General features: G+C 65.0%; 227 protein-coding genes, 1 tRNA gene and 1 pseudogene. 120 read left to right on the forward strand and 109 right to left on the reverse strand.

Features of this window, described 5'->3' with window-relative positions; translation table 11 throughout:
- Window positions 1-144 precede the first annotated feature (144 nt).
- The 16 genes from AC13C7_RS04735 to AC13C7_RS04810 all read right to left on the reverse strand — a co-directional run bounded on the left by AC13C7_RS04735 (window position 145) and on the right by AC13C7_RS04810 (window position 16,108).
- Window positions 145-462: an SH3 domain-containing protein gene (locus AC13C7_RS04735; RefSeq protein ID WP_482866754.1), complete on the reverse strand. Its 318-nt coding sequence runs from the start codon at window positions 460-462 to the stop codon at window positions 145-147.
- 10 nt (window positions 463-472) lie between these two features.
- Window positions 473-1,861, reverse strand: coding sequence for a dihydrolipoyl dehydrogenase (gene lpdA / locus AC13C7_RS04740; protein ID WP_172319536.1), 1,389 nt, complete (start codon window positions 1,859-1,861; stop codon window positions 473-475).
- Window positions 1,862-2,020: 159 nt separating this feature from the next.
- Window positions 2,021-2,410, reverse strand: a complete 390-nt coding sequence (locus tag AC13C7_RS04745; protein ID WP_482866755.1) for an MAPEG family protein — start codon at window positions 2,408-2,410, stop codon at window positions 2,021-2,023.
- The gene (locus AC13C7_RS04750) at window positions 2,407-3,408 is read right to left on the reverse strand and encodes a glycosyltransferase family 2 protein (RefSeq protein WP_482866756.1); all 1,002 of its coding nucleotides are present in this window, start codon (window positions 3,406-3,408) and stop codon (window positions 2,407-2,409) included. The genes AC13C7_RS04745 and AC13C7_RS04750 overlap by 4 nt, the downstream gene beginning before the upstream one ends.
- Window positions 3,408-4,415 carry a glycosyltransferase family 2 protein gene (locus AC13C7_RS04755; protein WP_482866757.1) on the reverse strand — a complete coding sequence of 336 codons (1,008 nt, stop codon included), beginning with the start codon at window positions 4,413-4,415 and terminating at the stop codon, window positions 3,408-3,410. Before AC13C7_RS04755 ends, AC13C7_RS04750 begins: the two co-directional genes overlap by 1 nt.
- Window positions 4,416-4,608: 193 nt before the next feature.
- The gene (gene odhB / locus AC13C7_RS04760) at window positions 4,609-6,138 is read right to left on the reverse strand and encodes a 2-oxoglutarate dehydrogenase complex dihydrolipoyllysine-residue succinyltransferase (protein WP_482866758.1); all 1,530 of its coding nucleotides are present in this window, start codon (window positions 6,136-6,138) and stop codon (window positions 4,609-4,611) included.
- 3 nt (window positions 6,139-6,141) lie between these two features.
- On the reverse strand, window positions 6,142-9,108 hold the full coding sequence (locus tag AC13C7_RS04765; protein WP_172319541.1) for a 2-oxoglutarate dehydrogenase E1 component: 2,967 nt from the start codon (window positions 9,106-9,108) through the stop codon (window positions 6,142-6,144).
- 41 nt (window positions 9,109-9,149) lie between these two features.
- A complete protein-coding gene (locus tag AC13C7_RS04770; RefSeq protein WP_482866759.1) occupies window positions 9,150-9,779 on the reverse strand; it encodes a hypothetical protein in 630 nt (209 codons plus the stop codon).
- A gap of 41 nt (window positions 9,780-9,820) precedes the next feature.
- The gene (locus AC13C7_RS04775; protein ID WP_482866760.1) at window positions 9,821-10,129 is read right to left on the reverse strand and encodes a hypothetical protein; all 309 of its coding nucleotides are present in this window, start codon (window positions 10,127-10,129) and stop codon (window positions 9,821-9,823) included.
- Between the two features lie 106 nt (window positions 10,130-10,235).
- A complete protein-coding gene (locus AC13C7_RS04780) occupies window positions 10,236-10,802 on the reverse strand; it encodes a hypothetical protein (RefSeq protein WP_482866761.1) in 567 nt (188 codons plus the stop codon).
- Window positions 10,803-10,890: 88 nt separating this feature from the next.
- The gene (sucD, locus tag AC13C7_RS04785) at window positions 10,891-11,772 is read right to left on the reverse strand and encodes a succinate--CoA ligase subunit alpha (protein ID WP_482866762.1); all 882 of its coding nucleotides are present in this window, start codon (window positions 11,770-11,772) and stop codon (window positions 10,891-10,893) included.
- A 25-nt stretch (window positions 11,773-11,797) separates the two neighbouring features.
- A complete protein-coding gene (locus AC13C7_RS04790; RefSeq protein ID WP_172319544.1) occupies window positions 11,798-12,346 on the reverse strand; it encodes a hypothetical protein in 549 nt (182 codons plus the stop codon).
- 34 nt (window positions 12,347-12,380) lie between these two features.
- Window positions 12,381-12,581 (reverse strand): hypothetical protein, encoded by a 201-nt coding sequence (locus AC13C7_RS04795; protein WP_172319545.1) that lies wholly within the window; start codon window positions 12,579-12,581, stop codon window positions 12,381-12,383.
- A 548-nt stretch (window positions 12,582-13,129) separates the two neighbouring features.
- Entirely contained in the window at window positions 13,130-14,323 is a 1,194-nt protein-coding gene (gene sucC, locus AC13C7_RS04800) for an ADP-forming succinate--CoA ligase subunit beta (RefSeq protein WP_482866763.1), read from the reverse strand.
- A gap of 298 nt (window positions 14,324-14,621) precedes the next feature.
- Entirely contained in the window at window positions 14,622-15,584 is a 963-nt protein-coding gene (gene mdh, locus AC13C7_RS04805; RefSeq protein WP_446122168.1) for a malate dehydrogenase, read from the reverse strand.
- A gap of 212 nt (window positions 15,585-15,796) precedes the next feature.
- Window positions 15,797-16,108, reverse strand: a complete 312-nt coding sequence (locus tag AC13C7_RS04810; RefSeq protein WP_446122169.1) for a hypothetical protein — start codon at window positions 16,106-16,108, stop codon at window positions 15,797-15,799.
- A gap of 321 nt (window positions 16,109-16,429) precedes the next feature.
- Here AC13C7_RS04810 and AC13C7_RS04815 point away from each other — a divergent pair, with 321 nt between their 5' ends.
- The 15 genes from AC13C7_RS04815 (at window position 16,430) to AC13C7_RS04885 (ending at window position 29,821) form a co-directional block, all read left to right on the forward strand.
- On the forward strand, window positions 16,430-17,287 hold the full coding sequence (locus tag AC13C7_RS04815; RefSeq protein WP_482866764.1) for an HpcH/HpaI aldolase/citrate lyase family protein: 858 nt from the start codon (window positions 16,430-16,432) through the stop codon (window positions 17,285-17,287).
- Complete coding sequence (locus AC13C7_RS04820; RefSeq protein WP_446122171.1) at window positions 17,287-17,841, forward strand: NnrU family protein; 555 nt, start codon at window positions 17,287-17,289, stop codon at window positions 17,839-17,841. Before AC13C7_RS04815 ends, AC13C7_RS04820 begins: the two co-directional genes overlap by 1 nt.
- 14 nt (window positions 17,842-17,855) lie before the next feature.
- Window positions 17,856-18,887: a MaoC family dehydratase gene (locus tag AC13C7_RS04825; protein WP_482866765.1), complete on the forward strand. Its 1,032-nt coding sequence runs from the start codon at window positions 17,856-17,858 to the stop codon at window positions 18,885-18,887.
- A gap of 54 nt (window positions 18,888-18,941) precedes the next feature.
- A complete protein-coding gene (locus AC13C7_RS04830; protein WP_446122173.1) occupies window positions 18,942-19,352 on the forward strand; it encodes a hypothetical protein in 411 nt (136 codons plus the stop codon).
- Window positions 19,353-19,512: 160 nt separating this feature from the next.
- Complete coding sequence (gene sdhC, locus AC13C7_RS04835) at window positions 19,513-19,905, forward strand: succinate dehydrogenase, cytochrome b556 subunit (RefSeq protein ID WP_482866766.1); 393 nt, start codon at window positions 19,513-19,515, stop codon at window positions 19,903-19,905.
- A gap of 3 nt (window positions 19,906-19,908) precedes the next feature.
- On the forward strand, window positions 19,909-20,280 hold the full coding sequence (gene sdhD / locus AC13C7_RS04840) for a succinate dehydrogenase, hydrophobic membrane anchor protein (RefSeq protein WP_172319554.1): 372 nt from the start codon (window positions 19,909-19,911) through the stop codon (window positions 20,278-20,280).
- A 25-nt stretch (window positions 20,281-20,305) separates the two neighbouring features.
- Window positions 20,306-22,114 (forward strand): succinate dehydrogenase flavoprotein subunit, encoded by a 1,809-nt coding sequence (sdhA, locus tag AC13C7_RS04845; protein ID WP_482866767.1) that lies wholly within the window; start codon window positions 20,306-20,308, stop codon window positions 22,112-22,114.
- A 9-nt stretch (window positions 22,115-22,123) separates the two neighbouring features.
- Window positions 22,124-22,408 carry a hypothetical protein gene (locus AC13C7_RS04850; RefSeq protein WP_328700493.1) on the forward strand — a complete coding sequence of 95 codons (285 nt, stop codon included), beginning with the start codon at window positions 22,124-22,126 and terminating at the stop codon, window positions 22,406-22,408.
- Window positions 22,409-22,416: 8 nt separating this feature from the next.
- Window positions 22,417-22,737, forward strand: coding sequence for a succinate dehydrogenase (locus AC13C7_RS04855; RefSeq protein WP_482866768.1), 321 nt, complete (start codon window positions 22,417-22,419; stop codon window positions 22,735-22,737).
- Window positions 22,738-22,768: 31 nt separating this feature from the next.
- Window positions 22,769-23,566 carry a sulfotransferase domain-containing protein gene (locus AC13C7_RS04860; protein ID WP_446122178.1) on the forward strand — a complete coding sequence of 266 codons (798 nt, stop codon included), beginning with the start codon at window positions 22,769-22,771 and terminating at the stop codon, window positions 23,564-23,566.
- Between the two features lie 33 nt (window positions 23,567-23,599).
- The gene (locus tag AC13C7_RS04865) at window positions 23,600-24,379 is read left to right on the forward strand and encodes a succinate dehydrogenase iron-sulfur subunit (RefSeq protein WP_172319558.1); all 780 of its coding nucleotides are present in this window, start codon (window positions 23,600-23,602) and stop codon (window positions 24,377-24,379) included.
- Between the two features lie 110 nt (window positions 24,380-24,489).
- A complete protein-coding gene (locus tag AC13C7_RS04870; protein ID WP_482866769.1) occupies window positions 24,490-25,611 on the forward strand; it encodes a WD40/YVTN/BNR-like repeat-containing protein in 1,122 nt (373 codons plus the stop codon).
- A 270-nt stretch (window positions 25,612-25,881) separates the two neighbouring features.
- Window positions 25,882-27,522, forward strand: a complete 1,641-nt coding sequence (locus tag AC13C7_RS04875) for an FAD-binding dehydrogenase (RefSeq protein ID WP_482866770.1) — start codon at window positions 25,882-25,884, stop codon at window positions 27,520-27,522.
- A gap of 95 nt (window positions 27,523-27,617) precedes the next feature.
- Complete coding sequence (locus tag AC13C7_RS04880) at window positions 27,618-28,460, forward strand: urea carboxylase-associated family protein (protein ID WP_482866771.1); 843 nt, start codon at window positions 27,618-27,620, stop codon at window positions 28,458-28,460.
- 191 nt (window positions 28,461-28,651) lie between these two features.
- Entirely contained in the window at window positions 28,652-29,821 is a 1,170-nt protein-coding gene (locus AC13C7_RS04885; RefSeq protein WP_482866772.1) for a type III PLP-dependent enzyme, read from the forward strand.
- An 83-nt stretch (window positions 29,822-29,904) separates the two neighbouring features.
- Here AC13C7_RS04885 and deoD read toward each other — a convergent pair whose 3' ends face one another.
- From deoD to AC13C7_RS04905, 4 genes are all read right to left on the reverse strand, one after another.
- A complete protein-coding gene (gene deoD, locus AC13C7_RS04890; RefSeq protein WP_474887073.1) occupies window positions 29,905-30,609 on the reverse strand; it encodes a purine-nucleoside phosphorylase in 705 nt (234 codons plus the stop codon).
- A 92-nt stretch (window positions 30,610-30,701) separates the two neighbouring features.
- Window positions 30,702-31,010 carry an H-NS histone family protein gene (locus AC13C7_RS04895; RefSeq protein WP_172319564.1) on the reverse strand — a complete coding sequence of 103 codons (309 nt, stop codon included), beginning with the start codon at window positions 31,008-31,010 and terminating at the stop codon, window positions 30,702-30,704.
- 122 nt (window positions 31,011-31,132) lie between these two features.
- A complete protein-coding gene (locus AC13C7_RS04900; protein ID WP_482866773.1) occupies window positions 31,133-33,100 on the reverse strand; it encodes a methylmalonyl-CoA mutase family protein in 1,968 nt (655 codons plus the stop codon).
- 102 nt (window positions 33,101-33,202) lie between these two features.
- Window positions 33,203-33,826 (reverse strand): class I SAM-dependent DNA methyltransferase, encoded by a 624-nt coding sequence (locus tag AC13C7_RS04905; RefSeq protein WP_482866774.1) that lies wholly within the window; start codon window positions 33,824-33,826, stop codon window positions 33,203-33,205.
- 86 nt (window positions 33,827-33,912) lie between these two features.
- Between AC13C7_RS04905 and AC13C7_RS04910 the strand changes: the two genes are divergently transcribed.
- The 4 genes from AC13C7_RS04910 to AC13C7_RS04925 all read left to right on the forward strand — a co-directional run bounded on the left by AC13C7_RS04910 (window position 33,913) and on the right by AC13C7_RS04925 (window position 39,244).
- Window positions 33,913-35,295, forward strand: coding sequence for a 1-acyl-sn-glycerol-3-phosphate acyltransferase (locus AC13C7_RS04910; protein ID WP_482866775.1), 1,383 nt, complete (start codon window positions 33,913-33,915; stop codon window positions 35,293-35,295).
- Window positions 35,296-35,421: 126 nt separating this feature from the next.
- Window positions 35,422-36,714: a crotonyl-CoA carboxylase/reductase gene (ccrA, locus tag AC13C7_RS04915; RefSeq protein ID WP_446119610.1), complete on the forward strand. Its 1,293-nt coding sequence runs from the start codon at window positions 35,422-35,424 to the stop codon at window positions 36,712-36,714.
- Window positions 36,715-36,975: 261 nt separating this feature from the next.
- A complete protein-coding gene (locus AC13C7_RS04920; RefSeq protein ID WP_482866776.1) occupies window positions 36,976-38,514 on the forward strand; it encodes an ATP-dependent DNA helicase in 1,539 nt (512 codons plus the stop codon).
- Between the two features lies 1 nt (window position 38,515).
- Entirely contained in the window at window positions 38,516-39,244 is a 729-nt protein-coding gene (locus tag AC13C7_RS04925; protein ID WP_482866777.1) for an SDR family oxidoreductase, read from the forward strand.
- A 59-nt stretch (window positions 39,245-39,303) separates the two neighbouring features.
- Here AC13C7_RS04925 and AC13C7_RS04930 read toward each other — a convergent pair whose 3' ends face one another.
- From AC13C7_RS04930 to AC13C7_RS04985, 12 genes are all read right to left on the reverse strand, one after another.
- On the reverse strand, window positions 39,304-40,056 hold the full coding sequence (locus AC13C7_RS04930) for a TIGR02186 family protein (RefSeq protein WP_446119595.1): 753 nt from the start codon (window positions 40,054-40,056) through the stop codon (window positions 39,304-39,306).
- A gap of 26 nt (window positions 40,057-40,082) precedes the next feature.
- Window positions 40,083-41,003, reverse strand: a complete 921-nt coding sequence (locus AC13C7_RS04935) for a sulfite exporter TauE/SafE family protein (RefSeq protein ID WP_482866778.1) — start codon at window positions 41,001-41,003, stop codon at window positions 40,083-40,085.
- 153 nt (window positions 41,004-41,156) lie between these two features.
- Window positions 41,157-41,957: a purine-nucleoside phosphorylase gene (locus AC13C7_RS04940; protein WP_482866779.1), complete on the reverse strand. Its 801-nt coding sequence runs from the start codon at window positions 41,955-41,957 to the stop codon at window positions 41,157-41,159.
- Between the two features lies 1 nt (window position 41,958).
- Window positions 41,959-42,924, reverse strand: coding sequence for an ABC transporter permease (locus tag AC13C7_RS04945; RefSeq protein ID WP_172319573.1), 966 nt, complete (start codon window positions 42,922-42,924; stop codon window positions 41,959-41,961).
- Window positions 42,925-42,927: 3 nt separating this feature from the next.
- Window positions 42,928-43,185 carry a hypothetical protein gene (locus AC13C7_RS04950; RefSeq protein WP_482866780.1) on the reverse strand — a complete coding sequence of 86 codons (258 nt, stop codon included), beginning with the start codon at window positions 43,183-43,185 and terminating at the stop codon, window positions 42,928-42,930.
- Entirely contained in the window at window positions 43,182-44,273 is a 1,092-nt protein-coding gene (locus tag AC13C7_RS04955) for an ABC transporter permease (protein ID WP_172319575.1), read from the reverse strand. The genes AC13C7_RS04950 and AC13C7_RS04955 overlap by 4 nt, the downstream gene beginning before the upstream one ends.
- Window positions 44,273-45,829, reverse strand: a complete 1,557-nt coding sequence (locus tag AC13C7_RS04960) for an ABC transporter ATP-binding protein (RefSeq protein ID WP_482866781.1) — start codon at window positions 45,827-45,829, stop codon at window positions 44,273-44,275. Before AC13C7_RS04960 ends, AC13C7_RS04955 begins: the two co-directional genes overlap by 1 nt.
- Window positions 45,830-45,993: 164 nt before the next feature.
- Window positions 45,994-46,989 carry a BMP family lipoprotein gene (locus AC13C7_RS04965; protein ID WP_172319577.1) on the reverse strand — a complete coding sequence of 332 codons (996 nt, stop codon included), beginning with the start codon at window positions 46,987-46,989 and terminating at the stop codon, window positions 45,994-45,996.
- 111 nt (window positions 46,990-47,100) lie between these two features.
- Window positions 47,101-47,544 carry a GNAT family N-acetyltransferase gene (locus AC13C7_RS04970; protein ID WP_482866782.1) on the reverse strand — a complete coding sequence of 148 codons (444 nt, stop codon included), beginning with the start codon at window positions 47,542-47,544 and terminating at the stop codon, window positions 47,101-47,103.
- Entirely contained in the window at window positions 47,541-48,197 is a 657-nt protein-coding gene (gene tsaB, locus AC13C7_RS04975; RefSeq protein WP_482866783.1) for a tRNA (adenosine(37)-N6)-threonylcarbamoyltransferase complex dimerization subunit type 1 TsaB, read from the reverse strand. The genes AC13C7_RS04970 and tsaB overlap by 4 nt, the downstream gene beginning before the upstream one ends.
- Window positions 48,187-48,747, reverse strand: coding sequence for a NifU family protein (locus tag AC13C7_RS04980; protein WP_482866784.1), 561 nt, complete (start codon window positions 48,745-48,747; stop codon window positions 48,187-48,189). The genes tsaB and AC13C7_RS04980 overlap by 11 nt, the downstream gene beginning before the upstream one ends.
- Before the next feature lie 78 nt (window positions 48,748-48,825).
- Complete coding sequence (locus AC13C7_RS04985; RefSeq protein ID WP_474887084.1) at window positions 48,826-49,281, reverse strand: universal stress protein; 456 nt, start codon at window positions 49,279-49,281, stop codon at window positions 48,826-48,828.
- 122 nt (window positions 49,282-49,403) lie between these two features.
- On the opposite strand from AC13C7_RS04985, the gene AC13C7_RS04990 reads away from it, so the two are divergent.
- Window positions 49,404-50,402, forward strand: a complete 999-nt coding sequence (locus tag AC13C7_RS04990; RefSeq protein WP_482866785.1) for an endonuclease/exonuclease/phosphatase family protein — start codon at window positions 49,404-49,406, stop codon at window positions 50,400-50,402.
- On the opposite strand, the gene AC13C7_RS04995 is transcribed toward AC13C7_RS04990, so the two are convergent.
- The 3 genes from AC13C7_RS04995 to trpS all read right to left on the reverse strand — a co-directional run bounded on the left by AC13C7_RS04995 (window position 50,399) and on the right by trpS (window position 52,721).
- Window positions 50,399-51,259 carry a branched-chain amino acid aminotransferase gene (locus AC13C7_RS04995; protein ID WP_172319583.1) on the reverse strand — a complete coding sequence of 287 codons (861 nt, stop codon included), beginning with the start codon at window positions 51,257-51,259 and terminating at the stop codon, window positions 50,399-50,401. The genes AC13C7_RS04990 and AC13C7_RS04995 overlap by 4 nt on opposite strands.
- A 49-nt stretch (window positions 51,260-51,308) precedes the next feature.
- Window positions 51,309-51,464, reverse strand: a complete 156-nt coding sequence (locus AC13C7_RS05000) for a hypothetical protein (protein WP_172319584.1) — start codon at window positions 51,462-51,464, stop codon at window positions 51,309-51,311.
- Window positions 51,465-51,701: 237 nt separating this feature from the next.
- Window positions 51,702-52,721, reverse strand: coding sequence for a tryptophan--tRNA ligase (trpS, locus tag AC13C7_RS05005; protein WP_482866786.1), 1,020 nt, complete (start codon window positions 52,719-52,721; stop codon window positions 51,702-51,704).
- Window positions 52,722-52,825: 104 nt separating this feature from the next.
- Here trpS and AC13C7_RS05010 point away from each other — a divergent pair, with 104 nt between their 5' ends.
- Window positions 52,826-53,509: a rhomboid family intramembrane serine protease gene (locus tag AC13C7_RS05010; RefSeq protein ID WP_172319586.1), complete on the forward strand. Its 684-nt coding sequence runs from the start codon at window positions 52,826-52,828 to the stop codon at window positions 53,507-53,509.
- Here AC13C7_RS05010 and murJ read toward each other — a convergent pair.
- The 3 genes from murJ to AC13C7_RS05025 are packed head-to-tail and all read right to left on the reverse strand — an operon-like array spanning window position 53,506 to window position 59,013.
- Window positions 53,506-55,053 carry a murein biosynthesis integral membrane protein MurJ gene (gene murJ / locus AC13C7_RS05015; RefSeq protein WP_482866787.1) on the reverse strand — a complete coding sequence of 516 codons (1,548 nt, stop codon included), beginning with the start codon at window positions 55,051-55,053 and terminating at the stop codon, window positions 53,506-53,508. The genes AC13C7_RS05010 and murJ overlap by 4 nt on opposite strands.
- On the reverse strand, window positions 55,050-57,881 hold the full coding sequence (locus AC13C7_RS05020; RefSeq protein ID WP_482866788.1) for a [protein-PII] uridylyltransferase: 2,832 nt from the start codon (window positions 57,879-57,881) through the stop codon (window positions 55,050-55,052). The genes murJ and AC13C7_RS05020 overlap by 4 nt, the downstream gene beginning before the upstream one ends.
- Window positions 57,841-59,013 (reverse strand): penicillin-binding protein activator, encoded by a 1,173-nt coding sequence (locus tag AC13C7_RS05025; protein ID WP_482866789.1) that lies wholly within the window; start codon window positions 59,011-59,013, stop codon window positions 57,841-57,843. The genes AC13C7_RS05020 and AC13C7_RS05025 overlap by 41 nt, the downstream gene beginning before the upstream one ends.
- 91 nt (window positions 59,014-59,104) lie before the next feature.
- Here AC13C7_RS05025 and rsmI point away from each other — a divergent pair, with 91 nt between their 5' ends.
- The 3 genes from rsmI to gshB all read left to right on the forward strand — a co-directional run bounded on the left by rsmI (window position 59,105) and on the right by gshB (window position 61,366).
- Window positions 59,105-59,998, forward strand: a complete 894-nt coding sequence (gene rsmI, locus AC13C7_RS05030) for a 16S rRNA (cytidine(1402)-2'-O)-methyltransferase (RefSeq protein ID WP_482866790.1) — start codon at window positions 59,105-59,107, stop codon at window positions 59,996-59,998.
- Window positions 59,995-60,348 carry a YraN family protein gene (locus AC13C7_RS05035; RefSeq protein ID WP_482866791.1) on the forward strand — a complete coding sequence of 118 codons (354 nt, stop codon included), beginning with the start codon at window positions 59,995-59,997 and terminating at the stop codon, window positions 60,346-60,348. The genes rsmI and AC13C7_RS05035 overlap by 4 nt, the downstream gene beginning before the upstream one ends.
- A 76-nt stretch (window positions 60,349-60,424) precedes the next feature.
- A complete protein-coding gene (gene gshB, locus AC13C7_RS05040; RefSeq protein WP_482866792.1) occupies window positions 60,425-61,366 on the forward strand; it encodes a glutathione synthase in 942 nt (313 codons plus the stop codon).
- Between the two features lie 37 nt (window positions 61,367-61,403).
- Here the strand turns inward: gshB and AC13C7_RS05045 are convergent, their stop codons facing one another.
- The 4 genes from AC13C7_RS05045 to cobU are packed head-to-tail and all read right to left on the reverse strand — an operon-like array spanning window position 61,404 to window position 64,826.
- Complete coding sequence (locus AC13C7_RS05045) at window positions 61,404-62,942, reverse strand: YifB family Mg chelatase-like AAA ATPase (RefSeq protein WP_482866793.1); 1,539 nt, start codon at window positions 62,940-62,942, stop codon at window positions 61,404-61,406.
- A 45-nt stretch (window positions 62,943-62,987) separates the two neighbouring features.
- Window positions 62,988-63,668, reverse strand: a complete 681-nt coding sequence (locus AC13C7_RS05050; protein WP_482866794.1) for a glutathione S-transferase — start codon at window positions 63,666-63,668, stop codon at window positions 62,988-62,990.
- A gap of 58 nt (window positions 63,669-63,726) precedes the next feature.
- Window positions 63,727-64,302: a histidine phosphatase family protein gene (locus tag AC13C7_RS05055; RefSeq protein ID WP_446250097.1), complete on the reverse strand. Its 576-nt coding sequence runs from the start codon at window positions 64,300-64,302 to the stop codon at window positions 63,727-63,729.
- A complete protein-coding gene (cobU, locus tag AC13C7_RS05060) occupies window positions 64,299-64,826 on the reverse strand; it encodes a bifunctional adenosylcobinamide kinase/adenosylcobinamide-phosphate guanylyltransferase (protein ID WP_482866795.1) in 528 nt (175 codons plus the stop codon). The genes AC13C7_RS05055 and cobU overlap by 4 nt, the downstream gene beginning before the upstream one ends.
- A gap of 91 nt (window positions 64,827-64,917) precedes the next feature.
- Between cobU and AC13C7_RS05065 the strand changes: the two genes are divergently transcribed.
- The 8 genes from AC13C7_RS05065 (at window position 64,918) to AC13C7_RS05100 (ending at window position 73,374) form a co-directional block, all read left to right on the forward strand.
- Window positions 64,918-65,796, forward strand: coding sequence for an RNA polymerase factor sigma-32 (locus AC13C7_RS05065; protein WP_482866796.1), 879 nt, complete (start codon window positions 64,918-64,920; stop codon window positions 65,794-65,796).
- Window positions 65,797-65,818: 22 nt separating this feature from the next.
- Window positions 65,819-66,634 carry a ChaN family lipoprotein gene (locus tag AC13C7_RS05070; RefSeq protein ID WP_482866797.1) on the forward strand — a complete coding sequence of 272 codons (816 nt, stop codon included), beginning with the start codon at window positions 65,819-65,821 and terminating at the stop codon, window positions 66,632-66,634.
- A 73-nt stretch (window positions 66,635-66,707) separates the two neighbouring features.
- Window positions 66,708-67,907 (forward strand): bifunctional phosphopantothenoylcysteine decarboxylase/phosphopantothenate--cysteine ligase CoaBC, encoded by a 1,200-nt coding sequence (gene coaBC, locus AC13C7_RS05075; RefSeq protein WP_482866798.1) that lies wholly within the window; start codon window positions 66,708-66,710, stop codon window positions 67,905-67,907.
- Window positions 67,908-67,949: 42 nt separating this feature from the next.
- Window positions 67,950-68,414: a dUTP diphosphatase gene (gene dut / locus AC13C7_RS05080; protein ID WP_482866799.1), complete on the forward strand. Its 465-nt coding sequence runs from the start codon at window positions 67,950-67,952 to the stop codon at window positions 68,412-68,414.
- Entirely contained in the window at window positions 68,414-69,463 is a 1,050-nt protein-coding gene (locus AC13C7_RS05085; protein WP_482866800.1) for a HesA/MoeB/ThiF family protein, read from the forward strand. Before dut ends, AC13C7_RS05085 begins: the two co-directional genes overlap by 1 nt.
- 63 nt (window positions 69,464-69,526) lie before the next feature.
- On the forward strand, window positions 69,527-70,318 hold the full coding sequence (locus tag AC13C7_RS05090) for a transporter substrate-binding domain-containing protein (protein WP_482866801.1): 792 nt from the start codon (window positions 69,527-69,529) through the stop codon (window positions 70,316-70,318).
- A gap of 73 nt (window positions 70,319-70,391) precedes the next feature.
- Complete coding sequence (locus AC13C7_RS05095) at window positions 70,392-71,186, forward strand: amino acid ABC transporter permease (protein ID WP_172319602.1); 795 nt, start codon at window positions 70,392-70,394, stop codon at window positions 71,184-71,186.
- 166 nt (window positions 71,187-71,352) lie between these two features.
- Window positions 71,353-73,374, forward strand: coding sequence for a M3 family metallopeptidase (locus AC13C7_RS05100; protein WP_482866802.1), 2,022 nt, complete (start codon window positions 71,353-71,355; stop codon window positions 73,372-73,374).
- A 27-nt stretch (window positions 73,375-73,401) separates the two neighbouring features.
- Here AC13C7_RS05100 and AC13C7_RS05105 read toward each other — a convergent pair whose 3' ends face one another.
- Window positions 73,402-73,908, reverse strand: a complete 507-nt coding sequence (locus AC13C7_RS05105) for an SH3 domain-containing protein (RefSeq protein ID WP_172319604.1) — start codon at window positions 73,906-73,908, stop codon at window positions 73,402-73,404.
- Window positions 73,909-74,052: 144 nt separating this feature from the next.
- Here AC13C7_RS05105 and AC13C7_RS05110 point away from each other — a divergent pair, with 144 nt between their 5' ends.
- Window positions 74,053-75,039 carry a 2-hydroxyacid dehydrogenase gene (locus AC13C7_RS05110; RefSeq protein ID WP_172319605.1) on the forward strand — a complete coding sequence of 329 codons (987 nt, stop codon included), beginning with the start codon at window positions 74,053-74,055 and terminating at the stop codon, window positions 75,037-75,039.
- Between the two features lie 283 nt (window positions 75,040-75,322).
- A complete protein-coding gene (locus AC13C7_RS05115) occupies window positions 75,323-77,827 on the forward strand; it encodes a GcvT family protein (RefSeq protein WP_482866803.1) in 2,505 nt (834 codons plus the stop codon).
- A gap of 86 nt (window positions 77,828-77,913) precedes the next feature.
- On the opposite strand, the gene AC13C7_RS05120 is transcribed toward AC13C7_RS05115, so the two are convergent.
- The 13 genes from AC13C7_RS05120 to xdhA form a co-directional block, all read right to left on the reverse strand.
- Window positions 77,914-78,498 carry a DUF937 domain-containing protein gene (locus AC13C7_RS05120; RefSeq protein ID WP_482866804.1) on the reverse strand — a complete coding sequence of 195 codons (585 nt, stop codon included), beginning with the start codon at window positions 78,496-78,498 and terminating at the stop codon, window positions 77,914-77,916.
- An 80-nt stretch (window positions 78,499-78,578) separates the two neighbouring features.
- Entirely contained in the window at window positions 78,579-79,229 is a 651-nt protein-coding gene (locus AC13C7_RS05125) for a DUF938 domain-containing protein (protein WP_482866805.1), read from the reverse strand.
- Window positions 79,226-80,308, reverse strand: a complete 1,083-nt coding sequence (locus tag AC13C7_RS05130) for an NAD(P)/FAD-dependent oxidoreductase (protein WP_482866806.1) — start codon at window positions 80,306-80,308, stop codon at window positions 79,226-79,228. The genes AC13C7_RS05125 and AC13C7_RS05130 overlap by 4 nt, the downstream gene beginning before the upstream one ends.
- 18 nt (window positions 80,309-80,326) lie before the next feature.
- Entirely contained in the window at window positions 80,327-80,458 is a 132-nt protein-coding gene (locus AC13C7_RS05135) for a hypothetical protein (RefSeq protein WP_482866807.1), read from the reverse strand.
- Between the two features lie 71 nt (window positions 80,459-80,529).
- Window positions 80,530-80,742 (reverse strand): hypothetical protein, encoded by a 213-nt coding sequence (locus AC13C7_RS05140; protein WP_482866808.1) that lies wholly within the window; start codon window positions 80,740-80,742, stop codon window positions 80,530-80,532.
- Between the two features lie 136 nt (window positions 80,743-80,878).
- A complete protein-coding gene (locus AC13C7_RS05145; protein ID WP_482866809.1) occupies window positions 80,879-81,958 on the reverse strand; it encodes a BMP family ABC transporter substrate-binding protein in 1,080 nt (359 codons plus the stop codon).
- Window positions 81,955-82,719 carry an ion transporter gene (locus AC13C7_RS05150; RefSeq protein WP_482866810.1) on the reverse strand — a complete coding sequence of 255 codons (765 nt, stop codon included), beginning with the start codon at window positions 82,717-82,719 and terminating at the stop codon, window positions 81,955-81,957. The genes AC13C7_RS05145 and AC13C7_RS05150 overlap by 4 nt, the downstream gene beginning before the upstream one ends.
- Before the next feature lie 8 nt (window positions 82,720-82,727).
- A complete protein-coding gene (locus tag AC13C7_RS05155) occupies window positions 82,728-83,651 on the reverse strand; it encodes an ABC transporter permease (protein ID WP_172319861.1) in 924 nt (307 codons plus the stop codon).
- Entirely contained in the window at window positions 83,651-84,736 is a 1,086-nt protein-coding gene (locus AC13C7_RS05160; RefSeq protein ID WP_446117763.1) for an ABC transporter permease, read from the reverse strand. The genes AC13C7_RS05155 and AC13C7_RS05160 overlap by 1 nt, the downstream gene beginning before the upstream one ends.
- Window positions 84,723-86,264 carry an ABC transporter ATP-binding protein gene (locus AC13C7_RS05165; protein ID WP_172319615.1) on the reverse strand — a complete coding sequence of 514 codons (1,542 nt, stop codon included), beginning with the start codon at window positions 86,262-86,264 and terminating at the stop codon, window positions 84,723-84,725. The genes AC13C7_RS05160 and AC13C7_RS05165 overlap by 14 nt, the downstream gene beginning before the upstream one ends.
- On the reverse strand, window positions 86,261-87,238 hold the full coding sequence (gene xdhC, locus AC13C7_RS05170) for a xanthine dehydrogenase accessory protein XdhC (RefSeq protein ID WP_482866811.1): 978 nt from the start codon (window positions 87,236-87,238) through the stop codon (window positions 86,261-86,263). Before xdhC ends, AC13C7_RS05165 begins: the two co-directional genes overlap by 4 nt.
- A complete protein-coding gene (gene xdhB / locus AC13C7_RS05175; RefSeq protein WP_482866812.1) occupies window positions 87,235-89,670 on the reverse strand; it encodes a xanthine dehydrogenase molybdopterin binding subunit in 2,436 nt (811 codons plus the stop codon). Before xdhB ends, xdhC begins: the two co-directional genes overlap by 4 nt.
- Window positions 89,667-91,055, reverse strand: a complete 1,389-nt coding sequence (xdhA, locus tag AC13C7_RS05180) for a xanthine dehydrogenase small subunit (protein WP_482866813.1) — start codon at window positions 91,053-91,055, stop codon at window positions 89,667-89,669. The genes xdhB and xdhA overlap by 4 nt, the downstream gene beginning before the upstream one ends.
- Window positions 91,056-91,364: 309 nt before the next feature.
- Here xdhA and dnaE point away from each other — a divergent pair, with 309 nt between their 5' ends.
- The 3 genes from dnaE (at window position 91,365) to AC13C7_RS05195 (ending at window position 97,667) form a co-directional block, all read left to right on the forward strand.
- Entirely contained in the window at window positions 91,365-94,808 is a 3,444-nt protein-coding gene (dnaE, locus tag AC13C7_RS05185; RefSeq protein ID WP_482866814.1) for a DNA polymerase III subunit alpha, read from the forward strand.
- A gap of 518 nt (window positions 94,809-95,326) precedes the next feature.
- Window positions 95,327-96,550 (forward strand): MFS transporter, encoded by a 1,224-nt coding sequence (locus AC13C7_RS05190; RefSeq protein ID WP_482866815.1) that lies wholly within the window; start codon window positions 95,327-95,329, stop codon window positions 96,548-96,550.
- 133 nt (window positions 96,551-96,683) lie between these two features.
- The gene (locus AC13C7_RS05195; protein WP_172319622.1) at window positions 96,684-97,667 is read left to right on the forward strand and encodes a fatty acid desaturase; all 984 of its coding nucleotides are present in this window, start codon (window positions 96,684-96,686) and stop codon (window positions 97,665-97,667) included.
- 207 nt (window positions 97,668-97,874) lie between these two features.
- On the opposite strand, the gene AC13C7_RS05200 is transcribed toward AC13C7_RS05195, so the two are convergent.
- Window positions 97,875-98,078 carry a SlyX family protein gene (locus AC13C7_RS05200; protein WP_172319623.1) on the reverse strand — a complete coding sequence of 68 codons (204 nt, stop codon included), beginning with the start codon at window positions 98,076-98,078 and terminating at the stop codon, window positions 97,875-97,877.
- A 110-nt stretch (window positions 98,079-98,188) separates the two neighbouring features.
- Between AC13C7_RS05200 and hisS the strand changes: the two genes are divergently transcribed.
- Genes hisS through hisG form a run of 3 tightly spaced genes read left to right on the forward strand, consistent with a single transcriptional unit; the run spans window position 98,189 to window position 101,450 of the window.
- Entirely contained in the window at window positions 98,189-99,664 is a 1,476-nt protein-coding gene (gene hisS / locus AC13C7_RS05205) for a histidine--tRNA ligase (RefSeq protein ID WP_172319624.1), read from the forward strand.
- Window positions 99,661-100,767: an ATP phosphoribosyltransferase regulatory subunit gene (locus tag AC13C7_RS05210; protein ID WP_172319625.1), complete on the forward strand. Its 1,107-nt coding sequence runs from the start codon at window positions 99,661-99,663 to the stop codon at window positions 100,765-100,767. The genes hisS and AC13C7_RS05210 overlap by 4 nt, the downstream gene beginning before the upstream one ends.
- Entirely contained in the window at window positions 100,764-101,450 is a 687-nt protein-coding gene (gene hisG, locus AC13C7_RS05215; RefSeq protein ID WP_172319626.1) for an ATP phosphoribosyltransferase, read from the forward strand. The genes AC13C7_RS05210 and hisG overlap by 4 nt, the downstream gene beginning before the upstream one ends.
- A gap of 82 nt (window positions 101,451-101,532) precedes the next feature.
- Here the strand turns inward: hisG and lepB are convergent.
- Window positions 101,533-102,093: pseudogene (gene lepB / locus AC13C7_RS05220) on the reverse strand (signal peptidase I).
- 74 nt (window positions 102,094-102,167) lie between these two features.
- Window positions 102,168-102,602, reverse strand: a complete 435-nt coding sequence (locus tag AC13C7_RS05225) for a DUF1489 family protein (protein ID WP_482866816.1) — start codon at window positions 102,600-102,602, stop codon at window positions 102,168-102,170.
- Between the two features lie 133 nt (window positions 102,603-102,735).
- Between AC13C7_RS05225 and AC13C7_RS05230 the strand changes: the two genes are divergently transcribed.
- The 6 genes from AC13C7_RS05230 (at window position 102,736) to AC13C7_RS05255 (ending at window position 110,700) form a co-directional block, all read left to right on the forward strand.
- Window positions 102,736-105,003, forward strand: a complete 2,268-nt coding sequence (locus AC13C7_RS05230) for an adenosylcobalamin-dependent ribonucleoside-diphosphate reductase (RefSeq protein ID WP_482866817.1) — start codon at window positions 102,736-102,738, stop codon at window positions 105,001-105,003.
- Between the two features lie 72 nt (window positions 105,004-105,075).
- The gene (locus AC13C7_RS05235) at window positions 105,076-106,461 is read left to right on the forward strand and encodes an NAD-dependent succinate-semialdehyde dehydrogenase (protein WP_482866818.1); all 1,386 of its coding nucleotides are present in this window, start codon (window positions 105,076-105,078) and stop codon (window positions 106,459-106,461) included.
- Between the two features lie 187 nt (window positions 106,462-106,648).
- Window positions 106,649-107,584 (forward strand): lipid A-modifier LpxR family protein, encoded by a 936-nt coding sequence (locus AC13C7_RS05240; RefSeq protein WP_172319631.1) that lies wholly within the window; start codon window positions 106,649-106,651, stop codon window positions 107,582-107,584.
- A gap of 125 nt (window positions 107,585-107,709) precedes the next feature.
- Window positions 107,710-108,783: a Hint domain-containing protein gene (locus AC13C7_RS05245; RefSeq protein WP_482866819.1), complete on the forward strand. Its 1,074-nt coding sequence runs from the start codon at window positions 107,710-107,712 to the stop codon at window positions 108,781-108,783.
- A gap of 249 nt (window positions 108,784-109,032) precedes the next feature.
- Window positions 109,033-109,653, forward strand: coding sequence for a 30S ribosomal protein S4 (gene rpsD, locus AC13C7_RS05250; RefSeq protein WP_446170503.1), 621 nt, complete (start codon window positions 109,033-109,035; stop codon window positions 109,651-109,653).
- 213 nt (window positions 109,654-109,866) lie between these two features.
- On the forward strand, window positions 109,867-110,700 hold the full coding sequence (locus AC13C7_RS05255; protein WP_482866820.1) for an NmrA family NAD(P)-binding protein: 834 nt from the start codon (window positions 109,867-109,869) through the stop codon (window positions 110,698-110,700).
- A gap of 51 nt (window positions 110,701-110,751) precedes the next feature.
- Here AC13C7_RS05255 and AC13C7_RS05260 read toward each other — a convergent pair whose 3' ends face one another.
- Window positions 110,752-111,228, reverse strand: coding sequence for a pyridoxamine 5'-phosphate oxidase family protein (locus tag AC13C7_RS05260; RefSeq protein WP_482866821.1), 477 nt, complete (start codon window positions 111,226-111,228; stop codon window positions 110,752-110,754).
- Between the two features lie 164 nt (window positions 111,229-111,392).
- Between AC13C7_RS05260 and AC13C7_RS05265 the strand changes: the two genes are divergently transcribed.
- The 4 genes from AC13C7_RS05265 (at window position 111,393) to AC13C7_RS05280 (ending at window position 115,661) form a co-directional block, all read left to right on the forward strand.
- Complete coding sequence (locus AC13C7_RS05265) at window positions 111,393-112,814, forward strand: homospermidine synthase (RefSeq protein ID WP_482866822.1); 1,422 nt, start codon at window positions 111,393-111,395, stop codon at window positions 112,812-112,814.
- Between the two features lie 105 nt (window positions 112,815-112,919).
- Window positions 112,920-114,164 carry an MFS transporter gene (locus AC13C7_RS05270; RefSeq protein WP_482866823.1) on the forward strand — a complete coding sequence of 415 codons (1,245 nt, stop codon included), beginning with the start codon at window positions 112,920-112,922 and terminating at the stop codon, window positions 114,162-114,164.
- A 142-nt stretch (window positions 114,165-114,306) separates the two neighbouring features.
- Complete coding sequence (locus AC13C7_RS05275; RefSeq protein ID WP_482866824.1) at window positions 114,307-115,173, forward strand: 50S ribosomal protein L11 methyltransferase; 867 nt, start codon at window positions 114,307-114,309, stop codon at window positions 115,171-115,173.
- Between the two features lie 74 nt (window positions 115,174-115,247).
- The gene (locus AC13C7_RS05280) at window positions 115,248-115,661 is read left to right on the forward strand and encodes a hypothetical protein (protein WP_172319639.1); all 414 of its coding nucleotides are present in this window, start codon (window positions 115,248-115,250) and stop codon (window positions 115,659-115,661) included.
- Between the two features lie 70 nt (window positions 115,662-115,731).
- Here the strand turns inward: AC13C7_RS05280 and AC13C7_RS05285 are convergent, their stop codons facing one another.
- Complete coding sequence (locus tag AC13C7_RS05285; RefSeq protein WP_407925854.1) at window positions 115,732-115,923, reverse strand: DUF1127 domain-containing protein; 192 nt, start codon at window positions 115,921-115,923, stop codon at window positions 115,732-115,734.
- Between the two features lie 347 nt (window positions 115,924-116,270).
- On the opposite strand from AC13C7_RS05285, the gene ruvC reads away from it, so the two are divergent.
- The 16 genes from ruvC (at window position 116,271) to ftsH (ending at window position 129,298) form a co-directional block, all read left to right on the forward strand.
- A complete protein-coding gene (gene ruvC, locus AC13C7_RS05290; protein WP_474887139.1) occupies window positions 116,271-116,768 on the forward strand; it encodes a crossover junction endodeoxyribonuclease RuvC in 498 nt (165 codons plus the stop codon).
- Window positions 116,765-117,406 (forward strand): Holliday junction branch migration protein RuvA, encoded by a 642-nt coding sequence (ruvA, locus tag AC13C7_RS05295; RefSeq protein WP_172319642.1) that lies wholly within the window; start codon window positions 116,765-116,767, stop codon window positions 117,404-117,406. The genes ruvC and ruvA overlap by 4 nt, the downstream gene beginning before the upstream one ends.
- A 1-nt stretch (window position 117,407) precedes the next feature.
- Entirely contained in the window at window positions 117,408-118,436 is a 1,029-nt protein-coding gene (ruvB, locus tag AC13C7_RS05300) for a Holliday junction branch migration DNA helicase RuvB (protein ID WP_474887141.1), read from the forward strand.
- Between the two features lie 25 nt (window positions 118,437-118,461).
- Window positions 118,462-119,298, forward strand: a complete 837-nt coding sequence (locus tag AC13C7_RS05305; protein ID WP_482866825.1) for a hypothetical protein — start codon at window positions 118,462-118,464, stop codon at window positions 119,296-119,298.
- A gap of 11 nt (window positions 119,299-119,309) precedes the next feature.
- Window positions 119,310-119,942, forward strand: a complete 633-nt coding sequence (locus AC13C7_RS05310) for a hypothetical protein (protein ID WP_482866826.1) — start codon at window positions 119,310-119,312, stop codon at window positions 119,940-119,942.
- A complete protein-coding gene (locus tag AC13C7_RS05315) occupies window positions 119,939-120,343 on the forward strand; it encodes a hypothetical protein (RefSeq protein WP_482866827.1) in 405 nt (134 codons plus the stop codon). Before AC13C7_RS05310 ends, AC13C7_RS05315 begins: the two co-directional genes overlap by 4 nt.
- Window positions 120,340-120,762: a tol-pal system-associated acyl-CoA thioesterase gene (gene ybgC / locus AC13C7_RS05320; RefSeq protein WP_482866828.1), complete on the forward strand. Its 423-nt coding sequence runs from the start codon at window positions 120,340-120,342 to the stop codon at window positions 120,760-120,762. Before AC13C7_RS05315 ends, ybgC begins: the two co-directional genes overlap by 4 nt.
- Before the next feature lie 100 nt (window positions 120,763-120,862).
- Window positions 120,863-121,555, forward strand: coding sequence for a protein TolQ (gene tolQ / locus AC13C7_RS05325; protein WP_172319648.1), 693 nt, complete (start codon window positions 120,863-120,865; stop codon window positions 121,553-121,555).
- 3 nt (window positions 121,556-121,558) lie between these two features.
- The gene (tolR, locus tag AC13C7_RS05330) at window positions 121,559-122,029 is read left to right on the forward strand and encodes a protein TolR (RefSeq protein ID WP_482866829.1); all 471 of its coding nucleotides are present in this window, start codon (window positions 121,559-121,561) and stop codon (window positions 122,027-122,029) included.
- Entirely contained in the window at window positions 121,992-123,161 is a 1,170-nt protein-coding gene (locus AC13C7_RS05335) for a hypothetical protein (protein WP_446169857.1), read from the forward strand. Before tolR ends, AC13C7_RS05335 begins: the two co-directional genes overlap by 38 nt.
- Window positions 123,158-123,349, forward strand: a complete 192-nt coding sequence (locus tag AC13C7_RS05340) for a hypothetical protein (protein ID WP_172319651.1) — start codon at window positions 123,158-123,160, stop codon at window positions 123,347-123,349. The genes AC13C7_RS05335 and AC13C7_RS05340 overlap by 4 nt, the downstream gene beginning before the upstream one ends.
- The gene (tolB, locus tag AC13C7_RS05345; RefSeq protein ID WP_482866830.1) at window positions 123,346-124,671 is read left to right on the forward strand and encodes a Tol-Pal system beta propeller repeat protein TolB; all 1,326 of its coding nucleotides are present in this window, start codon (window positions 123,346-123,348) and stop codon (window positions 124,669-124,671) included. Before AC13C7_RS05340 ends, tolB begins: the two co-directional genes overlap by 4 nt.
- An 81-nt stretch (window positions 124,672-124,752) precedes the next feature.
- Window positions 124,753-125,244 carry a peptidoglycan-associated lipoprotein Pal gene (gene pal / locus AC13C7_RS05350; RefSeq protein WP_172319653.1) on the forward strand — a complete coding sequence of 164 codons (492 nt, stop codon included), beginning with the start codon at window positions 124,753-124,755 and terminating at the stop codon, window positions 125,242-125,244.
- A 5-nt stretch (window positions 125,245-125,249) separates the two neighbouring features.
- Window positions 125,250-126,065 (forward strand): tol-pal system protein YbgF, encoded by an 816-nt coding sequence (ybgF, locus tag AC13C7_RS05355; protein ID WP_482866831.1) that lies wholly within the window; start codon window positions 125,250-125,252, stop codon window positions 126,063-126,065.
- The gene (gene tilS, locus AC13C7_RS05360) at window positions 126,062-127,294 is read left to right on the forward strand and encodes a tRNA lysidine(34) synthetase TilS (RefSeq protein WP_482866832.1); all 1,233 of its coding nucleotides are present in this window, start codon (window positions 126,062-126,064) and stop codon (window positions 127,292-127,294) included. The genes ybgF and tilS overlap by 4 nt, the downstream gene beginning before the upstream one ends.
- Before the next feature lie 84 nt (window positions 127,295-127,378).
- Window positions 127,379-129,298 (forward strand): ATP-dependent zinc metalloprotease FtsH, encoded by a 1,920-nt coding sequence (ftsH, locus tag AC13C7_RS05365; RefSeq protein WP_446117289.1) that lies wholly within the window; start codon window positions 127,379-127,381, stop codon window positions 129,296-129,298.
- 78 nt (window positions 129,299-129,376) lie between these two features.
- Here ftsH and AC13C7_RS05370 read toward each other — a convergent pair whose 3' ends face one another.
- Window positions 129,377-129,655: a sll1863 family stress response protein gene (locus AC13C7_RS05370; RefSeq protein ID WP_446117290.1), complete on the reverse strand. Its 279-nt coding sequence runs from the start codon at window positions 129,653-129,655 to the stop codon at window positions 129,377-129,379.
- 129 nt (window positions 129,656-129,784) lie between these two features.
- On the opposite strand from AC13C7_RS05370, the gene AC13C7_RS05375 reads away from it, so the two are divergent.
- From AC13C7_RS05375 to AC13C7_RS05390, 4 genes are all read left to right on the forward strand, one after another.
- Window positions 129,785-130,387 carry an MOSC domain-containing protein gene (locus AC13C7_RS05375; RefSeq protein WP_482866833.1) on the forward strand — a complete coding sequence of 201 codons (603 nt, stop codon included), beginning with the start codon at window positions 129,785-129,787 and terminating at the stop codon, window positions 130,385-130,387.
- A 287-nt stretch (window positions 130,388-130,674) separates the two neighbouring features.
- Window positions 130,675-132,351, forward strand: a complete 1,677-nt coding sequence (locus AC13C7_RS05380) for a formate--tetrahydrofolate ligase (RefSeq protein ID WP_482866834.1) — start codon at window positions 130,675-130,677, stop codon at window positions 132,349-132,351.
- Window positions 132,352-132,430: 79 nt separating this feature from the next.
- The gene (folD, locus tag AC13C7_RS05385) at window positions 132,431-133,330 is read left to right on the forward strand and encodes a bifunctional methylenetetrahydrofolate dehydrogenase/methenyltetrahydrofolate cyclohydrolase FolD (RefSeq protein WP_172319659.1); all 900 of its coding nucleotides are present in this window, start codon (window positions 132,431-132,433) and stop codon (window positions 133,328-133,330) included.
- A gap of 247 nt (window positions 133,331-133,577) precedes the next feature.
- Window positions 133,578-134,222: a CDGSH iron-sulfur domain-containing protein gene (locus tag AC13C7_RS05390; RefSeq protein WP_482866835.1), complete on the forward strand. Its 645-nt coding sequence runs from the start codon at window positions 133,578-133,580 to the stop codon at window positions 134,220-134,222.
- On the opposite strand, the gene AC13C7_RS05395 is transcribed toward AC13C7_RS05390, so the two are convergent.
- The 19 genes from AC13C7_RS05395 to AC13C7_RS05485 form a co-directional block, all read right to left on the reverse strand.
- Window positions 134,223-134,639, reverse strand: a complete 417-nt coding sequence (locus AC13C7_RS05395; protein ID WP_482866836.1) for a PaaI family thioesterase — start codon at window positions 134,637-134,639, stop codon at window positions 134,223-134,225.
- A 4-nt stretch (window positions 134,640-134,643) separates the two neighbouring features.
- Window positions 134,644-135,339 carry a ligase-associated DNA damage response endonuclease PdeM gene (gene pdeM, locus AC13C7_RS05400; RefSeq protein ID WP_482866837.1) on the reverse strand — a complete coding sequence of 232 codons (696 nt, stop codon included), beginning with the start codon at window positions 135,337-135,339 and terminating at the stop codon, window positions 134,644-134,646.
- Between the two features lie 28 nt (window positions 135,340-135,367).
- Complete coding sequence (locus AC13C7_RS05405; protein WP_482866838.1) at window positions 135,368-137,773, reverse strand: ligase-associated DNA damage response DEXH box helicase; 2,406 nt, start codon at window positions 137,771-137,773, stop codon at window positions 135,368-135,370.
- A gap of 105 nt (window positions 137,774-137,878) precedes the next feature.
- Window positions 137,879-139,195 carry an ATPase gene (locus tag AC13C7_RS05410; RefSeq protein ID WP_407925855.1) on the reverse strand — a complete coding sequence of 439 codons (1,317 nt, stop codon included), beginning with the start codon at window positions 139,193-139,195 and terminating at the stop codon, window positions 137,879-137,881.
- A gap of 55 nt (window positions 139,196-139,250) precedes the next feature.
- Window positions 139,251-139,754: a prepilin peptidase gene (locus tag AC13C7_RS05415; RefSeq protein ID WP_172319664.1), complete on the reverse strand. Its 504-nt coding sequence runs from the start codon at window positions 139,752-139,754 to the stop codon at window positions 139,251-139,253.
- A gap of 6 nt (window positions 139,755-139,760) precedes the next feature.
- On the reverse strand, window positions 139,761-140,612 hold the full coding sequence (locus AC13C7_RS05420; protein WP_482866839.1) for a tetratricopeptide repeat protein: 852 nt from the start codon (window positions 140,610-140,612) through the stop codon (window positions 139,761-139,763).
- Window positions 140,613-140,644: 32 nt separating this feature from the next.
- The gene (locus AC13C7_RS05425) at window positions 140,645-141,211 is read right to left on the reverse strand and encodes a tetratricopeptide repeat protein (RefSeq protein ID WP_172319666.1); all 567 of its coding nucleotides are present in this window, start codon (window positions 141,209-141,211) and stop codon (window positions 140,645-140,647) included.
- Between the two features lie 20 nt (window positions 141,212-141,231).
- Entirely contained in the window at window positions 141,232-142,185 is a 954-nt protein-coding gene (locus AC13C7_RS05430; RefSeq protein WP_172319667.1) for a type II secretion system F family protein, read from the reverse strand.
- Between the two features lie 12 nt (window positions 142,186-142,197).
- The gene (locus tag AC13C7_RS05435; protein WP_172319668.1) at window positions 142,198-143,166 is read right to left on the reverse strand and encodes a type II secretion system F family protein; all 969 of its coding nucleotides are present in this window, start codon (window positions 143,164-143,166) and stop codon (window positions 142,198-142,200) included.
- A gap of 5 nt (window positions 143,167-143,171) precedes the next feature.
- Window positions 143,172-144,629: a TadA family conjugal transfer-associated ATPase gene (locus AC13C7_RS05440; RefSeq protein WP_482866840.1), complete on the reverse strand. Its 1,458-nt coding sequence runs from the start codon at window positions 144,627-144,629 to the stop codon at window positions 143,172-143,174.
- Window positions 144,630-144,641: 12 nt separating this feature from the next.
- Window positions 144,642-145,901: a CpaE/TadZ family protein gene (locus AC13C7_RS05445; RefSeq protein ID WP_446117302.1), complete on the reverse strand. Its 1,260-nt coding sequence runs from the start codon at window positions 145,899-145,901 to the stop codon at window positions 144,642-144,644.
- Between the two features lie 219 nt (window positions 145,902-146,120).
- Window positions 146,121-146,735, reverse strand: a complete 615-nt coding sequence (locus AC13C7_RS05450) for an OmpA family protein (protein ID WP_172319671.1) — start codon at window positions 146,733-146,735, stop codon at window positions 146,121-146,123.
- Between the two features lie 4 nt (window positions 146,736-146,739).
- Window positions 146,740-148,116, reverse strand: coding sequence for a type II and III secretion system protein family protein (locus AC13C7_RS05455; RefSeq protein ID WP_482866841.1), 1,377 nt, complete (start codon window positions 148,114-148,116; stop codon window positions 146,740-146,742).
- Window positions 148,117-148,321: 205 nt separating this feature from the next.
- Window positions 148,322-149,140 (reverse strand): Flp pilus assembly protein CpaB, encoded by an 819-nt coding sequence (cpaB, locus tag AC13C7_RS05460; RefSeq protein ID WP_446117305.1) that lies wholly within the window; start codon window positions 149,138-149,140, stop codon window positions 148,322-148,324.
- 224 nt (window positions 149,141-149,364) lie between these two features.
- Window positions 149,365-149,562 carry a Flp family type IVb pilin gene (locus tag AC13C7_RS05465; protein WP_172319673.1) on the reverse strand — a complete coding sequence of 66 codons (198 nt, stop codon included), beginning with the start codon at window positions 149,560-149,562 and terminating at the stop codon, window positions 149,365-149,367.
- Window positions 149,563-149,789: 227 nt separating this feature from the next.
- Window positions 149,790-149,987 (reverse strand): pilus assembly protein, encoded by a 198-nt coding sequence (locus tag AC13C7_RS05470; RefSeq protein ID WP_172319674.1) that lies wholly within the window; start codon window positions 149,985-149,987, stop codon window positions 149,790-149,792.
- A 223-nt stretch (window positions 149,988-150,210) separates the two neighbouring features.
- Window positions 150,211-150,402 (reverse strand): pilus assembly protein, encoded by a 192-nt coding sequence (locus AC13C7_RS05475; RefSeq protein ID WP_446117306.1) that lies wholly within the window; start codon window positions 150,400-150,402, stop codon window positions 150,211-150,213.
- Between the two features lie 261 nt (window positions 150,403-150,663).
- On the reverse strand, window positions 150,664-150,855 hold the full coding sequence (locus tag AC13C7_RS05480; RefSeq protein ID WP_446117307.1) for a pilus assembly protein: 192 nt from the start codon (window positions 150,853-150,855) through the stop codon (window positions 150,664-150,666).
- 243 nt (window positions 150,856-151,098) lie between these two features.
- Window positions 151,099-151,290, reverse strand: coding sequence for a pilus assembly protein (locus AC13C7_RS05485; protein WP_482866842.1), 192 nt, complete (start codon window positions 151,288-151,290; stop codon window positions 151,099-151,101).
- Between the two features lie 323 nt (window positions 151,291-151,613).
- Between AC13C7_RS05485 and AC13C7_RS05490 the strand changes: the two genes are divergently transcribed.
- Entirely contained in the window at window positions 151,614-152,435 is an 822-nt protein-coding gene (locus tag AC13C7_RS05490; protein ID WP_482866843.1) for a lytic transglycosylase domain-containing protein, read from the forward strand.
- Window positions 152,436-152,461: 26 nt separating this feature from the next.
- Here the strand turns inward: AC13C7_RS05490 and AC13C7_RS05495 are convergent, their stop codons facing one another.
- The 5 genes from AC13C7_RS05495 to pobA are packed head-to-tail and all read right to left on the reverse strand — an operon-like array spanning window position 152,462 to window position 156,204.
- Complete coding sequence (locus AC13C7_RS05495; protein WP_482866844.1) at window positions 152,462-153,292, reverse strand: 3-oxoadipate:acetyl-CoA acetyltransferase; 831 nt, start codon at window positions 153,290-153,292, stop codon at window positions 152,462-152,464.
- Between the two features lie 11 nt (window positions 153,293-153,303).
- Window positions 153,304-153,912 carry a protocatechuate 3,4-dioxygenase subunit alpha gene (gene pcaG / locus AC13C7_RS05500; RefSeq protein WP_482866845.1) on the reverse strand — a complete coding sequence of 203 codons (609 nt, stop codon included), beginning with the start codon at window positions 153,910-153,912 and terminating at the stop codon, window positions 153,304-153,306.
- Window positions 153,913-153,917: 5 nt separating this feature from the next.
- A complete protein-coding gene (pcaH, locus tag AC13C7_RS05505; RefSeq protein ID WP_474887163.1) occupies window positions 153,918-154,643 on the reverse strand; it encodes a protocatechuate 3,4-dioxygenase subunit beta in 726 nt (241 codons plus the stop codon).
- Complete coding sequence (gene pcaC, locus AC13C7_RS05510; protein ID WP_446118202.1) at window positions 154,640-155,023, reverse strand: 4-carboxymuconolactone decarboxylase; 384 nt, start codon at window positions 155,021-155,023, stop codon at window positions 154,640-154,642. Before pcaC ends, pcaH begins: the two co-directional genes overlap by 4 nt.
- 11 nt (window positions 155,024-155,034) lie before the next feature.
- Complete coding sequence (pobA, locus tag AC13C7_RS05515; RefSeq protein ID WP_482866846.1) at window positions 155,035-156,204, reverse strand: 4-hydroxybenzoate 3-monooxygenase; 1,170 nt, start codon at window positions 156,202-156,204, stop codon at window positions 155,035-155,037.
- 88 nt (window positions 156,205-156,292) lie between these two features.
- On the opposite strand from pobA, the gene pcaQ reads away from it, so the two are divergent.
- Entirely contained in the window at window positions 156,293-157,213 is a 921-nt protein-coding gene (gene pcaQ / locus AC13C7_RS05520) for a pca operon transcription factor PcaQ (RefSeq protein ID WP_172319683.1), read from the forward strand.
- Between the two features lie 40 nt (window positions 157,214-157,253).
- Here pcaQ and AC13C7_RS05525 read toward each other — a convergent pair whose 3' ends face one another.
- The 3 genes from AC13C7_RS05525 to AC13C7_RS05535 form a co-directional block, all read right to left on the reverse strand.
- A complete protein-coding gene (locus AC13C7_RS05525) occupies window positions 157,254-157,880 on the reverse strand; it encodes a 3-oxoacid CoA-transferase subunit B (protein WP_172319684.1) in 627 nt (208 codons plus the stop codon).
- Window positions 157,880-158,584, reverse strand: a complete 705-nt coding sequence (locus AC13C7_RS05530) for a CoA transferase subunit A (protein ID WP_172319685.1) — start codon at window positions 158,582-158,584, stop codon at window positions 157,880-157,882. The genes AC13C7_RS05525 and AC13C7_RS05530 overlap by 1 nt, the downstream gene beginning before the upstream one ends.
- An 87-nt stretch (window positions 158,585-158,671) precedes the next feature.
- Window positions 158,672-159,769 carry a class II histone deacetylase gene (locus AC13C7_RS05535; RefSeq protein ID WP_482866847.1) on the reverse strand — a complete coding sequence of 366 codons (1,098 nt, stop codon included), beginning with the start codon at window positions 159,767-159,769 and terminating at the stop codon, window positions 158,672-158,674.
- Between the two features lie 97 nt (window positions 159,770-159,866).
- Here AC13C7_RS05535 and AC13C7_RS05540 point away from each other — a divergent pair, with 97 nt between their 5' ends.
- Window positions 159,867-160,214: a TraR/DksA family transcriptional regulator gene (locus AC13C7_RS05540; protein ID WP_482866848.1), complete on the forward strand. Its 348-nt coding sequence runs from the start codon at window positions 159,867-159,869 to the stop codon at window positions 160,212-160,214.
- 97 nt (window positions 160,215-160,311) lie between these two features.
- Here the strand turns inward: AC13C7_RS05540 and AC13C7_RS05545 are convergent, their stop codons facing one another.
- Both AC13C7_RS05545 and AC13C7_RS05550 read right to left on the reverse strand, forming a co-directional pair.
- A complete protein-coding gene (locus tag AC13C7_RS05545) occupies window positions 160,312-161,043 on the reverse strand; it encodes a sulfotransferase family protein (RefSeq protein WP_172319688.1) in 732 nt (243 codons plus the stop codon).
- 8 nt (window positions 161,044-161,051) lie between these two features.
- Window positions 161,052-161,291 (reverse strand): hypothetical protein, encoded by a 240-nt coding sequence (locus AC13C7_RS05550; RefSeq protein WP_172319689.1) that lies wholly within the window; start codon window positions 161,289-161,291, stop codon window positions 161,052-161,054.
- Between the two features lie 194 nt (window positions 161,292-161,485).
- On the opposite strand from AC13C7_RS05550, the gene AC13C7_RS05555 reads away from it, so the two are divergent.
- The 3 genes from AC13C7_RS05555 (at window position 161,486) to AC13C7_RS05565 (ending at window position 162,527) form a co-directional block, all read left to right on the forward strand.
- Window positions 161,486-161,737, forward strand: coding sequence for a DUF6455 family protein (locus AC13C7_RS05555; RefSeq protein WP_482866849.1), 252 nt, complete (start codon window positions 161,486-161,488; stop codon window positions 161,735-161,737).
- Window positions 161,738-161,850: 113 nt separating this feature from the next.
- Window positions 161,851-162,180: a diacylglycerol kinase gene (locus tag AC13C7_RS05560; RefSeq protein ID WP_482866850.1), complete on the forward strand. Its 330-nt coding sequence runs from the start codon at window positions 161,851-161,853 to the stop codon at window positions 162,178-162,180.
- Entirely contained in the window at window positions 162,180-162,527 is a 348-nt protein-coding gene (locus AC13C7_RS05565) for a YigZ family protein (protein ID WP_446118179.1), read from the forward strand. The genes AC13C7_RS05560 and AC13C7_RS05565 overlap by 1 nt, the downstream gene beginning before the upstream one ends.
- 67 nt (window positions 162,528-162,594) lie before the next feature.
- Here the strand turns inward: AC13C7_RS05565 and AC13C7_RS05570 are convergent, their stop codons facing one another.
- Window positions 162,595-163,374: an aspartate dehydrogenase gene (locus AC13C7_RS05570; RefSeq protein WP_482866851.1), complete on the reverse strand. Its 780-nt coding sequence runs from the start codon at window positions 163,372-163,374 to the stop codon at window positions 162,595-162,597.
- Between the two features lie 190 nt (window positions 163,375-163,564).
- Here AC13C7_RS05570 and AC13C7_RS05575 point away from each other — a divergent pair, with 190 nt between their 5' ends.
- Window positions 163,565-163,717 (forward strand): RSP_7527 family protein, encoded by a 153-nt coding sequence (locus AC13C7_RS05575; protein WP_474887174.1) that lies wholly within the window; start codon window positions 163,565-163,567, stop codon window positions 163,715-163,717.
- Window positions 163,718-164,180: 463 nt separating this feature from the next.
- A complete protein-coding gene (locus tag AC13C7_RS05580; protein WP_482866852.1) occupies window positions 164,181-164,972 on the forward strand; it encodes a DUF2971 domain-containing protein in 792 nt (263 codons plus the stop codon).
- Between the two features lie 80 nt (window positions 164,973-165,052).
- On the opposite strand, the gene rimO is transcribed toward AC13C7_RS05580, so the two are convergent.
- A complete protein-coding gene (gene rimO, locus AC13C7_RS05585; protein WP_482866853.1) occupies window positions 165,053-166,417 on the reverse strand; it encodes a 30S ribosomal protein S12 methylthiotransferase RimO in 1,365 nt (454 codons plus the stop codon).
- A gap of 105 nt (window positions 166,418-166,522) precedes the next feature.
- Between rimO and AC13C7_RS05590 the strand changes: the two genes are divergently transcribed.
- The 20 genes from AC13C7_RS05590 (at window position 166,523) to rplQ (ending at window position 178,219) form a co-directional block, all read left to right on the forward strand.
- Window positions 166,523-166,825: a DUF4389 domain-containing protein gene (locus AC13C7_RS05590; protein ID WP_482866854.1), complete on the forward strand. Its 303-nt coding sequence runs from the start codon at window positions 166,523-166,525 to the stop codon at window positions 166,823-166,825.
- 791 nt (window positions 166,826-167,616) lie between these two features.
- Window positions 167,617-167,826, forward strand: a complete 210-nt coding sequence (gene rpmC, locus AC13C7_RS05595) for a 50S ribosomal protein L29 (protein WP_172319697.1) — start codon at window positions 167,617-167,619, stop codon at window positions 167,824-167,826.
- 4 nt (window positions 167,827-167,830) lie between these two features.
- Entirely contained in the window at window positions 167,831-168,061 is a 231-nt protein-coding gene (gene rpsQ / locus AC13C7_RS05600; protein ID WP_172319698.1) for a 30S ribosomal protein S17, read from the forward strand.
- 81 nt (window positions 168,062-168,142) lie between these two features.
- On the forward strand, window positions 168,143-168,511 hold the full coding sequence (rplN, locus tag AC13C7_RS05605; RefSeq protein ID WP_005621870.1) for a 50S ribosomal protein L14: 369 nt from the start codon (window positions 168,143-168,145) through the stop codon (window positions 168,509-168,511).
- On the forward strand, window positions 168,511-168,822 hold the full coding sequence (gene rplX / locus AC13C7_RS05610) for a 50S ribosomal protein L24 (RefSeq protein WP_172319699.1): 312 nt from the start codon (window positions 168,511-168,513) through the stop codon (window positions 168,820-168,822). Before rplN ends, rplX begins: the two co-directional genes overlap by 1 nt.
- Window positions 168,815-169,378 carry a 50S ribosomal protein L5 gene (gene rplE / locus AC13C7_RS05615; RefSeq protein WP_446118171.1) on the forward strand — a complete coding sequence of 188 codons (564 nt, stop codon included), beginning with the start codon at window positions 168,815-168,817 and terminating at the stop codon, window positions 169,376-169,378. Before rplX ends, rplE begins: the two co-directional genes overlap by 8 nt.
- A gap of 21 nt (window positions 169,379-169,399) precedes the next feature.
- Entirely contained in the window at window positions 169,400-169,705 is a 306-nt protein-coding gene (gene rpsN / locus AC13C7_RS05620) for a 30S ribosomal protein S14 (RefSeq protein ID WP_172319701.1), read from the forward strand.
- 13 nt (window positions 169,706-169,718) lie between these two features.
- A complete protein-coding gene (rpsH, locus tag AC13C7_RS05625; RefSeq protein WP_172319702.1) occupies window positions 169,719-170,111 on the forward strand; it encodes a 30S ribosomal protein S8 in 393 nt (130 codons plus the stop codon).
- An 11-nt stretch (window positions 170,112-170,122) separates the two neighbouring features.
- A complete protein-coding gene (gene rplF / locus AC13C7_RS05630; protein WP_482866855.1) occupies window positions 170,123-170,656 on the forward strand; it encodes a 50S ribosomal protein L6 in 534 nt (177 codons plus the stop codon).
- 11 nt (window positions 170,657-170,667) lie between these two features.
- Window positions 170,668-171,027 (forward strand): 50S ribosomal protein L18, encoded by a 360-nt coding sequence (gene rplR / locus AC13C7_RS05635; protein ID WP_172319704.1) that lies wholly within the window; start codon window positions 170,668-170,670, stop codon window positions 171,025-171,027.
- Window positions 171,028-171,179: 152 nt separating this feature from the next.
- The gene (gene rpsE, locus AC13C7_RS05640; RefSeq protein WP_172319705.1) at window positions 171,180-171,758 is read left to right on the forward strand and encodes a 30S ribosomal protein S5; all 579 of its coding nucleotides are present in this window, start codon (window positions 171,180-171,182) and stop codon (window positions 171,756-171,758) included.
- Window positions 171,759-171,763: 5 nt separating this feature from the next.
- Window positions 171,764-171,952 (forward strand): 50S ribosomal protein L30, encoded by a 189-nt coding sequence (rpmD, locus tag AC13C7_RS05645; protein WP_085802457.1) that lies wholly within the window; start codon window positions 171,764-171,766, stop codon window positions 171,950-171,952.
- Window positions 171,953-172,111: 159 nt separating this feature from the next.
- Entirely contained in the window at window positions 172,112-172,765 is a 654-nt protein-coding gene (locus AC13C7_RS05650) for a hypothetical protein (protein WP_482866856.1), read from the forward strand.
- A gap of 165 nt (window positions 172,766-172,930) precedes the next feature.
- Window positions 172,931-173,404 (forward strand): 50S ribosomal protein L15, encoded by a 474-nt coding sequence (rplO, locus tag AC13C7_RS05655; protein WP_172319706.1) that lies wholly within the window; start codon window positions 172,931-172,933, stop codon window positions 173,402-173,404.
- A gap of 119 nt (window positions 173,405-173,523) precedes the next feature.
- Complete coding sequence (gene secY / locus AC13C7_RS05660) at window positions 173,524-174,897, forward strand: preprotein translocase subunit SecY (RefSeq protein ID WP_172319707.1); 1,374 nt, start codon at window positions 173,524-173,526, stop codon at window positions 174,895-174,897.
- Window positions 174,894-175,541 (forward strand): adenylate kinase, encoded by a 648-nt coding sequence (locus AC13C7_RS05665; RefSeq protein ID WP_482866857.1) that lies wholly within the window; start codon window positions 174,894-174,896, stop codon window positions 175,539-175,541. Before secY ends, AC13C7_RS05665 begins: the two co-directional genes overlap by 4 nt.
- A gap of 192 nt (window positions 175,542-175,733) precedes the next feature.
- Window positions 175,734-176,102 (forward strand): 30S ribosomal protein S13, encoded by a 369-nt coding sequence (gene rpsM, locus AC13C7_RS05670; RefSeq protein ID WP_172319709.1) that lies wholly within the window; start codon window positions 175,734-175,736, stop codon window positions 176,100-176,102.
- A 12-nt stretch (window positions 176,103-176,114) separates the two neighbouring features.
- Window positions 176,115-176,504, forward strand: a complete 390-nt coding sequence (rpsK, locus tag AC13C7_RS05675; RefSeq protein ID WP_172319710.1) for a 30S ribosomal protein S11 — start codon at window positions 176,115-176,117, stop codon at window positions 176,502-176,504.
- 114 nt (window positions 176,505-176,618) lie between these two features.
- On the forward strand, window positions 176,619-177,635 hold the full coding sequence (locus AC13C7_RS05680) for a DNA-directed RNA polymerase subunit alpha (RefSeq protein WP_172319711.1): 1,017 nt from the start codon (window positions 176,619-176,621) through the stop codon (window positions 177,633-177,635).
- Between the two features lie 167 nt (window positions 177,636-177,802).
- Window positions 177,803-178,219, forward strand: a complete 417-nt coding sequence (gene rplQ / locus AC13C7_RS05685) for a 50S ribosomal protein L17 (RefSeq protein ID WP_172319712.1) — start codon at window positions 177,803-177,805, stop codon at window positions 178,217-178,219.
- A 110-nt stretch (window positions 178,220-178,329) separates the two neighbouring features.
- Here rplQ and AC13C7_RS05690 read toward each other — a convergent pair whose 3' ends face one another.
- Complete coding sequence (locus tag AC13C7_RS05690; protein ID WP_172319713.1) at window positions 178,330-178,503, reverse strand: hypothetical protein; 174 nt, start codon at window positions 178,501-178,503, stop codon at window positions 178,330-178,332.
- 73 nt (window positions 178,504-178,576) lie between these two features.
- On the opposite strand from AC13C7_RS05690, the gene AC13C7_RS05695 reads away from it, so the two are divergent.
- The 11 genes from AC13C7_RS05695 (at window position 178,577) to AC13C7_RS05745 (ending at window position 189,125) form a co-directional block, all read left to right on the forward strand.
- A complete protein-coding gene (locus AC13C7_RS05695; protein WP_172319714.1) occupies window positions 178,577-179,188 on the forward strand; it encodes an autoinducer binding domain-containing protein in 612 nt (203 codons plus the stop codon).
- Between the two features lie 57 nt (window positions 179,189-179,245).
- Window positions 179,246-179,833 carry an acyl-homoserine-lactone synthase gene (locus tag AC13C7_RS05700; protein ID WP_172319715.1) on the forward strand — a complete coding sequence of 196 codons (588 nt, stop codon included), beginning with the start codon at window positions 179,246-179,248 and terminating at the stop codon, window positions 179,831-179,833.
- Between the two features lie 54 nt (window positions 179,834-179,887).
- Window positions 179,888-181,204, forward strand: a complete 1,317-nt coding sequence (locus AC13C7_RS05705) for a replication-associated recombination protein A (RefSeq protein ID WP_172319716.1) — start codon at window positions 179,888-179,890, stop codon at window positions 181,202-181,204.
- Between the two features lie 32 nt (window positions 181,205-181,236).
- Entirely contained in the window at window positions 181,237-181,617 is a 381-nt protein-coding gene (gene crcB / locus AC13C7_RS05710) for a fluoride efflux transporter CrcB (RefSeq protein WP_172319717.1), read from the forward strand.
- Window positions 181,614-182,663 carry an RluA family pseudouridine synthase gene (locus tag AC13C7_RS05715; protein WP_172319718.1) on the forward strand — a complete coding sequence of 350 codons (1,050 nt, stop codon included), beginning with the start codon at window positions 181,614-181,616 and terminating at the stop codon, window positions 182,661-182,663. The genes crcB and AC13C7_RS05715 overlap by 4 nt, the downstream gene beginning before the upstream one ends.
- A complete protein-coding gene (locus AC13C7_RS05720; protein ID WP_482866858.1) occupies window positions 182,660-183,343 on the forward strand; it encodes an HAD-IA family hydrolase in 684 nt (227 codons plus the stop codon). Before AC13C7_RS05715 ends, AC13C7_RS05720 begins: the two co-directional genes overlap by 4 nt.
- The gene (locus tag AC13C7_RS05725) at window positions 183,340-184,053 is read left to right on the forward strand and encodes an ATP12 family chaperone protein (RefSeq protein WP_482866859.1); all 714 of its coding nucleotides are present in this window, start codon (window positions 183,340-183,342) and stop codon (window positions 184,051-184,053) included. The genes AC13C7_RS05720 and AC13C7_RS05725 overlap by 4 nt, the downstream gene beginning before the upstream one ends.
- Window positions 184,054-184,280: 227 nt before the next feature.
- The gene (locus AC13C7_RS05730; protein ID WP_172319721.1) at window positions 184,281-185,312 is read left to right on the forward strand and encodes an amino acid ABC transporter substrate-binding protein; all 1,032 of its coding nucleotides are present in this window, start codon (window positions 184,281-184,283) and stop codon (window positions 185,310-185,312) included.
- Window positions 185,313-185,452: 140 nt separating this feature from the next.
- On the forward strand, window positions 185,453-186,991 hold the full coding sequence (locus AC13C7_RS05735) for an amino acid ABC transporter permease (RefSeq protein WP_446120623.1): 1,539 nt from the start codon (window positions 185,453-185,455) through the stop codon (window positions 186,989-186,991).
- 1 nt (window position 186,992) lies between these two features.
- Window positions 186,993-188,318: an amino acid ABC transporter permease gene (locus AC13C7_RS05740; protein ID WP_172319723.1), complete on the forward strand. Its 1,326-nt coding sequence runs from the start codon at window positions 186,993-186,995 to the stop codon at window positions 188,316-188,318.
- Between the two features lie 12 nt (window positions 188,319-188,330).
- Window positions 188,331-189,125 (forward strand): amino acid ABC transporter ATP-binding protein, encoded by a 795-nt coding sequence (locus AC13C7_RS05745; RefSeq protein WP_328700498.1) that lies wholly within the window; start codon window positions 188,331-188,333, stop codon window positions 189,123-189,125.
- Window positions 189,126-189,179: 54 nt separating this feature from the next.
- Here AC13C7_RS05745 and AC13C7_RS05750 read toward each other — a convergent pair whose 3' ends face one another.
- The 9 genes from AC13C7_RS05750 to ttcA all read right to left on the reverse strand — a co-directional run bounded on the left by AC13C7_RS05750 (window position 189,180) and on the right by ttcA (window position 197,133).
- A complete protein-coding gene (locus AC13C7_RS05750) occupies window positions 189,180-189,692 on the reverse strand; it encodes a SixA phosphatase family protein (RefSeq protein ID WP_172319724.1) in 513 nt (170 codons plus the stop codon).
- Window positions 189,689-190,336: a ferredoxin gene (locus tag AC13C7_RS05755; RefSeq protein WP_172319725.1), complete on the reverse strand. Its 648-nt coding sequence runs from the start codon at window positions 190,334-190,336 to the stop codon at window positions 189,689-189,691. Before AC13C7_RS05755 ends, AC13C7_RS05750 begins: the two co-directional genes overlap by 4 nt.
- Before the next feature lie 10 nt (window positions 190,337-190,346).
- Complete coding sequence (gene argB / locus AC13C7_RS05760) at window positions 190,347-191,210, reverse strand: acetylglutamate kinase (protein ID WP_172319726.1); 864 nt, start codon at window positions 191,208-191,210, stop codon at window positions 190,347-190,349.
- A gap of 58 nt (window positions 191,211-191,268) precedes the next feature.
- Window positions 191,269-191,919, reverse strand: a complete 651-nt coding sequence (gene yihA, locus AC13C7_RS05765; protein ID WP_446170563.1) for a ribosome biogenesis GTP-binding protein YihA/YsxC — start codon at window positions 191,917-191,919, stop codon at window positions 191,269-191,271.
- A gap of 1 nt (window position 191,920) precedes the next feature.
- Window positions 191,921-192,658, reverse strand: coding sequence for an MOSC domain-containing protein (locus AC13C7_RS05770; protein WP_482866860.1), 738 nt, complete (start codon window positions 192,656-192,658; stop codon window positions 191,921-191,923).
- The gene (gene yidC, locus AC13C7_RS05775) at window positions 192,655-194,469 is read right to left on the reverse strand and encodes a membrane protein insertase YidC (RefSeq protein ID WP_172319729.1); all 1,815 of its coding nucleotides are present in this window, start codon (window positions 194,467-194,469) and stop codon (window positions 192,655-192,657) included. Before yidC ends, AC13C7_RS05770 begins: the two co-directional genes overlap by 4 nt.
- 132 nt (window positions 194,470-194,601) lie before the next feature.
- Entirely contained in the window at window positions 194,602-195,321 is a 720-nt protein-coding gene (locus AC13C7_RS05780; RefSeq protein ID WP_482866861.1) for an EAL domain-containing protein, read from the reverse strand.
- Window positions 195,281-196,153 carry a GGDEF domain-containing protein gene (locus tag AC13C7_RS05785; protein WP_482866862.1) on the reverse strand — a complete coding sequence of 291 codons (873 nt, stop codon included), beginning with the start codon at window positions 196,151-196,153 and terminating at the stop codon, window positions 195,281-195,283. Before AC13C7_RS05785 ends, AC13C7_RS05780 begins: the two co-directional genes overlap by 41 nt.
- Window positions 196,154-196,269: 116 nt before the next feature.
- Window positions 196,270-197,133 (reverse strand): tRNA 2-thiocytidine(32) synthetase TtcA, encoded by an 864-nt coding sequence (gene ttcA, locus AC13C7_RS05790; RefSeq protein ID WP_172319730.1) that lies wholly within the window; start codon window positions 197,131-197,133, stop codon window positions 196,270-196,272.
- 110 nt (window positions 197,134-197,243) lie between these two features.
- Here ttcA and AC13C7_RS05795 point away from each other — a divergent pair, with 110 nt between their 5' ends.
- Window positions 197,244-198,164 (forward strand): alpha/beta hydrolase, encoded by a 921-nt coding sequence (locus AC13C7_RS05795; RefSeq protein ID WP_482866863.1) that lies wholly within the window; start codon window positions 197,244-197,246, stop codon window positions 198,162-198,164.
- Window positions 198,165-198,394: 230 nt separating this feature from the next.
- Here the strand turns inward: AC13C7_RS05795 and yidD are convergent, their stop codons facing one another.
- From yidD to rpmH, 3 genes are all read right to left on the reverse strand, one after another.
- Window positions 198,395-198,640, reverse strand: a complete 246-nt coding sequence (yidD, locus tag AC13C7_RS05800) for a membrane protein insertion efficiency factor YidD (RefSeq protein WP_446119404.1) — start codon at window positions 198,638-198,640, stop codon at window positions 198,395-198,397.
- Window positions 198,637-198,990, reverse strand: a complete 354-nt coding sequence (gene rnpA, locus AC13C7_RS05805; protein ID WP_446119402.1) for a ribonuclease P protein component — start codon at window positions 198,988-198,990, stop codon at window positions 198,637-198,639. The genes yidD and rnpA overlap by 4 nt, the downstream gene beginning before the upstream one ends.
- Window positions 198,991-199,097: 107 nt before the next feature.
- Window positions 199,098-199,232 (reverse strand): 50S ribosomal protein L34, encoded by a 135-nt coding sequence (gene rpmH, locus AC13C7_RS05810; RefSeq protein WP_005980833.1) that lies wholly within the window; start codon window positions 199,230-199,232, stop codon window positions 199,098-199,100.
- 322 nt (window positions 199,233-199,554) lie between these two features.
- Here rpmH and AC13C7_RS05815 point away from each other — a divergent pair, with 322 nt between their 5' ends.
- The 5 genes from AC13C7_RS05815 (at window position 199,555) to AC13C7_RS05835 (ending at window position 204,659) form a co-directional block, all read left to right on the forward strand.
- On the forward strand, window positions 199,555-200,253 hold the full coding sequence (locus AC13C7_RS05815) for a TVP38/TMEM64 family protein (RefSeq protein ID WP_474887940.1): 699 nt from the start codon (window positions 199,555-199,557) through the stop codon (window positions 200,251-200,253).
- Window positions 200,254-200,256: 3 nt separating this feature from the next.
- On the forward strand, window positions 200,257-201,669 hold the full coding sequence (locus AC13C7_RS05820; RefSeq protein ID WP_482866864.1) for a dihydrolipoyl dehydrogenase family protein: 1,413 nt from the start codon (window positions 200,257-200,259) through the stop codon (window positions 201,667-201,669).
- Between the two features lie 76 nt (window positions 201,670-201,745).
- The gene (locus AC13C7_RS05825) at window positions 201,746-203,092 is read left to right on the forward strand and encodes a sensor histidine kinase (RefSeq protein ID WP_446119408.1); all 1,347 of its coding nucleotides are present in this window, start codon (window positions 201,746-201,748) and stop codon (window positions 203,090-203,092) included.
- Between the two features lie 69 nt (window positions 203,093-203,161).
- Window positions 203,162-203,238 (forward strand) — tRNA-Arg (locus AC13C7_RS05830).
- A gap of 155 nt (window positions 203,239-203,393) precedes the next feature.
- Window positions 203,394-204,659 (forward strand): DUF6538 domain-containing protein, encoded by a 1,266-nt coding sequence (locus tag AC13C7_RS05835; protein WP_482866865.1) that lies wholly within the window; start codon window positions 203,394-203,396, stop codon window positions 204,657-204,659.
- Here AC13C7_RS05835 and AC13C7_RS05840 read toward each other — a convergent pair.
- Window positions 204,641-204,832, reverse strand: a complete 192-nt coding sequence (locus tag AC13C7_RS05840) for a hypothetical protein (RefSeq protein ID WP_482866866.1) — start codon at window positions 204,830-204,832, stop codon at window positions 204,641-204,643. The genes AC13C7_RS05835 and AC13C7_RS05840 overlap by 19 nt on opposite strands.
- A gap of 304 nt (window positions 204,833-205,136) precedes the next feature.
- Here AC13C7_RS05840 and AC13C7_RS05845 point away from each other — a divergent pair, with 304 nt between their 5' ends.
- From AC13C7_RS05845 to AC13C7_RS05865, 5 genes are all read left to right on the forward strand, one after another.
- Window positions 205,137-207,305, forward strand: a complete 2,169-nt coding sequence (locus AC13C7_RS05845) for an efflux RND transporter permease subunit (protein WP_482866867.1) — start codon at window positions 205,137-205,139, stop codon at window positions 207,303-207,305.
- Window positions 207,305-207,838, forward strand: coding sequence for a hypothetical protein (locus AC13C7_RS05850; RefSeq protein WP_482866868.1), 534 nt, complete (start codon window positions 207,305-207,307; stop codon window positions 207,836-207,838). Before AC13C7_RS05845 ends, AC13C7_RS05850 begins: the two co-directional genes overlap by 1 nt.
- Window positions 207,835-208,767, forward strand: a complete 933-nt coding sequence (locus AC13C7_RS05855; protein WP_482866869.1) for a carotenoid biosynthesis protein — start codon at window positions 207,835-207,837, stop codon at window positions 208,765-208,767. Before AC13C7_RS05850 ends, AC13C7_RS05855 begins: the two co-directional genes overlap by 4 nt.
- Window positions 208,764-209,498: a hypothetical protein gene (locus AC13C7_RS05860; RefSeq protein ID WP_482866870.1), complete on the forward strand. Its 735-nt coding sequence runs from the start codon at window positions 208,764-208,766 to the stop codon at window positions 209,496-209,498. Before AC13C7_RS05855 ends, AC13C7_RS05860 begins: the two co-directional genes overlap by 4 nt.
- Window positions 209,499-209,922: 424 nt before the next feature.
- On the forward strand, window positions 209,923-210,282 hold the full coding sequence (locus AC13C7_RS05865) for a hypothetical protein (protein WP_482866871.1): 360 nt from the start codon (window positions 209,923-209,925) through the stop codon (window positions 210,280-210,282).
- Window positions 210,283-210,354: 72 nt separating this feature from the next.
- On the opposite strand, the gene AC13C7_RS05870 is transcribed toward AC13C7_RS05865, so the two are convergent.
- Both AC13C7_RS05870 and AC13C7_RS05875 read right to left on the reverse strand, forming a co-directional pair.
- Window positions 210,355-211,827, reverse strand: a complete 1,473-nt coding sequence (locus AC13C7_RS05870) for a winged helix-turn-helix domain-containing protein (protein WP_482866872.1) — start codon at window positions 211,825-211,827, stop codon at window positions 210,355-210,357.
- Between the two features lie 157 nt (window positions 211,828-211,984).
- Window positions 211,985-212,668, reverse strand: coding sequence for a hypothetical protein (locus AC13C7_RS05875; RefSeq protein ID WP_482866873.1), 684 nt, complete (start codon window positions 212,666-212,668; stop codon window positions 211,985-211,987).
- Window positions 212,669-212,815 lie beyond the last annotated feature (147 nt).

Raw genomic sequence — 212,815 nt, forward strand, 5'->3', positions numbered from 1 at the left:
GTGCAGGACAAACCAATGCGGGCGGGGCTCAAGCCCGGAGACGATGTCTTTGAAAGCTCAAAGCATCTGGATATTTACGAGCTCCCGCCCGCAACCATCATCGCATAATCCAAACGGACTGGATATTTGCGGAACAAAGAAAGGTCAGGTCGGGGCAAGGTGCGAGGCGGGGAGCCAGCCTTCGTTGCCCGCGTGATCACGGCACCAGTGCCAGCCGGCGCGGGTCTTGAGGCTGGTGACGGTCATGCCGGGATGCACCGTCAGTTCCGCCGTGTCGAAATCTGACGCGACGCGGCCCCCCTCCAGCAGGCTGGCCGGGATCCAGCCGCCGAGGCCGCTGGCATTCGTGACCCATTGCCAGCCGGGATAGTCGTCGTCCATCCGTCCGGGCGTGACGCTGTCGCCCGCGCGGACGACAAGCGCCGACACGTAGGTCGCGCGCCAGGCGGAGATGACGCGCATGCTGCGCGGTTCAGGCGTGGATGGCGCCATCGCCGCACGCGAGCGCGGCTTCCCGCACGGCCTCCGAATAGGTGGGGTGGGCGTGGCAGGTCAGCGCCAGGTCCTGCGCGCTGGCCCCGAATTCCATCGCGACGCAGACCTCGTGGATCAGATCGCCCGCCGAGGGGCCGATGATATGCGCGCCGAGGATACGGTCGGTCTCCTTGTCGGCCAGGATCTTGACGAAGCCTTCGCCCTGGAACACGGCCTTGGCCCGGCCATTGCCCATGAAGGAGAACTTGCCCACCTTGTAGGCGCGGCCTTCGTCCTTCAGCGCCTCCTCGGTCTTGCCGACGGTCGCGACCTCGGGCGTGGTGTAGATGACGCCCGGAATGACGCCGTAATTCACATGGCCATGCTTGCCCGCAAGTACTTCGGCCACCGCCATGCCCTCATCCTCGGCCTTGTGGGCCAGCATCGGGCCGGGGATGGCGTCGCCGATGGCGTAGATGCCCTTGACGCTGGTGGCCCAGGTATCGTCGGTCTTGATCTGGCCACGGTCGGTCATCTCGACGCCGAGCTTGTCGAGGCCGAGGCCGTCGACGTAAGGTTTGCGCCCCGTCGCGACCAGCACGACATCGGCGTCGATCTGGTGCTCGCTCTCCTTCTTGCGCAGGGTGTAGTTCACCTTGGCCTTGGTCTTGAGCGCCTCGACGCTGGAGACCGCCGCGCCCATGACGAAATTCATCCCCTGTTTCTTGAGGATGCGCTGGAAGGTCTTGGCGACCTCGCCGTCCATGCCCGGTGTGATGGCGTCGAGATATTCGATCACCGTGACCTCGGCCCCGAGGCGGGCATAGACCGAGCCAAGCTCCAGCCCGATCACACCCGCGCCGATCACCACCATCTTCCTGGGCGTCTTGGACAGGCTCAGCGCGCCCTCGGAGGTGACCACGACCTTTTCATCGACCTCGACACCGGGGAGCGATGAGGGCTCCGACCCCGAGGCGATGATGATGTTCCTGGCCTCATGCGTGTCGTCGCCGACCTTGACCTTGCCCGCCTCGGGGATCGAGCCCCAGCCCTTCAGCCAGTCGATCTTGTTCTTCTTGAACAGGAATTCGATGCCCTTGGTGTTCTGGCCGATCACCTCGTCCTTGTATTCCAGCATCGCGGGCCAGTCGACCGACGGCGATTTGCCCTTGAGGCCCATCTTGGCGAAGTTGTGCTCGGCCTCGTGCAGCATGTGGCTGGCATGCAGGAGCGCCTTGGAGGGGATGCAGCCGATATTGAGGCAGGTGCCGCCGAGCGTTTCGCGCCCCTCGACCACCGCCGTTTTCAGACCCAGCTGCGCGCAGCGGATGGCGCAGACATAGCCGCCGGGGCCGGAACCGATGATGATCACGTCATAGCTTGCCATGTCAGGGTCTCCTTGTCAGAGGCACGGGGCCGATTTCCCCAAGGTTTGGGCCGTTCGCGACGCGAGGTCAACCGGAATTGGAAAGCGGTGCCAAAATCGGGGCGGTTTTTCGCGCGCGTTTCTCCGCGTGCCGAATTGTGTGATCACAAATGGGCGGGCTCAGACCAAGGCGGCGCAGAGCATCACGATAGTGGCCAGGAATCCCAGCCCCCAGATCGCCGAACGCCACATGCCGACGGCGATCACATAGGCCGGGACATAGAGGATGCGCGCGACCAGGTAGACCCAGGCGCTGGTGACGGTCACGGCGCTGGACTGGTTCGAGACGGTGATGACCATGACGGCGATGGAGAACAGGATCAGCCCCTCGAAATGGTTGTCCTGCGCGCGTTTCAGCCGCCCGGCCAGCCCGTGCAATTCCAGCGGCTGGTCGCGCGGGCCGGTCGTCTTGGCGGGGCCAAGCTGGATGTTCGCGGGCACGGCCATGATGACGAATTGCACCACTTGCAGCAGCGCGGCCAAGGTCAGGGCGGTCAGTTCCTGGGTCATTCGGCGGCCTGTGGCAGATCGGCGGGGTCGGTTGTCCACTCGGCGATCTTCTCGGGGGTCAGGATGCGATCGCGGCGCTCATGGAACCAGTGCAGCGCGGCCTGTTCGAGATGGTAGAGGATCATGTCGTCGCGCAGCTCCTCAAGCTCCTCCTTCAACGCGGGCAGGATGCGCAGGATCGACGCATCCTCGATATCGTTGCGGTTGCAGCGGGTGTAGAAGATCGAGTCCATGAAATACTTGCCCAGGCCTAGCGTATTCGCCGCGCCCCTGTCGTTCTTCATCAGGAAGGTATCGTCCGAGCGCACCGCGTAATGGTTGATCTGGGCGTTGTCCCAGGTCAGTTCCGCCCGGTCCATCTTGCGGTGGCGTTCATGGGCCGGTTTGAACATCGAATCCGTGGTGATGGCATTGCCACGCGTGTTGTGGTTGCGCACCTTCGGATGGGTCGGGTTCTTGGGCATGTGGATCGAGATCGTGTTGAACTTGCGCGCCTTGAACAGGGCCTTGTGCAGGCAGGAATTCCAGGCCGGTTCAGCGCGGGCGCGGGTGAAATTCTCGGTCACCAGCCCGCCGGGCCAGGTCTTGTGGCCATTGTTGCCGAAGAGGCGCCAGGCGATGGCCACCGCCTCGGTCGGCGGCATCAGGTCCAGCAGGTCATCGACATGGCCGTCGCCGCAGGTGACATTGAGAAATTCGTCGCTGTCGACATGCAGGCACCATTCGGCCAGCACGAGATCATCGACCTCCTCGCGCGCGATGCGCAAGGATTCCATCTGCGGCCGTCCCGCCCCGCGCCAGTCATTGCGCAGGTGGCGGACATAACCCATCTGCTCCAGCCGATCCAGCATCAGGTCGGTGCCGTCGGTGCAATTGTTGGTGACGACGACGGCCCTTTCGAACCCGATCACGCGGTAATAGGCGATCCATTCCAGCAGGAACATGCCCTCGTTGCGCATGCAGCTGAGCACGACCTTTGACCCGTGGCGGCTTTCCATCAGGCGGCCTTCGCGGGGGTGTCTGCGCCCTCGACCGGCAGGGTCCATGCGGCGATACGCTCGGGCGTCAGCACGCGGTCGCGGCGGTTGTCCCACCAGATCTGCGCGGCCTGTTCCAGCGTCGCCAGCAGGGGATCGGCGCGCATCTCACCCATCCTTTCGCTGACCTCGGGCATGTGCCGCAGGATCGAGCTGTCGGAGCGGCGATTGGTGTTGTAGCGGCGGTGGAAGGTGGAGTTGAGGTAGCGTTTCGTGCCGCCCTGGTTGGCCCCGTCGCCACGGTCGTTCTTGAGCAGGAACAGATCCTCGGACTTGATCGTGTAATGGTTCAGGCAGGCCCCCTCCCAGGTCAGCTTGGCCCGGTCCATGCCGCGATGGCGTTCATGCGCGGCGGTATAGAGCGCGGCGGCGTCGATCTCCTCGCCCATGGCGTTGCATTGGCGCGCGTCGGGGCGGAGCGGGTGTTTCGGCATATGGACATGGATGCCCTGGAACTTGCGCGGCTGGAGCAGGGCCTTGTGGAAGGCATTGTTCCAGAACGGTTTCTTGTCGCAGCGGATGAAGTTTTCCAGCACCGTGCCGCCGGGCCAGATCTTGTGACCGCTATCGCCGAAGGGCCGCCAGGCGATGGCACAGGCGTCGAAGTCTTGCGCGACCTCGATCAGGTCGTCGATGCCGTGCTGCCCGTGAAAGATGTTGAGAAACTCGTCGCTGTCGACATGCAGAAGCCAGTCGGCCTCACCCACGATGGGCAATTCCTCCTTCGCCTTGCGCAGCCCGAAAATCTGCGGGCTTTCCGCGCCATAGGCATTGTTGCGCAGATGGGTGACGAGGCCCATTTCCTGCATCCGGTCCAGCATCAGGTCGGTGCCATCGGTGCAGTCATTGGTGATGACGACGAGGTTGTCGAAGCCGAGCGCGCCGTAGAAGGCGACCCATTCCAGCAGAAAGAGCCCCTCGTTGCGCATGCAGGACAGGACGGTTCGGGTGCCAAAGCGACTGCTCATCGCGTGCCTCACTCGGTGACTGCTCGGATCCGCGCTCTCGAGGGCGCTTTGGCGACAGTATGAAGGAGAGGTCAAAATTTGGCAAATGAAAGCGCCCGGTCCTGTGACGGGCCGGGCGCGTGGGCGGGGAAAATCTTCCCGAAGATTTTTCAGGGCGGAGGAATTTTGGGCAAAATTCTTCCGCTTGGACCGCTTACAAATCCATCAGCAACCGACGCGGATCCTCCAGCGCCTCTTTCACGCGCACCAGGAACGTCACTGCCCCCTTGCCGTCGACGATCCTGTGATCGTAGCTGAGCGCCAGGTACATCATCGGGCGGATCACGATCTCGCCGTCCACGACCATCGCGCGGTCCTGGATCTTGTGCATCCCCAGGATCCCCGATTGCGGCGGGTTCAGGATGGGCGAGGACATCAGCGAGCCATAGACACCGCCATTCGAGATGGTGAAGGTGCCGCCCTGCATCTCGGCCATGGACAGCTTGCCATCCCGCGCGCGGCGGCCCTTTTCGCCGATCGCCTTCTCGATCTCGGCAAAGCTCATCCGGTCGGCGTTGCGGATGACCGGTACGACAAGGCCCTGCGGCGTGCCGGCGGCCACGCCCATATGCACGAAGTTCTTGTAGACGATTTCATTGCCGTCGATCTCGGCATTGACCTCGGGCACCTCTTTCAGCGCGTGACAGCAGGCCTTGGTGAAGAAGGACATGAAGCCCATGCGCACGCCGTGCTTCTTCTCGAATGCCTCCTTGTAGGTGTTGCGGAGCGCCATCACCTCGGTCATGTCCACCTCATTGTAGGTGGTCAGGATCGCGGCGGTGTTCTGGGCGTCCTTCAGGCGCTTGGCGATGGTCTGGCGCAGGCGGGTCATCTTGACGCGTTCGATGCGGTCGGCATCTTCGGCGGCATCGGGCGCACGCGGGGCTTGGGCGGGGCTTTCCGTCTTGGCGGGGGCGGAGCCTGCGGCGGCCTTCACCACATCCTCTTTCATCACCCGGCCATCGCGGCCCGAGCCCTTGACGCTGGCCGCGTCGATGCCCTTTTCGGCCATGATCTTCTTGGCGGCGGGGGCGTCTTCCACGTCCTTGCCGCTGCTGGCCTGGGCCTTTTCTTCCGACGCGTCGGGGCGGGGGCCGGGTTCGACCGTGCCATCCGCGCTGCCCGAGATCACCGCGAGCTTGGCCTTGGCATCGACCGTGGTGCCCTCGGGGGCGACGATTTCCGTCAACACGCCGCCGCAGGGCGCGGGCACCTCGACCGAGACCTTGTCGGTCTCCAACTCGCACAGCATCTCGTCCTGGCTGACGGCATCGCCGACCTGCTTGAACCAGGTGGCCACCGTCGCTTCGGTGACACTTTCGCCCAATGTCGGCACCATCACATCGGTGGAGCCGTTGCCTCCCTTCGCGGGGGTCTCATCGGCATCCGGTTTCGCCTTGGGCTTCTCCTCGGCATCGTCTTTGGACCCGCCGTCAGAGGCCCCGTCACCGGCATCCAGCGTCGCCAGCAGCGCGTCGACGCCGACGGTCTCGCCTTCCTCGGCCACGATCTCGGCCAGCGTTCCGGCGGCGGGCGAGGGCACTTCGACCGTCACCTTGTCGGTCTCCAGCTCGCAGAGCATTTCGTCTACGGCGACAGAGTCACCCGGTTTCTTGAACCAGGTTGCGATGGTCGCCTCGGTGACACTTTCGCCCAGGGTGGGCACGCGGACTTCTACGGACATGGATTACTTCCCTTCGATCGTGAGCGCATCGTTGACGAGTGCGGCTTGCTGTTCTTTGTGCATGGAGGCGAGGCCGGTCGCGGGCGACGCGGCGGCGTGACGCCCGGCATAGCGCGGGCGCGTGTGATCGGCGCCGATCCGGCTCAATACCCATTCGATATTGGGTTCGACAAAGCTCCACGGGCCCTGGTTCTTGGGCTCTTCCTGGCACCAGACCATCTCGGCGCCCTTGAAGCGCTCCAACTCCTTGACCAGGGCCAGCGCCGGGAACGGGTAGAATTGCTCCAGCCGCAGCAGGTAGACATCCGTGATCCCGCGCTTGTCGCGTTCTTCCAGCAGGTCGTAATAGACCTTGCCCGAGCACATGACGACGCGCTTGATCTGGTCATCCGCCACCAGTTCGGTGTCGGAATGGCCCTTCTGGGCGTCATCCCACAGCACCCGGTGAAAGCTGGACCCGGTGGTGAAATCGTCGGCATCGCTGATCGCCAGCTTGTGACGCAGCAGCGATTTCGGCGTCATCAGGACCAGCGGCTTGCGGAAATCGCGGTGGATCTGGCGGCGCAGGATGTGGAAGTAGTTGGCGGGCGTCGTGCAGTTGGCGACGATCCAGTTATCTTCGGCGCACATCTGCAACCAGCGCTCCAGCCGGGCCGAGGAGTGTTCCGGCCCCTGGCCCTCATAGCCATGCGGCAGCAGCATCACGAGGCCCGACATGCGCAGCCATTTGCGTTCGCCCGAGGAAATGAACTGGTCGAACATGATCTGCGCGCCATTGGCGAAATCGCCGAACTGCGCCTCCCAGGCGACCAGCGCGTTGGGTTCGGCTAGACTGTAGCCGTATTCGAACCCGAGCACGGCATATTCCGACAGCATCGAGTCGATGACCTCGTATTGCGCCTGCCCCTCGCGGATGTTGTTGAGCGGGTAGTAGCGGTCCTCGGTCTCCTGGCTGACCAGCGCGGAATGACGCTGGCTGAAGGTGCCGCGGCTGCTGTCCTGACCCGACAGGCGCACCGGGTAGCCCTCGGTCAGGAGGCTGCCGAAGGCAAGCGCCTCGGCGGTGGCCCAGTCAAAGCCCTTGCCGCTGTCGAACATCTCCTTCTTGGCGTCCAGAAGCCGCCCGACCGTCTTGTGCAGGGCGAAGCCGTCCGGGGCTGTGACCAGCGCCTTTCCGACCTCCTCGAAGGTCTCGGGCTTGATCGCGGTCTGGCCGCGCTCATATTCCTCGCCCTCGCGGTCCAGGTGGCTCCAGCGCCCGTCCAGCCAGTCGGCCTTGTTGGGCTTGTAGCTTTTTCCGGCCTCGAACTCATCGTTCAGATGGCTCTGGAAGGCGGCCTTCATATCCTCGATCTCGCCCTCGGGGATCAGCCCGTCATTCACCAGCCGGTCGGTGTAGATCTGAAGGGTGGTCTTCTGCTTCTTGATCTTCTTGTACATGATCGGGTTGGTGAACATGGGCTCATCGCCCTCGTTATGACCGAACCGGCGGTAGCAGAAGATGTCCAGCACCACGTCCTTGTGGAATTTCTGGCGGAACTCGGTGGCGACGCGGGCGGCGTGGACCACGGCCTCGGGGTCGTCGCCATTGACGTGGAAGATCGGCGCCTCGACCATCAGCGCGATATCGGTGGGGTAGGGGCTGGACCGGCTGAAATGCGGCGCGGTGGTAAAGCCGATCTGGTTGTTGACGACGATATGCATCGTGCCGCCGGTGCGGTGGCCGCGCAGACCGGACAGGCCGAAGCCCTCGGCCACCACGCCTTGCCCCGCAAAGGCCGCGTCGCCATGCAGCAAGATGCCCAGAACCGCGGTCCGGTCCGAGTCGTTCTGCTGATCCTGCTTGGCGCGCACCTTGCCCAGGACGACGGGGTTCACCGCCTCAAGGTGGCTGGGGTTCGCGGTCAGGCTGAGATGAACCGAATTGCCGTCGAAACTGCGGTCCGAGGACGCGCCGAGGTGATATTTCACATCGCCCGAGCCATCCACGTCCTCGGGCTTGAAGCTGCCGCCCTGAAACTCGTTGAAGATCGCGCGGTAGGGTTTGGCCATCACGTTGGCCAGCACCGAAAGACGCCCCCGATGCGGCATCCCGATGACGATGTCCTTGACGCCCAGGGCGCCGCCGCGCTTGATGATCTGCTCCATCGCCGGGATCAGTGCCTCGCCGCCATCGAGGCCGAAGCGCTTGGTGCCCATGTATTTCACATGCAGGAATTTCTCGAAGCCCTCGGCCTCGACCAGCTTGTTCAGGATCGCCTTGCGCCCCTCGCGGGTGAATTTGATCTCCTTGTCGAAACCTTCGATCCGCTCCTTCAGCCAGCCGGCCTCCTCGGGGTTTGAGATGTGCATGTATTGCAGCGCGAAGGTGCCGCAATAGGTCCGCTTCACGATCTCCAGGATCTGCCGCATCGAGGCGACATCGAGGCCAAGCACCTGGTCGATGAAGATGGGCCGGTCCATGTCGGAATCGACAAAGCCGTAGCTCGCCGGGTCAAGCTCGGGATGCGGTGTGTGGGCGCGCATGCCAAGCGGGTCCAGATCGGCCACCAGATGCCCCCGGATGCGGTAGGCCCGGATCAGCATCAGCGCGCGCAAGCTGTCCAGAACCGCGCGGCGCACCGCCTCGTCCGAGACCGAAACGCCCTTTTCGGACGCCTTGTCGGCGATCTTCTTGGCCGCCGCCTTTGCCTCGGCGGACGCCGTGTCGGGCCATTCCCCGGTCAGGGCATGGGTCAGGTCGTCTCCTGGCATCGGCGGCCAGTCGGCGCGCGCCCAGGACGGGCCCGCGGCCTCGGCCTTGACCTGCGCCTCGCCATCGCCGAGCGATTTGAAGAACTCCACCCAGGCCTGGTCCACGGCGGCGGGATCGCGCGCGTATTGGGCGTAGAGCTGCTCCAGATATTCGGCATTGTGGCCCTGCATGAAGCTGGAGGCCTGGAAGGCGTCGTTGGGGGATTGGTCGGTCATGGGCTCTTACCTCGTTCGAGGATGGGGAATGGAAATGTCGGTCATGTCGGCGGCGCAAACCGCCAGGTGAGCATCAGGGCCTCGCGCCCGGCAAGCATGGCGGTGAAAACGGGCGTGCCGTCCAGCCGCAGCGCATCCAGCCGGGCGGGCACGTCCTGCCCAGCAACCGCGATGTCCTCGGTCGCCATGCTCACGCCGATGCCGTCGCGGCTCATCGCGTCTTCGGCCAGCATCTCAGTGGCTTGCGGCAGGTCGGGGGCGGCGAAGACGCAGGACAGCCTCAGGCTGTCGCCCATGGGCGGGCCAAGCTGGATCGAGGCCGAAACCCCGTCGCGGAAGAAGACGCCTGTGCCGTATTGATAGGCCCGCGCGCCGCGTTCCGCCGCCGATTCCGCGAACCGGGTCGCGTCCTCGAGGCTTTCGAAGGGGGCGGGCAGGATCTGCATCGCCTGCACCGGCTGGTAGACGACCGCCACGGCGGCACGCCAGGCCTCGCTATCGGTCTCAAGCTGGGTCCAGCCCTCGGACTCCATCGCGGCGATGTAGCCGGACAGGTCGGCATGGGCGGTCAGGCAGGGCGTGTGCAGGGGGGCGTCCTGGGCGATCGCCGCGCCGGGGATCAGCGCCATGAGACCGCCAAGCACCCACCCCACGATCCGCCCCGCCCGCATGGGGCAAGCGGTCCGGTCGGCGTCGGTTGGGGAAATGGGCATCATTGGCATCGGACCATCCATGTCTCGCGATTGATCCCGAGGGCGGAGAGATCGGAGCTGACCGGCGAGACCTGGGCCGCGCCGCCGCACCACTCCCGGGCCGCGCCACGGACGTTCGGAATGATCCCCTGCACCGCATCGATCTCCACCAGGATCGCGCCGGGCACGGGTTGCCCGACGATACGGCTATCGGCGAGGGGGAAGGGCGCGGCGGTATTCACCGGCGCGGACGGCGCCTGAGGCTCACTTGCGGCGCATCCCGACAGGGTCGCGATGGCGATGACGCAGATGATGGGTCTGATGGGCATGTCCTTCCTCATCTTGTGCGGTGGCTGACAGACCGTCGCGACCGCCGCCTGTCAGGCGTCGCTGCGGGCTTCGTGACTGGGGATGCTGATGGACGTTCGAAGGCTGTCATTCGGAACCCTCCGAATATGCAATGTGAACGGTTGAAGGAGAAATAGTCGATAATATCTGAGAAACCCGGTCCTCGGGGAGGTCGGATGCCATGAGCAAGGGCTCAAGCGCCGCGAGATCGAAACGAGCGGCTGCGACTTGATGGCCACCTGGAAGCGATCCCATGGTCTGCCCCAAAACGCCCGAAATCTGTTGCGTCGTTTGTTCGAAGCCTATCCGCTCCAGCAACGCCAACAACTGGTCCGGGCCTGTGAGAACGCAATAGGGCGTGCCTTCCGAGATGCCCAGAACGGCTATCCGGTAGCCATCCAATTCCATCCCGACCTGATCCGGGCCAAGTGCGGAATTCCCCAACACCGATGCTGCCATGAAACCGGCATTGGTGAATGTATAGGCAAGGTCGGCTGCATTGAAGTTGAAGGCGACAACAGCATTGTAGAGCGCAATTGCGGTTGCGTCTTCCGACGGCTGCCAGCCGCTGTCATCCAGCACTTCACGCGCCGCGTCCGGACTGTCCGGCGGCGACAGGCAAAGGTTAAAAGCAGCCGTGAGACTGTCATCCATCGACTGCGCAGATGCAGCGGGCCCGATCAGGGCGACAAGTATCGCTCCAACCGACAACATCATGGATGTTCGCAGACCCGCCATCACCTCACCCAATCGCCTCCAGCACCGCCTCGCCGAGCGTCGCGGGGCTGTCGGCCACCACGATCCCGGCGGCGCGCATGGCTTCGATCTTGTCGTCGGCCCCGCCCTTGCCACCGGCGACGATGGCACCGGCATGGCCCATGCGGCGGCCCGGAGGGGCGGTGCGGCCCGCGATGAAACCGGCGGTCGGCTTCCAGCGGCCTCTTTTCTTCTCGTCGGCCAGGAACTGCGCCGCGTCTTCCTCGGCATTGCCGCCGATCTCGCCGATCATGATGATCGACTGGGTCTCGTCATCGGCCAGGAACATCTCCAGCACGTCGATATGCTCGGTCCCCTTGATCGGGTCGCCGCCGATACCCACGGCGGTGGACTGGCCGAGGCCGATATCGGAGGTCTGTTTCACCGCCTCATAGGTCAGCGTGCCCGAGCGGGAAACGACACCGACCGAGCCACGCTTGTGGATATGGCCCGGCATGATGCCGATCTTGCAGGCGTCGGGCGTGATGATGCCGGGGCAGTTGGGGCCGACCAGACGCGACTTGGAGCCCTCCAGCGCGCGCTTGACCCGCATCATGTCCAGCACCGGGATGCCTTCGGTGATGCAGCAAATGAGCTCCATCTCGGCGTCGATGGCCTCAAGGATGCTGTCGGCGGCAAAGGGTGGCGGCACATAGATGACACTGGCATTCGCCCCGGTTGTCGCGCGCGCCTCATGCACCGAGTTGAAAACCGGCAGGTCCAGATGCGTCTGCCCGCCCTTGCCGGGGGTCACGCCGCCGACCATCTTGGTGCCATAGGCGATCGCCTGCTCGGAATGGAAGGTGCCCTGGCTGCCGGTGAAGCCCTGGCAGATAACCTTGGTGTTTTCGTCGACGAGTACGGCCATGTTGCCTGTCCCTCTTTTTCTGGTTCTAGTCGGCGGGCGGCGGCAGCCGCTCCACGTTGATGAATGTTTCCTGGCCGTCCGACCCGTCCCGCGTGCCCACATGCACAACGGCCCGGATGCCGCGGGCGTTCAGCAGGCGGGCTTGGATGAAATGTGTGCCGTCATGGGCTTCGAAGCCGTCTGGCAACTCGGTGACGGTGCCGAAGACAGGCGGGCCTTGCATGGCGCTCCGCAAGGTCTCGGTCGCGTCCTCGACATGGTCGCCGGGAAAGGACACCTCGCAGCGCCGATTGGTGCCGGGCGTCGGATCATCCGGCGTGTCGCCAAGCGTGGTGTCGTAGAAGCTGGTCCCGAAGGGCAGGCCCGAGCCGCCCGCGTTGGCCACATGCGCCCGCATCCGCGCCTCCATCACCGCCGCCGTCTGGCCCGGATTGGTGCAGATCGCGGCGAAGGCCGATTGCGCCAGCGCGGCGGTATCAGGGGCCTCGTCGGCCACGGCCTGCCCTGCCGCAAACGCGACGGCCCCCGCGATGCAGAGGCCCTGCAAGAGCCGCCAATGGGGAAGGGAAGTCATGGGCTCAGATGCTCCTGGTCTCCAGCCGGGGTGGTCAGTAGTGGCGGGTGGCGGTGACGGCCTGCCCGTTCAGGATCACGCCGGGATGGCCCGGATCATCCAGCACCCGCTCCATCCCGTCGGTCGAGATCGGCGGAAAGAACGAATGGCCGTTGTTGCGCACCAGTTCCCGCGAGCAGCCCGCCAGGCCGAGCACGAGGACAGAGGCAATCGCGAGTTTCATGATGGCAGTCATGGTCGTCTCCTTTTGGTTTTCGTTCTGATTGTCTCTAAATTCCTGAATCTACAACGAGGGGTGCCAACTCAAAGCGAATCCAGTCGTAGGAGAATTTGGACGGTCTGACAGCCAGATTTCCCCCGGAGTATTCGGCAAGCTCCAACGGTGAAGGCCATCCTCAACGACAGCTGTAGTTAGACGATCGTCCAACCAGGTAGAGCGCGAAATGGATGACAACACTGAACTAAATTCACCATATTGTGAGGAAAGTGTGCAACCTTCGGTCCCAGGGCCTTGATCATACGCAAGCATTAAGACTCCGTTTCGGTAAACCCTCCGATCAGCTGCCGAAATTAAGTGCTCAAATCCGACTGCGAGGACGGTTTGGGACTCGCCGCCTGACCGCCAAGTCGATTGGAGACACAGTAGTTCGAATACTTGGCCAGCAACGTCACCGACGCTTATGGTGGGCTCGCTAGTCTGTGCGTAGGTCAGCGTCGGAAAAGAACCGCTGATGACCTGAAGAACTGCTGCGAAAGACAATATGGACAGGCTTCGCAAATCCCTTACCCCTTCACTGCTTTCACGATCTTCTGCGCGCCGTCTTTCAAATCGTCGGCGGCAATGACGTTGAGGCCCGAGGAATTGATGATCTCCTTGCCCTTTTCGACATTGGTCCCTTCCAGGCGCACCACCAGCGGCACCTGAAGGCCCACTTCCTTGACCGCCGAGACCACGCCCTCGGCGATGATGTCGCAGCGCATGATGCCGCCGAAGATATTGACCAGGATGCCCTTCACGTTCGGATCGGAGGTGATGATCTTGAACGCCTCGGTCACCTTCTCGGCGGTGGCGCCGCCGCCCACATCGAGGAAATTCGCAGGCTCGGCCCCGTAGAGCTTGATGATGTCCATCGTCGCCATGGCAAGCCCTGCACCATTCACCATGCAGCCGATCTCGCCATCCAGCGCGATATAGTTCAGGTCGTATTTCGAGGCCGCCAGTTCCTTGGGGTCTTCCTCGGTCTCGTCGCGCAGGGCCGCGATGTCGTCATGGCGGTAGATCGCGTTGCCGTCGAACCCGACCTTGGCGTCCAGCACCTTGAGGTCTCCATTATCCGTCACGATCAGCGGGTTGATCTCCAGCATCTCCATGTCCTTCTCGGTGAAGGCCTTGTAGAGGATGCCCATCAGTTGCACGCATTGCTTGACCTGCTGGCCCTGGAGGCCGAGGGCAAAGGCCACGCGGCGGCCATGGAACGGCTGGTAGCCGGATGCAGGGTCAACGCTGAAGGACAGGATCTTGTCGGGCGTCTCGGCGGCGACCTCCTCGATATCCATGCCGCCTTCCGTCGAACAGACGAAGGAGATCCGGCTGATCTGCCGGTCGACCAGCAGCGCCAGGTACATCTCGGTCTCGATGCCCGAGCCATCCTCGATATAGATGCGGTTGACCTGCTTGCCCGAAGGGCCGGTCTGATGCGTCACCAGGGTGCGGCCGAGCATCTTCTTGGTGTGCTCGGCGGCCTCTTCGACCGACTTGGCCAGGCGCACGCCGCCCTGCTCGCCGGCATCGGCCTCCCTGAAGCTGCCCTTGCCGCGCCCGCCGGCGTGAATCTGCGCCTTCACGACCCAGAGCGGGCCGTCCAGCTCGCTTGCGGCTGTCTTGGCGTTTTCGGCTTTCTGAACCACGCGGCCATCGCTGACCGGGGCACCGTATTGGCGAAGCAGAGCCTTCGCCTGGTATTCATGAATGTTCATGAAACTGTCCCGTGTTGCTTTCGGTTGGGGCAGTCTAAACATGACCGGATGTTGAAAAGAAACAGCAATCCAGTTGCTTTTCAGGGATTCGCGGGGAAATCCGACATTTGTGATCACACGAATTGGGCCTGTGATCACATAAGTTCAAACCCGTGCCAATTCCGGTCTTCGCACGGCGAATCGACCCCGAATCGCGGGGTCGACCGACAGCATGCTGTCCCAGGCGGGCCGGGGTGACAAACGGAAAAGGGCCGGAGGCGATGCCCCCGGCCCCTGCGATACCCGCGCGGGATGTGCCTTACTTCAGGCTCTCGTCGATGCCCTTGCAGGCCTCGATCAGGCCCTTGACGGCCTCGACCGATTTGGTGAACCCGGCCTGTTCTTCCTTCGACAGGTTGATCTCGACGATGCGCTCGATCCCGTCCTTGCCGATCACGGTGGGCACGCCGACATACATGCCGTCGAGGCCGAATTCACCGTCACACCAGGCCGCACAGGGCAGCACGCGCTTCTGGTCTTTCAGATAGGCTTCGGCCATTTCGATGGCGCTGGTGGCGGGCGCGTAGAAGGCCGATCCGGTCTTCAGCAGGCCGACGATCTCGGCGCCGCCGTCACGCGTGCGCTGCACGATGGCGTCCAGTTTCTCCTGCGTGGTCCAGCCCATCTTGACGAGGTCGGGCAGGGGGATGCCGCCGACGGTGGAATAGCGCACCGAGGGCACCATCGTGTCGCCATGCCCGCCAAGCACGAAGGCGCTGACATCGCGCATCGAGACGCCGAATTCCTCGGCCAGGAAATGCCGGAAACGCCCCGAGTCGAGCACGCCCGCCATGCCGACGACCTTCTTGTGCGGCAGGCCGGAAAACTCGCGCAGCGCCCAGACCATTGCGTCCAGCGGATTGGTGATGCAGATGACAAACGCGTCGGGCGCGTTGGCGGCAATGCCCTCGCCGACGGATTTCATGACTTTCAGGTTGATGCCAAGCAGGTCGTCGCGGCTCATGCCGGGCTTGCGCGGCACACCGGCGGTGACGATGACCACATCGGCGCCCGCTATGTCGGCGTAATCGGTGGTGCCTTTCATATCGGCATCGAACCCGGCGGCGGGGCCGGCCTCGGCGATGTCCAGGGCCTTGCCCTGGGGGATGCCATCCGCAATGTCGAACAGGACGACATCGCCCAGTTCCTTGAGTGCTACCAGATGGGCAAGCGTGCCGCCGATCTGTCCTGCGCCGATAAGGGCGATCTTGGGTCTGGCCATGAGAGACGTTCTCCGAAGCTCCGTTGATATTGGAGCGTGGCCTATCCCCACTGGGAGAGTCGTGCAAGGCCCCTGCAATACGGCCCCATAGGCCACTGGTCGGGCGTTACCGGGCGCGGGCGTTCTAACGGTCGGATATCACGTTGTTTTTCGCGCCGACTGGTGCAAATCGTCACTGTATACCGCAGTATGCCATCAGCGATTGCACCGCCCTATAGCGCTTCGCCCACCGGAACCGGGGCCAGGTTTTCCCAGTAGCGGCCCGAGGCGACAAGGCATGTGGTGCCGTTGGCGTCGGTCACGGTGATGGTCCAGGTGCCGGTTTCCTCGGACGCGAAGACCTCCACGATGCGGTTGCCCGGCCCCATGCCCCAGCTTTGCGCGACCTCGCCGAAGCGCCCGGTCAGCGTCTCGACGACCTGGTCGCGCGCGCCGCAGACGGCCCTTGGGGCCTGTGCGTGGAGCGTGCCGGTGGTGAGGATGACCGCCAGCGCCCCGGTGATCAGTCTGATTGCCTGTGTCATGGTCCTGCCTTTCAGGTCGAAGGGGGCAGGCTGACGGGGATCGGCATCCGAAAGGGGTGGGTAGGCAACGGATCCGTCCCGCAGCTCGTCCCCCGATTGGATCGGGTCCGCCATGAGCGGCGGATCGTCCCGACTATGCTCATAAAATAGCAAAGTAATGGTTAAGGCGCGAATAACCATTCTTCACCCTTCGGCGCGCGCCGCGTGATCGCGCAAGAATATTTCGCTACGCTGCGGCGAAACGGAACTTGCGTTCGCAGCATTCTTGCTATTCCTTGCGCCCGGAAGCCGACCGGACACAGACAGAAGGACCGCCCGCCGATGGATCAGACCGCCCGCCCGTTCCGCTCGGTTCTCTATATCCCCGCCTCCAAGGAACGCGCGCTGGAGAAGGCCAGGACCCTGCCCGTCGATGCCATCATCTTCGACCTCGAGGATGCCGTTGCGGTCGAGGAGAAGCCCGCCGCGCGCGCCACGCTGGCCGAGGCGCTGGCCCGGGGCGGCTACGGCCCGCGCATGAAGATCGTGCGCATCAACGGGCTGGATACCGATTGGGGCGCCGACGATGCCAGGGCCGCCGCCGGTATGGGCTGCGACGCGATCCTCCTGCCGAAAGTCGAAAGCGCGGATCAGGTGCAGGCGCTGGCCAACCGCATCGGCGACACCCCCATCTGGGCCATGATGGAGACGCCGCGCGGCATGCTGAACGCCGCCCAGATCGCCGCCCATCCTCAGTTGCAGGGTTTCGTCATGGGCACCAATGACCTGGCCAAGGATCTGAACACGCGGGCTCGCCCCGATCGCCTGCCGATGATGGCGGGGCTGGGCCTCTGCCTGCTGGCGGCCAAGGCCGAAGGCATCCCCATCGTCGACGGTGTCTACAATGCCTTCAAGGATGAGGACGGGCTGCGCGCCGAATGTGATCAGGGCCGTGACATGGGCTTTGACGGCAAGACCCTGATCCACCCCGCGCAAATCGCCACCGCCAACGCCGCCTTCGCCCCGTCCGAGGCCGAGATCGACCTCGCCCGCCGCCAGATCGCAGCCTTCGAGCAGGCCGAGGCCGAAGGGCAGGGCGTCGCCGTCGTCGATGGCAGGATCGTCGAGAACTTGCATGTCGCCACCGCCCGCGCCACGCTGGCCAAAGCCGACATGATTGCCAGATTGGAAACCGCCTGATGTCCCTTATCCTCCTCCTCGCCGGTCTCGCCCTCTGGGCCGGGGCGCATTTCTTCAAGCGTATCGCACCCGATGCCCGCGCCCGGATGGGGCAGGGCGGCAAGGGCGTCATCGCGCTGGCTCTGGTCGGCGCGATCGTCCTCATGGTGATCGGCTATCGCGGGATGGACTTCATCCCGGTCTGGTCGCCGCCGCCTTTCCTGACCCATGTGAACAACCTGCTGGTCCTCATCGCGCTCTACCTTTTCGCGGCAGGCGACACCAAGGCGTCGCTGACGGCCCGTATGCGCCACCCGATGCTGGCGGGGATGAAGACCTGGGCCATCGCGCATCTGCTGGTGAATGGCGACCTTGCCTCGATCATCCTCTTTGGCGGGCTCCTTGCCTGGGCCGTGGCCGAGGTCATCGTCATCAACCGGTCCGAGCCCGGCTGGAAGGGCCGCGAAAACACCTCGCTCAAGGGTGACGCGATGGCGGCGGTCGGCGCGCTCGTCCTCTTCGTCGTGATCGGCTATATCCACAGCTGGCTCGGTCCCTGGCCGTTCGGCGGCTGAAGGGGCGCTGATCCATGGCCAAGACCAATCCCGGCAATTTCTTCGAGGATTACCGCCTCGGGCAGCGCATCGACCACGCCGTGCCGCGCACCGTTTCCGGGGGGGAACGCGCGCTCTACCATGCGCTCTACCCGGCGCGTCATGCGCTGCATTCCTCGGACGAATTCGCGCGCGCCTGCGGGCTGCCTGCCTCACCGCTCGACGATCTGGCCGCGTTTCATGTGGTCTTCGGCAAGACCGTGCCAGATGTTTCGCTGAATGCCGTGGCCAATCTGGGCTATGCCGAGGGACGGTTCCGGAAGCCTGTGTTCCCCGGCGATACGCTGCGCAGCACCTCCGAAGTGATCGGGCTGAAACAGAACTCCAACGGCAAATCCGGCGTGGTTTATGTCCGCACTGAGGGGCTGAATCAACGTAACGAAGTTGTGCTGGATTACGTGCGCTGGGTCATGGTGCGCAAGCACGACCTGAACGCCGCAGCCCCCGAAACCGTGATCCCCGATCTGGCCAAGGTGGTTCCGCCCGACAGCCTCGTGATCCCCGAGGGCCTCGATTTCACCGGCTACGGTTTTGCCCCGGCCGGGGAACCGCACCGGATGGCCGATTACGAGATCGGAGAGGTCATCGACCATGTCGATGGCGTCACCGTCGAAGAGGCCGAGCACATGCTGGCCACCCGCCTGTGGCAGAACACCGCCAAGGTCCATTTCGACGCGACCAACCGCGAGGGTGGCAAGCGGCTGATCTATGGCGGGCACGTGATCAGCCTTGCGCGCGCGCTGTCTTTCAACGGCCTTGCCAACGCGCAGATGATCGCGGGCATCAACGCGGGCGCCCATGCCAACCCCTGCTTCGCGGGCGATACGGTCCGGGCCTGGACGGAGGTGCTGGACAAGGCCGAAACCCCTGCCCCAAATGTGGGCGCGATGCGCCTGCGGCTGGTGGCAACCAAGGGCGGAGAGGTCGGCGCGCTGAAGGGCGCGGATGGCAAATTCCTGGCCGACGTTCTGCTCGACCTGGATTACTGGGTGCTGATCCCGGTTTGACGCGGGGCACGCGCTGCGGCTACCGTGCCCCCATTCGTAACGGAGCGACGCCCCATGATGATCCTGTCCCTGTCGCTCTATGGCCTTGCCGCGCTTGGCACCATCGGCATCGCCGCGCTCTATGTCTTCGGCCCGGTGCCAATGCCCTATCATCGCGAGATCCTGGAACGCGAGGGCACGACACTCACGCCCGGGCTGGAGGCGGTGCTGACCGCCCTGTGCCGGATCCTGGGCGCGGGGCTGATGGCAAGCGGCATTTCCGCGCTTCTCTTCGCCCTTGCGATCCAGGCGAGCGACCCCTTGCTGATCAAGATGCGCCCCCTGCTGATCGGGCTGATCGTTGGCCTGCCCTGCGTGATCTATCCGCGCCGGGTCGAGACGTTGACAGGGGTGCGCACACCCTGGCGTCCCGCCGTCGCGCTGATCGCGGTGATGCTGGCGGGATTCGTTGCCTCGGTTCTGTGATCACACCGCCAATTCATGTGATCACAACCGCGAAAAATGCGGCGATACGACCCATGAAAGGGCGATGTTTTCCCATTGTCCCCCGTGACTCCGCCACAAAACTCGGTATTCATTGGGGCACACGGACCTGAGATACGCCTAACCTGAAAGGGTCACAGCCATGGCAGACGTTAACAGGGGCGACCGGCCCCTATCCCCGCACCTGCAAGTCTATCGCACCGAAATCAACATGGTCACGTCGATCCTGACCCGGATCACCGGCGTGGCGCTTCTGGGCGGCGCGGTTCTGTTCGTCTGGTGGCTGATGGCGGCGGCGGTGTCCGAGGAGTATTTCGCGACGGTCGACTGGCTGCTGACCTCGATCCTGGGCGATATCGTCATGACGCTCAGCGTCTGGGCGCTGTGGTATCACGCGCTGGCGGGCATCCGGCACCTGGTCTGGGACATGGGCTATGGCTTCGATCCCGACACCTCCGACAAATCCGCCTGGGGGGCTGTGATCGGCTCGGTGGCGCTGACCTTCCTGACCATCATCACGATCTGGGGGATCTGAGCCATGGCCATGATGACCGCCCGCAAACGAGTCGAGGGGTTGGGCTCGGCCCGCTCCGGCACCGATCACCACTGGAAGACGACGATCAGCTCGGTCGCGCTTCTGGTCATCGTGCCGATGTTCCTCTTTTCCGTCGCGCCGCTTCTGGGCAATCCCTATACGGACGTGCAGGCCGCCCTTGGCCGTCCCTTCCCGGCGCTCTCCACTGCCTTGATGCTGATCGTGGGCTTCTATCACTTCCGCCTCGGCATCCAGATGGTGATCGAGGATTACGTGCAGGGAACCGCGCGCAAGGTGTCCATCGTGGTGATGGCCTGCATCAGCTACGGTCTGATGGCGCTCGGCCTCATTTCCCTCGCTCAAATCGCGCTCTAATCCATTTCAGGGGGCTTTTCCGCTCATGACCGCTTCGCAAGAGATCATCCATCATACCTATGACGTCGTTGTTGTCGGGGCCGGCGGCGCGGGCCTGCGCGCGGCACTCGGCATGGCGGAACAGGGGTTGAAGACCGCCTGTGTCACCAAGGTCTTCCCGACCCGCAGCCACACGGTCGCGGCGCAGGGCGGGATCGCTGCCAGCCTCTCGAACATGGGGCCGGATCATTGGCAGTGGCACATGTATGACACCGTCAAGGGCTCCGACTGGCTCGGCGATACCGACGCGATGGAATACCTCGCGCGCGAGGCGCCCAAGGCGGTCTATGAGCTGGAGCATTACGGCGTCCCCTTCAGCCGCACCGAGGAAGGCAAGATCTACCAGCGCCCCTTTGGCGGCCACACCACCGAGTTCGGCGAAGGCCCGCCCGTGCAGCGCACCTGCGCCGCCGCCGACCGCACCGGCCACGCCATCCTGCACACGCTCTATGGCCAGTCCCTCAAGCACAACGCCGAATTCTACATCGAATATTTCGCCACCGACCTGCTGATGTCCGAGGATGGCGAATGCCAGGGCGTCGTTGCCTGGAAACTGGATGACGGCACGCTGCACCTCTTCAACGCCAAGATGGTCGTGCTGGCCACCGGCGGCTATGGCCGCGCCTATTTCTCGGCCACCTCCGCCCATACCTGCACCGGCGATGGCGGCGGCATGGTGGCGCGCGCGGGCCTGCCGCTTCAGGATATGGAGTTCGTGCAGTTCCACCCCACCGGCATCTACGGCGCAGGGTGTCTGATCACCGAAGGCGCGCGCGGCGAGGGCGGGTATCTGACCAATTCCGAGGGCGAACGCTTCATGGAACGCTACGCGCCCACCTACAAGGATCTGGCGTCGCGCGACGTGGTTTCCCGCTGCATGACGATGGAAATCCGCGAAGGTCGCGGCGTCGGCGAAAAGGGCGACCATATCCACCTGCACCTCAACCACCTGCCCAAGGAAACGCTGGACCTGCGCCTGCCGGGCATCTCGGAATCCGCCCGAATCTTCGCCGGTGTCGACCTGACGAAGGAGCCGATCCCGGTCCTGCCGACCGTGCATTACAACATGGGCGGCATCCCGACGAATTACTGGGGCGAGGTGCTGAACCCGACCAAGAAGGATCCCGACGCCATCGTGCCGGGCCTGATGGCCGTGGGCGAGGCGGGATGCGCCAGCGTTCACGGGGCCAACCGCCTCGGCTCCAACTCCCTCATCGACCTCGTCGTTTTCGGCCGCGCCGCCGCGATCCGGGCGGGCAAGGTGGTGGACCCGGAGGCGTCGAACGCGCCCACCAACCAGGCCTCGCTCGACAAGGCACTGGGCCGCTTCGACGACATCCGCTATGCCAACGGGTCGATCCCGACCGCCGATCTGCGCGACGAGATGCAGCAGACCATGCAGGAAGACGCCGCCGTCTTCCGCACCGACAAGACGCTGGCCGAGGGCGTCGAGAAGATGCAGGCCGTCGCCGGCAAGATGTCCGATCTCAAGGTCACCGACCGCTCGCTGATCTGGAACTCGGACCTGATGGAGAGCCTTGAGCTCACCAACCTCATGCCCAACGCGATGGCCACCATCGTGGCGGCAGAGGCGCGCAAGGAAAGCCGCGGCGCCCACGCGCATGAGGACTATCCGGACCGGGACGACAAGAATTGGCGTAAGCACTCCCTCGCCACGGTCGACGGGGCCAAGGTGACGCTGGCCTACCGCCCGGTTCATCTTGACCCGCTGACCGACGAGGATCAGGGCGGCATCGACATGAAAAAGATCGCGCCCAAGGCGCGGGTGTATTAAGGTGGCCAGGTGAACGCGGCGGGTCATATTGCCATCGGGGTCGCTCTGGTCGTGCTTACGGCCTGCGGCCCGATGAGCGCCAGCCGCGCCTATGATCTCTGTTCCGAGCGCGCCCGCCTGGCCGCCCAACCGCGCGGCATGATCGGGGTGGGCGTCGGCTCGGGCGGGGCGTCCGCGACGGGGTCCATCACCATCACCAGCGACTACATCCAGGGCCGCGATCCCTACCTCGTCTATGACACTTGCTTCCGCCAGAACACCGGTGCCGGTCCGACCCGGCCCCTGTCGCTATGAGGCCCCTGATGCGCGCACGACTGCTTCCCCTTATGGCGCTGACCGCCCTCATCGCCTCCTGCGGGGTCGTGTCCGAGGCGACCGACGACCTCGCCCGCGACCAGGCCAAATCCACCGTCAACCGTGTCGTCGCCGACCGCTTTCCGGGCGTCAACGCGGCCCCCGTCACCGACTGCATCATCGACGCGGCGGATGCGTCCGAGATCCTGTCGCTGGCGGGCGCCTCCGTCACCGGCGTCACCGACCGCACCGTGCAAAACGTCCTCGACATCGCCGCGCGCCCCGAGGCCGTCACCTGCCTCGCCCGCAACAGCCTGAGCCTGCTGTGATCCGCGCCGCCGCCATATCCAGGAGGGCGCCTTGGAGCTGACCCAACCCCGCGTCATGGGGCTCGGCACCCATCACAAGACCGGCACCGTCTGGATGCAGCGGGTGTTCCGCTCGATGGGCCGGACGCTGGGCATCCCCTGCGCGCAGGTCTTCCGCAAGACGGCTGACGAATTGGTGCCGGAAGAGGGCCGCATCTTCCTCTTCTCCTGGTCGACGCGGTTTCACGAAAGCATCCTGGCGCGCCCCGATACCCGCATCATGCACATCATCCGCGACCCCCGCGACGTGCTGCTATCCGGCATGCGCTATCACCAGGTCTGCGGTGAATTTGGCGAGAAAGCCATCCACATGAAGCGCGACGATCTCGGCGGCCGCAGCTACCAGGAACATATTTGCAGCCTGCCCAATGACGAGGAAAAGCTGCTCTTCGAGATGCGCGAACGTCACGCACGGACGATTGGCGAAATGGTCGCCTGGGACTACACCCGCCCCAACGTGATCGAGCTGCGCTACGAGGATCTGATGCAGGACAGGGACGCGGTCGCCTTCACCCTGCACCTGCGCGCCCTCGGCCTGACCGTGCCCGAGGCCGAGGAGGGCGGACGCATCTTCTGGCGCAAGAGCCTCTTCGGCGGCCTCGCGAAAGACACCAAGCGCGACGACCGCGTGAAGACACATGTGACCTCCGGCAAGATCGCGCAGTGGAAGACCGCCCTGCCGCGCCGCGTCGCCGAGATATACGCCGAACGTCATGGGCAAGACCTCGTGACACTCGGCTATGAAACCCACCCCACGTCCTGGTTGCGGGAGCTGCGCCATGCAGCCTGACCGCCCATCCACACCGCCTGAAGGAGCAGCCCCATGGTCCAACTGACGCTTCCGCGCAATTCCAAGATGATGACCGGCAAGACCTGGCCCAAGCCGAAGGGCGCGACGAACCTGCGCAAGTTCCAGATCTACCGCTGGAATCCCGATGCCGGGAAGAACCCGCAGATCGACACCTATTTCGTCGATATGGACAACTGCGGCCCCATGGTCCTGGACGCGCTGATCAAGATCAAGAACGAGATCGACCCGACCCTGACCTTCCGCCGCTCCTGCCGTGAAGGCATCTGCGGCTCCTGCGCGATGAATATCGACGGCATGAACCGGCTGGCCTGCATCTTCGGCATGGACGAGATCAAGGGCGACGTGAAGATCTACCCCCTTCCGCACATGCCCGTGGTCAAGGATCTGGTGCCGGACCTCACCCATTTCTACGCGCAGCACGCCAGCGTCATGCCCTGGCTGGAGACCAAGACGCAGCGCCCGGAACATGAATGGCGCCAAAGCATCGAGGACCGCAAGAAGCTCGACGGGCTCTATGAATGCGTCATGTGCGCGTCCTGCTCGACCGCCTGTCCCAGCTACTGGTGGAACGGCGACCGCTACCTGGGGCCGGCCGCGTTGCTGCACGCCTATCGCTGGATCATTGACAGCCGCGACGAGGCGACGGGCGAACGCCTGGACGACCTCGAGGATCCGTTCAAGCTCTACCGCTGCCACACGATCATGAATTGCACCAAGACCTGCCCCAAGGGCCTGAACCCCGCCGAGGCCATCGGCGCGATCAAGAAGATGATGGTGGAGCGGCAATTGTAGCCGCAGAGCCTTCCAAGGCTCTGCCGAGGCTCTTCGAAGAGCCTCGCCCCTGCCGATAGCTCCGGCCCCCGGAATCGTGCTACCTTCCCCACCCAGGGGGAGGCGCATCCATGACCCATCCAACCATCCTCATCGGCACCACCAAGGGGGCCTTCCTCCTCAGCCATGCCGACGGCTGGCAGGTCTCCGGCCCGCATTGCGGCGGCTGGGGCATCAACCATGTCGTCGGCGATGCGGAAACGGGCCATATCTGGGCGGGCGGCGGTGGCGACTGGTTCGGCGCGGGCATCTGGCGCTCGACCGATCGGGGCGCCACATGGACGCTCGCCAAGCTCTCCAACGGCCAGATGGATGAATGGGCCGCGGGCGATCCAGACATGGCGGCGATGTTCGACTGGACGCCGACCGAGACGCCCTTTGACGGGCAGGTCACATCCATCTGGTCGCTGCACCACGCCCATGGCCGCCTCTACGCGGGCGGCAAACCGGCCAACCTCTACGTCAGCGCAGATGGCGGTGAAACCTGGACCCAGTCCGTGAGCCTCGCCAGTTTCCCAGACCGCGAGCAATGGGCCCCCGGTGCTGCGGGCCTCGTCCTGCACTCCATCGTCAGCCATGACGACCCGGCAAAACTCTGGCTCGGCATCTCGGCGGCAGGTGTCTTCGCCACCGAGGATGGCGGCGAGTCATGGGCGCGCCGCAACCGCATCTCCAATGCCGATGCCTGCGACCATCACCACCACCCCGCCGCCCCAAGCGGGGGCGAGATCGGCCATTGCGTCCACAACATCGCCCGCGCCGAGGGCGACCTGCTCTACCAGCAGAACCATCACGGCACCTATCGCAGCCCCGATGGCGGGCGCGTCTGGCATGACATCAGCCACGGCCTGCCGTCCAGTTTCGGCTTCCCCATCGCGGTGCACCCGCGCGATTCCGAAACCCTCTGGACCATCCCGCTCAATGGCGACATCGACGGCCGCTTCCCGCCCGGGGCCAGGGCCGCCGTCTGGAAATCCACCGATGGCGGGCAAAGCTGGTCCGACAAGCGCGCTGGGCTGCCGCAACAGGGCTGCTTCTTCACGGTGCTCCGCCAGGCGATGGCGGTCCACGGCGACGCCACGCTGGGTTTCGGCACCAATACCGGCTCGATCTTCCTCAGCCATGATGAAGGCGAGACCTGGGACGAGGTCGCCCGCCACCTGCCCACAATCCTCTCGGTCGAGATGATGTGACCTCGCGCCCTTAACCCGTCCTTAAGGTTAGAGCGCTCCCGCCCCCCTTCTTTGTTCCACAAATATCCCTGCCCATTGCCCGATAGGCGGCGTCATGCCGCTGAAAGGGGAGGCTCCCGCGCCCCGGCCAAGCGCACAACCTCTCAAACCACGGCACGCCGCCATCCCCATTCCCGCAACACCCCCGCACCGAATCCACCCTTCCCCCGATTTCCAGCTTGCCCCGCCCGGTCCCTCGCCTAGGCTGAACCTCCGAAGGAGAGGGGGGGCATGGACGCAGACGTGATCATCATCGGCGCGGGTCTTGCGGGCATGAGTGCCGGGCATGAAGCCGTGAAACGCGGCCGCAAGGTCATCTTGCTCGACCAGGAGGGGCCGCAATCCCTGGGCGGGCAGGCGTTCTGGTCCCTGGGCGGCCTCTTCATGGTGGACACGCCCGAACAGCGCCGGATGCGGATCCGCGACAGCCACGCATTGGCGCGCTCCGACTGGATGGGGTCGGCGCGCTTCGACCGGGCCGAGGACGCGAACCCCCGCAAATGGGCCGAGGCTTATCTGGATTTCGCCGCAGGCCCGATGCGCGCCTATCTCTCTGCCCTCGGCATGTCGTGGTTTCCCGTCGTCGGTTGGGCCGAACGCGGCGGCGGGCTGGCGACGGGCCACGGCAATTCGGTGCCGCGCTTTCACATCACCTGGGGCGCGGGCGAGGGCGTCGTCGCGCCGTTTGCCGAAAAGATGCGAGAGGCCGAGGCGCAGGGCCAGCTACAAATGAACTTCCGCCACCGCGTCACCGCGCTGGACTACCACGATGACGGGGTCGAGGGCGTGCATGGTGACATCCTGGCCGAGGATGACGCCCGGCGCGGCGCTCCCACCAGCCGCGAAGTGACCGGCACGTTCGACCTCAAGGCCGAGGCCGTGGTCATCACCACCGGCGGCATCGGCGGCAACCAGGAGGTTGTGCGCGATTACTGGCCGCGCGACCGCCTCGGCATGCCGCCCGAGCATATGGTCACCGGCGTACCCGACTACGTCGATGGAAAGATGCAGCTGACCGCGGAACGCGCAGGCGCCCATGTCATCAACCGCGATCGGATGTGGCATTACTGCGAGGGGCTGAAAAACTGGGATCCGATCTGGCCCGGCCACGGCATCCGCGTGTTGCCCGGTCCCTCCTCGCTCTGGTTCGACGCCGATGGCGTGCGGATGGAAGCGCCCTGCCTGCCCGGCTTCGACACGGCTGCCACGCTCAAACGCATCCTGCAAACCGGCCACGCGCATAGCTGGTTCATCCTGACGCAAAGCATCATTGAAAAGGAATTCGCCCTCTCCGGCTCGGAACAGAACCCCGACCTGGTGGCGGCGAAATGGAAGGCGGTTCTGAAGGAACGGCTCGGCAAGGGGGCCACCAGGGCGGTCGAGGCGTTCAAGGAGAAGGGCGAGGATTTCGTCGTCGCGCGCGATCTCGACACGCTGATCGAGGGCATGAACCGGCTGACGCCCGAGGCGACGCTGGACCCCGCCGAGATCCGCGCCCAGATCGAGGCGCGCGATGCCCAGATCGCCAACCCGTTTTCCAAGGACGCGCAGATCATGGCCATCCGCGCGGCCCGCGCCTATCGTGGCGACCGGCTCATCCGCACCGCCAGACCGCATCGCATTCTCGATCCGAAACACGGGCCGCTCATCGCCGTGCGCCTCAACATCCTGACCCGCAAATCGCTCGGCGGGCTGCACACCGATATGCAGGGCCGGGTGCTGCAACCCGGCGGCCAGCCCTTCACCGGTCTCTTCGCAGCCGGTGAGGCGGCAGGCTTCGGCGGCGGCGGCTATCACGGCTACAACGCGCTGGAGGGGACGTTCCTGGGCGGCTGCATCTTCTCGGGCAAACGGGTGGGCGAGGCCGTGTGATATTTTCGCGCCCCGTATCCGCTGGGGGGGTGTACAGGGGGTGCATCGGGGGGTGTACGGGGGGTGACATGCCAATTTCAGGGGAGAAACCGACCATGACCGAGCCAAAAGACGCCGAGGCCCGCCGCGCCGTCACCCCCGTGATCTGCTACCCGAATGACACGCTGCCCAGGCTGGACCCGGCCCTGATGGAGCGCGCCAGATCGGATTGGCAGAAGGTGTCCGAACTGCTGGTTCCGCCCCGCGACGCGCGCTGTTTTCACGTCAAACCGGGCCAGGCGTTCCGCATCACCTCGGTCGAGGGGCCGCAGGTGGGCGACCTCAACCTGTGGAATTCAAAGGATTTATCCGAACGCTTCTATTCCGGCAAGACCCGAGCGCTGCACGGGGCGCATGTGACGACGGGCGACCGGCTCTGGTCAGGTTTCCCCGCCCTGCGCCCGATGGCGACCATCATCGCCGACACGCTCGACTGGTACGGAATCGACAGCTTCGGCGGCTCGGTTCATGACGTGATCGGCACAAGATGCGACCCCTACACACATCATCTGTTAACCGGCGGGCAGTATCATCACTGCTGCCATTCCAACCTGACCCGCGCCCTCGTCGCTGAAACCGGCCTCTCCCCCGACAAGGCCGAGCCGCTTGTGCATGACGTGCTCAACGTCTTCATGTGCACCGGCTTCACCCGCGACACGGGCCAGTATTTCATGAAACAAAGCCCGGTGCGCCCCGGCGATCATATTGATTTCATAGCGGAAATCGACCTTCTCGGCGCGCTCTCGACCTGTCCGGGCGGCGATTGCGGAGCGCAACATTCCTCCGACACCGCCGCCTGTCACCCGCTGCTGGTCGAGGTCTTCGACTGCGCCGCGACCCCCGATTGGCAAGCCCCGGAACGCAACGGATATTGCGGCGGGCACGGGCTGAAAAAATAATCTGGCCGACGCGAAAAAAGTCTTGATTTGTGATGCGAACGGGCGCAAATGCGCAATCAAGACGCCAACGCACGCGCCTCTGTCACGGTGGGCTACATCCCACGCAGTTACGTAGCGACGGTAACGTCTCCCTTTGAAGTGAGCGGTCTGCGCCGGGAAACCGGAATGGCCGGGTCTTATGGAGATGACCAATGCACGTAACGCAAGCCGATTTCTCGGCACGATTCCCTGTCGCCACCCCCTCCCGCGTGGAGCAGTTCATCCGTCAAACCAGTTTCGACCGGCCCACGTTGGTCCTGGATATCGACGCGGTCGAGACGCAGTATCACGCGCTGAAAGCGGGTCTTGACCGCGCCGACATCCATTTCGCCGTCAAGGCAAACCCGGCGCGTGAGATCATCGAACGTCTTGTGTCGCTCGGCTCGCATTTCGACGCCGCATCGCGCGGCGAGATCGAACTGTGCCTGTCGCTCGGCGCGCATCCCGAGCATATCTCCTTCGGCAACACCGTCAAACGCGCCTCGGACATCGCTTTCGCGCATCATGCCGGGCTGACCCTCTTCGCCGCCGATGCGGAGGAAGAGCTTGAGAAGATTGCGGAAAACGCCCCCGACGCGCAGGTCTACATCCGCCTGATCGTGGAAGCCTCGGGCGCGGATTGGCCGCTCACGCGCAAGTTCGGGACCACCCGCGGCAAGGCACTGCACCTGCTGGCGATGGCGCGTGACCTCGGCCTCGATCCGGTCGGCTTCTCGTTCCATGTGGGCTCCCAGACCCGCAAGCCCGAGATGTGGTCCTCGACCCTCGATCAGGTCGCGGCGATCTGGACCGACGCGCGTGACGCGGGCTTCGACCTGTCGCTGATCAATATCGGCGGCGGCTTCCCGGCCTTCTACGGCGAGGAGATCGCCCACCCGACCGTCTATGCCGCCGCCGTCATGGCGCAGGTCGAGGCGCGTTTCCCCGGCGCCCGCGTGATGGCCGAACCCGGTCGCGGGCTGGTCGCCGAGGCCGGCATGATCGCCGCCGAGGTGCTGCTGGTGTCGCGCAAATCGGACGACGATCTGTGCCGGTGGGTCTATCTGGATATCGGCAAATTCTCGGGGCTTGCCGAAACCATGGAAGAGGCGATCCGCTACCAGTTCACCACCGACCGCGATCACGAGGATACCGGCCCCTGCATCCTGGCCGGTCCCTCCTGCGACAGCGCCGATGTGCTTTACGAAATCCGCCCGGTGGCCTTGCCCCTGGGTCTGAAATCCGGCGACCGGATCCTCATCCGCAACTGCGGCGCCTACACGTCGAGCTACAGCTCGGTGGGCTTCAACGGCTTCCCGCCGCTGGATGTCGTGGCGATCTGAGGGTCGAGTCAAAGGGGGGAGGGGGTCCGGGGGGCATGCCGCATGGGAGAGACGGCAAGCCCCCCCCCGGAGTCCGAAGGCAATCAGGCGAAGGCCGCCTCCAGCGCGATCTCGACCATGTCGGCGAAGCTGGACTGCCGATCCTCCGACGGCAGCGCCTCGCCGGTTTGAAGGTGATCGGAAATCGTCAGAACCGCCAGCGCGCGCGCCCCGTGACGCGCGGCGACGGTGTAAAGCTCGGCGGCCTCCATCTCGACGCACAGCACCCCGTGTCGGGTCATCTGCTCGGTCAGGTCGGGCCGTTCGTCATAGAACACGTCCGAGGAATAGATGCCGCCGACATGGATGCCCGCGCCGGTCTTCTCGGCTGCCTTGTGCGCCGCCATGAGCAACCCGAAATCGGCGCAGGGCGCATAGTTGAGTTCCTTGAAAAAGCCCGAGGACGGCGTGGAAAGCGTCGTCGAGGTCATCGCCAGCACCACGTCGCGGATCTTGACATGGGGCTGCATCCCGCCCGCCGATCCGATGCGGATCAGCGTCTTGGCGCCATAGTCGCGGATCAGTTCATTGGCGTAGATCGACAGGCTCGGCATCCCCATGCCCGAGCCATGGATGGTCACCGGGTTGCCCTTCCAGGTGCCGGTAAAGCCCAACATGCCGCGCACGTCGTTGACGCATCTTGGATCGTCCAGAAATGTCTCCGCCGCCCATTTCGCGCGCAGCGGATCGCCCGGCATCAGGACGGTTTCGGCAATATCACCTGGCTTCGCGCCGATATGGACTGTCATGGGAACCCCGCATGTGACTGATTGCGGGCATCAGACCCAAAACACGGACCCGGCGCAACCCAGTGAAAGCGCGCCGGGGCCGGTGCGGGATTTCAGATCTCCATTTCGGAGGCGTCTTTTCCGGCTGCGATGGCCGATTTGTACCAGGCAGGCTGGCGTCCGCGTCCGGTCCAGGTCTGGCTCGGGTTCTCGGGGTTGCGGTATTTCGGCACCGCGGTCTTGCCCGAAGTTTTCTTGCCGAGAATTTCGTCCAGCGAAAACCCGTGCTCCTCGGCGGCGCGTTTCGCGGCGGCCAGGGCGGTTTCCTTCTGGCGCTTCTCGAAACTCGCCAGCGCCTTGTCGACGTTCTTCCTCAATGCCAGCAATTCGTCTTTCGACATCGAATCAAGGTCGATTGCCATTCTCATTTCTCCCTGTTTGCGTTCAGGGACTGACATAGCCGAAGTAGAACCGAATTCAATTCCCATCGGCGTGACCTGACGAAAAGGACAGGCGGATTGCCGAGGGAATGACGGATCGCGCCTTATTCCGCGGCAATTTCCGTGGGGTCGAGCAGTCCGACAATATCCATCATGATTCGGTTCAATTCGAAATCCTTGGGCGTATAGACCCGCGCCACGCCGAAACCGCGCAGTTTCTCGGCATCTTCATCGGGGATGATTCCGCCCACCATTACGGGAATGTGACCCAGGTTTCCGGCGCGCAGCCGGTCCATTACTTGGCCGATCAGGGGCACATGGCTGCCTGACAGGATCGACAGGCCGATGACATCCGGGCGCTGCTCAATCGCCGCCGCCACGATCTGTTCCGGCGACAGGCGAATGCCCTCGTAGGAAATATCCATGCCGCAATCGCGCGCGCGGAAGGCGATCTGCTCGGCCCCGTTGGAATGCCCGTCGAGCCCCGGCTTGCCGACCAGGAATTTCAGCCGATGGCCGAGCTTGTCCGAAACGAGGTCAACCGCCGCGCGAATATCCTCCAACCCTTCGGTCTTGTTCGACACGCCCCGCGCTACACCCGTGGGGCCGCGATATTCACCATGCACGACGCGCATCACATCGGCCCATTCGCCCGTGGTGACGCCGGCCTTCGCGGCCTTGATCGAGGCGGGCATGATGTTGCGCCCCTCGGCGGCGGCGGCGCGCAGATCGTCCAAAGCGCGGCCCACCTCATCCGCGTCGCGGGACGCGCGCCAGTCGTCAAGCCGCTCGATCTGCTCGGCCTCGGTGGCGGGATCGACGACCATGATGCCGCCGCCTTCGCTCATCAGTGGCGAGGGCTCGCCCTCGGTGTATTTGTTGACGCCAACCACGACCGTGTCACCGCGCTCGATCGCGTTCACACGGTCGGCATTCGATTCGACCAGCCGTGTCTTCATGTAATCAATCGCCGCAATCGCGCCGCCCATGGCATCGAGATTGGCCAATTCCGCCCGCGCGCCCTCTTTCAGCGCCTCGACCTTGCCATCGACCACGGGATTTCCGTCAAAGAGGTCGCCATATTCCAGCAGGTCGGTTTCATAGGCCATGATCTGCTGCATCCGCATCGACCATTGCTGATCCCAGGGGCGCGGCAATCCGAGCGCCTCGTTCCAGGCGGGCAATTGCACGGCGCGGGCGCGGGCGTTTTTCGACAGGGTGACGGCCAGCATTTCGATCAGGATGCGGTAGACGTTGTTTTCGGGCTGCTGTTCCGTCAGCCCAAGCGAATTGACCTGCACGCCGTAGCGAAAGCGCCGCATCTTGGGGTCGTCAACGCCATAGCGGTCGCGGCAAATCTCATCCCAGAGATCCACGAAAGCGCGCATCTTGCACATTTCGGTGACGAAGCGAATGCCCGCATTCACGAAGAAGGAAATGCGCCCGACCAGCATCGGGAAATCACCCTCGGGCACCCGCGGTTGAAGTGCGTCCAGCACCGCGATGCCCGTGGCCAGTGCAAAGGCCAGTTCCTGCTCGGGCGTGGCACCGGCCTCCTGCAAATGGTAGGAACACACGTTCATCGGGTTCCATTTCGGCACGTTCGTGTAGCAAAACTCGGCCACATCCGCGATCATTCGCAGGCTCGGTTCAGGCGGGCAGACATAGGTGCCCCGGCTGAGATATTCCTTGATCAGGTCATTCTGCACCGTGCCGGTCAGCTTGGAGATGTCCGCGCCCTGTTCCTCGGCCACCGCGATATAGAGCGACAGAAGCCAGGGCGCCGTCGCGTTGATCGTCATCGAGGTGTTCATCTGCTCCAGCGGGATCTGGTCGAACAGCGCCCGCATGTCGCCCAGGTGACAGACCGGCACGCCAACCTTGCCGACCTCGCCGCGCGCCAGCTCGTGGTCGCTGTCATAGCCCGTCTGCGTCGGCAGGTCGAAGGCCACGGAAAGCCCCGTCTGCCCCTTGGCCAGGTTCCCGCGGTAGAGCGCGTTCGACGCCTTGGCGGTGGAATGGCCCGCATAGGTGCGGATCAGCCAGGGGCGGTCTTTCTGGGCGGCGGTCATGGCAAGGCTCCTGACATGTCGGGTAATCTTGTTTCGTGAGTAACGATATATGGGAAACAAAAATACCTTGTCAACGTGCTGCATTGCGGCATCGCTGGCCCGTCAGCCGCGTTTGCGGAACTGCATGATCAGGGCCTTGTCGGTGCCGTGGTCGCCGCCGGGCTTGTCGTAGATGTCAAACTCATGAAACGCGACCGGCGTGATCTGTCCGCGCGCCACCATCTGCGCCAGCGCGGATCCGAACCCGGCACTGTCCAGAACATCCGCGATCACGGTGCAGACGAAGAGGGCATCCGGCCTGGCAATGCGCCACAGTTCGGCCAAGCAGACCGCGCCGACATGGCCATGCGTGAAAGTGCCGGTCGACACCAGGCCGCCATAGCTCTCGGACGGGATATCCAGCGGCCCGGTCAGGTCGCCGGTCATCAGATTGCGATAGACGCCCTTGCCGCGCGCGACCTCCAGCATCTCGGGCGACAGGTCCAGCGCGTCGATCACCGTGCCCTGCAAGGCTTCGCCAAGCAAGCCCGTGCCCGCGCCGATATCCAGAACCGGCGCGTTATCCCCCTCGGCGGCGCGAAACACCCGTGCCACCTCACGCGGCGAGGCATAGCCGCGCGCCTCGGCAAAGCTCTCGTCATAGGTCTCGGCCCAATCCGCGTAGAACTCCTTGGTCTCTTCCGCGTCGCCAAGGGCATAGGCGCTGTCGAGATCGGGCTTGGGCATCGGTCATCTCCTCTTGCTGTCCGGCCCCGATCATGCTGCATAAGCGCGATTGATGCCACGCGGTTTTCCTGCCACCGTCGCCTGCAATGTTCAGATCAATCGAAGTCCCGGCCTGGTTCCTGATCCTGATGCTGCTTTTCGCGGCGGTCACCGCGTTGGACCGGGTGCTGATGCCGTCCGTCCGCTGGTATCTGCGCCGCCGGTTGGAGCGCGCGGTCGAGCGGTTGAACCAGCGCCTTGCGATCCCGATCCGGCCCTTCAAGCTGGCGCGGCGCCACGACACGATCATGCGGTTGCGCTATGACCCCGCCGTTGCCCGCGCGGTGCTGGATTACGCACGCGAGCATAATATCCGCGAGGATGCCGTGGCCGAACGCGCCGAGCGCTACGCGCGCGAGATCGTGCCCTCCTTCTCGGCCTTCACCTATTTCGGCTTCGCCATCCGTGTCGCCCGGTTCCTGTCGCGCTCGCTCTACCAGGTGCGGGTCGGGACGGAAAACGCCGACGCGCTGGAGGGCGTGGCCGAGGATGCCACCGTCGTCTTCGTGATGAACCACCGCTCGAACATGGATTACGTGCTGGTCACATGGCTGGCCGCGAACCGGTCCGCGCTGGCCTATGCGGTGGGGGAATGGGCGCGGGTCTGGCCGCTGCAACCCCTCATCCGGATGCTCGGCGGCTACTTCATCCGCCGCCGCCACAACAACCCGCTCTACCGCAAGGTGCTGGCGCGCTACGTGCAGATGGCGACCGAGGCGGGCGTGACCCAGGCCGTGTTCCCCGAAGGCGGCCTCAGCCGTACCGGCGCATTGCGTGAGCCGAAACTGGGGCTGCTGTCCTATATCATCGACGGGTTCGAACCGGGCAAAAGCCGTGATGTCGTCTTCATGCCGGTGGCGATCAACTATGACCGCGTGATGGAGGATCGCGCGCTGATCCAGGCCAACACATCCGGCACGCGGAACTTCCGGTTCTCGCTCAAGCCGATCTACCGTTACCTGCGCAACCTTGTCTGGCAGAAACTGACGGGCCGGGTGCATCGCTACGGGATCGCCGCCGTCAGTTTCGGCGAGCCGCTGCGCCTGAGCAGTTTCATGGAAGAGCACCAGGGTCAGGCCGAGACACTGGGCGATGACCTGATGGCGCGCATCTCGGACGTGATGCCCGTCGTGCCCTTCCCGGTGATCGCCCATGCGATGACTGCGGGCGTGCGCAGCCGGGCGGCGCTGACCCCTGCCGTCAAGGCCCGTGTCGCGTATCTGGAGGCGCGGGGCGCGCGGATGCAGATGCCCGAGGCTGACCTCGACACCGTCATCGACGCAGGGCTCAACGGGCTGGCGCTGCGCAAGATGCTGCAGGTGCGCGATGATGCCCTGATCCTGACCCCGGATGGCGAAGAGATCATGCAATTCTACGCCCAATCCATCGCGCCGCTCCTGGTGGATTTTGACGGAGACAGCCCGGACTGATCTACGCCGCGACATAATATTACGCGATACCCCCATTTCCGGGTTGCATAGTTGCGCAGGGGCTTTTATCCCTTGCTGCAAGCGCGGAATCATTCCGCATTGCAGAAATTCCTGATGGAGGAGCTGATGGCCTTGGACAGCAACCCCGCAATCGCGACCTATGACGCGCCCGAAAAAGACCTCTACGAGATGGGTGAGATTCCCCCGATGGGGTTCGTTCCCAAGCAGATGTATGCCTGGGCGATCCGCCGCGAACGCCATGGGGAGCCGACCGAGGCGTTCCAGGTCGAGGTGGTCGACGTGCCGGTGCTGGACAGCAACGAGGTGCTGGTCCTGGTGATGGCGGCAGGCGTCAATTACAACGGGGTCTGGGCGGGCCTCGGCGTGCCGATCAGCCCCTTTGACGGCCACGGCGCGCCCTATCACATCGCGGGCTCGGACGCCTCCGGCATCGTCTGGGCCGTGGGCGACAAGGTCACGCGCTGGAAGGTCGGCGACGAGGTCGTGATCCACTGCAACCAGGACGATGGCGACGACGAGGAATGCAACGGCGGCGATCCGATGTTTTCCACCAGCCAGCGGATCTGGGGCTACGAGACGCCGGACGGCAGCTTCGCGCAGTTCACCAACGTGCAGGCGCAGCAGTTGATGGCGCGTCCCAAGCACCTGACCTGGGAAGAAAGCGCCTGCTACACGCTGACGCTGGCCACCGCCTACCGGATGCTCTTTGGCCACCACCCGCATGAGCTGAAGCCCGGCCAGAACGTGCTGGTCTGGGGCGCCTCGGGGGGCCTGGGCTCCTACGCGATCCAGCTGATCAACACGGCAGGGGCCAACGCGATCGGCGTGATCTCGGACGAGGACAAGCGCCAGTTCGTGATGGACCTGGGCGCAAAGGGCGTGATCAACCGCAAGGACTTCAAGTGTTGGGGGCAATTGCCCACCGTCAACACGCCGGAATATGCCGAGTGGTTCAAGGAAGCGCGCAAGTTCGGCAAGGCGATCTGGGACATCACCGGCAAGGGCAACAATGTCGACATCGTCTTCGAGCATCCCGGCGAGGCGACCTTCCCGGTCTCGACCCTGGTCTGCAAGAAGGGCGGCATGGTGGTGATCTGCGCCGGAACCTCCGGGTTCAACACGACCTTCGACGTGCGCTACATGTGGATGCACCAGAAGCGCCTGCAAGGCTCGCATTTCGCCCATCTCAAGCAGGCTTCGGCGGCCAACAAGCTGATGGTCGAGCGGCGGCTGGATCCCTGCATGTCCGAGGTCTTCCCCTGGGAGGAGCTGCCGCAGGCGCATATGAAGATGTACAAGAACGAGCACAAGCCGGGCAACATGTCGGTCCTCGTGCAGGCCCCGCGCACTGGTTTGCTGACGCTGGAGGATGTGCTGGAGGCCGGGCCGAAAGCCTGATCCGGATGCACTGGACTGAGAGGCCCGCGCCCATTGAACGGCGCGGGCCTTTGTCGTTGCGGGGGGCCGGGGCGGCGCGCGTCAGGCCGCCTTTGGCAGCCCTCCTAGCGCCGCATTTCCATGGACAGGATCAGGGGGCGATGAGTCCAACTGACCATGGTGGTTGTGACCGCTGTTGCGCCGGTGAGTATTTGCACCAAGAAGATGATCAGACGCGGTTTTCGCATGGTGGCCCGATTTCCTTGCCGGTAGGGTGGCCCCATGGCAGGCGCGGCAGTGACATTTTCGGACGATCAGGCGGCGGCCTTCGATGCGCTGGCCGAGGCCATGCGCAAGGTCGGTGTCGATCTGGAGGCCGAGACGCTTCTGCCCGCAGCCGAGGGCAAGGCGCAAGTCATGGCCGTGATCGGCAAGGCGGGCAGCGGCAAGACCTTGCTGTTGGCCGAGCTTGTCACCGCGCTGGAGGGCCTGGGGGTGGAGCTGGTCTCCGGCGATTGGGAGGGCAAGCGGCGGCGCGACCGGCGCACCCTGGCCATCCTGGCCCCCACGAACAAGGCGGCCTCCGTGCTGCGCACCCGCGGCGTGCCCGCGACCACCATTCACCGCATCCTCTATACGCCTGTCTATGACCCGGAATACGAGAAGGTCGCGGAATGGCTGGCGGGCCAGGGCGAGCGGCCCGAGATCGAGGCACTGACCGAGGCCATGCTGGACCGCGCCAAGCTGGTCTATGACGCGCATAAATCGGTGCCCGCGGCGCTGGCGGCTGCGGGGCTGCGCGGTTCGGATTTCATCACCGGCTGGAAACGGCGCGAGGACGGCTTGGATATCGGCTTTGTCGATGAAAGCTCGATGCTGGATGAGAAACAGCTGGACGATCTGCGCGAGATCTTTCCGATGCTGGTGCTTTTCGGCGACCCGGCGCAATTGGCCCCCGTCGGTCAATCGGGCGAGATGGTGTTCGACCGGCTCTCGGGCCCGCGCAAGCTGGAGCTTCGGCGCATTCACCGGCAGGAGGCGGATAACCCGATCCTGGACCTGGCCCATGCGCTTGGCGATCCGGACCTCGGCTTCGAGCAGTTCGAACGCATGGTCGAGGAGGCGGCAGCCCGCGATGAGCGGATCGTGTTGGGCGCACGGGCCGATAGCGACCTGATGGCGCGCAGCCCGGTCCTGGTCTGGCGCAATGCCACGCGTATCCGGCTGATCCGGGCCTTCCGGCTGGCGCATGGCGCGCCCGAGGATGCGCTTTTGCCCGGCGAGCCGCTCATTTGCGACGGCATCGAGTTGCCCGTGAAGCACCGCAAGAAGCGCATCGACCTGGAGGCGCGCGGCCTGATCAAGGGCGCGCAGGTGGTCTACCTGGGACCGGGGCGCAAGCCCGGCTTTTCGCGTCTGCACGTGGTCGGGGCGGAGAGCCCGCAACTGTCGGCGGCCTCCATCGTCAAGATCGAGAAACCGGATGAGGAGGAGCCCTTCATCCCCTATGCCGCGCGCATGGGGGCGGCGTTCCTGCATGGCGCGGCGGTGACCATCCACAAGGCGCAAGGGTCGCAGTGGAAGGATGTGCAGGTCTTCGCGCCCGACCTCTACGGCGCGGCGCGGATGGGGCGGATGGAGGCGGGGCAGGCCCTGTGGAAGCGGCTGGCCTATGTCGCGATCACGCGGGCGGAGGAGCGGTTGATCTGGATCCGGCGCTATGCCCTGTCGAAACCGACCACGCCGCTTGGCACCGACGATCTGGAGGTGCCGGTGACGCCGCTGACGCTGGAAGCGCAGGACGATCTGGAGGGGATATGAGATGGGCGTGATCCTGATCACCGGGGCAAGTTCGGGCATTGGCCGGGCGACGGCGCAGGCGTTCCTTGGCGCGGGCTGGCAAGTGGGTCTGCTGGCACGGCGGCGGCAGGCGCTGGAGGCGGTGGCGGAGGGCCACGAAGATGCGCTGATCCTGCCCGCCGATGTGACCGACCTGGCCGCCATGCAGGGCGCAGTGGCGGCGCTGGTGGCCCGCTTCGGCCGGCTCGATGCGCTGTTCAACAATGCGGGCATCTTCGCGCCGCAGGGCACCATAGACGAAATCGACCCGGAAGATTGGGCCGCCAGCCTGGCCGTGAACCTGACCGGCATGTTCAATGCGGCCCGCGTGGCATTCGGCCAGATGCGGGCGCAGGTGCCACAGGGCGGGCGGATCATCAATAACGGCTCGATCAGCGCCCATTCCCCGCGCCCCGGATCGGTCTGCTACACAACCACCAAGCATGGCGTGACCGGCCTGACCAGGACGCTGAGCCTTGATGGGCGGCCCTATGACATCGCCGCCGGTCAAATCGACATCGGCAATGCGCGTACGCCGCTCCTCGAAAGCGTGGCCGAGGGGGCACGGGCGCTCGGCCAGGAAGAACCGCCGATCATGGAAGTGGAGGATGTCGCCCGCGCCGTGCTGCATATGGCCGGTCTGCCGCCGGGCGCGAATGTGCAGTCGATGACCGTGATGGCGACGAAGATGCCATTTGTTGGCCGAGGCTGAGGGGACGCCGCGTCGACGGCCCTTCTTTCCACGGTCTATCGACGGGCCTTGCGCCCCGCTCAATTGCTGCGGATATACCGGAACACCGCCGAGGCCGACCAGCCCGCCGCGATGGCGATCACCAGCGACAGCAGCCCGTAGATCAGCGGGCGTTCATGCGCCAGCGTGTAGATCAGCCGTTCCAGACCGACCTTGCGCACCTCGATGGCGGCGGTGTAGCTCGACACCACTTCGCGCCCGCGGGTCAGGAAGATGCGCGCGCGGTAATCGCCCTCGACCAGGTTGGCGGGCAGCGCGATGGAGGTGTTGAACAGGGTTTCGCCGCGCAGCGTGACCGTGTTTTCCAGCACCTGGTAGAGCCCCGCATCGGAGCGGATGCGGATCACGGCCTGGGTGAAATCGGCGGGCCTGTCGCTGCCGGTGCCCACGGCCCGGATCGCGCGCGGGATCGAGATGCGATGGCGCAGGTCCTCGGTCGATGTGATCACCTCGTTGAAAGGCGCGGTCGTGGCGACCGCATAGAAAGTGGGGGCGGCGTCGATCTCGACCGACTCGACATTCATCCAGATGCCGTAATTGCGGTCCATCCGGCGCACGGTGGCGGGGCGCGGAGGGCCCTCGATGGTGATGATGACCTCCAGCGGGTCTTCGCCCTCCACCGGTCCGTCTCGCCGCACCGCCCCGAAGACGAGGATTTCCGAGCCGTTGAAATTCGCGGTGATGGCGACGGATTCCTGGCTGAGGCCGACCACGATGGATTCGGGCGGGGTTTCGTCGTCTTCCTGCGCCAGCCCTGCGAGGGGGGCCAGCATCAGCGCACATATGAGGGCAAGCCGTTTCAATGCGACCCTGCCATGCCGATCGAGAACAGCTCGGCCGGTTGCACCAACAGGTCGAAGGCCAGCTTGCCGCAGACCGCCAGCACCATGATCGCCAGCAGGATGCGCAATTGTTCGGCCTTGAGGTAGACACCGATCCGCGCGCCCACCTGTGCGCCGACGACGCCGCCGACCAGAAGCAGCACGGCCAGAACCATGTCGACGGTAAAGTTCGTGGTCGCGTGCAGAAGCGTCGAAAAGGCGGTAACGAAGATGATCTGGAACAGCGATGTGCCCACCACGACCTTGGTGGGCATGCCGAGGATATAGATCATCGCGGGCACCATGATGAAGCCACCGCCGACGCCCATGATCGCGGCCAGCACACCGACCGCGACCCCGACCACGAGCGGCGGAATGACGCTGAGGTAGAGGCCCGAGGTGCGGAACCGGGTCTTGAAGGGCAGGGCATGGATCCAGCCGCGATGGTGGCGGCGCGGTGGTGGGCCGCTGGCCTTGCGGGACTTGGCGATGGCGTTCAGGCTTTCGACGAACATCAGCGCGCCGATGATGCCGAGGAAAACCACGTAGGACAGCTTGACCAGCAGATCGACCTGCCCGATGGCGCGCAGCGCATTGAAAAGCTGCACACCGAGCGCGGCACCGATCAGCCCGCCAACCAGCAGCACGCCGCCCATCTTCAGATCGACGGTTTTGCGCTTGAAATGCGCCAGCACGCCGGAAAAGGAGGAGGCGACGATCTGGTTCGCCTCGGTCGCCACCGCGACGGCGGGCGGGATGCCGATGAAGAACAAGAGCGGCGTCATCAAGAACCCGCCGCCGACGCCGAACATGCCCGACAGGATGCCGACCAGCCCGCCAAGCCCAAGCAAAAGAAACGCGTTCACGCTGACTTCTGCGATGGGAAGGTAGATCAACATGTGCGGCGCATTTCCTTATACGTACATGTCCCTTAGCCTGACCGGCGCGCCATTGCCAGTGACGCACGCGGGCCCCTGCCTGCGACAGATCGGAGCAATCGGCCCTTGGGTTCGGGGCCGGTGCGAAAAACCGGCGCCGCCGGCGATCGCGCGTCAGGCCGCGCGCAGATACCGGCGCAAGATCTTTTCCAGCTTGGCCGCGCCAAGCGGGGCCATCTTCTTGGTATGTTCGTGGCTGATGGACTCGTCGCTGAGGCCCGCCGCCATGTTGGTCACGGTCGAGATCGCGGCCGCCTTCAGACCCAGGAACCGGGCCAGGATGACCTCCGGAACGGTCGACATGCCGACGGCATCGGCACCCAGAATACGGATCGCGTTGATCTCTGCGGGGGTCTCGAAGGAGGGGCCGGAATACCAGGCATAGACGCCTTCGGACAGCGCGATGTCCTCGGCGATGGCGGCGGCTTGCAGGGCGCGGCGGATCGCCGGATCATAGGCGTCCTTCATCGGCACGAAGCGCCGGTCCGAGGCTTCCCCGATCAGCGGATTGAGGCCCGAGAAATTGATGTGATCGCTCAGCAGCATCAGGTCGCCGGGCTGGATATCGGGCCGCATGGAGCCTGCCGCATTCGTGGCAATCAGCGCCTCGGCCCCAAGCGCGTGCAGCACCTCCAGCGGAAAGCGCATCGCATCGCCGCGCCCGCTTTCGTAGTAATGCGCGCGGCCCCCGAAGACGGCGACGCGGGTGCCCTCCAGATCGCCGATGACCAGCTTGGGATTGTGGCCCGACACGCCCGCATGGGGAAATCCCGGTAGGTCGGCATAGTCGATCGCCACGCCCTCGACCGCGTCGGCCAGGTGCCCCAGGCCCGAGCCGAGGATCAGGCCGATGGCGACCGGATCGGCCCCCGCACGGTCGCGGATGGTTGCAAGCACGCGGTCGAGCCCGGCCATCTCAGCGCTCCTTCACGTACGGCTCGCCACCGGCGCGCGGCGGGATCGCCTTGCCGACGAAGCCGGCCAGGATCACCACGGTCAGGATATAGGGCAGCGCCTGCATGAACTGCACCGGGATCACGAATTCGCCAATCGCGATGTTCTGATACCGCGCCCCCACCGCGTCCAGCAGACCGAAGAGCAGGCTGGCATAAAGCGCATACCAGGGCCGCCATTTGGCAAAGATGAGGGCGGCCAGCGCGATAAAGCCACGGCCCGCGCTCATGTCCTTGTTGAACCCGGCGGCCAGGCTGGTGGCAAGGTAGGCCCCCGCGATGCCGGTCAGCACGCCACAGATCAATACGGCCGAATAGCGCGCCCGCACGACCGAGATCCCGGCGGTATCGACCGCGGCGGGGTTTTCGCCCACGGCCCGCAGGCGCAGCCCGAACCGGGTGCGGTAGAGGACCCACCACGTCAGCGGCACGAAGAAGAAGGCCATGTAGACCAGGATCGAATGGCCCGAGATGAGGTCGGAATAGATCGGCCCGACCAGGGGCACGTCGGCGATTGCCTCGGCAAAGGGCAGGGTGATGTCGCGGAACCGGCCATCGCCCACCAGTTGCGGCGTGCGGCCGCCAAGCTGGAACCAGCTATCGCCAAGCACGACGGTCATCCCGGCGGCAAGGAAGTTGATCGCCACGCCCGAGATCAGCTGGTTGCCCCGGAAGGTGATCGAGGCCAGCCCGTGCAGCGCCGCAAAGACCATGGACGCGGCGATGCCCGCCAGAAGGCCGATCCAGACATTGCCTGTGAAGGCCGCGACCGAGGCCGAGAAGAAGGCCGAGATCAGCATCTTGCCCTCGAGCCCGATATCGAAAATGCCCGAGCGCTCCGAATAGAGCCCCGCCAGGCAGGCCAGGAGCAGCGGCGTCGCCGATCGGACGGTCGAGTCGAGCAGTTGGAGGATGGTTGCGAAATCCATGGCTCAGCTCCGGCTGGTGGCAAGTTTGAAGGCGGCAAAGGCGAAGAACACACCAAGCGCGCCTTCGACCCCGGCCCTGGCGCGGGCATAGGGCGCTCGGAACGGGGCCAAGGACAGCGCGACCGTCCATGCCCCGTGCCCGAGGAACGAGATCAGGAAGCCGCAGACCAGGATCAGCGCGACACCGGGGCCGGATGACAGAGCGCCGGTCAGGTGCGCAGCCCCGGCGATCAGCAGGTTGGGCAGCCGTTCGAGGATCATGCCCTCTCCCTCCTGAGGCTGAGGAACACCCGCGCGACGGGTGTGCGCACCATATTGTCCAATGCGCCGGTAAAGAGGATCACCAAGGCCTGGATCACCAGGAGCATCTCGCGGCTCACGGCGGGCATCTCGAACTCCAGCTCGGCCCCGCCCTGGTAGAGCATCCCGAAGAGGAGTGCCGCCAGGAACACGCCGACGGGGTGCGAGCGGCCCATCAGCGCCACCGCGATGCCGACGAACCCCGCGCCCTGCACCGGGTCGATGACCAGCCGTTCGGCCTCGCCCATCACCGAATTGATCGCCATCAGCCCGCTCAGCCCGCCCGAGACCAGCATCGAGATCATGATGATCCGCACCGGGTTGATGCCGGCATAGACCGCACCGGGTTCGGAAAACCCGTAGGCCCGGATCTCGTAGCCGAGCCGCGTGCGCCAGATCATCAGCCAGACCCCGATACAGGCGGCGACGGCGACGAAGAACGAGACGTTGAGGGGGGTCGAGCGGCTGAAGCCGAGCCAGGGCGCGACATCATAGGCATTGGGCAGGCGCGCGCCCTCGGCAAAGCGCGCCGTTTCCGGGGCCATGTTGCCGGGCACGCGGAAGACGTTGACCAGCAGATAGACCAGCAGCGCCGAGGCGATGAAGTTGAACATGATCGTGGTGATCACGATATGGCTGCCGCGCTTGGCCTGCAGGTAGGCCGGGATCGCGGCCCAGGCCGCCCCGAAGATCGCCGCCCCGATCGTCGCGCCGAGCAGCGCCAGCGACCAATGCGGCCAGGGGATGTAGAGACTGACCATGGCCACGCCAAGCCCGCCCAACGCGGCCTGCCCCTCGCCGCCGATATTGAACATGCGGGCGTGGAAGGCCACCGCCACGCCAAGCCCGGTGAAGATGAAGTTGGTGGCGTAATAGAGGGTAAAGCCCCATCCATAGGCGCTGCCGACGGAGCCCCGGATCATGACCTGCAATGCCTCGACCGGGCTTTCGCCGATATAGAGCACGACCAGCGCCGACACCGCCAATGCCAGCACCAGGTTGATGAAGGGGATCAGCGCCACGTCGGCCCATCTCGGCATCTTGTCCATTACGCGGCCCCCTTGGTCACACCGGCCATCAGCAGGCCGAGTTCCCCCTCATTGGTCTCGTCCGGCAGGCGCTCGCCCATGATGCGCCCGTCGAACATCACCGCGATGCGGTCCGATAGCGAGAAGATCTCGTCCAGCTCGACCGAGACCAGCAAGATCGCCTTGCCCTCGTCGCGCAGGGAGATGATCTGCTTGTGGATGAACTCGATCGCGCCGATATCCACGCCCCGCGTCGGCTGCCCGACCAGCAGCAGGTCTGGGTTGCGCTCGATCTCGCGGGCGACGACGATCTTCTGCTGGTTGCCGCCCGAGAAATTCTTGGCCTGCAACATCGGATCGGGCGGGCGCACGTCATAATGTTCCATCTTTTCGGCCGTGTCGCGCTTCATCGCGGCATTGTCCATGAAAAGGCGGTTCTTCTGGTATTTCGGATCGTGGTGATAGCCGAAGGCGACGTTTTCCCACGCCGCGAAATTCATGATCAGCCCCTCGCGCTGGCGGTCCTCGGGCACATGCGCGATGCCACGCTTTCGGCGGCTCTGGCCGTCGGATTTCGCCCCGGTCAGGTCGATGCTGTCGCCGTTCAGGACGATCTCGCCGCTGGTCGCGGCGATCATGCCGCCGAGCACTTCCAGCAACTCGGTCTGGCCATTGCCGGACACCCCCGCGATGCCCAGGACCTCGCCGGCCCTGATCTCGAAACTGACGCCTTTCAGCCGTTCGACCTTCTGTTCGTCATGCACCACCAGGTCGCGCACTTGCAGGACCGTCTGGCCCGGTTTCGTCGGGGACTTGTCCACCCGCAAGAGAACCTTGCGCCCCACCATCAGTTCGGCCAGTTCCTCGGGGCTGCTGTCGGCGGTCTTGACCGTCGCGGTCATCTCGCCGCGCCGCATGACGCTGACGGTATCGGTCACATCCATGATCTCGCGCAGCTTGTGGGTGATCATGATGATCGTCTTGCCCTCGTCCTTGAGACGTCCGAGGATGCGGAAAAGCTGATCGGCCTCGGCGGGCGTCAGAACCCCGGTGGGTTCGTCCAGGATCAGTATGTCCGCCTCGCGGTAGAGCTGTTTCAGGATCTCGACCCGCTGCTGGTGACCGACGCTGAGATCCTCGATGATCGCATCGGGATCGACATGCAGCTCATATTCCGCCGCCAGTTCGGTCAGCAGCTTGCGCGCCTTGGCGACCGAGGGCTTCAGCAGCGCGCCATCCTCGGCCCCCAGGATGACATTCTCGACAACGGTGAAGTTCTCGACCAGCTTGAAATGCTGGTGGACCATGCCGATGCCCGCGCGGATCGCGGCCTGGCTGTCGGGGATCGGGGTCAGGGTGCCATTGATGAAGATTTCGCCCTCATCGGCCTTGTAGAACCCGTAGAGGATCGACATCAGCGTCGATTTTCCGGCCCCGTTCTCGCCCACGATGCCGTGGATCGTGCCCTTGCGGACCTTGATCGAGATGTCCTTGTTGGCCTGGACCGGCCCGAAGGCCTTGGAAATGCCCTTGAGCTCGATGGCATAGGGCGCGCTGTCCGATTGGGCGTCTGTCATTGGCTGATCTCTGTCCCGCGTGGTCTTGTTGGTCTTTCCGGCCCGCCGCCCGGGCAGACTCAGACGTTACCACAGCACTTTCCCCTGTCCAGCGCCGAGGCAACAGAAAACGGGCCGCCCCTTGCACCGGGCGGCCCGTCCTTCTCATGTCAGGGCTGCGGCGATCACATCACCGGGCAGGCCCCGTCATCCGAGTAGTTATGCACCTCGATCTCGCCGGAGATGATCGCGTCGCGGGCCTCGGCCACACGCGCCTGCATCTCTTCGGTGATCAGGTCGGCGTTGTTCTCGTCCAGCGCATAGCCCACGCCGTCCTCTTCCAGGCCAAAGAAGTGCAGGCCGGTCTCGATTTCTTCGACGGGGGTCGAGAAAGCGTCATAGACGGCCACATCGACGCGCTTCAGCATCGAGGTCAGGACCGAACCGGGATGCAGGTGGTTCTGGTTGCTGTCCACGCCAATACCCAGAATGCCCTCATCCGCCGCGGTTTGCAGGACGCCCAGGCCGGTGCCGCCTGCGGCCGCGAAGACCACGTCGGCGCCCTGGCTGATCTGGCCACGGGTCAGTTCACCGCCGCGCACCGGGTCGTTCCAGGCCGCGGGCGTTGTGCCGGTCATGTTCTGGATGATCTCGATATCGGGATCGACCGCACGCGCGCCTTGCGCATAGCCGCAGCCAAAGCGGCTGATCAGCGGAATATCCATGCCGCCGACAAAGCCGACCGTGCCGGTCTCGGAGGCCATCGCGGCCAGCATCCCCACCAGGTACGAGCCCTGCTCCTCCCGGAACACGACCGAGCGCACGTTCGGCGCGTCGACCACGCCGTCGATGATCACGAAGGTGGTGTCGGGATAGTCGGGGGCCACGACTTCCAATGCCGAGGCCTGGCTGAAGCCTGCCATGACGATGGGGTTCGAGCCCGCTTCGGCCAGGCGGCGCATCGCCTGTTCGCGCTGCGCGTCCGACTGCAACTCGATCTCGCGGTAGGAATTGCCGGTTTCCTCCGACCACTGCTCGGCCCCGCGCCAGGCGGCCTCGTTGAACGAGCGGTCGAACTTGCCGCCGAGGTCGAAGATGATGGCCGGGTCCTGGGCCAGCGCGGCACCGGCCGAAAGGGCCATGGCCGCAGCGGCACCGAGGAAGGTTTTCATGAGTGTCATATAAGTCTCTCCCGAGTTGGATGGCGGCGGGGCATCGTTCGAAAGGCGTGTGCCCCGCCCGCAAAGATCATCTGATCCCTGCGGGATTAAGGCCAAAGAGGGGGCGGGCGGTCAACCGGATTCTGGCATTGCGACCGTGCCGGAGGTCAGGTTTCGCGCCATCAGAACCGCATCGGCCCGCGTTCCGTCGGGGCAGGCGTAGTAGGCGGGACGCAGGCCGTTGCGCCGGAATCCGGACGCCTGATATAGGGCAATCGCGCCTGCATTTCCGGCGGCAACCTCAAGAAACATGGCCTCGGCCCCCCGCGCGGCGGCCCTGTCCAGGGCGGCCCCCATCAGGCCCCGCGCGATTCCCTTGCGCCGATGCGCCGGATCAACGGCGATGGTCAGAAGCTCGGCCTCGCCCGCAAGGGTGCGGATCAGGGCGAAGCCGTGATCATGGGGAATCAGGTCGCAGTGGGGATCGGCCAGGAAGCCCGCGAACTCCTCCGCCCGCCACGGGCGCGGCACGGTGAAGGCGGCGCGGTGCAGGCTGGCCAGCGCCTCGGGCGTCACAGCAGGACCGGCCCGGTATCGCGCGCGGGTGCCGCATCGGGGCTGCGCAGGTAGAGAGGGGCGGGGCGGGGGGCACCGTCGCGGTAGCGCCGCGCCGCGATCCGGGCGATCGCAGGGGCGGGCGCATAGGGGGCGGGGCCGGTTTCGGCATTCAGCTTGGTCGCTATCTCGGCGGCACGGTTGCCGAGGCACATCAGCCCCGGCAGGGACCACCCGTCGTCAACCGCGTCGAAGGCCACCATTTCAGGGCCCCGATCCGCGCCTTTCGCAAAGCGTTGCAGGTAGAGATGGTCTCGCCGCGCGTCGATGCTGGCCAGAACCGGGCCGTCATGGCCTTCGCGCAGCGCCTCCAGCAGCGTCACACCGACCGCCGGGATGCCGAGCGCCAGCGCCAGCCCCCGTGCTGCCGAGACCGATATGCGCACGCCGGTGAAATTGCCGGGACCGATCCCGACGCCAATGGCGGTCAGGTCGCGCAGACCCGCGCCGCCCGCGTCCATCACCGCCTCGATCATCGGCATCAGCGCCTCGGCCTGGCCCTTGCCCATCTCCACCTGCTGAGCCGCCAGCACCCTGTCGCCCGACAACAAAGCGGCCGCACAATGCGCGGCCGATGTGTCGAAGCTGAGGATCAGGGGGGTGTCAGACGGCAACGGGCCGCACCTCGACCACTTCGGGGATGTAATGGCGCAGCAGGTTCTCGATCCCCATCTTCAGCGTCACGGTCGAAGACGGGCAGCCCGCGCAGGCGCCCTGCATATGCAGGTAGACAATGCCACGGTCAAAGCCGTGGAAGGTGATGTCGCCACCATCCTGCGCCACGGCAGGCCGTACGCGGGTGTCAAGCAGCTCCTTGATCTGGCCCACGATCTCGGCATCCTCACCGATGTGTTCGGCATGGCCGCCCGCGCCTTCGGAGCCCTCCATGGCGGGCGCGCCGGACTGGAAATGCTCCATGATCGCGCCCAGGATAGCGGGTTTCACATGGTCCCATTCGACGCCGTCCTGCTTGGTCACGGTCACGAAATCGGTGCCCAGGAACACGCCGGTCACGCCATTGACGCCGAAGATGCGGCTGGCCAGCGGCGAATTGCCCGCCGTGTCCGCCGCCGGGAAATCGGCGGTGCCTGCGTCCAGCACCTGCTGGCCCGGCAGGAATTTCAGCGTGGCGGGGTTCGGGGTGGATTCGGTTTGGATGAACATCGGGCGCACTCCTTCGCGGTTGCCTCGGATATGCGCGTCAGGGGCGCAAATGTCAAGATTTAGAACCGTTCTAAACGGTCAGGTGATCGCTTCGAGCTGCTCTTTCGACAGCTCCCCCGGCACGATGGTGATCGGCACCGGCAATGTCCCTGCGTTCTTGGTCAGCGAGGTGACCAGCGGCCCCGGCCCCTTGCGCCCGGTCCCCGCCCCCAGGACCATCACCCCGATCTCGCGGTCTTCATGGACCTGCGCCAGGATCTCGTCGAGCGGCACGCCCTCGCGGATCACCAGTTCCGGGTCGACATTCTGCTTGTCGCGCATCCACTTGGCGAAGACATTGAAATGCGCCTCGATCCGCTCGCGGGCCTCGGCGCGCATGACCTCGCCCACGCCGATCCAGTGGTTGAACTCATCGGGCGGAATCACCGACAGAACCTGCACGCCGCCGCCGGTATGCGCCGCCCGCATCGCGGCAAAGCGCATCGCGTTCAGACATTCGCGTGAGTCGTCCAGAACGACAAGAAACTTGCGCATGGGCTGATCCTTCTCTCCCCGGCGGGCATCATGGCCGAGCACGGCCCATCCCGCAACCGCCGGATTTTCCTTGGGCCGGACGCATGACCTGCGGCATGATGGCACCGGCAAGGGGGCACAAGATGGCATTCTACCATGATCTCAAGGGCTATGGGCCTGAAAAAGCGGCCTGGATCGCGCAGCGCCTGCTGGAGTTGCGCGCCGACCTGGAATTGCAGATCCGGGTGCGGCGGCGGTCGAACTCGCTGATCATCGGGTCGTGGAACATCCGCGCCTTCGACGATGGCCGCCCCCGCATGGACGAGAGCTTTCACTATATCGCCGAGATCATCGACAATTTCGACATCTGCGCCGTGCAGGAGGTGAAGTCCGACCTTGCCCCCCTGCGCCGGTTGGTGAAGCTGCTTGGGCCGTCCTGGGATTTCTTCGTCTCCGACGTGACCGAGGGCGGCCCCGGCAACCGCGAACGCATGGCGTTTCTCTACAATCGCAACCGGGTCCGGTTCCGCAACCTGATCGGCGAGCTGGTGCTGCCGCAGGAGGCCCTGATCGAGGGGCGGCAGATCGCGCGTTCGCCCTTCTTCGCCAGTTTCCAGGCCGGCTGGTTCCGCTTCACCCTGTGCAGCGCGCATATCCTCTATGGGGGCACGGGGCCGCGCGACCATGCCCTGCGCGCCGCCGAGATCGCGGCCATTTCCGACGCGCTGATCAAGCGTTCGAATGCCGAGGATGAGGTTTATGTCCTGCTTGGCGACATGAATATCGAGTCGGCTGATGACAGCATCATGCAGGCGATGACAGACCGCAGGCTGCATGTACCCCTGTTCGGTCCGACCAATCTGGGCGGGACCAAGCATTACGACCAGATCGCCTTCACCAAGGATCACGTCAAGACGCGGCTTCTGAACAAGGGCTGTTTCGACTGGCGCAGCGCGGTCTACCGGCCCGGCGACATGGACCATTACCGGCCTCACGCGAACGCGATGCGGGATGCGCCCTACAAGGATTTCTCACGCTCCTACAAGACCTGGGCCACCTATGAGATGTCCGATCACCTGCCGATCTGGATCGAGCTTGAGGTGGACTATTCCGACGACTACCTGCGCCGGTTCGTGCCTTAGCCGCCCTTCGCCCAGGCCCAGTAGAGATCGCGCGCGGCCCTGGCGACCGGGCCGACCTGGTAATGGGTGCCGTCGAACTCCACCACCGGCGTCACCTTGGACATGTTGCCGGACATGAAGACCTCGTCCGCGCTGCGGAAATCGTCGAAACTCAGCACCTCTTCTCGCACGTCATGGCCCGCCGCGCGCAGGTTGACGATATGGCGCGCGCGGGTAATGCCGGACAGGAAGGTGCCGTTTGGCACCGGCGTGCGCACGATGCCGTCCTTGACCATGAAGATATTGGCGGTGGCGGTCTCGGCGACATTGCCCATCGCATCGGCCACCAGCGCGTTGTCATAGCCCTTGGCGCGCGCCTCGGCCAGCATCCGGGCGTTGTTGGGGTAGAGGCAGCCCGCCTTGGCATTGGTCACGTTGTCGGCCAGCACCGGGCGGCGGAACTGCGTCGTGGTCAGACGCGCGGTGCGATCTGGCGGGGCCAGCGGAATCTGTTCCAGGCAGATGCAGAACCCGACCGTGTCCGATTTCGGCACCACCGCGGTCGCGTCCCCGTCGAGGCCCCAATACATCGGCCGGATATAGAGCGGTGTATCGGCATCATAGAGCGCGATGCCCTGCCAGGTGATGTCATGGATCTCCTGCGCCGAGTGCGTCGGCTCCAGCATCAGGGCACGGGCCGATCGGTTCACCCGTTCGCAATGTGCCATCAGGTCGGGGGCGACGCCATAGGCGTAGCGCGCACCGTCGAAGACAGTGCTGCCGACCCATGCGCCATGATCGGCGGCGCGCATGATGGGCACGTCGCCCTCATGCCATTGGCCTTCGAAATATGTGCGGATATTGGTGCCGGTCGCCATTGCAGATGCCCCCTTTCAGATCTCGGGGGCACCTTGCGTCGTATCGGGCCTAGCGTCCAGACGTAAAGCCCTGCTGGTAGTCCATGGTGACGGGAATCGCCGCAGGCTCGGGCTTGTCGGCTGCCGCCGCGGTTTCGGGCTTCGCTTGGGGGGCCTGCGTGACGGGTGTAGGCGTCGGGTGTGCAAGTGTCTTGGCGTCAGACATGCCGTCTCCTCCTTGTCGATTTTTATTGACTGTCGCGCCTCGTGAGAAGGCGCAAGCGCACTATCCCGCTTAGGTCTTAAGCGCGGGTTAACGCTAACAAGGAGGGTTTAGCCGATCAGGCTCAAAATGCCAAGGGTCAAGCGCGCGGAACCGGGGATTGGGCGGTGCCTTGCGCATGAATGTTGCGTCAAATCAGGGCTGATCTGTCAGATGTTGCGGCAGTTTGTCCCGCTCGGATCAGCGTCCGACCATGCCGACGATGCGGTAGGTTTCCTCCAGAACCGGCGCGCTCAGCGCGCGGGCCCGGTCCGCCCCGCGCGCCAGGATGCGGTCGATCTCACCCTCGTCCTGCATCAGCCGGGCCATCTCATCCGCGATCGGGGCCAGTTTTTCCACCGCGATCTCGGCCAGGTCCTGCTTGAAATAGCCAAAGAGCTTGCCCGCATTGGCCTCGACCACTGCCTCGGGCGTGGTTTCGGCCAGCGCGGCCCAGATATTGACCAGGTTGCGCGCCTCGGGCCGTGCGTCCAGCCCCCCCAGGTTCTCGGGCAGCGGGTCGGGGTCGGTCTTGGCCTTCTTGATCTTCCTGGCGATCGTGTCGGCATCGTCGGTCATGTTGATGCGCGTCATGTCGGACGGGTCGGATTTCGACATCTTCTTGGTCCCGTCGCGCAGGTTCATCACGCGGGTGGCGGCGCCCTCGATCACAGGTTCGGTGATGGGGAAGAAATCGACGCCGTAGTCATGGTTGAACTTGGCCGCGATATCGCGGGTCAGCTCAAGATGCTGCTTCTGGTCCTCGCCTACCGGCACATGGGTCGCATGATAGATCAGGATGTCAGCGGCCATCAGCGCCGGATAGGCGAAAAGCCCAAGCGACGCGGCCTCGGCGTTCTTGCCCGCCTTGTCCTTCCATTGCGTCATCCGGCCCATCCAGCCCATGCGCGCGACGCAGTTGAAGATCCAGGCAAGCTGCGCGTGTTCCGGCACCTGGCTCTGGTTGATCAGGATGGATTTCTCCGGGTCGATCCCGGCGGCGATGAAGCCCGCGCACAGCTCGCGCGTGCTGCGGGCCAACGTGGCGGGATCCTGCCAGACGGTGATCGCGTGCAGATCGACCATGCAATAGACAGTCTCGTGCGTCCCGGCGTTCTGCATGTCGACCCACCGCTTCATCGCGCCCAGGTAATTGCCCAGATGCAAATCCCCCGAGGGCTGCATCCCCGAGAACACACGGGGGGTAAACTTGGCTGTCATCGCTGTCGCCCTTCGCTGGTGCCCTTGCGGTCGGGGCATCTTTTCATCCACGCGCGTCTCGCTTACCCATGGGCGCAAGGCCCGTCAACCGAGAGGCACAGACGATGCGTAGCGACGATTCATCCCCCTTCAACGTGATCCCGCCCGCCGTGGTGGCCCTGTCGGTCCTGATCGCGGGGCTGGAGGTGATGTTCCAGCTTGCCGCCGCCGGAATACTCGGCGGGCAGGACGGGGTCGGCTGGCGCATCGCGGCGCTGACCGATTACGCGGTGCGCGACGATGTCTGGGAATGGATGCTGGCCAACCGGAATTTCCGGCCCGATGAACTGCTCCGCTTCATCGCCTATCCGCTGCTGCATGGCGGCTTCGTTCATGCGGCCTTTGTCGTTGTCTTCCTGCTGGCCCTTGGCAAGCTGGTGGCCGAGGCGTTCTCCTCCGCCGCCTTCCTCGCGATCTTCTGGATCTCGGCCCTTGTCGGCGCATTGGCCTTCGTCACGATCCTGGACAGCCGTCCGGCGCTGGTCGGGGGGTATCCCGGTGTTTATGGCCTGATCGGGGCGTTTTCCTTCATCCAGTGGGTCGGGCTGCGCGGCACCGGGGGCAGCCAGTTCCGCGCGTTCCAGCTGATCGCCATCCTGCTGGCGATCCAGCTTCTCTTTGCCACGCTTTACGGCCAATACGGGGATATCGTCGCCGATCTCGGTGGCTTCGTGACCGGGTTCCTCCTGTCCTTCCTGCTCAGTCCTGGCGGCTGGCATCGCTTCCTGGTCAAGATCCGGCGGCGTTAGCCCCGGCGCAGGGCCTGCCGGAAATCGGACAGGCGAAACGCGCCCATCACCTGCCCCGCGACCCCGTAGACCGCGATCCCGAGCACCACCAGAAGCGCCAGCGCCAGGTAGCGCCAGCCGCCCGTTTCCAGCATCGGGGCCAGCGCGCGGGCCAGGCCCCAGAGGAACGCCCCCATGAGAGCCGAGGCCAGCACGATCCGGCCAAGCCGCGCCATGTAGCGGGCGTCGAACCGCGCGACGTCTCCGAATTTGCGCGCGCCCCAGAACAGCAGCCCGCACATCGCCCAGGCCGAGACCGTGGCGGCGACGGCAGGGGCCAGCCAGCCGATCCAGGGCATGAGGCCGAAGGCGAGAGCGGCATTCACCACCATCGCAACCAGCGCATAGCGGAAGGGCCGCGCTGTATCCTCGCGCGCGAAGAAGAGCGGCTGTTGCAGCTTTTGCAGGACGAAGGCGGGCAGGCCGAGACCGTAGATCGCCAGGGCGGAGGCAATGGCGGCGCTGTCGCTGGCCTCGGTCGCGCCGCGTTCATAGAGGACCGAGACCAGCGGCAGGGGGATGACAAGGAAGGCCGCCGCGCAGGGCAGGGTCAGGGTCATGGCAAATTCGCCCGCACGGCTGAAAGAGGACCGAGCGCCCGCGTCATCGCCCGATTTCAGCCGCCGCGACAGCTCCGGCAGCAGCACGATGCCGATGGCGATGCCGACCACGCCAAGCGGCAATTGATAGAGCCGGTCGGCCGCGAAAAGCCAACTGACCGCGCCCTCGGTGCGCGAGGCGACCAGTTGCCCCACGACAAGATTGATCTGCACCACGCCATTGGCGAGCGCGGCAGGCAGGCCCACGGCCACCAGATGCTTCATCTCGGGCGACCAGCGCGGGCGGCTTGGCCGGATCACGACGCCCGCCTTCTCCGCCGCGCGCCAGACCAGCGCCAGTTGCGCGGCCCCCGCCAGCGGAATGGCCCAGAGAAGCCAGGTGATCACCGCGCCACCCGTCAGCGCGCCAAGCGTCATCGCACCGATGGCGAAGATGTTGAGCAGCACCGGCGCGGCGGCGGCGGCGGCGAAACGGCCATTGGCGTTCAATACGCCCGAGAACAGCGCCGCCAGCGACATGAACAGGATGTAGGGAAAGACGATGCGTCCAAAGCCCACGGCCAGGTCGAACCGTTCATCGCCCCGGAACCCCTCCGCCGTGGCCCAGACCAGCGCGGGCATGAAGACCATGCCAAGTGCGACCAGCACAAGCACCACCGCCGAGAGACCGCCGAACGCCTCGCGCGCGAAATCATCGGCATCCGCGCCCGCCTCGGCGCGCTTGGCATACATCGGCACGAAGGCCGCGTTGAACGCGCCTTCGGCTAGGAAACGGCGGAAGAGGTTGGGCAGGCGGAAGGCGGCGACGAAGGCATCCAGCAACGGGCCGGGGCCGATCAGCGCCAGGATCAGGATCTCGCGCAGGAACCCCATGACGCGGCTGACCAGCGTCCAGCCCCCCACGGTCAGGAACCCCGAGACCAGCCGGATGGGGCGCGCGCTCATGCGCCCGCCCGTTCCGCGACACGGGCGATGGCGGCGCGCAGCTTCTTGTCAAGCGCCTCCTGCTTGAGCTTGTTGTGCAGCTTCAACCCGAACATGTCCTTGACGTAGAAACTGTCGATCACCTGTTCGCCGAAGGTCGCGACGACGGCGCTGGCGATGTAGATATTGCTGTCGGCCAGCGTCTTGGTCAGGTCATAGAGCAGGCCGGGCCGGTCGCGGGTATCGACCTCGATGATCGTGTAGATCTCGGATCCGTCATTGTCGAAGGTGATCGTGGTCGGCACGTTGAAGCGGCGTTCACGCTTCTTGATCTTGTCGCGCTGGTCCATAGCGGTCGACGTCACGACCTCGCCCTTCAGCGTCTTCTCCATCATCGTGCGCAGGCGGGGCAGGCGGCGTTCCTCGTAGGGGTGGCCCTCGTGGTCCTGCACCCAGAAGACGGCGGTGGCATAACCGTCCTTGGTGGTGAAGGTGCGCGCATCGACGACATTGGCCCCCACCAGGCTGAGGGCGCCCGCCATGCGGCTGAAGATGCCGGGATGATCGGCCAGCGCGAATGAGACGCGGGTGGCGTCGCGATCCTCGTCTAGGCCGGTTTCGATGCGGATCTCGTGCTCGGTTATATCGCGCAGCATCTCGGCGAAGATGACATGCGCATCGGTGTGCAGGCCCTGCCAATAGGGCGCGTAATGGCGCCCCGTCTCGGCGGTCAGGGCCTTGCGGTCCCAGCCTTTCAGCCGCGCGCGCAGGGCCTTCTTGGCCTCGGTCTTGCGCTTGTCGCGGTTCAGATCCTCCAGCCCCGTCTCCAGCGCCTCGCGCGTGGTGTGGTAGAGCTGGCGCAGAAGCGTGGCCTTCCAGTTGTTCCACACTTTCGGCCCGACGCCGCGAATGTCGCAGACCGTCAGCACCGTCAGCAGGTCCAGCCGCGCGATGGTCTTCACCGCCTTGGCGAAATCGCGCACCGTTCGCGGGTCGGAAATGTCGCGCTTCTGCGCCATGTCCGACATCAGCAGGTGATGGCGCACCAGCCAGGCGACGGTTTCGGTATCCTCGGGTTTCAGACCCAGGCGCGGGCACATCAGCCGCGCGATCCGGGCCCCCAGGACAGAGTGATCCTCGGATCGGCCCTTGCCCAGGTCGTGGATCAGGCAGGCCAGGTAGATGACCTTGCGGTTGACGCCCGCCTTGAGGATGGCGGAGGCCACCGGCAACTCCTCCTCGACCTCGCCGCGTTCGATCTGTGCCAGGTGCGAGATCACCTGGATCGTGTGCTCGTCGACCGTGTAGCTGTGATACATGTTGAACTGCATCATCGCCACGACCGGCGCGAATTCCGGCAGGAAGGCGGCCAGCACGCCAAGCTCGTTCATCCGGCGCAGCGCGCGTTCGGGATTGCCGTGTTTCAGCAGCAGGTCCATGAAGATGCGGGTGGCGACCTTGTCGCGGCGCATCTCGTCGTCAATGAGGTGCAGGTTGGCCACCACCAGCCGCATCGCATCGGGATGGATCAGGTAGCGGGTGCGCAGCGCCTCCTCGAAGAGGCGCAGAAGGTTCAGCTTGTCGGACAGGAACTCTGCGTCATCGACGATGGCCAGCCGCCCCTGGATCACGGTGAAATTCGGTTTCAGCTTGCGCCGCCGCGCCCGCGCCCCGCGCAGAAGGCCGATCAGCATCGGCTCCTTCTTCAGATGCGCCGCCTCCATCGCGGTCAGGAAGATGCGGGTCAGCTCGCCCACGCGGGTGGCGTGGCGGAAATAGTCCTGCATGAAATGCTCGACCGCCCGCCGCCCCCCGTGATCGACATAGCCGATGCGCTCGGCCACTTCGACCTGCAGATCGAAAGTCAGCTGGTTCTGCGCCCGGCCCGTGATCAGGTGCAGATGACAGCGCACCGCCCAGAGAAACCGCTCGGCGGCATTGAAGGCGCGGTATTCATCCAGTGAAAAGACACCGAGATCGACCAGTTCGCGCGCGCGCTGCACGTCATGCTCGTATTTCGCGATCCAGTAGAGCGCCTGCAGGTCGCGCAGGCCGCCCTTGCCCTCCTTCACGTTCGGCTCGACCACGTAGCGCTGGCCGCCCTGTTTCTCATGCCGTTCGGCGCGTTCCTCCAGCTTGGCCTCGATGAACTCGCTGACGGTGCCGGCAAAGACCTTGTCATGCAGGGTGCGGGTCAGATCCTCGGCCAGCCCCGCATCGCCCGCGACATAACGCATCTCAAGCAGTGAGGTGCGGATGGTGAAATCCTGGCGGGCCAGCCGGACGCAATCGGGGATCGAGCGGCTGGCGTGACCCACCTTAAGGCGCAGATCCCACAAGATGTAGAGGCAGCTTTCGATCACGCTCTCGGCCCATCCGGTCATCTTCCAGGGCAGCACGAAGAGCAGGTCGAGGTCGGAATAGGGCGCCATCTCGGCGCGTCCCGAGCCGCCAACCGCCATCAGCGCCAGGCGTTCGGCCTCGGTCGGGTTGGGGCAGGGGTGCAGATAGGTGGTGGCCACGCGCAGCGTCTCGCGCACCATCCCGTCGGCCAGAAGGGCATAGGCCCGCAACACCCGGCGCGCGGCCAGCGGCTTTTGTGCGAAGGCCGCGGCGATGGCGGCGCGCGATCTGTCCTGAACCTCGTTCAGCACCGCGACCGTCGCGGCGCGGATGTCAGCGGCATCGCTCAGACCGGCCAGGTCGGCATCGAGCCGGGCAGCGACGGCGCTTGCGTCAAATATCTCGGACCCCGGAAGAATAAGCTCTCCGGGGTCCGATGAAATGGCGGGAAGGCGGGGGTTCCGGTCAGAAGCCGGGACCGCCAAGGCGTCCTGGAGCGGGGTCAATGATCGCCACCTGTTGATCTTGGATTTCAGCGATGGCCAGCGCGCGCTGCACGGTGCCGGTGCTGCGCAGACGGAACGCGCCCCCGGCCCCGTTGAAGCCGGTCGCGCCCGCCAGATTGGTCACACCGAGGGCACCGGTCGTTGCCGCCGTTTCGCCGACCGCGCGCATCGCGTCATAGCCGATCCCGGCCAGCACATGCGGCGCGTCGCCATAGGCGGCGGTGTAGCGCGCGTTGAAGGCGGCGGCGGCGTTCGGGTCGGGCAGCGCGAACCAGCCTCCCTGCAGCCCCGACAGCTCCAGCGTCTGCGAGGGCACATCCCACCGGGTCAGGCCCATCACCCGTACCGCCTCGGTGTCCAGCCCGTTCTCCGGCAGAAGCTGCGCGAAGAGGGGCAGGGCGGCAGAGGCGTCCGAGGTGATCACCAGCGCATTGGCATCCGCCGACCGGATCTGGCCCATCACGTCGGGAATGGCGTTGATCACGCCGGTTTGCGAGAACTCGTAGCTGGTCACGCCCGCGACCGTGCCGCCGGCGCGGGAAACGGCGCTTTGCACCGCGTCGCGCGCGACCTCGCCGGCCAGGTTCTGCGCGTGCAGGATCATCACCCGGTTGCGCCCCTGCGAGACCGCGTAGCCTGCGAGCCGCTCGGCGGTGTTCTCGTAGGTGTTGCCGAGGACAAAGACATTGCCGCCCGCGATTTCGGTGTTGTTGGAGAAGCTCAGCACCGCGATATTGCTGCTGGCGACGGCCACGCCAACGGCGGCGGCGGCATCCGAGCGCAGCGGCCCGATGATGACCTGCGCGCCGTCCTGCACCGCCTGGCGCGCCACCGACGCGGCCTGTGCGGCATTGCCCGCCGTGTTGTAGACGGTCAGCTCGACCTCGACGCCGTTCAATTCCGAGGCCGCCAGCCGCGCCGCGTTTTCCAGCGACCGCGCGACCAGCTCGTCACCTGCGTTGGCCGAGCCATAGGGCAGCAGCATGGCGACCGACACCGGCCTGCCGCTGCGCAGCTGCGGGCCCGCGCCGCCGATTGGCAAGGCCACGTCGCAGGCGGCCAGCACGAAGGCCAGGAAGGTCAGGATCAGATAGCGTGGCGTCCGGCGAAGCAGGCTGATAGCAAGGGTCATGAAAGGCCGTCTCCCGATGCGGCGAGGGGGATGTTTTGCCCGGACCCTACACGGGTTCATTGCCACAAGTAAACGACAGGAAACGCCCGCGATGAGTGATCAGCCAGCCACCGCCAAGAAGGCGCTCGCGCACGACCTTGCACCGGGCCTCTACCTTGTGGCGACCCCGATCGGGGCGGCGCGCGACATCACGCTGCGCGCGCTCGATATCCTGGCCGGGGCCGATGCGATCGCGGCCGAGGATACCCGCACCGCCCGCAAGCTGATGGATATCCACGGGGTCGCCGTCGCAGGGCGGCCTCTTCTGGCCTATCACGACCACAGCAAAGACAGCGCCCGCACCCGCGTCCTGCGCCTGATCGAGGAGGGCAAATCCGTCGCCTATGTCTCCGAGGCCGGCACGCCGCTGGTCGCCGATCCCGGCTACCAACTGGCCCGCGCCGCGATTGCGGAGGGCTTGCCCGTGACCACCGCGCCGGGGGCATCGGCGGCCATCGCCGCGCTGTGCCTCTCGGGCCTGCCAAGCGACCGGTTTCTCTTCGCGGGTTTCGCGCCGCAGTCCAGGGCCGCGCTGAAGACCTGGGTCGCGGAACTGGCCCCGATCCGCGCTACGCTGATCCTCTACGAATCGCCGCGCCGGATTCACAAATTGTTAGATGTTTTGGCGGATGGTCTGGGGGGCGACCGGCGGGTCGCGATCTGCCGGGAACTGACGAAACATTTCGAAGAGGTGCTGCGCGGCAGTATTGATGACCTGCGTGACCGAATCGCGGATCGAACGCTCAAGGGCGAAATCGTCGTCGTGATCGACAAGGGCGATGCGGTGGAAACAGACGCGGAAACACTTGACGATGCGTTGCGCCAGGCCCTCGTCGGCCAGTCGGTCAAGGATGCGGCGGCGATGGTGGCGGCGGCGACAGGCTTGCCGAAGCGGCAGGTATACCAGGCGGCATTGCAACTGTCGCGGCAGGAGGATGATAAATGAGCGGCAAGGTTTCCTATCTCGCGGGGCTGTCGGCGGAAGACCAGGTCGCGCGCGACTATGCCCGGTCGGGTCACGTGATTCTCTCCCGCCGCTGGCGGGGCGCGGGCGGTGAGATCGACCTTGTCGTCGAACGCGATGGCGTCGTCATTTTCATCGAGGTCAAGAAAAGCCGCGATCACGCGCGCGCCGCGGAACGCCTGTCGCAACGCCAGTTGCGCCGCATCTTCCTCAGCGCCGAGGATTACATCGGCTCGCTGCCGGACGGGGCCAACACCAATGCCCGCGTAGATGTGGCGTTGCTCGATGCGCAAGGCCGGATCAGCATCCTCGACAACGTGATGTGCGCCTGAGGCGGCAGGCCCGCCATTGCACCTTGCGCCAACTCGGGTCATCTATGCCGCAGCCTGACCAGCCCGGAGATGCGCCATGGCCCTCAAGATTGCCTTCCAGATGGACCCGATCGACGCGGTCGATATCGACGCCGACAGCAGTTTCCGCATCGCCGAGGAGGCGCAGGCGCGCGGTCATTCGCTGTTTTACTACACCCCCGACAAGCTCGCCTACCAGGAGGGGCGGATCACCGCGCGGGGCTGGCCGCTCACGGTCCGCCGACAGCGCGGCGATCACTTCACCCTGGGCGACAGGGCCGAGGTCGATCTTGCCGAATTCGACGTGGTCTGGCTGCGCCAGGATCCGCCCTTCGACATGAGCTATATCACCACGACGCATCTGCTCGACCGCATCCATCCCGAAACCCTCGTGGTGAATGATCCGTTCTGGGTCCGCAACTACCCCGAGAAGCTGCTGGTCCTAGACTTCCCCGACCTCACGCCGCCCACGACCGTGGCGCGCGATCTGGCCACGCTCAAGGCCTTCAAGGCGCGCCATGGCGACATCATCCTGAAGCCGCTTTACGGCAATGGCGGCGCGGGGGTCTTCCGCCTGACACCCGAGGATCGCAACCTCAATTCGCTGCATGAGCTCTTTGCCGTCCTCAACCGCGAGCCGCTGATTGCGCAGAAATTCCTGCCCGATGTGGCGGCGGGCGACAAGCGGATCATCCTGGTCGATGGGGAGCCCGTGGGCGCCATCAACCGGGTGCCCGCCGAGGGCGAGACGCGCTCCAACATGCATGTCGGCGGCCGCCCCGAAAAAGTCGAGATGACCGAGCGCGACCGAGAGATCTGCGCCCGCATCGGGCCGCTTTTGCGCGAAAAGGGCCAGATCTTCGTCGGCATCGACGTGATCGGCGGTTGGCTGACCGAGATCAACGTGACCTCGCCCACCGGCATCCAGGAGCTTGAGCGCTTTGACGGCCTGAACATTGCCGAAAAGATCTGGCAGGCCATCGAGGCGAAACGGGGCTGAAGCGAGGAGCGCGCGCAAGCGGGCGAGGAGCGGCCCCTCAGTTCCGCGCCGCGATCAGCCGGAAACTCAGCGCCTCGGCGATATGGGGCATCGCCACGCCGTCGGACCCTTCCAGATCTGCAATCGTGCGCGCCACCCGCAAGATCCGGTGATAGCCGCGCGCCGAGAGGCGGAACCTGTCGGCGGCCTTCAGCAGCATGTCGCGTCCTTCCTTGTCTGGGGTCGCGATCTCCTCCAAGAGCGCGCCGTCGGCATCGGCATTCACGCGCGCCGTCACCTCCAGCGCCTCGAATCGCGCGCTCTGCACCGCGCGCGCCGTCGCGATCCGGGCCGCGACCGTGGCGCTGTCATCGCCCGAAGGCGGCAGGTCCAGGTCGGTGAACCCTACCGGCGGCACCTCCAGCCGCAGGTCGAACCGGTCCATCAAGGGGCCGGATATGCGGCCCATGTAATCCTCACCGCACAGCGGCGCGCGCCCGCAGGCCTGGTCGGCATCGTAGAGATGGCCGCAGCGGCAGGGATTGGCGGCGGCAATCAGCAGGAACCGGCACGGGTAGGTCACATGCGCATTGGCCCGCGCGACCACGACATCGCCGGTCTCGATGGGTTGGCGCAGAGTCTCCAGCACGGGGCGGGCATATTCGGGAAACTCGTCCAGGAACAGCACGCCGTTATGGGCCAGGCTGATCTCGCCCGGCTTGGCATTGCGCCCGCCGCCGACAATCGCGGCCATCGACGCGGTGTGATGCGGCGCGCGGAAAGGCCTTGTGCGGGAAATTCCGCCCTCGTCCAGCAGGCCCGCCAGTGAATGGATCATCGAGGTTTCCAGCGCCTCGGCGGCAGTGAGCGGCGGCATCAGGCCGGGCAGGCGCGCGGCCAGCATCGACTTGCCGGACCCCGGCGCCCCCACCATCAGGAAGTGGTGCCGTCCGGCGGCGGCGATCTCCAGCGCCCGCTTGGCGCGTTCCTGCCCGCGCACTTCGCGCAGGTCCTTCACCGAGGTCTCGGCGATCACCTCGCCGGGTTCGGCGGGGGCCAGCGGCGCGCGATCGGTCAGGTGGCCGATGATCTCGGCGAGGGTGCGCCCCGCGAACACCGGCGTCGCCCCGACCCAGGCGGCTTCCGCCCCGCAGGCGGCGGGGCACAGCAGCGCGCGGCCATCCTCGCCTGCCGCCAGCGCCGTGGGCAGCGCGCCGATGACACCCACAAGCGATCCGTCCAGCGACATCTCGCCCAGGCTCATCGCCGCCTCGACCCGCTCCTGCGGGATCACGCCGAGCGCGCCCAACAGCGCCAGCGCGATGGGCAGGTCGAAATGCGAGCCTTCCTTGGGCAGGTCGGCGGGCGACAGGTTGATCGTCACGCGCTTGGATGGCAGCGCGATGGCCATGGTCGAGAGCGCCGTGCGCACCCGGTCGCGCGCCTCCGAGACCGCCTTGTCGGGCAGGCCGACGATGGAAAAGGCGGGCAGGCCGGGGGTGACGGCGCATTGCACCTCGACGCGGCGCGCCTCCAACCCCTCGAAGGCGACGGTGTAGGTGCGGGCAAGGCTGTCTGGGCGCGGGGCATCGAGCATGGTTAACGATTAGCCCGCGCGGGTTAGCGAAAGGTTAACCGCCGATCATGATTGCGGAAAATCGCGGCGCGGCAGGTCCATCTCATAGGCGGGCTGGTCCGGTCCCTCGTCCAGCCCGGCCTTGCGCCATTCGACAAGGCGCGGGTGGGTCAGGTGGCGACTGACATAGGCGCGCGCCCTCTCGGAGACCGGCAGACCGTATGTCACCAGCCGCGTCGCCAGCGGGGCAAAGAACACGTCGGCCAGAGAATAGGCGCCACAGAGCCACGGACCGCCATGCGCCGCCAGGGCATGCGCCCACAACGCCTCGACCCGTCCGATATCGGCCAGAACGGCGGCGCTCGGCTCGAAGCCCGTCCAGCCCGTGCGCAGATTCATCGGGCAGGCGGTGCGCAGGGCGGAAAACCCTGAATGCATCTCGGCCACGAGGCTCAGCGCGTCGCCGCGCGCGCCTGGGTCGGCGGGCAACAGCCCCTTGTCGGGGAAGGCTTCTGCCAGAGCCCATGCGATGGCCAGGCTGTCAGTCAGCAGCGCGCCGCCCGGTGCCTTCACCAGCGGAACCGTGCGGGCCGTGTCGGAAAACGCCGCCAGATCACGGGCGAAATCGTCGCAATACATCCGGGTCGAGGTCACGTTCACCGGAATACCGAACGCGGCGAAGCACAGCCAGCCGCGCAGCGACCAGCTGGAATAGGATTTGTCGGCGATGAGCAATTCATATGTCATGGCGGCACAAGACCCTGATCCGGCGCGCCTGTCCAATGCCAATTCGTGGCGCGCCCCATCACGGGCAGCGATTGATCGCCTCGACGCGCCAGCCGCCCTCATGCACCAGATGCGTCACCGAGAGATTGCCGATCTCATGCGCCAGCGCCTCATAGGCCGTGCAGCTTGATGCGCGCTGGATCTGCGTCAGGATTACGCCGATATGTGCCACAGCGATGATCTCGGCCTCGGGATGGGCCGCATTGATCCGATCGACGAACCCCGCCACCCGTTCCGCCGCCGCGTTCCAGCTTTCGCCGCCGGGGGGCGCGACATCGCCGGGCTCCTCCCAGTAGCGGCGGCTCAAGACCGGGTCGCGTGCAGCGACCACGTCGAACCGCAGCCCGTCCCAATCGCCCAGGTTGAACTCGCGCAGATCCGCTGCATGGGGCAGGCGTGTGCGTCCACCCGCCAGCGCATCCGCCGTTGCCACCGCGCGGGAAAGATCGGAGGAGACCAGCAGCGCCCCCGCTGGCAGCGCCGCATCCAGCCGCGCGATCCGTGCCCTATCGCTCAGGTCGGCGGGCACGTCGCGCCAGCCCACGAAGGCCGTCTCATGCGTCGGAGCATGCCGCACCCAGTGCCAGACGGTCATGGGCCGTCCCCTTTCAGGACCATCGGCAGACCCGCGACCACCATGGCCACAAATCCGGCCTCCGCCGCCAGCTTCTGGTTCAACCCGCCCTGCGCCGCGCGAAACCTTCGCGCCAGCGCGTTCTCCGGCACGATGCCCTGGCCGACCTCGTTGCTGACCACGACCACCGGGCAGGGGCAGGCGGCGAGGGATGCCATCAGCGCCCGCGCCTCCGCCTGCCAATCGCGGTCCGCCAGCATCAGGTTGCTCAGCCACAGCGTCGCGCAATCGACCAGCGCCACGTCCCCCGCCGCAAGCCCGCCAATCGCATCGGCCAGCGCAAGCGGAGCCTCGACCGTGTCCCAATCGTCTCCCGCCCGCGCCTGCCTGTGCGCCGCGATCTTGGCCTCCATCTCGGAATCGAATGCTTGCGCCGTCGCAATATAGACGCGCCGCCCGGATCTGCCGCGCACCAGCCCCTCGGCATAGGCCGATTTGCCCGATGCGGCCCCGCCCAGGATCAATGACAAAGACGGCAAAGACATGCGCGGCCCCCCGCATTTTTTCGCAGAAAATTTGAACCAGACCCCTTAACGGCGCGTAACCCTAGCAGAACCTGACCCAGGAGGGGGCGTTATGGCACTCGATATTCACGCTGACCAGACACTTTCCCGGCACGCCCGCGCGGCGGAATTGCTGGATGCGGAAACCGAGGCTGACCTCGCCCGCGCCTGGCGCGATGACCGCGACGAGGCCGCCCTGCACCGCCTGATCACCGCCTATATGCGGCTGGCCATCTCGGTCGCCTGGAAATTCCGCAATTACGGCGCGCCGATGAGCGACCTGATCCAGGAGGCGGGGCTTGGCCTGATGAAGGCCGCCGACCGGTTCGATCCCGATCGCGGCGTGCGCTTTTCCACCTATGCCGTGTGGTGGATCCGGGCGGGCATGCAGGACTTCGTGATGCGCAACTGGTCGATGGTGCGCACCGGCTCGACCTCCTCGCAAAAAAGCCTCTTCTTCAACCTGCGCCGCGTGCGCGCCCGGCTGGAGCGCGAAGCGGCGGCCAATGGCGAGCGGCTCGACGGGTTCCAGCTGCGCGAGATGATCGCGCATGAGATCGGCGTCAAGCTGAGCGAGGTCGAGATGATGGAAGGCCGCCTTGCCGGCTCGGATTTCTCGCTCAACGCCGTGCAGAGCGAGGGCGAGGAGGGCCGCGAGTGGATCGAGCTTCTGGAGGATGAGGCTGAACAGGCCGCCGATCAGGTCACGCGCGAACGCGACGCGGAGACGCTGAAGGGCTGGCTTTCGGTGGCCATCGGCAGCCTGACCGAGCGCGAACAGACCATCATCCGCGCCCGCAAACTGTCCGAGACTGCCCGCACGCTGGAATCGCTGGGTGAAGAGCTTGGCCTCTCCAAGGAACGCGTGCGCCAGATCGAGGCGGCGGCGCTGGTCAAGATGCGCCAGAACCTCGCCCCCCGCGAAGAGGAGTTGCGCGCCTATATCGGCTGAGCTTGCGGATAGGGGGCCGATCATGGTCAAGATACGCGCCATGATCCTGCGCCTTTTCCTTGCCCTGTTCATCTTCACCGCCCCCGCACTGGGCGAGGAGCTTTCTGGCGTCGACGCCCTGGCCGGGGCCGATGTGGTGCTGCTCGGCGAAGTGCATGACAATCCCGATCATCACCTCTTCCAAGCCCGTGCCCTGCGTGCCCTGACCCCTGCCGCCGTGGTCTTCGAGATGCTGAGCGAGGACCAGGCCGCCCGCATCACGCCCGACCTGCTGGACGATCCAGAGGCGCTTGCCGCCGTGCTGGACTGGGACAACAGCGGCTGGCCCGATTTCGGGATCTACGCGCCGGTCTTCGCGGCCCTCGGCTCGGCACGGGTCTCCGGCGCCGCGCTGCCGCCCGCGACGGTGCGCGCCTCCGTGACGGAGGGCGCGGTTGCGCATTTTTCGGGCAATGCGGTTCAATTCGGGCTGGCGGCGCTCCTGGAGCCGGACGAACAGGCGGCGCGCGAGGCGGGGCAGGGGGCGGCCCATTGCGGCGCCCTGCCGGTCGAGATGCTGCCCGGCATGGTCGCGGCACAGCGCCTGCGCGACGCGGAACTGGCCCGTCAGGTGATCCTTGCGCATGCGGCCACCGGCGGCCCGGTCGCGGTCATCACCGGCAATGGCCATGCGCGCAGCGATTGGGGCGTGCCGCGCGTTCTGGCACAGGCCGCGCCGGAGCTGACCACCCTGTCGCTCGGCCAGCTGGAGGCCCCGCCGGAGGGCACGGCCCCCTATGATCTCTGGCGCGTCACCCCGCCCATCGACCGCCCTGATCCCTGCGACGCCTTCCGCTGATCCGGGCCATTTCGATTGAGTTTGGTCCCTCAACCCCCTACCTCTGGGGCAAGCGGCACAAAGGGACACCACGATGCTGACCGACAAGCGCATTCTCCTGATCATCGGCGGCGGCATCGCGGCGTTCAAATCGCTCGACCTCATTCGACGGTTGCGCGACCAGGGCGCCACCGTCACGCCGGTCCTGACCCGCGCGGCGGAGGAATTCGTGACGCCGCTATCGGCCTCGGCGCTCTCGGCAGAGAAGGTCTATCGCGACCTCTTCGACCTGACCGATGAGGCCGAGATGGGCCATATCGAGCTATCCCGCGCCGCCGACCTGGTCGTCGTCGCGCCCGCCACCGCCGACCTGATGGCCAAGATGGCGGGCGGGCTGGCCAATGACCTTGCCTCCACCCTGCTGATGGCCACCGACAAGCGCGTGCTGATTGTTCCGGCCATGAATGTGCGCATGTGGGAGCATCCGGCGACGCGGCGCAACCTGGCGACGCTGAAAGGCGACGGCGTGCTGGTCGCGGGACCAGAAGAAGGCGCGATGGCCTGCGGCGAGTTCGGCCCCGGACGCATGGCCGAGGTGCCCGACATCATCGAGGCGATCCGCGCCGCGCTGACCGATGGGCCCTTGAGCGGCAAGCATGTCCTCGTGACTTCCGGCCCGACGCATGAACCCATCGACCCGGTGCGCTACATTGCCAACCGCTCCTCGGGCGCGCAAGGATCGGCGATTGCCGCCGCCTTGCGCGACCTGGGCGCGACAGTGAGCTTTGTCACCGGCCCCGCCGATATCCCGCCGCCTGCCGGGGTCCGCGTGATCCGGGTGCAGACCGCGCGCGAGATGCTGGAGGCGGTCGAGGCCGCCCTGCCCGCCGACGCCGCCGTTTTCGCCGCCGCCGTCGCGGATTGGCGCGTGGCCAATGCCGCCGACCGCAAGATGAAGAAGACCGACAGCACCGGGCTGCCGGCGCTGGAATTTGCCGAGAACCCCGATATCCTCAAGACCGTCGCGCAGATGGGCGAGGGCCGCCCCACCCTCGTCGTGGGTTTCGCCGCAGAGACGCATGAGGTCGCCGCCAACGCCACCGCCAAGCGGATGCGCAAGGGCTGCGACTGGATCGTGGCCAACGATGTCTCGGCGGCGACCGGCATCATGGGCGGGGCCGAGAACAAGGTCAGCATCATCACCGGGACGGGCGTCGAGGACTGGCCGCGCCTCAGCAAGGAGGAGACCGCCCGCAGGCTGGCGCGCCGCATCGCCGATGCGCTTGGCCGCTAGGGCGGGATTTTGAGTATTTTGGCCAAGAAGATGGGAGGGGCGATGCGCGTCGAAATCCGGGTCATGCGGGAAGATTGGGCCGATGCGCGCGTGGCGTTGCCCGCCTATGCGACGCCGGGCGCGGCGGGGGCCGACCTGCGGGCGAATTTCGCGGAAAGTGATCGGGACGGGATCGTGCTGGCCCCGATGGCGCGGGCGATTGTGCCGACCGGGCTGCGGGTCGAGATCCCCGAAGGCTACGAGATGCAGATCAGGCCGCGCTCGGGCCTGGCGCTGAAACAGGGTCTTTCGCTGCCCAACACGCCCGGCACCATCGACAGCGACTACCGGGGGCCGCTTGGGGTGCTGATGATCAACCTCGGGGCTGAGCCCGTGCATATCGCCCATGGCACCCGCATCGCGCAGGCCGTGATCGCGCCGGTGGTGCGGGCGGGGTTCGACCTGGTCGACGCCTTGACCGACAGCGACCGGGGCGGCGGCGGTTTCGGCTCCACCGGGGTGGGCTGATGGGGTGGGTTCTGCTGATCGCGGGCGGTCTCTGGGCGCTTGGCTGGTGGATGGGAACGCCGGTGCGGGCGCGGCTGATCCTGCTCGGGCTGCTGTTCCTGGGCGTTCTGGCGATCCATGTCGCCCTGCCGGACGGGCATCCCTTGCGCCTGGCCCTGGGCGACAGCGCCGGTCCCTGGCTGGTGCTGGCGGGGCTGGTCGGGCTGGTGCTGGCCTATCGCCAGGTTCTCGGACGGCTGCGCGCGCGTGCCGGTGAGGCCGAGGAGGCCCGCGCCGACGAGGCGCCGCAACCGGGCCCCTTCAGTGACGCCGAGCTTGAGCGCTACGCCCGCCACATCACCCTGCGCGAGATCGGCGGCACCGGGCAGCGGCGTCTGAAGCAGGCCAAGGTGCTGGTGGTGGGGGCAGGCGGCCTTGGCTCGCCCGCCTTGTTCTACCTTGCGGCGGCCGGGGTGGGCCGGATCGGGGTCATCGACCATGACGTGGTGGACCTCTCGAACCTGCAACGCCAGATCATCCACACCGACGCGGCGCAGGACATGCCGAAGGTGTTTTCCGCGGCCGAGCGTGTCGCGGCCCTCAACCCGCATGTCGACCTCAGGCCCTACAACCGGGAACTGACCGAAGACATCGCGCAGGAGCTTTTCGCCGAGTATGACCTCATCCTCGACGGCACCGACCATTACGCGATCCGCGAGTTGATCAACCGCGCCGCCGTGGCGACCGGAACGCCCGTCGTGTCCGGGGCCATCGCCGCCTGGGAGGGGCAGGTGACGATCTTCGACCCTGCGCACGGCGCGCCCTGCATGGCCTGCGTCTTTCCCAAGCCCCCCGCGCCAGGACAGGCGGCAACCTGTTCCGAGACCGGCGTGATCGGCGCTTTGCCAGGCATCATCGGCTCGCTCATGGCCGCCGAGGCGATCAAGCATATCGCGCAGGCGGGTGAACCGCTGAAGGGCCGGATGCTGATCTATGATGCGCTCTACGCCGAAACGCGCGTCATCACCGTCAAGCGCGACCCCGGCTGCCCGGTCTGCGGCGCGGGCTGACCCCCTTGCGCGGGCGGGGAACCGCGCCATACTGCGGGGATAACAGACAGGGAGATCACGAAAATGAACCGCCTAGTTGCTGCCGCGCTGGCCTTTGCCGCGCTGGCCCCGACCCTTGCCCTGGCCGATGGCCACCTGCCCGATCTCGACGGGCGCGAGATCGTCATCGCCACCGAGAACGCCTATCCGCCGCTGCAATTCGTGGATCCCGTCACTGGCGACCCCGTGGGATGGGAATATGACGCGATGGAGATCATCGCCGCGCGCCTCAATGCCGACATCACCTATGAGACGATCTCCTGGGATGCGATGATCGCCGCCGTTGCCGAGGGCCAGTTCGACATGGGCATGACCGGCATCACCATCCGCGAGGACCGCGCCGAGATGGTCGATTTCTCGGACAGTTACATGACCAGCCAGATGCGGATGCTGGTGCGCGCCGATGAGGACCGGTTTTCCGACGCGCAGGGCTTTGCCTCGGATGACGATTTCCTGATGGGCAGCCAGGCCGGCACCACGCCCTTCTATGTCGGCGTCTACGAGGTTCTGGACGGCGACGAGGCCAACCCGCGCATCGTCCTGTTCGAGACCTTCGGGGCCGCCGTGCAGGCACTTTTGACGGAAGATGTCGATATGGTGCTGACCGATTCGACCGGCGGCGAGGGCTATGTGCGGGCCAATCCCGACGACCTCCGGATTGTCGGAGACCCTCTGGGAACCGAGGAGTTCGGCTTCATCTTCCCGCCGGGATCGGACCTGGTCGGCCCGATCAATGCCGCGATCGCCTCGATGCGCGAGGATGGCACGCTGGATGCGCTGAACCAGCACTGGTTCGTCGAGTATGAGTTCGAATAACCTGCAACGATAACGTGTTTGCGGCCCGGCCACCCCTGCGAGTGGCCGGGCTTTCGCATGGAGGGCGACGATCATGGCGGCATCCGCGCCGGACAAGGATTTCCCCTGGTGGCTGCTGGCGGTGGTGGCCCTTGGCGGCTTTGCCTATTGGCAGATCCTGTCGGACGACCTCTATACCCAGGTTCTGTCCACGCTGAGGCGCGGGATCGTGACGACGGTTTTCGTGACGCTGGTGGGCTTTGCGCTGGCCGCCGCGCTTGGGCTCCTGCTGGCGCTGGCGGCGCTGTCGCGGTCTCTGATCCTGCGCCAGGTCTCGCGCTTCTATGTCGAGATCATCCGCGGCATCCCGATCCTCGTTCTGCTGCTCTATGTCGCCTTCGTGCTGGCCCCGGCGCTGGTCGCGCTGTGGAACTGGGGCGCGGAAAGCGTCGGGGCCGACCCCATCCGCACCCGCGATTTCAACCTGCTCTGGCGGGCGATCCTGGCGCTGTCCATCGGCTATTCCGCCTTCCTGGCCGAGGTGTTCCGCGCCGGGTTGCAATCGGTGGACGCGGGCCAGATCGAGGCCGCCGAGGCGCTTGGACTGAACCGCTGGAACCGGTTTCGCCATATCGTCTTTCCGCAGGCGATCCGCACCATCCTGCCGCCCCTGGGCAATGATTTCGTGGCGATGGTCAAGGATAGCAGCCTGGTCTCGGTTCTGGGTGTGCTGGACATCACGCAACTGGGCAAGGTCACGGCGGCGGGCAACTTCCGCTATTTCGAGACCTATAACGTGGTCGCCCTGATCTACCTGACGATGACCATCACCCTGTCGCTGGTCCTGCGCCGGTTCGAGAAACGGATGCGGCAGAGGCCGGACGGGTAGGGGCGTGCCAGGGCTTGTGGGTGCGGTGCCTGTGGCTTGGGTCGGATTTTGAGTATTTGGACCAAGAAGATGGGGGCAGGCGCGCGTTAACCTTAATCGGGGGTTAGCGGGGCATGGCGGTTGCGGATGTGAAGGTCTATCTAGGCGCCAACAGAGGAGATCGTATATGACCAACCCGCTCTTGCAGGACTGGACCACGCCGTTCGGTCTGCCGCCCTTCGATGGGATCGAGGACACCGATTTCGGACCCGCGCTGGAGGCGGCCCTGGCGGAAGGGCGGCGCAATATCGCCGCGATTGCGGAGGATCCCGAGGCGCCCACATTCGCCAATACGCTCGAGGCGCTGGAGTGTGCCGACCGGCTTCTGGATCGGGTCGCGGGCGTGTTCTATAACCTCGCCGGGGCCGATGCGACCCCGGCCCGCGAGGCGTTGCAGCGCGAGATGGCGCCGAAGCTGGCGGCCTATTCCTCCGAGATCACCAATAATCGCGCCCTGTGGCGCCGGATCGAGACGCTCTGGCAGAGCCGCGAGGCGCTCGGCCTGACCGAGGAGCAGGCCCGGGTGCTGATGCTGACCCGCCGGTCTTTCCTGCGCGCGGGCGCGGCGCTGGAAGGTGAGGATCGCGCGCGGCTGACCGAGGTGAAGGCGCGGCTGGCGGTGCTTGGCACGCAGTTCACCCAGAACCTGCTGGCCGAGGAACGCGGCTGGTTCATGGAGCTGGCCGAGGGCGATCTCGAGGGCCTGCCCGGTTTCGTCGTCGATGCGGCGCGGGCGGCAGGCAGGGAAAAGGGCGCGGCGGGGCCGGTGATCACGCTGTCGCGCTCGCTGATTGTGCCGTTCCTGCAATTCAGCCCCCGCCGGGACTTGCGCGAGAAGGCGCAGAAGGCATGGGCGGCCCGCGGGGCCAATGGCGGCGACACAGACAACCGCGCCATCGCGGCGGAGATACTGGCCTTGCGCCAGGAGCGGGCGCAGCTTCTGGGGTATGAGAGTTTCGCCACCTACAAGCTGGAAACCGAGATGGCAAAGACGCCGGGCAATGTCCGCGAGTTGCTGATGCAGGTCTGGGAACCGGCCCGCGCGCAGGTCGAACGGGATGCCGGGATCCTCACCGGAATGATGCGTGAAGACGGGATCAACGGCGACCTCGCGCCCTGGGACTGGCGCTACTACGCGCAAGCAAGGCGCAAGGTCGAGCACGATCTGGATGAGGCGGAGCTCAAGCCCTATTTCCAACTCGAGCGCATGATCGCGGCGGCCTTCGATTGCGCAAGCCGCCTCTTCGGGTTGGACTTCACGCCGCTCGATGTGCCCCTCTATCACCCGGATGTCCGCGCCTGGGAGGTGACGCGGGAGGGCCGCCACATGGCCGTCTTCCTCGGCGATTATTTCGCGCGCGGCTCGAAGCGCTCGGGCGCGTGGTGTTCGGCGATGCGGTCGCAGTCGAAGCTGGATGGCGAGACCCGGCCCATCGTGGTCAATGTCTGCAATTTCGCCAAGGGCGACCCGGCGCTCCTGTCGCATGACGATGCGCGCACGCTGTTCCATGAATTCGGCCACGCGCTGCACCAGATGCTGTCGGATGTGACCTATCAATCCATTTCCGGCACCTCGGTGGCGCGCGATTTCGTCGAATTGCCGAGCCAGCTCTATGAACACTGGCTGGACGTGCCGGAGGTGCTGGAGAAACACGCGCTGCATGTCGAGACCGGCCAGCCAATGCCGCGCGACCTGTTGCAGCGGCTGTTGGCCGCGCAGACCTATGACATGGGGTTTCAGACCGTGGAGTTCATCGCCTCGGCGCTGGTCGATCTCGATTTTCACGACGGCCCCGCACCCGCCGATCCGATGGCGGCCGAGGCCGAGACGCTTGCCCGGATCAAGATGCCCGATGCCATCGTCATGCGCCACGCGACGCCGCATTTCGCACATGTGTTTTCAGGCGACGGCTATTCCTCGGGCTATTACAGCTACATGTGGTCCGAGGTGATGGATGCCGACGCCTACCGGGCCTTCGAGGAGGCGGGCGATCCGTTCGATGCGGACACGGCGGCCAGGCTGGAACGCTTCATCCTGTCGGCGGGCGGCAGCGCCGAGGCCGATGCGCTCTACACCGCGTTCCGGGGGCGGATGCCGGGGGTCGGGGCGCTGCTGGACGGGCGCGGGCTCAGCGCGGACAGCCCGTAGGGGCTGGAGACGCGGCGCGGGGCGCGGTCAGTCGAATTCCTCGCCCGGATCGACGCCCCAGAGCGTCGTGATCGGCACCCATCCGCTATGCCCGCCCACGTCCAGTCGGCACCAGTCGTCGGCGCACTCCTCGACAAAGGCGATGACGCCAAGCTCGGCCTGCGCGCGCACCGGGGAGTCGGGGTCGGGACGCTGGCGCAATTCCAGCATGTCGACCTCGACAATCGCCGTGCGCACGCCCGAAAGCAGCGAGTAATGCATCCAGCCGCCAGCCCCGTCGCGGTCGATCACGCGCCGCCAATTGCCATATTCGGCGACGATCTGCATCGGGATGTTGCGGCGCTGGAATACCCAGTCGATGCGGTGACTGCGCGACGGTCCGCGCCGGGCATGGGCCTCGGGGGCCCGGATCGAGACGTAGCGCGGCAGGGGAAAGCCGGTGACGGGTCCGACGGCCTGATCCTGCGCCGGAACCGGGTCCGCGCCAAGTGACAGTGCCAAAGCCAGGACGAGGCCCGCCCAGATGCGTTTCATGTGGTTGTCTGCCCGTCTCATGGGCCGCGTTTGTTGCGGCCTCGTTGGTGTTTTTGTCGCGCCCGCGCGGCGATGCCTTGCGGCGCGGGCGCGGATAAGAGAGTGTCACGGAAAGGGCAGCAAAGCCAGCAAAGGATGCATGTGATGCCAGGTCAGAAGCTGAGTGTTGTCGTAACGCGACGGTTGCCCGAAGCCGTTGAAACCCGGATGTCGGAACTCTTCGATGTCGAGTTGCGCAGCGACGACACCCCGATGAGCCGCGATGAACTGGTCGCCGCGACGCGTCGGGCCGATATCCTTGTTCCTTGCGTGACCGATACGATCGACGCAGGGCTTCTGGGCCAGGCGGGCGAAAAGCTGAAACTGATCGCCAATTACGGCGCTGGCGTGGATCATATCGACGTGCACACCGCCCGCCAGCGCGGCATCCTGGTCTCGAACACGCCGGGCGTGGTGACGGAAGACACCGCCGACATGACCATGGCGCTGCTGCTGGCCGTCACCCGCCGCATCCCCGAGGGGCTGGCCACGATGCAGGCGGGCCGCTGGACCGGATGGGCCCCCACGGCCTTCATGGGCGGGCGCATCGGCGGCAAGCGTCTGGGCATCCTCGGCATGGGCCGGATCGGGCAGGCCGTCGCCCGCCGCGCCGCGGTTTTCGGGATGCAGGTGCATTACCACAACCGCCGCCGCTTGCATGAGGATATCGAGGCCGAGTTGGAGGCGACCTATTGGGAAAGCCTCGACCAGATGATCGCGCGCGTCGATGTGCTGTCGATCAACTGCCCGCATACGCCGTCGACCTTCCACCTGATGAACGCGCGGCGGCTGAAGCTGATGAAGCCCTCGGCGGTCATCGTGAACACCTCGCGCGGTGAGGTCATCGACGAGAACGCCCTCACGCGGATGCTGCGCGCGGGCGAGATCGCGGGGGCTGGCTTGGATGTGTTCGAACACGGCAAGGACGTGAACCCGCGCCTGCGTGAGTTGGAAAATGTGGTGCTGCTGCCGCATATGGGCTCGGCCACGGTCGAGGGCCGGGTCGAGATGGGCGAGAAGGTTCTGATCAACATCAAGACTTTCGCCGATGGGCACAGGCCGCCCGATCTGGTCGTGCCGAATATGCTGTGACGAAGAAAATTCACGAATTTTCTTCAGGTCCCGAAATTCGTGAAGGAAGAATTTCGGGACCGTGACGCGCCTCCTCCTCCTCCCCCTCCTCATTGCCTTCGCCTGCCTCCTCGCCGGTCTGGGGTCCGCCGCACGCGGGCGCATGCGAAAAGCTGACAAACCTGTCAGGAATTTCTGACACCCGCGTCGGAAATGTGCGCTATCAGGTCGGGTCAACCTGTCACCCCGGCGCGAATTTCGCCAGATTGGCCGCAACAAATCAGACGCGCGGAGTCCGTTCCCCATGAAAACCCAGGTCAAAGCCCTTGTCGTCGGCGGCGGTGCCGTCGGAACCTCCATCGCCTATCACCTGGCCAAGGCCGGTTGGGAGGATGTGATGCTGCTGGAACGCGATGAGCTGACCTCCGGCTCGACCTGGCACGCGGCGGGCCTCCTGCCGCTTTTCAACATGAGCTTCGCCACCACCCATATCCACAAATACTCGGTCGATTTCTACAAATCGCTGGAGGCGGAAACCGGCCTCAACGCGGGCTTCGCCGTGGTAGGCAACCTTCGCATGGCGCAGACCGATGCGCGGATGGATGAATACATGCTCTACGCCTCGACCGCCGAAACCTGCGAGGTGCCGTATCAGTGGCTGACCCCCGACGAGATCAAGCAGCGTTGGCCCCTGATCAATACGGAAGACCTGAAAGGCGCGCTCTATCACCACACGGACGGCTACATCAACCCCGCCGATGTGACCCAGGCCATGGCCAAGGGTGCCCGCCAGCGCGGCGTCGCGATCGAGCGCAAATGGCAGGCCGATGCCTTCCACTGGACCGGCGAGGCCTGGGAGGTGACTTGCACGAAAATGGTGGAGAAGGGCGGCAACCTGGTGCCCTCCGACGAGCAGATCGTGATCACCGCCGAACACGTCGTGACCGCCAGCGGCAACCACGCGCAGAGCACGGCGAAGAAGCTCGGCATCAAGATCCCCGCGATTCCGGTCGAGCACCAGTTCATCGTCATGGACAAGGATCCGGCGCTGGTCGAGTACCGCCAGCAAGGCGGCAAGGAACACCCCGTCATCCGCGACGCCGACGCGCAATCCTACGTGCGCGAGGAGCGCGGCGGCTGGATTCTCGGCGTCTATGAGAAAAATGCTCCGGCGGTCTTTGAACATGGCGTCCCCGACAGCTTCCGCGCCGACCTCTTCCCGCTCGACCTGGAGCGGATCGAAGACCAATACATGGCGATGATCCACCGCATCCCGTCCTGTGAGGAAAGCGGCCTCAAGGACGATTTCAACGGCCCGATCTGCTACACGCCCGACGGCAACCCGCTGGTCGGCCCCGCGCCCGGCCTGCGCAACATGTGGCTGGCGGAGGGGTTCTCCTTCGGCATCACGGCGGCGGGTGGAACGGGCTATTACCTGGCGCAGATGATGGTCGATGGCGAGGCCGAGATCGACATGGCCTCGCTCGACCCCAAGCGCTACAGCCAAAGCTGGATGACCACCGAGTTCGCCGCCCGCAAGAACGAGGAATGCTACGACCACGTCTACATCCTGCACCACCCCGATGAGGAACGCCCCGCCTGCCGCCCCCTGCGCACCGCCCCCGCCTATGACCGCCAGAAAGCGCGCGGCGCGCAGTTCGGCTTCGTCAACGGGTGGGAACGGCCCAACTATTACGGGCCCCTCGATGCGCCCGAGACGTTCGACCACGACGCGCGGTCCTTCCGGCGCGGCGATTGGTGGCAATACGCGGTCGACGAGGCGAAAGCGATCCGCGAAGGTGTGGGCCTGATCGACGCGACCGCCTTCACCAAGCATGTCGTCAAGGGGCCGGGGGCCACGCGGTTCCTCGACTGGTTCACCTGCAACAAGCTGCCCAAGGTGGGGCGGATCAACCTGACCTACGCCCTGACCGCGCATGGCACGACGCGCACCGAATACACCATCGTGCGCAATGGCGAGGACAGCTATTACCTCGTCTCCGCCGGGGCCTGGACGGAATATGACGCCGATTTCCTGCGCAAGGCAGCCGCCGACAAGATGGGCGAGTTCGGCTATATCGAGATCCAGGATGTCACCACGCAATGGGGCGTCTTCGCCATTGCCGGTCCCAAATCGCGCGATGTGCTGCGCGAGGTGGTCAAGGATGCCGACCCCGACACGGTGCTGTCAAACAAGCGCTTCCCGTGGCTCTCGGCCCGCAAGATCGAGCTTGGCATGTGCCCCGTCAACGCCATCCGCGTCGCCTATACCGGCGAGTTGGGGTGGGAGTTGCACCATCCGATCGAGATGCAGAACTACCTCTTTGACCTGCTGGAGACCGCGGGCGCGAAGCATGGCATGAAGCTGGTCGGCGCGCGGGCGCAGAACTGGCTCAGGCAGGAGAAGAGCTACCGCGCCTTCGGCAATGAGCTTGGCCGCGACGCGACCCCGCTCGAGGCCGACCTGCCGCGCTTCGTCGATATGGACAAGGACTATCACGGCAAGCAGGCGATGCTGGACACGGGCGTGCGCGCCAAATGCGTGACACTGCTGATCGACGGGCCGGAGGATGCCGACCCCTGGGGCCGCGAGGCGCTATATGACGGCGACACCAAGGTGGGTCGGCTGACCTCGGGCGGCTATTCCGTCGCTTTCGGCAAATCCATCGGCATGGGCTATGTCCGCCCCGATCTGGCAGAGCCCGGAACTCGGCTGAAGGTCAAGATGTTCGACCGGCTCTGGGAGGCCGAGATCGCGCAGGACAGCCCCTATGACCCGACCAACGCGGCGATCCGCAAGGACGGATAACCCCTTTCATTTTGCGAAAAATACCTCGGGGAGCGCGAGGGGCAGCGCCCCTCGCATCGGTCGGCGCGCGTAGCGCGTCGATACTTCTACCGGATAAACCGCCCCAAGATGTCATCCAGCGCCGATCCGTCGCCATCGGCGTCCAGCATCCGTGACAACGCGTTCGCGCCGCCCCCACCGCCGCCGCCGAGCAATCCGCCGACAAGCCCGATCAGCCCGCCACCCTGATCCTCGGTCTCCATCGCGTCGATCGAGCTGTCGGGCACCTGGCGCTGCAAGCCGCCCTGCACCATTGCGGCAAGGGCAGGCAGGAATTGCTGCACGGTGCCGCTATCGACGCCCGCGCGTGTCGCGGCTTCACTGGCCAATTCGTCGGCCTGATCGCGGCCGCCAAGCAGCGCGGACAGGAAATCGCGTCCCTGTTCGCGCCCCTCCTCGCTGGCCGCAAGTGCGGCGTCGTCGAAATTCCGTGCCTGCGCCTCGCCGCGCAGCGCGCCGAGCAGATCGGCCATGCCGCCCGATTGCACCCGCCTGTTGGCTGCCGAGCCGATGGCCGGGGCCAGCATGCCCGTCAACTGGTTGGCCTGATCGCGGTCGATCCCCAGTTGCTCGGCCAGCTGGTCGATGCCTTGCCCGCCCTGGGCCTGTTGCAACAAACGAAGAATGGACATGAATGACCCCCCGGTCGGTTTCCAAAATCCGCCTCAGATCAGCATGTTTGGGGGCCCCTTGGGAAGGAAAACCTTGGCGGTCAGCCGCCCCGATCCGCCTGGCGTGCGATCAGCATCAGGTTGTTGGCGGGCATCTCCTGGGCGGTGACGACCAGCGGAGACAGCCTGTCAACGACCCAGGCGAGGTCCTTGTAACCGATCTGCGCGTCCTGCGCCTGAAGGCTGGCGTGAAACTGCGCGTCGCCCGCGCTGGTGGTCGCGCCGTCGCGCAGGAACGGACCGTAGAGGAAACCCGCGCCGCCGTGGGCCAGCGCGCGGGCGATCTCGGACAGCAAGGTCTCGGCCTCGCGCTTGGAGATCAGGTGCAGCAGGTTGACAGCCAGGATCATCTCGACGGGACCGTGATCCTCGGCCCATCCGGGTCTTGTGGCATCCATGTAGATCGGGGCGCGAAGGGTTTCCGGCCCCTCGGCCCGCGCCCAAGCCGCGATCGAGGCAAGCCGGGTCTCGTCAATATCACTGGGCTGCCAGTCGAGGCCCGGAAAGGCACGGGCAAAGGCCACGGCATGTTCGCCGGTTCCCGCCGCGATCTCCAGCGCGCGTCCCTCGCGGGGGGCATGGCTCAGCAGGACATCGAGGATCGGCCCCATATTGCGCGCCGTTGCGGGCGCGCGCAGGCGGCCATCCTCCTCTGCATCGGGTCGGTCGGGGTGGATGGGCGCGCGGGTCATGCGAAGCGCGCGGGGCTGAGGGCGGCGACGATCCCGGCGGGGAGTTCGGGCCTGCGGTCCGCGATCAGGTCCGCGATCAACTGGCTGGCTGCGGGCGCGGTCTGGAACCCATAGCCGCCCTGCGCCGCAACCCAGATGAAATCACCGGCGTCCACGGCAGGACCAAGCACCAGCGTCCGGTCGGGCGCGAAACTGCGCAGGCCCGCCCAGGAGGTCTCGACCCGCGTTACCTCTTCGGTGACATAGGGCTGATAGCGGGCGATCCCCTCGGCCAGCACCATGTCATCGGCCCAGGCATCGTGGGGCGTTTCCACCGGGTCTTCCTCGGCAGGGGAAACCAGCCACTTGCCCGCGTCGGGCTTGGCATACCAGGTCTCGCCCGCGCCGATCAGCATCGGCCAGCCGCCGACATCATGGCCGCCAGGGGCAGGCAGGCGCGCCATCGAGCGGCGCAGCGGCGTAATGCCGATGGGGGCGACGCCCGCCATGCTGGCGATGTGATCGGCCCAAGCACCGCCCGCATTGACCAGGATGCGGGAGCTGTAGCTGTCCGATGCGGTATCGACCTGCCAGCCGGAGCCACCCCGCGCGATGCCGGTGACCCGCGCCTTCGTCGTGATCACCGCGCCATTGCCCCGTGCCTCGCGCGCGAAATTCTGCACCATCAGGTCGGTGTCGATGTCCCAGGCGCTGGCGTGATAGGCGGCCCCCGTGAGGTAGGCCGTATCCAGGATTGGCACCATCGCCCGCGCGTCCGCAAGGCTCATCGGCGTCAGGTCCATCGCCTTGATGTCGGCCTCAAGGCCCGCCTCTTCGCCCGGTCCCGCCAGGAACATCAGCCCGCGTGGGGACAGCACGCCGCCATTGGCCCCCTGCAGATACGCGGCCGAGGCGCGGTTGAGGGCCACGGTCGGAGCGTTGCCATAGGAGGGCTCGAACAGCGCCGCCGACCGGCCCGAAGCGTGATAGGCCAGCGCCTCCTCGCCCTCCAGCACCTGGACCGAGCCGAGATGAGACAGCCGCGCGGCGGTCGAGATGCCCGCGATGCCGCCGCCGATGATGAGGAAATCCGTGCTCATGCGCGAAGGCATGGCATGTCAGAAGCGGACGGGCAAGGCGAGGGGGCCGCGAAAGGTGAAGCCGTGCCATCTGACGGCGCCTGCGTCGATCAGCGCCATGTCGGGAAAGCGATCCAGTAGCGCGGGCAGCAGCACCTCGGCCACGCTCATCCGCGACATTCCCCGCCGACAGGCCGGGGGCCAGCGCGCCGTCCTTGCGCATCATCGTGGTGGCCTGGAAGCTACGGTCGGCGGGGGTGGTGGTGTCCTCGGCTCGCGAAGAGGTCGGGGCTTTCCTTGATGTGGCGCAGGTCGGCGGCTCGGGTGATGAAGACCCGGCCCGTCGCGGGGATATGCGCGACGGGCGCCTCATGCCTCAACCGCGTGCAGATCGCCTGCGGGTCGCGGTAGAGATCGGCAATGGTGACGTCGTCGAAACGGGGTATCCGGCTCATCGCCGGTTCCATTGTGTCTGACCGACCCCGGCATGAATCGAGGCGCGGCGAGGAGCTGAAGGCGAGGAGCAGCGTCGAAACGAAAAGAGGCCCGCCGGGTCAGGGCGGGCCTCTCGCTGTCTCTGTGCTGCCGGGCTTAGTTCGGCACGTCGCCGGTCATGCCCTCGACATAGAAATCCATGCCCAGGAGGGTGCCGTCATCGGCGGTTTCGCCCTCGGCCAGCCAGACCGAGCCGTCCTGCCGGTTGATCGGGCCGGTGAAGGGGTGGTAGCTGCCATCCTCGATGCTGTCGGCCAGTACCTGCGCCGAGGCGCGCACCTCTTCGGGGATCGCGTCGGATATTTCGCCGATTTCCACCATGCCGCTGTCGATGCCGCCCCAGACATCGCTGCTTTCCCAGGTGCCATCCATCACCGCCTGCACCCGCTCGATGTAATAGGGGGCCCAGTTGTCGATGATCGAGGAGACGCGCGGCGTCGGCGCGAACTGCCCCATGTCGGAGGCCTGCCCGAAGCCGATGGCGCCCGCCTCGGCCAACACGGTCATCGGTGCGGTCGAATCCGTGTGCTGCAAGATCACGTCGGCACCCTGGTCGATCAGCGCCTGCGCGGCCTCGGCCTCGACCGCCGGATCGAACCAGGTATAGGCCCAGATCACGCGGAACTCGACATCCGGGTTCACTTCGGCCGCGTGCAGATAGGCCGAGTTGATGCCCCGGATCACCTCGGGGATCGGGTAGGAGCCGATATAGCCGATGACGTTGCTTTCCGTCATGTTCCCCGCGATATGGCCCATCACGGCGCGGCCCTCATAGAAGCGCGCGGCATAGGTCGAGACGTTGGGCGAATTGCGCAGATAGCCGGTGGCGTGCTCGAACATCACGTCCGGGAACCGGGCCGCGACGTTGTTGGTGGGCTCCATGTAGCCGAACGAGGTGGTAAAGATCAGGTCGGCCCCCGACAGCGCCATCTGCGTCATCACGCGTTCGGCGTCGGCGCCTTCCGGCACGTTCTCGACATAGGTGGTCTCGACCGCGTCGCCGAAATACTCCTCGACCGCGAGGCGGCCCTGGTCATGCTCATAGGTCCAGCCCAGATCGCCGATCGAGCCGACATAGACAAAGCCGACCTGAAGCGGCTCGTCCTGCGCCATCGCGCCGCCCGCCAGGCCAAGCGCAAGCGCCGCCCCGGCGAGGAGTGTTGTGGTTGTCTTCATGTGACATCTCCCTTGTTGTCATCGTTGTCTTCATGCGTTTCCGAAAGCTCCAGCCCTGCATCCTCCAGATCGGATTCGAGCAGGGCCGCCGTGATGATCGCCGCGGGACCGGCCACGATGCCGAGGCCCACGAAAAGAACCAGTGTTGTGAAAATCCGCCCTCCCACTGTCAGCGGAACCATGTCCCCATAGCCGACAGTGGTCAAGGATGCGACGGCCCACCAGAGCGCCATGGGGATCGAGGAAAAGACCTCGGGTTGTGCCTGGTGTTCGAAAATGTAGATGCCCACGGCGGCGACATAGAGCACCATCGCCGCCATCACGCCCAGGACCGTCAATTCGCCGCGCACCGAGCGTACAGCCCGGCGCATCCGGTTCAGCGCCAGCGAGGTGCGGAACAGTTTCAGCAGACGCACCAGGCGGATCAGCCGGAACACCCGGACCGAGGCCCATTGCGGTTGCAGCAAGACCAGTGCGGGCAGCACGGCCAGCAGGTCGACCAGCCCCCAGAAACTGAAGATGTAGCGCCAGGGCCGGGGCGCACAGATCACGCGGACCATATATTCGACCGCGAAGATCGCCAGGATCGCGACCTCCAGCCAGAAGAGGGCGGATCGCAGCGGGGCGGGCAGGCCCGGCATGGTCTCGACCGCGATCGTGGCGGCCGACAAGAGGATCAACCCGTTCAGCGCCAGCGCCACGGATTTGCCAAAGCGCGGCCCGGTTCCATCCAGGATGTGCAGGACATCGCTGCGGGTCATGGTCTCTCCTAGCCGGTTGCATGGAACACCTTGCCGAGGGATGCGGGCGCATTCAATGCGGCACGATTGCGGTCGGAGGACATGATGACCAGCACCAGGATGGTGACGACATAGGGCGACATCGACAGGTATTCGACCGGAATGTCGAAGCCTGCCGCCTGTAGCCGCAGTTGCAGCGCCGTGATGCCGCCGAAGAGGTAGGCGCCAATCAGGGCGCGCCAGGGCTTCCAGCTGGCGAAGACCACGATGGCCAGCGCGATCCATCCCGCGCCCGCCGTCATGCCCTCGGTCCATTGCGGCACCCGCACCAGGCTGAGATAGGCCCCGCCGAGCCCCGCGCAGGCCCCGCCGAACATGATCGCCAGAACCCGGATCCGCACCACCTTGTAGCCAAGCGCATGGGCGGCATCGTGGCTTTCACCGACGGCGCGGATGATCAGGCCCACGCGGCTGTATTTCAGCGTCGCCCAGACAGCGGCGACCAGAGCCACCGACAGGTAGACGATGGCGTCATGCGAAAAGAGGATGGGCCCGAGCACTGGCATGTCGCTGAGGCCGGGGATGTCCAGCGAGGGCGTCACCGGCGGCGAGATGCCCGAGTAGCTGACCCCGATCAGGGCAGAAAGGCCGAGCCCGAAAAGGGTCAGCGCCAGCCCCGTCGCCACCTGGTTGGACAAGAGGTATTGCGTGAGGAAGGCGAAGACCAGCGACAGCGCCGCGCCACCCCCTGCCGCGGCGATAAAGCCGAGCGTGGGTGAGCCGCTATCGACCGCGATGGCAAACCCGCAGATCGCGCCGGTGATCATCATGCCCTCGACGCCCAGGTTGAGGACGCCCGCCTTTTCCACGACCAGTTCGCCGATGGCGGCCAGCAGGATGGGCGTGGAGGCCACGATCAGCGCGGCGATGAGTGTGACCGGATCAATGCCCATCATGCCAGGCCCTCCCGCTTCAGTCTTATTCGGTAATTCGACAGCACGTCGACGGCCAGCAGGAAGAACAGGAGCATCCCCTGGAACGCCTGGATCGCCGGGGCGGGGATGGTCAGCATAAGCTGCGCAAGCTCCCCCCCGATATAGGTCAGTGCCATCAGGAGACCGGCCAGCAGGATGCCCACCGGGTGCAACCGGCCAAGGAAGGCCACGATGATCGCGGTGAAGCCGTAGCCGACGTTGAAGTCGATGCTGATTTGTCCCGCCGGCCCCGTCACCTCGAACACGCCCGCAAGACCCGCCAGCGCGCCCGAGGCCCCGAGGCAAAGCACGATCAGCCGGTTGGGACGGACGCCCGCGAACCGCGCCGCGCGCGGGGCCTGACCGGCCAGCTTGATCTGATAGCCCAGAATGTGCCGGTTGAGCAGGATATAGGCCATGATCACCGCGATGAAGGCGGCGACGACGCCCCAATGCATGCCCGTATTCGCAATCAGCTCGGGGTTGTTCATCGCCTCGATCTGGCTCAGGTTCCGGCTGCCCGGAAAGCCGCGCCCGTCGGGGTTGCGCAGCCAGCCCGTCGCGGCGGAGGCCAGGAACTTCTCGGCCACATAGACCAGCAGCAGCGAGACCAGGATTTCATTGGTGCGGAACCGGGTCTTGAGGATGGCGGGGATCATCGCCCAGGCCCATCCGCCCGCGGCCCCCGCGATGATCATGCCGGGAAAGACCAGCGGGTTCTCGGTCGGGTAGAAATAGAGCCCGAAAGCCGCCCCCGCCAGCGCGCCCATGATATATTGCCCCTCGGCCCCGATATTCCAGATACCGGCCCGAAACCCGAGCGCCAGCCCGATGGCAATGAGGATCAGCGGTGCCGCCTTCACCAGCAATTGCGGCCGCGCATAGGAGGCGAATTGCGCGTTGAAGAGCGGATCCCAGAAGATGATCCGAATGGCCTCGACCGGGTTCTTGCCAAGGGCCGCGAACATCAGCCCGCCCGCGATCATGGTCAGCACCACGGCCAGAACCGGCGTCGCCGCGATCCAGCCTTTCGACGGCTGCGGGCGTTTTTCAAGCACCAGCATGGAGTGCCTCCTTGTCTGCTTCGTGCATGTCATGCGCGCCGCCGAGCATCAGGCCGATGGTCTCCATCGTCAGGCCGGACGTGGCGCGCACATTGGACAGGCGGCCCTCGTTCAGAGCGGCGAAATTGTCCGAGACTTCCAGCAACTCATCGAGGTCCTGGGAAATCACGATCACGCCTGCGCCTTCCTGCGCCAGGTTCAGCAAAGCCTGCCGGATATCGGCGGCGGCCGAGGCATCGACGCCCCAGGTGGGCTGGTTGACGACCAGCACGGTGGGGCCTTGCAGCACCTCGCGCCCGGTGACGAATTTCTGCAGGTTGCCGCCCGACAGCGACCGCGCCGCGTTTTCCGGGCCGGGGGTGCGCACGTCGAAATCCCTGATGATCTCTTCGGCGTAGCTTCGGGTCTTGCCCCAGTTGATGAAACCGCTCCGGGCCAGCCCCTTGCGCCCCCGTGCGGTCAGCAGCGCGTTTTCCGTCAGGCTCATATCGGGGGCGGCGGCGTGGCCGAGCCGTTCCTCGGGCGCGCAGAGAAGGCCCCGCGCACGGCGCTCATTGGGGCCGAGCGCGCCGATCTTCTCGCCCTCCAGCGTGACCGATCCGGGTGCCGTCGTGGCCTCGCCCGACAGGGCCGCCAGCAACTCGTCCTGCCCGTTGCCCGCGACGCCGCCGATGCCCAGAACCTCGCCCTTGCGCAGCTCGATCCCGATATGGCGCAGCGGCGTGCCGAAGGGGCTGGCGGGCTCCACCGAGAGACCGGAGACCTTCAGGACCACCTCGCCATGCGTGACATCGCTGCGCCCCGGCTTGGCCAGCGACTTGCCGACCATCAGTTCGGCCATCTCGGCGGCGGATGTTTCGCGCGGCGTGCAGGTGCCGACGACCTTGCCAAGCCGCAGGATCGTGGCCTCGTCGCAGATCGCCCGGATCTCCTCCAGCTTGTGGCTGATATAGAGAATCGCGGTGCCCTCCTCGGACAGCTTGCGCAGGGTGTGGAAAAGAATCTCGACCTCTTGCGGGGTCAAGACGCTGGTCGGCTCGTCCATGATCAGCAGCTTGGGATCTTGCAACAGGCAGCGGATGATCTCGACCCGCTGGCGTTCGCCCGCGCTGAGGTCACCGACCAGACGGTCAGGGTCGAGCGGCAGGCCGTAAGCCTCGCTCACCTCGCGGATGCGGGCGGCAAGGGCGGCCTGTTTCGGCGGGTTTTCCATGCCAAGTGCGATGTTCTCGGCCACGTTCAGCGCCTCGAACAGGCTGAAATGCTGGAACACCATGGCCACGCCCGAGGCCCGCGCGGCGCGCGGCTCTGATGGCGTGAAAGGCGCGCCCTTGAAGCTCATCGACCCGCTGTCGGGGCGCACCAACCCGTAGATCATCTTGACCAGCGTGGATTTCCCCGCGCCGTTTTCGCCAAGCAGGGAATGCACCTCACCGGGCATGATCTGGAACGAGACGTCATCATTGGCGACGACGCCGGGATAGGCCTTGGTCAGCCCCTCGATCTTCAGAAGCGGCGTATCGCTCATGCGCCCGTCCCCTGATCCGCGTCTTGTGTCATGGTCATGTCCCCTGTTGCGCCGTCTTTCGCGGCGTGTGACGCGGCTCTTGCGCGTGTGAGTAAGTCGGCGGCGACGCCGACGGCAATCGCTTGCGGATGTTTGCCGAGGCCCGGATCGCCGATCGGGCAGGTAATGCGCGAAATATGGGCAGGTCCATGCCCCAGCTGCACAAGCCGGGTGCGGAACCGCGCCCATTTGGTGTCGGACCCGATCAGCCCCGCATAGGCGAAATCGCGCGATAGCAGGCGGTGGCAGATCTCCAGGTCCATCTCATGGCTGTAGGTCACGATCAGGTGCTCGGCGTGATCCGGTGCGTGGCGCACGGCATCGGCAGGCTTGACGGCGGGAAAATACGAGACGCCGGGTTCGCGGGTTGCGGGGTAACGCGAAGGCGAGGTGTCGACCCAGGTGATCCGCCAATCCGGCAACGGGGCCATGACCCCGACGATGGCCCGCCCGACATGGCCCGCGCCGTAGATCCAGAGGCTGTGCGCGGGTCTCAGTTCGGGCTCGATGAACCAGCCCTCCAGCACGGTCGGCCCGTCCAGCGCCCCGTCCTGCACCAGCCGCGCGACCGATTGCGGCATGTCGGCCGGATCGTCGTGTGGGTCGAGAGGGCGCGCATAGGGCAGCGGCATGGCGGTGTCGGCGATGTCGAAGCGCTCCATCAGCAATGTGACGGCCCCGCCGCAGCACTGGCCCAGTTCGGGGCCGAGCGGCAAAGTGACAAGCGCGCGGGGCTGCGCCTGTCTGCGGGCGCGGGTGGCGGCCTGAAACTCAAGCTCTCCCCCGCCGATCGTCCCCGATTGCCCGCCCGGCCAGACCAGCATCGACGCGCCGACCTCGCGCGGGGTCGAGCCGCGCACCCGCACAATGACCACCCGCATCACAGGCCCATGCGCATGGGTCGCCCGGGCAAGGGCTGAGCGGTCGAAACTCACCCGCGCGCCCTCGCAACGGCGGCCAGCACGGCCTCTGCGGTGGCGGGGGCCTGCAGGTCCGGGTAGTTCGGCCCGCAGGCGGAGACCGCATCGGCCAGGGCCGACCAGACGCTTATCCCCAGCATGAGGGGCGGCTCGCCCACGGCCTTGGAACGGTAGATCGTCTCGGCGGGGTTGGGCGCATCCCAGAGCGCCACGTTGAAGATGCGGGGCCGATCGGAACAGGCGGGGATCTTGTAGGTCGAAGGCGCGTGGGTGCGCAGGCGGCCCGTCTCGTCCCAGACCAGTTCCTCGGTGGTCAGCCAGCCCGCGCCCTGCACGAAACCGCCCTCGATCTGGCCGATATCAATCGCTGGATTCAGGCTGGAGCCCGCGTCATGCAGAATATCGGTGCGCAGGATGCGGTTCTCGCCGGTCAGGGTGTCGATCACGACCTCGGAACAGGCGGCCCCTTGCGCGAAGTAGAAGAACGGGCGGCCCCGCCCCGCGATCCGGTCCCATTCGATATCGGGGGTCTTGTAATACCCGGTCGCGGACAGGCTGACGCGGCCCATATAGACGCGATTGGCGGCCTCGGCGAAGGGGATCTCCTCGGCGCCCACATGCACCATGCCATCGGCAAAGCGCACCTGATGCGGTTTCACCTGGTGTTCGGTGGCGAGATATTCGGCCATGCGGTCGCGGATCGTGTCGCAGGCGGCCTTGACCGCCATCCCGTTCAGATCGGAACCCGAGGAGGCGGCAGTGGCCGAGGTGTTGGGCACCTTGCCGGTATCGGTCGCGGTGATCTTGACCATGTCGGGCGAGATGCCGAAGCGGTCGGCGGCAACCTGCGCGACCTTCTGGTTCAGCCCCTGGCCCATCTCGGTGCCGCCATGGTTCATATGGACCGAACCATCGGCATAGACATGGACCAGCGCGCCCGCCTGGTTGAGATGCGTCAGCGTGAAGGAAATCCCGAACTTGACCGGCGTCAGCGCGATGCCCTTCTTCAGCACCGGCTGGCCCGCGTTCCACTCGGCAATCGCCGCCTTGCGCGCGGCGTAGTCGCAATCCGTGGCCAGTTTCTCGGTCAGCCCGTTCAGCAGGAAATCGGTGACCTCCATGTGATAGGGGGTGGTCTGCGCGCCGCCTGCCATCGGCTCAGGCGAATGCGCCCCGCCAAAGCGTTTCGAGGCCCCGGTCCCGCTCGACAGCTTGTGCGCTGTCCCTGCCTTCTTTGTTCCGGAAATATCCTCGGGGGGGCCGGGGGGGGCAGACAGCCCCCCCTGCGCCACGCCTGCCCCAAACGCATCGTCGTAATAGTTGCGCTGCCGCACCTGCAACGGGTCCAGCCCAAGCGCGTGCGCGATATGGTCCATCACCCGCTCGATCCCCACAACGCCCTGCGGCCCGCCGAACCCGCGAAAGGCGGTGGCGCTCTGGGTGTGGGTGCGCAGCCGGTGCGAGGTGATCCGCGCGGCGGGCAGGTGATAGGCGTTGTCGGCATGCAGCATGGCGCGGTCGGCCACCGGCAGCGACAGGTCCAGCGCCCATCCGCAGCGGGTCATCTGGGTGAACTCGGCACCGGCTATGCGGCCCTCATCATTCACGCCGACGCGGTAATCAATCCGGAAATCATGCCGCTTGCCGGTGATCATGAAATCATCGTCCCGGTCATAGCGCATCTTGGCGGGCAGCCCGGTGCGATGCGCAATGAGGGCGCAGGCGATGGCCAGGTGGTTGCCCTGGCTCTCTTTGCCGCCGAAACCGCCGCCCATGCGCCGCGTTTCGACCCGGACGCCGTTCATCGGCAGGTGCAGGGCATGCGCCACCTTGTGCTGGATCTCGGTCGGGTGCTGCGTCGAGGAATGCACGATCATGTCGCCATTATCCTGCGGCATCACCATCGCGGCCTGACCTTCGAGGTAGAAATGCTCCTGCCCGCCCATCTCGATGCGGCCTTCGATGACATGCGCGGCACTGGAAATGGCCTGATCCACATCGCCCTTTTCATAGATGCGCGGGCCGTCCTCGAAACGGCTATTCGCTTCCATCGCGGCGTCGATGGTCAGCAGCGGTGTCGCCTCCTCATATTCGATCTTCGCCAGCGTCACCGCCCGGCGCGCGGCCAGGTGGCTGGTGGCGGCGACCAGGAAGACGGGCTGTCCGAGGTAGTGGATGGTGCCGTCCGACAGAAGCGGCTCATCCTCGGCGGAGGGCGAGCAATCGGGGATCTCGTCCAGATCGGACCCGGCGATGACCTGAACGACGCCCTGCGCGGACCGCACCGCGTCCAGGTCCATCGAGGTGATGCGCCCATGCGCGATCTGCGCCATCCCGAATGCCAGGTGCAGGCAGGTCGCGGGTGTCGGGATGTCGTCGACATAGCGCGCGCGGCCCGTAACATGCAGCGGCGCGGAATCGTGGGGCAGAGGGGTGCGCACGCTCATGCCGACACCTCCAGCACATTCGTGGCCACGCCCTGATCCTCGTGGAAATAGCGCATCAGCATGTTGGCAGCGGTAGTAAGGCGATAGGATGCCGAGGCGCGCATGTCGCTCATCGGGGTGAAGTCGTCGCCGTAGCGGGCCATCGCTCCGCGCACGGTGGCCTCGGTCCAGGGTCGGCCGATCAGGGCCGCCTCGACGTTTGTGGCGCGTTTCGGAATACCCGCCATGCCGCCATAGGCGATGCGGGCGGCGGTGACAGTGCCGTTTTCCACCGTGATGTTCAGGCATCCGCAGACGGCGGAAATATCCTGGTCAAACCGTTTCGACAGCTTGTAGCAGCGCAGCCGGTCGGTTTGGCGGGGGATGGAGACGGCCTCGACGAACTCACCCGTCTCGCGGTCCTGCTTGCCGTAATCGAGGAAGAACTCCTCCAGTGGCAGGCTCCGGCGGGCCTCGCCCTTGCGCAGGTGCAGCGTGGCCTCCAGCGCGATCAGGGCGGGCGGGCTGTCCCCGATGGGCGAGCCATTGGCGATATTGCCCCCCACGGTCGCGGCGTTGCGCACCTGGACCGAGGAAAACCGGCGCAGCATCTCGTGCAGGGAGGGGTGCAGGGGCGCGATGACGGGCATCATGTCGGTGAACGAGACCATCGCGCCGAAGCGGATCTCATCCTCCGTGGTGGTGATCTGCTTGAGGTCATCGCAGCCCGACAGGAACGCCACCGGATCGAGATGGCGCAGCGCCTTGGTCACCCAGAGCCCCACGTCGGTGGCCCCCGCGATCAGCGTCGCGTCGGGATTGGCCAGATACCACTGGGCCAACTCATCGGCAGAGGTCGGCGCGTAGGGCGGGTGGTTCTGCGGCGCCGCAGCGGGGTCACCCACCAGCCTTGCATCCTCCAACATCCATTCCGGCACTTCATGGCTCGCCGCCGCCTCAGCCGCGCGGATGATCGGCGCATAGCCGGTGCAGCGGCAGAGGTTGCCCGCCAGCACATCATCGTAATCCGTCGCACCCTTCAGATGCGCCACCGCCAGCGACGCCACGATCCCCGGCGTGCAGAAGCCGCATTGCGACCCGTGCAGATCGACCATCGCCTGTTGAATGGGGTGCATCCGGCCATCCGGGCCGCTGATGCCTTCCACCGTGCGCACCGCCTTGCCGTCGATCTGCGGCAGGAACAGGATGCAGCCATTCATCGCACGCGGGCCGTTCTCATCGGTGACGATGATCGTGCAGGCGCCGCAATCGCCCTCGTTGCAGCCTTCCTTGGTGCCGGTCAGGCCCATATCCTCGCGCAGCCAATCCAGGAGTGTGCGCGTCGGCGGGGGGGCCGGCACCTCGACAGGCTGGCCGTTCAGATGAAAACGCACCGTGTCAGTCATGACGTAACTCTTGGTCGCGATCTTGTCGGAGGATCGTTGTCCTCTATTGCGCGGCCCGAGGCGACGATAAGGCGCAGCGCCGTATTTCCCTGTTGCATGGGGCAGGAAAGCGGCTTTTGGGGCGTGTGGCAAGGGTGGATGCCCGACGGTATCGGGAAAGTCTTTCAACGATGCGGCGAAAATCTCTGTGGTTCGGCCCGCATCTGCACCATTGGCTGACCGCTCCTCGCCCCCGTTCCGGGCGCTCCTCGCCACTTCCCGGGTGGTTTTGCGTGGCGGCGCGATGCGGCCTGCGCTAGCCTCGCCCCCATGACCGATAGCCCCCGATTCATCCACCTGCGCACCCATACCGAATACTCGTTGCTGGAAGGCGCGATGCGGGTCAAGAAACTGCCCGCACAGGCCGCGGGTCTGGGTATGCCCGCGATTGCAGTCACCGATACCAACAACATGTTCGCGGCGCTGGAGTTTTCCGAGACCGCCGCCAAATCCGGCGTGCAGCCCATCATCGGCTGCCAGATGGACCTGGACTATGATCCGCCCGCCCCGGGCGAGAAACCGCGCCTGCCAGCGCCCATCGTGCTGCTGGCGCAGAACCAGGCGGGCTATTCCAACCTGATGAAGCTCAACTCCTGCCTCTACCTGCGCGGCGATGGCAGCGTGGCGCACATCACCGAGGCCGAGCTTTCTCTGCACAGCGAGGGGCTGATCTGCCTGACAGGGGGGCCGGACGGGCCGGTCGGGCGGTTCCTGCAGGGTGGCCAGCATCCAAAGGCCGAGGCGCTGATGGCGCGGCTCAAGGATATCTTCGCCGACCGGCTCTATGTCGAGTTGCAGCGCCACCCGTCCGATGGCGGCCTGCCCGAGGCCGAACGCGCCAGCGAACGCGGCTTTGTCGAGATGGCCTATGCGATGGAACTGCCGCTCGTTGCCACCAACGATGTCTATTTCCCCGAGGCCAGGATGTACGAGGCGCATGACGCGCTGATCTGCATCGCCGAGGGGGCCTATGTCGACCAGCAACAACCCCGCCGCCGCCTGACGCCGCAGCACTATTTCAAGTCGCCCGAGGAGATGGTCACGCTCTTCGCCGACCTGCCCGAGGCGCTGGAGAACACCGTCGAGATCGCCCGCCGCTGCGCCTTCCGCGCCCGCACGCACCCGCCGATCCTGCCGAAATTCGCCGATGACGAGGTCGAGGAGTTGCGCAGACAGGCCCGCGAGGGTCTGGAGAAGCGGCTCGCCGTCATCCCCCATGCCGCCCCGGTCGAGGATTACGAAAAGCGGCTGGAATTCGAGCTTGGCATCATCGAGAACATGGGCTTTCCCGGCTATTTCCTGATCGTGGCCGATTTCATCAAATGGGCCAAGGATCATGACATTCCGGTCGGGCCGGGGCGCGGTTCCGGTGCCGGGTCATTGGTTGCCTATGCGCTGACCATCACCGACCTTGACCCGCTGCGCTATCAGCTTCTGTTCGAACGCTTCCTGAACCCCGAACGCGTTTCGATGCCCGATTTCGACATCGACTTCTGCATGGACCGCCGCGAGGAGGTGATCCGCTACGTGCAGGAGAAATACGGCCGCGAAAAGGTGGGCCAGATCATCACTTTCGGCGCGCTCCTGTCCAAGGCCGCCGTGCGCGATGTGGGCCGCGTCTTGCAGATGCCGTTCGGGCAGGTCGATCGCCTGTCCAAGATGATCCCGGTCGAAGGCGTCAAGCCCGTCAGCATCGAAAAGGCGCTGGCCGATGAGCCGCGCCTGCGCGAGGAGGCCAAGAACGAGGAGGTGGTGGACCGCCTTCTGACCTATGGCCAGCAGGTCGAGGGGCTGCTCAGGAACGCCTCCACCCATGCCGCCGGGGTGGTGATCGGCGACCGGCCCCTGGATGAGCTTGTGCCGCTCTACCAAGATCCCCGCTCCGACATGCCGGCGACGCAGTTCAACATGAAATGGGTGGAGCCTGCCGGACTGGTCAAGTTCGATTTCCTGGGCCTCAAGACCCTGACCGTGATCCAGAACGCGCTGGACCTTCTGAAACCGCGCGGGGTGGAATTCGATATCGGCCTGATCCCGCTCGATGATCAGAAGACCTATGACCTTTACGCCAGCGCCAAGACGGTCGCCGTGTTCCAGGTGGAAAGCTCGGGCATGATGGACGCGCTGCGCCGCATGAAACCCACCTGCATCGAGGATATCGTGGCGCTGGTCGCGCTCTACCGGCCCGGCCCGATGGAGAACATCCCGACCTATTGCGAGGTCAAGAACGGCCTCAAGGACCGCGCCTCGATCCATCCGCTGATCGACGACATCCTGGAGGAAACGCAGGGCATCATCGTCTACCAGGAACAGGTGATGCAGATCGCGCAGGTGATGGCGGGATACTCCTTGGGCGGTGCCGACCTGCTGCGCCGCGCCATGGGCAAGAAGATCGCCGAGGAGATGGCCAAGGAACGCCCCAAGTTTGAGGCGGGCGCGATGGCGAACGGGGTCGACAAGCGCAAGGCCACCGAGGTGTTCGACCTGTTGGAGAAATTCGCCAATTACGGCTTCAACAAATCGCATGCCGCGGCCTACGCGGTGGTCAGCTACCAGACCGCCTACCTCAAGGCGAATTACCCGGTCGAGTTCATGGCCGCGGTGATGAATTGCGACATCCACCTGACCGACAAGCTGAGCGTCTACAAGCAGGAGGTCGACCGGCTGGAGATCGAGGTGATCCCGCCTTGCGTCAACCGCTCCGCCGCGATGTTCACGGTCAAGGATGGCTGCGTGGTCTATGCGCTTGGCGGCCTCAAGAATGTCGGCACCGACGCGATGCGCCTGATCGAGGAGGCGCGCGGCGACCAGGTCTTTTCCACCCTTTTCGATTTCGCCCGCCGGGTCGATCTGAAACGGGTCGGCAAGCGGTCGCTCGAAATGCTGGCGCGGTCCGGTGCCTTCGATGAGCTTGACCGCAACCGCCGCCGCGTCTTCGACAGCCTCGATGCGCTGGTGGCCTATTCCGCCGCGATCAACGAGCAGCGCAATTCCAACCAGGTCTCGCTGTTTGGCGAGGCCGGGGATGACCTGCCCGAACCGCGCCTGACCTCGCCTGCCGACTGGCTGCCCAATGAACGGCTGGCCGAGGAACACAAGGCGGTCGGCTTCTACCTGTCCGGTCATCCGCTGGACGACTATATGCCCGCCCTGAAACGGCGCAAATGCCTGACGCTGGAGGAGGTGCAGGCGCGCGCCGAGGGCGGGGCTTTCGTGACCAAGATGGCCGGGTCGGTGTCGTCACGCCAGGAACGCAAGAGCCAGCGCGGCAACCGTTTCGCCTTCGTCTCGCTGTCTGACCCCACGGGGCTTTACGAGGTCACGATGTTCTCGGACGTGCTGGAGGCAAGCCGCGAGCACCTGGATTCCGGCTCCAACGTGGTGCTGACGGTCGAGGCGACGTTTGAAGGCGATCAGCTGAAACTTCTGGCGCGCGGCGTGCAACCCATCGACGGCGCGGTGGCGGATGCGGGCGGCAGCGGCTTGCGCGTCTTCATCGAGGAACCCACGGCGGTGCCCGGTATCGCGGGACTCTTGGAACGCGCGAAGGGCGAGGCCAAGCTGAAGGGCCGCGGGCCGGTGCAGCTTTGCCTGCTGGATGCGGATCTGCCGGGTGAGGTGGAGGTGCTGCTCGGCGAGGATTTCCCGGTCAACCCGCAGATCAAGGGCGCGCTGAAGAGCCTGGAGGGCGTGGTGATGGTGGAGGAGGTTTAATTGAGAACCTATGAAAGATACGTATTCCAGTCTGGCACGTTCACTCGGGATTCAACGGTCAGAGGGCTTTCCTGGTCTCATCGTGCAGAGTGATCGCGTGCATACACTAGAGGTTGTCAAATGCCCCCCAACGCATGTGGGTCTAGGGCGGGTTGTGATTCATAATTCACAACGGGATGGAGCAAAACGCCATCAGGTGGTTCGGATCCTGACGTCTTGCGGAAAGTTTGCAGATGCAGCCGTTATTGGTCGGCAAGTTCTCGACAATAAGATCGGCATGGATTTCGAGCTTCGTAACTCGCTCGGTTTGAACGTCGGAAAGAAATACTCTCTCGAAATTCGCAAACTCAGATTCTGGGGGGCGCTGCGCTGGTACTTGCGTCGACGCGATCCCGCGATAAGAATCCCGGCGCTCTTGGCTTCCCTCTCAATCGGTCTGGGAGTTGTAAGCCTGTTGATAGCATTGTTTTCTTGATCGCATCTTCCCATTCCCCACCCTCGCGCCTACCGTCCGGCGCATGACGCACCCCTCCGCCCTCGACTCGCGCGCCTCCTGGCTGCGCCTTGCGATCTCGCTGGCCATCGCCGTGGTGGGCAATGTGGGGATGTGGGCGATCATCGTGATCATGCCCGCGATGCAGACCGAATTCGGGGTCGAGCGGGCCGATGCCTCGATCCCCTACACCCTGACCATGATCGGCTTTGCGCTTGGCAACTACTACATTGGCCGCGTCGTGGACCGGTGGGGCATCACCGTGGCGCTGTCCGGCGCGGCGCTGATGTTGGGGGTGGGGTTCGGTCTCGGGGCGTTTGCGCCCAATATCTGGGTACTGTCGGCGTTGCAACTGATCACCGGCTTCGGCTCGGCGGCCTGTTTCGGGCCGCTTATCGCCGATATCTCGCATTGGTTCCTGAAACGGCGCGGCATCGCGGTGGCGATCGCGGCCAGCGGCAATTACCTTTCCGGCGGCATCTGGCCCCTGGTCCTGGCCGAAGTGCTGGCCGGTCCGGGGGGATGGCGCAGCGCCTACCTGATCATCGCGGCGACCTGCGTGGCGGTGATGATCCCCCTCTCGCTGCTCCTGCGCGCGCAGGTTTCCGAGGCGGGGCGGGCCGAGGCCGAGAGCGCCGCCGCATCGCGCGCGCTGACCTCGGGGTTCAGCCCGCGCGCGCTGACCTGGCTGCTGGCCGTGGCCGGGATCGGCTGCTGCGTGGCGATGTCGATGCCGCAGGTTCATATCGTGGCGCTGAGCGCGGACCTCGGCTATGGCCCTGCCGTGGGGGCCGAGATGCTGTCGCTGATGCTGTTCGGCGGGGTAGCCTCGCGGCTGGTCTCGGGCGCGCTGGCCGACAGGATCGGCGGGGTGGCGACGCTGCTGATCGGGTCGGGGCTGCAATGCGTGGCGTTGTTCCTCTACCTGCCGACCAGCGGCCTCAACGCGCTCTATCTCGTCAGCCTGATCTTCGGACTCAGCCAGGGCGGGATCGTGCCGAGCTATGCCGTCGTGGTGCGCGAGTATCTCCCTGCGCGCGAGGCGGGGCAGCGGGTGGGCTTCGTGATGATGTCGACGATCCTGGGAATGGCTTTGGGCGGCTGGATGTCGGGTTGGATCTTTGACCTGACCGGCAGCTATCAATGGGCCTTCCTGAACGGGATCGCCTTCAACCTGGTCAATATCGCCATCATCGGGCTGATCCTGATACGGTCCCGCCCGCGCCGACGCGGGACGGTTCCGGCCTGAACGGGCGGCTTTCGGCCCATTGCGCGCGGCCCCAGTCGGCCGCTGGACAATTCCGCCATTTCCTTGAAATCATTCGCGATGATCCTAGACTGCCGGGGTGAAACCAAACCCGCCTTTGAAGAGTTTCAGTGTCATGGCCACGATCCGAGAGATTACCCGCGCCTATTGCAACCGCAGCGATCCGCTGGCCGCGGCCAGCTATTTCGGCACGTTCGCGGTGTATTTCCTGACGCTGTGGCTGGCAGTGATCAGTTTCGACACGCTGTGGCTGATGGTGCCCTTGGCGGTGATCAATGCGCTGTCGGGGGTGCGGCTTTACGTGTTGCAGCATGATTGCGGGCATCATTCGCTCTTCGCCAGGGCCTGGGTGAACGATTGGGCGGGTTATGGCCTGTCCACCTTCACGCTGACGCCCTACCGGGTGATGCAGTTCAACCATAACCAGCATCACAAGTTCCTCGGCGACCTGGAGGAGCGGCGCTCGGGCGAGATCCACACGATGACGCTGGCCGAATGGGAGCGGGCGGGGGTCTGGGAGCGGCTTGGCTACCGGCTCTACCGCAACCCCGCGATCCTGATCCCGCTTGGCGGCATCTTCGTCTACGCGCTGCGCTATCGCTGGCCCAAGAACACGGGCCGGGTCGGCGTCACCGGCGTGCTGATCCACAATATCCTGTTGATTGCATGGATTTTTCTGCTGTGGATCCTGGGCGGGACAAATGCGCTGATCGTCTATGCCATCACCGTTTTCGTGGCGGCCTGCACCGGGGTTTTCCTGGTCTATCTGCAGCATAATTTCGAAGACACCTATTGGGACCGCCGCCCCGATCTGCGTCCTGACATGGCGGCGCTGCAGGGCTCCTCGGCGCTGGATCTGGGGTGGTGGTTCGACCTGGCGACGGGCAATATCGCCTATCACGACATCCACCATTTCAACGCCAATATCCCCTCCTACCGGTTGCGCAAATGCCACCGGGCGCTGCGCGATGAATACGGGCTGAGGGTGATCAAATGGCCCGAGGCTTTGCGCAGTTTCACGCTGAAACTGTGGGACGAGGAACACGAGCGGCTGGTGCCGTTTCCGCGTCGGGCGGCGGGGCATCTGGTGGCGAATTGAGGGGGGTGCATATGCGTACACCCCCCGATGCACCCCCCGTACACCCCCTGATGCATTAATTCGGGGTTATTGGAGACTTGGTTTCGCCGCGCCCTCGGCGCGCCGACCGGCCGGGGCTCTGCCGTCGTCATTGTCGCTCGGACCAATGGCGCAACAATGACGACCCCGAGGTATTCTCAGCAAAATGAAAGAGGCATGTCGGTGGGCTTACCAATGCGGCGGTTTCTGGTCGGCCAGCGGGATGGTGCCGGAACTGTCGGCCTCGCGTTCGGCCTCGCGGTTCATCAGCATCTGGACGCGGGCCGTAAGGCGGTCGATCTCTCGGTCCTGGCGGGCGATCACGTCCGACATCTCCTCGACCTGGCAGGTGAGGTGGGCGAGGGCTTCTTCGAGGTCTACGAGGCTGCTCATGGCGCGGTTCTAGGGCAGGGGAGGGGCTTTGGCCAGCCCGGCCCTCCTTGCCCCCCGCTGGCCACTGGGCTAGGAGGCGGTCGACCCAGAGTTGAGCCGGGATGGACCAGATGGCCAAAGTCAAGAAACAGCCGCGCCCCAAGGCGGAAACGCCGAAAGGGTTCGTCGATTATTTCGGCGCGGATGTGCGCGAACGAAATGCGATGCTGGAGACGATCGGCAAGGTCTATCACCGCTATGGCTTCGACCCGCTGGAGACCTCGGCGATCGAAACGGTCGAGGCGCTGGGCAAGTTTCTGCCCGATGTGGACCGCCCGAATGAAGGCGTCTTTGCCTGGCAAGACGAAGATGAGAAATGGCTGGCGCTGCGCTATGACATGACGGCGCCCCTGGCGCGTGTGGCGGCGCAGTTCCGCAATGACCTGGCCGCACCCTACCGGCGCTACACGATGGGGCCGGTCTGGCGCAACGAGAAGCCGGGGCCGGGGCGGTATCGGCAGTTCTACCAGTGCGATGCGGATACGGTGGGGTCTGCCTCGATGGCGGCGGATGCGGAGATCTGCGCGATGCTGGCCGATACGCTGGAGGCGGTGGGCATCCCGCACGGGGATTATGTGGTGCGGGTGAATAACCGGAAGGTCTTGAACGGGGTGCTGGAAAGCATGGGGTTGGGCGACGACCAATCCCGCCGCGACGCCGTGCTGCGCACTATCGACAAGTTCGACAAGGTGGGCGAGTCGGGCGTGCGAGAGTTGTTGGGAAAAGGGCGTCTGGATGCGTCGGGGGCCTATATCGACGGGGTGGGGTTGAGTGAGGATCAGGCGGGGCCGGTGCTGGCCTTCCTGACCTCGAAAGGGGCAACCGGGGCCGAGACCGTGCGGAACCTGCGCGCTGCCGTGGGGGACTCGGTCATGGGGTCCGAGGGTGTGGCGGAGCTTGAGGAGATCGCCGCCCTTCTGGATGCCCAAGGCTACGGCCCCGACCGCATCGTCATCGACCCTTCCGTCGTGCGCGGCCTCGGCTATTACACCGGGCCGGTCTATGAGGCGGAGCTGACCTTCGAGGTGCTGGACGACAAGGGCCGTCCGCGCCAGTTCGGCTCGGTCGCGGGCGGCGGGCGGTATGACGATCTGGTCAAGCGGTTCACCGGACAGGCGGTGCCCGCGACGGGCATCTCCATCGGCGTCGACCGGCTGCTGGCCGCCTTGCGCGCCAAGGGACGCGCGGGCGGCAAGATGCAAGGCCCCGTCGTCGTCACCGTGATGGACCGGGACCGGATGGCCGACTATCAGGCGATGGTGGCGGAGCTTCGCAATGCAGGCATTCGGGCCGAAGTCTATCTGGGCAACCCGAAGAATTTCGGCAATCAGCTTAAATATGCCGACAAGCGCGAAAGCCCGGTGGCGATCATTCAGGGCTCGGACGAAGCGGCGCGCGGCGTGGTGCAGATCAAGGACCTGGCGCTTGGGGCCGAGATTGCCGCCAGCGCCAGCCTTGAGGAATGGAAGAGCCAGCCGGCGCAGCGCGAGGTGGCGCGGGACGACCTGGTGGGCGAAGTGCGGGCGATCCTGGACCGGTTGGCATGAGCGACAAACTGGCGGTGCGGGCCGAGGCGGAGCGGCTCTTTGCCTTTTTCAAGGCGGGCGGCGCGGAGCCGGTGGATGCCGATCTGCTGCAACCGGCGGGCACGCTCCTGGACCTCTATGGCGAGGATATAAGGGCGCGGGCCTATGTCACGCAGGACCCCGACGCGGGCGAAATGATGCTGCGCCCCGATTTCACCGTGCCGGTGGTGCAGACCCATATGCGCGAGGGCGGCGAACCGGCGCGCTACACCTATATGGGCGAGGTGTTCCGCAAGCAGCAAAGCGGCTCGGACCGGGCGCGGGAATATCTGCAGGTGGGCTACGAGGTCTTTGACCGGGAGAACCCCGAGGCCGCCGATGCCGAGGTCTTCGCGCTTTTTGCCGAGGCGCTGTCGCCGCTTGGCCTGCGCGCGGCGACGGGCGATATCGGGGTGCTGAAGGCGGCGGTGGGCTGCCTGTCCACGACCGGGCGGCGCAAGGCGGCGCTGATGCGCCATATCTGGCGGCCGCGCCGGTTTCGCGGGTTGCTGGACCGCTTCACGGGCCGCGTGGCGACCGACCCCTTGCGGCTGGCGACGCTGGCCATGGTCGCGCAGGACGGGGCCGAGGCGGTGCTGGAGCGCGCCGGACCCCGGATCGGGCAGCGCAGCGCGGGCGATGTGCTCCGGCGGCTCAACGCGCTGGCCGAGGATTCGGCGGCGCCTGCCATCGGGCGGGCCGAGGCGGAGGTGCTGGACACCATCCTGTCCCTGCGCGAGACCCTGCCCAATGCCCGCAACCAGTTGCGCGACATCGCCGTCGACCTGCCCGGTCTGACGCCTGCCCTTGAGCGGATGGAACGGCGGATGGAGGCGCTGGCGCAGGCGGGTGTCGATGTGGCGGGGCTGCCCTTCGAGGCCAGTTTCGGGCGCACCACGATGGAATATTACGACGGGTTCGTCTTCGGCTTTTTGGCCGAGGCGCGGCCCGACCTGCCGCCTGTCGCCACCGGCGGGCGCTATGACGCGCTGACGCGGGTTCTGGGGCGCGGAGCCGAGATCCCGGCCGTGGGCGGCGTGATCCGTCCGGGCCTGGTGCAGATCCTGCGGGAGGGGCTGGCATGACGCTGAAACTGGGCGTGCCGTCCAAGGGGCGGCTGATGGAGAAGACCTTCGACTGGTTCGCGGCCCGTGGTGTCACCATGCGGCGGACCGGGTCGGACCGGGAATATGCCGCCGAGGTCGAGGGGGCGGACCTGGACCTGGTGCTGCTGAGCGCCGGGGAAATCCCGCGTGAATTGCAGGCGGGGCGCATCCATCTGGGTGTCACCGGCAGCGATCTGGTGCGGGAGCGCATCCCGGCCTGGGAGGCGGTTGTCAAGGCGATGCAGCCGATGGGGTTCGGCTATGCCGACCTGATCATCGCGGTACCGGCCTTCTGGGTCGATGTGAACACGCTGGAGGACCTCGATGCCGCCGCCGCCGATTTCCGCCGCAGCCACGGCCACCGGCTGCGCATCGCCACCAAGTACCACCGGCTGGTGCGCGAGTTCTTGCGCGATGCGGGCGTTGCCGATTACCAGTTGGTCGATAGCCAGGGCGCGACGGAGGGCACCGTCAAGAACCTGACCGCCGAGGCTGTGGCCGACATTACCTCGACCGGAGAGACCCTGCGGGCCAATCACCTGAAGCTCTTGTCCGACGGGTTGATCCATCGCAGCCAGGCGGTGCTGTTCAAGTCGCGCGTGGCGGAGTGGAGCGACGCGGACCGCGCGGCGCTGGAGCAGTTGAGCGAGCGGTTGCGGTAGACAACGGTTCGACCTGGGGATGCGCTCGGTCGATCGAGCGCATCGGCGGCCCGTCGACGGGCCGCGGACCCGTTCCGAACGCTCAGGAATCGCTGCTGACCACGCCCCAGATATTCCCGACCGGGATCATGCCGGGGCCGCCGCTATGAGCCGGAATCCGGCTGTCGGCGACGTTGTCGCGGTTGTCGCCGAGGACGAAGACATGGCCTTCGGGCACCGTCAGGACGTCGGGGTTGTCCAGCGGGCCGACCCTGAGGTTCAGCACCGGGTAGCTGGCTCCGCCGGGCAGGGTCTCCAGCGCCCGGTCGATCTCGCAGGTCTCTGTGCCGGGCGGGGCGGAGGGGCAAGGGAAGGTGGGGTCTTACGATGTGTCATAGGTCCGATCGGGCAAGGCGCTTTGCGCGACCTCCGCGCCGTTCAGCCAGAGCCGTCCGGCGCGCATCTGCACCTCGTCGCCGGGCAGTCCGGTCAGGCGGAAGATGGGGTCGGCATCGGTGAGCGGATGGCGAAACACGATGATCGCGCCGCGCGGCGGCAGGGGGGTGTCGGCCTCCCACCTTTCGGCCACGAAACAGGCACCGGGGGCGAAAGCGGGCAGCATGCTGGTGCTGGCGGCCCGGAAAGACCGGAAACCGGGCAACACGCATTGCGGGCAGAAACAGAGCGCGGCAGCCTAGCCCGCCATCAGGGAGGCGGCGAGGAAAGTTGCCAGCCCCGTCACCGCACGCCGATCTCGGCCAGGGCCGATTGCAGCTCGGGCGGCAGTTTCTCTTCCCGCGCTCGGGCGGCGGAGAGGTCGGCGGGCGCATCATCGGGGGGCAGGTAGCGCCAGCCCTGGAAGGCGCGTTTCGGCGTCGCCTCGACCCGGATCAGCGGGCGATCGAGTTTGATCCCGCAGCGGCGGATGCCGTCCTCGCGGATCACCTCCTCCAGCGCCAGGATACGCTGGCGGCACAGGATCACGCCCTTGATGACCCAGTAGATCGAGCCGCCATTCAGCACCTCGTCGGCGCGCTTGGGCCACATCCGCGTGACGTGGCGTGGCTGTTTGTCGGGCCAGCGCAGGCGCGCGGTCTCCTGCCACTCGGTGAGCGATTCGACGGACTCGGTGCCGACCGAGAGCTTGATGAGATGGGTAGAGGTGCCGGGCATCGCGATTCCTTCCGAATTGCAACATAGGGTGTCAAACCGGTGCCGTCCACGTTGACCCGGCAAAGTCTTGTGGGTATCTTGTCCCTCTTCCACCACCTATATGGACCTGCCCCAAGGGCGCAGGCAGTGACCCATGAGCCGTTTCTCCGCCCCCATCGCCGAGGCCATCTGGGATATGAAATACCGGATGAAGGAGGCCGATGGCACGCCCATCGACCAGACCGTCGAGGATAGCTGGCGGCGCGTGGCGCGGTCGCTGGCGGCGGTCGAATCGGAGCCGGACCTGTGGGAAGACCGTTTCTATGACGCGCTGGACGGGTTCAAATACCTGCCCGCGGGCCGGATCGCGGCGGGGGCGGGGACGGGGCGCAACGTCACCCTGTTCAACTGTTTCGTCATGGGCACCATCCCCGACAGCCTGGGCGGCATTTTCGAGGCATTGAAAGAGGCCGCGCTGACCATGCAGCAGGGCGGCGGGATCGGCTATGACTTCTCGACCATCCGGCCCAAGGGCGCGGATGTGAAGGGGGTGGCCGCCGATGCCTCGGGGCCGCTGTCCTTCATGGATGTCTGGGACGCGATGTGCCGCACCATCATGAGCGCGGGCAGCCGCCGGGGCGCGATGATGGCGACGATGCGCTGCGATCACCCCGATATCGAGGAGTTCATCACCGCTAAATCCGACGCCGCCCGGCTGCGCATGTTCAACATGTCCGTGCTGGTCACCGATCCGTTCATGGAGGCGGTGAAGGCCGATGGCACCTGGAACCTGGTTTTTGGCGGCAAGGTCTACCACACCGTGCAGGCGCGCGATCTGTGGAACCGGATCATGCAATCGACCTATGACCATGCCGAACCCGGCGTGATCTTCATCGACCGGATCAATGCCGCGAACAACCTGGGCTATGCCGAGACCATCGCCGCCACCAACCCTTGCGGCGAGCAACCCCTGCCGCCCTATGGCGCCTGCCTGCTGGGCTCGGTGAACCTGGCGCGTCTGGTGAGCGACCCGTTCGAGGAGGCGGCAGCCCTGGACATGGACGCGCTGGAGGACCTGGTGCGCGTCGCGGTGCGGATGATGGATAACGTGGTCGATGCCTCGCGGTTTCCGCTGCCGGAACAAGCGGCCGAGGCGAAGGCGAAACGCCGGATCGGGTTGGGCGTGACCGGGCTGGCCGATGCGCTGCTGATGCTGGGGCTGCGCTATGGCTCGGACGCGGCGGCGGCGCAGACCGAGGCCTGGATGAAGGCCATCGCGCATGCGGCCTATCGCGCAAGCGTCGATCTGGCCAAGGAACGCGGGGCGTTTCCGCTGTTCGAGGCGGAGGCGTATCTGGCCTCGGGCAACATGGTGAACATGGACCAGGAATTGCGCGATGACATCCGCAAGCATGGCATCCGCAACGCGCTGCTGACCTCGGTCGCGCCCACGGGCACGATCAGCCTCTATGCGGGCAACGTGTCCTCGGGCATCGAGCCGGTCTTTGCCTATGCCTACACGCGCAAGGTGCTGCAACGCGACGGCAGCCGGACCGAGGAAGAGGTGGTCGATTACGCCGTGCAGATGTGGCGCGAAAAGTTCGGAGACCGCGAGTTGCCGGAGTATTTCGTCAACGCCCAGACCCTGACCCCGCTGGAGCATGTCAAGATGCAGGCGGCGGCGCAGAAATGGGTGGATTCGTCGATTTCCAAGACCATCAACTGCCCCGAGGATATTTCCTTCGAGGCGTTCAAGGATGTCTACATGCAGGCCTGGGATACAGGCTGCAAGGGCTGTACGACCTATCGCCCGAACGAGGTGACGGGATCGGTATTGAGCGTGTCGGAAGCCTCCGAGGCCCCGGCGGCCACGCCCGACGACCAGGGCGACGTGGTCTATATCGCCGAGCCGCTGGACCGCCCCGCGCAACTGGAGGGCCACACCTACAAACTGAAATGGCCCGACAGCAATCACGCCATCTACATCACCATCAACGATATCGTCATCGCGGGCCACAGGCGGCCCTTCGAGATCTTCATCAACTCCAAGAACATGGAGCATTTCGCCTGGACCGTGGCGCTGACCCGGATGATCAGCGCGGTGTTCCGGCGCGGGGGGGATGTGTCTTTTGTCGTGGAAGAATTGAAAGCGGTGTTCGACCCGCGCGGGGGCGCGTGGATGCAGGGCAAATATGTGCCCTCGATCCTGGCGGCCATCGGCGGCGTGATCGAGAAGCACCTCATCGCCATCGGCTTCATCGGCGGCGAGGGGATGGGGCTGAAATCGGACCCGCAGGCGGAAGTGGTCGAGATCGGCGCGCGTCCGTCCTCGCCCGCCTGCCCGAATTGCGGCGAGCACGAGATGCGGATGATGGAAGGTTGCCTGACCTGCGCCAATTGCGCCTATTCGAAATGCGGGTGAGGCGGGGCTGAGACGGAACAGATCGCGCCCCTCATCCGTTGGCTCGCCAACGAAAGGATGAGGAGCCCTGACATGTCCCAGATCACCACGATCAACCCCGCCACCGAGGAACCCCTGGCCAGCTATGACCTGGTGTCCGAGACGAAAGCCACACAGATCGTCGAGGCGGCCCATGCCGCGTTTCTGGATTGGCGCGGGAAGACGCATGAAGAGCGCGCCGAGCATCTGACCGCCATCGCTGCCAAGCTGCGCGAGAACGCCGATGACCTGGCGAAGCTGATGACGCAGGAGGTGGGCAAGCTCTACAAGGACGGCAAGACCGAGGTGGAGCTCTGCGCCGGGATTTTCGAATATGCCGCCAAGCACGGTCCCGAGTTGCTGGCCGATGAGGAGCGCGTCCATGGCGACGGCCAGCGCGGTGTCGTGACCTACCAGCCCATTGGTGTCGTCTATTCGATCCAGCCGTGGAATTTCCCGCTCTACCAGCCGGTCCGCGTGCTGGCGGCGAACCTGATGGCGGGCAATGGCTGTGTCCTGAAACACGCCGCGATCTGCACCGGCAGCGCATTGCGCCTGGCCGAGATCTGCGTCGAGGCGGGGCTGCCCGAGGATCTGTTCCAGGTCCTGGTGATCGACCACGACATCAGCGACCGGATCATCGCCCATCACCATGTGCGCGCCGTGACCATGACCGGCAGCGACGATGCCGGGCGTCATATCGGCGCGAAGGCCGCCGAGGCGCTGAAGAAATCGGTGCTGGAGCTTGGCTCGAACGACGCCTACCTGGTGCTGGAGGATGCCGATATCGAAACGGCGGTGAAATTCTCCACCATCGGGCGGCTCTACAATAACGGTCAGACCTGCGTCAGCGCCAAGCGGTTCATCGTCACCGACAAGGTCTATGACGCCTTCGTCGACGCCTATGTCGAACAGATGAAGCAGATCGAGATGGGCGACCCGATGGAGGAAGGCACCAAGCTGGGCCCGCTCTCCAGCCAGGAGCAGCTGGATACGGTCGTCAGACAGGTCACGAAGAGTATTTCGAGAGGTGCCAGCCTGCTCTGCGGTGGCGAAGCGCCGGAGCGGGTGGGGGCCTATTACCCCGCCACGGTGCTGGGTGATGTGGAGCCGGGCATGCCCGCCTATGATGACGAGATCTTCGGCCCCGTCGCCTCGATCATCCGCGCCAGGGACGATGAGGACGCGATGCGGATCGCCAATGACAGCCGCTACGGGCTGGGCGGCGGCATCTTCTCGAAGGATGAGGCGCGCGCGCTGGACCTGGCGCGCAAGCATTTCGACACCGGCATGGTGCGGATCAATTCCTTCGGCGCGGCTGACCCGAACATGCCGTTCGGCGGCGTGAAAAACTCCGGTTATGGCCGCGAACATGGCGGGTTCGGAATGCGCGAGTTCGTCAATATCAAGTCGGTCTTCCTGCCGTCGAAGGCCGCCTGACCGGGGGTGCCGAAGATCCTTCTTGAAGGATTTTCCGGTGAGGAAGAATTTTGTGACAAAATTCTTCCTCACGGCCCCGAATTTCGAATCGATGCCACCTTGGGCTGGTCCGATCGGACTCCGCGTGATAATTTCGCCTCAATTCAACAATAAGCTCGCAAAAAAATCGCGACGGGCAGATGAGGCAATGACGATGATGCAGGTGCTGGGCCGGGCAGGTGTCCTCCTTTTTCTATTGGCGCTCTTGCCGCAATCCGCGCTGGCGCAGTCCTGGTGGGACAGTCGCGAGACGCTGGGGCGCGCGCGCCTTTTCACAAACGATCTGATCGGCGATGGTGAAGACCGCTGGCGATCCGGGGCCTATAGCGTCTCGGTCCTGCGCGGGTCCGGCTGGGATGGGGGCCTGCCCATGCGCATGGGCGAGATCATGGAATACCGTTTCCGGGGCGAGACGATCACGCCCGCCAATATCAACCGCCCCGCTGCGGGCGACCGGCTCTATGCCGGGGTGCTGTCGGTGGGCGCGCATACGTATTTCACCTGGCAGGGCCTGGAGGCCGCGCTTGGCGCCGACGTCATGGTGTTGGGCGAACAATCCGGCGTGCGCCACATGCAGGAGGCGGTGCATGACGTCTTCAGCCTGGTCAGCCCGAATGTACAGAATTTCCAGGTCGAGAATGGTGTCTACCTGCATGGCACGTTTGAACTGGGCCAGGAGATCGACCTTGGCGGCGCGCGCATCCGCCCGTTCGTCGAGGTGCAGGCAGGGGTCGAGACGCTGGCCCGGATCGGGTTCGACCTGACCATCGGCGATTACGGGCTGGACGGGCTGCGCGTGCGCGACAGCACGACAGGCCAGCGGATCACCGCCATCGACGGCGGCATCGACCAGGGCTTTTCGTTCCTGCTGGGCGGTGACATGGCCTATGTCGACAGCTCGCGCTACCTGCCGTCGGATCGCGGCTACGAGGTGGAGGAGGCGCGCTACCGGCTGCGCGCGGGCGTCAATTACGCCTTCGGTTCCTCCAACATCTTCTATGGCCTGACCCACCTGTCCGAGGAGTTCGTCGGCCAGCCCGAGGGGCAGACCATCGGCTCGGTCTCGTTCGGGTTTCAGTTCTGACAGCGCCGCCGCAGTGATTCGAAAAAATGCCGCAGGGGCGAATCATCTACTTCACAGGGTGATTCGCGCGTGTTAGCGTCGGTCCAAAGAGCGGTATAAGCACTATAATAAACAGGCGAATGAAGATGGGCACGGGCATTCGGGGCCTGACCATGATCGCATGGTCGCAAACCCTGATAGAGGGCGATCCGGCAGATAATAATAGTGAACTGGCCGAAGGGATGACCTGGCGCTGGCATGGCCGCGCACTTCCTCTGGAAGGCGATGGCGCCGCGCTGCTTCTGGGAGTCAGCCAGGATCACGCCGAGCTGCGTGCCAGGGCGGCGCGGGTGGTGCGCAAACTGATGCACCACCCCGCACCCACCCAGAGCGAGACCGCCGCCGATGAGGCCGATCCGCTATTCGCCGATGCGTTCGTGCTGTCCGATGGCACCCGGTTCTACACCGTGGTGCCGGTCGCGGCCCATGCCGGGCGTCTGCCGATCCTGATCTTTCCCGACACCATCCCGCCAGTGGGGCGCGACCTGACCATCGTGCGCGCCAACCAGCCGCGTCCGCGCGCCTATGCGCCCGAGGTCGCCTCGGTCATCTGCTTCACCCCCGGCACACGGCTGCGCACGCCCGAGGGTGCGGTCGCGATCGAGAATCTCGGCCCCGGCGACAAGGTGCTGACCCGCGATGACGGCCCGCAGGAGGTTCAGTGGACCGGCCAGCGCCGCATGTCGGGTGCGCGCCTTTTCGCGATGCCCTCGCAGCGGCCGATCCGTATTCGCGCCGGTGCGCTTGGCCTCTACAGGCCCGACGCCGATCTGGTGGTGTCGCCCGAGCATCGTGTGATCGTGAAGGGGGCCGCCGCGCGCGACCTCTTTGCGCAGCCCGAGGTTCTGGTCTGTGCCAGCGACCTGATCGGCGACGCGCGGGTGACAGTCGATCACTCGATGCGCGAGACCTGGTATGTGCACCTGATGCTGGAACGTCACCAGGTGGTCTGGGCCAACGGGCTGGAGGTCGAGACCTTCCACCCCGGCTATATGGGGCCGGAGCATCTTGACGGGAAGCAGCGCGAGACGCTGCTGGACCTGCGCCCCGAGCTTGGCACCGACCCCTTCACCTATGGCGCGCCCGCGCGGCGGATGCTGGACCGGGCCGAGGCGGCGATCTTGATGCATGGAATGAAGCCACGGCTTTCGCGGCATTGACACCGGCGCACACGGGTGTAAAAGGCCCCGATCCCGGCAGGCGACTGCCGGGGTTTTCATTGGTGTTGGTGGCCCCCGCAAGGGGATGCCTGTCAAAGCGCAAGCTTAGAGGACAACGCCCTTCAATGCCGCGTCTGGTTTGGACGTCGGTTCGCGCAACGGGGACTGTCGCAGCAGCGACCATTACCCGAAAAGTGGGAACCGGTTTTCGGATCAGATGATGGTGCCAAGATAGAAGGAGATCAGACGGTGACCAAACGCACCTCTGCCAAGTACAAGATCGACCGCCGGATGGGTGAAAACATCTGGGGTCGTCCGAAATCCCCGGTCAACCGCCGCGAATACGGCCCCGGCCAGCACGGCCAGCGCCGCAAGGGCAAGCTCAGCGACTTCGGCTTGCAGCTGCGCGCCAAGCAGAAGCTGAAAGGCTATTACGGCGATCTGACCGAAAAGCAGTTCCGCCGCATCTATGCAGAGGCCGAGCGTCAGCGCGGCGACACCGGTGAACAGCTGATCGGCCTGCTGGAGCGTCGCCTCGATGCCGTCGTCTACCGCGCCAAGTTCGTGCCGACCGTCTTTGCCGCGCGCCAGTTCGTGAACCACGGCCATGTCCGGGTGAACGGGCAGAAGGTCAACATCCCCTCCTACCGCGTGAAGGAAGGTGACGTGATCGAGGTCCGCGACCGCTCGAAGCAGAATGTCGCCGTGCTGGAAGCCGTCGGGCTGGCCGAGCGCGACGTGCCCGATTACATCGAGGCCGACCACTCCAAGATGACCGCCACCTTCGTGCGCATCCCGGCCCTGGGCGATGTGCCCTACCCGGTGATGATGGAGCCGAACCTGGTCGTGGAATACTACGCCAAGAACTGAGCCGCGCCTCGCGCAGCAAAGGGAAAGGGGCCGCGCCATATGGCTGCGGCCCCTTTTCGTATGTGGTGATGATCGCGGCGAGGAGGAGGTCATCGTTTCGCACGATGCTGCGGGAGGGTTGCATGGCCGCCTTGGCGGTCCGGGCGGGTCTGGGCATGTCCTGGCCTCCTGGTAAGCTGGTACGGACTGCCGAGCAATGATCCGGAGAAACACATGCTGTTCGTGATGGGGGCGACGGGACGCATGGGCGGCGCGGTGCTGCGCCATGCCGCCGGTCGCGTCCGGGCGGGCACACGGTCGGGCGGGCCCGTGGACGGCGCGGCTGAGGCCGTGCGCTTCGACCTGGATGACCCGGACGGCTTCACCGCCGCGCTGACGGGCTGCACGGAGATCTTCGTCATGCGTCCGCCGACCACGACCTCGCGCGCGCCGTTCGAGCGGTTGATGACCGCCGCGCGGGAGGCGGGCCTGCGCCACGTCGTCTGCGCCTCGGTCTACGGTGCCGACACCTCACGGGTGCTGCCGCATCGGCACATGGAGGCGGCTGTGCGGGCAAGCAGCCTGCCGCACACGTTCCTTCGGCCTGCCGACTTCATGCAGAACCTCGCCGACAGGCATGGGGTTTCGATCCGGAAGGACGGAGAGATCGCGGTACCGGCAGGGCGGGGCCGGTCGGCATTCCTCGACGCCGACGACATCGGGCGCGCCTGCGCCGCCGTGTTGGCCGCGCCGGGCGAGCATGACGGGCGCGGCTACGATCTGACGGGGCCCGAGGCGCTGACTTTCGGGGAAGTGGCCGAAGTGATGACGCGGCTGCTCGGTCGGCGGGTCTGCTACCGCCCCACCTCCGTCCCCGGCTTTGTCCTGCGCGAGGTCCGACACGGGCGGCCCGCCTCCTTGGCCTTGGTCATGGCCGCGCTCTACACCGTGCAGCGCCTTGGCCGCGCGGCCCCCGTGCGTCCGGACCTCGAACGCCTGACCGGCCATGCCCCGTCCAGCCTGGCAGATTACCTGGCGCGCGAGAGAGCGGCGTTTGCCCCGCCATAGGAGCGGCGGACAGCATGGCGTCAGCCCCTTTCTTCCTGTTCCCGAAGGGTGTCAGAAACTGACCGAACCTTGCGCGCCCGCATCGGGCTTGGCGTCGGTCAGCGTGCTTTTCGCGATTTCATAGAGGAATTTCGCCCCGCCATCGGTCACCGACACCTCGCCCGCGCGCGGCGTGAATTGCAGCAGACAGACATCGGGGTCACTCTCGCCGCCCTCGAACCAGGCTTCGGCGATGAAGCTCCAGACCTCGTCCAGCGCCTCGCGGTTGTTCGATTGGCGCAACTGGCCCGCGACATCGGCATAGAGCCCCGATTTCGCATCGGCCACCACGAAACGGGCGTCCTTGGGGCCGCCCGCCACGCCTTCCGCCAGATCGGTGCCCTTGGCGGTGATGAACCAGACATGGCCCGGCACGTCGTCATCGACCTGCGGCGACATAGGTATCAGCCGGTCGGCCCCGTCGAGGCCGAGCATCCCGGCCTGCACATCGTCCAGGCGTTTCCAGAACTCCTGTTTCAGATCGGTCATGATATGTGTCCTTTCAAAGCGGTGCGTTTCGGACCCAACCGAATGCCCCCGCCCCTTGTTCCCCGCCGCCTTGCGCGCGCGGCGACAAAAGACCCCCTTGCGATCCGGCCCCGACCGTCGCATCACGGGTTCCCACGGCAAGACACGCGCGGAGGATGCAGGCCATGACCACGGAATACCCGGTTTACGGCAGGATCGACGGACCCATCGTCATCATCGGCTTCGGCTCGATCGGCAAGGGAACCTGGCCGCTGATCGAACGCCATTTCGACTATGACGCCGACAAGCTGGTGGTGATCGAGCCCGATGCGGGACAGGCGAATTTCCTGCGCCAGCATAAGCTGAACCACGTTGCCACGGCGCTGACGCCGGAGAACTACCGCGATGTCCTGGGCGGGCTGTTCGAGCGCGGCAAGGGGTTTTGCGTCAATCTCAGCGTCGATACCTCCTCGCTGGACCTAATGAAATTCTGCCGCGAGATGGAGGTGCCTTACATCGACACGGTGGTGGAGCCCTGGGCCGGGTTCTATTTCGACACCACGGAAAACGCCGAGCGCACCAATTACGCGCTGCGCCAGGCGATGCGGGACGAGAAGGCGCGCAATCCCGGCGGGTCCACGGCGGTCAGTTGCTGCGGCGCCAACCCCGGCATGGTCAGCTGGTTCGTGAAAGAGGCGCTGTTGACCCTGGCCCGCGATACCGGGCGCAAGATCAAGCAGCCGGTGGCGCGCGAGGGATGGGCCGGGCTGATGCGCGATCTGGGCGTGCAGGGCATCCATATCGCCGAACGCGACACGCAGGCCCGCCGCAAACCGCGTCCGCGCGGCACCTTCGTCAACACATGGTCGGTCGAGGGCTTCATCGCCGAGGGCTTCCAGCCCGCCGAACTGGGGTGGGGCACGCATGAGCCGTGGTTCCCCGAGAACGGCCACCGTTTCGACACCGGCTGCCAATCCGCGATCTGGCTGGAGCGGCCCGGCGCCATCACCCGCGTGCATAGCTGGTGCCCCACGCCGGGGCCGCAATTCGGGTTCCTGGTGACGCATAACGAGGCGGTCTCGATCTCGGATTACTACACCGTCGGCGATGCGGGCGACCCGGAGTATCGCCCGACCTGCCATTATGCCTATCACCCGAGCGACGACGCGGTGTTGTCCTTGCACGAGATGTTCGGCTCGGGCCGGCAGCAGACGCGCCATGAGATCCTGGATGTCGACGAGATCGTCGAGGGCATCGACGAGTTGGGCGTGCTTCTCTTCGGGCACGAAAAGAACGCGCTCTGGTTCGGCTCGCGCCTGTCCAATGACGAGGCCCGCGATCTTGCGCCCTATCAGAACGCGACCGGGTTGCAGGTCACCTCGGCGGTGCTGGCGGGCATGGTCTGGGCGCTGGAGAACCCGCAGGCGGGCATCGTCGAGACCGATGAGATGGACCATGCGCGGTGCCTGGACGTGCAGCGCCCCTATCTGGGCCCGGTCGAGGCGCATTACACCGATTGGACCCCCTTGCAAGACCGGTGGGAGCATTTCCCCGAGGAGATCGACGAAAGCGTGCCCTGGGCGTTCCGCAACGTGCTGGCAACCTGATCGGCGGCCCCTGGCCGGGGCTGTGCATGGAGGCACAGTGCAGCCGCAGGGGCCGCGTGTCCCTGACCTCTCGTCAATCCCGCGCCGCGGGTGTAAAGGGCGGGGATGATTGGCGACAAGATCAGAACCGTGACATTGGAGGAGGCCCGCGCCCTGCCGCGCTGGCGTCAGCCGATCGGCTTGCTGGTCCTGATGGCGCTGGCCATGCCGATCGCCTATTCGACCTGGTCGGCGCTGCTCAACAATTTCGTCATCGAGGTGGCCAGTTTCGACGGGGCCGATATCGGGCTTCTGCACACGGTGCGCGAGATCCCCGGTTTCCTGGCCGTGGGGGTGATCGCGCTGATCATCTTCATCCGCGAACAGGTGTTGGGGCTGGTCTCGCTGGTGCTGCTGGGTGTGGCGACCGGGCTGACGGCACAGTTTCCGTCGCTTGGCGGCATCCTGGTGATCACGCTCTTCAGTTCCATCGGGTTTCACTATTACGAGACGGTGAACCAGTCGCTGCAACTGCAATGGCTGGACAAGAAGCGCGCGCCGCAGGTGCTTGGCTGGCTGATGGCGGCAGGGTCCGCCGGGACGCTTCTGGCCTATACGCTGATCATCCTGACCTGGCGCGCCTATGACCTGAGCTACTCCACCGTCTACTGGGCAGGCGGCGGATTCACCGCGCTGGTGGCGGTCGCGGCGCTGCTGCTCTACCCGCAATTCGAGGCCCCGAACCCGCAGCGCAAGCAGATGATCCTGCGGCGGCGCTACTGGCTCTACTATGCGCTGCAATTCATGGCAGGCGCCCGGCGGCAGATCTTCATCGTCTTCGCGGGCTTCATGATGGTGGAGCGGTTCCATTTCGATGTGCATGAGGTTGCGGGACTGTTCATGGCGACGCTGGTCCTCAACATGATGGTCGCGCCCATCCTGGGCCGGGTCGTGGCCGTCTTCGGCGAACGCGCGGCGCTGGTCTTCGAATATATCGGGCTGGCGGTGATCTTCCTGCTCTATGCCGGGATCTACCTGTTCGATTGGGGCGTGTGGCTGGCCATCGTGCTCTATATCGTCGATCACCTGTTCTTTTCGCTGGCCCTGGCGATCAAGACCTATTTCCAGAAGATCGCCGACCCCGGCGACATCGCCCCCACGGCGGCGGTGGCCTTCACCATCAACCATATCGCGGCGGTGTTCCTGCCGGTGGCTCTGGGGCTGTTGTGGCTGACCTCGCCGATGGCGGTGTTCCTGATGGCGGCCGGAATGGCGCTGACCTCGCTAGTGCTGGCGACGCTGATCCCGCGCCACCCGGAGCCGGGGCATGAGACGGTGTTGACGCTGCCGGCACCGCGCCCGGCGGAGTAGGGGTTTCGCCGCCTGACGGCGTCGACCGGGCGCGCGGGCTGACGCCCGCGCGGAGTTGAGTATTTGGACCAAGAAGATGGGGCTGGCGAAGTTGCGCGTCCCGGCCTATGCGGGGGGCCATGTTCCGAATGGGAGAGACCCGATGCCGACCTTTACCGCGCTGACCACCCTGACCGAGCGGTCCCAGGCCGAGGCCCTGGGCGAGAAGCTGGAGAGTCTCGATCCTGCTCCGACCGGCGTTGGCGTGTTCGAGATGGAGGACGGATCAAACCTGTGGGAGGTCGGGGCCTATTTCGTGGAGGCGCCCGACGACGTGGCGCTGGCGGTGCTGGCGGCGGCCTATGGGGCCAAGCCCTTCGTGGTCTCGGAACTGCCCGAGACCGATTGGGTGGCGCATGTGCGGCGCGAGTTGCATCCCGTCGAGGCCGGGCGGTTCTTCGTCTATGGCAGCCATGACGCGGATGCCGTGCCCGAGGGGCGGGTGGCGCTGCTGATCGAGGCGGCGATGGCCTTTGGCACCGGGCATCACGGCACCACGCAAGGCTGCCTGGAAGCGCTGGAGCGGCTGATCCAGGCGGGCCATGAGAAGCACAACGCGGTCGATATCGGCTGCGGCACCGCCGTTCTGGCGCTGGCGGCGGCCAAGACCTGGGGCCAGCCGGTTCTGGCCTCGGATATTGACGCGGTCGCGGTCGAGGTCGCCCTGGCCAATGTCGCGGCCAATGGCGAGGCGGGGCGGGTCGCTTGCGTCGAGGCGGCGGGGTTCGACCATCCGACGCTTCGCAATGCGGCGCCCTATGACCTGATTTTCGCCAATATCCTGAAGGGGCCGCTGATCGAATTGGCCCCGGATGTGGCGGCGCATCTGGGCACGGGCGGGCATGTGATCCTGTCGGGGTTGCTCAACGCGCAGGCCGGGGATGTGATCGCCGCCTATGAGGCCCAGGGCCTGCGCCTGGAGCATCGCGCCGAGATCGGCGACTGGACGACGCTGACGCTGATCCGCTGATGACCACAAATTTGCCACAATTCTGCATATAATTTGCCACGGGGTTGGGGGCGTCAGATGCAGGGCTGCCACCCATGGATCAGAACTTGTCGCGCTTCAACCAGCGCGTGAACCGAATCGAACGCTCCGCCTCGGCGCGGCTTCCCCGTAACATGCATATCCGCCGCGATGGGCTGGTCGAATACCGCAAGCCGATCTGGCGGCCCGGTATCCCCTGGCGTAGCCTGACACTGGCACTGGCCTGTTTCCTGGCCCTCAAGGGTTTCATGATCTGGCACCAGGGCGAGACCGGCTATGCCGCGCGGCTGGCCGAGTTGGAGACCGGGACGACCGGTGGCCAGATCGCGGCGCGGGTTCTGTCGATGGATCCGGCCTCGACTTGGATTGCGCAACAGATCTCTGCCGTTATCGGCGCGCCACCGGACCGCGAGGCCGCACCGGAGAGGACTGCCGGTCTGGAGGATGGCGCGCCCGCGCCGGTCCAGTAGGCGGAACACGAATGGGCCGCGTCCGCGCGCGGCGGAAACGGCCCTTCGATCTGTGACCTGTGCGGTCGGCTTAGCGGCGGATGCCGGTCGCGATGCCGTCGATGTCGCCGCGATGCAGGCCGAGGTCGTCCAACTCACGGTCAGTCAGGGCCGACAGCGCCTTGCGGGTCACGCGGGCGTCGTTCCAGGCGGCGATGCGGCCCACCAGGGCGGCGAAGATGTTCACAGTGCTGAGGCCAGCGCCGAGGGTGCGGTTCGTCATGATAGCCATCTGAGTCATCCTTTCCGATCTCTGAAATTGGGGCCTGTCAATACGTTCGATAAGCCGCAACTAGGCTTTGGCCCCTGCCGGGGCAATAGGTGAATTTTGCATGGGTGCCATGCGATTTCCGCATGACGGAAATCGCGCTTAACATGATGTAAACACGGCAAGAATCCGCTCTGTCACATGTCCGAAACTGACCATCCGCTTGTCTGGTTCGGACAGGATCAACGCCGCATGTCGCAATCAGGATATCGGCACACTGAAAGCGACCAAGGCTGGTCAGTGTTCGCGTTTCGTGCTAGTGGTGCAAAAAAGAAACAACAAAAACGACGGGTCGGGCGGAAATGCGGATAATCGGAATCGATCCGGGGCTGAGATACCTCGGATGGGGCGTGATCGAGGCGGATGGGTCGCGACTCAGCCATGTCGCCAACGGGGTCTGTTCCAGCAGCGGCACCGACCTGGCCGCGCGGCTTCTGTCGCTGCATGTCCAGTTGAGCGCGATCGTCGCCCGCTACGCCCCCGATCAGGCGGCGGTGGAGCAGACCTTCGTCAACCGCGACGGGGCCGGGACGCTGAAACTGGGGCAGGCGCGCGGAATCGCGATGCTGGTGCCTGCGCAGGCCGGGCTGGCCGTTGCCGAATACGCGCCCAATGCCGTAAAGAAGACCGTGGTGGGCGTCGGCCATGCCCAGAAACAGCAGGTGGCGCATATGGTGCGGTTGCAACTTCCCGGCGCGTTGCCCGAAAGCGCGGATGCCGCCGATGCGCTGGCCATCGCGATCTGTCACGCGTTTCATGCCCGGACCGCCGCGCGCATCGCCGCCGGGGCCGCAAGATGATCGGCAAGCTGACGGGGGTGGTCGATCACAAGGGGCCGGGGATGGTCCTGCTGGATGTGAACGGCGTGGGGTATGAGCTGCATTGCTCCGACCGGACGCTGGCGGAATTGCCGGGGGTGGGCAGCCGCGTGGCGCTCTTCACCGAGCTTCTGGTGCGCGAGGATCTCATGCAGCTTTTCGGCTTTCGCACCGCCTATGACCGGGAATGGCACCGGCTGCTGGTCTCGGTCCAGGGGGTGGGCGCGAAGGCGTCGATGGCCATTCTGGGCACTTTGGGGGCGGAAGGCGTGGCCCGCGCGATCGCTCTTGGCGATGCGGCGGCGGTCAAGGCCGCGCCGGGTGTCGGCCCGAAACTGGCCGCGCGCGTCGTGAACGAGTTGAAGGACAAGGCGCCGGGCGTGATGGCGATGGGCGGCGATGTGGTCGAGGCGTTGGGCGATGCGCCTGCCGCGCCCGCTGCCGCCGTCACACCCACCACATCTGCCGCGCAGACCGAGGCGCTGTCGGCCCTGCGCAACCTCGGATATGCCCCCGCCGATGCCGCGCAGGCCGTGGCACGGGCAGCGGGTGCGGAGGAGGGGGCCGGAACCTCCGCCCTGATCCGCGCCGCGTTGCGCCTGCTGGCGCCGAAGGACTGACATGACCGACCCCGATCCCACCCTGCGCCCGACGCCCCTGCCCGAGGATCAGAGCCCGGATCGCGCCTTGCGGCCGCAGCACCTGTCCGAGTTCATCGGGCAGGAGGAGGCGCGCGCCAATCTGGGCGTTTTCATCGAAAGCGCGCGCAGGCGGGGCGAGGCGATGGATCACGTCCTCTTTCACGGGCCGCCGGGATTGGGCAAGACCACGCTGGCGCAGATCATGGCGCGGGAATTGGGCGTGAACTTCCGCATGACCTCCGGGCCTGTCCTGGCAAAGGCGGGCGATCTGGCGGCGATCCTGACCAATCTGGATGCGCGTGACGTCCTGTTCATCGACGAGATCCACCGCATGAACCCGGCGGTGGAGGAGGTGCTCTATCCCGCGCTGGAGGATTTCGAGCTGGACCTCGTGATCGGCGAAGGCCCCGCCGCGCGCACTGTGCGGATCGAGTTGCAGCCCTTCACGCTGGTTGGCGCGACGACGCGGCTGGGGCTGCTGACGACGCCCTTGCGCGACCGGTTCGGCATTCCCACGCGGCTGCAATTCTACACCGTTCCCGAGCTGAACGAGATCGTGACCCGTGGCGCGCGCCTTCTGGGCATTTCCTGCGACCCCGATGGCGCGATGGAGATTGCGCGGCGGGCGCGCGGCACCCCGCGTATCGCGGGCAGGCTGCTGCGCCGGGTGGTGGATTTCGCCCTTGTCGAAGGCGACGGCACCCTGACCCGCGCGATTGCCGATTCAGCGCTGACCCGGCTTGGTGTCGATCACCTGGGTCTCGACGGGGCCGACCGGCGCTACATGAGCCTGATGGCCGAAAACTACGGCGGCGGACCGGTGGGGGTGGAAACGATGTCGGCGGCGCTGAGTGAAAGCCGCGACTCGATCGAAGAGGTGATCGAGCCGTTTCTGCTGCAACAGGGCTTGATCGCGCGCACCCCGCGGGGAAGGATGCTGGCCAGCAAAGGCTGGTCGCATCTGGGCCTGGACGCGCCGAAAAGCCCCGATCAGGCCAGCCTGTTCTGAGTTTTCGTCCCGAAGGAGGACCGTCATGCGCCGTTTCCTGTGTTCCCTGTCACTGGCGCTTGCGGCAACGACGGCCAGCGCCGATGTGGAATTGGGCGCCTACCAGCAATACCAGACCCGGTTCGGCCCGGCGCAGGTGACGGGTGAGATCTATCAGCAAAGCCTCTCGGTCCTGGGCGCGGCCCTGCCGGTCGAGACCGATTACCGCTGGACCATCCTGGGGGCCTATGCGCTGGCGGAGGCCGATCACGACTGGCTCCTGGCCACGCATCACCATGGCGGCAACATGTGCGGACCGGGCATTACCGTCATCCGTGTGTCGGAGGCGCGCGTGCAGCCGATGGGCGAGACCGGCGGCTGCGAGGGGGCCTTGCGCGATCTGAGGGTCTACCCCGAGGCGCTGGAGCTTGACATCTACCGCGACGGGATGCGGCAGCAATTCACCACCTACCGGTTCAGCGACGAGGGCCAGCTTGAGACGCCGAACGAATTGCCCTTCGCCTCCGGCCAGCCTGCCGGGGCGGGGCCGGAGGCGCAGCGCTGGATCGGCGAACACCCCTACGAGATCTTCCGCCACGCCGATGAGCGCGCCCGGTTCCTGACCATCATGACAGTTGAGGAGATCCGCGACCTCTCGACCCGCATCGGCCCCGCGAACAACGTGATCCAGCGCGGCGACTGGGTGCTTGGCGCGGGCTGCATGGCGCATAGCTGCAACATCTCGGGCGGGGTCTGGGGCATCCGCATCTCGGACGGCGCCCCGGCGGCGGCATTGCTGGATGCGGGCAGCCCCCCGGTCACCTATGGCGCTGAGGCGGGCGACCCTGTATTCCGCGGCTGGATCAATGAGCACAGCAACTAGGAAGGCCCGCCATGGACGCCGACACCGCCGCCGCGCTGTTTACCCGGTCGACGGGGGAGTATCTCTTTGCCCGTTGGGGCCGCCCCATCGTGCCGGTCGTCTTCGGGGTCGAGGAGGCGACGGTCTCCATCGTCAAGGGCGCGATCGAGGCTGTCGTGGCGCTGGCCAGTCACAAGATGGCCGAGACCGACCCGGAGCTTGGCGCGAACCTGATGATCTTTTTCATCCGCGACTGGGACGAGTTGACCGAGACCCCCAACCTGCACCGCCTGATCCCCGATCTAGGGCCGTTGGTCGAGCGGTTGAAGGCGGCGGATGCCAACCAGTATCGCAGCTTTCGCTTCGACGGGGACGGCGCGATCCAGGCCAGTTTCGTCTTCGTGCGGATGGACCCGGCCATGCGCGACCTGCCCGCCGAGACGATCGCGCTTGGCCAGATCGTGCAGGTGATCTTGCTGTGGTCCGACACGGCCTTCGCGGAAACCTCCCCCCTGGCCGCCGCCGAGGGTGGCCCCGCGCTGCTCAAGCCCGAGATCGCCGAGGTGATCCGCGCCGCCTATGACCCGGTGATGCCCGTCAGCGCCAGTGACCCGGCCCATGCGCTGCGACTGGCGGCGCGGATTTCAGCGCCGAGGTCGGGTTGAGCCGCATCGCCGCGGCGGCGGCAAGCTATGCGGGGCTGATCTTTGCGGCGGGGTTTGTTCTGGGCACGCTGCGGGTTCTGGTGCTGGTGCCGCGGATCGGCGCGGTATGGGCCGAGGCCATCGAGGTTCCGATCATGCTGGCGTTGTCCTTCCTGGTCGCGCGCTGGCAGGTGGCGCGTCATGGCGTGCCTGCGCGCCTCTCCCTGCGGCTTGCAATGGGCGGGCTCGCCTTCATTTTGCTGATGTCTGCCGAGATCGTCTTGGGGGTGATCGGGTTCGGTCAGCCGCTGGCGGAGGTTCTGACCGGCTATGGAGACCCGCAGCGATGGATCGGCCTGGGCGGCCAGATCGTCTTTGGCCTCATGCCCGTGCTGCTGTTGTTGAGGGGAACCCGGCCATGACCCACCTTTTCCACACCCGCGTCTATTACGAGGACACCGACCTTGCGGGGATCGTCTACCACGCCAATTACCTCAAGTTCATCGAGCGCGCGCGCTCGGAGTTGGTGCGCGAGGCGGGGGTCAGCCAGAGCGACCTCAAATCCGATCACGGGATCGTCTTCGCCGTGCGCAGAATGGCGGTGGAGTTTCTCGCCCCCGCGAAATTCGAGGATATGCTGGAGGTGCGCACTGGATTCGTCAGCCTGACCGGCGCACGATTCATGCTGGATCAATCGGTCTGGCGCGATGGGACGCGCCTCTTTCAGGCCGATGTGCAGGTGGTTTGCCTGGACGCGGCAGGCCGTGCGGCGCGGATTCCGGCGGATATTCGCCAAAAGTTAACGCGATTTCAGCAAGCCAGCGGCGCAGACCCGGAATAATTGGTTTTTTCCCTTCCGCTTTGCTAGTGTCCGCCCCAAATGAGGTGTCGCGAACAACCAGACACCCGATCAGAGGCCGGGCAATCAGGAATACGACTTCATGGAAACCGAAACGCTTGCAGCCGCGCAGGAGCTTGATTTTTCATTGCTCGCGCTGTTCTTCCGCGCATCCTTCGTGGTGCAGATCGTCATGGTGCTGCTGTTTGCGGCCTCTGTCTGGGTCTGGGCCATCGCCTTTTCGCGCTTTTCGACCTATCGTCGCTCGCGCCGCCGCGCGGCCGAGTTCGACGCCGCCTTCTGGTCGGGCGAGCCACTGGATGAGCTTTACGAGCAGATCGTCGAATCACCCAAATCGGCCTCGGAACGGGTCTTCGCGGCGGGCATGACCGAATGGCGGCGATCCTTGCGTGACGATGGCGCGCTGATCCCCGGTGTGCAGCAGCGCGTCGACCGGTCGATGGACGTGGCGATCACGCGTGAGGCCGAGCGGCTGACCTCCGGCCTCAACTTCCTTGCCACCACCGGGGCCACGGCGCCCTTCATCGGGCTGTTCGGCACGGTCTGGGGCATCATGCGGTCCTTCCAGGAGATCGCGACCTCGGGCAACACCTCGCTGGCCGTTGTCGCGCCGGGTATCGCCGAGGCGCTTCTGGCCACCGGGCTCGGCCTTCTGGCCGCGATTCCCGCCGTCATCCTCTACAACAAGCTTTCCGCCGATTCCGACCGGCTGGTCGCGATCTACGAGGGCTTCGCGGATGAGTTCTCGACCCTGCTGTCGCGGCAATTGGACTGAGCCATGGCCGCCGGAATCCGTCAGAAACAGACAGGCCGCAGGCGCAGCCGCCGTTCGGGCCATGCCGCCATGTCCGAGATCAACGTCACGCCCTTCGTCGACGTGATGCTGGTGCTGCTGATCGTGTTCATGGTCTCGGCGCCGCTGATGACCGTGGGCGTGCCGGTCGAACTGCCCGACACCTCGGCCGAAGCTTTGCCGAGCGACAGCGACGAGGAGCCGCTTTCCGTGACCCTGACCGAAGATGGCCGGGTGCTGATCCAGACCACCGAGGTGGCGATGGACGAGTTGATCACCCGGCTTCAGGCCATCGCCGCCGAACGGACGAGCAGCCAGATTTTCCTGCGCGCCGACGGGGCCATTCCCTATGACGCCGTGATGCAGGTGATGGGCGCGCTCAATGCCGGTGGGTTCCGCGAGATCGGCCTGGTGACGGATGCGGGCGGCCCGCGCCTTGACGCGGGGCTGGAATGACATGGAGATGCGGCGCGCGCTTTACGCATCCGGCGGGATTCACCTGGCCGTGCTGCTCTGGGCGGTCCTTGGCGGCAACCTGCTTTGGGACCGGGAAGAGCCCGAGTTCCAGGTCACCGGCGTGACGCTGCTCAGCACCTCCGAGTTCGACGCGATGTTCGAACAGGCTCCGGCCCCCACCGTGTCGGACGCGCCGACGCCGCCCTCGGTCGAGGCCCCGACCGAAACGCCTGTCGCCCCCACGCCCGAGGCCCCCGCGCCGGAAACCGCCGTGCCCGACGCCACGCCGCCGCCGCCCACCGAAACCGAACCGGATGTCACCGCGCTGGCGCCGCCGCCGCAGGCCGACGTGACCGATGAGGTCGGCGCCCTGCCGAGCCCGCCCGCGCAGGACGAAACCGCACCGCCGAGCGAGACCCCCGCACCGAGCGAGGCCCCGCGCGTGGCCCCCACCCCCGCGCCAGCACCGCCGCCCGAGGCCGACATCGCGCCCGAGATCGTGACGCAGCCCGAGCCGTCCGAGACGCCCGCGCCGCTGCCTGAAGTGGCGGAAACAGCGCCCGAGGAAGCCACGAGCGAGATCGTGACCGAGGCCGAAACGCCCGCCGCCAGCCTGGCCCCCGTGGCCTCGACCCGGCCCGCCGCAAGGCCCGACCGCGTTGTGGCTGCTGCCGAACCGGCGCCGGAGGTGCAGGTGCCGGACACGGCCGACGAGCCGGAGACCGAGGAGCCTTCCGACGCGATGGCCGACGCGATTGCGGCCGCCGTGGCCGAAGCCGCGACCTCTGCCCCCGCCACGCCCTCCGGCCCGCCGCTCAGCGCGGGCGCGCGCGAGGGCCTGCGCCTGGCGGTGCAGGAGTGCTGGAATATCGGATCCCTCTCGACCGAGGCGCAGCGCGTGACGGTGACGATCTCGGTGCAGATGTCGCAAAGCGGCGTGCCCGAGACCAATTCGGTGCGGATGATCGACAATACCGGCGGCTCCGAGACCGCGATCCGTCAGGCCTTCGAGGCCGCGCGACGGGCGGTCCTGCGCTGTGGCACATCGGGCTATGACCTGCCGGTCGAAAGCTATGACCATTGGCGCGAGATCGAGATCACCTTCAACCCCGAAGAGATGAGGTTGAGATGAGCGAGACCAAGCGGCCCATGACCAAGAAGAGTGGCGGTTCGGTCACGCCCCTCGGGCAAGCCTTTGATGCCGACCGATGTGCTGTGTCAGGCTTGGGCCAGTCCGGCTATGATTTCCCGATTGAACCTTTTTGGTTGTTGCGCCGTTTTGACATGACGCCATTTTCCCCGGAGAAGAGGTTGAGATGACCCGATTCCTGACCATTGCCTTCCTGGCCCTCGCCAGCCTCGCCGCGCCCGCTGTGGCGCAGGACACTCCCGGCCCGCTGAGGATCGAGATCACCGAGGGCGTCATCGAGCGGTTGCCGTTTGCCCTGCCGCAATTCATCGCCGGACCCGGCGCCGAGGACCAGGCCGCCGACATCACCCGTGTGATCGCCGCCGACCTCTCGGGCACCGGTCTCTTCCGCGAGATCCCGCGCGATGCGCATATCTCGCCGATCACCAGTTTCGACAGCCCGGTACAATATACCGATTGGCAGGCGATCAACGCGCAGGCGCTGATCACCGGCTCGGTCACCATCGAAGGCGGGCAGCTGGTGGTGCGGTTTCGCCTGTTCGACGTGTTCTCGAACGAGCCGCTCGGAGCCGGTCTGCAATTCGTGGGCTCGCCCGACAGCTGGCGTCGCATGGCCCATAACGTGGCCGACAATGTCTATGAGCGCATCACCGGCGAGAGCGGCTATTTCGACAGCCGCGTCGCCTTCGTGCACGAGGAAGGGCCGAAGAATGCCCGCCTCAAGCGGATCGCGATCATGGATTACGATGGCGCGAATGTGCAGTATCTGACCGACAGCCGGTCGCTGGTGCTGGCCCCGCGCTTCGCGCCCGATGGGCAGACGCTGCTCTTTACAAGCTACGAAAGCGGCTCGCCCCGGCTCTACACGCTGGACCTGGCGACCGTCAGCCGCCGACCGCTTTCCGACCATCTCAACGGCACGATGAGCTTTGCGCCGCGTTTTTCGCCCGACGGCGACCGCATCGTGTTCTCGCTGGAGCAGGGCGGCAATACCGACATCTACCTGATGGATGTGGCGACCGGCATGCAGACGCAGCTGACCGAGGCGCCGTCGATCGAGACCGCGCCGAGCTTTTCGCCCGATGGCACCCAGATCGTCTTTGAAAGCGACCGCTCGGGCAGCCAGCAGATCTACATCATGCCCGCCACGGGCGGCGAGGCGCGCCGGATCAGCCAGGGCGAGGGGCGCTATGGTACGCCGGTCTGGTCGCCGCGCGGCGATCTCATCGCGTTCACCAACCAGCAGAGCGGGCGATTCCATATCGGCGTGATGCGCACGGATGGCTCCGAGGAACGGCTGCTGACCTCCTCCTTCCTGGATGAAGGACCGACCTGGGCCCCGAATGGTCGCGTGATCATGTTCACCCGTGAAACCGCCGGGACCGATGGCGCGCCCGCGATCTATTCCGTCGACATCTCGGGGCGCAATTTGCAAAGGGTGGCGACGCCCGGCATGGCCTCCGATCCCGCGTGGTCGCCGCTCAATAACTGACTCTTTCACGCCGCCCATGTTCAGGGCGGCGAAGACATGGTAATTTGCCGCAAAAGGGCAAGAAACAAGGATACCGCAGGTATGAAACTCCTCCTCAAACTGACATTGCTCGTCGCAGTCCTGGGCCTTGGGGCCTGTGCCAACAACCGCTATCTGGGCGACACCACGATTAATCCGAACGCCGCAGGCGCGGCGGGCGACCCGAACTCTGTGGCCTATTTCAACCAGACCGTGGGCGACCGTGTGCTGTTCCTGGTCGATCAATCCAGCCTTACGCCGACCGCCGAGGCCACGCTGGACGACCAGGCCGATTGGTTGCTGCGCAACATGGAATACACCGCGCTGATCGAAGGCCATGCCGACGAACAGGGCACGCGTGAATACAACCTCGCGCTTGGCGCACGCCGCGCGGCCTCGGTCCAGGCCTACCTGATCAGCCGTGGCGTCTCGGCCTCGCGCCTGAACACGATCAGCTATGGCAAGGAACGTCCGATCGAGATCTGTTCGAATGAAAGCTGCTATGCCCAGAACCGCCGCGCCGTGACGGTGCTGTCGGCTGGCCTGGGGAGCTGACGGTCATGTGGCGCGCGGCTCTTGTCTCACTGGCCCTGCTGGTGCCCGGCGCGGCCCATGCGCAGCAGGAAACGCTGGCCGATATTCGGCAGGAACTGTCGGTGCTCTATGTCGAGTTGCAGCGCCTGCGCGGTGAGCTGAACACGACCGGCGCACCGTCGGGTTCGGGCGGCGGCGGGTCGGTCCTGTCGCGGGTCGATGCCATCGAGGCCGAGCTGCGCCGCCTGACCAGCGCCACCGAAGAGCTGGAGCTGCGCATCGACCGGGTGGTCTCGGACGGCACCACCCGTGTCGGCGACCTGGAGTTTCGCCTCTGCGAATTGGAGAGTGATTGCGACATCTCCACCCTGGACGAGACCTCGACCCTTGGCGGCGGCGATTCGGCGGGGCTGGCCCCTGCGCCCGCCCCGACGACCGCGTCCCCCGGCACCAGCATGGCAGCGGCCGAGCAGAGCGATTTCGACCGCGCCATGGCCGCCTATGAAGAAGGCGATTTCGCCAGCGCCGCGACACAGTTCGAAGCCTATACCGAGACCTATCCCGGCGGTGCATTGTCCGCCGAGGCGCATTTCTGGCGCGGCGAGGCCGAAGCCGCGCAAGGGGCGTGGAACCGGGCCGCGCGCGCCTATCTGGCCAGTTTCAGCGGCTCGCCCGAGGCCCCGCGTGCGCCGGAAAGCCTCTACCGGCTAGGCACCAGTTTGCAGGAGCTTGGCCAGTCGGACGAAGCCTGCCTGACCCTGGGCGAGGTCGAACGGCGCTATCCCGATTCTCCGAGTGTCCTGGACGCCCGCGCCGCGATGACGCGTTTCGGCTGCAATTGACCCTGACGGACAGGTTTGCCGAGGCGATGGCCCGCGTGCTGGATGGCGCGCGGCCGGATCGCCTCTGCGTCGCCGTCTCGGGGGGTAGCGATTCGCTGGCCCTCTTGGCGCTGACCTGTGATTGGGCCGGACGCGGCACCGCCGTGGAGGCTGTCACCGTCGATCACGGGCTGCGAGAAGGCAGCGCCGAGGAGGCCGCGCAGGTGGCCGAGGAGGCGCAGCGCCTGGGGACCGATCACACGCTCTTGCGCTGGCAGGGATGGGACGGGACCGGTAACCTGCAGGCCGAAGCGCGGCAGGCCCGCCGCCGCCTGATCGCGGAACATTGCAAGGCGGAAGGCATCGACGCGGTTCTTCTGGGTCATACGCAGGACGATCAGGCCGAGACGCTGCTGATGCGGCTGGCGCGCGGCTCGGGCGTCGACGGGCTGGCGGCGATGCGCGAAGGGCGCATGGGGCGCGACCTGTTCCTGCGCCCCCTGCTGGCCGAGACCCGTGCCGACCTGCAAGCCTACCTGACGGCGCGCGGCATGACCTGGGCCAGCGACCCCAGCAATGACGATCCGCGCTTTCACCGGGTGCGGGTGCGGCGCGCGATCGACGCGCTTGGCCTCGATCCGGCGCGCCTGGCCGAGACCGCGCGCGCCATGGACCGGGCACGCGAGGCGCTGGACCGCCGGGCCGAAGATGTGGCCAGCCGGGTTGCGACCGACCGTGCGGGCATCATCGCCTTTGACATTCAGGGACTGGCCGGGACCGAGGCCGAAACCCGGCTGCGGCTGGTCGCCCATGCGTTGAAATGCCTCTCCGGCGCGCCGTACCGCCCCCGCCTGAGGGCGCTCGAAAACGCGCTGGCCGCTGCAATGGCGGGGCAGGCGGGCACCCTGCAGGGCTGCCACCTGATGCCGTATCGCGAAACCCTGCTGATCTGCCGGGAATACAGCGCGGTCGCGGGCCTCGAGGTCGCCGCCGACGGCGCCGCCTGGTGGGACAACCGCTGGCGCATCCAGGCGCCCGATCACCCCGCCGCCACGATCCGCGCGCTCGGCGATTCCGGCACCGCGCAAATGCCGCGCCCCGAGGGCCTGCCGCAGGCCGCGCTGACCGCTCTGCCGGGCGTCTGGCAGGGCGATAACCTGCTGGCCGTCCCGCAATTCCATCACCCCGAACGGATCACGGCCACGCCTGCCCCATGGGCGAGTTTCCACCGGACCATTTTATCGCATTGAAACCCCGGCGCGCATCCCTATTTTAAGCCCGTGGGACCGTGGCACCGCTGCGCGCCCCCGACCGCCATGTAGAGGAGATCACTTTTGGGCAACGCTAGAAACATCGCTTTCTGGGTCATTCTGTTTTTGTTGATCCTCGCGCTCTTCAATCTCTTCAGTGGCAACCAGTCCGAAATGAACGCGCGCTCGGTCGCCTATTCCGATTTCATTTCCCAGGTCGAGGGTGGCGGCGTGACCTCTGTCGTGCTGGATGGCGAGACCATTCAATTCACGACCGGACAGGGCACGTTCGAAACCGTGCGCCCCTCCGAGGTTGATGTGACCCCGGTGCTTCTGGAAAACGACGTGCGCATCCAGGCCCGCCCGCAGGAGCAGTCGGGCTTCATGGCCGGCCTCGTGATGTGGCTGCCGGTGCTGGTGCTGATCGGCGTCTGGATCTTCTTCATGAACCGGATGCAGGGCGGCGGACGTGGCGGCGCGATGGGGTTCGGCAAGTCCAAGGCCAAGCTCCTGACCGAGAAATCGGGCCGCGTGACCTTTGACGACGTCGCCGGCATCGACGAGGCCAAGGAGGAGCTTGAGGAGATCGTCGAATTTCTGCGCAACCCGCAGAAATTCAGCCGCCTTGGCGGCAAGATCCCGAAAGGCGCGCTGCTGGTCGGCCCTCCGGGCACCGGTAAGACGCTGCTGGCGCGTGCCATCGCAGGCGAGGCCGGGGTGCCCTTCTTCACCATCTCGGGCTCCGATTTCGTCGAGATGTTCGTGGGCGTCGGCGCCAGCCGTGTGCGCGACATGTTCGAGCAGGCCAAGAAGAACGCCCCCTGCATCGTCTTCATCGACGAGATCGACGCCGTGGGCCGGTCCCGTGGCGTGGGCTATGGCGGCGGCAACGACGAACGCGAACAGACGTTGAACCAGTTGCTGGTCGAGATGGACGGGTTCGAGGCCAATGAGGGCATCATCATCGTCGCGGCCACCAACCGTCCCGACGTGCTGGACCCCGCGCTGCTGCGCCCCGGTCGTTTCGACCGCCAGGTGCAGGTGCCCAACCCCGACATCAAGGGGCGTGAGAAGATCCTGGGCGTTCATGCCCGCAAGGTGCCGCTCGGCCCGGATGTCGATCTGCGCATCATCGCGCGCGGCACGCCGGGGTTCTCGGGCGCTGACCTTGCCAACCTCGTCAACGAAAGCGCCCTGATGGCGGCGCGTGTCGGACGGCGCTTCGTGGTGATGGAAGATTTCGAGAACGCCAAGGACAAGGTGATGATGGGGGCGGAACGCCGATCCATGGTCATGACCGAGGACGAGAAGAAGCTGACCGCCTATCACGAGGCGGGCCATGCCATCGTCGGCCTCAACGTTCCGGAACACGACCCGATTCATAAGGCCACGATCATCCCGCGCGGGCGCGCGCTCGGCCTTGTCCTGTCGCTGCCGGAACGCGACCAGTTGTCTGTGACGCTGCGCAAGTACAAGTCCAAGATCGCCATGGCGATGGGGGGGCGCGTGGCCGAGGAACTGATCTTCGGGCCCGAACATGTCACCTCGGGCGCGGCCTCGGATATCCAGCAGGTCTCGAAGATCGCGCGCGCCATGGTCACGCAATTCGGCTTCGCGGAGGAGCTTGGCTATGTCGATTACGCCAATGAACAGCAGTCCCACCTGGGGCCCTATGGCGGCGGCACGTCGCATTCGGCCGACACGCAGAAGGTGATCGACGACAAGGTCAAGCAGTTGATCGACGAGGGGTATCAGACCGCCAAGCGCATCCTGACCGAAAAATCCGACGATCTGGAGCGGCTGGCGCAGGGCCTCCTGGAATACGAGACCCTGACCGGCAACGAGATCACCCGCGTGATCGCCGGTGAGCCGCTCAACCGGGGCGAGGATGACGACGACGCCGATACCGGCGGCACCCCGTCGATCACGGCCATTCCGAAGACCAAGACCAAGGCGTCTTCCTCGGATGAGGATGGCGGGATGGAGCCGGAACCCTCGACCTGATCGCCCCTGCTGCAGGATAGACGAAAGGCCCCGGACACGAAAATCCGGGGCCTTTTTGCATGTGGACGCAGGCGCGGGTTACTCGAACCGCTTGCGGGCGGATTCCATGGATTTCTCCATTTCCTTCCATGCCTTGTCGACACCCGCCTGCATGTCTTTCATCGCGGCGCTGTTGGCGTTAGCCATGGTCTCCAGCTGCTTCTCGGCCTCCTTGCGCTGTGCGTTCAGGGCCTCCAACTGGGTCTTCATATGCTCCTGCCCGGTTTCCATGGCCTGCTTTTGCAGCTTCTGCATCTCGCTTTGCCATTTCTCCATCTGGGCCTTGGCCTGATTGAAAAAGTCCTTCTGATCCGACATGTCCATAAGCCTCCGTTTGGGGTTGCGCCCGATGCTAGCACGATTTCCGGGGGGCAGGTCAAATTTGGTCGCCTCTGCGCGGGTCTGCTGCTATCCGGGGGGCCGACCCGGCATAAGAGGACTTGGGACATGCCCGCGCTTTTGCCCACGCAGTATTATGGCACGATCATCTGGCTAGGCGTCGTCGAGGATCGCGACGCCGCGCTGCCCTCCGCCCGCCGCAACCGGATGGAATTGCGCTTTTCCGGCCCCGAGGGCGAGGCGCATGGCGGGCTGACGCGCCCCTCTTGCAGCCGGGTGACGGCGCAATACCCGCGCGGGACCGAGATCCGCAACACCCGGCAGCTGTCCATCGTCAGCGCCGAGGATCTGGCGCGGATTGCGCGGAATATGGGGGTGGAGGGGCTGGATCCGCATCTGATCGGGGCCAGCATGGTGATCGAGGGCATCCCCGATTTCACGCATATCCCGCCCGCATCCCGTCTACAGGGCGAGGGCGGTGCGACATTGGTTGTGGATATGGAAAACCGGCCCTGTCATCTGCCCGCGAAGCCGATTGACGCGGAGGGGCCGGGGCGGGGCCGTGCCTTCAAACAGGCGGCGCAGGGGCTGCGCGGGATCACGGCCTGGGTCGAGCGCGAGGGGGTGCTTGCCATCGGCGAGCGCATCCGGCTGCATGTACCGGACCAGCCCGCCTGGCCGCATCTCGATGCGGCGCGGCGGGGCGTTTAGGCGCCGATCAGGACCAGGGCCGCGAGGCCGAGGCCAATGCCGAAACCGAAACCTGCATGGATCAAAAGGATCGGGGTGCTCATCTGGCTTACTCCTGCTTGATTGCATCGTCGTTACCAGTAAGACGCGCAGGCCCGCCAAAAGGTTCACAAAAAAACGTCTTCGTGATCGGGACGCCGGTTTTGGCGGATGCAAGACGGAATTGGTCGCAATCGCTCAGCTTGCCGCCCGGTCAGGTTGCTATAGGCTGCGCATGAACAACGCCGCTTCCAACAGGAGCCTGCCCAATGGCCTTCAAGACCGACATCGAAATTGCCCGCGAGGCCAAGAAACGCCCGATCCAGGAGATCGGAGAGAAACTTGGCATTTCCAGCGATCACCTGCTGCCCTATGGCCATGACAAGGCCAAGGTCAGCCAGGAGTTCATCAACTCGGTCCAGGACCGCAAGAACGGCAAGCTGATCCTGGTGACGGCGATCAACCCGACGCCCGCGGGCGAGGGCAAGACGACCACCACGGTGGGTCTTGGCGACGGCCTAAACGCCATCGGCAAAAAGGCCGCGGTCTGTATCCGCGAGGCCTCACTGGGCCCGAATTTCGGGATGAAGGGCGGGGCCGCCGGGGGCGGCTATGCGCAAGTGGTGCCGATGGAGGAGATGAACCTGCATTTCACCGGCGATTTCCACGCCATCACCAGCGCCCATAACCTGCTGTCGGCGATGATCGACAACCACATCTACTGGGGCAATGAGTTGGAGATCGACGAGCGCCGCGTGACCTGGCGCCGGGTGCTGGACATGAACGACCGCGCGCTGCGCGACACCGTGACCTCGCTTGGCGGCGTCTCCAACGGCTTCCCGCGCCAGACCGGGTTCGACATCACCGTCGCCTCCGAGGTCATGGCGATCCTGTGCCTGGCCCGCGACCTGGCCGACCTGACCGAACGCCTGGGCCGGATGATCGTGGCCTACCGCCGCGACCGCAGCCCGATCTATGCCCGCGACATCAAGGCCGATGGCGCGATGACCGTGCTTCTCAAGGACGCGATGCAGCCCAACATCGTGCAGACGCTGGAAAACAACCCCGCCTTCGTGCATGGCGGCCCCTTCGCCAATATCGCGCATGGCTGCAACAGCGTCATCGCCACCACCACGGCCCTGAAACTGGCCGATTACGTGGTGACCGAGGCGGGCTTCGGCGCCGACCTGGGGGCCGAGAAATTCATGAACATCAAGTGCCGCAAGGCAGGGCTGGCCCCCGATTGCGTGGTGCTGGTCGCCACCGTGCGCGCGATGAAGATGAATGGCGGTGTGGCCAAGGCCGACCTGGGATCGGAGAATGTCGATGCCGTCAAGGAAGGCTGCGCCAACCTGGGCCGTCATATCGGCAACCTGAAAAGCTTCGGCGTGCCGGTCGTCGTGGCGATCAACCATTTCGTCACCGACACCGATGCCGAGGTGCAGGCGGTCAAGGATTACGTGAAGACGCAGGGTTCCGAGGCGATCCTGAGCCGCCATTGGGAACTTGGCAGCAAAGGCTCCGCCGAGCTTGCCACCCGCGTTGCCGAGATCGCCGATAGCGGTGTCAGCCAGTTCGCCCCGCTCTACAAGGACGAGCTGAGCCTCTTCGAGAAGATTGAGACCGTGGCCAAGCGCATCTACCGCGCCGATGAGGTGCTGGCCGATGCCAAGATCCGCAACCAGCTGAAGGAATGGGAAGAGGCCGGGTATGGCAACCTGCCGGTCTGCATGGCCAAGACGCAATACAGCTTCACCACCGATCCGAACCGGCGCGGCGCGCCCACGGGCCATTCGGTGCCGGTGCGCGAGGTGCGGCTGTCGGCGGGCGCGGGCTTCGTTGTGGTGATCTGCGGCGAGATCATGACCATGCCGGGCCTGCCGCGCACCCCTGCCGCCGAAAGCATCCGCATCAACGACGCGGGCGTGGTCGAGGGGTTGTTCTGAAAAACAAGGGGAGAGGGCGTGCAACCGGCGCGCCCTTTCTCTAGAAGCGTGACCAGTTCGACCGAGGGAGACAGACCAGATGACGGCCAAGATCATTGACGGCAAGGAATTCGCGGAACGGGTGCGGATGCAGGTGGGCGCCCATGTCGCGCGGCTCAAGGACGATCACGGGCTGACGCCGGGCCTGGCCGTGGTGCTGGTAGGCGAAGACCCGGCAAGCGAGGTCTATGTCCGCTCGAAAGGCAAGATGACGGTCGAGGTCGGCATGGAGAGCTTCGAGCACAAGCTGCCCGCCGACACCTCCGAGGCCGACCTGCTGGCGCTGATCGACCGGCTGAACAACGACCCGGCGGTGCATGGCATCCTGGTGCAACTGCCGCTGCCGGATCACCTTGACAGCGATCTGGTGATCAACGCGATCAACCCGGCCAAGGATGTGGACGGGTTCCATATCTCGAATGTCGGCCTTCTGGGCACCGGGCAGAAAAGCATGGTGCCCTGCACCCCGCTCGGCTGCCTGATGATGCTGCGCGACCATCACGGGTCGCTGTCGGGGATGAATGCGGTCGTTGTCGGTCGGTCCAACATCGTCGGCAAGCCAATGGCGCAGCTTCTGCTCGGCGACAGTTGCACGGTGACCATCGCCCATAGCCGGACAAAGGATCTGGGCGAGGTTTGCCGGGGGGCAGATATTCTTGTCGCCGCCGTGGGCCGGCCCGAGATGATCCCCGGCGATTGGGTGCGCCCCGGTGCCACCGTGATCGACGTGGGCATCAACCGCATCCCCCATCCCGAGAAAGAGGGCAAGACCAGGCTGGTCGGCGACGTCGATTTCGCCAGCGCCAAGGAGGTCGCGGGCGCGATCACGCCGGTGCCGGGCGGCGTCGGGCCGATGACGATCGCGTGCCTGCTGGCCAACACCGTGACCGCGTGCTGCCGGGCGAACGGGCTGGAAGAGCCCGAGGGCCTGACGGCCTGAGTGGGGGGGGCGCACGGGCCTCAGGCCCCCTGCGGGAGCCCTCGTCCGCGCGCATTGCCAAGGATCTGTGGCGGGTCGCGGGGGCAGAGTCGCGGAGGTTCGGGGTCTCTTGCAGGCGTTGCGAGGGGTTTTACCCCTCGCGCTCCCCAAAGTATTTCGACCAAGATGAAGGCAGACCGGGCCTATTGGTGATCCGGGGCGCGGGCGGCTATGCTCGACCCCAGTGCAGCCACGCCAGGAGGACCCCATGGCCAAGCCCCGCAGCTATTCCGGGACGGATATCGACATCAGTTTCGACATGTCCCGCTGTATCCATTCGCGCAATTGCTTTCTGTCCCTGCCACAGGTCTTCGACCCGGCGCGCAAGCCCTGGGTCGATCCCGACGCCGTCCCGGCAGAGGAGGTGGCGGCGATGATCCGGACCTGCCCTTCCGGCGCGTTGCAGTTCACCCGCAAGGACGGGGGCGCCGAGGAGCGTCCCGCAGGCATCAACCGGGTGCGGATCCAGGAGAACGGGCCGCTGGAACTGACGGGCGATCTGCGCCTGAACGGCGAAGGCCATACCCGGCTGACGCTTTGCCGCTGCGGCGCGTCGAAGAACAAGCCGTTTTGCGACAGCGCGCATAAAGAGGCCGGGTTCGCCGCGACAGGCATGCCGCCCGCGTCCGACAAGGACAGCGGCGGGAACGAGATCGGGGCGGTGCTGGAGATCAGGCCGGTGCCGAACGGGCCGCTTGGACTGGTGGGGCCGATGGAAGTGACGGATGCGACCGGCGGGCGGATCGCGCGGGGCGAGAAGCTGTTTTTCTGCCGCTGCGGGCAGTCCGCCAACAAGCCGTTCTGCGATGGCAGCCACAAAGCGGCCGGGTTCAGCGCCCCCGCGGAGGAGTAATCACCCGGATTTCGGAATCACCGGCACCATCGTGCCTTGCAGGATCGCGACGGGTTTGCGGGTGCCGTCGGCGGTCTCGGTCTCGACCGTGGCGCGCACCACAACCAGCTTGCGGCCCGGTTTCACGACCTCGCCCGTCGCGATCAGCCGGACCCCGTCGGCGGGGGCCAGCAGGTTGATCTTCATCTCGGCGGTCAGCACCTCGGCCCCCTCGGGCATAAGCGACAGGGCCGAGTAGCCCGCGGCACTGTCGCCAAGCGCGAAAGTCATGCCGGCATGGGCGAAACCGTGCTGCTGGCTGGCCGCAGGGGTGATGGGCGCGGTGATCACGACGCGGCCCTCGGCGATCTCGGCCAATTCCGCGCCGAGCGTCTGCATCAGGCCCTGTCTGGCAAAGCTGTCCTTGATCCGGTCCATGTCCTCAGGATGCCCGCGCCGAGCCGGGCGCACAAGTCCGGCGCGGCATCGGCACCGCGAGGGGCGGATCGGCCAGCATCAGGGCGCGGGCCTCGGGGGCCATAAGGTCCGACAGTACCGCGCTGTCGCTGTAGAGCCCGCCGGTATAGGTGCCATAGGCGGGCAGGATCAGGCGGGCGTCATCGACAAGGAAACAGGCGCGCGTCAGGGTCCGGCCCTTGAGCGCAAGCCGCGCCTTCGGGTGGTAATGGCCGGAGACTTCGCCCCTGGCATCCGGGCTGGCGATATGGCGGAAGGTGAGGGGGGCGACTTGCAGATCATGCAGATGCGAGCCGCCAAGATCGACCGGTCCGGCATCGTGATTGCCCTCGATCCAGATCCAGCGCCGTCCGGCCATCAGCGCCGCGATCTCGGCCCTGGCTGCGTCCTCCAGCGCGCGCATGGCCCCCAGGTCGTCGAAGCTGTCGCCAAGGCAGATGACGGTCTGTGGCCTCACCGCGTCGATGTCGCGGGCCAGTCGGGCGAGCGTCTCCCGCGCCTCGTAGGGCGGCAGGATCGGGCCGCCGCGCCGGGCCATCCGCTCGGATTTTCCAAGATGCAGGTCCGAGACGCAAAGCAGGTCCCGCGCGGGCCAGAACAGCGCGCCGGAGGGCAGGGCCAGCAGGTCCGCGCCCGCAAGACTGAAGGGAAGCCCGTTCATGATTTGTTCAATCGCACGGGGCGCCGCGCTATTCAAGCCCCGCCGCCGCCATCAGCGCCTGCCGTTCGCGGTCTATCAGCGTCTCTTCGGCCCGTCCCGCGACGGGCACCCGGCCAGCCTCAAGAAACAGGGGGGCGGCGAGGGGTGAGACGCGGGTGAGCACGACATGGTCGATGCGGCCCCCGATCCGGTCCAGCATCGCCTCGATGCGGCTGAAATCGACCAGCCCGCGCATCGCCTCGTCCCGCGTGACCTGCATCATCAGGTGGTCGGGATCGTATTTGCGCAGCGTGTCATAGAGGATGTCGGTGGAAAATGTCGCCTGCCGCCCCGATTTGCGCCTGCCGGGGCTGTTGCGGTCGATGAGCCCCGCGACCAGCGCCGCCGTCTTGAAGGTGCGTTTCATCACCGCGTTGCCCGCCAGCCAGCCCTCGAGCGCGTCTTTCAGGTTGTCGCGGGCAAAGAGCGGGGCGGGGTCGGTCACGGGATCGAGCCCCCAGATCAGCGTGGCGTAATCGGTGGCGACGAAACCGAGCGGGTTCAGGCCGGCCGCCTCCATCCGCTGCGTCAGGAGAAGCCCGAGCGTCTGTTGCGCATTGCGGCCCGCGAAGCCGTAGGCGGTCAGGTGATGCAGCCCGTCATGCGGGAACGTCTCGACCAGCAGTCGCTTGCGTTCGGGCAGGCGCGAGACCTGGCGCTGCAGGGCCAGCCAATCGGCGGTGTGGGTGGGCAGGTTGGGCCAGCTCTCTTGCTGGAACATGCGCAGAATCCGGTCCGAAAGCTGCGTGGAGGTGGCGAACTTGGTGCCGGAGAAAACCGCGATGCGGGGTTTGCGGCTGGCGTTTTTCGTCACTTCCACGACCATCTCGCGCAAGCCTTCGTAGCGCACGATGCGGCCCCCGATCAGGAAAGTGTCGCCTTGAGTCAGGGTGGCGGCAAAGCCTTCCTCGACCTCGCCAAGCGCAGCCCCGCTGCGGGCGTGTTTGAGCCGCACCTTCAGTTTCTCGCTATCGGTAATGGTGCCGATATTCATCCGGATACGGGACGCGGCGCGCGGGTCGCGCAACTGCCAGAGGCCGTCCGGGCGCTGGACCAGCCGCTGCCACTGATCATAGGCGCGCAGGGCATAGCCGCCGGTTGCCACAAAATCCAGGCAGCGATCGAATGTGGCGCGGGGCAGGGCGGCATAGGCCCCCACGGTGATGATTTCGGCGAAGAGGTCATCGGCGTCGAACGGCCCCGCGGCAGCGCGGATCAGGATGTGCTGGCAGAGCACGTCGAGCGGGCCGGGGCCGCGCGGCTCGCCGTCCAGGTCGCGGGCGCGCACGGCCTCCAGCGCCGCGACGCATTCGACGACCTCGAAGCGGTTGGCGGGCACCAGCAGCGCCTTGGAGGGGGCGTTGTAGCGGTGGTTGGCGCGCCCGATACGCTGCACCAGGCGCTTGACGTTCTTGGGCGCGCCGACCTGGATGACCAGATCGACATCACCCCAGTCGATGCCCAGATCGAGCGAGCCGGTGCAGACGATCGCGCGCAACTTGCCCGCGACCATCGCGGCCTCGACCTTTTCGCGTTGCTCGCGGGCCAGCGCGCCGTGATGGATGCCGACGGGCAGGGCCTCGTCATTCGCAAGCCACAGGTTGTGAAAGAAGATCTCGGCCTGCGCGCGGGTGTTGTGGAAGATGAGCGTGGTCTTGTGCTGGCGGATCTGGTCCAGCACGGCAGGGATCGCATAGGCGCCACCCCCGCCGGACCAGGGCGGTTTCTCCCGCGTTTGCAGCATCGAGATGTCGGGATCCGGGCCGGGATCGGCCATCAGGATGGCGCAGGGGTCGGGGTGGCGGGCGAGCAGGTTGGCCAGCGCGGGGGGATCCTCGACCGTGGCCGACAGCCCGACACGGCGCAGGCCGGGGGCGAGGGTCTCCAGCCGCGAGAGGGCGAGGAAGAGCTGATCGCCACGCTTGCTTTCGGCCAGCGCATGGATTTCATCGACGATCACCCGCTTGAGGCCCTTGAAGGTGCGCGCGGCATCCTCGTAGGAGGTCAGCAGGGCGAGGCTTTCGGGCGTCGTCAGCAGGATATGCGGCGGGTCGGCGCGCTGGCGTTTGCGCTGCGTCTGGCTGGTGTCGCCGGTGCGGTCCTCGATGCGGATGGGCAGGCCGATCTCCTCGACCGGGCGGCGCAGGTTGCGCTTGATGTCGGCCGCCAGCGCCTTGAGCGGCGAGATGTAGAGCGTGTGCAGCCCGTTATGGCTGCCATCGGCCAGCTCGGCCAGCGTGGGCAGGAACCCGGCCATGGTCTTGCCGCCACCCGTGGGTGCGATCAGCATCAGGGCGGGCTCGCCCGCGCGGGCGAGCATGGCGCGCTGATGCGGATGCAGGTGCCAGCCCTGATCGGTGAACCAGGCTTCGATGGTGGCGGGGATGGGCGTCATGCCCCAAGGGATACGCCAGAGGACAGGCGCGGGGAAGGCGCATGATGCGCCTTTGCGCGTGATCGACCACGCGGCGGTCTTTTCCGTCGACGGAAAAGGCGCGCCTCAGTGGGCGATGGTTTCCTGTGTCACATACATGTTCTGCCAGGCGCGATCGAGCAGGTCGGGCCGCATCTGGTAGGGGATGCCCTCGAACTCGCAAATGGCGATCAGCTGATCCATCAGGAAGGGCGCGTGATAGTTGGCATAGAGGTTGTCGATCGTCGGGTATTTCTTCTTCAGAAGGTGCAGCAGCGACGCCTCGTCCAGCGGCACTTTCTTCTTGCGCGCGACCATGGCGAAGATCTTGAGGAATTCCTCCTGCGTGGGCCCGTCCACCTTGACCTTGAAAAAGATCCGGCGCAGCGCCGCGCCATCGAAGAGGTCGTTGGGGTGGAAGTTGGTCGAGAACACCACCAGCGTGTCGAAGGGCACCTCGAACTTTTCGCCCGATTGCAGCGTCAGGATGTCATATCCGACCTCCATCGGGACGATCCAGCGGTTGATCAGGGCCTGCGGCGGCTCCTCCTGGCGGCCAAGGTCGTCGACGATGAAGACGCCGCCCGAGGATTTCAGTTGCAGCGAGGCCTGGTAGGTGCGCGAGGTCTTGTTGTAGTTGAGGTCCAGCATCGACAGGGTCAATTCGCCGCCCGTCATCACCGTGGGCCGCTGGCACATCAGGTAGCGCGTGTCGAAGCGTTCCGAGCGGCGGCGCAGCGCGCTGGTCTCGGTCTCGTCCACCGCGACGGGGCTGTGCACGATGGGGTCGAAGACCGTGATCACCTGACCGGCATAGGAAATCGCGCGCGGCACGTAGATCGTGTCGCCAAGGGCCGCACGGATACCTTCCGCGATGGAGGATTTGCCGTTGCCGGGAGGGCCGTACATCAGGACCGAGCGGCCCGAACTGACGGCTGGCCCAAGCTGGTCGATCATGCCCTTGGGCAGGATCAGGTGGCCCATGCTGGCCTCAAGCGCGGCCCGCGTGATCAGCACGTTCTTGACCGACTGGCGCTTGACCTGTTCCTTGTAGGCCTCCAGCGGGATCGGCATCGCGCCGTAATACTCGGACTGGGCGAGCGCATCGAGCGCGCGCGCCTTGCCCGCATCGGTGAGCTGAAACCCCATCTCGGAGCTGGAGGTCGCGTGCATCGTGCCCATGGCCTGCAACAGGCCCATTTCCCGCAGCCCGTCGATCAGCGCCTGTGTCAGTGGCATCGGCAGGCAGATCGCCTCGGCAATCTGGCTGGCCTGTTCGACATTCTTGCGAAAGACCGTCTTGAGCAGGATATCCCGCATCATCACGGGTTGGAGGCCGGTATCCTCCAGCCGCCGCAGCTTGGGCGGCGCGAAGGAGGCAGTGTCATTTGCGTGCATGTTCATGGGCGACGGACCTTCTGCTTCACACCTGCAATTTCACACCAGAATTGCGAATTAATTAAGGCGCGGTGACAATCCCGAGGGCCAGGTAAACCACCAGCGCACCGGCCAGCGCCACGCCCATGGGGAAAAGCTTGCCGCGATCCCAGGAGACCCAACCGGGTGTCGCGCGGCGGACCGCCGGCACGGCCTTGGCCCCGCGATGGGTGATCCACGATCCGATCAGCACGGCGGCGAAGAGGGTCAGGAACATCAGGTAATCGCCCGGTGCGATGAAGGGCGCCATGGCGGCGGCGAACTTGGAATCGCCCGCGCCGACCAGGCCGAGCGAGGTCAGCAGGAACCCCGCCAGCAGCACGATCGCCAGTTGCAGCAGGCGCATGTAATAGACCTCGAAGGGCAGGGCGATGAGACCCACGGCCAGGAAGACACCGGCCAGCGCCAGCACGCTGACATTGGGGATGCGCATCTCGCGCAGGTCGGACCAGGCGACCCAGATGCAGATTGGCAGGACGAAGGGCAGGAACCAGAGGGCCTCAGCGGCGGTCAGGGCGAGGGTCATGGGCGGTCATCCTTGACTATCGAGCGAGCGCAGCGCGGTGACGGCTGCCTCGAAATGCTGCGGGTGGGTGTCGATGGCATCCTGCAACAGGCCACGGCCGATATCGATATCGCCGCGACGCACGGCGGCCAGCGCCATGGTGTGCAGCAGCTGCGCCCGTTCCACCTGCGTCACCTGCACCAGCGGCAGGGTGTACTGCCCGCGCGCGGCACGGGCCAGCACAAGGTTGTTCTTGGCGTGGAACAGGTTGGGATCATAGGTCAGCGCCTCGGTGAAGAGGCGTTCGGCCCCTTCGTGATCGCCGCGCGTCAGCATCGAATAGCCCCAGTTGTTGAGCACGCCCGCGGGCTGCATCGTCAGCCCCACGGCGGTTTCATAAAAACTGTCGGCGCGGTCCCATTCCTGGTCGCTGTCGGCGACCATCGCCTCCAGCCGGTAGCGTTCATAGGTCTCGAAGGTGGGCGGCACGAGGTCCAGCTGCTCTTCCGCCCCGTCCCAGTCATTGGTGCGGATCAGCGCATCGGCATAATCGACCCGGTCCTGGTCGGTGACCTCGTCGCTTGCCACCACGCGGGCCCAGGCGGCGGCCCCTTCGGTGTGCATTCGGGCGCGAATGAGGCTGGTGGCCAGACCGCGTTGCAGGTCGATCCGGTCGGGGTTTTCGGCGGCGGCACTGCGGAAATAGGTCACCGCCTCGGCCGGGTCCGCCGCCGACAACATGATGTCGTTGAGGTTGTTTTCGTCGATGACATTGAGATCCCCGATCGCGCGGTCCACATCCGCGGAACCCGATTGTTCGCAGCCTGCAAGCGCAAGCGCGACAGAGATCACTGCCGTGGTTTTGATATATGGGCGCATTATCGGCCTCTCACTGCTCTCGTTTCCTTCGATCATGGGGTCCGGAGGAGGAGGTATCGCCCGCCGCCTCGCCGCTCCAACTCGAAGCTGTTATTCGTATTTTCCTCAGTGTAGTCGGGAATTTCGGTTCGCGCGATAGCCAGCCGAAGATTTTCGCGGATCGAGTCGCTTTCGCCACTATCCAGCGCATAGGCATGGCGGAAGATGCGCCGCGCCTCGCCGTATTCGCCGCGTTCCATCAAGACCACGCCGAGGTTGTTCCAGGCGGGGACCGAGTCCGGGTCAAGCTCGACCGCCTCGCGCAGCTGGTCCTCGGCCTGGCCCAGACGGCCCAGGCGCAGGTTGGCCGATCCGAGTGAGGACAGCGCCTGCGCCGTCATGCCGTTCTCACCGGCGGCGCGCATATAGGCGGTCAGCGCAAGCTGGTATTCGCCCGCATCCATCAGCCGGTGGCCGACGATCATCTGGTCGACGCCGCCGCGCTGGACCGCCATGCCGGGGGGCAGCGGGGGCCCCCCTTCCAACGGGTCAAGCCGCGCCGAATTCTCGCACGCGGCCAGACCGAACACGGCCATCACCAGGAATGTCTTGCCCCACATCCAGTTTGCCCCTTCTTCTCCTATTGCCCGCCCAGGTTCTGGCTGATGCCGTAGACCGACGGACCGATCAGGATGATCAAGAGCGGCGGCACGCAGAACATCATCGTGGCCAGTGTCAGTTTCGTGGGCAGCTTGTTGGCCTTTTCCTCGGCCCGCATCACCCGCTTGTCGCGCATTTCCTCGGCATAGACCCGCAGCGCTTCGGCGATCGAGGTGCCGAAGGTGGCCGACTGGATCAGCACGGTGACGAAGCTGTTCACATCCTGCACGCCGCAGCGTTCGCCGAAGTCGCGCAGCACCTTGGTCTTGTCCTTGCCGGCCTTCATCTCATAGGCGACGATCTCGAACTCGTCGGCCAGCGATTCATAGGAGGACCGGATCTCCTTGGCGACGCGGATGATCGCCTGGTCCAGCGACTGGCCCGCCTCGACGCAGACCAGCATAAGGTCGAGCGCGTCGGGAAAGCCCGAGGTGATCTCCTCCTCGCGGGTCTGTACCCGGCGCTGGACCCAGTATTTGGGCAGGTAATAACCGACCGCACCGGGGATCAGCACGCTGAGGATGCTTTTTTGCGTCGTCATCTCGCCCGCGATGAAGGTGTAGATCACGCCGAGCGCCAGAAAGCCCATGCCAAGCGCGAATTGCGCGAAATGGAAGGTCTGCACCGCCCCCTTGGAGCGATAGCCGGCCCGGATCAGCATCAACTGGACGGCGCCGTATTCCTCCTGGTTCTGCGGCTCCAGGAACTGCTTGAACTTGTCCAGTTTCTCATTCTTGCCGCCGACGCGCAGGCCCTTGGGAACGCCTGCATGGCGATCGTTCTGCGACTCTTTCAGCTTGGACAGCGGATCCTTCTTCTGGAACAGGATCGCGGGCACCGCCAGCAGGACCAGCAGAAGGCCAAGCCCGCCGACCACGAAGAGGGGGCCGAGGGGGCCGAGGAGATCGGTGATATATGTGTTGATCGCGTCCATACTGGTTGCTCCTCAGACCTTGATATTGACCATCATGCGCATGACGATGACGTTGACACCCAACATGACGGCAACGACGGCGGCGGCCGGAATGAAGGCGGCACTTTCCATGACGTCATCGTAATAGTCGGGCTGCATCACGTTGATGCCGACCAGCGCCAGCAGCGGAAAGATCGACAGGAACATGCCCGACCACTTGGCCTCGGCGGTGATCGCCTTGACCTTGCGAAAGAGCTTGAACCGCGAGCGGATCACGGCGGCGAGGCCGGACAGGATCTCGGCCAGGTTGCCGCCCGATTTCTGCTGGATGCCCACGGCAACCGCCAGAAAGCGCAGATCCTGCAGGTCCAGCCGTTCGGCCATGGCCTCGATCGCCTCGGAGATGTCGCGGCCATAGGCGGCCTCGTCCGCGATGATGCCGAGTTCCGAGCCGAGCGGATCCTGAACCTCCTTGGCCACGGTGTTGATGGCCGAGATGAAGGGGTGGCCGACGCGCAGGGACCGCACCATCAGTTCAACCGCGTCGGGCAGTTGTTCCTCGATCATGCCGATGCGCTTCTTGGCCTTGGAGTTGACCCAGTAATAGACCCCGCCGACCCCCATGATGACCGAGACCAGGAGCCTGATCGGCAGCGACGCACCCGTCGCGGTGGTCAGCATTACAAAGGCGGCGACCGTCAGCCCGGCCATGACCAGCAAGAGTTGCGGCGGCGTGAAGGCGATATTGGCCTTCTGCGCCTTGGACGCGATCAGGGTATAGAGCGGGATCGTCTTCGACCCGGTATGCTGGTCCAGTTCCTTGCGCAGCTTGGCCAGCACATCCTCGCGGTTGCCGCCCTTGTTGATCAGGTCCAGGCGCCGGTTGACGCGGGAATTGAGGCTGATCGACTTGCCGAAGACCATAAGGTAGACGCCTTCGACCAGCATGATGACGCCGATGAAGATGCCGATATAGATAAGCGGTTCGATGGAGAGGTTCATGGGCGTCAGTCCCCGGCGGGTTCATAGATGGAGGTCGGCAGGTCATAGCCCCATTGGCGGAACCTGTCGGAATAATGGCTGCGCACACCGCAGGCGGTAAAGCGGCCGATGATCTTGCCATCGGGTTGCAGGCCGAGGCGCTCGTAGCGGAAGATCTCCTGCATCGAGATCACGTCGCCCTCCATCCCCGTCACTTCGGTGATCGAGACCATGCGGCGTGAGCCGTCCTGCAGGCGGCTGGCCTGCACGATCAGGTTCACGGCCGAGGCGATCTGGCTGCGCACCGCTTTCAGCGGCATTTCGATGCCCGCCATGGCGATCATGTTCTCCAGGCGGCTGACTCCGTCGCGGGCGCTGTTGGCGTGGATCGTGGTCATCGAGCCGTCATGGCCGGTATTCATGGCCTGGAGCATGTCGATCACTTCCTCGCCGCGCGTCTCGCCGACGATGATCCGGTCGGGCCGCATCCGCAGGGCGTTGCGCAGGCAGTCGCGCTGCGTGACCGCGCCCTTGCCTTCCACGTTCGGCGGGCGGCTTTCCATCCGGCCCACATGTTCCTGCTGCAATTGCAGTTCCGCCGTATCCTCGATCGTCAGGATGCGTTCGGAATTGTCGATGAAGGAGGACAGCGCGTTGAGCGTGGTCGTTTTGCCCGACCCCGTGCCGCCCGAGACGACGACATTCAGGCGGCAGGCGACGGCGGCTTGCAGATAGGCGGCCATTTCCTCGTTGAAGGCGCCGAACTGCACCAGGTCGTCGATCTGCAGCTTGTCCTTCTTGAATTTACGAATGGAGACGAGGCTGCCATCGACGCCCACGGGCGGCACCATCGCGTTGAAACGCGAGCCGTCCTTCAGGCGCGCATCGACATAAGGGTTCGATTCGTCGACCCGGCGGCCCACGGCGGACACGATCTTGTCGATGATGCGCAGAAGGTGGCGTTCATCCTTGAAATGGATACTGGATTTTTCCAGCTTGCCGGCGCGTTCGATGAAGATGTTGTAGGGGCCGTTGATCAGGATGTCGTTGACCGTGTCGTCCTTGAGCAGCGGCTCCAACGGACCGAGCCCCGTGACCTCGTCAAAAAGCTCGGTCTGCAACGTGGTGCGATCCTCACGGTTCAGCACCGCGCCCATATCGGCCAGCTCGTCATTGGTGATCGAGATGATCTCGGCGCGCAGTTCGCTTTCCTTGGCGGTTTCCAGCGCCGAGAGGTTGAGATTGTCCAGAAGACGCGAATGCATCTCGGTCTTGATCTCGTCCAGGCGCTGGCGGCGCTTGGCTTCCTTGTCCAGCGCGACAGGTTCCGCCGGGGCCACATCCGGTTTCTTCGGCGGCTTGCGCAACGTGGTCTTGGGCTTGACCTCGGCCTCGGCGGGTCTGGCCGGGGCAGGGGGGGCGTCGGTCATCAATGCGGGGTGGATGGGCGTCGCATTGCCGGATTTCTTGTAGCGCGAAAACATCCTAGGCGTCCTCTATCTGGCGACCGCTTGGACCGCGATGGCCTCATGCAGGGTCTTGGCAAGCTTCAGGATTTCCTTGCGCAGCGGGTTCTTGCGGGCCATGTCGGCCAGCGGCACGCCATGGTCGCAGGCCTGGCTGACCTGCTTGGTGCCGTCGGGAAGCTGTGTCTTGAGCTCGATATCCAGGCTTTCGGCCAGGCGCTTGACGCGGCCCTTGCCGGACAGGTCCAGGTTGCGGGGCGCGCGGTTCAGCACGTAGTGCATCTTGTCGGTTGGCAGGCCCTCGGCCTGAAGCGCCTTGATGAAGCGCATCGTGTTCTGCGCCGACCGCATGTCCAGTTCCAGCGTGGCGAAATAGACATCGGCCTCGTTCATCACGGTCTCGGACCAACTCACGATGGTCGAGGGCATGTCGACGACGACCACGTCGAAGGTTTCGCGCGCCAGTCGCAAGAGCGCCTTGACCTCCTCCTGGCCGATGATGTCCAGCGGCAGGATGTCCGAGGGCGCGGTGAAGACCGACAAACGCTGGTTGAAGCTGAGCAGCGCCTGCTTGAACGCATCCACATCCATGGTCTGCGCGTCCGAGAGCACCTCGTAGATCACCTCGCGGCGCGGCAGGTCCAGATAGGTCGAGGTCGAGCCGAATTGCAGGTCCAGGTCCAGAAGGCAGACCGAGGGCGACAGTTTCTTGTCGATATTGGCCAGTTCCCAGGCCAGGTTGACGGCCAGCGTCGTGGCCCCGGTGCCGCCTGCCATGCTTTGCACGGCGAAGAGGACGTGATCCTTGATATCGGTCGTAGTGGGCTGGATCGACTCGGCCCCCTCGCTCACGTGATCGCCGATCTCGGCGGGGGCGGGGGTGTTGCTGCGGATGCGGGCCAGCGAATCGTGAAAGGCGCGCTCGGGCAGGGGGTAGGGCACGAAATCGTCGGTGCCCGATTGCAGCAGCTTGTGAAGCGCCGCCGGGCTGACATCCTCGGCGATCAGCATCACCTTGATATCCTTGGATTTCGCAAGCCGGATAATGGAGCAGACAAGCTCGATCTCGGGCTCGTCCTCGTCGTCGATGGCAATCGCCACGAACTCCAGGGTTTCGGCATCGGGCTGGTTCAGGAAGGTCTGTGCTTCAAGAAAGCTCAGATCGCCCCATGCTTCGCCCAGTTCCGCCTCGATATCGTCGATCAGCAGGTCAAAGATCTGCACGTCTCGCGCAATTGTACATGCAACGATTGGTGCTGGATTAGATTGTAACGCCAAGCCTCCGCTCATCCTCAGTACCCCGGTTCGCCCGGCTTGTCGCCGGATCGGTTGTCATATCGGTCCGGGCAGATAGCCCATGGAACCGGGAGGACCATGTTCGGGGATATGCTCGATCAGAACCCGGGTCTGGTGCCTCCGCTCCGATACTTGCCCGTTAACTTGGGCGAGATTGCGACCAAAAAGCCGAAATACTGGGGTATTGTTCCCGATTTTCGGCAGTTTGGCCGGTTATTCCCCGCTCCCGCCCGAGGCGACATAGGTGCGGTAAACAATATCGGCATAGCGCCCGTCCAGGACCATCGGATGATCCTGCATGAAGCCCGACACCTCGGTCACGGTGCGCCGGTTGCGCATTTCCGGGTTCGGCGTGGCGACCAGAGGCTGCGTCTCGCCGAAGGAAACCAGCGCATCCAGGCGGTGGCGGTCGACGCCTTGCGCGATCATGTAGTTGACGGCGGCCTGCGCGCGGCGGCGTCCCAGACGCAGGTTATAGGCGTCGGTGCCGACAAGGTCGGTGTGGCCGTAGACGCTGAACCGGACCTCGGGGAAGGCATTGATCCAGCGCGCCTGTTGCCGCAGCACGGCCTGTGCCTGCGGGCTCAGTTGCGCCGAGTTGAAGGCGAAGTTGATCGTTGTCGGCACTTCCGCGGCAAAGCGTTGCGCCAGTTGTTCGTAATAGTCGCGCTGGCCGGTCATCACCAGGATGTTGTTCATCGTCGGGTCGCCAAAGCGGCCCTCATCCAGGGAATGCCCGGCTTCGCGGACCCCGCCGATGGTTTCACAGCCCGCGACGGCAAGGACCGAGAGGCCCGCGACAAGTGCGATCGGAAATCGAATGGTCATGTCCTTACTCCATCACATAGCCGTAGGAACCGCTGAAATCCTGCTGCGCGACATCGCCGGCGGCGCTGCCTGCGGCGGGCCGCCCGGCGGTCTGTCCAAAGAGGAACAGCTCGTTTTCCGTAGGGATGCGCACGCGATCGGTGGGCAGGGCCAGCGCCTCGCCCCGTGTCGGCGACACCAGGTGGGCGGTGACGATGATGACCAGTTCCGATTGCTCACGCTGGTAATTGGTGCTGCGGAAGAGCGCGCCCAGAACCGGGATGTCGCCAAGCCAGGGCACCTGCCCGATGCTGTCGCGGAAATCGTCCTGCAAAAGCCCTGCGATGACGAAGCTTTCCCCGTCGCGCATTTCCACCGTGGTCGAGGCGGTGCGGGTGCGCAGGCCGGGGACGTCGTTCACGGTCGGCACGTTGATGTCGATCGACGAGACTTCGGCGGAGAGGTTCAGGTTGATGATCTCATCGCTGAGAACGGTCGGCGTGAAGACCAGGTTGATGCCGAAGGGCCTGAAATCAACGGAAATCCCGTCTTCGGTCTGGACCGGGACGGCAAATTCGCCGCCCGCGTTGAACGAGGCGGTGGCCCCCGATAGGGCGCTCAGGTTCGGCTCGGCCAGGGTGCGGACCATGCCGTTGCTTTCCAGCGCTTCCAGCAGGATCGCGAATTGCGCCGACCCCGATCCGAAGGTGACGCCAAGCGCCCCGTTGCGCCCGCCCAGATCGGGCGAGATCGTGGTGGAGGGGAATGTCGTCGCGGCGTTGCCGGTGCCAAGCTGCACATCGCCGACTGCCGCGCCGAAGCTCGCTGACAGGTTGCGCCGCACGGTGCGCGACATCTCCGCGAAGCGGACCCGCAGCATCACCTGCTGCGTGCCGCCGACGACCATCAGGTTCGACACCCGGTCCGGCGCGTAGCGTTGCGCCAGTTCAAGCGCGCGATCCAGGATCTGCCCCGAGGAGACGGTGCCGGACAGGACAATGCCGTCATTGGCGCTGCGCACCTCGATGGCCTCGTTTGGCAGGATCTCCCGCAGGCGTTCGCGGAACTCGGCCAGGTCGGGGATGACCTGAATCTCGACATTGGCGATCAGCCCGCCATCGACACCAAGCAGCGTCATCGTCGTGCGGCCGGGCGCGCGCCCGAGGACGTAGATGGTGCGCTCGGACAGGGTCGCGATATCAGCGATCTGGGGGTTGGCGACGGACAGCTCGGCGAAGAGAGCCTCGCTCTCGACCACCACGGCGCGGTTCATGGGCACGCGCAACGTGGTCGATGTCGCGCCTTCCAGCACGCGCAGGACCTGGGCCGTCGAGGGAAGGGGGGTTGTGACGATCACTGCACAGCCCAGGAGGACCGCGCAGATATGGCGTATAATGCTCATTGTGATCCTGCCTCTCTGATCACGGATTTGGGAGGGTTCTTTTGACCCGATTGTGCGCACCATGCCCCAATTTGCAATAATGCGCAAGAATCAGCATCTTGCGGGGTGAGTTTCATGTGATTTGAAAAGCACGCAACCGCAAGTTCAGCAGTGGAACGCAAACGGCCCCCAATATTGTGGAGGCCGTTTTGTCATTTGTTTCCGGTTAGTTGGTGCAAGGCACCTGCGTGACGATCACTTCGGCTCCGCGCCGGTTGCGCACGGTGCAGATCTCGGGCCCTTCGGCTTCCACGGCCTGGGCGATACCCAGAAGCGCGTCCTGATCGACCTCGATGGTCTCGCTTTCGCTGTCGTCGCGCACACCGACCAGCGACAGGCTGAGCGCGCCGGTGGCCTGCGCCTGTGCCAGCGCCGCGATCTGATGGGCGGGTGCGGCGATGGTGATGGTACGGGCCACGGTCGGGTTGCGCCGGTCCTGATCCGAGATCTGGTCAATCGCGATGATCGGCACCGAGGCCTGGATCAGCCGGGTGACGTTCTCGCCCCGCGCATTGCCGGACCAGTAGACATCGACCCGGTCGCCGGGCCGGATGAAACCCGACACGCCGGTGGCGACATCGACGCGCAGCGCAAAGGCGCGCATCCCGCGTTCCAGCCGCGAGGCGACGCCGGCATCCGCACCGGGGGCCGAGACCTTGGTGATCAGCACCGGTTCATTGCGTTCCATCACACGCAGAACGGTGCGCAGGTCTTCGCCTTCGGGAAACAGCTCCTCGGCGCTGGTGAAGGCCCCGAAAGGGACACTTGCCTCGGGCCATTCGATGGCCTCGACATCCGCCGGTCTGATCTGTTCGCCATAGCGCATCTCGCGGTTGACGACATAGACGGATGTGGTCGGAACGATGGCATCGCGCTGCGAGGCCAGTGCATCCTGGTATTGCGTGAACCGGTCCTTTGCCACGTAAACGGCAAATCCCGCGAGGCCAACGCCTATGATGAGGACGAGTCCGAAAATTACGCGCATGTCACGAGCCCCTTATATAGTGCCTGTCATCAGGCCGGATCGGTCCCGGCCGGTTTCGTTCCGCGCCAATCTGTCAAAGGATTGGGGCGAAAGAATGGTCGGCGCGGGACGTTTGATCGGCAGTTTTGGTTCGGCGCGCAACCGCGAGGCGGGCGGCGCGCCGAACATGCGAGTGGATTGGCCGGGCCGCTCATGCGGGGCCAGGTCAGGCGGACGTGGCAACCTCAGTCCGAAAAGGCGTCGGTGATGTGGTCTGCTTCCAGCTGGCTGTTGATATCGCCCGAAAGATCCTCGAGCCCGCCCGAGACGACCGACATCACGGCCAGGCCGAGGCCCACCAGCGCGGCGGTCAGCACGACCCAGTCGACGGTCACGGCGCCGGATTCGTCGGCAAGGAAATTGGGAAGAGATTTGAAAGACATGGGGTTTGCTCCTGCGTTTGTCTTGGAAAGACCGCCACGCGGATATCGCGGGGGCCGGAGCGCATTCTGTCGCCTGCACCTTGTAGGGCCCGCTCAATTGGCCCGCAGGAGGGGGCAGAAAAAAGGCAGAGCGGGGACCGGGCGGTGCAAAACCGCGAGAGTTTGACTCAATTCCCCCCGGACTCCGGTGCAGGATCCCGAGCGGGGGGAACGAGACCCGTCAGGGATCAGTCGAAGCCGGTGCTGATGTGGTCACGCTCCAGCTGTGTCCGGATTTCATTGGACAGGTTCGACAGACCCGCGCCGACCGTGTTGGTCACGGCAAGCCCCAGGCCGACAAGAGCGGCGGTCAGGACAACCCAGTCGACGGTGACAGCACCGGATTCCGACAAGGCAAACGACTTCAGGCGAGCGGCAGCACGCATGGCAGATCCTCCAGGTTTTTAAGGGATGTGGCAGCATCCCGAGCAGACCTAGGAACAATCGCGGCGAACTAAGGCGGAAATGGGGCAAAAGTGGGCAATTGATGACAAATTGCGGGTGAAATTTGGAAACAAATTTCGTGAATTATCTGGGTATTGGAAACATGAAAAGGGCCGCGCTGGTTGCGCGGCCCTCTTTGCGGGAAGTCTGTTGGTCGTGTTCGGATCAGTCGAACGAGGAGCTGATCTGATCGACTTCCAGCTGCGTCTGGATATCGCCCGAGAGGTTCTCGACGCCCGAGGACACGACGGCCATGACGGCCAGGCCGAGGCCGACGATAGCGGCGGTCAGCACGACCCAGTCAACGGTCACGGCACCGGATTCGGATTTGGCGAAGTTCTTGATATATGCGGTCATTTGTTTAGCTCCAGGTTTGGTTTGTATTCAGTCAGGGTTGGCCCGTCCGAGGGGCGTGCCCCCTTGGGATGAGATGAATATGCTGGTCCATTGGGGCGCGATTTGGGCGCTCAAAGGGATTTGTTTAGAATTTAGTAAGAAATTTCAGCGGCTTTTCCTCCAGGGTCGGGCAGGGCAGGACAATCGAATCGCGTGACAAACAAAAAGGGCCGCGCGGATTGCACGGCCCTCTTTGCGGGAAGTCTTTTGGTCGTGTTCGGATCAGTCGAACGAGGAGTTGATCTGGTCGACTTCCAACTGCGTCTGGATATCGCGCGAGAGGTTCTCGACGCCCGAAGACACGACGGCCATGACGGCCAGGCCGAGGCCGACGATGGCGGCGGTCAACACGACCCAGTCAACGGTCACGGCACCGGATTCGGATTTGGCGAAGTTCTTGATATATGCGGTCATTTGTTTGGCTCCAGGTCTTGGTTTTTGTTCGGTCAGGGTTGGCCCCGTCGAAGAGCGTGGCCCCTTGGGATGGCATGAATATGCTGGTCAATCGCGGCGCGATTTGGGCGCGGAAACGAAATAATGAAGAATTTACCAAGAAATTTCGCAGGCTTTTCGGAGTATTCGACCCATTGCCAATGAAAAAGGGCCGTGCCTGGATGCGCGGCCCTCTTTGCAGGAAGTCTTTTGGTCGTGTTCGGTTCAGTCGAACGAGGAGCTGATCTGGTCAACTTCCAACTGCGTCTGGATATCGCCCGAGAGGTTCTCGACGCCATTCGATACGACGGCCATGACGGCCAGGCCGAGGCCGACGATGGCGGCGGTCAGCACGACCCAGTCAACGGTCACGGCACCGGATTCGGATTTGGCGAAGTTCTCGATATATGCGGTCATTGGATTGTCCCTCGACAGGTTTGTGGTTGCTCGGTTTCTTCTTGCCCGCCTCTGGTGATCCGGACCGGGGATGTGCTCTGCGTTGGTCCCGCCCGGATCGGCGAATGAGAGAAGTTAGGCCCCGGAAATCGGGCAGGAATTGGGCGGGTTTTCGGTCATTTCACGTAATATTTACCATGCCGGCTCAGGGTTTTGGGGTGGGAATTATTTATTATCAATAAGTTAACGCAGATTGGTCAGAGGCGCGGCCTGGACCTCTTTCCTAAAAAATGCGGATCAGGCAGACTGAAAGGAAAAAATCGCAGCCATGAGGAGCAGGTTCCATGCGCAGTGCAGGTCTTTCCGCCGTCTTGCTGGTTCTGGCGGGGCTGGTCGCGCCCGTCGCGGCGCAGGAGGGTGATACAGACGGTCCGCCGCCGTTCCCCGAATTCAGTTTCCGCCGCATCACGGTGCCCGATGCAGGCCATACCGGTCCCCTGATCAATATCCAGATCGGGCCCCAGGCGGTTGCACCCGCAGCCGTCGCCACACCCGAGAGGCCAGCCGCGCCCGCCTCCTCGGCGTGGTTCTGGGACCAGATCCCGGCAGGCCGCGATCAGGGCGCGGGGCGCTTCATGGCGGCGATCCGTCTGCTGGAAACCGCGCCCGAGGCGGCGGGCCTGCCCATCGCGCGGGCCGAGACATTGCTGGCGCTCTCCGAAAGCCATGACCTCGACATCCTGCGCGCCACCATCGGCACGCGCGTCTCACCGGCCTTGGTGCTGGCGGTGATGGCGGTGGAATCGCGCGGCGACCTGCGGGCCGAAAGCAGCGCGGGGGCGCAAGGTCTGATGCAGCTGATCCCGGCCACCGCCACCCGGTTCGGCGTGTCCGACAGTTTCGATCCGGTCCAGAACATCACCGGCGGTGTCGCCTATCTCGATTGGCTGATGGAGGAGTTCGACCGCGATCCGATCCTGGCGCTGGCGGGCTACAATGCGGGCGAGGGGGCCGTGCGCGCGGCGGATGGCGTGCCGGATTACGCGGAGACGCGGGACTATGTGACCAGGGTTCTGGCAACCTGGCGCGCGGCGCGGCTGCTTTGCGTGACACCGCCGGAACTGGTCACGGATGGCTGCGTGTTGCGCACGATGATGGACGGGTAGGCGCGGGGTCGTCTCAAGCGCGTCCTTTACTCAGGCCGCAGCCCCAGGATCTCGCGCGCCTCCTGCCAGCTGGCAACCGGGCGCCCGTATTTCTTACAGGCATTGACCGTGCGTTCCACCAGCGCCGCGTTGGAAGGGGCAAGCGTGTCGCGGTCCAGGCGGATATTGTCCTCCAGCCCCGTCCGCGTATGCCCGCCCGCGGCAATCGCCCATTCATTGACCTCAAGCTGGTGCCGCCCGATCCCCGCGGCGCACCATTCGGCCTCGGGGGCCAGGCGCTCCATCGTTCTTACATAATAATCGAACACGTCCCGATCCACCGGCATCGCGTTCTTCACCCCCATGACGAACTGCACATAGAGCGGCTTCGGCAGCCGCCCGTCCTTGTGCATCGCCACCGCCTGGTGGATATGGCTGAGGTCGAAGGCCTCGATCTCGGGCACGACATCATGCGCGCGCATTTCCGAGGCCAGCCAATCGACCAGATCGGGCGGGTTCTCATAGACACGGGTGGGGAAGTTGTTGGACCCAACGGCCAGCGAGGCCATATCGGGGCGCAGGGGCAGCATGCCGCCGCGCGCCGACCCTGCGCCCGACCGCCCGCCTGTCGAGAACTGGATGATCATGCCCGGACAGTGCGTCTTGATCCCCTCCATAAGGCGGCCGAACTTCTCCGGGTCGCTGGTGGTGGAGCCGTCATCGTTGCGCACATGCGCATGCACGATACTGGCCCCGGCCTCGAACGCGGCCTGGGTGCTCTCGACCTGTTCCGCGACCGTGATCGGCACGGCGGGATTGTCGGATTTCTGCGGCACCGAGCCTGTGATCGCCACGCAGATGATGCAGGGTTTGGTCATGTCGGGGCCTCTCAGATGTCGAAGAAGACGGTTTCGTCCTGGCCCTGCACCTTGATGTCAAAGCGGTAGAGGGACAAGCCGTCGCGGTCCTCGCGCCTGGCGATCAGCGTCGCGCGGCGACGTTCCCATTCAATGAGGTTGATCACCGGATCCTCGGCATTGGCCGCGTCCTCGTCAGCGAAATACATCCGGGTGTTCAGCCCCAGGTTGATCCCGCGCGCGACGATCCAGAGGTTGATATGCGGCGCCATGAGCCGCCCGTTGCGCCCCATCACGCGCCCCGGCTTGACCGTGTCGAAGCCCCATTCGCCGGTCTCGAAATCGGTGATGACACGGCCCCAACCGCGAAAACCCTCCTCGACCTCGCCGCTGCCCTCGGGATGGGCGTAATGCCCGTCGGCATTGGCCTGCCATGCCTCCAGCAGCACATCCTTGATCGGGCTTCCGGTGCCGTCGATCACCAGACCTTCGACGCGGATGCGTTCGCCCTTGGGGTTCGGTCCGGCGATGTCATGGCCCAGTTCCTCGCGGTAGATGTCGAAGCCCGCCGCACCGGGGGCGAGGCCGATATGGACGTAAGGCCCTGCCGTCTGCGAGGGCGTTTCCTTGAGGTATTTCATTCCCATCAGTTCCCCTCCAGCCGGTTTTCAAACAGGGTCGAGCGCCGCCCCCGCAGCACGATATCGAAATGATAGGCGATGGTATCGAGCGGAATGGTTGCGTTCATGTCCAGCCGCGCGATCAGCATGTCGATCGCCTGTGGGTCGGGAATGGTCGCCACGATGGGGCATTTCGCGATCAGCGGGTCGCCCTCGAAGTAAAGCTGCGTGATCAGGCGCTGCGCGAAGCCCGAGCCGAACACGGACACATGAATATGCGCGGGCCGCCAATCGTTGACCCAGTTGCGCCACGGGTAGGCACCGGGCTTGACGGTGCGGAAATAGTAATAGCCGTTCTCATCCGTCAGGGTCCGCCCGCAACCGCCGAAATTCGGGTCGATGGGCGCAAGATAGGTGTCCTTCTTGTGCCGATAGCGCCCGCCCGCATTGGCCTGCCAGATCTCGACCAGCGTGTTCGGCACGGGCCGGGCGTTTTCATCCAGCACCCGGCCATGCACGATGATGCGCTCGCCGATGGGGCTTTCACCGGGCTGCGCGTAATTCGCCAGCAGGTCATTGTCGATCGCGTCGATGTCGTTATGGCCGAAGACCGGGCCGGTCAGTTCCGAGGCCGAGTTCTGCAAGGAAATCGCGGCGTACTGAGGCGACCGGGTGACCGAGGTCTTGTAATCGCGCGCCAGCGCGGGCGGGTGCCAGCGTCGGTCGCGGGCATAGAACTCTGCGGGTTTCATGTCTTGTCCTCCCTCATTTCGGCATAGGTGGCCTTGGCCAGCTTGATCGCATGATTGGCTTTCGGCACGCCCGCGTAAATAGCGACATGCTGGAACGCCTCGATCACGTCGGCCTCGCTGGCGCCGGTGTTAACGGTCGCGCGGATATGCATCGGGATCTCCTCGAAATTGCCGGTCGCCGCCAGCAACGCCAGCGTCAGCATCGACCGTTCCCGCAAGCTGATCGCGTCCGAGGCCCAGACCGTGCCCCAGGCCGCCTCGGTTATCAGCGTCTGGAAAGGCGCGTCGAAATCGGTCTTGTTCGCCTCGGCCCGGTCGACATGCGCATCGCCCAGAACCTTGCGGCGCACGGCCATGCCGGTCTCGATCTTCTCGCTCATCGCATGTCCCTTCAATATGGCAGGCCGACGTAATTTTCCGCGAATACCTTCTGCGCGCTGTCATTGTCGCGCAGGAACTCCAGATCGGCACGCTGCATCTTGATGTCGAACTCGCTCTGATCGGGGTAGCGGTGCAGCATGTTGGTGGTGGCCCAACTGAAGCGCTCGGCCTTCCAGACGCGGGCCAGCGCCTTGCCGGAATAGCTGTCCAGCCCCTCCGCCTCGCCGTCCTGATACTTGGCCAACAGACCGTGATAGAGGTAGTGGATGTCCGAGGCCGCCGTGTTCAGCCCCTTGGCCCCCGTGGGCGGCACGATATGGGCCGCGTCGCCACAGAGGAACAGCCGCCCCCACCGCATCGGCTCGGTCACGAAACTGCGCAGCGGTGCGATGGATTTCTCGATGCTCGGCCCGGTGATCAGGTTGTCGGCATGTTCTTCCGGGATACGGCGCTTCAATTCCTCCCAGAACCCGGCATCGTCCCAGTCGTCGGGGGAATCACTCAACGAGCACTGGATATAGTAGCGGCTGAGATTGGCATTGCGCATCGAACAGAGCGCGAAACCGCGATCCGAATTGGAATAGATCAGTTCCTCATGCACGGGCGGCGTTTCCGACAGGATGCCGAGCCAGCCGAAGGGATAGACCTTCTCATACTCGCGCCGCACCGACAGGGGGATGGTCTGGCGGCTGACACCATGGAACCCGTCGCAGCCCGCCACGTATTCGCAGTCGATCCGGTGTTCGACCCCGTCCACGAAATAGGTGACATGCGGCGCGTCGCTGTCAGCCCCGTGGATCGTCACGCCATCTACGTTGAAGACGATCTTGCCCTCCATCGCCTCGCGCGCATCATAGAGGTCGCGCGTCACCTCGGTCTGGCCGTAGACCATGACCGTTGTGGCGGTGTGGCGTTTGAAATCGACGTGGAAATCCTCGTTGTCGAAGGCGATGACGGTGCCATCATGGATGAAGCCTTCGTTATCCATGCGCGCGCCCACCCCGGCCTCGCGCATCAGGTCGACGAAGCCGACCTCCAGGATGCCCGCGCGGATGCGGCCAAGCACGTATTGCCGCGTCTTGCGTTCCAGCACGACCGTGTCGATGCCCTTGCGGTGCAGAAGCTGGCTGAGCAGGAGGCCCGAGGGCCCGCCGCCGATGATGACCACTTGTGTACGCATGATGATCCTCCCTTGCCTAACCGTAACTTGACGGCCAAGGATTGCAAAATCCGTTTGTCGCCAGTTTACTTATCGAAATGGGCAAGCAATGATCGACCGTCGCATCAAGATCCGCCATGTTCAGGCCTTCGTGGAAATCACGCGCCAGGGCCGCATGAACCGCGCGGCCGAGGCGCTCTATCTCACCCAACCGGCCATGTCGCGCACGTTGAAGGAATTGGAGGAGATCGTTGGCCAGCCGCTCCTCATTCGCAGCCGCGCAGGCGTGACGTTGACGCCGCAGGGCAAGGTCTTCCTGCATTTCGCCCGGATGAGCCTGGCTGCCCTGCGCCAGGGCTTCGACGGGGTGGCGCAGGTGGAACGGCGCGGGCGGTCGCTGCTGTCCGTCGGCCTCCTTCCCAGTGTCGCCGCCTGGCTGATGCCCGAGGTCGTGCGCGAGGCCGAACTGGCGTTGCCCGAGCTTGCCCTGCGCATCCTCGACGGGCCGCACGCCTACCTGATCGAGCGATTGCGCAGCGGGGATCTGGACCTCGTGATCGGGCGCATGGGGCCCCCTGACACGATGCAAGGTCTGTCCTTCATGCAGCTTTACAACGAGCACGTTGTTTTCGTCACCCGCCCCGGCCACCCGATCCTTGAGGCCCCCAGCCTGGATGCGCTGACCGACTGGCCCGTGGTCTACCCACCCGACGGCTCGGCCATCGCGCCGCTGGTCGAACGTTTCCTGATCGCCAATGGCGTGGGCGAGATCCCCCGCAAGCTGGAGACCGTCTCGGGTGCGTTTGGCCGGGTCTACACCCACCGGTCGGACGCGATCTGGATCATCTCATCGGGCGTCGTGGCCAATGAGGTGGCCGAGGGCAAACTGGTCGAACTGCCCTTCGACACCAGCCTGACCACCGGGCCGGTCGGCCTGATGCTGCGCCCCGATGCGGAACCCGCATTGGGGGTGGAGCCATTCCGAAAGGTGCTGGAGGAGGTCGTCGCGCGGCTGGTGCCCGCGCGGTGAGGTGCCGGGCAGGGGAAAGCCCCCCCCGCCCGGCCCGATCTCAATTGACGATGGTCGCCTCGGTCGCGGCGCGGATCTCGTCTTCGGTCACGCCCTCGGCGGTCTCGACGATCTTCAGCCCGCCCTCGACGACATCGAGAACACCCAGGTTGGTGATGATCCGGTCCACCACGCCGGTGCCGGTCAGCGGCAGGGTGCATTCCTTCAGGAGCTTGCTGTCGCCATGCTTGTTGGTGTGGTCCATCACCACGATCACGCGGCCCACGCCCGCGACAAGGTCCATCGCGCCGCCCATGCCCTTGACCAGCTTGCCGGGGATCATCCAGTTGGCGAGGTCGCCGTTTTCGGCCACCTCCATCGCGCCCAGGATCGCCGCCGCGATCTTGCCGCCGCGGATCATGCCGAAGCTGGTAGCTGAATCAAAATAGGCGGTGCGGCTCAACTCGGTGATGGTCTGCTTGCCGGCGTTGATCAGGTCGGGGTCTTCCTCGCCCTCATAGGGGAACGGGCCCATGCCGAGCATGCCGTTTTCGGATTGCAGGGTGATGTCCTTGTCGCCCACGTAATTCGCCACCAGCGTCGGAATGCCGATGCCGAGGTTCACATACCAGCCGTCTTCCAGTTCTTCCGCGGCACGCGCCGCCATTTGGTTGCGATCCCAGGGCATTATGCGTCCTCCCGCTTGCGCACGGTGCGCTGTTCGATGCGTTTTTCGTGCTGCCCTTGGATCAGGCGATGCACGTAGATGCCGGGCAGGTGGATCAGGTCGGGGTCCAGCGAGCCGCGCGGCACGATCTCCTCGACCTCGGCGATGCAGATACGCCCACACATCGCGGCGGGCGGGTTGAAGTTGCGCGCCGTCTTGCGGAAGATCAGGTTGCCGGTGTCGTCCGCTTTCCACGCCTTGACGATGGAGAGGTCGGCGAAGATGCCTTCCTCCATGATGTAGTCCTCGCCGTTGAATTGCTTGACGTCCTTGCCCTCGGCGATCTGGGTGCCGACGCCGGTCTTGGTGTAGAAGCCCGGAATACCGGCCCCGCCCGCGCGCATCCGTTCGGCCAGCGTGCCTTGCGGGTTGAACTCAAGCTCCAGCTCGCCGGACAGGTATTGCCGCATGAATTCGGCATTCTCGCCCACGTAGGACGACATCATTTTCTTGATCTGCCGGGTCTCCAGGAGCTTGCCGAGGCCGAAGCCATCAACGCCCGCATTGTTCGAGGCAACCGTCAGATCCTTGACGCCCGACGCGACGATGCCGTCGATCAGCAGTTCCGGAATACCGCAGAGGCCGAACCCCCCCGCGGCGATAAGCATGCCGTCGTGCAGGACACCGTCCAGCGCTTCAGTAGCCGAGCCGTATACCTTCTTCATGGAGCACCTTTCCCATTGAAACCCCGCGCAACCTGACGCGGGCCGATGTAACTGTCAACGCATGTGCCGCAGCGCGGCAAAGCGCATCTAGAGCGCCGCCTCCATTTCCGCGATCAGGATCGAGCAGTAATGCTCGAACCGGGCGTTCGGCTGGCGGGCGTCGAAGGTGTCGCCCAGGGGGTCGGGCGCGTCGATCGTGCTGCCCGCCATTTCGGCAATCACGCCATGGCCGCAAAAGGGCACGTAAGCCTCGGAATAGCCGCCCTCATGGACCACCAGCAGCTTGCCGCCGCAGAGGTCGGCGGCGGCCTCCATCACCATCGTGGTCATGGCGCGGAAGGTCTCGGCGGTGGCCAGCATCCGGCTGAGCGGGTCGATGGCCGCCGCGTCATAGCCGCAGGCGACGATGATCACGTCGGGCTGGAACTCGGTCAGGGCGGGGAGGACCAGCCGCTCCATCGCCTCAAGATAGGTCGCATGGCCCGCGCCGGGGGGCAGGGGGATATTGAGGTTGAACCCCTCGCCCGCGCCCAGGCCGCGATCCTCGAAATCCCCGGTGTCGATGGGGTAGTTGCGTTCCTGGTGCAGCGAGATCGCCAGCACATCGTCGCGGTCGTAATAGATCGCCTCGGTGCCGTTGCCGTGATGCACGTCCCAATCCACAACCGCGACGCGGGAGGCCAGCCCGCCCGCCAGCGCCGCCTCGATCGCGATGGGAATGTTGGCCAGCAGGCAAAACCCGTTGGGATAATCCGGCAGGCAGTGATGGCCGGGCGGGCGCGACAGGGAATAGGCATTGTCCACCTCGCCGGTCAGCACGGCCGCAAGCGCCGCCTTGGCCAGCCCTGCCGAGACGCAGGCGATCTCGTATCCGCCGGGGCCGAACGGCGTGCGCAGCCCCAACTCTCCGCCGCCCGCATCTGACATCTCCTTGAACCGGGACAGGTAGCGCTCGGGGTGGACGCGCCGCAGGTCTTCATATGTCGCGGGCGGGGCGTGGCGCTGGATCAACTCGTCGATCAGGCCGGTCACCTCCATCAGGTTCTTGAGCCGCCGCTTGGTCTCGGGGTTCTCGGGCAGCCCGCCCGCCATCGGCTGCACCAGCCCACCGACCGGCATCGTTGCGGCGTAATTTCCACCCGAATGCCAGAAACAGCGTTCGTCCCAGAAAAACCCTGTGCGCATGATCCCTCCCGTTGATGGCCTTGCCGCCAGAGTGGCCCCGCCCGCCTTGCGTTGCAAGTGCTTGACGAGGGCGGGTGCGGGCGGCTTCTCTGGGGGCATGACGGACCCTACCGACACCGAGCTGGCCGACCGCTACCGAACCGCCCTGGAGGAGGAGCGCGCCGCCCTGCTGACCGCGTCCGAGGACACCGGCGAGGGGCGCAAGCCGGTCATGCTGGATCAGACGCAGGTGGGGCGGCTGTCGCGCATGGACGCGATGCAGGGCCAGGCGATGGAGGCGGCGCTCGAGGCGCGCCGACACGGGCGCATCCGCGCCATCGACGCCGCCCTGCGCCGGATCGAGGAAGGCGAATTCGGCTGGTGCGATGATTGCGGCAGCTTCATCGGCTTTGGGCCGCTCGATTCCGATGCCGCCGCGATGCGCTGCATCTCCTGCGCGTCCTGAGGCGTTTCGGGTTCCAACGAAAAGTGAGGATCGGTTTTCGCGTTCGACCCTGAAACGGGCGAGGCAGAGAAACCGATGCAACTGGACCTGAAACGATCTATGCCGCTTTCCAGGCACTCAGGTCGCGCCCGGTCTGCTCTTCCAACAGGGCGATGTCGTCTTGGTAATAGGCGTGCAGCTTGGCCCGCAGCCCGTCGCTCAACCGGGGCATCACGGGCCAGTCGTTCTTCTTGAACTTGCGCGCCTTGGCGTTGACTACGAAATCCAGATCGGCATCCGCCACGTCGCGCGCGACATCCAGATCACCCAGGATTGTTGAAAAGAACGCCGATTTGTCTGCTACGAAATCGTCGAAGAAATAGACCCGCACCTGCGGCAGAACCTTGCGCCAATGGGCCAGGATCGCCCCGTATAGCCCGAAGGCCAGCATATTGCGGGAACTCTCCATCACGTCGATCTCGGGCGCATAGGGATAGCGCGATTTCATCATGTGATGGGTATAGGCGCTGAGGTATCTATCGACGGGATTGCGCAGGATCACGAGGATCTCGGCATCGGGCAGCACCTCGGCAATCCGCGCGGCCACATCGCCCCGGTCGCCCGGAAGCCGGAAATACTCGGGCGAGGATTCGTAAGCATGGCGCACGCCGTCCCGCGCCGGGAAATGCGCCGCGTAACTGTCGAGTTTCGCGGCATAATCCGGGTCGAGGAAAAAGTTCAGCTCCTTCGGTTTCGAGGCCTGGAACTGCGCCGATTTCCTCAGCGCCTGGTGCAGCCATGTGGTCGCCGATTTCTGCGCGCCCGCGATCAGCAGATTGGGAAGGGGCATGGGCGGTCCTAGCTCTCGGCGGGGCGCAGGCGGTAGATGCCTTCGGGCAGGTCCAACGCCGCGGCCAGGTCGCGCAACTGGCTTTCCGACAGGGTGATCTTCTGCACCCGGTCGGTGCGCGGATCAAGCTGCTCCAGCGTGACGCATTCGGCAAAGGCCGCGATGGTCAGATCCTCCTGCAGGGGGGCTGCGCCTTCATCCACGAGGGTCACGACCGTGGCGTCGAATTCATGCTCGATGGTAAACATGGGCCGCAGCTTAGAACCGGTGTCGCGGCTTGCCTAGCCCTGATCTGGGGGCATGAGTTCATCAAGGGAAACAAGCGCTTGTAGGCGTGTGACAGGCGGCATTGATCTGCATCAAGGTCAAGGTTGACCTTAGGTCGCAGGCTTTCACCATCCGCCGTGCCGGGGGGCATGGCCCAAGGCGAAAGGGCTGCAAGATGCCAAGTAGCAAGCAGATGGAGAAACACGGGCGGCTGGTTGCCAGGATGGCCGACCGGTTGGGCACCGATCTGGACGAGGCCGAGCTGCGCGGCGACCTAAGACCGGGGGAGCGGAACGCGATGGTGTTGAGCTGCACCAACTGCACCTCGCCCGAGGCCTGCGAGGCCTGGCTGGAGGCGCATGACAGCGCCGGGGATACGCCAACCTATTGTCGGAACGGTGAAAAACTGAAGTCGCTGAAGTCCTGACAGGGTGCCGCATGGCGGTTTCCCGGTGACAGGGGGCCGACGCCGCAGTAGCGTCTCTTGCGGGATCCGAAGCGGGGGAGGGAGCGGTCATACTGCGCCGGGAATGGGAGCGATTGAGGAACCGGTGCATCTGGTCCTGGGCCGGATGGCGGCGGGCCTGGGCCGAGGAGGCGAGCCTCAAATTCTGGACCTGCATGAATATTCCCTCTGCCGCCTTGGCGCTGTATCTGCCTCTAACCCGCTCTGAAACAATGATAATCCTGATGGGTGGCGTGCTGATCCTGGCGGCGGAACTGCTCAATACGGGGATAGAGCGGGTGGTTGATATTGCCGATTCCACGCGCAGCGATCAGGCGCGGGATGCCAAGGATATGGCCAGCGCGGGCGTGGCGCTGAGCGCGATCGCTGTGGGTGTGGCCTGGGTCGTGGTGCTGGTGGGCTGATGCGGGTGATCGAGGGGGTGATCCGCGACCGGGGGTCGAGATACGCTGTCTCGGGCGCGCCTGTTGCATCGCGCGCGGATGTGGATGACGTTCTGAAAGCCCTGAAAAAGAAGAAGAAATTCGCCAAGGCCACGCATAATTCATGGGCCGTTCTGCTGCCCGAGGGGCCGCTCAAATCCGACGATGGCGAGGCCGGGGCGGGCAATGTGATCTTGCAGGTGCTGGAGGGCGCGGGGGTGCAAAATCACGTTGTCATCGTGACGCGCTGGTTCGGTGGCAAGCACCTGGGCGGCGACCGATTCCGGCATGTGGCCGAGGCGGTCCGGGTCTATCTGGCCGAAAAATAGGCGTACACCCCCCGTACACCCCCCGATGCGCCCCCCGTACACCCCCTGGGGCGTCGAAGACCGGCCCTTAGCTGCGGATGCGCGCCGCGATCCGGGCCAGCGTGGCGACGACGCTCATCGCGGCCAGCGCGGAGGTGCGGGGGCTGGTCGGCAGGGAATGGCCCGAGATGGTGAAGGTGAAGTCTCCGAAATCGCCCTCTGCCCGGACCTCATGGATATTGGTCGTCACGGTCGGATCGGCGATCAGCTCCACCTGCGTGGCCTCGAAGCCCAGACCGGCCAGCGCCACGGCGGCGGCGACATTGGCGTTCTTGGGGTATTGCAAAGCGGCCTCGCGCGCCGTGCCCCGGAAATGCGTCTGCGGTCCGTCCATCGGGGCGGTCAGGTCGATCCGGTCCTCGGCGGGCGAGCCGAGCCAACCCTTCGGCGGCTTGCGGCCCGTATAGGTGACGGATCTGAGCTGCCCCGCGCGGGCCGATTGCAGCGCGTCGAGCCCCCCGAGCGCGCCGCTTGCCAGATGCAGGCGGGCATTGCCGGCCTCGGCGGCGGCTTGCAGGTCTTGCAGAAGGTCCGGATTGGCCAGCGCGCCGATGGAAACGGTGATCACGTCGATGCCGTTGGCGAGCGCGGCGGGGCCGTGGCTGGCCAGCGCCTCATGGCCCGCGCAATCGACGAGATGGGTGATGTGGGCGGGCAGGTCGGCGACGCAGGCGACGCGGGGGATGTCCGAGGGCTCGGAAAGGCGCGCGGGCCGGACGAGGAGGGCGGCGGGGGGCTTGCCTTGCGCGGCCAGCGCGTCCTGAACGTAAGTCGAGATGGCACCGGTGCCGATGAGGGCGATCTGCATGGGGGCGTCCTCCGTCTGGGTCGCGGGTATGAAAGCCCGGTTTTGCTGGCCGGGGCAAGTGCGGCAGGCAGGCACCCATACATGCAGCGCAAGCATAGCGGGTCTTCGCGGATGGGCGGTGTTGCCGCGCCGCCAAGGGTCTATCTAGCGCCTGAGACCCAACCTCAGACTCTCCGAAAGAGACCACCAGATGACTGATAGAGATTTCCATATGGCCACGGATGCAGAGATTCGCGCCGTGCTGGCACAGGCAAGGCGGTTGCGCGCCGAGGCGATGAAGGACATGGCCCGGACCGTCGGCCAGTGGCTGACCCGGCCCCGGTTCGGCGTGCGCCCGGCCTGAACGGGACGCGCGCGACATTGGGGAGGACGATGAAAATGCGGCGCGGGATGCGTCGCATTTTTCGGTTTTGGGCGGGCGGCGTGGTGGGCAGAACTGCCCACCACTACGAATTCTGGCGCGGAATCAAGGCGTAGCCGCCGCGCCATCGCCAGCGTTGACCCGGCAGGCGATTTCCAAGGGAAATCTGCCGAGAGGGGGCCGCCCGCGAGGGCTGGCGATTTTGACGGGGCCGTGCTGCCGGATTTAAGTGGGAGGGGCTTGGCAGGGATAAACTGCTGCCGGTCTGAGGCTTGGATCGCCATCCCGCGGTCTGGCGATCGGGAGAAACAACAATACTTGCAATCTGCTTTATTGGACGGGCATGATATCGATTGAGGTGCGATCATCTCAGTTTGATAGATGAAGTAGGGCTGTCTGCGGCTCAAAATCAGAGCGCGGTCTCAACAGTGTCAAAGGAAACAGTTTGCCTGACGATTTGCATTATTATTGCTCAAACGAGACATTCTTGTCGATAGTCAAGCATCGCGAGCTTTGGTTGACGGCTCTCTCATTGTCTAATGATCGTATGGAGGGAAAGTGGGCCTTAGAAAGGTACCTTGACTGCTTTCGGGGCGAAAAGTATGGAAAACGACGGGCGGTGCGGGCTTTGCTGGATATTTTTCTTAAGAATAGAGAGGCGCTGGGCGTGTGCTTCTCGGAGAAGGATGATCTGCTGAGCCAATGGCGAGGTTACGCTGACGATGGTTCTGGTGTTTCGATTTCGTTCAAGAAAGATGCGCTTGAAGAAGCAATGGACGCATTGAATAGTCGAGGTCGATTAAAGTTAAGTAAGATAAAATATGGCGGTTTAGAAGAGCACGACTTCGTAGAACCTATTTACTCGGCATTCGAAGATGATTTGGAGACCGCTCCGGAAGTTGGGTCTGAAAGCTTTTTGTTGAGCGTTGATCTGACTGACGAGAAGTGGGACGTCACGTCTAGGTTCTTTGAATTCAAGAATCCTGCATTCTCTGAGGAAGCTGAATGGCGTATTTATTCTGTGGTATGGTTGGACGGAGATGAAGAGTTAGAATTTCGCAGCTCAGGATCAACAATTTCACCATTCATGAGATTGCCTTTTGAGTTAGACTCGTTGAGCTATGTCACGCTTGGGCCAATGAACTCGACACCCGTGGAGGTTGTGAAGGCCATGCTGAAACGAGCTGGAAGCTCTGCAAGAGTGGCCCGAAGTCAAGCAAGCTACCTGAGTCGCTGATTGCTTCGACTTCTCGCAAACCTGTCGATCATGCGCCTAAAAGTCTGCTTGATTAACAACATGGTGGGTTGAAACCCACCCTACGGGTCGAGGCGGCCCCACAGATCATATTCCGATGCCTCATCCACCTCCACCGACACGATATCCCCGGCAGAGAGTCCCTCGAACCCCTCGTCGATAAACAGGTTCCCGTCGATCTCGGGCGCGTCCGCCTTGGTCCGGCAGGTGGCGCCTTCCGCGTCGACCTCGTCCACGATCACCTCAAGCCGCGACCCCACTTTGGCTTGCAGTTTGGCCTCGGAGATCGCCTGGCTCTTCTCCATGAAGCGGTGGTAGCGCTCGGCCTTGACCTCATCCGGCACATGGTCGGGCAGCGCGTTCGACCGCGCCCCCGCGACGTTCTCGTACTGAAAACAGCCGACGCGATCCAGTTGCGCCTCGTCGAGCCAATCCAGCAGGGTCTGGAACTCGGCCTCCGTCTCGCCGGGATAGCCGACGATGAAGGTGGAGCGCAGGGTGATGTCGGGGCAATCCGCGCGCCAGGCGGCGATCTCGTCCAGCGTGCGCGCGGCGGCGGCGGGGCGGGCCATGCGTTTCAATGTGTCGGGATGGGCGTGCTGGAAGGGGATATCCAGATAGGGCAGGATCAACCCCTCGGCCATGGCCGGGATCATCTCGCGCACATGCGGGTAGGGGTAGACGTAGTGCATCCGCACCCAGGCCCCCAGGCTGCCCAGATCGCGGGCGAGGGGGAGGATGGGGAACTTGTCGTCGCGGTCCTTCCAGTCCGTGCCATAGGCGGAGGTGTCCTGGGAGATGACCAGAAGCTCCTTGACGCCCGCATCAACGAGGCGTTCCGCCTCGCGCATCACCGCCTTGTGGGGGCGGGAGGCCAGGCGCCCGCGCATGTCGGGGATGATGCAGAACTTGCACTTGTGGTTACAGCCCTCGGAGATCTTGAGATAGCTGTAATGGCGCGGCGTGAGGGAGACGCCGGAGGCGGGCAGCAGGTCGATGTAAGGGTCGGGGCTGGGCGGCACGGCGGCGTGGACGGCATCCAGGACTTGTTCGTATTGCTGCGGGCCGGTGACGGCGAGGACGGTGGGATGCGTGCCGGTGATGGCCTCGGGCTCCGCGCCGAGGCAGCCGGTGACGATGACCTTGCCGTTTTGCGTGAGCGCCTCGCCGATGGCCTCGAGGCTCTCCATCTTGGCGCTGTCCAGAAACCCGCAGGTGTTGACAATGACCGCCTCCGCGCCCGCGTAATCGGGGGAGATCGCGTAGCCCTCGGCGCGCAGGCGGGTCAGGATGCGTTCGCTGTCGACCAGCGCCTTGGGGCAGCCGAGCGAGACCATGCCGATGGTCGGCTGGCCGGGGCGGTTTGGCTCCGCGATGCGGGCTTTGGGCGCGAGGTCGGGGCGGAGGTCGGGGGGGTTCTGGCTCATGGGATCGGGCTATAGGGCAGGGACGGCATCGGGGGAAGGGGGCGCTTTACATTGGGGCTGCGCTCATGTCCCATATGTGCGGACGGTCAGCCGGAGGAAATGACGATGCGCGACACCGACGAAGACAGGATATCGGGTCGCCTGCATGGTGAGCAGTTCGAGACCGAGGAGGACAGCATCCTTCTGCGGCTGGTCTTCATGGTGATCATCTGGGTCATGATCCAGCTGGCGCAGACCGTGCTGGGCGTGGCCACCGTGATCCAGTTCATCATCATGGCCGTCCAGAAGGAGCGCAACGAGAGGTTGGCCGAGTTCGGCACCGATCTGGGCATCTGGATGGCGAAGGCGGCGCGCTACCAGATGGCGGCGAGCAACGTGAAGCCCTGGCCCTGGACGGACCTCGACTGAAGGCTAGCGCGCCGCGTTCATCTGCAATCACGCAGGCGCACTCCAACCCATTGAGACGCATGTCCGAGAATCCCAAAACCGGTTCCCATTTTTGAGCGACATGCTTGCCTTATGCTGATCGTGGTTCTTATGCGAAGAAAGAGCCAGCGTGCGCCACACCAGCTATGGCGCACGCTGGCGGTGGCTGGATCGTCACAGGCTTCGTCGTGAGGGACGGTGTTGGAGTGTGATCAGCCATCGTCTTCGCATTGGGCCTGAACGGATACAGGGCGGCATGAAGCGCTCTACGACAAGCATAGGACACGCGAAGATGATGAAAGATAGCATTGGCATCGATATCTCGAAAGCGCACCTCGACGTGCATCGCCTTACCACCGGCGACGCCGCGCAATTTGCCAATAGGACCATGTGAATTCGCGCCCTGCGCCGCTGGATCGGCGCGGGTGGCCCCCGACCTCGTGGTCTACGAGACGACCGGCGCCCATCACGCCGCATTCGAGCGCTTCAACGCGTGACCGTATCTGAAACCTGCATGGGCCGCGCCAGATACACAGAGTTCTTGACACTCCCCGGCCTGATAGCGGATTGCTTTACTCCTGCTCGCGTGCAGCCATGTGCCATCGTCCCCCCCCAAACTTCCCCCTTGCCACCCGCGCCCATCCCCCCTAGAAGGCCCCATCTGCCGAGTCCCCGGATCACCTCCGGGGATTCGTCGTTTGTCATTCATCCACCAGGTCAAGGGTGACCCGTCTTTGGGGCCTGCTGGTGTTTTGAGAGAAGGAAGAGGCGACATGAACGCCAGTGAACTGCGCGACAAGACACCGGACCAGCTCCGGGATGAGCTTGCCAACCTGAAAAAGGAGGCCTTCAACCTCCGCTTCCAGCAGGCCACCAGCCAGCTGGAAAACACCGCTCGCATGCGCAGCGTCCGTCGTGACGCCGCGCGCGTGAAGACCATCCTGAACGAAAAAGCAGCCGCCGCTGCGCAATCGGAGGCCTGAGCCCATGCCCAAACGCATCCTGACAGGCACCGTGACCAGCGACGCCAACGACCAGACCGTCAGCGTTTCCGTGGAACGCCGCTTCAAGCACCCGGTGCTGCAGAAGACCATCCGGAAGTCCAAGAAATATCGGGCCCACGATCCGGAGAACAGTTTCAAGATCGGGGATACCGTCCGTATCCAGGAATGTGCCCCGATGTCGAAAACCAAACGCTGGGAGGTGATCGCCTCCTAAGGGCCATCACACCCGGTTTAATCGAAACCGCGGGGGAAAAGGGCATAACTGAAGCCCTCCCCACAGGTCGGGAGAAACCACATGATCCAGATGCAGACCAATCTGGATGTTGCTGACAACTCCGGCGCTCGCCGAGTTCAGTGCATCAAGGTCCTGGGTGGTTCCAAGCGTAAATACGCCTCCGTTGGCGACATCATTGTCGTCTCGGTGAAGGAAGCCATCCCGCGCGGCCGCGTGAAGAAGGGCGACGTCCGCAAGGCCGTCGTCGTGCGCACCGCCAAGGAAGTTCGCCGTGAAGACGGCACCGCGATCCGCTTCGATCGCAACGCCGCCGTGATCCTCAACAACAACAACGAGCCCGTCGGCACCCGTATCTTCGGGCCGGTGGTTCGTGAGCTGCGCGCGAAGAACTTCATGAAGATCATCTCGCTTGCGCCGGAGGTGCTGTGATGGCCGCGAAACTGAAAAAGGGCGACAAGGTCGTCGTGCTGGCCGGCAAGGACAAGGGAAAGGAGGGCGAGATTGCCTCCGTCGATCCCAAATCCGGCAAGGCCGTGGTCGATGGCATCAACATGGCCGTCCGTCACACCAAGCAATCCCAGAGCGACCAGGGCGGACGTCTGCCCAAGGCGATGCCAATCCAGCTGAGCAATCTGGCGCTCCTAGATGCCAAGGGCAAGGCAACGCGCGTCGGCTTCCGCATGGAAGACGGCAAGAAGGTGCGTTTTGCGAAAACCACGGGGGACGTGATCGATGCTTGATAGTGCAAATTACACCCCGCGCCTGAAGGCCGATTACAAGGACCGCATCCGCGCGGCCATGAAGGAACAGTTCGGCTACGCCAACGACATGCAGATCCCGCGCCTGGACAAGATCGTCCTGAATATCGGCTGCGGGGCCGAGGCGGTGCGTGACAGCAAGAAGGCCAAGTCGGCGCAGGAAGACCTGACGCTGATCGCGGGCCAGAAGGCGATGACCACCAAGGCCAAGAAATCCATCGCGGGCTTCCGCGTGCGTGAAGAGATGCCGCTTGGCGCCAAGGTCACGCTGCGCGGCGACCGGATGTATGAATTTCTGGATCGTCTGATCACCATCGCAATGCCCCGTATACGCGACTTCCGCGGCGTCCCGGGCAAGAGCTTCGACGGCCGTGGCAACTATGCCATGGGCATGAAGGAGCATATCGTGTTCCCCGAGATCAACTTCGACAAGGTCGATGAGGTCTGGGGCCTGGATATCGTGATCGCCACCACCGCGAATACCGACGCGGAAGCAAAGGCGCTGTTGAAGCTTTTCAACATGCCCTTCAACAGCTGATCCGCGGAGAGGACCAAAGACATGGCTAAGAAAGCAATGATCGAACGCGAGCTGAAGCGTCAGCGCCTGGTGGAGAAATACGCCGCCAAACGTGCCGAGCTGAAGGCGATCGCGTCTGACGAAGACCGCCCGATGGAGGAGCGCTTCAAGGCGCGCCTGAAACTGGCCGAACTGCCGCGCAACAGCTCGGCCACCCGGCTGCACAACCGTTGCCAGCTGACCGGCCGCCCCAAGGCGTATTACCGCAAGCTGAAAATGTCGCGGATCAAGCTGCGTGATCTGGCCTCGAACGGCCAGATCCCCGGCATGGTCAAGTCGAGCTGGTAAGGGAGGGAAAGCAATGAACGATCCTATCGGTGATATGCTGACCCGCATCCGCAACGGTCAGCTGCGCGGCAAATCCACGGTTCTCACCCCGGCCTCCAAGCTGCGCGGTTGGGTTCTGGATGTGCTGGCGGACGAAGGCTATATCCGCGGCTACGAGGCCACCACGGTTGACGGTGGTCATCCCGGCTTCGAGATCAGCCTGAAATACTACGAAGGCACCCCGGTGATCCGCGAAGTCAAGCGCGTGTCCACCCCGGGCCGTCGTGTTTACATGGGCGTGAACGACATCCCGCAGGTCCGTCAGGGCCTGGGTGTTTCCATCGTCTCCACGTCGAAGGGCGTGATGTCGGACGCAGCAGCGCGCGGTGCCAATGTTGGCGGCGAAGTGCTCTGCACCGTATTCTAAGGAGGTCTGGAATGTCTCGTATTGGGAAAAGACCGGTCGACCTGCCCGGCGGCGTCAGCGCCTCGGTGTCCGGCCAGACCGTTGAAGTGAAGGGGCCGAAAGGCACCCGCAGCTTCACCGCAACCGACGATGTGACGATCACTGTCGAGGACAATGCCGTGACGATCACGCCGCGCGGAAAGTCCAAGCGTGCCCGTCAGCAATGGGGCATGTCGCGCACCCAGGTGGCCAATCTGGTCACCGGTGTGACGGAAGGCTTCAAGAAAGAGCTCGAGATCCAGGGTGTGGGCTATCGCGCGCAGATGCAGGGCAATTCGCTCAAGCTGGCGCTCGGCCTCAGCCATGACGTGATCTTCGATGTGCCGCAGGGGGTCACCGTGACCGCCCCGAAGCCCACCGAAGTGATCATCGAGGGCATCGACGAGCAACTGGTCGGTCAAGTGGCGGCGAACATCCGCGAATGGCGCAAGCCCGAGCCCTACAAGGGCAAGGGCATCCGCTACAAGGGTGAGTTCGTCTTCCGCAAAGAAGGCAAGAAGAAGTAAAGGCGCGAAAAATGGCAAACAGCAAAAAAGTCCTGTTCCAGAAACGCCGCCTGCGCGTTCGGAACAAGTTGCGGCGCACCGCGAACGGGCGTCCGCGCCTCAGCGTGCATCGCTCGAACAAGAACATCAGCGTGCAGCTGATCGACGATGTGAACGGCGTCACGCTCGCCTCGGCCTCTTCGATGGAGAAGGACCTGGGCGTCGTGGGCAAGAACAACGTCGAAGCGGCGGCCAAGATCGGGTCGGCAATCGCCGAGCGCGCCAAGGCGGCGGGCATCGAGGATTGCTACTTCGACCGTGGCGGCTTCCTCTTTCACGGCAAGGTGAAGGCCCTGGCCGACGCCGCGCGTGAAGGTGGCCTGAAGTTCTGACGGGTTGAGGTGGGCTAACAGCCCACCCTACGGATTGAAAATGCGGGCGGCGCGCTACCTGCGCCGCCTCGATGATCGGGGGGCCTGCGGGCTCACTTCGATTGAGACAAGAGCGGCGCGCACAAGCGCCTTGATGGAAAGGACGCCTGAGAATGGCAGAACGTAACGAACGCCGGGGCCGTCGCCAGGAACGCGACGAAACCCCCGAATTCGCAGACCGCCTGGTCGCGATCAACCGGGTCTCCAAGACCGTCAAGGGCGGCAAGCGCTTCGGCTTCGCGGCCCTCGTCGTCGTCGGCGACCAGCGGGGCCGTGTCGGCTTTGGCAAGGGCAAGGCGAAAGAGGTGCCCGAGGCGATCCGCAAGGCCACCGAGCAGGCCAAGCGCCAGCTGATCCGCGTGCCGCTGAAGGAAGGCCGCACGCTGCATCACGACGTCAAGGGCCATCACGGCGCCGGCAAGGTCACGATGCGCACGGCACCGGAAGGGACCGGGATCATCGCGGGTGGCCCGATGCGCGCCATCTTCGAGATGCTCGGCGTCAAGGACGTCGTCGCCAAATCGACCGGCACGCAGAACCCCTACAACATGATCCGCGCCACGCTGGACGGTCTGCGCCAGGAAAGCAGCCCCCGCATGGTCGCGTCGCGCCGTGGCAAGAAGGTCGCCGATATCCTGCCCAAGCGGGATGACGCGCCGGCCGAGTCCAGCCAAGTTGCCGAGGAGGCCTGAGACCAATGGCAAAAACAATCGTCGTCAAGCAGATCGGCTCGCCGATCCGCCGCCCCGAAAAGCAGCGCCAGACGCTGATCGGCCTGGGTCTGAACAAGATGCACAAGACCCGTGAGCTGGAAGACACCCCCGCCGTGCGCGGCATGATCGCCAAGATCCCGCATATGGTGGAGATCGTGGAAGAGAAGGGGTAAACGCCTTGTCCGGGCCTCTTGGCCCGGCAAACGCTCCAGTGCAGCGTTTGTGGCGTTTACGGGCGGAGCCCCGGAAAGCCCAATGAGTAGAGCGCCCCGGTCAGTGATGGCCGGGGCGTTTTTTGTTGCGCTTTGGGTTCCTCTGAATATTTTGCCTTCATGACAAACAACAATAACAATCTGGTGGAAATTCGCCGGTACGCAGAGAAGGCGTCGCAATCGCAAGAACGGATCATGCGGGCTAAATCGGCAAGCGAGTTAAGGGACGCGTGGGAAGAGTTCGTTTGGCACTTCGCAAAATGTATTGGGCGGCAGATTTCTAGCGGCCTGGGTGATCAGCGTTCAAGAGGATGGGCACACCGTCTCAAGAACGCCTCAAATGGCGGTGATCCGGGGCTGTTTTTCCTTCGAGAAGCGCGAAATGCTGTAGAACATGGGTTGACGCCCTTTGCCGAGTTCAATGAACCAGCAGTTCACATTGGTGGAAACCTCGTCAGGCTAGAGGGTGGAGGGAGTGTCACTATGGTTGATTGTACTTTCAATGGTACTCCAATGGGAAGCTTCCATGTTTCAACAAGCGGAGGCCGGGTAGACTCCATCATCGGGCAACCCAATATTTCCATTGAACAAGTGCCGCGGACGATAAGCTTAGTTACCATATCGAACCCTGAGAAAGGAGTATCAGTTGATGTTCCAATCGGGTTGGCGGGGAAAACTCTCGAATCCGGTCGACCAGATGACTTGGCGGAACTAGGTGTCGCGTTTCTTTACGAGAGCCTAGAAGATCTCGAGCGCCTCTGGGGCGTAGGGTAGGGTGAACATGGATCTCCTCTGTAGGGACGTGACCCAGCTATTGAATACTTCCCAGCTTTGATCTAAACGCCCCCGGTGGCCCCATACCGCCACCCGACTCAACATCACAAAGCCGTGTTTGACCCCAGATCGCTTCGGGGGTCAGTTCCGGCAAGGAGAAGCGACATGAAACTCAACGAACTGCGCGACAATCCGGGCGCGACGAAGCCCAAGAAACGCGTCGGACGCGGTGCCGGGTCCGGCATGGGCAAGACCGCCGGGCGCGGCATCAAGGGTCAGAAATCCCGCTCGGGCGTGGCCATCAAGGGCTACGAGGGCGGCCAGATGCCGATCTACCAGCGTCTGCCCAAGCGCGGCTTCAACAAGCCCAACCGCAAGTCCTTTGCCGTGGTGAACCTCGGGAACATCCAGAAATTCATCGACGACGGCAAGCTGGACGCGAAATCCGAGATCACCGAGGACGTTCTGCTGGCTTCGGGCCTCGTGCGGCGCAAGCTTGACGGTGTGCGCGTGCTGGCCAAGGGCGATCTGTCCGCGAAAGTCACCCTGACGGTGACCGGTGCCTCCAAATCGGCCGTCGAGGCCGTCGAGAAGGCCGGTGGCAGCCTGACCGTGGCGGCGCCTGCTGCGGCGGAATAACCGCGCGCCTTGATGAATGCTTGTGAGCGCGCCTGTTAGCGCTTACATCATCAGGCAACGTTCTTCCCGCGCCGCGTGGTCGATCCCGATCTCGCGGCGCAGTGCATGAGAGAGACCACATGGCATCTGCTGCAGAGCAAATGGCGGCCAACCTGAGTTGGAGCACTTTTGGCAAGGCCACCGAGCTGCGCCAGCGCATCCTTTTCACCATCGGCCTTCTGATCATCTACCGCCTCGGCACCTATATTCCGGTTCCCGGCATCGACGGCGGCGAATTGCGCGCCTTCATGGAGCAGGCGGCGGCGGGCCTCGGCGGGGTCATCGACCTCTTTACCGGTGGCGCGATCGGGCGGATGGGCGTCTTTGCCCTGGGCATCATGCCCTATATCTCGGCCTCGATCATCATCCAGCTGATGACCGCCATGGTCCCGGCGCTTGAGAACATCAAGAAAGAGGGTGAGCAGGGCCGCAAGAAGATCAACCAGTACACGCGCTACGGCACGGTGCTGCTGGCGACCTTCCAGGCCTACGGGCTTGCCGTCAGCCTTGAAGCGGGCGGGCTGGTCACCGATCCCGGCTGGTTCTTCCGCGCGGCCTGCGTGGTGACGCTGGTCGGCGGCACGATGTTCCTGATGTGGCTTGGCGAACAGATCACCGCGCGCGGTATCGGCAACGGTATCAGCCTGATCATCTTCGTCGGCATCATCGCCGAGATCCCCGGCGCCTTCGCCCAGTTCTTCGAGCAGGGGCGCCAGAACGCGATCACCACGCCGGTGATCCTGGGCGTGCTGGTGATGATCATGGCGACGCTGCTTTTCGTCGTGTTCATGGAGCGATCCCTGCGCAAGATCCATATCCAGTATCCGCGCCGCCAGGTGGGGATGAAGGTCTATGACGGCGGCTCCAGCCACCTGCCGATCAAGGTGAACCCGGCGGGCGTGATCCCGGCGATCTTCGCCTCGTCGCTGCTGCTGCTGCCGACGACGATCAGCACCTTCTCCGGGCAGAATGCCGGTCCGCTGATGACCTGGATCCTGACGCTCTTCGGTCCCGGTCAGCCGCTCTACCTGATCTTCTTTGCCGGGATGATCATCTTCTTCACCTATTTCTACACGCTCAACGTGTCGTTCAAGGTCGAGGACGTCGCCGACAACCTGAAGAACCAGAACGGCTTCATCCCCGGTATCCGCCCCGGTCCCAAGACCGCCGAATACCTGGAATACGTGGTCAACCGCGTCCTCGTCCTCGGCTCGGGCTACCTGGCGCTGGTGGTGTTGCTGCCCGAGATGATCCGCACGCAATTGTCGATCACGGCCTATTTCGGCGGCACCTCGATCCTGATCATCGTCTCGGTGGGCATGGACACGGTCCAACAGGTGCAAAGCCATCTTCTGGCGCATCAGTATGAGGGCCTGATCGAGAAATCGCAGCTGCGCGGCCGCAAGGGTGGTGCCAAGGCTGGCAAACGGAAGAAGGGACCGGCGCGGCGATGAACATCATCCTTCTCGGACCGCCGGGGGCGGGCAAGGGCACGCAGGCGCGTCGCCTGGTTGACGACCGCAACATGGTGCAGCTCTCGACCGGCGACATGCTGCGCGCGGCGCAAAGCTCGGGCACCGAGATGGGCAAGCGCGTGGCCGATGTCATGGCGCGCGGTGAGCTGGTCACCGACGAGATCGTGATCGGCCTGATCGAGGAGCAGATCGAGACGGTGGACGCCGCGGGCTTCATCTTCGACGGCTTTCCCCGGACGCTGGCCCAGGCCGACGCGCTTGGGGAATTGCTGGAGAAGGAAGGCGAGACCCTCGATGCCGTGATCGAGATGAAGGTCGATGACGAGGCACTGGTCGCGCGCGTCTCCGGACGCTCGACCTGCGCAAATTGCGGCGAGGTCTATCACGACGAGACCAAGCCGCAGCCCGCCGATGGCACATGCGCCAAATGCGGCGCGTCCGAGTTCAAGCGCCGCCCCGACGACAACGAGGACAGCTTTCGCACCCGTCTTCTGGCCTATTACCGCGATACCTCGCCCCTGATTGGCTATTATTATGCCAAGGGGCAGCATGTGGCGGTGGACGGAATGGCCGATATCGAGGCTGTTTCGGCAGAAATCAAGGAAGTTCTTGACAGGGCCTGACCGGCCCCTTGACCCCAGGGTGAAATGCCACTACCTGCAAGCGTCCCGTAAGGGAATCGCCTGGGAAATGGCCGCGACCCGCGACCCGACAGTGCAAATCAGTTTCGACGGCCCGGTGGCACCCCGCCTCGGGCTTTCGGTTGTGAAAAAAGGTTCTGGAAGCACGGAACCGCAACGAAAAGGAAGACTTACGTGGCACGTATTGCTGGCGTGAACATCCCCACCGCCAAGCGCGTTCCGATCGCGCTGACCTATATCACCGGAATCGGCCCCTCGTCGGCCAAGGAAATCTGCGACGCCGTCGGCATCGACCAGACCCGCCGGGTCAATGAGCTGTCGGATGCCGAGGTTCTGCAGATCCGCGAACATATCGACGCCAACTTCACCGTTGAAGGCGACCTGCGCCGCGAGACGCAGATGAACGTCAAGCGCCTGATGGACCTGGGCTGCTACCGTGGCCTGCGCCACCGCCGCAACCTGCCCGTGCGCGGTCAGCGCACCCATACCAACGCACGCACCCGCAAAGGCCCCGCAAAGGCCATTGCCGGCAAGAAGAAGTAAGGGGGCAGATCAATGGCACGCGACAAGAGAGCACCCAAGCGCAAAGAGCGCAAGAATATCGCCACCGGCGTGGCACATGTGAACAGCTCGTTCAACAACACCAAGATCCTCATCTCGGATATCCAGGGCAACGCGATTTCCTGGTCTTCCGCTGGCACGATGGGCTTCAAGGGCAGCCGGAAATCCACGCCCTACGCGGCGCAGATGGCTGCGGAAGATGCGGGCAAGAAGGCACAGGAACACGGCGTGAAATCGCTTGAGGTCGAAGTGCAGGGACCGGGATCGGGCCGCGAAAGCGCGCTGCGGGCCCTGGCTGCTGTCGGCTTCAACATCACCGCGATTCGCGACGTGACCCCGATGGCGCATAACGGCTGCCGTCCGCCGAAGCGCCGCCGCGTTTAAGATACCGTTTACTCTCCCCGGGCCGTGCCATTTTGCGCGGCCCGTGGTGTCATTTTGATCCTCGAGCGTTCCGGCCACGGATCACAAGGCCCGGAACAGGAATGGAGGCGACACATGATCCATAAGAATTGGCAAGAGCTGATCAAGCCCACGCAACTGGTGGTGAACCCCGGCAACGATCCCGCCCGTCAGGCGACCGTCGTGGCCGAACCGCTGGAACGTGGCTTTGGCCTGACGCTCGGCAACGCGCTGCGCCGCGTGCTGATGTCCTCGCTGCAAGGTGCCGCGATCACCTCGGTGCAGATCGACAATGTCCTGCACGAGTTCTCCTCGATTTCGGGTGTGCGCGAAGACGTCACCGATGTCGTGCTGAACCTCAAGGGCGTCTCGATCCGCATGGATGCCGATGGCCCCAAGCGTGTCTCGATTTCCGCCAAGGGCCCCAAGGTCGTCACCGCCGGTGACATTTCCGAAAGCGCCGGGATCGAGATCCTGAACCGCGATCACGTGATCTGCCACCTCGACGAGGGCGCGGACCTGTTCATGGAGCTGACGGTCAACACCGGCAAGGGTTATGTCGCCGCCGACAAGAACCGCCCCGAGGATGCGCCCATCGGCCTGATCGCCATCGACGCGATCTATTCGCCGGTCAAGAAGGTCAGCTATGACGTGCAGCCCACCCGCGAGGGGCAGGTGCTGGATTATGACAAGCTGACGCTCAAGCTGGAAACCGACGGCTCGCTGAGCCCCGACGATGCCGTGGCCTATGCCGCGCGGATCATCCAGGATCAGCTGTCGATCTTCGTCAACTTCGACGAGCCCGAGGCCGCCGGCCGCCAGGACGACGAGGACGATCTGGAATTCAACCCGCTTCTGCTGAAGAAGGTCGATGAGCTGGAACTGTCGGTGCGGTCCGCCAACTGCCTGAAGAACGACAATATCGTCTATATCGGCGATCTGATCCAGAAAACCGAAGCCGAGATGCTGCGCACGCCGAACTTTGGCCGCAAATCCCTGAACGAGATCAAGGAAGTGCTGTCGGGCATGGGCCTGCACCTGGGCATGGACATCATCGACTGGCCCCCCGACAATATCGAGGATCTGGCGAAGAAGTTCGAAGACAATTTCTGATTGGTGGGCAAACTGCCCACCCTACGGCAGGGCGCAATGTCCTGCCGCACGACAACAGCGGAACCTGGCCCTTGGCCAGAACCCGCCTTGGGCAACCACGCCCCAATAGGTGAGGGACGGGCACGCACCTGTCCCCGGACAAAGCAAAATGTAAGGAGACCCAAATCATGCGTCACGCACGAGGATACCGCCGCCTGAACCGCACCCATGAGCACCGCAAGGCGCTGTGGGCGAACATGGCCGGCTCGCTCATCGAACATGAGCAGATCAAGACCACCCTGCCCAAGGCCAAGGAATTGCGTCCGATCGTCGAGAAACTGATCACGCTGGCCAAGCGCGGCGACCTGCACGCGCGCCGCCAGGCCGCAAGCCAGCTCAAGCAAGACGCCTATGTTGCGAAACTGTTCGAGGTTCTCGGCCCCCGCTATGCCGAGCGTCAGGGTGGCTATGTCCGCATCATGAAGGCGGGCTTCCGCTACGGCGACATGGCCCCGATGGCGATCATCGAGTTCGTCGACCGCGACGTCGATGCCAAGGGTGCGGGCGACCGCGCACGGGTCGAGGCCGAGGAAGCGGCGGAATAACGCCGCCCGCGCCGCCCCCGAGGACGGCCCGAAAAACACGAAACCCCGCCTTGGGAAAGGGCGGGGTTTTCTCGTGATGGAGCGGCATTCTGCCGCTTTCGCGTAATCTGTTAAACCGGTTTTGGTGTTTCGCTGTTACCTTTCTGAGCGATCTCTTCGATCAGCCGTTCCAGTTCCGCTTCCGCAATAGGGGTTTCCCCCATGAATTCCAAAAGATCCCTGCGTGCCGGGTGGGCCAGACCCATCAGACGCGCGAAAAGATCCGCATTAATCTTCTCGGACATTCGACTCGCCAAGTTGTTCGTCATAATAAGACTTTACGGCCCGTTCCATTTCAGACAACCTATCTAAAAAGACATGTCCCAAAGTAGAGTACTCATATCCTTGCTTAATCAGTTAGGCACATTGGCCCCGATGGGATACACCGTCGGCCTGCACATTCGGTTTGCCTCCCCCCTCATTCTTCGCAGCACATACCCTGCCGCCTGGCAGCAGGAGTATCAGGATAACGCTTATGCCCTGCGCGATCCCCTCGTCTTCTGGGGGATCGGCATCAGTGGCCAGACACGGTGGAGCGAGATCAGGCTGCCGGACCCGTTCAGCATCATGCAGAAGGCCAAGCAGCATGGCCTGCTCTATGGGGCGGTGGTGTCCTGCGGGCCGATCACGTCGCGGTCGATCATCGGTGCCGCGCGCGGAGATCGCGAATTCACCGACGCCGAGATCGACCAGATCGCCGAATGTGCGCGGTCGCTGCATGACGCGGCGGCCCCCCCGACCGAACTTACCAAGGCACAAGTCGAGGCGCTCCGCCTCATTGCCGATGGTGATCGTCATACCGCAGCGGCTGCCAAGCTAGGTATTTCCGAAAGCGCGCTGAAGGCGCGCCTTTCCTCCGCCAGGGTTCGTCTGGGTGCGCGAACCACGGCGGAGGCATTGAAAAAGGCACGGGAATTCCGATTATTATGAAGGCTGACGCAGTTGCCTCGGTGCAGGTTTTTCAACCGCCAACCAGGAGGCACCCACATGCAAGTCACTACCCTCTCTTTCGAGAACATGCACAATCATGGTGAACTGTTCGCAAACATGCTGCGCGCGAGACACCAGACATTTATTGTCCAGAACAACTGGGACCTGCCGGAAGCGAACGGCATGGAGTTTGACCAGTACGACACGCCTGCCAGCCGCTGGATAGCGGTACATGAATACGGGCAGGTCATGGCCGGGGTGCGTCTGACCCCGACCACGCATCGTTGCGGCATCTACACCTACATGATCCGTGACGCGCAGCGGGGGCTGCTGGATTCGATCCCGTCCGACCTGTTGGACGAGACCGCGCCCGTGGCCCCGCATATCTGGGAAAGCAGCCGCGTCTTCGTCAGCCGCGATGTGCCCGCCAAGCTGCGGATGCGGGTGCAGATGCAGCTGATCTCGGAAATGGTCAACTCGGCGCGCGAGTTGGGGGCAACCTCGGTGCTGGGAATCATCCCGGCCAACAGCCCGCGCCTGGCGCGTCGGGTGGGGCTGGATTGCGTTCCGGCGGGCCGAATCCTCGATTTCGACGGGGAGGAAAGCCGCTGCGTTACGATCAGCATGGCCACGAAGATGCACTGACCGGGATCGTGCCTTTGGCTTTTCCCCAACGCATCGACAGCATAGGGTGCGGGCATGGCCGACCTGTTCGACACTGCCCCGCCCGCAAACCCCGACGCAGCCGGCCCCCGCCCCCTGGCGGATCGTCTGCGTCCCCGTGCCCTGGATCAGGTGATCGGCCAGGCGCATCTGCTGGGCGAGAATGGCAGCCTGCGGGGCATGCTGGACGCCGGCGCGCTCGGCTCGCTGGTCTTCTGGGGGCCGCCCGGCGTGGGCAAGACCACCATCGCCCGGCTTCTGGCGCAGGAGACGGACCTGCATTTCGTCCAGATCAGTGCCATTTTTACCGGGATCTCCGACCTTCGTAAGGTCTTCGAGGCCGCGAAGATCCGGCGCGCCAATGGCTCCGGCACGCTCCTGTTCGTCGATGAGATCCATCGCTTCAACAAGGCGCAGCAGGACGGGTTCTTGCCGCATATGGAGGATGGGACCATTCTTCTGGTCGGCGCGACCACCGAAAACCCCTCGTTCGAGTTGAATGCCGCCGTGCTGTCGCGCAGCCAGGTGCTGGTGCTGGAGCGGCTCTCGGATGAGGATCTGGAGGAACTCATGCAACGTGCGGAAGCGGCGCTGGAACGCCGCCTGCCGCTGGATGACAGTGCGCGCGCGACGCTGCGCGAGATGGCCGATGGCGACGGGCGGGCGCTGCTCAACCTGGTCGAACAGGCGGCGGCGTGGAAGACCGACGCGCCCCTCGGCCCGGCCGAGCTTGGCAAGCGCCTCAGCCGCCGCGCGGCGCAATACGACAAATCGGGCGACGCGCATTACAACCTGATTTCCGCCTTGCACAAATCGGTGCGCGGCTCGGACCCCGATGCCGCGCTTTACTGGTTCGCCCGGATGCTGGAGGGCGGCGAGGATCCCCGGTTCCTTGCCCGACGCCTGACCCGCATGGCGGTGGAGGATATCGGCCTGGCCGACCCGGCGGCGCAGCGTCAATGCCTCGATGCCTGGGAAACCTATGAGCGGCTCGGCAGCCCCGAGGGCGAGCTGGCCCTGGCGCAGGCGGTGATCTACGTGGCGCTGGCCCCGAAATCGAACGGCGCCTATGTCGCCTACAAGGCGGCGCGCAAGGCGGCGGCCAAGACCGGGTCGGAACCGCCACCCAAGCACATCCTGAACGCGCCCACGGGGATGATGAAGGACCAGGGCTATGGCGCGGGCTATGCCTATGACCATGATGCCGAGGACGGGTTCTCGGGGCAGGACTACTTCCCCGAGACCATGGCGCGCGAGGCCTATTACCAGCCGGTCGAGCGCGGGTTCGAGCGTGACCTGGCCAAGCGGCTGGCCTATTTCTCCAAGCTGCGCGCCAAGCGGCAGGGCGGTTGACAAGCGCCCCGCCAAGGCACACACCGCGCCCCATGTTTGCAACGCTTCTCCAGGTCGCCATCGGCGGCGCGATCGGGGCCTGCCTGCGCTATTCGGCGGGGCTGGGCATCATCCGGCTGACGGGGCACTGGGGTTTCCCTGTCGCCATCCTTGCGGTCAATGTCCTGGGCTCGTTCCTGATGGGCGTTTTCGTGGTCGCAGCCGCGCAGCGCGGGCTGACCTATCTGTCGCCTTTCGTGATGACGGGGCTCCTGGGCGGGTTCACCACCTTTTCCGCCTTCTCGCTGGAGGCGATGACGCTATATGAGCGCGGCGATATCGGCAGTGCTGCGCTCTATGTCGTGCTGTCGGTGGTATTGTCCATAATGGGATTGGGGCTGGGCGTGATGCTGGCCAGAGGGGTGTTCGCATGAGCCGGGTTCAGACCATCGAGGTTGCGAAGGGCGACGCGGACCAGCGGCTTGATCGCTGGTTCCGCCGCCAGTTCCCGCATATCTCGCATGGCGCGGTGGAGAAGCTCTGCCGCAAGGGCGAGATCCGCGTCGATGGCGGTCGGGTCAAGGCCAATACACGGCTGCAGCCGGGGCAAACGGTGCGCGTGCCGCCCTTGCCCGATGACGTGATCGAGCCGCCCGCCAATGCAAAGGTCCGGATCACCGATGCCGATGCGGCGATGATGCGGAACCTCGTGATCTATCGCGACGATCATGTCATTGCCCTGAACAAGCCCCCGGGGCTGCCGACGCAGGGCGGCACCGGGCAGACGCGCCATATCGACGGGCTGGCCGATGCGCTGTGTTTCGGGCTGGATGAGAAACCGCGCCTGGTGCATCGGCTGGACAAGGACACGTCGGGCGTGCTGCTGATGGCGCGCACACGGGCGGCGGCCTCGAAACTGACGGCGTCCTTCCGGCACCGCAATACGCGCAAGATCTATTGGGGCGCGGTCGCGGGCGTGCCGCAGCCGCGCATGGGCACGATCAAATACGGGCTGGTCAAGGCCCCCGGCCACGGCAAGGGCGGCGAGGGCGAGAAGATGCACTGCATCCACCCGGCCGAGGTCGATGCGACCGAGGGCGCCAAGCGGGCAACCACGGATTATGCGGTGCTGTCAGGGCTTGGCGGGCGCGTCTCCTGGGTCGCGATGGTGCCGGTCACGGGCCGCACCCACCAGCTGCGCGCACATATGGCCGAGCTTGGCCATCCGATCATCGGCGACGGCAAATACGGCGGCTCGGGGCAGGAGAATCTCGGCGACGGCTGGGGCGCCCAACTGGGCGGAGAGATCAGCCGCAAACTGCACCTTCATTCGCGCAGCCTGACGCTGGAGCACCCGTTCACCGGCGCGACGCTGAACCTGACGGCGCCCTTGCCCGAGCATATGAAACGGACCTGGGACACGCTGGGCTGGCACGAACGCGACGTGCCCGCCGACCCGTTCGAGGAGCCGGAGTTTTGAGCAGCCGCCCCAGGCTGGTCATCTTCGATGTCGACGGCACGCTGGTCGACAGCCAGGCGCATATCATGGCCGCCGCCACCCGCGCCTTCGAGGGGGAAGGACTGGCCACGCCGGCCCGCGCGGCGGTCCTGGGATGCGTCGGCCTGTCGCTGCCGGTCCTGATGGCGCGCATCGCGCCCGAGGCGGATGCCGGTCTGCAGGCGCGGCTGATCGCGGGCTACCGGCAGGGCTATGGCGATCTGCGGGCAGAGGGGGCCGAGGACTTGTCGCCGCTCTATCCCGGTGCCCGCGATGCGCTGGACGCGTTGGCGGGCCGTGACGATGTCCTGCTGGCGGTCGCGACCGGCAAATCGCGGCGCGGCATGACGCATCTCATCGCGCAGCACGGGCTTGAGGGGATGTTCCAGAGCATCCAGACCGCCGATGACCACCCCTCCAAGCCAAGCCCCGAGATGCTGCGCGCCTGCCTTGTCGAGACCGGGGTCGATGCGCTTGACGCAACGATTCTCGGGGATACGGCGTTTGACATGGAAATGGGCCGCAACGCGGGCGTTCACGCGCTGGGCGTCACCTGGGGCTATCACGATAGGAACAGATTGTTTCAGGGCGGCGCGTCGGAGGTCGTCGACGAATTCACGGGCGTGATCCCAGCCCTGGAGCGCCAATGGAGGCTGCAATGAGCGATTGGAAAGCGAAACGGTTCTGGACCGAGACAAGCGTTGTCGAAGGCGATACCGGTTTCGAGCTGCGCCTCGATGGGCGGCCCGTGCGCACGCCGCTGAAGACGCTGCTGGTGATGCCCACGCGGTCGATGGCCGAGGCCGCCGCTGCCGAATGGGACGCGCAGGAGGGGGTGATCGACCCGATGACGATGCCGGTCACGCGCTCGGCCAATTCGGCGCTGGACCAGCTGATGCCGCAGCAAGAGGCCGTCGCGGCCATGCTGGCGGGCTATGCCGAGACCGATCTTCTGTGCTATCGCGCACCGCAGCCGCAGGGCCTGATTGATCAGCAAAACAAGGGCTGGACCCCGATCCTGACCTGGGCCGCGGATCGTTATGGCGCGCCGCTGATCACGGTGACGGGGGTGCTGCCCGCCGAACAGCCCGCCTCCAGCCTGAGCGTATACCACCGTGCGGTCGCCGCGTTCCGGCCCTTTTCGATGACCGCCCTGCATGACCTTGTCACGCTGTCGGGCTCGCTGATCCTGGCGCTTTGGGTCGCCGATGGCGCGGGCGAGGCCGAGGCGGCCTGGGCGCTCAGCCGGATCGACGAGGATTGGCAGGTTGCGCAATGGGGCGAGGATCGCCAGGCCGCCGAAGAGGCGGCGCTGAAGCGTGCGGCCTTCCTGCACGCGGCCCGGTTCCTGGACCTTTCGGGCGGGGCCTGAGTGCCGCAGCGCAGAAAAGCGCCCCGAACGGCCCGGTTTACCCTGCGTAAGGCGGGGTGTCCGGCAAATCGTCAGAACGAACCCTTGACCTGACGGGCCAGATTTGCCCAATTAAGACCCGTTGGGGGCGCCTTCTGGCACCTCTTACGCTATAGCAATGGTCGCAAGGCCAATAAAACCGCCCGTGGGTTCACCCTCATGCGGCGGTCCATCAGGAAGAGGATAACATGAAAAAATCCGTATTTCTCGGCACTCTTGCCGTGACTGGTCTCGCAGCCGGCTTCGCCGCTGCCGACGCGCATAGCGGCGGCACGCTGGGCGAAGTGCAGGCGCGCGGCGCTCTGAACTGCGGCGTCACCACCGGCCTCGTGGGCTTTGCCGCCCCCGATGCGAATGGCGAGTGGCAGGGCTTCGACGTCGATGTCTGCCGTGCCGTTGCCGCCGCCGTGCTTGACGACCCGAGCGCAGTGAACTTCGTGCCCACCACAGGCCAGACCCGCTTTACCGCGCTGGCCTCGGGCGAGATCGACCTCTTGGCCCGGAACACCACCTGGACCTTCAGCCGCGACGTCGACCTGCGTTTCGAGTTTGTCGGCATCAACTACTATGACGGCCAGGGCTTCATGGTTCCGCGCGACCTGGGCGTTGCCTCGGCGCTGGAACTGGACGGCGCGACCGTCTGCATCCAGACCGGCACCACCACCGAACTGAACCTGGCCGACTTCTTCAGCTCCAACAACATGAGCTATGAGCCGGTTCCGGTCGAAACCAACGCCGAAGCGCAGCAGCAGTATCTGGCTGGCGCCTGCGACGTCTACACCACCGACGCCTCCGGCCTTGCCGCGACCCGCGCCACCTTCGAGGATCCGGCCGCGCATGTCGTTCTGCCCGAGATCATCTCGAAAGAGCCGCTTGGGCCGCTGGTGCGCCATGGCGACAACGAGTGGGGCGACATCGCCCGCTGGACGCTGAACGCACTGATCGCCGCCGAAGAGCTGGGCGTGACCTCGGCCAACGTCGCCGAACTGGCCGGTGGCACCGAGAACCCGGAAATCAACCGCCTGCTGGGCACCGAAGGTGCGCTGGGCGAGATGCTGGGCCTCGACAATGACTGGGCACAGCGCGCGATTGCCGCTGTCGGCAACTACGGTGAAAGCTTCGAGCGCAACATCGGTGAGAACTCCGCGATCGGCCTCTCGCGTGGCCTGAACGCACAGTGGACCGATGGTGGCCTGCTCTACGCACCGCCGTTCCGCTAAATCCAAGGAAAAGGGCGCGGTCACACCGCGCCCTTTTTCCATCCACGTCACAACGACAATCGACCGACCGACCAGAGCCGCCGTAACAATGAGCATGGCTCGGATCGCTCGGCATTCCAACAGAACCGGGGTTCCCTGCTATGTCAGCAATTTCAGACCCGCCAGCGCAGTCGTTCCGACTTAGCCAGCTTATCTATGACAGCCGATACCGTTCGATGACCATCCAGGTGATCGCGCTGATCCTGATCATGGGCGGCATCTACTGGCTGGCCCGCAACACCGTCCAGAACCTCTCGGAACTGGGCAAGGATTTCGACTTCGGATTCCTGTCGCAGCGCGCGGGGTATGACATCAACCAGCGCCTGGTCGAATACACAAATGACAGCACCCACGCCCGCGCGGCCCTGGTGGGTATCCTCAACACGCTGCTGGTGGCCTTCCTGGGCTGCCTCATGGCGACGATCCTGGGTGTCATCGCGGGCGTGCTGCGCCTGTCGAAGAACTGGATCGTGGGCCGCCTGATGACGGTCTATGTCGAGGGTTTCCGCAACGTGCCGCTGCTTTTGTGGATCATCGCCATCTTCGCGGTGATGACCGAAGCCACGCCACAGCCGAGGGATTTCCGGGGCGATGACCCCGATGCCTCGATGATCCTGGGCGAAAGCGTCGCCATCACCAATCGCGGCATCTTCATTCCGTCTCCGGTCTGGGGCGATGGGGCGATGCTGCTGGTCCTGACATTCGTGGCATCGCTGGTCGCGATCTTCCTGTTCCGCCGCTTTGCCCATAAACGGCAAGAGGCAACCGGGGAGATCCTGCCGGTCCTGTGGGTCTCGCTGGGTCTGTTCATCGTCCCGACGCTTCTGGTCTACCTGGCTTATTCGGCGACCGGTGCGCGCGATCAGTTTCCGGTTCTGGCCGTCGGCGCCGAGCAGGGCATGACGCTGGAGGAGTTCACCGACGAGAACCGCAACCCCGCGATATGCGCCCTGCCGCGCACCGCCGCGGTGAACCTTTCGACCGACCTCCGCGCCATCGGTCAACGTGCCTCGATCGTGCCGGTGGAAACCTCCGCCGATCTGCAATCCAACATCGAATCGGGTGAGTGCGTCCTGGCGGTGATCTCGCCGGAGGCCGGCGAAACCCTGGTCGCCGGTGTCGAGGGCGTGGCCCTCGCGCCGCTGGAGGACACGGTCGATCGCGGCCGCCCGCTGCAATTCGAGCGTCCGCAACTGGCCGGCTTCAACTTCGAGGGCGGCTTGCAGCTTCGCAACTCGCTGATCGCGCTGTGGTTCGCCCTGTCCCTCTACACGGGCGCCTTCATCGCCGAGATCGTGCGCGCCGGTATCCTTGCCGTCAGCCACGGCCAGACCGAGGCCGCGGGGGCCCTGGGAATGCGGTCGAACCGGATCATGAACCTGGTTGTGCTGCCGCAGGCGCTGCGGGTGATCATCCCGCCCTTGATCTCGCAATATCTGAACCTGACCAAGAACTCGTCACTGGCCATCGCCGTGGGCTACATGGATGTGCGCGCGACGCTTGGCGGGATCACCATCAACCAGACCGGTCGTGAGCTGGAGGGGATGCTGCTGCTTGGCCTCTTCTACCTGATCACGTCGCTGGCGATTGCAGGTGTGATGAACATCTACAATGCCTCCGTCAAACTGAAGGAGCGCTGAGATGAGCGATACACATTCCGAAAGCGCCCTGCACACCGCCTATGTCCGCAAGGAGATGCTGCCCGAACGGGACCCGCCGGCATCGCAGAAAGGGGCCGTGCTGTGGATGCGGGAGAACCTGTTTTCCTCCATCCCCAATGCGATCATGACCGTCGTGTCGCTCTACGTGATCTACTACATCCTTGCGGGGATCGGTCCGTGGATGATCGGCGGCATCTGGGACGCGGAGTCCCTGACGGAATGCCGCGCCATCCGCGACGAGCTTTATGGCCACGGCCGTGAGGTCGCCTGTTGGGCCGTCATCACGGATCGCTGGCATCAGCTGCTGTTCGGCTTCTACCCGCAGGACCTCTACTGGCGTCCGATCCTGACGCTGGCGCTGTTCGGTGTGGCCGTGGCCCCGGTACTGTTCGAGAACGCGCCGCGCCCGCTGCTGATCGTCACCGCGATCTTCCCCTTCGTGGCCTATTTCCTGCTCTGGGGCGGGTCGGTCTGGGGTCCGGCGGCGGTTGCGGTCGGGTTCATCCTGGCCTGGGCGATCCTGACCTATACGCAGGACATCCTGGGCTCGCTTGCGGCAACCCTGGCTGCGATCGTGGTGCCGCTGCTCTACTGGCTCTACCTTGTCGGCCCGGTGGCCGGATGGCTGCACGGGTTGGCCCCGATCGGGATCGAGGCGGTTGGATCGGATGAAATCGGCGGCTTCCTCCTGGCGCTTGTCATCGGCGGCACAGGCATCATCCTGTCGCTGCCCATCGGCATCCTGCTGGCGCTCGGGCGGCAATCGGACCTTTTCATCATCAACAAGTGCTCGGTGATCTTCATCGAAGTGATCCGGGGCGTCCCGCTGATCGTGTGGCTGTTCACGGCCTCGCTGCTGCTGAACTACTTTCTGCCGCCGGGGACCAATTTCGACCTGATGCTGCGGGTGATCATCATGGTGACGCTGTTCGCCTCGGCCTATATCGCCGAGGTGGTCCGGGGGGGCCTCGCCGCCCTGCCGCGCGGGCAGTATGAAGGCGCCGACAGCCTGGGCCTGAATTACTGGCAGTCCATGCAGTTGATCGTGCTGCCGCAGGCGCTGAAGATTTCCATTCCGGGCATCGTCAGCACCTTTATCGGCCTGTTCAAGGACACCACGCTGGTGGTCTTCGTGGGCCTCTCTGATCCGATCGGCTTTTCCAACCTGATCCGCGCCACTTCCGAGTGGAACGGTATCTATTGGGAACTGTTCATCTTCATCGGGATCTGCTTCTGGATCTTCTGTTTTTCCATGTCCCGCTATTCGCAGTGGTTGGAGCGCAAGCTCAACACCGGACATCGCTAAGGAACCTTTGACATGACTGACACAGCAACCAAACCCCGCTCCGTCAACCGGTCGCAGATGAAAGTCTCGGATGAGGTGGCCATCGAGATCACGGACATGAACAAGTGGTTCGGCACCTTCCACGTGCTGCGCGACATCAACCTGACCGTGAACCAGGGCGAACGGATCGTGATCTGCGGGCCTTCTGGCTCTGGCAAGTCGACCCTGATCCGCTGCATCAACGCGCTGGAGGAACACCAGCAGGGCAAGATCGTCGTCGATGGCACGGAACTGTCCAACGACCTCAAGAATATCGACAAGATCCGGTCCGAGGTCGGCATGTGCTTCCAGCACTTCAACCTGTTTCCGCATCTGACGATTCTGGAAAACTGCACGCTGGCCCCGATCTGGGTGCGCAAGACGCCCAAGCGCGAGGCCGAGGAAACGGCGATGTATTTCCTGGAGAAGGTCAAGATCCCCGACCAGGCCAACAAGTATCCCGGCCAGTTGTCCGGCGGTCAGCAGCAGCGCGTGGCCATCGCGCGCAGCCTGTGCATGCGGCCCCGGATCATGCTCTTTGATGAACCCACCTCGGCGCTCGATCCCGAGATGATCAAGGAGGTGCTGGACACCATGATCCAGCTGGCCGAGGAAGGCATGACCATGCTCTGCGTGACGCATGAGATGGGCTTTGCCCGCCAGGTCGCCAACCGCGTGATCTTCATGGATGCGGGCCAGATCATCGAACAGAACGAACCCGAAGAGTTCTTCAACAACCCGCAGAGCGACCGGACCAAGCTGTTCCTGAGCCAGATTCTGGGGCACTGAAGGTCGGTTCCAGGTGACAAGCAGGGCCCTCCGCGCAATCGGAGGGCCCTTTTTTCATGCCGGGTCTGGCAGGTCGCGCGGGGTGACAAAGGCGCGAACCTGGCCGGTGCCGGGGGCGATGTCCCGCCAATCCTCCGCGTCAAACCCCAACACCGTTGTCGCCGCCGTCGGGTAGCGCCCGAAGTCGGGATGCGCGGGCGGGGTCTTCGCCAGCATCCGGGCCAGGGCCGCGGTGCCGGGGTTATGGGCGACCATCGCCACGACGGGGGCCGAGGCGTCGCGCAGATGACGCAGCATCGTGTCGGGGCTGGCATGGTAGAGGGCCGGGATCAGCCTGGGGGCGGGGGCGTCCGGCAGGCGATCCGCGATCAGGTGCCAGGTCTCCTGGGTGCGGGTGGCGTCCGAGACCAGCGCCTCCTCCGGCGTCAGCCCCTCGCGGGCCAGCCAGGCCCCGATGCGCGGGGCGGCGCGGCGACCGCGCGGGTTCAGCGCGCGCTGGTGATCGGTGAGGCGCGGATCGTCCCAATCGGACTTGGCGTGGCGGATCAGGATCAGGGTGCGGGTCATTTGTGAAACTGCCTCATGTGATAGGCGGATTGGGTGGGAACGCGCCCCGATGCGGCGCTGAGGGGGCAGGCGCGGCGGGCCTTGCAGCCCAATTCCATGCAATCCCTGCCGGGGTCGGTGTCCAGATAGGCATGGCAGGCCGCCACATCATAGCCGTCCGGCCCAAGCGCATCCACCGGGCAGGCGCTGCGGCAGGGGGCGGCGCAGGTCTCGCAGGGGCGCGGGCCGGTTGCGGGCCGGTCGATGGAATAGGGCAGGGCGATGGCCCCCCGGATCGAGATCATGAGCCCGGCGCGGTCATGCACCAGCATCCCGACAGGCGAGGGCCAGGCCCGCCCGGTGCGCGTGGCCCAGGCGATAAAGGGCAGGTAGGGCGGCCCGCCGAAGGGGAAAAGCGCCCGGCCGCCGGTGGTCTCGGCCAGCGCGCCGATCACCCGCGTGGACCAACGGTCGAGCGGGTCGGGGGCCTCGTCCTGAAACTCGGGCGTGGCGGCGACGCGGGGCCAGAAACCGGGCTCCTCCGGCGCGAAGAGCAGCATCGTGGCCGTGCCATCGGGGCAGGCATCCGCCGGTTCGGGAAGGAAGCCTCCGAAGATCGTCAGGCCCTCACCTGCGGCCCTCCTGTGGATGTCGTCATAGGTCATCGCACCCGCCTCAGGCGCGGATCATGCTGCCCGCCCCGTGATCGGTATAGAGCTCCAGCAGCACGGCGTTCGAGACCCGGCCATCGACGATGGTGCAGGCCCGCACGCCCGCGCGCACGGCGGCCAGCGCGGTCTGCGTCTTGGGGATCATGCCGCCCGCGATGATGCCATCGGCGGTCATGCGCACGACATCCTCGGCGCTCAACTCGGTCACGACCTCGCCGCTGGCATCCTTGACGCCCGCCACATCGGTCAGCAACAGCAGCCGGTCGGCCTTGAGCGCCGCCGCGATGGCGCCCGCCGCCGTGTCGCCGTTGATGTTGAATGTCTCGCCTCCCCGGCCCGCGCCCAAGGGGGCGACGACGGGGATGATCTTGTCCTTGAACAGGTTGTGCAGCACCTCGGGGTTCACGTCATTCGGCACGCCCACAAAGCCGAATTTCGGATCTTCCGGGTCGCAGGTGATGAGGTTCGCATCCTTGCCCGAGAGGCCGACGGCCCGTCCCCCCTGCGCATTGATGGCCTGCACGATGCGCTTGTTGACGCTGCCCGACAGCACCATTTCCACAACCTCGACCGTGGCCGCATCGGTGACGCGCTTGCCATCGACGAATTCCGAGATGACGCCGAGTTTCTTCAGCATCTCGTTGATCATCGGCCCGCCGCCATGCACGATGACAGGATTCACGCCGACCTGCCGCATCAACACGATATCGCGGGCGAAAGTCGCCATGGCCTCGTCATCGCCCATGGCGTGACCGCCGAACTTGATCACCACGATGGCGTCGTTGAAGCGTTGCAGGTAGGGCAGCGCCTCGGACAGGGTGCGGGCGGTGGCGGCGTAGTCACGGGACATGGCGGTCTGCTTTTTCATCGGAGGAACCTCTCTGGTCCGACCTTGTTAGCCCCGCGCTGCGCCCCGCTCAAGCGGATCAGTCGATCCCGGCGATGATCGCGCGCAGGGTGGCGATGCCGTCGCCCTTTTCGGACGAGGTCAGCACCAGTTCGGGGAAGGCCGCAGGGTGCCTTGCCAGTGCCCCGCGCACCTGCGCCAACACCTTCTCTCGGTCCTTTTCCTTGACCTTGTCGGATTTGGTCAGCACCGCCTGGAACGGCACGGCGGAGCGGTCGAGCAACTCCATGATCTCGCTATCCACCGGCTTCACGCCGTGGCGCGCGTCGATCAGCACGAAGGCACGGCGCAGGTTGGCGCGGCCTGAAAGGTAAGCCTTGAGCAGGCGCTGCCATTTCTCGACCACGTTGACCGGCGCGTTGGCATAGCCATAGCCGGGCAGGTCGACCAGGTAGCGTTCATCGCCCAGGGTGAAGAAGTTGATTTCCTGCGTGCGGCCCGGCGTATTGGACGCCCGCGCCAGCGCCTTGCGGCCCGTCAGCGCGTTGATCAGGGTGGATTTGCCCACGTTGGAGCGGCCCGCGAAACAGACCTCGACGCGATCGGCGGGCGGCATCCCGTCCATGGCGACGACGCCTTTCAGGAACTCGGTCTCACCGGCGAAGAGGATGCGGCCCTTCTCGGCGGCCTGCGCGTCCGGTGCCTCGGCCAGGGGGAATTTCAACTCCATCTCAGAGCACCTCGATTCCATTGCCAAGCGCGATCTCGCCGCTTGTAACCACCTCGCCATAAACGCAGAACTCGCGCGCCTCGTTCAGCACGCTCAGCGTGTCGGCATCGCGCTGGCCGGTTTCGGGGTTGGCCGTGGTGGCAAGGCAGCGCACGACCGGTTCGCGCACGGCGATCTCGGCGCTGCCGATGCGCACGGTCCTGCCGATCCAGTCGCCCTCGTCCCAGGGCGGCAATCCATCGAGCCAGATATTCGCGCGCCAGCGTTTCTCCGACAGGCGCTGCCCCAGCTTGTGTTCCACCGCGCGGTGCGAGGCCATGTTGCCGATGCTGACCGAGGGGAAATCCGTATCCGTCATGCCGCGCCCCGGCACCCGGATGACACGGGCCGATTGGGCGCGGTTTTCCGGTTGCAGCGGCCCTGACCAGGCAATCAGCGCGTCGCCGTCCTTATCGGGGTCGATTATCAGGTCGGGCAGGTCGGGATGGGTCAGGGTGACTGTGCCCGTGGCCTCATCCAGCCGCGCATCGATGGCCATCAGGCCGGGGGCCTTCGACCCGATCGTGAAGTTGCGGCAATGCGCCCATGCGCTGCCATCCACGTCGCTTGCGTCATGCGCCACGGCCCAGGTCCGGTCCCAGGGCATGGTGGCCCCGGCCTCAAGCCGGACCGAAGTCAGCGCCTCGCGCCCATGGCTCTTGATCGGGTGCCGCCAGAGGCCGGTGACGCGGGGCGTCATGTGTCGTCCGGTTTCTTGCGCTGGAAACTGCGGCGGATATTGCCGAACACGTCGGGCTTGAAGCCCTGGCTGCGCATGATCGTGTATTGCTGGATGAAAGTCACCGTGTTGTTGGTGATCCAGTAGACCAGCAGGCCGCTGGCAAAGCTGCCGAGCATGAACATGAAGACCCAGGGCAGGTAGGCGAAGATCATCGCCTGCGTCGGATCGGTGGGCGCCGGGTTCAGTTTTTGCTGCAGCCACATCGAGACGCCCAGAAGCAGGGGCAGCACGCCGATGAAGATCAGCGCCATGATGGTGCCGGGTTCGGGTGCCGCGTAGGGCAGCAACCCGTAGAGGTTGAAGATCGACGAGCTGTCGGGCGCCGAGAGGTCATTCAGCCAGCCGAAGAACGGCGCGTGGCGCAGCTCCAGCGTGACGAAAATCACCTTGTAGAGCGAGAAGAATATCGGGATTTGCAGAAGGATCGGCAGACAGCCCGAGGCCGGGTTCACCTTTTCCTTCTTGTAGAGCTCCATCATGCCCTGTTGCAGCTTCTGCCGGTCATCGCCCGCACGTTCCTTCAGCTCCTCCATCTTGGGCTGAAGCTCCTTCATCTTGGCCATCGAGACGTAGGATTTATAGGCCAGCGGGAAGAGCGCGGCCTTGATCAGCAGCGTCAGCGCGATGATGGCGACGCCCATATTGCCGATAAGCGCGTTGAGGTTGTGAAGCAGCCAGAAGATCGGCTTGGTCAGGAAGTAGAACCAGCCCCAGTCGATGGAATCGAGGAAGCCGTCGATGCCGTCCTCGTTCTGGTAGTTGCGGATGGTTTCCCATTCCTTGGCGCCCGCGAAAAGGCGCGTCGAGCGCTCGACCGTTTGCCCCGGTTCGACGGTGACGGCGGGCAGGCGGGCCTCGGTCTGGTAGATCTCGGCGCTGGCGACATAGCGGGAAACGGCGGTGAAGGGCTGGCCCGCCTCGGGGATCAGCGTGGTCATCCAGTACTTGTCGGTGAAACCGATCCAGCCTTCCTCGGCTACGTCCGTCACTTCGGCCCGCGCGCCTTCGCGTTCGAGGAAATCGAGGTCGGTCATGTCGTCGTAATCAAGCTCGTTCAGGGTGCCGTCCGAGCTTTGCACGACGCCTTCGTGCAGGATGAAGAAGTTCTGCAGGTCATCGGGCAGCCCGTGGCGCGCGACGATGCCGTAGGGGGCAAGGCGGGCCGCGTCCTCGTTAGTGTTCTCGACCGATTGGGTGATCGTGAACATGTAATCTTCATCGACCGAGATCGTGCGGCGGAAGATCAGGCCGGTGCCATTGTCCCACCGAAGCGTCACCGGGGTCTCGACGGTCAGCGTCTCGCCCTCCTCGACCTCCCATTCGGTGTTCGCACCGGGGACATCCTCATAGCCAAGCGCGCCGCCGGGGGTCCAGCCGTAGAGCGCGTAATAGGCCCCGGATTGCCCGACCGGCGAGAGCAGGCGGACATTGGGCGAGTCCTCTTCCAGCGTTTCGAAATAGTTGCGCAGTTCGAGGTCGTCGAGGCGGCCACCGGTGAGAGAGATGGAGCCCGAAAGCGCCTGCGTGTCGATGGCGATGCGCGGGGCTTCCGCGGTCGCCTCGACCGGCGCGCCGGCCTCGGTTTCGGTCCCGCCGACAGTGGGCGGGGTCAGAGCAAGATCGGGGGCCTCGCCCTCGGTGGTGACGACGGCCTCGGGGCTGTCGGGATCGGTCGGGAGGTCGGCGGGCGGGAACAGGATCGACCAGATCAGGATCACACCCAGGCTCAAGGCCATTGCAAGAATGAAATTCTTGTTCTGATTGTCCATAACCGCCCTGTCCAGCCTTGTTTGAATCCACGGAGGTTCAACAGATTGAGGCCGCAAAGGTCAAGCGGTTTTCCCCGCCTGTGGCACCGTTGCGCGCGGTTTGGCATCGGTTTCACCCCGGATGGGGCCGGATCAGCCCGCGCGGCGTCCGATCCGGGGCGTTTGGGGGATCTTTTCGTTGTAGCTGCGCATCCAGCCGATGGTGTCTTCCAGCGGCATGGGGCGCGACAGCCCGTAGCCCTGGATATGGTCGCAGCCCAGTTGCGCCAGCACGCTTTGTTCGCCCTCGGTCTCGACGCCTTCGGCCACGGTGGCGACGCCAAGCCGTTCGGCCAGCGCCAGGATACCGGCGACCACGGCCTGCTGGCTGGATTCGCGGTCCATCCGCGTCACGAAGCTGCGGTCGATCTTGATGCGGTTGACGCGGAAGCGGGCGATATTGGCGATGGCGGCACTGCCGGTGCCGAAATCGTCGAGGTCGATGTTGAAGCCATGCGCGCTGAGCCGTTCGATATTCTGCACCACCACGTCGTCCTGCGATTGCGCGGCGACGGTCTCCAGGATCTCGACGGTCAGGCGCGAGGGGCGCATCTCGTGACGGTCGACCTCCCATTTGACGCGGTCGGCCAGGGTCGGGTCATGCAGTTCCTCAGCCGAGAAATTGACCGAGACCGAGGGGATCGCGAACCCGGCCTCGTCCCAGACCTTCAGCGCGGCCAGCGCGTGCGACAAGATCACCTCGCCCAACCGGCCCATGCAGCCGGCATCGTCGATGGCGGGCAGGAAATCGGCGGGGATCAGCACGCCTTCTTCAGGGTGATGCCAGCGCGCGAGCGCCTCGAAGCCCGACACCGCCCCGGTATCGGTGCTGATCTGGGGCTGAAACCAGGGCCGGATGGCCCCCGGAATCGAGCGCGGTTTCAACCTCCTCGGACAGGCCATGGCGGCGGCGCGAGCGGGTTTTCACGCGTTCGGAATAGCCGCGCACCCCGGCGGGGCCATTCCTGCGCGCCTCGGTCAACGCGGTCAGGGCGGCATCCAGCACGCATTCGGCATTGCCGTATTCGGCCTGCGCGGGCGTGGCAAAGCCGACCGAGAGGGTCGGGTGGGCCGCCGATCCGGCGATGGCGACAGGTTCGGAAAGTGCGCGTTGCAGGCGTTCGACCACCGACACGACGAGGTCGAGCTTGGCATTGGCGATGGGTTCCAGCGCGATGGCAAAGCGGCCCTCGCCGATGCAGGCGACGGCATCGCCCCGGCGCAGCGAGGTCTGAAGACGTTCGGCGCTGCGGCGCAGGATCTGATCGCCCGCCGACGCGCCCCAACGCGCCACCAGATCGGGGAAATCGTCGATCTCGGCAATCAGGCAGGCGGTGGCGCGGCCCTGCGCCTCGGGGCTGTTCATGGACCGATCCAGCGCGGTCAGGAACGCCTCGCGCATGGGCAGGCCGGTCTTGCCGTCGCGCGGGCCTGTGTCGGGGTCGATGCGCGCGGGCGGGCGCAGCGCCTGAAGCGCCAGGAGCGCGGGCAACAGGACCGAAGTGGCAAAGATGATCTCGGCCTTGCCGATCCAGACCGCGCCAAGCGCCAGCAGCGGAAAGATCGCCAGGAATTCGACGCGGGCCAGCGCGCCGCGAATGCCGCGGGCAAGCCGGTCCATCGAGGAGGTCGCAGAAACACGCATCGGCACACCCTTTGTCTCACACCGTCCCCAGGTGAACGGAATGGGAACGTTGCCGAAAAGGGCTAAGCCAAACTGCCAAACAGGCTGTTAATGACCGCCGATTACTGTCTCTGATTTCAGTCGAATTGTTCCGACCGTGCCAGTCCGGCGAAGTCGAAAAGGCTCGGGTCCAGCAGATGCGAAGGCCGCGCATTCATCAGGGACGAGAACATCTTGCCGCGCCGTCCGGGGCTGCGCGCCTCCCACTCGTTCAGCATCGCCTTGATCTGCTGGCGTTGCAGCCCGTCCTGCGATCCGCAGAGATCACAGGGGATGATGGGATAGTTCATGGCGCGGGAAAACGCCTCGCAATCGGCCTCGGCGACATGGGCGAGGGGGCGGTAGACAAAGAGGTCGCCCTCATCGTTGAGCAGCTTGGGCGGCATCGTGGCCAGCTTGCCGCCATGAAACAAATTCAGGAAAAATGTCTCGAGAATATCGTCGCGGTGATGGCCCAGAACAACCGCCGAACACCCTTCCTCACGCGCGATTCGGTAGAGGTTGCCACGGCGCAGCCGCGAGCAGAGCGCGCAATAGGTCCGGCCCTGGGGCACCTTGTCCATGACGATGGAGTAGGTGTCCTGATACTCGATCCGGTGCTCCACACCCATCTTCTCCAGAAACTCCGGCAGCACGGTCGCGGGAAAGCCCGGCTGGCCCTGGTCGAGGTTGCAGGCGAGGATCTGGACCGGCAGCAGCCCGCGCCATTTGAGCTCGGTCAGGGCGGCCAGCAGGGTGTAACTGTCCTTGCCGCCCGAGAGGCAGACCAGCCACTTGTCCGGCTGCGTGCCCTCGGCGCGACGTGAGCCGCGTTCGATCATTCCGTAGCGCTGGATCGCCTCGCGGGTCTCGCGGATGATCCGCTTGCGCAGTTTCTTGAACTCCGCCGTCTTCGGCGCGCCGTGAAAGAGCGGGTGGATATCGTCGCTGTCGTCAAGCATCTGGGACCTCCGGGTGTCGCGGTCCCCGCATAGTGCCGCCGGGTGCCCCGCGCAACGGTTTTGATATCCGCGCGGCCTGGGGCATACTGCGGGACAGGGAGGGCCGCGACATGGATTATTTCTTCTCGCGCCGCACGTTCAACCAGAGCAAGGGCAAGTTCACCAAGGACTTCGCGGCGCTGACGCGCTATGCCCGCGTGCCTGAGCCCATTGCCGAGGCCGGGGCCGCGCATCTGATCAGCCGCGACCAGTGGTTGCAAGGCGTGTTGTCCTCGGCCACCACCAACGACGTCGTCATCTTCGTGCATGGCTTCAACACCTCGCAGGCGGAAATGCTGATCCGCCAGCGCAAGATCCAGGGTGGCCTCATGGCGCATGGCTTCGGCGGCGCTGTGATCGGGCTGGACTGGGCCAGCGACGGTGTGCTGTCCGGCTATGGCCGCGACCGCACGGACGCCAAGAGAACCGCGCCCTACCTGGTGCTGGACGGGATCGGGCCGATCCTCAACGCGCGGCCCGGTATCCGCATCCACATCCTGGCCCATTCGATGGGCGCCTACCTGACGTTGCGCGGTTTCAGCCAGGTGGGCGATTCCGGCGCGCCCGGCACCCATCCCTGGGGCGTGGAGCAGGTGTTGTTCCTGGCCGCCGATGTCACCGTGGGCTGGATGGAGGCGGGGGCCTGGGGCGGGCTGGTCATGGATCATCGCTGCAAGCGGCTGACCAACTATTACAGCGGTTTTGACGATGTGCTGGCCCTGTCCGAGATCAACCATGGCGGCCAGGCCCCCAAGATCGGGCGCAACGGCATGTCGGGGCCGCTGCCGGGCCGGTTCAACGACCTCTATTGCGGCGAGCAATATGACCGCACGGTGCCGCAGGCACAGCGCAGCGTGCGCTATTCCCACACCTGGTATTTCGACAATGCCGGGGTCTACCAGGATGCCGCCCGCACCCTGGCGGGGCAATCGGCGGCGACTATGCCGACGCGTCTGCCGGCGTCGAACGGGGATCAGGCGCTGCGAGTGTGAGAGGGCCAGCGCAATGCCCCGGCCCCCTGTGTTTTCAGAAATGAAACTGCCATTTCGGTGGCGGCGACTGCGATGGCGGCAGGCCGATGTCGCGGCGCAGATACGGCGTCAGGCCGTCCTCGAACCGGGCCCTGCGCGAAGGTCGCGCCGCCTCGTCGGCCTCTGCGCGCAACACGCGCCACAACCCGGCCTCGTGGATGATGTCGGACAGGACGACCTGAGGGTCAGTGTCACCCGTCGGACATATCGCTGTCAGGGTCCGGCACCGGATCGTACCCGGAAGAGCCAAGCGGATGGCAGCGCCCGATGCGGCGCAGCGCCAGCCAGCCGCCTTTCACCGCGCCATGCTTCTCAAGCGCCTCCAGCGCATAGGCGGAACAGGTGGGCTGATAGCGGCAGTTGAACCCGACCCAAGGCGAAAAGATCAGCCGGTAGGCACGCACCGGCAGGGCGGCGATATGGGCCAGCGGGCTCATCCGTGCAGCTTTTGCAGGGCGCGGGACAGGTCGGCGCGCATCTGGTCCATGGGCAGGGTCGCGGTAAGCTCGGGCCTGCCGATCAACACGTAGTCCCACCCAGGACGCCCCTCGGTCGTGATCACGGCGCGGGCAATCTCGCGCAGGCGGCGCTTGGCGCGGTTGCGGGCGACGGCATTGCCGACCTTCTTGGAACAGGTATAGCCGACGCGGATCAGGTCGGGGTCGGCGGGCTCCCCCTCGCGCCGTTTGCGGCCCTGCACCAGAAAGCCCGGCGCATGGGCGCGGCCTGCACGGGCGGCGCGCAGGAAATCGGGGCGTTTGGCCAGGGTCTCGATCCGCTGCGTCACGCGCGATCCTTCAAAACACGAAAAGCCGAAATACGAAAAGCCCCTGTGGCCATGATGGCCGAAGGGGCTCCTCCAGGGGGCGCATCGGCCCCCAAATCGGCACGCGATTACGCGCTGAGCGACTTCCGGCCGCGGGCGCGGCGGGCGTTCAGGATCTTGCGGCCGGCCTTGGTTGCCATGCGGGCGCGGAACCCGTGGCGGCGTTTGCGGACCAGGTTGGACGGCTGGTAAGTGCGTTTCATCTCTCAAGCTCCGTATCGTCACGGGCCGGAACGCGCGAGGGATTGCGCATCGACGGCCAGAGAATCCGTTTGAAGCCCCGCCAATAGAACCAGTGCCGCGCGGTGTCAACAATGGCGCGGGCCGAAAAACGGGGTTTGAAACATCCGCGCGGCGAAATCCTTCAGATCGGGCCGGAAACCGACATATCCGGCCCGAAACGGTCACGCCCCATCAAGCGGGCGTGAAGGGCCTGTTGCGGGGCCGCCGGAACGCGCATCTTCTGGTCAAGCGATTGCGAAAGGTGCAACCATGTCCGATACCACAGCCCCGTCAGGAAGTCCGATGACCCGATATCTGCCGCTGATCGTGATTGCACTCGTGGCGGCATCCGGCTGGTTCTTCTTTCGCGATTACCTGAGCTTCGAGGCGCTGCGCGACAATCGTGAAGCGCTCCTGGCCTTTCGGGACGCGAATTACCTGGCAATGGTTGCGGGTTACATCGTGGCATATGTCGCTATCGTGGCGTTTTCCCTGCCCGGCGCGACACCGGCGACACTGGCGGGGGGCTTCCTCTTCGGTCTCTTCCCCGGTGCGTTCTATGTCGTGGTCTCGGCGACGCTCGGCGCGATCGTCATCTTCCTGGCCGCCAAGTGGGGCCTGGGCGAGGCGCTGGCGGCGCGGATGGATGCCTCCTCGGGCCGGATCAAGCGCATCAAGGAGGGGATCGAGGCGAACGAGCTGCCGATGCTGTTCCTGATCCGTCTGGTCCCCGCCGTGCCCTTTTTCGTTGCCAACCTGCTGCCCGCGCTCGTCGGTGTCGCGCTGGGGCCGTATGTCTTCACCACGTTCTTCGGAATCATGCCGGGCACGGTGGTCTACACCTGGGTCGGCGCGGGACTGGGGGAGGTTTTCGCCCGTGGCGACACGCCCGATCTGGGGATCATCTTCGAGCCGATGATCCTGGGGCCGATCCTTGGGCTCTGCGCGCTGGCGCTGCTGCCGATCGTCATCAGGGCCGTGCGCGGCAAGGAAGGGGTCTGAGCGATGGCCGAGATCAGATGCGACATCTGCGTGATCGGGGCCGGAAGCGGTGGCCTGTCCGTCGCGTCCGGGGCCGTGCAGATGGGGGCCGACGTGGTCCTGCTGGAAGGGCACAAGATGGGTGGCGATTGCCTGAACTATGGCTGCGTGCCGTCCAAGGCGCTGCTGGCGGCGGGGCACAAGGCGCATGCGATGGGGCAGGGGGCGTTCGGCATCAGCGGCGGGGCGGTCACGACCGATTTCGCCGCCGCCAAGGATCACGTGGAGCAGGTCATCGCCAATATCGCCCCGCATGACAGCGAGGAACGGTTCGAGGGCCTTGGTGTGCGTGTCATCCGCGATTACGGGCGCTTCATCGACCATGACAGGATGCAGGTCGGCGCGGACGTGATCACCGCGCGCCGCTTTGTCATCGCCACCGGGTCGCGCCCCTTCGTGCCGCCGATTCCGGGGCTCAAGGATGTGCCCTACCTGACCAACGAGACCGTCTTCGACCTGCGCGAGCGGCCTGAGCACCTGATCGTCATCGGCGGCGGCCCGATCGGCATGGAAATGGCGCAGGCGCATCGCCGCCTCGGCAGCAAGGTCACGGTGCTGGAGGGCGAAAAGGCGCTTGGCAAGGATGACCCGGACCTGGCGGCAATCGCGCTGGAGCGCCTGCGCGGCGAAGGCATCGAGATCGTCGAAGGCGCGCTGGCCAGCCAGGTCAGCGGCGGCGCGGGCGACATCACGGTCGAGACCAGGGGCGGCGCGCGCTTCCACGGTTCTCACCTGCTGGTCGCGGTCGGGCGCAAGGTCAATATCGACCGGCTCGACCTGCACAAGGCGGGGCTGGAGGAAGAGAACGGCGCGGTCAGGGTGGATGCCAGCCTGCGCTCGCCCACCAACCGGCGCGTCTATGCCGTGGGCGATGCCGCGGGCGGGCTGCAATTCACCCATGTCGCAAGCTATCACGCGGGCGTCGTCATCCGCTCCATGCTGCTTGGTCTGCCATCGAAGGCGCGCAGGGATCACCTGCCCTGGGCGACCTTTACCGACCCCGAAATGGCGCAGGTTGGCCTGACCGAAGCGCAAGCGCGCAAGGCCCATGGTGACAGGTTGACCGTGGTGCGGGCCGAGTTCTCCGGCAATGACCGCGCCGTCGCCACCGGACAGACAGTGGGACTGATCAAGGTCATGGTGGTGAAGGGGCGGCCTGTCGGGGCTTCCATCGTCGGCGCGCAGGCGGGTGAATTGATCCAGACCTGGGCGCTGGCCATCGCCAACCGTTTGAAAATGAGTGCAATTTCCGCCATGGTGGCGCCATATCCCACATTGGGAGAGGTCAACAAGCGCGCCGCGGGGGCCTATTTTACGCCCAAGCTGTTCGAAAATCCGTGGATCAAGCGTATCGTGCGGCTGGTGCAGCGGTTCTGACACCGCGCGAAGGAAGGGAGGGACAGAGGTGAACTCACTTTCAGGCCGGTTCCTGATCCTGACGGTCATTTTCGTGATGCTGGCCGAAGTTCTGATCTTCGTCCCCTCCATCGCGCGCTTCCGCGAGGATTACCTGCTGGCGCGTCTGGAACGGGCGCAGATCGCCTCGCTGGCCGTGCTGGCCGACGAGACCATGATGCTCGATGAGGCGCTGGAGGGCGAGCTTCTGGAAAATGCGGGCGTCCTCAACGTCGTGATGCGCCGCGATGCGTTCAGCCAGTTGATCCTGACCAGCGAGGAAATTCCCCCGGTCTCGGGCTTTTTCGACCTGCGCGATCCCGGTGCCTGGCGGTTGATGGTCGATGCCATGGCCCGCCTGTGGCAGCCCGAGGACCAGGTGATCCGCGTCATGGGCAACCCGGTGCGCGAGGCCGGGATCCAGATCGAGGTGACCCTGCATACCGGCCCCTTGCGCGACGCGATGCTGGAATACGGGCTGAACATCCTGCTTCTGTCGCTGGTGATCTCGGTCATTACGGCCGCGCTGCTTTTCCTGGCCGTGCGCCGGGTGATCGTGATGCCGATCAAGCGGGTCGTGGCCTCGATGCATGCCTATTCCGAACAGCCCGAGGATACCCGCCGCATCATCGAGCCTTCGGCGGGCGCGCGCGAATTGCGCGATGCCGAGGTGACGCTGCGCAAGTTGCAGACCCAATTGACCGCCTCGCTGAAGCAGCGCGAACACTTGGCGCAACTGGGGGCCGCCGTGGCCAAGATCAGCCACGATCTGCGCAACATCCTGACCGTGGCGACCCTGCTGGCCGACCGGCTGGAAAGCTCGGCCGACCCGGCGGTCAAGCGCACTGCGCCGAAACTGCTCTCCTCGCTGTCGCGCGCGGTCAACCTCTGCGAGGGCACGCTTGCCTTTGGCCGCGCCGAGGAGGCCCCACCGGCCCTCATGCGCATCGACATCGCCACGCTGGTCGCCGATGTGATCGAACATGAACGGCTGTCGGCGGATGTCGAGGATGTGACCCTGACCGCCGATGTGCCGCCGGGCCTGATGGTGCGCTGCGATCCCGAACAGCTCTACCGCGTGTTGGGCAACCTGATCCGCAACGCCCGCCAGGCCATCGCGGGAACAGGCGCACACGGCGAGGTGACGATCAAGGCGGGCGAGGGCGATACGAGTTGGTGGATCACGGTCTCGGATACCGGTCCGGGCCTGCCGAAAAAGGCGCTCGATCACCTCTTCACGCCGTTCCAGGGCGGCGCGCGCAAGGGCGGCACCGGTCTTGGCCTGGCCATCGCGGCGGAACTGGTGCGCGGCCATGGCGGGACGCTGGAACTGGAGGAGACCGGGCCCGAGGGCTCGACCTTCCGCATCACCCTGCCGTCCTCGCGCGTGGCGCTTGCAAGTTGAGGTCAGAAAGCTGCCGATTGCCCCTTGCAATGCCCCGCCCGTGGCGATACATCCGCCCCACTCTGATGCGGACTGGTAGCTCAGTTGGATAGAGTACTTGACTACGAATCAAGGGGTCGGGGGTTCGAATCCTCCCCAGTCCGCCACTTTCCCCTTACCACTAAGCGCCGTAAGCTCCTGAAAGTGCTTAATTTGTTCCAGAACGTCACCTGTGGTGGGTCGGCGTATCCGGACGTTTGCTATACATATTGCTCTACGAGTTGCTATACTTGCGACTTATCAGATTCGTGAAGGTATGGGCATGATCAAGCTGCGCGGGGCGTCATATCAGCTCTACAGGAGGGTGCCGAAGCGGTTTGTGTCAATTGAGTCGCGCAAGTTCGTATGGCTCTCGCTGCACACGGACTCGCCGTCAGTTGCACGGGCGAAAGCGGATGGGGCGTGGGCACAGTTGGTCGAAGCATGGGAGGCACGCCTTGCTGGTGACACCGCCGATGCCGATCAACGATTGAAGGCCGTCAAGGAATTGGCTGCGGTTCGGGGTTTTCGGTATCTGGATGCCCGGAAAGTTGCCGATCTACCCGGCGAAGAGTTCCTGCGCCGGGTGGAGGCTGTGCCGCTGCGTGATGGTGTGCCGGACCGGATGGAAGCGGCGGCCCTGCTGGGTGGCGCGCAGGTGGCCGGTGTCACGGTGTCGAAGGCGCTCGAACAATATTGGTCACTTGCCGCCGACAAGACGCTTGGCAAGTCGGACGACCAGCTGCGCCGCTGGAGAAATCCAAGGATCAAGGCGGTCAGAGATTTCATCGATGTCGTCGGAGACAAGCCGCTCCACCAGATCACGCCCGACGACATGCTGGATTTCCGGCAGTGGCTGTATGAACGCATTGAGGGCGGCCTGTCCGCAAACGCTGCGAACAAGGATCTGATCCATCTGGGCGACGTGCTCAAGACCGTGAACAGAATGAAGCGCTTGGGTCTTGATCTGCCGGTATCAGGTCTCAGCTTCAAAGAGGGTGAGGCGCGGCCCCGACCGCCGTTCTCGGTCGGGTGGATCACCGACAAACTCCTTGCACCTGGCGCGTTGGACGGGTTGAACGGTGAGGCCCGCGCAGTGGTGCTGGCAATGGTAAACACCGGAGCGCGGCCCTCGGAGTTGGCGGCACTGACACCGGAGTGCATCCGGTTGGATTTGGATGTGCCGCATATTTCGATAGAGGCCGTCGGACGTCAGTTGAAGACGGTGAACGCGAAGCGGGTCATACCTTTGCTCGGGGTCAGCCTTGAGGCTCTGAGGGCCTTCCCAGAGGGGTTTCCGCGTTATCGAGGATCATCGGCTACATTGTCCGGAACGGTGAATAAACACTTGCACGGTAACGGGCTGCTGGAGACAGATCAGCATTCGCTTTATGGGTTGCGACACTCGTTCGAGGATCGGTTGTTGGCGGCTGGCGTTGATGAACGTATTCGGCGCGATCTATTCGGCCATGCGTTGAAGCGGGAACGGTATGGCGCAGGAGCATCGCTGACACACCTGCGCGATGTGATTCAGCCTATAGCCCTTTGAGAGTGAACGATGGCACGAGCGCGCTCCACGAGCTCTTGCTCAGCCTCTAGCGCCGCGATCTCGCGTTCCACGCGCTCGAAAATCGGGGCGTAGATCCGATCCATCAGCACGAGTTGTGCGGCGGTGTGCCGCGCGGCTTTCCAGCGATTGAGGTCCGTGGTTGTGCTCATCATGCGATCCGGGGGACAGGTCGCAATTACTTATAGCGCTGTGTTCAGCGGGTTGCGTGCGAAAGTCGCGAGATTACTCTCTGCCTTGACTCGGTTTTTCGAGAGGTGCGGGATTGGCTCGCAGTGGCACGCTTAGACTGACGTCGAGGACCCTGACACTGAACGCCATCTTACAGTCGCGATATTGCCTTCAATCTGAATTGTTTTCGAACCGGATCTACGATGGGTTGCGCCCCAAAACTGGACAGGCACGACAGACCTGCGTAGCCTGATCGACATCGCCCCTTTTCGCCGCGCATGTGGTTCCATGAACAGACCCGCCGACGGCCCTCGACCAACCCGAATTGCCGCTCTGGTGCTGGCCTGGCTGGTTGTGCTGCTTATCGACGCAGTGGCGGTGGCGGGGCTGGCGCGGCTCGAGTTCGGCCACGGGTTGGACCGCGTCTTTCAGGACGGATCGGAGCGCTATGGCGACTACGCGGCGCTGGTCGAAGCGTTCGGGTCTGGCGACGGCGTGCTGATCCGCGTCGGGGCGGAGGACCTCGCCGCGACCGGTCCTCGCGCCGCGCTGGAGGCGTTCGTGATCGAGATGCATCTGGTCGATCCCGACTGGACGGTGATCTCGCCGTTCTCGATCCCGCTGGCCGACGGGGCGGGCGGGGTCACCACCCTGAACATGCTTGACGGAGAGGCTTGGGCGGGGGCGCAGGCCGCGCATCCGATGCTCGCCCACGTTCTGACGCCCGACCACGAAGCGGCGCTTGTCACGGTTCTGGGGGCCGCAGGCGAGGATCAGATCGCGGCGATCCGCGCGCTGGCCGGGGAGCATCTGGAGGCGGCGGGGCTTGAGGTGGGTCTGAGCGGCCTGCCGGTAATCCTCGACCGGTCCCGCGCCTTACTTATGCGGGATTTCGTGTTTCTGAACGCGGTCGGGGCGGCGATCGGGGTGGGCCTGACCTTGCTGGTGATGAATAGCGTCTGGCTGGCCGCGATATCACTGATGTCGACGGCGACGGCGCTTTTGTGGGCAATGGGCGCAATGGGATGGACGGGGATGCAGATCAACGTGATCTCGATCGCTCTGCCCGTTCTGGTTCTGGCGCTGGCCTTATCGGACGCGGTGCATGTCGCGCTGGAACAACGCGCGCTGGCACTTGGCGGTGCGCCGCATTCCGTGGCCCGCGCGCTGAGGCGGATCGGCCCGGCGGTTCTGCTGACCTCGCTCACCACGGCGCTGGCTTTCGCATCGCTCGGCATTTCGGACTCGCCCCTATTGGCCGATCTCGGTGCCGCCGGGGCGGTGGCGGTGATGGTAGCAGCCTTCGGCGGGCTCGCCGCGCAGGGCTTGATCGTGCAGACCCTGCTTGGCTTGATGCCGCCCGCGCGGATCTTTCCCCCGCATCGGCGCGGCATCCCCGCCTTCTTTGACTGGCAGGCCCTGGCGCGGTTCGGTCTGGCCGCCCCGCGCGCGATCAGCGCCGCCACGATGATCGTGGCACTTGTGGCGACGGGCCTCTACCTGACCGCCCCGCCGCGCTTTTCGCTGGATGAGAATCTGCGGGACCAGGACCCTGCCCGCACCGTCCTGCGCCGGATCGAGGCGGATTTCGGCCCCATGGCCGCGATGCAGATCCCGGTTGAGATCGGTCCCGACGGTCCGCTGCATACCGCACGCGCCGTTATCGCGGCCCTGCCGGAGGAGCTGGCCCCCGACGTTGTGTCGCTTTCCGCGCTGGCGGACGCGGCTGAGGCGGCCTCGGTCCCGCTCGATGCCCTTGCCACGCAGCTTCCCCCGCCGATGCGGGCCATGCTGACCGGATCGGAGGCCGGGCGCCTGCTTGTCTCTGTTCCCTTTACTTACGTGGATGCGGCCCGGACGCGCGCGCTGGCCACGACCCTGGAGGCCCACATCGCTGCTGCCGCGCCGCCGGACCTGGCTGCCAGGATCGGACGCCCAACAGGGCCGCATGTCATGTCGGCCTTCCTGAGCGAAACCATGATCCGGTCGCTGAGCCTCAGTCTGCTGCTGGCGGTGCTGGCCTCGGGCGCGGTCATCGCGCTCTGGCGGCGGAGCCTGACCCTGGGGCTGGTGGCGCTGGTGCCCAACGTGCTGCCGGTGGCGCTGGCCGGGGCCGCGATGGCGATAAGCGGACATGGCGTGACCTTCGCGGCAGGCGTGGCGCTGACACTGGCCTTTGGCATCTCGGTCGATGACACGATCCATGTGCTCAACCGGCTGCGCCTTGCGGGCAGAGACCCGGCCCACGCACGCGATCCGCTGGCGTCGGCCATGCGGCAAGTGACTCCGGCGCTGGTCGCGACCACGGTGATCCTGGCGGGCGGATTGTCCGGCACATTTGGTGCAACCCTGCCCACTGTGGTAGCCTTCGGCATGTTCACGATTTTTGTTCTGCTGGTCGCGCTTGTCTCGGACCTTCTGGTCCTGCCTGCGATGCTGCGCAGGTTCGCCCGGTGATGCTGGCGCCTGCGCGCTGGACCGGGGCCGCCATGCTTGGCCTTGGTGTCCTGGTCTCGGATCCTGCGGACAGCGCGACGCTGCGCGAGGGGCTGGACGGCACCTGGACGGGGCAGGGGGCCATCGCGGCGGGCTACGAGACGACGGCGCGGACCGCCCGATGCCGTGTCGAGGTGCGGCAGGAGGATGCCGCGAATAGTCTGGAGATCCACGCGACTTGCGCCACCACGGCGGGGCGGAGGGCTTTCACGCTGCGTGCCCTCTTCGACGGCGACACCCAGGTGCGCGCCGCCGTGCGCGCCAACGGGACCGCCGAGACGACGCAATATGCGGGCACCGGGACGGAAACCGGAATGGAGCTGTCCGCAACTTCGCCAATCCTGCTGGACGGAGCCTACTATCAGTCCCGGTTGCGGATCGACCTGCTGGACGACACCAGGTTTCGCATCCTGCACTGGTTGCAACCCGAATCCGCCGACAGCGCGCGCCAGACCCTCGCAATAGAATTTCATCGCATCGCGGAGGCCCCATGACCCTGCGCGGTCCAGCCCAAGAATCCTCGATCTGGCTGGTGTTGCTCGCCGGGCTGGCCTGGCTCGGCAACGCGCTCTATGCGCTCGGGGCCCCCGGCGGGCCGGTCAAGCACCTGTCGCCGGCCATCGTCGCCGTTGCGATGCTGGCCTTTGTTTATCGTCATGGCGTGCGGCGCTATGGTGGCGCAATGATGCTGCGTTTCGTCGTCACGGTCTTCGCCGTGGGCTGGTTGTTCGAAACGCTGAGCATCTTCACCGGCATCCCCTTTGGTCGCTATCACTACACCGACCTGATGGCCCCCTTCCTCGGCCATGTGCCGATCTTCGTGCTCCCCGCCTACCTGGTCATGGGATACGCCTCGTGGTCGCTGGCCACCCTGATCCTTGACGGCAGGACCGCCGGGCTGAGCGTGGAAGGCGCGCGGCGGGTGCCGCTCTTGGCGGCCTTCCTGATGGTGCTGTGGGATCTGTCGATGGATCCGCTGCGCGCCACGATCGAAGGCCGCTGGATCTGGATCGACGGCGGCAGCTATTTCGGGGTGCCGCTGTCAAACTATTTTGGCTGGTTTCTGATCACATGGATCATGTTTCAGGGCTTCGCCTGGCAATTGGCCCGCATCCGGCCCCTCCGTGCGCCCGACTTGGCGGAGGATAGGGGCTACTGGCTGTCCGTGCCACTTGCCTATGCGGCCTTTGCAGGGGAATACCTGCTGAACCCGTTTACGGGCCATGGCCGAGTGCAGGAGGCCCTGGGCGAGATCGGCGCTTCGCCGCAGGATATCTTCGCGTCGGTGGCGGCAATCACGCTCTGCACGCTGATCCCGGCCATGGTGCTCGGTCTGGTGGCGGCCCTTCGTGGAGCGGACCGGATCGGTCCCCCGTTCAGTGCACTGCTCGGTCTGACCAGCGCGCGGAGGCCGGAGCGATGAGTGGCACACCGACCACTGGGACCATGCCGCGTGACCTGGTCCAGTGGCGGGCGAGGGCCGAGGCAATCGTCGAGACGCTCAGCGCGGTCACGCAAAGCTTCAGGGACACCGATCCGGCCCATCCGCATCACATTCACCAACTCTTCTCCGAACTTTACCTCTGCACCACGCGCCGTTGGCTGGCCGGGCTGGCCTGCCGCGATGACAGCGAATACGCCTATCGCGTGATGTGCCATTTCCTGCAATTCTACCACGATGAGGTGCTGGATCGGCTGGGCCACCCGCCGGACAGGATCGCTGGACATTGGCGGCCCTACCACCGGCTATCCCGGCACCTGTCGATCCGGTCGCCGATCTCGGCGCATTTGCTGCTGATCTCGCTCGGGGCCAGGGCGCATACGCATGGCGACCTCGGCCGCGCGATGTGCCGGACGGCGAAGGATATGGGGCTTGGGGCGCAAACCAGTCCGGGTCTTCAGGGCTCCCATCTCAAGATCTTCGGCCAGATCGCGGATCAGGCGTTCTACTTGGCCGCGCATGACTACGTGGCGTTGCATCGCGCCCGGCAGAGGGGCTGGCGGCGCGGCGTCCTGTCTTCCTACCGGGTCGGGTTGTCGGGCCTGAAATCCGTCTGGCTGCCGGTGTTTCAGACTTGGCGCATCAACGGATATGCGCTCGCCTCTGCCGCGCTTGCCGCCCAGGCGTCCCCGCTGGTGGTCAAGGAGGGCTGAGTGCTTTGAGAGAAGTCATTGCCATGCGACGCGTAGCGGTGCGCGACGCGCAGCGGGGAGCAGCAATGCCGAGCGGCAGGATGTGAGGTAGCTATAGCGCTATTACTGCGGTATGCGCCCCAAGACTTAGCGCAGTCTGCCGCGTCTCTAGAGGCTGCGGCGAGCGTGCGAAAAAGCGCACGGTATCGCGCGGCACCATCGACGGTCCGCATCGCGGCGACGCCTGCAATTACCGCATTCGCGGTCGCGCGGTCGGCGAAGCCTCGGCCGACCTGGAGGGCTCGCCCCTTGGCATGGGATCGGTTTCAGATCATTTCAGACCGATTTCAGGTTTATTTCCTGCGACATAGGCGGCCCGCATATAAAATCGTTTTCATGGCTCCCGATTGAAGTGGTGCCAAAAAATATCGGAAGGAACAGAAACATGAACCTCAAGTCCATCGCCCGAACGGCGGCAGCGATCTCGATTGCTGCCACCTGCAGCGCCGCCGCTGACCAGTTCGCGATCCAGACGGAACCGCCCTTCATCGGCGCTTCCGACCGGCTTCTTGCAACCCTCCACATCCGAGAGGTCGATGCGGTCGAGATCAACGGCGCCTATTTCATCATTCTAGACGCCCGCGACGAAGGCTATGTCGAAGCCTACGTCTTCGCGATGAACATCGAGGCGACCGGCCTCTACCGCCTGGAGGAGGATTGGGACGGTGCCGGACTGTCCTCGCTGCCGATGGAGGCGCGAGCGCCCTTCTTGCACGCAACCATCTGCGAGTTTTGCATCAGCTGAACGGTGCGGCCCGGCACCAACCACAAGGAGCGGTGATCCCGACGACGGTTGACCGCTCCTGCCTTGGCCGCGCTATTCTTTGACACCTGCTGCACGGAGCCCGGCTTCCAGGGCCTCGATATCTTCTATCCTCGTGAATGGAAGTGATCTGAAATGTCCAAACGGCAAGTCCAGCTGCATCACCATATTCTGGAACCTCGCTGTCCTCGTTGTCTCCGGATCGCCCGAAGCCGCAACCGCATAAACCATCGCGTGCCAAGAGCTGTTTGGCAATCTCTCGTGCGCCTCCCGAGCACAGGAGATGGCCGCACGAGGATGTCCGGACAGGAACCACGCCAGCCCGATCAATGACTGAAAATACGGATACTGCTGATCGATGGTCGTCAGACAAACATAAGTCGTCATCCGTTCTATTCCCGCCATATGCGACCCCGTCAGTATGTCGCTTGTGGCAAGGGTCAGATGGGCCAGGTAGAAATTAGGGTTGAGCGCCAGAGCCCGGGCACAATCCGCGCGACACCCTTCGTGATCGCCCAGCAGCCAAAGCCGAAGGTTCGCGCGGGTGCGAAACGCGAAGGCCGAGGATGCGCCAACGGCAATCGCTCTGTCCGCAATGGACATCGCCCAATCCGTTTCGCTGACGCCGGTATCGCTTTGCATGAGCGGGTGCATCTGCGTCGCGGAATGCGCCAGCAGCGCGAGCGCCTTGGGATCGTCCGGGGCAATCTTGACGGCGGCTTGCATCGCGGCGCGACCGTTCATCGCGTCCAGAGCGGTGATACGGCTGTAGAAGTAATGAGCCTTGGCCATCAATTGCTGCAAATCAAGCCGTTCATTCGGGACCTTCGCGTATCTCTCGCCGTCATAGGCAATGACGCGGATGCGCAGCACGCTCGAGATTTTTCGGGCCACCTCCTCTGCAAGCTGATCAAGCTCTGATGGGTCGCCCGTGAAGGATTCCGCGTATAAGTTGCCGCTCTCTTTCAATCCCGACAGCGAGACGAAGAGTCTGACGCGATTGCCCGAGACGCTCACGCGGCCCCGAACCACGCAATCTACCGACGCGGAAAGCGCCTCATTTGTGAAGATGCGAACCCCGGAGCGTGGTGCCATGATTAGCACCAGTCTTTCTTGCAGGTCCTCCGCAAAATCCGCGATGGCTTGAGACCCGCCCGCGCTGGTGATCTTCTCGATCAAAATTCCGGGCTTTGGGCTGCTGGCCGAGGCAGGCAAGCCGACGTGCAGCGTGTAGCCCCGTCCGACGACCGTTTCCAGGATTTGCCGCTCGGGATCTTGGATCGCCTTTCTGATGTCCTTGATGCACTGCGCAAGGCTGTCGTCGGTAACGGCGGTTCCGCGCCAGACCGTTTCGATCAAATCATCCCGAGATACGGCGTCTCCCCGCCTGCGTGCGAGTTCCGCCAGAACACGCATGGATTGCGCGCGCAGGCGCAGCATGTCGCCAGCGGCGTTGCAAAGCGTCAGGGCAACCGGATCGAAGATGCAGGTCCCCATGAGGAGCACGTCGTGGTTTGTTTGGTTCATCGCGTTCCCCGCCAGACGATGCTGCCCGACGCGGGTTCGGTGGAAACCGGGCAAGATCTCTGCACAAGCAGGTCGGTCTGCACCCCGGTCGTCCAGGCGCGAACCTGCTTTTGGCAACATGCAGGATCAGCTTAGCACATACGCATGTGCCAAGAAATTAACTATCTATCCAGTAGTGTCCCGAGGAGTGGTGCAGGGCCTGGCGTCCACCCGCTTCTTCATAGCTGGTGTCCTCGGCTGTATCCGGTTTTGGCGAGGCAGCCTCAACGTCGATCTCAAACCCGTATCCGTCCAGCATCTGGCGGTCCACGACGATTTCTTGCTCACTGCGCTCGTCAAAATATGCCAGCAGGCACCACCGCGGAATGGACACGGTTGCGATCAGCGGTTCTCCACGCACCCGACTGACACGGTGCGCAAAGGACTCCGCCACCGACTTGCTCAGGGTCCAGCTATAGCCCCCTATCGCATCAAAGCTGTTGCAGCCGCGATAAACAGTGACCGTCTCGGGGAGGGCGTCAAAGATGCGACGGTCGGCGGGGCGCATGATGAACCTGTGGCACCTGCGCAGCGTGCCGTCGCGCCGGTAGGCGTTGGCCCAGATTTCATCCCAGACAGGTTCGTCCGCGAAGATGCAATTCGACATCGACCAGACCTCATTGACCAGCGGCCAGAGTCGGGATGGACGTTCTACATGGTGAAAAAGGTTCAATAGCGCGGCGGCGCGCTCTCCGTTGTTCAGGGTAAACAGATACTGCGACCAGTTACCTGCGCGCCAGTATTGATCCGCCAGTGGTTGCAATTCATCACACGTGCGGAAGGGGCGGAATGTGTCGGTCATGCTGCTTCTCGTTGATGGTGGGTCAGCTATAGCGCCGCTTCGGCTGGATGCGTCCGAAAGTTCGCGCAGCCTGCCGAGGTCACCCTGAGATCGGGTTCTGGCAGAATTTGACCTGTGGAGGGGGCAGAGCTTCTCCCATCGACCAAC

Source organism: Alterinioella sp. B-7, from assembly GCF_056857775.1.

What these genes read in the sequence shown, in the direction of transcription:
- AC13C7_RS04735 (WP_482866754.1), bottom strand. Translation starts at nt 462, where the DNA reads ATGCGCGTCATCTCCGCCTGGCGCGCGACCTACGTGTCGGCGCTTGTC.
- lpdA (WP_172319536.1), bottom strand. Translation starts at nt 1,861, where the DNA reads ATGGCAAGCTATGACGTGATCATCATCGGTTCCGGCCCCGGCGGCTAT.
- AC13C7_RS04745 (WP_482866755.1), bottom strand. Translation starts at nt 2,410, where the DNA reads ATGACCCAGGAACTGACCGCCCTGACCTTGGCCGCGCTGCTGCAAGTG.
- AC13C7_RS04750 (WP_482866756.1), bottom strand. Translation starts at nt 3,408, where the DNA reads ATGGAAAGCCGCCACGGGTCAAAGGTCGTGCTCAGCTGCATGCGCAAC.
- AC13C7_RS04755 (WP_482866757.1), bottom strand. Translation starts at nt 4,415, where the DNA reads ATGAGCAGTCGCTTTGGCACCCGAACCGTCCTGTCCTGCATGCGCAAC.
- odhB (WP_482866758.1), bottom strand. Translation starts at nt 6,138, where the DNA reads ATGTCCGTAGAAGTCCGCGTGCCCACCCTGGGCGAAAGTGTCACCGAG.
- AC13C7_RS04765 (WP_172319541.1), bottom strand. Translation starts at nt 9,108, where the DNA reads ATGACCGACCAATCCCCCAACGACGCCTTCCAGGCCTCCAGCTTCATG.
- AC13C7_RS04770 (WP_482866759.1), bottom strand. Translation starts at nt 9,779, where the DNA reads ATGCGGGCGGGGCGGATCGTGGGGTGGGTGCTTGGCGGTCTCATGGCG.
- AC13C7_RS04775 (WP_482866760.1), bottom strand. Translation starts at nt 10,129, where the DNA reads ATGCCCATCAGACCCATCATCTGCGTCATCGCCATCGCGACCCTGTCG.
- AC13C7_RS04780 (WP_482866761.1), bottom strand. Translation starts at nt 10,802, where the DNA reads ATGGATGACAGTCTCACGGCTGCTTTTAACCTTTGCCTGTCGCCGCCG.
- sucD (WP_482866762.1), bottom strand. Translation starts at nt 11,772, where the DNA reads ATGGCCGTACTCGTCGACGAAAACACCAAGGTTATCTGCCAGGGCTTC.
- AC13C7_RS04790 (WP_172319544.1), bottom strand. Translation starts at nt 12,346, where the DNA reads ATGACTTCCCTTCCCCATTGGCGGCTCTTGCAGGGCCTCTGCATCGCG.
- AC13C7_RS04795 (WP_172319545.1), bottom strand. Translation starts at nt 12,581, where the DNA reads ATGACTGCCATCATGAAACTCGCGATTGCCTCTGTCCTCGTGCTCGGC.
- sucC (WP_482866763.1), bottom strand. Translation starts at nt 14,323, where the DNA reads ATGAACATTCATGAATACCAGGCGAAGGCTCTGCTTCGCCAATACGGT.
- mdh (WP_446122168.1), bottom strand. Translation starts at nt 15,584, where the DNA reads ATGGCCAGACCCAAGATCGCCCTTATCGGCGCAGGACAGATCGGCGGC.
- AC13C7_RS04810 (WP_446122169.1), bottom strand. Translation starts at nt 16,108, where the DNA reads ATGACACAGGCAATCAGACTGATCACCGGGGCGCTGGCGGTCATCCTC.
- AC13C7_RS04815 (WP_482866764.1), top strand. Translation starts at nt 16,430, where the DNA reads ATGGATCAGACCGCCCGCCCGTTCCGCTCGGTTCTCTATATCCCCGCC.
- AC13C7_RS04820 (WP_446122171.1), top strand. Translation starts at nt 17,287, where the DNA reads ATGTCCCTTATCCTCCTCCTCGCCGGTCTCGCCCTCTGGGCCGGGGCG.
- AC13C7_RS04825 (WP_482866765.1), top strand. Translation starts at nt 17,856, where the DNA reads ATGGCCAAGACCAATCCCGGCAATTTCTTCGAGGATTACCGCCTCGGG.
- AC13C7_RS04830 (WP_446122173.1), top strand. Translation starts at nt 18,942, where the DNA reads ATGATGATCCTGTCCCTGTCGCTCTATGGCCTTGCCGCGCTTGGCACC.
- sdhC (WP_482866766.1), top strand. Translation starts at nt 19,513, where the DNA reads ATGGCAGACGTTAACAGGGGCGACCGGCCCCTATCCCCGCACCTGCAA.
- sdhD (WP_172319554.1), top strand. Translation starts at nt 19,909, where the DNA reads ATGGCCATGATGACCGCCCGCAAACGAGTCGAGGGGTTGGGCTCGGCC.
- sdhA (WP_482866767.1), top strand. Translation starts at nt 20,306, where the DNA reads ATGACCGCTTCGCAAGAGATCATCCATCATACCTATGACGTCGTTGTT.
- AC13C7_RS04855 (WP_482866768.1), top strand. Translation starts at nt 22,417, where the DNA reads ATGCGCGCACGACTGCTTCCCCTTATGGCGCTGACCGCCCTCATCGCC.
- AC13C7_RS04865 (WP_172319558.1), top strand. Translation starts at nt 23,600, where the DNA reads ATGGTCCAACTGACGCTTCCGCGCAATTCCAAGATGATGACCGGCAAG.
- AC13C7_RS04870 (WP_482866769.1), top strand. Translation starts at nt 24,490, where the DNA reads ATGACCCATCCAACCATCCTCATCGGCACCACCAAGGGGGCCTTCCTC.
- AC13C7_RS04875 (WP_482866770.1), top strand. Translation starts at nt 25,882, where the DNA reads ATGGACGCAGACGTGATCATCATCGGCGCGGGTCTTGCGGGCATGAGT.
- AC13C7_RS04880 (WP_482866771.1), top strand. Translation starts at nt 27,618, where the DNA reads ATGACCGAGCCAAAAGACGCCGAGGCCCGCCGCGCCGTCACCCCCGTG.
- AC13C7_RS04885 (WP_482866772.1), top strand. Translation starts at nt 28,652, where the DNA reads ATGCACGTAACGCAAGCCGATTTCTCGGCACGATTCCCTGTCGCCACC.
- deoD (WP_474887073.1), bottom strand. Translation starts at nt 30,609, where the DNA reads ATGACAGTCCATATCGGCGCGAAGCCAGGTGATATTGCCGAAACCGTC.
- AC13C7_RS04895 (WP_172319564.1), bottom strand. Translation starts at nt 31,010, where the DNA reads ATGGCAATCGACCTTGATTCGATGTCGAAAGACGAATTGCTGGCATTG.
- AC13C7_RS04900 (WP_482866773.1), bottom strand. Translation starts at nt 33,100, where the DNA reads ATGACCGCCGCCCAGAAAGACCGCCCCTGGCTGATCCGCACCTATGCG.
- AC13C7_RS04905 (WP_482866774.1), bottom strand. Translation starts at nt 33,826, where the DNA reads ATGCCCAAGCCCGATCTCGACAGCGCCTATGCCCTTGGCGACGCGGAA.
- AC13C7_RS04910 (WP_482866775.1), top strand. Translation starts at nt 33,913, where the DNA reads ATGTTCAGATCAATCGAAGTCCCGGCCTGGTTCCTGATCCTGATGCTG.
- ccrA (WP_446119610.1), top strand. Translation starts at nt 35,422, where the DNA reads ATGGCCTTGGACAGCAACCCCGCAATCGCGACCTATGACGCGCCCGAA.
- AC13C7_RS04920 (WP_482866776.1), top strand. Translation starts at nt 36,976, where the DNA reads ATGGCAGGCGCGGCAGTGACATTTTCGGACGATCAGGCGGCGGCCTTC.
- AC13C7_RS04925 (WP_482866777.1), top strand. Translation starts at nt 38,516, where the DNA reads ATGGGCGTGATCCTGATCACCGGGGCAAGTTCGGGCATTGGCCGGGCG.
- AC13C7_RS04930 (WP_446119595.1), bottom strand. Translation starts at nt 40,056, where the DNA reads ATGCTGGCCCCCCTCGCAGGGCTGGCGCAGGAAGACGACGAAACCCCG.
- AC13C7_RS04935 (WP_482866778.1), bottom strand. Translation starts at nt 41,003, where the DNA reads ATGTTGATCTACCTTCCCATCGCAGAAGTCAGCGTGAACGCGTTTCTT.
- AC13C7_RS04940 (WP_482866779.1), bottom strand. Translation starts at nt 41,957, where the DNA reads ATGGCCGGGCTCGACCGCGTGCTTGCAACCATCCGCGACCGTGCGGGG.
- AC13C7_RS04945 (WP_172319573.1), bottom strand. Translation starts at nt 42,924, where the DNA reads ATGGATTTCGCAACCATCCTCCAACTGCTCGACTCGACCGTCCGATCG.
- AC13C7_RS04950 (WP_482866780.1), bottom strand. Translation starts at nt 43,185, where the DNA reads ATGATCCTCGAACGGCTGCCCAACCTGCTGATCGCCGGGGCTGCGCAC.
- AC13C7_RS04955 (WP_172319575.1), bottom strand. Translation starts at nt 44,273, where the DNA reads ATGGACAAGATGCCGAGATGGGCCGACGTGGCGCTGATCCCCTTCATC.
- AC13C7_RS04960 (WP_482866781.1), bottom strand. Translation starts at nt 45,829, where the DNA reads ATGACAGACGCCCAATCGGACAGCGCGCCCTATGCCATCGAGCTCAAG.
- AC13C7_RS04965 (WP_172319577.1), bottom strand. Translation starts at nt 46,989, where the DNA reads ATGACACTCATGAAAACCTTCCTCGGTGCCGCTGCGGCCATGGCCCTT.
- AC13C7_RS04980 (WP_482866784.1), bottom strand. Translation starts at nt 48,747, where the DNA reads ATGTTCATCCAAACCGAATCCACCCCGAACCCCGCCACGCTGAAATTC.
- AC13C7_RS04985 (WP_474887084.1), bottom strand. Translation starts at nt 49,281, where the DNA reads ATGCGCAAGTTTCTTGTCGTTCTGGACGACTCACGCGAATGTCTGAAC.
- AC13C7_RS04990 (WP_482866785.1), top strand. Translation starts at nt 49,404, where the DNA reads ATGGCATTCTACCATGATCTCAAGGGCTATGGGCCTGAAAAAGCGGCC.
- AC13C7_RS04995 (WP_172319583.1), bottom strand. Translation starts at nt 51,259, where the DNA reads ATGGCGACCGGCACCAATATCCGCACATATTTCGAAGGCCAATGGCAT.
- AC13C7_RS05000 (WP_172319584.1), bottom strand. Translation starts at nt 51,464, where the DNA reads ATGTCTGACGCCAAGACACTTGCACACCCGACGCCTACACCCGTCACG.
- trpS (WP_482866786.1), bottom strand. Translation starts at nt 52,721, where the DNA reads ATGACAGCCAAGTTTACCCCCCGTGTGTTCTCGGGGATGCAGCCCTCG.
- AC13C7_RS05010 (WP_172319586.1), top strand. Translation starts at nt 52,826, where the DNA reads ATGCGTAGCGACGATTCATCCCCCTTCAACGTGATCCCGCCCGCCGTG.
- murJ (WP_482866787.1), bottom strand. Translation starts at nt 55,053, where the DNA reads ATGAGCGCGCGCCCCATCCGGCTGGTCTCGGGGTTCCTGACCGTGGGG.
- AC13C7_RS05025 (WP_482866789.1), bottom strand. Translation starts at nt 59,013, where the DNA reads ATGACCCTTGCTATCAGCCTGCTTCGCCGGACGCCACGCTATCTGATC.
- rsmI (WP_482866790.1), top strand. Translation starts at nt 59,105, where the DNA reads ATGAGTGATCAGCCAGCCACCGCCAAGAAGGCGCTCGCGCACGACCTT.
- AC13C7_RS05035 (WP_482866791.1), top strand. Translation starts at nt 59,995, where the DNA reads ATGAGCGGCAAGGTTTCCTATCTCGCGGGGCTGTCGGCGGAAGACCAG.
- gshB (WP_482866792.1), top strand. Translation starts at nt 60,425, where the DNA reads ATGGCCCTCAAGATTGCCTTCCAGATGGACCCGATCGACGCGGTCGAT.
- AC13C7_RS05045 (WP_482866793.1), bottom strand. Translation starts at nt 62,942, where the DNA reads ATGCTCGATGCCCCGCGCCCAGACAGCCTTGCCCGCACCTACACCGTC.
- AC13C7_RS05050 (WP_482866794.1), bottom strand. Translation starts at nt 63,668, where the DNA reads ATGACATATGAATTGCTCATCGCCGACAAATCCTATTCCAGCTGGTCG.
- AC13C7_RS05055 (WP_446250097.1), bottom strand. Translation starts at nt 64,302, where the DNA reads ATGACCGTCTGGCACTGGGTGCGGCATGCTCCGACGCATGAGACGGCC.
- cobU (WP_482866795.1), bottom strand. Translation starts at nt 64,826, where the DNA reads ATGTCTTTGCCGTCTTTGTCATTGATCCTGGGCGGGGCCGCATCGGGC.
- AC13C7_RS05065 (WP_482866796.1), top strand. Translation starts at nt 64,918, where the DNA reads ATGGCACTCGATATTCACGCTGACCAGACACTTTCCCGGCACGCCCGC.
- AC13C7_RS05070 (WP_482866797.1), top strand. Translation starts at nt 65,819, where the DNA reads ATGGTCAAGATACGCGCCATGATCCTGCGCCTTTTCCTTGCCCTGTTC.
- coaBC (WP_482866798.1), top strand. Translation starts at nt 66,708, where the DNA reads ATGCTGACCGACAAGCGCATTCTCCTGATCATCGGCGGCGGCATCGCG.
- dut (WP_482866799.1), top strand. Translation starts at nt 67,950, where the DNA reads ATGCGCGTCGAAATCCGGGTCATGCGGGAAGATTGGGCCGATGCGCGC.
- AC13C7_RS05085 (WP_482866800.1), top strand. Translation starts at nt 68,414, where the DNA reads ATGGGGTGGGTTCTGCTGATCGCGGGCGGTCTCTGGGCGCTTGGCTGG.
- AC13C7_RS05090 (WP_482866801.1), top strand. Translation starts at nt 69,527, where the DNA reads ATGAACCGCCTAGTTGCTGCCGCGCTGGCCTTTGCCGCGCTGGCCCCG.
- AC13C7_RS05095 (WP_172319602.1), top strand. Translation starts at nt 70,392, where the DNA reads ATGGCGGCATCCGCGCCGGACAAGGATTTCCCCTGGTGGCTGCTGGCG.
- AC13C7_RS05100 (WP_482866802.1), top strand. Translation starts at nt 71,353, where the DNA reads ATGACCAACCCGCTCTTGCAGGACTGGACCACGCCGTTCGGTCTGCCG.
- AC13C7_RS05105 (WP_172319604.1), bottom strand. Translation starts at nt 73,908, where the DNA reads ATGAAACGCATCTGGGCGGGCCTCGTCCTGGCTTTGGCACTGTCACTT.
- AC13C7_RS05110 (WP_172319605.1), top strand. Translation starts at nt 74,053, where the DNA reads ATGCCAGGTCAGAAGCTGAGTGTTGTCGTAACGCGACGGTTGCCCGAA.
- AC13C7_RS05115 (WP_482866803.1), top strand. Translation starts at nt 75,323, where the DNA reads ATGAAAACCCAGGTCAAAGCCCTTGTCGTCGGCGGCGGTGCCGTCGGA.
- AC13C7_RS05120 (WP_482866804.1), bottom strand. Translation starts at nt 78,498, where the DNA reads ATGTCCATTCTTCGTTTGTTGCAACAGGCCCAGGGCGGGCAAGGCATC.
- AC13C7_RS05125 (WP_482866805.1), bottom strand. Translation starts at nt 79,229, where the DNA reads ATGACCCGCGCGCCCATCCACCCCGACCGACCCGATGCAGAGGAGGAT.
- AC13C7_RS05130 (WP_482866806.1), bottom strand. Translation starts at nt 80,308, where the DNA reads ATGAGCACGGATTTCCTCATCATCGGCGGCGGCATCGCGGGCATCTCG.
- AC13C7_RS05135 (WP_482866807.1), bottom strand. Translation starts at nt 80,458, where the DNA reads ATGAGCGTGGCCGAGGTGCTGCTGCCCGCGCTACTGGATCGCTTTCCC.
- AC13C7_RS05140 (WP_482866808.1), bottom strand. Translation starts at nt 80,742, where the DNA reads ATGAGCCGGATACCCCGTTTCGACGACGTCACCATTGCCGATCTCTAC.
- AC13C7_RS05145 (WP_482866809.1), bottom strand. Translation starts at nt 81,958, where the DNA reads ATGAAGACAACCACAACACTCCTCGCCGGGGCGGCGCTTGCGCTTGGC.
- AC13C7_RS05150 (WP_482866810.1), bottom strand. Translation starts at nt 82,719, where the DNA reads ATGACCCGCAGCGATGTCCTGCACATCCTGGATGGAACCGGGCCGCGC.
- AC13C7_RS05155 (WP_172319861.1), bottom strand. Translation starts at nt 83,651, where the DNA reads ATGGGCATTGATCCGGTCACACTCATCGCCGCGCTGATCGTGGCCTCC.
- AC13C7_RS05160 (WP_446117763.1), bottom strand. Translation starts at nt 84,736, where the DNA reads ATGCTGGTGCTTGAAAAACGCCCGCAGCCGTCGAAAGGCTGGATCGCG.
- AC13C7_RS05165 (WP_172319615.1), bottom strand. Translation starts at nt 86,264, where the DNA reads ATGAGCGATACGCCGCTTCTGAAGATCGAGGGGCTGACCAAGGCCTAT.
- xdhB (WP_482866812.1), bottom strand. Translation starts at nt 89,670, where the DNA reads ATGAGCGTGCGCACCCCTCTGCCCCACGATTCCGCGCCGCTGCATGTT.
- xdhA (WP_482866813.1), bottom strand. Translation starts at nt 91,055, where the DNA reads ATGACTGACACGGTGCGTTTTCATCTGAACGGCCAGCCTGTCGAGGTG.
- dnaE (WP_482866814.1), top strand. Translation starts at nt 91,365, where the DNA reads ATGACCGATAGCCCCCGATTCATCCACCTGCGCACCCATACCGAATAC.
- AC13C7_RS05190 (WP_482866815.1), top strand. Translation starts at nt 95,327, where the DNA reads ATGACGCACCCCTCCGCCCTCGACTCGCGCGCCTCCTGGCTGCGCCTT.
- AC13C7_RS05195 (WP_172319622.1), top strand. Translation starts at nt 96,684, where the DNA reads ATGGCCACGATCCGAGAGATTACCCGCGCCTATTGCAACCGCAGCGAT.
- AC13C7_RS05200 (WP_172319623.1), bottom strand. Translation starts at nt 98,078, where the DNA reads ATGAGCAGCCTCGTAGACCTCGAAGAAGCCCTCGCCCACCTCACCTGC.
- hisS (WP_172319624.1), top strand. Translation starts at nt 98,189, where the DNA reads ATGGCCAAAGTCAAGAAACAGCCGCGCCCCAAGGCGGAAACGCCGAAA.
- AC13C7_RS05210 (WP_172319625.1), top strand. Translation starts at nt 99,661, where the DNA reads ATGAGCGACAAACTGGCGGTGCGGGCCGAGGCGGAGCGGCTCTTTGCC.
- hisG (WP_172319626.1), top strand. Translation starts at nt 100,764, where the DNA reads ATGACGCTGAAACTGGGCGTGCCGTCCAAGGGGCGGCTGATGGAGAAG.
- AC13C7_RS05225 (WP_482866816.1), bottom strand. Translation starts at nt 102,602, where the DNA reads ATGCCCGGCACCTCTACCCATCTCATCAAGCTCTCGGTCGGCACCGAG.
- AC13C7_RS05230 (WP_482866817.1), top strand. Translation starts at nt 102,736, where the DNA reads ATGAGCCGTTTCTCCGCCCCCATCGCCGAGGCCATCTGGGATATGAAA.
- AC13C7_RS05235 (WP_482866818.1), top strand. Translation starts at nt 105,076, where the DNA reads ATGTCCCAGATCACCACGATCAACCCCGCCACCGAGGAACCCCTGGCC.
- AC13C7_RS05240 (WP_172319631.1), top strand. Translation starts at nt 106,649, where the DNA reads ATGACGATGATGCAGGTGCTGGGCCGGGCAGGTGTCCTCCTTTTTCTA.
- AC13C7_RS05245 (WP_482866819.1), top strand. Translation starts at nt 107,710, where the DNA reads ATGGGCACGGGCATTCGGGGCCTGACCATGATCGCATGGTCGCAAACC.
- AC13C7_RS05255 (WP_482866820.1), top strand. Translation starts at nt 109,867, where the DNA reads ATGCTGTTCGTGATGGGGGCGACGGGACGCATGGGCGGCGCGGTGCTG.
- AC13C7_RS05260 (WP_482866821.1), bottom strand. Translation starts at nt 111,228, where the DNA reads ATGACCGATCTGAAACAGGAGTTCTGGAAACGCCTGGACGATGTGCAG.
- AC13C7_RS05265 (WP_482866822.1), top strand. Translation starts at nt 111,393, where the DNA reads ATGACCACGGAATACCCGGTTTACGGCAGGATCGACGGACCCATCGTC.
- AC13C7_RS05270 (WP_482866823.1), top strand. Translation starts at nt 112,920, where the DNA reads ATGATTGGCGACAAGATCAGAACCGTGACATTGGAGGAGGCCCGCGCC.
- AC13C7_RS05275 (WP_482866824.1), top strand. Translation starts at nt 114,307, where the DNA reads ATGCCGACCTTTACCGCGCTGACCACCCTGACCGAGCGGTCCCAGGCC.
- AC13C7_RS05280 (WP_172319639.1), top strand. Translation starts at nt 115,248, where the DNA reads ATGGATCAGAACTTGTCGCGCTTCAACCAGCGCGTGAACCGAATCGAA.
- AC13C7_RS05285 (WP_407925854.1), bottom strand. Translation starts at nt 115,923, where the DNA reads ATGACGAACCGCACCCTCGGCGCTGGCCTCAGCACTGTGAACATCTTC.
- ruvC (WP_474887139.1), top strand. Translation starts at nt 116,271, where the DNA reads ATGCGGATAATCGGAATCGATCCGGGGCTGAGATACCTCGGATGGGGC.
- ruvA (WP_172319642.1), top strand. Translation starts at nt 116,765, where the DNA reads ATGATCGGCAAGCTGACGGGGGTGGTCGATCACAAGGGGCCGGGGATG.
- ruvB (WP_474887141.1), top strand. Translation starts at nt 117,408, where the DNA reads ATGACCGACCCCGATCCCACCCTGCGCCCGACGCCCCTGCCCGAGGAT.
- AC13C7_RS05305 (WP_482866825.1), top strand. Translation starts at nt 118,462, where the DNA reads ATGCGCCGTTTCCTGTGTTCCCTGTCACTGGCGCTTGCGGCAACGACG.
- AC13C7_RS05310 (WP_482866826.1), top strand. Translation starts at nt 119,310, where the DNA reads ATGGACGCCGACACCGCCGCCGCGCTGTTTACCCGGTCGACGGGGGAG.
- ybgC (WP_482866828.1), top strand. Translation starts at nt 120,340, where the DNA reads ATGACCCACCTTTTCCACACCCGCGTCTATTACGAGGACACCGACCTT.
- tolQ (WP_172319648.1), top strand. Translation starts at nt 120,863, where the DNA reads ATGGAAACCGAAACGCTTGCAGCCGCGCAGGAGCTTGATTTTTCATTG.
- tolR (WP_482866829.1), top strand. Translation starts at nt 121,559, where the DNA reads ATGGCCGCCGGAATCCGTCAGAAACAGACAGGCCGCAGGCGCAGCCGC.
- AC13C7_RS05335 (WP_446169857.1), top strand. Translation starts at nt 121,992, where the DNA reads ATGCGGGCGGCCCGCGCCTTGACGCGGGGCTGGAATGACATGGAGATG.
- AC13C7_RS05340 (WP_172319651.1), top strand. Translation starts at nt 123,158, where the DNA reads ATGAGCGAGACCAAGCGGCCCATGACCAAGAAGAGTGGCGGTTCGGTC.
- tolB (WP_482866830.1), top strand. Translation starts at nt 123,346, where the DNA reads ATGACCCGATTCCTGACCATTGCCTTCCTGGCCCTCGCCAGCCTCGCC.
- pal (WP_172319653.1), top strand. Translation starts at nt 124,753, where the DNA reads ATGAAACTCCTCCTCAAACTGACATTGCTCGTCGCAGTCCTGGGCCTT.
- ybgF (WP_482866831.1), top strand. Translation starts at nt 125,250, where the DNA reads ATGTGGCGCGCGGCTCTTGTCTCACTGGCCCTGCTGGTGCCCGGCGCG.
- AC13C7_RS05370 (WP_446117290.1), bottom strand. Translation starts at nt 129,655, where the DNA reads ATGTCGGATCAGAAGGACTTTTTCAATCAGGCCAAGGCCCAGATGGAG.
- AC13C7_RS05375 (WP_482866833.1), top strand. Translation starts at nt 129,785, where the DNA reads ATGCCCGCGCTTTTGCCCACGCAGTATTATGGCACGATCATCTGGCTA.
- AC13C7_RS05380 (WP_482866834.1), top strand. Translation starts at nt 130,675, where the DNA reads ATGGCCTTCAAGACCGACATCGAAATTGCCCGCGAGGCCAAGAAACGC.
- folD (WP_172319659.1), top strand. Translation starts at nt 132,431, where the DNA reads ATGACGGCCAAGATCATTGACGGCAAGGAATTCGCGGAACGGGTGCGG.
- AC13C7_RS05390 (WP_482866835.1), top strand. Translation starts at nt 133,578, where the DNA reads ATGGCCAAGCCCCGCAGCTATTCCGGGACGGATATCGACATCAGTTTC.
- AC13C7_RS05395 (WP_482866836.1), bottom strand. Translation starts at nt 134,639, where the DNA reads ATGGACCGGATCAAGGACAGCTTTGCCAGACAGGGCCTGATGCAGACG.
- pdeM (WP_482866837.1), bottom strand. Translation starts at nt 135,339, where the DNA reads ATGAACGGGCTTCCCTTCAGTCTTGCGGGCGCGGACCTGCTGGCCCTG.
- AC13C7_RS05405 (WP_482866838.1), bottom strand. Translation starts at nt 137,773, where the DNA reads ATGACGCCCATCCCCGCCACCATCGAAGCCTGGTTCACCGATCAGGGC.
- AC13C7_RS05410 (WP_407925855.1), bottom strand. Translation starts at nt 139,195, where the DNA reads ATGAACATGCACGCAAATGACACTGCCTCCTTCGCGCCGCCCAAGCTG.
- AC13C7_RS05415 (WP_172319664.1), bottom strand. Translation starts at nt 139,754, where the DNA reads ATGACCCTCGCCCTGACCGCCGCTGAGGCCCTCTGGTTCCTGCCCTTC.
- AC13C7_RS05420 (WP_482866839.1), bottom strand. Translation starts at nt 140,612, where the DNA reads ATGCGCCCATATATCAAAACCACGGCAGTGATCTCTGTCGCGCTTGCG.
- AC13C7_RS05425 (WP_172319666.1), bottom strand. Translation starts at nt 141,211, where the DNA reads ATGTGGGGCAAGACATTCCTGGTGATGGCCGTGTTCGGTCTGGCCGCG.
- AC13C7_RS05430 (WP_172319667.1), bottom strand. Translation starts at nt 142,185, where the DNA reads ATGGACGCGATCAACACATATATCACCGATCTCCTCGGCCCCCTCGGC.
- AC13C7_RS05435 (WP_172319668.1), bottom strand. Translation starts at nt 143,166, where the DNA reads ATGAACCTCTCCATCGAACCGCTTATCTATATCGGCATCTTCATCGGC.
- AC13C7_RS05440 (WP_482866840.1), bottom strand. Translation starts at nt 144,629, where the DNA reads ATGTTTTCGCGCTACAAGAAATCCGGCAATGCGACGCCCATCCACCCC.
- AC13C7_RS05445 (WP_446117302.1), bottom strand. Translation starts at nt 145,901, where the DNA reads ATGAGCGGAGGCTTGGCGTTACAATCTAATCCAGCACCAATCGTTGCA.
- AC13C7_RS05450 (WP_172319671.1), bottom strand. Translation starts at nt 146,735, where the DNA reads ATGACCATTCGATTTCCGATCGCACTTGTCGCGGGCCTCTCGGTCCTT.
- AC13C7_RS05455 (WP_482866841.1), bottom strand. Translation starts at nt 148,116, where the DNA reads ATGAGCATTATACGCCATATCTGCGCGGTCCTCCTGGGCTGTGCAGTG.
- cpaB (WP_446117305.1), bottom strand. Translation starts at nt 149,140, where the DNA reads ATGCGCGTAATTTTCGGACTCGTCCTCATCATAGGCGTTGGCCTCGCG.
- AC13C7_RS05465 (WP_172319673.1), bottom strand. Translation starts at nt 149,562, where the DNA reads ATGTCTTTCAAATCTCTTCCCAATTTCCTTGCCGACGAATCCGGCGCC.
- AC13C7_RS05470 (WP_172319674.1), bottom strand. Translation starts at nt 149,987, where the DNA reads ATGCGTGCTGCCGCTCGCCTGAAGTCGTTTGCCTTGTCGGAATCCGGT.
- AC13C7_RS05475 (WP_446117306.1), bottom strand. Translation starts at nt 150,402, where the DNA reads ATGACCGCATATATCAAGAACTTCGCCAAATCCGAATCCGGTGCCGTG.
- AC13C7_RS05480 (WP_446117307.1), bottom strand. Translation starts at nt 150,855, where the DNA reads ATGACCGCATATATCAAGAACTTCGCCAAATCCGAATCCGGTGCCGTG.
- AC13C7_RS05485 (WP_482866842.1), bottom strand. Translation starts at nt 151,290, where the DNA reads ATGACCGCATATATCGAGAACTTCGCCAAATCCGAATCCGGTGCCGTG.
- AC13C7_RS05490 (WP_482866843.1), top strand. Translation starts at nt 151,614, where the DNA reads ATGCGCAGTGCAGGTCTTTCCGCCGTCTTGCTGGTTCTGGCGGGGCTG.
- AC13C7_RS05495 (WP_482866844.1), bottom strand. Translation starts at nt 153,292, where the DNA reads ATGACCAAACCCTGCATCATCTGCGTGGCGATCACAGGCTCGGTGCCG.
- pcaG (WP_482866845.1), bottom strand. Translation starts at nt 153,912, where the DNA reads ATGAAATACCTCAAGGAAACGCCCTCGCAGACGGCAGGGCCTTACGTC.
- pcaH (WP_474887163.1), bottom strand. Translation starts at nt 154,643, where the DNA reads ATGAAACCCGCAGAGTTCTATGCCCGCGACCGACGCTGGCACCCGCCC.
- pcaC (WP_446118202.1), bottom strand. Translation starts at nt 155,023, where the DNA reads ATGAGCGAGAAGATCGAGACCGGCATGGCCGTGCGCCGCAAGGTTCTG.
- pobA (WP_482866846.1), bottom strand. Translation starts at nt 156,204, where the DNA reads ATGCGTACACAAGTGGTCATCATCGGCGGCGGGCCCTCGGGCCTCCTG.
- pcaQ (WP_172319683.1), top strand. Translation starts at nt 156,293, where the DNA reads ATGATCGACCGTCGCATCAAGATCCGCCATGTTCAGGCCTTCGTGGAA.
- AC13C7_RS05525 (WP_172319684.1), bottom strand. Translation starts at nt 157,880, where the DNA reads ATGCCCTGGGATCGCAACCAAATGGCGGCGCGTGCCGCGGAAGAACTG.
- AC13C7_RS05530 (WP_172319685.1), bottom strand. Translation starts at nt 158,584, where the DNA reads ATGAAGAAGGTATACGGCTCGGCTACTGAAGCGCTGGACGGTGTCCTG.
- AC13C7_RS05535 (WP_482866847.1), bottom strand. Translation starts at nt 159,769, where the DNA reads ATGCGCACAGGGTTTTTCTGGGACGAACGCTGTTTCTGGCATTCGGGT.
- AC13C7_RS05540 (WP_482866848.1), top strand. Translation starts at nt 159,867, where the DNA reads ATGACGGACCCTACCGACACCGAGCTGGCCGACCGCTACCGAACCGCC.
- AC13C7_RS05545 (WP_172319688.1), bottom strand. Translation starts at nt 161,043, where the DNA reads ATGCCCCTTCCCAATCTGCTGATCGCGGGCGCGCAGAAATCGGCGACC.
- AC13C7_RS05550 (WP_172319689.1), bottom strand. Translation starts at nt 161,291, where the DNA reads ATGTTTACCATCGAGCATGAATTCGACGCCACGGTCGTGACCCTCGTG.
- AC13C7_RS05555 (WP_482866849.1), top strand. Translation starts at nt 161,486, where the DNA reads ATGCCAAGTAGCAAGCAGATGGAGAAACACGGGCGGCTGGTTGCCAGG.
- AC13C7_RS05565 (WP_446118179.1), top strand. Translation starts at nt 162,180, where the DNA reads ATGCGGGTGATCGAGGGGGTGATCCGCGACCGGGGGTCGAGATACGCT.
- AC13C7_RS05570 (WP_482866851.1), bottom strand. Translation starts at nt 163,374, where the DNA reads ATGCAGATCGCCCTCATCGGCACCGGTGCCATCTCGACTTACGTTCAG.
- AC13C7_RS05575 (WP_474887174.1), top strand. Translation starts at nt 163,565, where the DNA reads ATGACTGATAGAGATTTCCATATGGCCACGGATGCAGAGATTCGCGCC.
- rimO (WP_482866853.1), bottom strand. Translation starts at nt 166,417, where the DNA reads ATGAGCCAGAACCCCCCCGACCTCCGCCCCGACCTCGCGCCCAAAGCC.
- AC13C7_RS05590 (WP_482866854.1), top strand. Translation starts at nt 166,523, where the DNA reads ATGCGCGACACCGACGAAGACAGGATATCGGGTCGCCTGCATGGTGAG.
- rpmC (WP_172319697.1), top strand. Translation starts at nt 167,617, where the DNA reads ATGAACGCCAGTGAACTGCGCGACAAGACACCGGACCAGCTCCGGGAT.
- rpsQ (WP_172319698.1), top strand. Translation starts at nt 167,831, where the DNA reads ATGCCCAAACGCATCCTGACAGGCACCGTGACCAGCGACGCCAACGAC.
- rplN (WP_005621870.1), top strand. Translation starts at nt 168,143, where the DNA reads ATGATCCAGATGCAGACCAATCTGGATGTTGCTGACAACTCCGGCGCT.
- rplX (WP_172319699.1), top strand. Translation starts at nt 168,511, where the DNA reads ATGGCCGCGAAACTGAAAAAGGGCGACAAGGTCGTCGTGCTGGCCGGC.
- rplE (WP_446118171.1), top strand. Translation starts at nt 168,815, where the DNA reads ATGCTTGATAGTGCAAATTACACCCCGCGCCTGAAGGCCGATTACAAG.
- rpsN (WP_172319701.1), top strand. Translation starts at nt 169,400, where the DNA reads ATGGCTAAGAAAGCAATGATCGAACGCGAGCTGAAGCGTCAGCGCCTG.
- rpsH (WP_172319702.1), top strand. Translation starts at nt 169,719, where the DNA reads ATGAACGATCCTATCGGTGATATGCTGACCCGCATCCGCAACGGTCAG.
- rplF (WP_482866855.1), top strand. Translation starts at nt 170,123, where the DNA reads ATGTCTCGTATTGGGAAAAGACCGGTCGACCTGCCCGGCGGCGTCAGC.
- rplR (WP_172319704.1), top strand. Translation starts at nt 170,668, where the DNA reads ATGGCAAACAGCAAAAAAGTCCTGTTCCAGAAACGCCGCCTGCGCGTT.
- rpsE (WP_172319705.1), top strand. Translation starts at nt 171,180, where the DNA reads ATGGCAGAACGTAACGAACGCCGGGGCCGTCGCCAGGAACGCGACGAA.
- rpmD (WP_085802457.1), top strand. Translation starts at nt 171,764, where the DNA reads ATGGCAAAAACAATCGTCGTCAAGCAGATCGGCTCGCCGATCCGCCGC.
- AC13C7_RS05650 (WP_482866856.1), top strand. Translation starts at nt 172,112, where the DNA reads ATGACAAACAACAATAACAATCTGGTGGAAATTCGCCGGTACGCAGAG.
- rplO (WP_172319706.1), top strand. Translation starts at nt 172,931, where the DNA reads ATGAAACTCAACGAACTGCGCGACAATCCGGGCGCGACGAAGCCCAAG.
- secY (WP_172319707.1), top strand. Translation starts at nt 173,524, where the DNA reads ATGGCATCTGCTGCAGAGCAAATGGCGGCCAACCTGAGTTGGAGCACT.
- AC13C7_RS05665 (WP_482866857.1), top strand. Translation starts at nt 174,894, where the DNA reads ATGAACATCATCCTTCTCGGACCGCCGGGGGCGGGCAAGGGCACGCAG.
- rpsK (WP_172319710.1), top strand. Translation starts at nt 176,115, where the DNA reads ATGGCACGCGACAAGAGAGCACCCAAGCGCAAAGAGCGCAAGAATATC.
- AC13C7_RS05680 (WP_172319711.1), top strand. Translation starts at nt 176,619, where the DNA reads ATGATCCATAAGAATTGGCAAGAGCTGATCAAGCCCACGCAACTGGTG.
- rplQ (WP_172319712.1), top strand. Translation starts at nt 177,803, where the DNA reads ATGCGTCACGCACGAGGATACCGCCGCCTGAACCGCACCCATGAGCAC.
- AC13C7_RS05690 (WP_172319713.1), bottom strand. Translation starts at nt 178,503, where the DNA reads ATGTCCGAGAAGATTAATGCGGATCTTTTCGCGCGTCTGATGGGTCTG.
- AC13C7_RS05695 (WP_172319714.1), top strand. Translation starts at nt 178,577, where the DNA reads ATGTCCCAAAGTAGAGTACTCATATCCTTGCTTAATCAGTTAGGCACA.
- AC13C7_RS05700 (WP_172319715.1), top strand. Translation starts at nt 179,246, where the DNA reads ATGCAAGTCACTACCCTCTCTTTCGAGAACATGCACAATCATGGTGAA.
- AC13C7_RS05705 (WP_172319716.1), top strand. Translation starts at nt 179,888, where the DNA reads ATGGCCGACCTGTTCGACACTGCCCCGCCCGCAAACCCCGACGCAGCC.
- crcB (WP_172319717.1), top strand. Translation starts at nt 181,237, where the DNA reads ATGTTTGCAACGCTTCTCCAGGTCGCCATCGGCGGCGCGATCGGGGCC.
- AC13C7_RS05715 (WP_172319718.1), top strand. Translation starts at nt 181,614, where the DNA reads ATGAGCCGGGTTCAGACCATCGAGGTTGCGAAGGGCGACGCGGACCAG.
- AC13C7_RS05725 (WP_482866859.1), top strand. Translation starts at nt 183,340, where the DNA reads ATGAGCGATTGGAAAGCGAAACGGTTCTGGACCGAGACAAGCGTTGTC.
- AC13C7_RS05730 (WP_172319721.1), top strand. Translation starts at nt 184,281, where the DNA reads ATGAAAAAATCCGTATTTCTCGGCACTCTTGCCGTGACTGGTCTCGCA.
- AC13C7_RS05735 (WP_446120623.1), top strand. Translation starts at nt 185,453, where the DNA reads ATGTCAGCAATTTCAGACCCGCCAGCGCAGTCGTTCCGACTTAGCCAG.
- AC13C7_RS05740 (WP_172319723.1), top strand. Translation starts at nt 186,993, where the DNA reads ATGAGCGATACACATTCCGAAAGCGCCCTGCACACCGCCTATGTCCGC.
- AC13C7_RS05745 (WP_328700498.1), top strand. Translation starts at nt 188,331, where the DNA reads ATGACTGACACAGCAACCAAACCCCGCTCCGTCAACCGGTCGCAGATG.
- AC13C7_RS05750 (WP_172319724.1), bottom strand. Translation starts at nt 189,692, where the DNA reads ATGACCCGCACCCTGATCCTGATCCGCCACGCCAAGTCCGATTGGGAC.
- AC13C7_RS05755 (WP_172319725.1), bottom strand. Translation starts at nt 190,336, where the DNA reads ATGACCTATGACGACATCCACAGGAGGGCCGCAGGTGAGGGCCTGACG.
- argB (WP_172319726.1), bottom strand. Translation starts at nt 191,210, where the DNA reads ATGAAAAAGCAGACCGCCATGTCCCGTGACTACGCCGCCACCGCCCGC.
- yihA (WP_446170563.1), bottom strand. Translation starts at nt 191,919, where the DNA reads ATGGAGTTGAAATTCCCCCTGGCCGAGGCACCGGACGCGCAGGCCGCC.
- AC13C7_RS05770 (WP_482866860.1), bottom strand. Translation starts at nt 192,658, where the DNA reads ATGACGCCCCGCGTCACCGGCCTCTGGCGGCACCCGATCAAGAGCCAT.
- yidC (WP_172319729.1), bottom strand. Translation starts at nt 194,469, where the DNA reads ATGGACAATCAGAACAAGAATTTCATTCTTGCAATGGCCTTGAGCCTG.
- AC13C7_RS05785 (WP_482866862.1), bottom strand. Translation starts at nt 196,153, where the DNA reads ATGCGTGTTTCTGCGACCTCCTCGATGGACCGGCTTGCCCGCGGCATT.
- ttcA (WP_172319730.1), bottom strand. Translation starts at nt 197,133, where the DNA reads ATGCTTGACGACAGCGACGATATCCACCCGCTCTTTCACGGCGCGCCG.
- AC13C7_RS05795 (WP_482866863.1), top strand. Translation starts at nt 197,244, where the DNA reads ATGGATTATTTCTTCTCGCGCCGCACGTTCAACCAGAGCAAGGGCAAG.
- yidD (WP_446119404.1), bottom strand. Translation starts at nt 198,640, where the DNA reads ATGAGCCCGCTGGCCCATATCGCCGCCCTGCCGGTGCGTGCCTACCGG.
- rpmH (WP_005980833.1), bottom strand. Translation starts at nt 199,232, where the DNA reads ATGAAACGCACTTACCAGCCGTCCAACCTGGTCCGCAAACGCCGCCAC.
- AC13C7_RS05815 (WP_474887940.1), top strand. Translation starts at nt 199,555, where the DNA reads ATGACCCGATATCTGCCGCTGATCGTGATTGCACTCGTGGCGGCATCC.
- AC13C7_RS05820 (WP_482866864.1), top strand. Translation starts at nt 200,257, where the DNA reads ATGGCCGAGATCAGATGCGACATCTGCGTGATCGGGGCCGGAAGCGGT.
- AC13C7_RS05825 (WP_446119408.1), top strand. Translation starts at nt 201,746, where the DNA reads ATGCTGGCCGAAGTTCTGATCTTCGTCCCCTCCATCGCGCGCTTCCGC.
- AC13C7_RS05835 (WP_482866865.1), top strand. Translation starts at nt 203,394, where the DNA reads ATGATCAAGCTGCGCGGGGCGTCATATCAGCTCTACAGGAGGGTGCCG.
- AC13C7_RS05840 (WP_482866866.1), bottom strand. Translation starts at nt 204,832, where the DNA reads ATGATGAGCACAACCACGGACCTCAATCGCTGGAAAGCCGCGCGGCAC.
- AC13C7_RS05845 (WP_482866867.1), top strand. Translation starts at nt 205,137, where the DNA reads ATGAACAGACCCGCCGACGGCCCTCGACCAACCCGAATTGCCGCTCTG.
- AC13C7_RS05850 (WP_482866868.1), top strand. Translation starts at nt 207,305, where the DNA reads ATGCTGGCGCCTGCGCGCTGGACCGGGGCCGCCATGCTTGGCCTTGGT.
- AC13C7_RS05855 (WP_482866869.1), top strand. Translation starts at nt 207,835, where the DNA reads ATGACCCTGCGCGGTCCAGCCCAAGAATCCTCGATCTGGCTGGTGTTG.
- AC13C7_RS05860 (WP_482866870.1), top strand. Translation starts at nt 208,764, where the DNA reads ATGAGTGGCACACCGACCACTGGGACCATGCCGCGTGACCTGGTCCAG.
- AC13C7_RS05865 (WP_482866871.1), top strand. Translation starts at nt 209,923, where the DNA reads ATGAACCTCAAGTCCATCGCCCGAACGGCGGCAGCGATCTCGATTGCT.
- AC13C7_RS05870 (WP_482866872.1), bottom strand. Translation starts at nt 211,827, where the DNA reads ATGAACCAAACAAACCACGACGTGCTCCTCATGGGGACCTGCATCTTC.
- AC13C7_RS05875 (WP_482866873.1), bottom strand. Translation starts at nt 212,668, where the DNA reads ATGACCGACACATTCCGCCCCTTCCGCACGTGTGATGAATTGCAACCA.